This window comes from Microbacterium zouquanmingi, assembly GCF_052266695.1.
In the GTDB taxonomy this organism is placed as follows: domain Bacteria; phylum Actinomycetota; class Actinomycetes; order Actinomycetales; family Microbacteriaceae; genus Microbacterium.
In genome coordinates this window covers 115344-340160 of record NZ_JBQPQZ010000002.1, presented here as the reverse complement: position 1 = coordinate 340160, position 224817 = coordinate 115344, and the positions used below count along the sequence as shown (strand labels likewise).

The following is a 224817-nucleotide window of genomic DNA, read 5'->3' as shown; positions in this document are numbered from 1 at the left end:
CTGGCGATCACTTCTGCTGCGACGCCCGCCTCACGGGAGGCTTCATGGGCGACGACGACGCGTCCTGTGCGCCGAACGGATGCGGCGATCGTTCCGTAATCCACCGGTGAGAGTGAGCGCAGATCGATGACCTCCAGCGACAGCCCCTCGTCCTCTGCGGCAGCTGCGGCATCCAACGCCGTCGACACCATCGCCCCGTAGGTGATGACTGTGACATCAGCCCCTGGGCGGACGACACGCGCAAGCCCCATCGGCGACGCATCCGCGAGTGAGGCGTCGAGATCGACCTCACCCTTGTGGTGATAGAGCCGCTTCGGTTCGAAGAAGATGACCGGGTCATCCGAGGCGATCGCCTGCTGCAGGCATCGGTACGCATCCTGCGGATTGGAGACCGCGATCACGCGCAGGCCGGCAGTGTGCACGAAGTAGGCCTCGGGCGACTCCGAGTGATGCTCAGCCGCCCCGATTCCTCCCGCCCAGGGGATCCGAATCGTGATCGGCATCTTCACGCGCCCCTGTGTGCGGTAGTGCAGCTTGGCGACCTGCGAGACGATCTGATCGAAGGCCGGATAAACGAACCCGTCGAACTGGATCTCGACGACGGGACGATAGCCGCGATACGCGAGCCCGACTGCAGTGCCGACGATGCCCGATTCCGCCAGAGGCGTGTCGATGACGCGCGCCGCCCCGAACTCATCGAGGAGACCGTCGGTGATGCGGAAGACACCGCCGAGCTTGCCGATGTCCTCCCCCATCAGGACGACCTTCGGTTCGTCTTTCATCGCTTTTCGGAGGCCGGCGTTCAATGCCTTGCCCAATGTCATCTGAGTCATGTCACACCTCTTCGAACGACGCGAGATACGCGGCATACTCTTCGCGTTCGCGGTCGATGCCGCAGTGCGGTTCTGCGTACACCCCGTCGAACACGGCGAGCGGCTCGCGGGTGACCATGCCGAGGCACGCGGCTCGCATCTCTCGGGCGATTTTGTCGGCATCGGCGTGCGCAGCAGCGATCTGCTCGTCGTCGATCTCGCCGAGGCCGCGAAGATACGCCTCGACGCGAGCGATCGGGTCGCGTTGCTTCCATGATTCGAGCTCTGCGGGATCGCGGTATCGGGTCGGGTCATCCGACGTCGTGTGCGGCCCCATGCGGTAGGTGACAGCCTCGAGGAACACCGGCCCCTTGCCCGATCGCGCATGCGCGAGTGCCCAGCGCATGGCCGCCATGCAGGCGAGCACGTCATTGCCATCGACACGCAGGCTCGGGATGCCGAATCCGGGTGCTCGCCCGGCGATCGGGTACTGCGATTGCACTGTCACCGGCTCAGAGATCGCCCAATGGTTGTTCTGGCATACGAAGACGACCGGGGCCTGGTAGGAGGCGGCGAAGACCATCGCCTCGTTGACGTCTCCCTGGCTGGTCGCACCGTCACCGAAGTAGGTGACGGCAACTTCAGGAGCCTGCTCGTGCTTGATGCCCATGGCGTAGCCCACCGCGTGCAGAGTCTGCGCGCCGATAATGATCTGCAGTGGGGCTACCCGCATCTCCAGGGGATCGAACGGCGCCCCTTCTTCGCCGCGCCAGACCCGCACGAAGTCACCTGGCTGCGCGCCGCGCGCGTAGAGGACCCCGGTCTCGCGGTAGCTGGGGAAGACGAAGTCGATCGGATCGATCGCGCGGGCCGTGCCGATCTGCGCTGCTTCCTGGCCGTTGCAAGGAGCCCAGAGACCCAGTTGCCCCTGACGCTGCAGGGCGATGCCTTCGGAATCGATCCGACGCAGGATCACCATGTCGCGGTGCAGCCCGCGAAGCTGCGCTGCATCAACGTCAGCCACGAGCGCATCGAGCTCAGGGTTGCTCAGTCGGGTTCCATCCGGCGCGATGAGTCTCTCAACAAGCTCAAGATCTTGGCCGGTGTCTGTGTTCGGGGTGGTTTGCGATGACATCTTCGTCCTCCTGACGGGTGAGTCCCTCGTGAGGACCAGCACGCCTGACGCCGACGGCTCCGTCGGTCACTTCGAGCGTACGTCCGTTCATCAGCACGCTCAAGCATTCACAGTTTGCTTGAGCATGTTGCCCAATAATGCCGTTTGTCACCTGCTAGGGTTTGGCACTATGTCCACGCTTGATCGAGTAGATCTCGAACTGCTCATTGCGCTGTCGGAAGACCCCAGAACCACCGTCGTCGCGCTTGCCGAACGTCTGGGCCTATCGCGCAACACCATTCAGGCGCGAATGGCCAGGCTCGAGCAGACTGGCGTGTTCCTCTCCTACGAGCGATCCTTCTCAGCAGAAGTGCTGGGCTTTCCTCTGCAGGCGTTCATCAGCATCGGACTCCGACAGACCGAGCTGCCACGGATCACCGCAGAGCTTGCGCGCATTCCCGAGGTTCTTCAGGTGCACGGACTGAGCGGATCTATCGACCTGCTCGCGCGCGTCGCCTGCCGCGACGCCCGGCATCTGTTCGATACAGACGCCCGCATTCTGTCGATCGAAGGCGTGGAACGCACGGAGACCTCGCTCGCGATGGGCGAGGTGATCCCCTATCGCGTCGCGGGTCTCATCGGTCTCGCGAAACGGGAACCCTGAGGAATCGACGGATCGCACCAGCGGCCTCGGCGGGCGTCTCGTAGTGGATGAGGTGACCGACGTCTGCGATCTCCACCAGCTCGGCATCGGGGAACAGCGCCGCCAGACGCCGCTCGTCCTCGATAGGGGTGATGTCGTCGTGCTGCGCAGCCACCAGCAGCGTCGGCACGTCGATCTCGGGAGCGAACGCTCGCACATCGTTCGAGACGCTGGCGACGAACGCGTCACGCAGAACATCGCGATCGGCGAACCTCGAGAAGTACGTGTCGTGCTGATCGTGGATGAAGCGGCGCAGATCCGCGTCTGCTGTCTTCGCCATCGCGATGCTCGTTGCGCGCACGATCAGTCGGTTCCGTAGCAGCGCTGTTCCGATGCGCGCCGGGAGCTTCGCACCGAGCGCGTAATAGAACACGGCGAGCTTGGTGAGAATGCCCTTCGGTCCCTGCAGAGCAGGAGCGCCGATCGGGTTGATGAGAATCAGCTGCGGCGTCTGGAGACCGCCCGCGACGGCTGCAGAAGTCACGATCGACCCGAAGGAGTGGCCGAGGATGACAGCGCCAGGTGCGACAGCTGCTGCGAACTCGCGCAGCCACTGCGCGTATGCCTGGAGATCGTGGACACCGCCGGGAAGAGGTTCGGTCTCGCCGAAACCGGGCAGGTCGGGTGCGATCACGCGGAGCTCGGGAAGGAAGGCGAGCACCGGCTCCAGACCGTGATGCTCGCCGCGGAATCCGTGCACCGCGATCACCGTCACCGGTTCCATCGAGTCGGTAGCGGGGCCGTACACCCAGTACGCGGTCCTACCGCCAGAGACCTCGACCTCGTGCCGCTCGACGGGAAGACGACTCAGCCTGTCGGCATATGGCGATGGCACGGGCATGCCTTCAGTCTACGGGCGCGCCTGCGCCGCAATGTCCGAGGCCATCCCTAGCGTGAGAGGTGACAGAGGAGAAGTTCATGGCACTCGATCTGGAATTGCCGGCCTGGCTCGGTCGCATCGGCGTCTTCGACCTCGAGACGACGGGAGTCGATGTCGGGACCGATCGCATCGTCACCGCATACGTCGGTGTGCTCGATTCCCGCGGCGACGAGGTCGCCGCACGATCATGGATCGCCGACCCTGGGGTGCCGATTCCAGACGGGGCAGCCGCCGTGCATGGGATCACCACCGAACGCGCTCAGCGCGAAGGCCGAGATGCCTGCGAAGTAGTCGCCGAGATCAGGTCCTCGCTCAGCTCGCTGTTCGCGCAGGGGCTCCCTGTGGTCGCCTACAACGCCTCGTATGATTTCTCACTGCTCGCGCATGAGTGCCACCGGCACGGTGTCGCGGTTCTCGAGGCACCCGGTCCGGTCATCGATCCACTGGTGATCGACAAGGCAGTCGACCGGTACCGCAAAGGCAAGCGCACTCTCGAGTTCGTCGCGCAGCACTATGGAGTGACGCTCGACGGTGCGCACGAGGCATCCGCAGACGCCATCGCTGCCGGCAGAGTCGCACAGGCGCTCGCACGGGCGTTCCCGCTCGCGACGTCCGCGCAAGAACTGCACGCACAGCAGATCGGCTGGGCGCGGACGCAAGCTGAGAGCCTTACCGAGTACTTCATCCGCATCGGTCGCATCGATCCAGAAGATGCTCTCGACGGGCAGTGGCCTGTGCGAGAAACGGCGCACGAAACGCGCTGAGAACACAAGGAAGGCCCCGCCGAAGCGGGGCCTTCCTTTCGTTGCGGGAGCTTACTTGCTGCCGCCGAAGCCCTTGAAGCGCTGGTTGAACTTCTCGACGCGACCGGCCGAGTCCATGATGCGCTGCTTACCCGTGTAGAACGGGTGCGAAGCAGAGGAGATCTCGACGTCGATGACCGGGTACTCCGCGCCATCCAGCTCAATCGTCTTGTCGCTGGTGACCGTCGAGCGGGTCAGGAACGTCTCGCCCGAGCCGAGGTCGCGGAACACGACGTTCTTGTAGTCGGGGTGAATGTCAGTCTTCATGCGGAATCCTTGGATTGCGGGGTGCGTACAGAATGAAAGTCAAAGGGTGCAGAAGCACCAAGGGTCAATATTAGCATATGCCGAGCTCAGGACGTGGCACGCGCCGCGTAGCGTCCGTCTTCGGCCGAGAGCGCGATCGGCATTCCGAAGGCTTCGGCCAGAGCATCCGGCGTCAGCGTCTCTTGGATCGGGCCCGCGGCGACGATGGCGCCTTCGCGAATCAGCAGCACGTGAGTGAATCCAACCGGTATCTCTTCTACGTGATGGGTCACCATGACCATCGCCGGCGTCGTCGGAGATGACGCGTAACCGCTGAGGAGGCTCAGAAGCTCCTCACGCGCCCCGAGATCCAGCGAAGCAGTCGGCTCATCGAGAAGCAGAAGTTCGGGATCGGTCATCACTGCACGCGCAATCTGCACGCGCTTCTGCTCGCCATCGCTGAGCGTTCCGAAGGTCCGATCGGCGAGGTGGTCGAGCTTCCACTCCCCCAGTACACGCAGCGCGCGGCGCTCGTCGATGTTCTCGTACTTCTCGTTCCACCGGCCGGTCACTGAGTAGGCAGCGGTGAGCACGACGTTGAGGACTGTCTCCTCGCGGGGGATGCGCCTTGCCATCGCCGAGGACGCGAAACCGATCCGCGGGCGGATCTCGAAGACATCAGTGCGCCCGAGAGTCTCGCCGAGGATCGTCACGGTTCCACCCGTCGGGTGCATGAGCGTGTCGGCAAGCTGAAGCAGGGTGGTCTTGCCCGCTCCGTTCGGGCCGAGCACCACCCATCGCTGGTCGTCTGCGACCTGCCAGGTCACATGATCGACGATGTTGCGCCCGTCACGGCGCACGACGACATCGGTGAAATCAAGAGCGCTCGGCATACTGCCCAGCCTAGACGCTCTCGTCCGTCAGCTCGGCGTAGAGCGACCGCGTCGTGTCGGCGATCGCCGCCCAGCTGAACTCATCCGTCGCACGCTCGCGCCCTGCCCGGCCGTACTCACGCGCCCGTGCAGGGTCTGAAACGACTTCGGTGAGAACCCGGGCAAGATCGGCGACGAACCGGTCCGGGTCAATCGGGGTGCCTGTGCCGTCCTGCACCTGCTCGATGGGCACGAGTCGTCCGGTGACGCCATCAGCGACGACCTCGGGAATGCCGCCGGTCGCCGTGCCGACGACTGCCGCGCCGCACGCCATGGCTTCGAGATTCACGATGCCGAGCGGTTCGTAGACCGAAGGGCACACGAACGTGGTCGCTGCGGCGAGAATCGCGCTGAGCTCATCTCGCGGCAGCATGCGCTCGATCCAGATCACTCCCCCGCGCGTCTGCTGCAGCCGCCCGACGCCTTCTTGGATCTCGGTCATTATCTCGGGCGTGTCGGGCGCGCCCGCGCACAGCACCAGTTGCACATCAGCCGGCAGCAGCTCTGCGGCGCGAAGCAGGTATGGCAGGCCCTTCTGCCGCGTGATCCGCCCGACGAACACGACGGACGGCCGACTCGGGTCCATCCCGATCTCGTCGAGAAAGGCCGGATCGTTCACAGGACGCCACCGCTCTACATCGATGCCGTTGTAGATCACATGGATCCGCTCGGGGCTCACCTGCGGGTACGCGCGCAAGATATCAGCACGCATGCCCGCGGAAACGGCGATGATGGCATTCGCATTCTCGTACGCGAGCTTCTCCACTCCACCGGAGACGGCGTACCCGCCGCGGAGCTGTTCCGCCTTCCAGGGCCGCAGCGGCTCAAGGCTGTGTGCAGTGATCACGTGCGGGATGCCGTGCAACTGTGCGGCGAGGTGACCGGCGAAATTCGCGTACCAGGTGTGACTGTGCACGAGATCGGCACCGGCAACGTCGCCGACCATCAACAGATCGGTTCCGAGAGTCTGCAGCACCTGGTTCTGCCCCAGAAGCTCGGCAGGCGTCCGATAGGACGTCGTGCCCGGTTCTGACCTCTCAGCGCCGAACGCACGCACCTGCACGTCGAGGGAGGATCGCATCGCTGCGACCAGTTCCGAAACGTGCACTCCCGCGCCGCCGTAGATCTCCGGCGGGTACTCCTTGGTGATCATGTCGACGCGCATGCTTGAACGCTAGTACAGCGACACCTTCGGGTTCTATTGTGGAGCCATGGCAGCCCCAAAGAAGGTTTTCGGCATCATCCTCGCCGGCGGAGAGGGCAAGCGTCTCATGCCGCTGACAGCAGACCGCGCGAAGCCTGCTGTGCCCTTCGGTGGCCAGTATCGGCTCATCGATTTCGCGATCTCAAACCTCATCAATTCCGGGCTCCGGCAGATCGTGGTACTCACTCAGTACAAGTCGCACAGCCTTGATCGCCACATCACCCAGACCTGGCGGATGTCTTCGCTGCTCGACTCCTACATCACCTCGGTGCCCGCCCAGCAGCGTCTCGGCAAGCGCTGGTTCTCGGGCTCGGCCGACGCCATCCTGCAGAGCCTCAACCTCATCAATGACGAGACGCCGGACATCGTGATCGTGATCGGCGCCGATCACGTGTACCGGATGGACTTCCAGCAGATGCTCGATGCGCACATCGCCTCCGGCGCAGAGGCGACCGTCGCCGGCATCCGCCAGCCACTCGCCCTTGCGGACCAGTTCGGTGTGATCGACGCCGATCCGGACGGATCGGGACGCATTCGCGCGTTCCTCGAGAAGCCGACGGATGCTGAGGGCCTGGCGGACTCGCCTCACGAGGTCCTGGCCTCCATGGGCAACTACATCTTCAATGCGGATGCTCTGATCGCGGCCGTCGAAGCCGACGGCGAAATCGCCTCATCCCACCACGACATGGGCGGCGACATCGTCCCGTACTTCGTGGACCGCGGTACGGCCGGGTACTACGACATGAAGAACAACGACGTGCCAGGGTCTTCCCCGCGCGACCGTGCGTACTGGCGCGATGTCGGAACCATCGATTCCTTCTTCGACGCCCACATGGACCTCATCGCCACGCTGCCCGTCTTCAACCTGTACAACACGCTGTGGCCGATCCGCACGCAGAGCGTCAACGCGCCGCCGGCCAAGTTCGTCCGCGACGCCGTCGGTCGCATCGGCAACGCGATCGACTCGATCGTCTCGCCCGGTTCGGTCCTCTCCGGGACGCATCTGGAGCGCAGCGTGATCGGCCCTGGCACACTGGCTGCCGGCGGATCGACGATCACCGACTCTGTGCTGTTCGATGGCGTCGTCGTGGGTCAAGGGGCGAGAGTGCACAGAGCCGTCCTCGACAAGAACGTGGTGATGCTCGATGGCGCCACAGTCGGCGTCGACAGGCAGCGAGATCTGGACCGCGGGTATACCGTGACGGAATCTGGCATCACGATCGTCGGAAAGGGCGAGCTGGTCGAACTCTGATCAGGGCCGTACCCCACCTGGCGCTATTGTCGATCGTGTGACTGCAGCGCGCTTCCTCGTCGTCCTCGATGCCGATTCCACCCTCATCCGCAACGAGGTGATCGAGCTCCTCGCTGACGAGGCGGGGAGGCGCGAAGAGGTGCAAGCCGCGACCGAGGCCGCGATGCGCGGAGAGGTGGACTTCGCGACCAGTCTTCGCTCGCGAGTGCAGGCGCTGACCGGCATCTCGACGGATGCTTTCGAACGAGTTCGCGCGCGCATTGAGCCGACCACGGGTGTCCGCGAGCTCACTTCCGCTGTTCACGACCGGGGCGGAGTGGTCGGTGTCGTCTCCGGTGGGTTCCACGAGATCCTCGATCACATTGCTCCGGACCTGGGCGTGGACCGGTGGCGCGCCAATCGCCTCGCTGTTGCCGATGGCGTGCTCACCGGCACAGTCGATGGCGAAATCGTGGATGCTGCAGCCAAGTCCGCATCTCTCCAGGAGTGGGCGAACGAGCTCGGCGTGCCGTCGCACGCAACGATCGCGATCGGCGACGGCGCCAATGATCTGCAGATGATGGCGGTCGCAGGGCTCGGCATCGCATTCAATGCGAAGCCCGCGGTGCGCGCGGTCGCAAGCCTCGTCATCGCACCGCAGGATCTGCGCGAAGTCATCGCCCTGCTGCCCTGAACGGCGCCTGCCCCTGAACGAGGTCTGGATAACGTCAGAACCCACCATTAGCATCGCGGCATGGACATCCTTCTCGTACCGGGCCTCTGGCTGGATTCATCCTCGTGGGACGACATCGTCCCCGCGCTTACGGCAGCAGGTCACACGCCTCTTCCGCTGACCCTTCCCGGCGTCGGCGATCCCGCTGAGCGCTCTGCAGACATCGGAATAGCCGATTGGGTCGACGCCGTCGTCACACAGATCGACGTCGCATCAGAGCCGGTCGTTCTCGTGGGTCACAGCGGCGGAGGCAACGTCGTGTGGGGCGCGGCTGCTGCACGGGCCGACCGCGTCGCCCAAGTCATCTTCGTCGACACCACGCCGCCGCCAGATGATGCGAGCATCTCTGAGTTCGACGTCATCGATGGCGTGACTCCCTTTCCTGGGTGGGACTACTTCCCCGCCGAGGATGTCTACGACCTCGACGCTGAGACGCGCGCACGAACCCTGCCGCTGACCCAGTCGGTACCGGCCCGTGTCCCTACCGACCCCGTACGACTCACCGGAGCGCAGCATCGTGTGCCGGTCACCATCCTCATGGGCAGTATGGACAGGCAGCAGCTCGAAGCCGTGATCGATCAGTGGTCCTCATACGCCGATGAGTACCGTGCGATCGCCGACGTCACGGTGAGGAAGATCGGCTCCGGCCACTGGCCCCAGTTCTCCCAGCCAGCAAGACTGGCTGAGCTGATCAATGAATCAGTGGCCCATGCCCAGTCCACCGTCGACGGGAATGACGGCGCCTGAGATGTAGGCGGCATCCGCGCCTGCAAGCCACGTGACCACGCCCGCGACCTCGTCCGGCGTTGCGAAGCGCGCGGCCGGAATGTTGGCCTTGTACTGCTTCTGCGTCTCTTCGGGAAGCGCCGCAGTCATGTCCGTCTCGATGAATCCGGGGGCGACCACGTTGGCGGTGATCCCGCGCGCCCCCAGTTCGCGCGTGACAGAACGAGCGAAGCCCACCAGGGCGCTCTTCGATGCGGCGTAGTTCACCTGCCCCGCCGAGCCGTAGAGTCCGACGACGCTGGAGATGAGGATGATGCGGCCGAAGCGCGCACGCAACATGCCCTTCGATGCGCGCTTGACGACACGGAAGGTTCCGCCGAGGTTCGTCGAGACGACGCTGTCGAAGTCATCCTCGCTCATGCGCATGAGCAGGGTGTCCTTGGTGATGCCAGCGTTGGCGACGATGACCTCGACCGGTCCGAGTGCGGCTTCGACCTCGGTGAAAGCGGCATCGATCGACACGGCGTCCGTGACATCGGCGCGCACGGTGAGGGTGCCCTCCGGACCTTCACCGCTGCGCGCGGTGACCGCAACGCGGTAGCCGTCGCGCACGAAGCGCTCGGCGATCGCACGACCGATGCCGCGATTTCCGCCAGTTACCAGGACGACACGCTCTGAACTCATGATTGTTCTCCCACCGGGTTCTACGATCTGCCGAGTGACCGGCCCGGGCCATCTTATCCGGACACCAAAGGCCATCCGTGCCCCGCTCCGCGGCGTAGGCTTGAAGCACCGTGAAACACTCACATGCCGCCCCTGTGACGTCCCTCCCGCAATCCCCGCAGGAGGAGGCGACCGCCCGTGTGCGCCGGTACTGGATCACGATGGGGATCCGCATGGCGTGTTTCGCGCTGACCGTCCTTGTAACCCCCTACGGCTGGTACACCTGGGTATTCGCCTTCGCGGCGGCGATTCTGCCGTATATCGCAGTGGTCTTCGCGAACGCGGTGAGTCCGACCGCGACGCCGCCGGCGGAGTCGCCGGTGCAGGAGATCACAGCCGCACCGCGCACGGAAGAGACCCCTGCAGATCCAACCGTGATCACCATCCGCGAAACGCCCGCCGTCGCCGAACACCCCGAAGAGGACGAGAAGTGATGCACAAGTGCTCTCGAGCGGGATGCCGAATCGACGCGACTCAGCAGATCGTCTGGCGAAACCCGCGAATCCACAGCGCGGACCGCGAGAAGATCTGGCTGGCATGCGATGAGCATGCGGGCTTCCTGCATGATTACCTTGCGGCACGCGACTTCCCTGTCGCCGTGCGTGAGGGGTTGCCGGAGTGAACAATCGTTTCCTGCGCTGGGGCGTCTATCTTCTGATCGCGATCGGATTCGCGGCCGCCTGCGTGTTCCTCTCGAACTGGCAGTTCGAGAGGAACGAGAGTCGTGCTGAGGATCTCGCGCTCGTCGAGCAGAACTATGATGCCGATCCTGTGCCGCTTCGCGATCTGATCGGCGCCGACGGCGAGATGCGACCCGGTGACGAATGGCACCCCGTCGTCTTGCAGGGTGAATACCTCGCGGACGAACAGCTGCTCGTGCGCAATCGTCCGCACGGCGGCACAAGTGCTTTCGAGGTGCTCGTGCCGTTCCAAGACGACGACGGTCGCGTCTTCATCGTGGACCGAGGGTGGGTGGCGCCGGGCGAGGGCGCCCTGCCGGATGCTGTCGCGGCGCCGCCTACCGGCGAAGTGACGGTGATCGTCCGGTTGCGACCAGGCGAGCAGCTGCCGTCTTCGGGACGAAGCGCACCCGAGGGTCAGGTTCCCACGATTCATCTGCCTACGATCGCCTCAGAAGTCACTGGCGATGTCATTGTGAGCGGCTACGGCCGGTTGGTGGAAGAGAGCCCCGCACCGGATGCCGCGCTCGGCGCGTTCGAGTCTCCTACCGAAGATCCCGGCCCGCACCTTTCCTACGCGATTCAGTGGATCCTGTTCGGTGTGATGGGATTCATCTTCATCTTCTACATCATCCGCACCGAGGTGCAGAAGCATCGCGAAGAGCTCGAAGGTCGCCCGACGCCCGAGAAGAGGCGACGACGGCGTGATCAGGATGCTGACGCCGAGGACGATCTTCTCGACGAGGCGAATCTGCCCGTCTGATCGTGCCTGTCTGATCAGCAGATGGGACGTCAGTCGCTGAGCAGGTCGGGGCGGCGCGCCCTGGTTCTTTCGATCTGCTGCTCACGGCGCCATGCGGCGATGGCGGCGTGATTGCCGCTGAGCAGCACGCCGGGAACCTCACGGTCACGCCAGGTCGAGGGTTTCGTGTACGAGGCGTACTCCAGAAGCCCGTCTTCGTGTGACTCTTCGATGAGGCTCTCGGGGTTGCCGACCACGCCGGGAACGAGGCGTCCGATCGCTTCGATCATCGCCATCGCTGCGACTTCGCCGCCGTTGAGGACGTAGTCTCCGAGGCTCACCAGACGAACTTCACCGAGCGTCGCGGCATACTCGAAGACGCGCTCGTCGATGCCCTCATAGCGACCGCAGCCGATGATGAGGTGATCGTGCTCTGCGAACTCGCGAGCGGTGCTCTGACGGAAGACCTCTCCCGCCGGCGAGGGGAAGATGATCGTCGGCTGGGATGAACCCGCAAGCTCGTCGAGGACAAGACCCCAGGGCTCCGGCTTCATGACCATGCCCGCTCCCCCGCCATACGGGGTGTCGTCGACAGTGCGATGCCGGTCGCTCGTCCAGTCGCGCAAGTCGTGGACGTGCAGATCCAAGATGCCGTTCTCGCGGGCCTTGCCCAGCAGGGAGAGGGTCAGCCCATCGAAGTACGACGGGAAGATCGAAACGACGTCGATGCGCATGGGCTGATCGTAACGATCGATCACTCAGCGGAGTCGGCCGCGGAATCTGCGACCTCTTCGAAGAGGCCAGCAGGAGGAGTGACGAGAATGCGGCCCTCGTTGATCTCGACCGCAGGGACGATGGCTTCGACGAAAGGCACCATGACCTCGTCGCCAGTGGCCTTCGCCTTGACGATCAGGAGGTCCTGGGCCGGGAGGTGCTCCACGCGGACGACCTCACCGATCACCTGCTCGTCGCGAACGACGTCGAGGCCCACGAGCTGGTGGTCGTACCAGGCGTTGTCTTCGGGCTCGTCAGCATCCTGATCGATCCAGAGGATGGCGCGAGCGAGCGCTTCGGCTCCCTCGCGGTCATCGACACCCTGGAAGAAGACGACGGAATTGCCGTTCATCACCCGGTACTCGCGAACGGTGATGGACTTGCCGTGCCACGGAGACGCCTCAGGCACCTGCAACGTGAATTCGGCTCCCGGAACGAAGCGACGTTCGGGGTTGTCTGTATACAGCTCGAGCTTGAGAGCGCCCTTGAGGCCGTGAGGCTTGACGAGGCGCCCTACGCGCAGCTGGTTCTTGCCCTGATTGCGATCGCTGGCAACCACGTCAGTCGTCCGCGACATCAACGCGGACACGCTGCCCATCCGCCAGTGCGGAGATGAGCGTGCGCAGTGCTTTTGCGGTGCGGCCGCCGCGCCCGATCACGCGCCCACGGTCGTCGGGGTGCACGCGCACCTCGAGCAGATCGCCTCGCGGCGACGTGGATGCGGTGATGCGAACATCTTCGGGGTGATCAACGATCCCCTTGACGATGTGTTCGAGCGCGGCGGCGAGCACAGCGATTACTCTGCGTCGGCGGCGGGAGCCTCAGCGGCCTCCGCGTCGGCGGCGGCGGGAGCCTCCTCGACGGGAGCCTCCTTCTTCTCGACCTTGGGCTTGACGACCGACTTCTTCGCCGAGTCGATCTCGAACGGAGCCTTGGGCTCTGCGACCTGAACGGTGGACTTCGCGTCCTTGTCGCCCTTGAACTTGCCCCAGTCGCCCGTGAGCTTGAGAATTGCGGCGACCTGCTCGGTCGGCTGTGCGCCGACGGAGAGCCAGTACTGCGCACGCTCGGAGTCGACCTCGATGAACGAGGGCTGCTCGGTCGGGTGGTACTTGCCGATCTCCTCGATCACGCGACCGTCGCGCTTGGTCTTCGAGTCGGCGACGACGATGCGGTAGTAGGGCGCACGGATCTTACCGAAACGCTTGAGACGAATCTTTACAGCCACGATTCTCCTGAATGGTGTGGAAGGAACGAACTGATCGCCTGGAGAGTGGGGTGCACACCCGGCGGAAGCTCAAATGAGTGGACGCGATCTGGATAGAGGGTCGAGATCGTCGTCCGACCCTCTATTCTGCCAGATCATGGCGCCGTGCGCGAAACGGGACCGTCGGTATGTCGGTTCTCCGAGGCGCTGCGTGTCAGACTTTGCTCGTGACGCAGGAATTCACTGAATCCGCTCGTTCGACTGTCGGGCTCGAGTGGGAGATCATGCTCGCTGATCCTGACTCGGGCGACCTGGTCGGTCGAGCCCCTGAGCTGCTCGACGCGCTCGAGGACGAGAGCGCACCCGAACGGCACACCGTCACCGGCGAGTTGCTCACGAACACGATCGAAGTGACCAGTGGGATCGGCGACAGCGTCGCGCATGCGATCGGTGACATCGCCGCCGCCATCGCGGCGGTGCGGGCGACGACGGATCCTGCCGGGATCGAACTGCTTTCGGCCGGCAGCCACCCGTTCGCCCAGTGGTTCGATCAGCAGGTCACCGACAAGGGCCGGTATCACCGCTTGATCGAGCGCACCCAGTGGTGGGGGCGCAACATGATGATCTGGGGCATCCATGTGCATATCGGCGTCGAGGACCGCGACAAGGTCATGCCGATCATCGGCGCCCTGACCGCATATCTTCCCCACCTGCAGGCGCTCGCATCCTCGAGTCCGTACTGGGCGGGCGAGCGAACGGGCTATGCATCGAACCGCGCTCTGGTGTTCCAGCAGCTTCCGACCGCCGGACTCCCCTGGACTCTGCAATCGTGGTCGGAGTACGAGCGGTACCTCGACGACATGGTCCGCACGGGTGTGATGGCCGATGCAACCGAAGTGCGCTGGGACATTCGGCCGGCACCGCGCTGGGGAACCATCGAGGTCCGCGCCTGCGACGGTCTCTCCACGCTCACAGAGCTCTCTTCGATCGCGGCGGTCACCCAGGTTCTCGTCGAGCACTTCTCTCATCAGCTGGATGCTGGGGAGACACTTGCGATCATGCCTCCGTGGTTCCATCGCGAGAACAAGTGGCGCGCCGCACGCTACGGGATGGATGCACGTCTGATAGTGGATGCCGTCGGCACTCAGCGTCTCGTGCGCGACCACGTCGCAGAGATGCTCACCGATCTCGCACCAGTGGCCGTCGATCTCGGCTGTTCGACCGAGTTCGCGGCGACCAAGAAGATCATCGACTCAGGCGCGAGCTACGAAAGACAGATCAGAGTCGCCGAAGCATCCGGCGGTGACCTCCGGGAAGTCGTGCAGCACCTGATCCGGGAGTTCCGGTCGGGACCCGGATCTCCCGTGATCTGATTCAGTCCTCGTCGACCCAGTCGAAGGTGCGCGTGACGGCCTTGTGCCAGCGAGCGAGGCGCCGTTCGCGCTCCTCTTCGTCGATCATCGGCTGCCACCGAACGTCTTCGCGCCACATTCCGCGCAGCTCATCGATATCTGACCAGGCACCGACCGCGAGGCCCGCCGCGTACGCCGCCCCCAGAGCGGTCGTCTCGACGATCTCGGGACGCACAACCGGAACGCCGAGCACATCCGCTTGGAACTGCATCAGCGTGTCGTTGGCGACCATTCCCCCATCGACCCGCAGCTCTTCGAGGGTTTCGCCAGTGTCTGCGGCGACGGCATCCAGCACTTCCCTGGTCTGGAACGCAACCGCTTCCAGCGCCGCACGAGCAATGTGACCCTTGTTCGCGTAGCGCGTGAGCCCCAGAATCGCGCCGCGGGCGTCCGGCCGCCAGTACGGAGCGAAAAGTCCCGAGAAAGCCGGAACGATATACACGTCGCCGTTGTCTTCCACGCTCAGCGCGAGCTTCTCTACGTCTGCCGCCTCATCGAACAGTCCGAGATTGTCGCGCAGCCACTGCACGAGTGACCCCGTCACGGCGATGGAGCCCTCCAGCGCGTAGCGGGGGGCCTCGTCGCCGAGCTGGTAGGCGACGGTGGTGATCAGCCCGTTCTCGCTGACCACGATCTCTTCACCCGTGTTGACGATGAGGAAGTTTCCGGTGCCGTAGGTGTTCTTCGAGTCACCGCGCTCGAACGCCGCCTGGCCGAACGTGGCAGCCTGCTGATCGCCGAGGATCGACGCGATCGGGGTGCCATCGAGCGCCGTGCCTCTGGCTGCGCCGTACACCTCCGATGAGGAGCGAATGCCGGGAAGCATCGCGCGCGGGATGTTGAACGCGCGCAGAAGTTCGTCGTGCCAGTCCAGCGTGCGCAGGTCCATGAGGAGGGTCCTGCTGGCGTTCGTGACATCCGTGGCGTGGACTCCACCGTCAGGGCCGCCAGTGAGGTTCCACAGCACCCAGGTATCGGGCGTTCCGAACAGCAGCTCCCCCTTCTCCGCCCGATCGCGTGCGCCATCGACGTTGTCGAGGATCCACGCGATCTTGGATGCGGAGAAATAGGTGGCCAGTGGAAGCCCGGTGATCTCGGCAAAGCGACGGATGCCGCCGTCAGCTGCGAGCTCGTCGATGAAAGGCTGCGTCCGCGTGTCCTGCCAGACGATCGCATTGTGCACTGGTTCGCCCGTGATGCGGTCCCAGACGATCGCGGTCTCCCGCTGGTTGGTGATGCCGATGGCTGCGACATCGGCCGCCGTGATGTCCGCCGCATCCAGCGCCTCATCGATCACGGCTGTCGTGTTCGACCAGATCTCGGTGGCATCGTGCTCGACCCACCCAGCGCGCGGGAATATCTGCTCGTGCTCCCGCTGACCGGTGGTGACGATCTTGCCGCTCGCGTCGAAGACGATGGCTCGGGTGCTCGTGGTGCCCTGATCGATGGCGACGATGTGCATAGGGTTGTTCTCTCCAGCCGGTGACGGCGCTGTCCGCGTGCATCCCAGCCTAGAAGACCGCGGAACGAGCGTTCGCTGCTCTGCACGAACGTGCAGAGCGGTGCTCACACCTCGATGAGCTGTTCTGCCAGGTGCTCGTCCAGAACGAGATCTGTGATGAGACGGGCCGCGATCGCGCCTCTCAAGCTCGGCAGCTTCTGCACTCCGGCGACGACGCAGATCCGGCGCGACACTCGCTGGAGCACCGAGAACGAAGGACCGGTAGCCCGCTTGTTCAGCTCGATGTCCTTCCAGCTCCCGTCCTGCCGGTAGAAGACTGTGGCCACGTCCCCGATGACCTTCTCATCACGCAGGTTTCGGTAGTCCGCGCGGTCGAGGTATCCGCCGACGTAGACGCGACTGGGCACTTCGGCGAACGGCGAGCCGAGTCCGAAGAGGGCGATATCCGCCCGTGCCTGCAGATCGAGCACTCGCCTCGTGCTGCGCTCACGCCACATCGCCTCTTTGGTGAGCGGATCATCGAAGAACGCAGGCACGGGGAACTGCTGGACCGAAGCGCTGAATGCCTGTCCGAACCGGTGGAGGATCTCGCTGGCGTAGTCGGTGCCACTAGTGAACGTGTTTCCGGCCCCGTTGAGCTGGACCACCGAGGAGTTGTGGGTCTCCTTGTTCGGCAGGTGTCTGCTGATCGCATCGAGCGTCGAGCCCCACGCGATGCCGAGGGTCATATTGGAGTCGAAGTACAGCGGCAGTTGACGAGCCGCACTCATCACCACCCGCTCGAATCGCTCCACATCTGAGAGCCCCTGCGGGATCGGCACCACGTGCGCGGCGATCCCGAAACGCGCTCGAATCGCTTCTTCCAGGCGGAGCGCCTGCCCCTGCGGCGGATGGATCCTCACCTCGACAAGCCCTGTCTCGCGCGCGTGGCTGAGCAGGCGTGACACGGATGATCGCGAGGTCCCGAGCTCTCGAGCGATGGCGTCCATCGTCATGTCCTGCAGGTAGTAGAGCTGGGCTGCACGAAGAGCCTGTGCCGTCTTCGAATCATCCTCAGCTCTGTCGATCATCATCTCTCCTTGCACGTTCGTGCAGCGTTGTTGCGCGGGTGTGCTGCTCAGATCAGGATATATGTGACGGCCCACCAAGGAGAGACGATGAGCGCTGCAACCACCCCGGCAGAACGACAGAGCGTTCGTGACGTGCGCGAGAGCGGACGCACGAGTGTGATCGTGATCGGTGGGGGCATCAACGGAATCTCCACGTTCCGTGACCTCGCAATGCAGGGTGTAGACGTTCTGCTCGTCGAGCGAGGTGACTTCGCATCCGGTGCAACAGCCGCATCCAGCCACATGATCCACGGCGGCATTCGCTATCTGGAGAACGGCGAGTTCCGTCTCGTCAAGGAGTCCGTGCAGGAGCGCAACGGTCTGCTGAAGATCGCCCCGCACTACGTCAAGCCCCTGCAGACGACGATCCCGATCTACTCGACGTTCTCGGGCATCTTTGCCGCGCCGCTGCGGTTCCTGACGCACAAGCAGGGCAAACCGCAGGAGCGCGGCGCCTTCTTGATCAAAGTCGGCCTCACGCTCTACGACACATTCTCCCGAGACGGTGGGAACGTGCCCCGCCACCGGTTCCACGGTCGTAAGAAGTCGCTTGAGCAGCTTCCGCACCTCGACCACGACATCAAGTACACGGCGACCTACTACGATGCATCGGTGCACGATCCTGAGCGCCTCGCGCTCGACGTACTCCGCGATGGCGAAGCAGCTCATGAGGGCGCTCATGCGCTCAACTACATCGAGGCTGTCGGACTCGATGCCGAGGGACTGCGCCTGCGCGATCGCGAGACGGGCAGCGAGTTCCACGTGCAAAGTGACGTCGTCGTCAACGCATCCGGACCCTGGACAGACCTCACGAACGACGCCATGGGCACCGAAACCGCGTTCATGGGCGGCACGAAGGGCTCGCACATCGTTCTCGATCACCCGGAACTCCTGGAGGCCACCGGCGGACGCGAGATCTTCTTCGAGCACTCCGATGGGCGCATCGTGCTCATCTACCCGCTCAAGGGCCGCGTGCTCGTCGGCACGACCGACCTCGAAGCCGACCCCCGCGAACCCGCGCGCTGCACGGAAGAAGAAGTGCAGTACTTCTTCGACCTCATCGCACACGTTTTCCCGAAGATCGCCGTCGAACGCTCGCAGATCGTGTACAGGTATTCCGGCATCCGCCCCCTGCCCCACCACGATGACACCGCTCCCGGTTTCGTCTCGCGCGACTACCGGATCGAACGGCGCGAGGATGCGGGCCGGCCCGCGGTCTTCAGCCTGGTCGGCGGAAAGTGGACGACCTTCCGCGCTCTCGGCGAGAACCTCACCGATCACGTGCTCGGCGAGCTCGGACGCCAGCGCGTCGTGAACACAGCTGGCGTGCGCATCGGCGGCGGCAACGGGTACCCCAAGACGCCTCGCCGCAAGCTCGAATGGCTCCGCGACAACGTGGGCGACGATGAGCGCGGACGCGTGCTTTTCACCCGCTATGGAACGCGCGCAGCGGACGTTGCCGCATTCATCAGCGAGGCCGACGACTCACCGGTTGTCGGGGACGCTCTTTCGAGCCGCGAGCTCGAATGGATGGTTGCTCACGAGAAGGTTCAGCACGTCGCGGACGTCATCTTCCGCCGCACGAGCCTCGCGTTCACGGGTGACGTAGATGCGCAGGTCGTCCGTGCGATCGCCGAGGCTCTCGCACCCCTGCTCAGCTGGGATGCGGCCACGGTCGATGCGGAGATCGAAGACACAGCAACCCAGCTGCGCGAGGCGCACGGGGTGGATGTCGCCGAGCGCGGCACCGTCACGGTGTGATCGCAGCCTCGATCACGGCGACGAATGCCCTCGTGACGCTCCGGGGTGCCAGCTGATCCCAGGCCGCGTACTCCACGCGCACCGGGCCGTCGACGAGCCGGAGTGCAACGACTGCTCCAGTCTCCCGAGCGATACCGGGTGGCAGCAGCGCGATGGCGAGGCCGGCGCTGACCAAGCTAAGAATGAGATCGGCCGAGTCTGCTTCATAGGCGACGTCGCGTGAGATGCCGAGCGATTCGAATGCGGCATCCGACTGGGCGCGGCCAGACGTGCCAGCCGGAAAATCCGCGAAGGTCTCGTCAGCCAGATCGGCCAGGCTGACTCGCCGCCGCGACGCCAGCCGGTGAGAGCCCGGGAGGACCGCCAGCAACCGCCCACGCGCGAGCTGCCGAACGGCCACCGACGCGGGAACCACGCCCTCACGCAGCCCGAGCAGAGCCACATCGATCTCGCTGCTTCGCACAGCGGCCACGAGCGCGTCGCTGTTGCCGACACGAAGCTCGACCCTCGTATGCGGGTGCGCATCATGGAAGGCGCGCAGTAGGTGCGGCACATCGACTGCTGTGACGGTGGGGATGACGCCCAACCGCAGCGTTCCTCGGACCTCGCCTGCTGCGGCGGCCGCCTCCTCCGTGGCACTGTTCACGGCGATCAGCGCTTCTCGCGCATGCGTGACGAACGCCGTACCCGCCTCTGTCAGGCGAACACTCCTGCTGGTACGAGCAAATAGACGCTGACCGATCTCACGCTCGAGCGCGGCGATCTGGTGACTCAAAGCCGACTGCGTGACGAAACACTTCGCCGCAGCTCGGGTGAAACTCTCGGTATCGGCAACCGCGACAACGTAGCGAAGCTGCTGCAGATCCATATGTACATGAAAGCACGTCATAGTTGATGTGACAAGAATGCGTTGGACTCATTGTTGTTCTGAGGAGAGCCTGGATGCATGCCGCTCCTCACGATCCTGCTCACCGCTTTCGCACCAGCCGTGTGGGGAACCACGTACATCGTCACGACCGAGCTGCTGCCCCCCGGGCATCCGCTCTTGGCGGGGCTACTGCGCTCCCTTCCTGCGGGGCTGCTGGCGATCACTATCGGGCGCAGGCTCCCCCGCGGTGACTGGTGGTGGAAAGCCTCAGTTCTCGGCTTCCTGAACATCGGCGCCTTCTTTCCCCTGCTGTTCGTCGCTGCCGAGCGCCTACCGGGCGGTGTGGCAGCAGCCGTGGGCGCCATCCAACCGCTCATCATTCTCGGCCTTGGCGCCCTCGTGGTCGGTGAGCGCATCCGCATCGCGTCTGCCATCGCCGCTTTTGCGGGCACCGCCGGTGTCGCACTGATCGTCCTCGGCCCCGCAGCGGCCCTCGACGCCGGAGGAATTCTTGCGGCGATCGGCGGCGTCATGGCAACCGCCAGCGGCATCGTGCTGACCAAGCGCTGGGGGCGCCCGCCTGGCGTCGACGCGGTCTCCTACGCGGGTTGGCAGCTCACCGCCGGTGGACTGTTTCTGCTGCCGTTCGTCATGACGTTCGAGGGGCTGCCCGGACAGCTCGACAGCGACGCCGTCCTCGGCTACGCCTGGCTCGGCATCGCCGGTGGGCTGATCGCCTACGCACTGTGGTTCCGCGGCATCCAGCGACTACCCGTGATCGTTCCCGGCCTTCTCGTACTGTTGTCGCCGATCGTCGCGACAGTACTCGGCACGATCATCGCGGGCGAGGCCTTCACCGGCATCCAGCTCATCGGCCTGGCTCTTGCGTTCGGCTCGCTTGCCGGAGGACAGTTCGCCGCTCGCGGTCGCCAACCGACGCTCGCTCCCGTCGTGGTCGCAGGGCCGCTCCGGGAGTGAGCGCCGGTCAGCTCTTGCCGAAGAGCTTCTGAATCTCGGCGAGATCGGCCTCAGTCGGGGCCGTCTGTCCGCCGAGGCCGAAGCCTGAGCCGGTCGAAGGGCTGCTGGGAAGACCCGCGTTCTCGGCGGCGCGCTTTGCCGGGTTGCCCGAGCGCGAAGCTCCCTTGGCCTTGCCCTTCTTGCCGCGCTTGGAAGAGGCTCCGGGGCGGCCCATGCCTGGCATCGCGCCCATTCCGGGGATGTTCGGAGTGCCACCACGGGCAACCGTCTTCATCATCTTGGCGGCCTGATCAAAGCGCTGCACGAGCTGGTTGACGTCGGTGACGGTCATGCCGGATCCCTTGGCGATGCGGAGGCGACGCGAGCCGTTGAGGACCTTGGGGTTCTGCCGCTCGCCTGGCGTCATCGACCGGATGATCGCCTCTGTGCGATCGATCTCCTTCTCGTCGAAGTCGTCTAGCTGCTGCTTCATCTGGCCCATTCCCGGGAGCATCCCGAGCATCTTCTTCATCGAGCCCATCTTCTTCATCTGCTGAAGCTGGCCGAGGAAGTCCTCAAGCGTGAACTGATCGGTCGCGAATTTCTCGGCGACCTTCTGTGCCTCTTCTTCGTCGAAGGCCTGCTGCGCCTGCTCGATGAGGGTGAGGATGTCACCGAGGTCGAGGATACGGCTCGCCATGCGGTCGGGGTGGAACGGCTCGAGGTCGTCGAGCCCCTCACCTGTCGAGGCGAAGATGATCGGGCGTCCGGTGACTGATGCCACGGAAAGCGCCGCACCACCGCGGGCGTCACCGTCGAGCTTCGAGAGGACGACACCTGTGAAGTCGACCCCCTCCTGGAACGCCTTGGCCGTGTTCACGGCATCCTGACCGATCATCGCGTCGATGACGAACAGGACCTCGTCCGGCTGGACCGCCTTGCGGATGTCGGATGCCTGCTTCATGAGCTCGGCATCCACGCCGAGGCGTCCTGCGGTGTCGATGATGACGACGTCGTGCTGCTGGCGGCGGGCGTGCTCGACACCGTCGCGCGACACCTTGACCGGATCTCCGACGCCGTTGCCGGGCTCTGGCGCGTAAATGGTGGCACCGGCCTGCTCTGCAACGACCTGGAGCTGGTTCACGGCGTTCGGACGCTGGAGGTCGGCTGCGACGAGAAGAGGCGTGTGACCGTCCTTCTCGAGCTGCTTCGCGAGCTTTCCGGCGAAAGTCGTCTTACCCGAGCCCTGAAGACCGGCGAGCATGATGACCGTCGGCGGAGTCTTGGCGAACTCCAGGCGGCGCTGTTCGCCACCGAGGATGCCGACGAGCTCTTCGTTGACGATCTGCACGACCTGCTGCGCCGGGTTCAGCGCCTTGTTGACCTCATCGCCGAGTGCGCGCTCGCGCACCTTCGCGGTGAAGTCCTTGACCACCGCAAGCGCGACATCGGCGTCGAGCAGTGCGCGCCGGATCTCGCGAACCGTGCCGTCGACATCAGCCGCGGTCAGTTTTCCCTTCGTGCGAAGGTTGCGGAAGGTTTCGGTCAGCCGATCGGAGAGCGTGCCAAAGGTAGCCATGGTGCTTCTGATTCTACGCGAGCGGCGCCGTAGCGCCGATCCTTTCGATCAGTCCGACCACGGTAGGTCGTAGATGCCGTGCATCGCCTCCTGCAGGAGCCCCTCGGATGTGCCGTGACCGGCACCTCGTTCGGCCCACACACGCAGTGATGAAAGCACGGCAGCCGCATGTGCGGCACCGAGAATGTCTGCTTTCACCGATGAGATCCCCACGGTCACTGCCGCAGAAGCGATAGCGGCCGCGAGTCGCGCCTGGCGCACGCCGGCTTCGCGCATCAGCTCGTCGTTGAGACCCATCGCCGTGGCATTGCGCAGCGCGAGAGCGAGCGGGTCAGGTGCGAAATCATGCACCACGCGCAACAGGATGCTCCGGACGGCACCGCCATCAGCATCCGCTCCGAGTGTCGCGAGCACAGCAAGAGCCTCACTGATCCGCGCATCCAACCCCGACCACAGCACATCGCCCTTCGATGAGAAGTAGTTGAAGAAGCTCGAGCGGCTCACTCCAGCGCGTTGCGTGATGTCCGCGACCGAGGTCGCGTCGTACCCCTGCTCCAAGAAGAGTTCACACGCGGCCTCGGCGAGCGTTTCGCGCGACGATGCGCGAGGACGTCCAGCTCGAGGCTCCGTTTTCATACTTTCACCGTACCGCGCGCGCCGATTCCTCAGCGCGGGAGTATTGTTAGACGGCATCCAACAACCCGGAAGGTGATCATGCTCGAGATTCTGAACGCGGGACTCGCCCCACTCTTCGTGCCCTACCTCGATGGGTGGGACCTGCAGCGGAGCATCCATCACGATGTGGTCGAGGGCACGCGTCCCGACACGCTGATCCTCCTCGAGCACGAGGCCGTGTACACGGCAGGAAAGCGCACGGAAGAACACGAACGGCCGCAGGATGGCACCCCGGTCATCGATGTCGACCGCGGCGGCAAGATCACTTGGCACGGGCCCGGTCAGCTCGTCGGATACCCGATCGTGCGTCTTCCTGAACCGATGGATGTCGTCGCCCACGTCCGCCATCTCGAGCGCGTGCTGATTGATGTGCTGCGTCCACTCGGCGTCGACGGTTACCAGGTTGAAGGGCGCAGCGGCGTCTGGGTACGCCGTCCGCTCAGTGAGGACAAGGTCGCCGCGATCGGCGTGCGTGTCCAGCGCGGAGTGACGATGCACGGGTTCGCGATCAACTGCGACAACACGCTGTCCGGCTTCGGGGGGATCATCCCCTGCGGAATCTCGGACGCCGGCGTCACCACTGTGAGCGAGGTCGCTGGTCGCGAGGTCTCCCCCGCTGACATCGTCGACGCCGTGTCGTCGGCATTCGTCACCGCGTATGCGGATACTGCGATGGAAGGAGTCTCGGCATGAGTGCTGCTGTTCCCGATGGCCGAAAGCTGCTGCGTCTCGAGGTCCGAAACGCCGAGACCCCGATCGAGCGCAAACCCGAATGGATCAAGACCAAGGCGAAGATGGGGCCCGAGTATCAGGCTCTGCACTCGCTCGTGAAGGACGAGGGTCTGCACACGGTCTGCCAGGAGGCCGGGTGCCCCAACATCTTCGAATGCTGGGAGGACCGCGAGGCGACCTTCCTGATCGGCGGCTCGCAGTGCACCAGGCGCTGCGACTTCTGCCAGATCGACACGGGCAAGCCCGCCGCCTATGACACCGATGAGCCCAGGCGCGTGGCAGAGAGCGTCACGCGAATGGATCTGCGCTACGCGACGGTGACCAGTGTTGCCCGTGATGATCTGCCCGACACCGGCGCGTGGCTGAATGCAGAGACCGTGCGTCAGATCCACGCGCAGAACCCCAATACCGGCGTCGAGCTGCTCGCAAACGACCACAGCGGCAACCCCGACTACCTCGGCCAGATCTTCGACGCCCGTCCCGAGGTGTTCGCGCACAACGTCGAGACGGTGCCGCGCATCTTCCGCCGCATCCGCCCCGCCTTCACCTACGAGCGCTCACTCGACGTGATCACGCAGGGGCACAACGCCGGACTCATCACCAAGTCCAACCTCATCCTCGGCATGGGCGAGTCGCCAGAGGAAGTCGTCGATGCGCTGCAGGATCTCCGTGATGCCGGATGCGACATCATCACGATCACGCAGTACCTGCGTCCGACGCCGAGGCATCTGCCAGTGGCCCGGTGGGTCAAACCTGCGGAGTTCGTCGAGTTCAAGGGGGAGGCGGAGCGCATCGGATTCCTCGGTGTGCTCGCGGGCCCCTTGGTGCGCTCGTCGTACCGCGCGGGTCGCCTGTGGGCGCAGTCGATGATCTCGAAGGGGCGCGAGATTCCGCCGCACCTCTCGCACATCGCAGCCAGCGCCGATCTCGGCTTCGCCCAGGCGGTGTGAGCTTCCCCGAGACCGCAAAACCACGCCGAGACAGCGCGTTTTCGCGTGCGTCTCGGCGTGGTTTTGCAGTTTCGCGAGAGGTCTAGTCGGCGCTCATCACCGACTGAACCATGCCGTCGGAGGAGAGATTGACGAGGAGCACTTCGTCGGTGTCCTCGGCATCGAGCGCGTACTCGAGGACAGCGAACGGCTCGGTGCCGCCGTGCTCATCGGCAAGGATCGTCATGCTCATGAGACGCAGGGACCGGATGATGTCGACGGCGTCGTCACCGCTGACGTCGACCAGCATCTCCGGAAGCTCCTCGCCATAGGTTTCCTGTTGCTGCAGGATGAACTCAGTCACTTCGCTCGCGCGGTCGTCTACTTCCGCGAGCATGCCGCGCCGCGCCGTGGCGTCCACGTCCTCAAGGCCCGAGATGAGGGCTGCGGCGATGTCGAGTGCATCCGTAGAGATATCGTCCTGGTCGGGAGCTGTGAGATCGACAGTCACCGTCTGGTCGCCGAGATCCACCGTCTCGGACCAGAAGATCGATCCATCCGGACCTGAAGACAGGAGCCCGAAGTAGTCGTGTTCGATCGCCATAACGCTATGAAACCAGTCCGATCACTGACCGACAAGGGATGCCGCGAAGATGTGCGGCGTGAAGCCGGTGAGATCGTCGATTCCCTCACCTTGGCCGAGCAGTTTGACGGGGATGCCGGTGCGCTCCTGCACGGCGAGAACGAACCCGCCCTTGGCTGAACCATCGAGCTTGGTGAGCACGAGTCCGGTGACGCCAGCGTGCTGGAGGAAGGCCTCAGCCTGCATGACGCCGTTCTGTCCGGTCGTGGCATCGAGCACGAGCAGCACTTCACTGATGGGCGCCTGCTTTTCGATGACGCGACGAATCTTGGTCAGCTCGTCCATGAGTCCGCCCTTGGTGTGCAGGCGGCCGGCGGTGTCGATGATCGCGATCTCGATGCCCTCGCGCTGCGCGAACTCGACCGTCTGATATGCGACGGAGGCCGGATCCTGTCCTTCCTGCTGCGGACGGACGATCGCTGCTCCTCCACGCTGAGCCCAGGTCGCGAGCTGATCGACTGCGGCCGCACGGAAGGTGTCGGCTGCTCCGACGACGACGCTGCGCTGGTATCCGCGCAGGAACTTCGTGAACTTGCCGATCGTCGTCGTCTTGCCCACACCGTTCACGCCGACGACGAGCACAACGGCTGGCCGCTCGGTGAGCTTCAGAGTCGTGTCGAACTTCGCAAAATGCTCTTCGAGCGTTTCGCGCAGCATCCGCTGCAGATCCTTCGGGTCAGTCGTACGGTAGCGTTCGACCTTCTCGCGCAGTTCATCGACGATTCGCTCGGAGATGTCGGGGCCGAAGTCGGCAGTGATCAGCGCCGTCTCGAGGTCTTCCCACGTTGTCTCATCGATTGTGGGTTTGACGAACATGCCGCGCAGCGCGCGACCGAGGGTCCAGGACTTCTCCGCCATGACTCCAGCCTACGGTGCGGGTAGCTTAGCCACGCAATGCGGGAGCTGCGGAGCCGACGAGGTCGTGCAGTGAGGAATCCGGCAGATACGCCCGAGTCAGTGCGATCCCCACGCGCGGGAGGTCGCCCTCATCGCGGTAGAGCAGGTGCATCGGCTCGGCGCGAGGATTGAACTTCTGCTTGAACTTGTGGAGCGAGCGGAAGCCGTAGAGCGGTTCGACCAGCTGTGCGACGCGATCAAGCACGGCGTAGATCGCGTTCGTCTCAGTGTCCTCGGTTCGCACCAGTGGAGCACCCGAGAGCGAGATGAAGGAATGCCCCTGTTCTGAGAAGTGCTGCGCCGCAGCGCCGATCAGGAACTCCATCACCGGACCGAATCCGCCATCTCTGCGGCGCATGAGATCCAGCGTCCAACCCTCGACAACACCGCCAGGGCCGTAGACCGGAAGCCACGAGGTCACACCGTGCAGGCTCCCCTCAGCATCCACCGCAATCCCGACGGCGACCTCAGGATCCATCGCGTCATCTACCGTGCCGAGAGTGAAACGCATCTCGGGCAGCCCTTTGTCGCCGGTCCACTGCTCGGAGATTGCGCGGACCTGCGCCCTGACGCTCCACGGCTCGTCTGCCAGCCGCACCATCCTGAACTCGATGTTCTCGCGCGCAGCGCGATTGATAGCGGTGCGCACCGCGCCCCAGGCCTTGCCCTTGAACTCGAGCCCTGGAAGATCGACGAGAGTGTCTTCGGCCACGACGATGGAGCGCCATCCTTGTGGCATCGCCAGACGGATCTTCTCACTCGACGAGAACGCACACGGGATATAGCCCATCTGCTGCGCCGCTGACGCATAGGCCTCGAGAGCGTCCCGTTCGTTGCCATCGGGCACGATCGGATCACCCAGCAGAATCGCGACGCCGGAGTGAGTCTGGTAGGCGATCACTCCGTCCGCGGCCTCCATATGACTGTTCCCGCGCCAGGTCGCCATCCACGACAGCGTTCCTCCGCCGGTCTCGTGAAGCGTCTCGCGCACGGCCTCTGGCGTGACGGGCGTGGTCGAGAGACGCCGGCGCGACCGGCGAAACGGAACGCGGAACGCCCCTCGTGCGATGAACATCACGATGAGCATCGCGACCCACAGCAACGTGGGCGCGATCTGCAGCCCGACAACGTCCCATGCGGAACCGATCCGACCGCCGCTCAGCAGCACAGGGATCAGGGCGAACGAGATCACTGCGGTGACGAGGTTGAAGATTGCGAGGACGACAGTTGCTAGCCACGCGATCCGGTACCCGATTCGCACTCCGTTCGCGATGAATGCGATCACCACGACGTCCAGAGCCACGTCGAAGAACGAATAGACCGGCGCGTTCTCCCCCAGCGGGCCATCAAAAGGAACCGCGAGATCGATGATCTGAATCGCGCCGATCGCGATCAGACCGGCAAAGGCGAGGAGGCGCCATTCGCGCTCAGTCGGTCGCCCCTCGGGGTGGCGGAACGCGGGAAGCATGCCGCTGACCACAAGGGCTGCAGTCATGGCGACGGCGTGCTCGAGGTCATAGAGCTGCCCGAGGTAGAGCACCGAGATCGTCACCCACAGCACGATCGCAATGCGTGCGCGCAGACGCCAGGGCGACGGCAGAGTGGCGATCGCGAACACCAGGGCGGTCATGGCGCCGCACGAAGGGCCGACGTCCAGTGCCTGCGACAGCCGATCCGACCAGCGCCAATCGACAGGCGTGAACAGAGCGAGAATCCCCGCGGCTCCCAGCACGCCGACGAGATGTCCGACGATGACGAGGCCGATGGTGCGCAGCGAGCCGAACTGCCATTCCGCCCAGCCGATCCCACCGAGGATCAGTGGAAGAAGCGTCAGGTAGGCGAACGGTGGATCCGCGAAGAGCGGCGAAGTGAACAGGGTCCACCAGCGTCCCTCGGCGAACGAGGGCAACCCTGTGGCGACCATCTCGAACCAGGGCTTGTCGTGCGCCGCCGACCACAGCGAGCCCGTGATCACGCCGATCAGCAGGAACACGAACGTAAAGGCGAGTGTGAAGGGCATCCGGCGCACACCCTGGAGCACGAAGGTCATGCGCCTCAGCATATTGGTGTGCGGATGTCGCACAGAAGGTCAGCTTGCCGCGCGATCTCCGACGCGCTGCCCGACCACCGCAGAGACACCATCCTGCCGCATCGATACCCCGTACAGGGCGTCGGCAATCTCCATCGTGCGCTTCTGGTGCGTGATCACCAGAAGCTGCGAGCTCTCCCTGAGCTGTTCGAACACGGTCAGCAGGCGCCCGAGGTTCGCGTCGTCGAGAGCGGCCTCCACCTCATCGAGGATGTAGAAGGGGCTCGGGCGAGCCTTGAAGATCGCCACGAGCAGAGCCACCGCAGCAAGCGAGCGCTCCCCACCGGAAAGCAGGGAGAGCCGCTCGATCTTCTTGCCGACCGGGCGAACCGCCACCTCGATTCCCGTGGTGAGCATGTTCTCCGGATCGGTCAGAGAGATGCTCCCTGTACCGCCAGGGAACAGCAGCGGAAAGACCTCAGTGAACGCCTGCCGAGTGTCTTCGAACGCGCTCGCGAAGATCGTCTGCATGCGCTCATCGAGATCCGCGATGATCGTGAGCAGATCCTGGCGGGTCTGGGTCAGGTCAGCGAGTTGTTCGGTGAGGAATGCGTGCCGCTGCTCGAGCGCTGCGAACTCCTCCAGGGCCAGAGGATTCACCCGTCCGAGCTGTGTCAGCTTGCGCTGGGATTCAGCGAGGCGCCGCTCCTGCACTCTCCGGTCGTACGGGATCGCCGTGGAGTCGATGCCGTCAATGGACTCAGGATCGACCTCAGCAAGCGGATCACGGGGAACAGGCTGTTCCGGTCCATATTCCGCAACGAGAATATCTTCGTCGAGTGCGAGTTCTGAGGATACTCGTTCCAACAGACTCGTGAGGTGCAGCTTCTTCTCGTGGATCTGCAGTTCAAGACCGTGCACACTCTCCGTGAGGCCAGCAAGACGTTCACGCAGGGAACCCTCTTGCACGCGCAGCGCAGTGAGCTCCTCGTTCTGCGCGGAACGCGCGCTCTCCGCTTCAGTCAGCGCCAGTCGCGCTTCGGCGGTCGAGCGGTCCAGGGAATCGAGGATCCGAGGAAGCTCAGACGCGACGCCGGAAGCCGCTTCACGCTGCGCGCGGCGGATGACCGCACGACGCGCGGCTTCGGCCGCGGCATCCCGCTCCTGCTCGCGCTGGCGTTCAAGGCTCGCGACACGCGCCTGGGCCGCGCGCACGCGTTCACGCAACGTCTCGATCTCGAGTCTTGCGCGCACCTCGCCTTCACGAGCTGCTTCAAGCGCTTCGAGGAGGCCGTCTCGAGCGGATGCATCGAGCACCGGACGCGGCTTGGTCTCTGCGGCTTCGAGTTCTCCCTGCGCGGCTGCTGCCGCAGCCTCAGCATCTGTCACGGCGCTCTGCGCCTGCGAAAGCCCGGATTCCAGGCGCTCGCACTCGGCGACTGCCGACTCGTGCCGAACGGTGACCCGATTCAACTGCTCGGCATGCGTCGCGAGAGCGGCGTCGTGCTCACGCAGTGCGCGCAGCGCATCCTTCGCTCGCTGACGCGTCGCATTCACTCGTTCTGAAGCATCCGTCCGTGCTTCGCGCATCGAGTCGACGATCACCCGCACTTCGGTGAGGCGTTCCTGCGCAGCATCCCGCTCAGCTGTCAGCTCGAGGCGCGACCGTTCTCCACCAGACCTCGTGCGAAGGGTCTGAGCGGTGATCACGTCGCCACCGATCGTGACGATCGTCACCGCGCTGTCACCCAGCGCGTCCAGAGCTGCACGAGCATTCCGTGCCGCATCGAGGTCGTCAGCGACGAGCACGTGTGCGAGCACGCCGAGCACGCCCGTGGGCGCGGTGACCACCGAGGCCGCCGGGGTGACGCCTGCCAATGCGGGGAGCTGAACGGCCCCCGCCATGGCGTCCGCCATGACGAAATCGACCACGCCGCGCCGGTCTGCCACTGCCGACGCAGCAAGCGCGAACGCCGCCTCTGCATCGTCGACGAGTACGCCTTCAGCCAGCGGTCCGAGTACTGCCGCGATCGCTGCCTCGTACCCCGCGGTGACCTGCACGGCGTCTCCGACGAGCCCTCGAACACCGGGGGCGCCGCTCTTGACGACTTCGGCGGCTCCTCCAGAGAGCGACAGAGCGCTGCTGAGCGCCGCCGCCTTCGCCGTCAGGGACCCTGCTTCGCGCTCGGCGGCGTGCAATCGTTCGCGCAGCTCCTCGAGCGCTGCTTCAGCCGCTGTCGCATCGCGCTGAGCATTGTCGTACGCTGCCGCATGCTCGGCGGCACTTCCCTCGGGGGCTTGCGCGTCGTCGATCTGCTCCAGCGCTTCGGCTGCCTCACGGCGTCGTTCGTTCGCCGCCTCAAGCGCGCTCGCCTGGCGCTGCACAGCACCGCGCACAGCGGCGAGAGCGGATGCCGCGGCTTCTGCCGTACCCCGCAACGCTGTCAGATGCATGTCGTGTTCGGAGACGAGAGCGCTCTGCTCGGCGATGTCGACATCGAGCGTGTCGAGCTCTGCACGCGCATTGACCACTTCACGGCTGGCGGCGGACGCGGCATCCTGTGCCTCACCGAGCCCGGCAGAGATCGTGGTGATCTCGTCCTTGGCCTCATCGATCGTCGCCTGCGTGACCGTGACGGAAGCGACGGCCGCGTCGTCCTCTTCTGAGCCGAGAAGTGCGAGACGCTGATTGGCGAGAGTGTAGAGCGACCGCATGCGCTCCTGGACCTGCTCAAGGCCGAATGCGACTCCACGAGCCTCGTCGACTGCCGCCGAATTCTGATCAGCCTCGAGCTTTGCAATCGCGGTCCGCACGGCATCCGCCTGCTCCGTGATCACAAGACGCTCGGTGTGACGCTCCTGCTCCGTACGGGCATGGTCGGCAAGCGACGTCCGCAGCGCCACCACATCGTCGGCGAAGATGCGTGCCTTCGCGTCTCGCACGACGGCAGCGATCGTCTGGGCCTCGCGGGCGATCTCCGCCTGGCGTCCGAGCGGCTTGAGCTGGCGCCTGATCTCACCGGCGAGGTCGCTGAGGCGCGTGAGATTGGCCTCCATCGCATCGAGCTTCCGGAGCGTCTTCTCCTTGCGGCGTCGGTGCTTGAGGATACCGGCTGCCTCTTCGATGAATCCGCGACGGTCCTCCGGTGAAGCCTGAAGCACGGTATCCAGGCGTCCCTGCCCGACGATGACGTGCATCTCGCGACCAAGACCGGAGTCACTCAGCAGCTCCTGCACATCGAGAAGTCTGCAACTGGAGCCATTGATGGCATACTCACTCGAGCCGTTGCGGAAGAGTGTGCGGCTGATCGTGACTTCTGCGAACTCGATCGGCAGCGCGCCATCACTGTTATCGATCGTCAGCTGGACCTCTGCGCGACCGAGCGGGCCGCGCGTGGACGTACCGGCGAAGATGACGTCTTCCATCTTGCCGCCGCGAAGCGTCTTCGCTCCCTGCTCACCCATCACCCAGGCGAGCGCATCGACGACGTTCGACTTGCCGGAGCCGTTGGGTCCGACGATGCAGGTCACGCCCGGTTCGAAGACGAACGAAGTGGGCTGTGCGAACGATTTGAAGCCCTTGAGCGTCAAGCTCTTCAGATGCATGCGCGCACCGTCCGTCCGGGGAGAATCACGCCGCCACGCTACCGGAATCACACCGTGATCCCGGCATCCCGCGCGGTGACTGGGTGGATCTGCGCACGATGCGACACGCCGATGAACAAACAAATCCTTGACGTCTGCTGTGAAGATCCACTAACTTTGCAAGCCGGATCGCTCACGAAAGGAGGACCTCATGATTACCGCAACTGTCAAGGCATCAGCCATCGGCTTCGATGCGAAGCGTTCAGCGCATGATTCGTCCTCCGCCTTCGGCGTCCGACGTAGCGCGCTCTCGTAGAGCCTCTGCCGGAGATCTCCTCCTCTCGAGCCTGATCTCCGCCGGTTCCCGCCGCTCCCGCATCGGTCGATGACTTCGACCCTCTGCATCCCACCTCAGGTGACGTCTCCACTCTTTGAGACCTCTCGTCCGCGCTCCGGCCGTCCCCGGATCTCGCGCTTCCTTCCCCCAGAAAAGTTCGATAAGAAACGAGCACTCTCGTGAGTACTGAAGCACTGCTTCGCAACACCATCCACCCACCATGTAGCCAGGAACAGGAGACTCTTGAGATCACTGTTCCCGCAGACCGAAAACAACTGAACATCGCCGACCGGCTTTCGCTGCGGCTCGGACTCTGGCTGATGCTGCGCACGCAGCGCTCAGCCCGCAACCGCCGCACGATGATGAGTCGTGAAGAGGCAGCTCGGCTCCTCGACGCCCAGCGCCCAGGGGGAATCACCCACTTCACCGAGCGCGAAAAGGTGGCGATCCTCACCTACGACATGCAGCGCCACATGCTCTGAATGGGAGGCACTGTCATGACTATTCACCTCACCGAATCGGCCACACTGCATCCGCTCCTGCTTCCCGCAGGGGCGGATGCGGCGCCCACCGATGAGATCCGCGCGTACGCGGACGTACGCAACCGGTCCCTTCTCGAGACGACCGGTCGTGACGATGACGCCCTGTCTGCCGCAGCGCTTCTGCCCGTGCTCTACAGCAGTCGCGCGTCGCGAAAGCGGCAGTGGTTCGTTATGGATGCCGGCGAGATGGTCGGATGCATGGCCGTGGACATGCTGCAGGATGCATCCGCGGACACCGCCATCGCCGTCATCGCTCTGCTGCGCTCGCACTGGCGCCAGGGCATCGGCACGGCTGCCCTCGCGGTGCTGGAAACCGAACTCCGCGCCGCAGGCGTGCGGGCGCTTCTCGGCTGGGCCGAGCATCACGGCGACCAGACGAACTCGCTTCACTCACCAACCGGTTTCGGAGCGGTTCCGCGGGACGCAACCGCAGAGTTCCTGGAGAATCGCGGCTTCGCCCTGGAACAGGTCGAGCGCGCGAGCGAACTCGTCTGGTCAGCGGAAACGCACACGCGATTGACTCGATCTCTCAACGTTGCCCAGGAGCACGCGCGCGACTACCGGGTCGTCCAGTGGGTTCTGCCCACACCTCCCGAGTTCGTCGACGGCTATGCCTGGATGAAGTCGCGCATGTCTACCGATGTGCCTGATGCAGAACTTGGGATTCCTGAAGAGGTCTGGGACGCCGAACGTGTCGCTGAGCTCGAGCAGCGGCAGGCTGCGAAGGGATTCACCATTCAGGTGACTGCGGCTGAGCACATCGCGGGCGGCGAGCTGTGCGCGTTCAACGAACTCGCCATCAACCTCTGCGAACCGGCCGGGACGACACACCAGTACGACACTCTCGTGCTGGCCGGTCATCGCGGGCATCGCCTCGGGACGCTCGTGAAGACCGCGGGACTCCTCCGCTGGCATGACCGTTACCCTCAGTCACCGCGCGTGATCACGTACAACGCGGAAGAGAATCGTCCGATGCTAAGCATCAACGAGACGATCGGATTCGCGCCCATGTCGTATGAGGGCGCATGGAAGAAGGACCTCACATGAGTGACATCGTCATCACCCCGATGGTGGTGCCCTCCCACCTGGATACACCAGAGGCACATGAGTTGCGCGCGATGGTGCGTCTCGGGAATGAAATGGCGAGGAAGGATGCCGGGATCGATGACCTCGACGAGACCGTCGCGGAATCCCTGCCATCCTGGCTGGATCAGACCGACCAACTCCGCGCGGGTTTCATCGCCCGACGAGGTGATGAGATCGTCGGTGCGGCTGAGCTCTCCACGTCCACCGCCGCCGGCACGCTTGCTGCAGATCTCGCTCTGATGGTGCCGGCCGCCGAGTTCCCAGGGGGTACCGCTCAGGTGCTGCTCGATCGCCTCGAACACGAGGCCGCATCCCTGGGACGCTCAGTGCTGCAGACGTGGACCCTGCACCCGGCACGCCACTCCGGAGGGACTCTCACCCCTGCAACGGGCTGGGGCTCTGTCTCTTCGACGCCGATGTCAGACCTGCTCATCGCGCGCGGCTACGCCCTCGAGCAGGTCGAGCGGAACAGCGTGCTGCCATTGCAGGGGCCGCTCGAGGATGTGTGTGCCCGTCTCGAAGAGGCCAGCGCCTATGCTGGGCCCGACTACCGCGTTGTTTCCTGGAGTCTGCCGACACCACCGCCGTTTCGCACCGGGTATGCGCACCTGATCGCCAGCATGATCACCAACATTCCGACCGGTGATCTGGTCACGCAGGAAGAGCAATGGGATGAAGACAAGCTCGTGCGTCACGACGAGCGGATCATGGCCGCCGGACAGACGCTGTCGATCGTTGCCGTTGTGCATGAGCCATCAGGACAGATGGTCGCGTTCAATGAATTGGCCGTCGGTGAAGACCGCGCAGGTGTCACCCAGCAGTGGGGCACGCTCGTCCTGGGTGAGCATCGGGGCAAGCGGCTCGGCACGATCGTGAAGTGCGCGAACCTTCTGCGCTGGCGGGAGATTGCACCGGATTCGCCGAAGGTGACGACGTTCAACGCCGAGGAGAACAGACCGATGCTCGGTATCAACGAAGCAATCGGGTTCGTGCCAGCATCCTACGCGGGAGGGTGGCAGAAGAAGCTTCGTTGAGATCATCCGAGCGATGTATGCGGTGGCGACTCCAGGCTGACGACACGACCAATCCTGCTCGCGAGGCTGGAAGCATGAATTCTTCCGTCATCGAAGCGAAGTCCCTGACCAAGGCATTCGGCACCACGACTGCACTAGCCGGTGTGGACCTCACGGTGCAGCGCGGCGAGTCCGTCGCGATCATGGGCGCGTCCGGATCCGGCAAGACGACGCTGCTGCACGTTCTTGCGGGAATCACCGCGCCGGATGCTGGTCGAGTGCTGTTCTCCCCGGTCACCGGGCCTGCCGCGGATGTCACCACGATGAATGAGCGTGACCGTTCGCGATTGCGACGAGAGTCCTTCGGGTTCGTCTTCCAGCAGGGGCTACTGATTCCTGAGCTCACGGCGATCGAGAACATCGCCCTCGCTCTGATGATCAACGCGACACCGCGTCGGACAGCCATCGAGCGTGCGGCGGGGTGGATGGCATCACTCGGTCTCGCGGGGTTCGAGGATCGCCGAATCGGCGAGCTATCCGGTGGACAGGCACAGCGCGTCGCAATCGCACGCTCACAGGTGACCGGTGCGGAACTCGTCTTCGCAGACGAACCCACTGGTGCTCTGGACAGTCAGACCTCGGCAGACGTGATGAGCGCGCTCCTGTGGTCGACGACGGGTCAGGGCCGCACGCTGATCGTGGTGACCCATGATGCCGATGTCGCATCTCGCTGCTCGCGCACCGTCCACGTGCGCGATGGACGCATCACCGCAGCTGCCGGAGCGCAGGCATGAACGCCCGTGTTCTGGCTCTGCTCCTGCGTCCCGGTCCTGGCCAAGGCGGCATCATCGCGCTTCCGATGATCGCCTTCGCGTTGGTGACCGCAATCGTGCTGGTCGTCATGGGCGGCGCCCAGGCGTTCTGGAGCTGGACTGATCCGGAAGCCAGCATCTACCACGCACTCGCGGCCATCGCCCTGGTGCTGCTGGTCGTGCCATTGGTCAGCCTCGGCGGTGCGGCGGCACGGTTGTCTGCACGACGCCGTGACGAGCGGCTGTCGACCCTGCGCCTGATGGGTGTTTCTCCTGGCGGCGTCATCACTGCCACGGTTGTGGAATCGACGCTCCTCGCTGCGGCGGGTGCGCTCGCGGGAATCGTCCTCTACATCGCGTGCGTCCCGCTGCTCGGTCTCATCACTTTCCGCGGGACACCCCTGGGGCTCACCGCCGTGTTGCTGTCGCCGCTCGCCATCGCCGGAATCGCTGCGTGCATGATCGCTCTGGCCGGGGTGAGCGCGGTGATCGGCCTGAGGCTGGTCGTGATCTCGCCGCTCGGCGTGCGAACGCGTGCTGCAGTGCCGCGAGTGCATTGGATGCGTGCCGTCGGCGCGATCGCTGTCATCGCGCTCGCCTTTGCGACCATGATGTGGTTCCCCGGTACGACAGGCGTCGTCGTCACGATCATCGTCGTGGCAGGGATGTTCGCCGCAGCGCTTGCGGTGCTGAACCTGGTCGGGCCTTGGGCTCTGAAAGCGCATGCCCGACGTGGACTGCGACGCGCGGAACAGCCGAGTCGATTGCTCGCCATGCGCTTCATCCTCGAATCTCCCAAGGCCGCCTGGCGCCAGGTGAGCGGAGTGGCGATGGCCAGCTTCATGGCCGTCTTCGCGGGCGCGGGCGTTGCCATGGTCGACACAGCATCTGCTGCGGCTGCCGATGATGCGACCCTCGTACTGATCGGTGACATCCGCACCGGGCTCATCATTACGCTCGTCGCCTCGTTCGTCATGGTCGCTGTCTCAGTCGGAGTCAATCAAGCATCCGCGATCATCGATCAGGGGGAACTGCACCGCAGCCTGCACTTCTTCGGAGTGCCTCTCGAGGTCGTCGATTCCGCACGCACCCGCGCTGTCATGGCGCCTCTGCTGGTCACAGCGATCTGCTCGGCATTGTGCGCGGCTGTTCTGGTGCTGCCGCTGATCGGCCTCGCGCTGATCGTGCAGCCCCTCTCGATCGTGACGATCCTCGCGGTACTCGTCTCCGGGGTGGGCATCGTGTGGCTGAGCACCCGTCTCACTCGTCCGCTGCTGGCTCGCGCCTTTGCGCCTGCGTGATGATCGCCGTCTTATCTGCCGTCGACGATCGACATGAGGCCTGCGAAGGCGAAGATCGCGGGTACCGCGTACAGAAACACGAGCGTTGCGGCCCATCCGGTTGCACCGAGTATCCACCAGATGCCGGTGCGCCGATCTCGCAGATCAAGCCGAGTGCCATCGCTTGCAATACGACCTGTGGGCATCATCTCCACGGCGTATGGCGTGTCCTGTTCAGGAATGCGTTCGTCGCGGTAGCCCGAGGCGTTGCGCACGAACGGTTTCGCCGCTCCCTCAATGACTTCTGCGACCACTTTCCACGGCTCGGGGTTCGCGAAGTCGGCGGCTGACGACCGGAAGAAGACCATTCGATCTGCGATCGTCTCCATGCTGAACGCCGGCGCGTGATCGATCAAGGCCGCCATCACATCCGGTGGGAGCAGGAACAGAGCATCCCGCTCGTAACCCGCTGGCACGAAAAGTCGGAACCAGCGGTCGAAATCGCCCTCCAGCGAGAGTGTCTGGTAACCGCTGATATGCACGGGCAGCATGCGCGCGAGGCTCTTGCCCGCTTGTGATTCGAGCAGCATGTGCGGAAGCGGTGCGTGCAGGTGGAGCGCGATGTACTGCCAAGATCCAGACCGCGATCGGCTCCGATACCGAATATTGCCGAACTCGATACCATCCGCGACGAAACGCGCAGATGAGTGGATGCGATCTTCCGCGGTGATGAGCGAGGCGAAAGCAGCACCTCCCCCCGACTGAGGCTCGAACCCGTTTGAGAGCGCGGTGAGCTCCTGACGCCACGCCCGAATCCGCATCCGCGGCGATGGCGGCCTTGCCGACCATCTGTGCAGCCAGACGGCGAAGACGATCCACGCCACGAGAATGGCGCTGCAGATCGTGATGTCCCCGACGTCCCGCGCTTCGATGCGGTTGTCCTGCAGTGTGTCGATGCGGACCCCGAGAACCATCAACACGATGCAGAGATACCAGAGCATCAGACAATCGTTGATGTCCGAGAGCACTCGGCGTTTCGTCGGCACCCACCGAGGGCGTGAGCTGATCCTGCGCCGCTGCATCGCCTCCGCGACTTCGCGATCAGGAGCCGAAAGCCAGTACAGATCCACCAGTCGTCCCCCGCTTTTGTTCAGATCTCAGGCTATCTGGACTTGCGCTGGCACCGCGGGCAGAAGTGCGACGACCGGTTCATGAAGGCATCCCGGCGGATCTCGCCCCCGCAGCGCGGACAGGCTTGCCCGCCTCGTCCATAAGCGTTCAGCGAGTGGGCGAAGTACCCCGCCTCGCCGTTGACGTTCACGTACTGGGCATCGAAGCTCGTCCCGCCCTCGGCGAGAGCCCTCTCAAGCACCAGTCGCACTTCTGTAAGAAGGCGGTCAACTGCAGCACCCGTCAATGTGCGCCCGTGTGACTCAGGGTGGATGCGCGCAGCCCAGAGCGATTCGTCAGCGTAGATGTTTCCGATTCCGCTGACGACGGTCTGATCCAGCAGAATCCTCTTGACCGCGCTCGCCCGACGTCGCACGGCGCCGATGAAGACATCGTCGTCGAACGCGGCATCCAGTGGGTCGCGCGCGATATGCCGTACTTGTGTCGGAATCAGATCGCTGCCGTCGGCAGCGAGCTCATCGACTGCCAGCGAACCGAACGTGCGCTGGTCTGCGAAAACAACGGCGAAGTCGCCATGCTGTGGATGCTGAATGCCGATGCGGATGCGTTCATGACGCTCAGTGGGAGCCTCGGGAGTGCGCAGCAGCATCTGACCGCTCATCCCCAGATGGGCAGTGAGCGCGTGAGTCTCCCCTGCCATGGGAAGCCACAAGAATTTGCCGCGTCTGGATGCGCCGACAATCGATGCGCCCTCCAGACGGGCGGCGAAGTCCGCCGCTCCTGCGGGATGCCGCGTGAGCGCTCGCTCATCGAATACCGAGACGCTCGTAATCGTCGCGCCGATGACTGCGGGAGCGAGGCCTGCGCGGACGACCTCGACTTCGGGAAGCTCAGGCACGCTCGCTGAGTGCGCGCCACACGTTGAGGGCACCCGCCATCTCGGCGGTCTTCTTGCTCGTGCCCTCACCGCTCATGCTGACGTCGCCGACCGTGACGATCGCCGTGAAACGGCGATCGTGGTCTGGGCCTGTAGCCGACACGGAGTACGTGGGAGGTGCGGCGCCGATGCGGGCAGCGAGCTCCTGCAGGCTCGTCTTCGGATCCATCGCGGCACCATAGCGTTCTGGATCGTCGAGCAGAGGCTCGGTCAATCGCAGCACGAGTTCGGTCGCAGCATCCTGACCTGCGGAGAGGTAGGTGGCGCCGAACACCGCTTCCATGGTGTCGGCCAGGATCGAGTCCTTGTCGCGCCCACCGGTGCGTTCTTCACCACGGCCGAGCAGAAGGTGCTCACCGAGCCCGATGGCTCGCGCAACCTCGGCGAGGGCAACGGTCGAGACGACGCTCGCGCGCCGTTTGGCAAGCTGCCCCTCATCGATGTCGGGGTGAGTGACGAACAGCATGACGGTGACGGCTTGGCCGAGCACAGAGTCGCCGAGGAACTCCAGGCGCTCGTTGTGCGGGATGCCGCCGTGCTCGTATGCGTACGAACGGTGGGTCAACGCTAACGCAAGCAGCTCAGGGTCGATATCGACCCTGAGCTTCGCTGCGAGACTCGCCGTCCCTTGCGGGACCTCTGTCACGATCGTGAGACCGTGATCAGACGTCTGCGACCTTGCGGCCCTTGTACTCGAGGAACAGCTCGGTGCCCTGCGAGTCGGTGACGACCTTCGCCTGGTGCGGACGGCTGTAGACGGTCTTGCCGTTCTCAACGGTCTTGACGAGAGCAATCGGCTCCGCCTTCCACTGCGCGCGACGCGAGCGGGTGTTGGAACGGGAAACCTTGCGCTTCGGGGGGTTACCAGCCATGGCTAACTCTCTTCTGTGTTCTCGGGACCGCGGCTCTCTGCCGCACTCCCCTGGTCTGCGATCTGTCGGAGCGCACTCCATCGAGGATCGATGGGAGCGTCATCCTCTACCCTGGTGCTTCCGGTCAGCCGCTCACCCGTGTTCGGGTCAAGCCCGGGGCAGTCCGGCTGACACACCGGCTGAAATGGAAGCGACAAAACTGCCGCTTCCCTGACAAGAGTTTCAAGATCCACGTGGTCGTCTTGAACCTCGAAGTCAGTTTCTTCCTCACCAGGATACGCGAAAAGCTCCTGGAACTCGACTTCGACAGGCTCGGCGATGTGTTTGAGGCATCTTCCGCAGACGCCCTTGTACTCAGCCTCCGCTGTTCCGGAGACGAGAATGCCCTCGTGGACGGACTCCACCCGGACTTCCAGGTCAAGATCGGTGCCCGCCTCGAAGGAGACGATCCCCTCTCCCCACTGGTCTGGGAGGGCAACGGAGAACTGATGCTCACGCATCTCACCGGGTCGTCGGACGATATCGCGCACGGGCACCACGAAGGGGCCGTTAAGTCGAGTCTTCACGCTTCAATGCTACCGGCGGGACTTTCTCCAGGCTCAGTATCCGCTGACCGTGCGCTCAGAGTCCGCGTGCACCTGTGTCGAGGAAGGCTGCGACGGCGCGGGGAACGAAGGGCGAGATGTCGCCGCCGAGACCGGCGACCTGGCGGACGAGTGAGCTGGACACCATCGCGTGCGAGGGATCCGGCAGCAGGAACACCGTCTCGATATCAGCGAGGTGGCGGTTGACGATCGCCATCGGCGATTCATAGGCGACGTCGATCTGAGAGCGGATGCCCTTGACCAGCACCCCTGCGTTGACGTCGCGAGCGTAGTCGACGAGGAGACCCATGCTCCAGGAGCCGATCACGATGTTCCCCGGCATCCCATCTTCAGCAATGGACTGCTCAAGCAGCGAGAGTCGCTGAGCGATGGGCAGCATCGCTTCTTTGCCCGGGTTGTGCACGACCAGCACGTGCAGTTCGTCGTAGAGCTTCGCCGCTCGCCGGATCACATCGAGATGACCGAGGGTCGGCGGGTCGAAGGAACCAGGGACGACGGCGATCCGACTGCTCATGATCTCACCCTATTGCACGTCGAGTGACTAGTTCTTGGCAAGAGCCGCACGATCCTCCTCGGTGACCCGGCGTGCGATCACGTCGCGGAGCCCAGCGTGCTCGGCGAGACTCGGATCCGTCTCGAGAATCTTCTCCGCAAGCTCACGTGCACGGGCGATGAGTTTGGAGTCCTTCACCACGCGCAGCAGCCGCAGCGAGGAGCGCACGCCCGATTGCGTCGAACCGAGCACATCACCCTCGCCGCGCAGCTCGAGATCAACCTCGGCGAGGGCGAATCCGTCGAGCGTCGCGGCTACGGCCTCGACACGCTCACGCGCGAGTGAGCCCTCTTCGGCTTCGGTGACAAGCAGGCACAGGCCCGGGATGGAGCCTCGACCGACGCGTCCACGCAGCTGATGGAGCTGCGAGACACCGAACCGATCCGCATCCAGGATGATCATCGTCGACGCGTTGGGAACATCAACCCCGACCTCGATGACAGTGGTCGCGATCAGCACATCGATCTCGCCGCGCGCGAATGCCTGCATGACGGCATCCTTCTGATCCGATGGCATCTTGCCGTGCAGCACCGCGCGTCGCAGCTTTCCGACTGTCGGGTGCGTCTGGAGCGCTTCATCGAGCTGGACCACCCCCCACTGCGGACCTGTCGCGCCCTCTTCAGTCGGAAGCAGCGCCGCGCCTTCTTCACCGGCGGCATCCGTCTTCTTGGTCGTATCGATCGCCGCGCAGACCGCGAAGACCTGGTGCCCCTGCGCGACTTCCTCCGCCGCACGATCCCACACCCGTTGGAACCATCCCGGATGCTCGGCCAGAGGCGCCACGAAGGATTGGATGCCTGCTCGCCCCGCCGGCATCGTGCGGATCACCGAAGTGTCGAGGTCGCCGAAGACTGTCATCGCCACGGTGCGCGGGATAGGCGTCGCTGTCAGCACGAGCGCGTGCGGACTGGTGCCCTTCGCGCGCAGTGCTTCGCGCTGTTCGACGCCGAACCTGTGCTGTTCATCGACGACCACGAGCCCGAGTTCGGCGAACGTCGTCTTCTCTCCCAGCAGCGCATGTGTGCCGACCACGATCAGCGCTTGACCGGAGGCGACGCGCAACGCCGCCTTGCGGCGCTCAGCAGCCGGCATCTGACCGGTGAGCAGGGTCGGCATCAGCTCTGGCGCGAGCTTCGGCCCCAGCATCTTGGTGATCGAGCGCAGGTGCTGACCTGCGAGGACCTCGGTAGGTGCGATCAGCGCCGACTGCCCACCGGACTCGGCGACCTGCAGCATCGCGCGCAGGGCGACCAGGGTCTTTCCTGATCCGACCTCGCCTTGAACGAGCCGGTTCATCGGCCGTTCGCCGGTCAGATCCGAAGCGACCTCCCCTCCCACCGACTGCTGATCCGGGGTGAGTGTGTACGGCAGTGTCGCGTCAAAACGCTCGAGCAGTCCTCCCGCCGCAGCTCGGCGCGACTTCGCCGTCAACGCGCGCACTGCTTCGCGCTGTTGAAGCAGCGCTGTCTGCAGCACCAGGGCCTCATGCATCCGCAGCGTGCGCACGGCGGGGTCGATGTCGTTCTTCGTCTGCGGCCGGTGCACCTGGATCAGCGCGGTACGCGCATCCAGCAGCTTCTCCTTCGCCCGGATCTCCTGCGGTACGGGGTCTGGCACGACGCTCAGCTTCGGCAGCAGGCTTTCGATGAGCTCGCGGAACTGCTGACTGGAGACCGCAGAGGTCGCGGGATAGATCGGCAGCGGGCGGCTGGCCTGGTCTTCCGCTTTGGCCTGCGCACTCTCTGCATCGTCGAAGAGCTCGTACTGCGGGTGAGCGAACTGGATCACGTCGCGGTACTCGCCCACCTTGCCGGAGAACATTCCTCGGCGGCCGCGATAGAGCTCGCCCGCACGCCACTCCGCCTGACGTAGGTTCTTCGCGAAGAAAGTGAGCGACACTCGCCCTTGACCATCGCTGATGATGACGTCCGTCATCGCTCCTGAGCGGTTACGCATCCCCCGAGCCGACGACGACAGAACCTCGGCGACGATCGTCACCGTCTCGCCCACCGGCAGATTGCTGATCGGCGTCAGCTCGGCCGGATCCGCATAGCGGCGCGGATAGTGTGCGAGCATCTCGCCGACCGTCTGCATGCCGAAAGCCCGATCGAGCTTCTTCGCCGCAGTCACCCCGACAGCATCGGTCAGTGGCGAGTCGAGCGAGAAGGTCATGCCTGAAGTCTAGATAATGCCCCGGACAGTCTTAGGCTGATGGAGTGACGAGGATCATCGCAGGCGACGCGCGCGGACTCCGGCTGGATGTTCCCGGCAGCGGTACGCGCCCCACCAGCGACCGTGTGCGAGAGTCGCTCTTCGGAGCCCTCGAATCCGCCGGTGTCATCGAAGGCTCACGAGTGCTCGACCTCTACGCCGGTTCTGGCGCACTGGGTCTCGAAGCTCTCAGTCGGGGCGCCGCAGCTGTCGATCTCGTCGAGAAGTCTCGACCGGCGGCGGTGATCGTCAGGCGAAACGTGGCGACCGTGTCCAAGGCTCTTGGCGCCTCGGCATCCGCGGCTCCCCCCGCGCGCGCACACGAAAGCGCTGTCCAGGCCTTCCTCAAACGTGCAACAGGGCCGTGGGACCTCGTCTTCACCGATCCGCCGTACGACCTCGACGATGCCGCGATGACCGCGGACCTTGCGGCCGTGGCTCCACTGCTGTCTGAGGACGCTGTCGTCGTCATCGAGCGCGCTCGACGCTCGACGCCGCCCGATACGGCGGCTGCTGGTCTGGAGATCTTCCGCGAAAAGACCTATGGCGATACCGCCATCTGGTGGGCTCAGCCTGCCGCAGCATCCCAATCGCGGTAAGGGTCCCAGCCTGCGGCATCCACGACCCGGCCATCGCAGAGCACGTCCTCCGCTCCCCTCACGCGAACTGCGCCGACGGCGCGGAATCCCAAGGGCAGCGCGCCCGGCGGGAACGTCGCGAGCAATGCGTGGTCTTCCCCACCGGCCAGCGCACGAGCGGGATCGTCACCGAGCGCATCGCGATCGAAATCGATCGTGACGGCGGATGCTGACGCCATCCGCCCTGCGTCAAGAGCAAGCCCGTCCGAGACATCCATCATCGCCGTCGCTCCGCCAGCAGCTGCAGCGGCTCCGAGACCGATCGGAGGTGATGGGCGCAGCTGCGCCGTGACCGCCGCGCGTTCGCCTGGCAGGAGCTGCGCGTCATCGACAGGCACCGGAGTCTCACCGTCGCGGAATCGGCCGAACAGAACGCTGAGCCCGCGGGCAGAGAGCCCGACTTCACCGGCGATCGCCACCGTATCTCCTACCCGGGCCCCAGAGCGTTTCACTGCCGAGCGGCCTTCGAGATCGCCAAGAGCGGTGACAGCGATCATGAGGACTTCGGAGACGGTCAGGTCTCCGCCGATGACCGAGCAACCGGGTGCGAGTGTCTCGCATGCTGCGCGGAAGCCGTCCGAGAGCTGCTCGACGAACGACAGTCTGAGATCCTTCGGCACCGCGAGTGCCACGAGGAGTCCTGTAGGCCTGGCCCCCATCGCCGCGACATCCGCCAGGTTCACCGCAGCCGATTTCCAACCGAGGTCGTACGCACCCGACCACGCCAGCCGAAAGTCCGGGCCGTGCACGAGTGTGTCGGTGGTGGCTACGACCGAGCCGGAGGGCGTCGCCAGAACCGCGGCATCATCCCCCGGCCCAAGAATCGTGTGCGTGGCGGGTGCGGTACGAGCGAGGATGGCACGAAGCACGGTGCCTTCCGAGACGTCACCCAGGCGCGGATCATCGTCTGCTGAACGTGAGGCCATGCTCTCAAAGGTAGCCTGGAATCATGTCCCCCCGTCTTGCCTCCGCCGCCATCCTCCTGCTCGGAACGGCGCTCCTCGGCGGCTGTTCGAGCACGGTGCATCTGGAGCCGGCTGACGATGCGAACAACCCGCTGTGCGCCGAGGTGATGGTCGGGCTCAAGAACGCCAACAGCATCGCCGACATGGATCGCCGTTGGACGGATGCGCAGTCGACAGCGGCCTGGACCGCACCGGACGGCGCCTCTGCGATCCTCCTGCGGTGCGGGGTCACGGTTCCTGGCCCCACAGCAGACCTGCAGTGCGTGAGCCTGGAGGGCATCGACTGGCTCGTCGATGATTCGGAGAGCCCGAAGCTGCGACTGACCACGTACGGCCGCAACCCCGCCGTGCAGCTCTACATCGACACCGAGGTCGTCAGCTCCAACGACGTGATCAGCAGCCGCGCACTGGTCGGTCCGTTGATTTCGATCCACGCGGATCGTCAGTGCACCACCCCGGACGAGCTCGACGAAGACGCGCAGGAGCTGCTGAGCTGACGCGACGTGGCCGCTAGCGCTGCAGTCCGCTTTCGATCAGCTCGCTGATGAGGTCGCCGTAGCTCAGCCCTGATGCCACCCAGCACTTCGGGAACATGGAGATCGGCGTGAACCCCGGCATGGTGTTCAGCTCATTCACGACGAGCTGACCGTCCGGCGTCACGAAGAAGTCGACACGGGCGAGTCCCTTGCCGTCTACCGCCTCGAATGCGCGCACCGCGGTCTCGCGCAACGAGGAGATCAACGCCTCATCCACCTCGGCCGGGCAGACGATCTCGACACCGTCACCACCGAGGTATTTACCCTCGAAGTCGTAAAAGCTGCGCGTGGTCAAGACCACTTCGCCGGGCAGCGAGGCTCGTGCGCGACCGCCCTGACGTCCGGCAAGCACTCCCACCTCGATCTCGCGTCCGGTGATCTTGGTCTCGACCAGCACCTTGTCGTCCTCATCGAAAGCGATGCGCAGCGCCTCATCGAGACCCTTACCATTCTCGACGCGCGAGACTCCAACGCTGGAGCCGGCGCTCGCAGGCTTCACGAAGACAACGTCACCGAGCTCGGCGATCGAGCGTCGGATCGCCTCAGGGTCGATCGCCCACTGCGCCTGCCGAACCGTGACCCCTGGGGCGACGGCGATGCCCGCAGCACTCAGCGCGAGCTTGGTGAAGTGCTTGTCGAGGCAGACTGCGGAATCGAGGATCCCGCCGCCCGCATACGGCACGTCGAGCACGTCGAAGAAGCCCTGAATCGCGCCATCCTCGCCGTGGAGGCCATGCAGGAGAGGCAGGACGACATCGACCTCACCGAGATCGGTCACGGCGCCATCGGGTGCGATGACGCGGAGCGTGCGCGTGCCACTGGGCTCAGGCCACATCACGCGCGAGCCGTTGTCGACGACCTCAGGGAGGTTCGCTGCGTCCAGAGCGAATTTCGCGGAATCATCCTCTTCGAGCACGAATGCGCCTTCGCGGGTGATCCCGACCGGGATCACCTCGTAACGATCACGATCAATCGCCTGCAGAACTCCGCCGGCCGTCGCGGAACTGATGGAATGCTCGCTGGAACGCCCGCCGAAGAGCACCACCACCGTCTGCTTGTCCATGATTGGTTCTCTCCTCCTGGGGAGTGTCGTCGTCTGTCGTGAGGTGGGGCGCGATATCGCGTGGGTTCATTTTGCCGTCGAGCACCATCTTCACCTGCTCGACGATCGGCATGTGCACGTCGGATTCGTGCGCGAGCTTCAGGATCGGTGCAACAGATGCCAATCCTTCGGCCGTCTGGTTCATCTGCTTCACGACGTCTTGGAAGTCGTAGCCCTGCCCGAGGAGCCTGCCTGCGGTGTTGTTGCGGCTCAGCGGCGACTGGCAGGTGGCGATGAGATCGCCGAGCCCTGCAAGCCCCTGCAGAGTCTCGCGCTGCGCACCGTTGGCGACCGCGAAGTCAGTCATCTCGACCAGACCGCGCGTGATGATCGATGCCTTGGTGTTCTCGCCGTAACCGACGCCGTCGACGATGCCGATCGCGACGGCGATGAGGTTCTTCAGAACGCCGCCGAACTCGGTGCCGATCACATCCGTGTTCACGAACGTGCGGAAGTAGGAGTTGCGTGCGGCTCGGGCGATCGTCTCCGCCGTCTCCTGGCTGCGGGAGGCGATGACAGCGGCCGTGGGTTGCTCTCTCGCGATCTCGAGCGCAAGGTTCGGCCCGGAAGCGACAGCGATGCGGTTCGGATCGCAAGCGATCTCCTGCTCGATGACCTGGCTCATTCGCAGACCGCTCGCACGCTCGACGCCCTTCATCAGGCTGACGATCGGAACGTCGGTGTGCTCGAGCAGCGGACGCAGCGCCTTGAGGTTCTCGCGAAGCGATTGGCTCGGCACGGAGAGGTACACCTGATCCGCGCCCTCAACGGCGGTCGACAGCTCGTGAGTGGCCGTCATCGACCGGGGCAGGTTGATGCCGGGGAGGTACTTGGAGTTCCGCTTGGCCTCGGCGATCTCGAGCGCCTGTTCGGGGCGTCTGGCCCACATGGTGACGTGTGCGCCGCCGTCGGCGAGGATCTTGCCGAAAGTGGTCCCCCAGCTGCCCGCACCGATGATCGCTACGCGCGGATGGGCATCGACGTCTTTCTCAGGAGTCAAGGCGCCCGGTCTCCTTCTGACCGTGATCGGTCGGGTTCCACCGCTTCGAGGGGGCCTTCTCTGAGCGCAGACGCTCGAGCAGCTCGGTGATCGCGTTCATCAGACGCTCGGTGGCGATGGTGACAGCGGCCTGATCGTTCTCCTTGCCGACGAGGTCGCTGATGTCGATAGGGTCGCCGATGATCACGTCGACCCGCTTCCGCAGTGGCCAGACGCTCAAACCCTTCTGGTAACGACCCATGATCTCCTGGGTACCCCACTGCGCCATCGGGATCAACGGGATGTTTCCCGCCATCGCCAGACGGACCGCGCCAGACTTGCCGCGCATCGGCCAAAGATCCGGATCACGCGTCAGAGTGCCCTCTGGATACACGATCACACCGCGACCGGCCTCGACCAACGCGCGCGACTGCGCGATCGTGTCTGCCGCCGACGTGCGTGAGGAGGACCGTGCCACCGGAACCATACCGGTCTTATGCAGCACCCAGCCCAGCACCGGAACCTTGAAGAGACTCTCTTTGGCCATGAAGCGCGGCAGCCTTCCCAACTTCCACACCGCGAGCGCGACCACCAGCGGATCGAACTCGGAGTAGTGGTTGGGCGCGAGCACGAACGGCCCCTTCTCAGGGAGCTTCTCGCGGTCGGTGAATCGCAGCTTCGCCAGCAGCGAGATCAGCGGTACCGCGACAGCCGCCAACGGCCAGAACATGCTGGGCCGAGACTTCTCCGATGATCCGGAAGCCATCTGCGTCAGCCGATGACGTCGAAGTCGGCGCCGAGCGCTTCGAGCTTGGCCAGGAAGTTCTCGTAACCGCGGCTGAGGATGTCTACGCCAGATACCTTCGATTCTCCCGTTGCGGTGAGAGCCGCGATGATGTGGCTGTACCCACCGCGCAGGTCAGGAACGACGATCTCTGCGCCTCGCAGCGGCGTGGGTCCCGTGATCACCGCAGCCTGCTCGAGCTCACGGCGGGGAACACGACGGGGTCCGTCCTGCAGGCCGTGGGGATGAACGACGATGTCGGCACCCATCTTCACGAGTGCGTCGGTGAAGCCCATCCGGTTCTCGTACACCGTCTCGTGCACGACCGAACGGCCGCTCGCCTGGGTGAGCGCGACGACGAGCGGCTGCTGCCAGTCGGTCATGAATCCGGGGTGCACATCGGTCTCGACGACGACGGGCTTCACATCACCGTCGCGACGGAACAGGATGCCGTCCTCCTGGATGTCGAACCAGCCGCCTGCTTTGCGGAACACGTTCAGGAACGTCAGCATCTCCTGCTGCTTCGCACCGCCGACGAAGATCTCGCCATCGGTCGCGAGTGCCGCAGAGGCCCAAGAAGCTGCCTCGTTGCGATCGAAGATCGACCGGTGGTCGTAACCGCGCAGGGTCTCGACGCCTTCGATCAGGATCACCCGGTTCGGCTCATAGGAGATGATCGCGCCCATCTTCTGCAGAACGGCGATCAGATCCATGATCTCGGGCTCGATGGCCGCGTTGCGCAGCTCCGTCGTGCCCTCTGCGCGCACTGCGGTGAGCAGCACCTGCTCGGTGGCTCCGACGCTCGGGTACGGCAGGTGGATGTTCGCACCGTGCAGGCGCCCGTTGGGCGTCGACAGACGGATGCCGCTGGGGAGCTTCTCGACCGTCGCACCGAACTTGCGCAGTGCATCGAGGTGGAAATCGATCGGCCGGTCGCCGATGCGGCAGCCGCCGAGATCGGGGATGAAGGCCTGCCCCAGACGGTGCAGGAGCGGTCCGCAGAACAGGATCGGAATGCGGGAAGCACCTGCGTGCGCGTCGATCTCTTCCATGTGAGCGGATTCGACATCGCTCGGGTCGAGGTGAAGAGCGCCGGGCTCATCGCCCTCAGTCACCCGCACGCCGTGGACCTCGAGCAGCGAACGGACGACGGCGACGTCACTGAGAGCCGGAACATCACGCAGGATGCTCGCGTCTTCGCCGAGGAGAGCCGCGACCATCGCTTTGGTTGCGAGGTTCTTCGCGCCCTTGACGTCGACTCGGCCGCGCAGCGCTCGACCACCGCGAATCGCCAGTACATCTCCGGTCAAGGCTGGTGCTCCATCCTGAAGTTCAGCATGCACAGTTCTCGTCATTCGATGAGCCTCACTTCATGTTCACGAATCGCGGCCGCAGCCGACGGGCGTTGTCGCCCCGACCCACGGTGCTCGGTCCCGCGGACTTGCGTCAGCGGACAGGGAGCGTACGTGGCCGCCACGACTCGCGGCGGGCCTCGAACTGCGCGATCTTGTGTTCATTGCGCAGCGTGAGCCCGATGTCATCGAGCCCTTCGAGGAGCCGCCATCTAGTGTAATCGTCGACGTCGATAGTGGCCTGGAAATCGCCGATCGTTGCGGTGCGCGCCTCGAGATCGACGGTGATCGAGGCACCGGGGTTCGCGTCGATCTCGGCCCAGATCCGCTCCACGTCGGCTTCGGAGATCGTAGCGGCGAGCAGACCCTGCTTACCCGCGTTGCCGCGGAAGATATCCGCGAAACGTGAACTGAGCACCACGTTGAATCCGAAGTCGCGCAGGGCCCAGACCGCGTGCTCACGGCTTGATCCGGTGCCGAAGTCGGGGCCTGCAATCAGCACCGAAGCACCTTGGAACGGATCCTGATTCAAGACGAACTGCGGGTCCTGACGCCAGGCGTGGAAGAGCGCATCTTCGAAACCTGTCTTGGTGACGCGCTTGAGGAACACCGCGGGAATGATCTGGTCGGTGTCGACGTTCGAGCGCTTCAGAGGAGCCGCGATACCGGTATGCGTCGTGAACTTCTCCATGATCAGGCTCCTACCAACTCTTCCGTCTTCGACAGATCGCTCGGGCTCGACAGCGTGCCGCGCACAGCTGTCGCAGCCGCGACCAGCGGCGAGACGAGGTGCGTGCGCCCGCCCTTGCCCTGGCGCCCCTCGAAGTTGCGGTTCGAGGTGGAAGCGCAGCGCTCCCCCGGTGCCAGCTGATCAGGATTCATTCCCAGGCACATCGAGCAGCCGGCGAAGCGCCACTCTGCGCCGAAGTCCTTGACGATCTTGTCGATTCCCTCGGCCTCGGCCTCCAGCCGCACCCGGGCCGAACCCGGAACGACCATCACGCGCACGCCCTCGGCCTTCGTGCGCCCCTGGATGATCGAGGCGAACGCCCTGAGGTCCTCGATGCGGCTGTTCGTGCAGGATCCCATGAACACCGCATCCACCGCGACCTCTTTCAACGGGGTCCCGGGTGTCAGGTCCATGTATTCCAGCGCGCGTTCGGCGGCCGCGCGCTCATTCGGATCCGCGATCTCCACAGGGTTCGGGACGGCCGCCGACAGCGAGCTGCCCTGGCCAGGGTTGGTGCCCCAGGTGACGAACGGCTCGAGCTCGTTCGCATCGATGAACACCTCAGCGTCGAACGCGGCGCCCTCGTCCGTGGGGAGCGTGCGCCAATAGGCGACAGCATCCTCCCAGTCCTGGCCCTGCGGCGCGTGAGGTCGGCCCTTCACGTACGCGAAAGTCGTCTCGTCCGGCGCGACCATTCCTGCACGCGCACCCGCTTCGATCGACATGTTGCAGATCGTCATGCGCCCCTCCATGGAGAGGGCGCGGATGGCACTGCCGCGGAACTCGAGCACGTACCCCTGTCCGCCGCCAGTGCCGATCTTCGCGATGATCGCGAGAATGATGTCCTTCGCGGTGACGCCGGACTTGAGCTCACCGTCCACCGTGATCGCCATGGTCTTGAACGGCTTCAGCGGGAGCGTCTGCGTCGCCATGACGTGCTCGACTTCGCTGGTGCCGATGCCGAATGCGATCGAGCCGAAGGCACCGTGGGTTGAGGTGTGCGAGTCACCGCAGACGACGGTGATTCCCGGCATCGTGAGTCCGAGCTGCGGACCGACGACGTGCACGATTCCCTGTTCCGCGTCGCCGAGCGAATGCAGGCGCACGCCGAATTCCTCGGCATTGCGACGCAGCGTCTCGATCTGCGTGCGGCTAGTCAGGTCAGCGATCGGCTTATCGATCTCGAGAGTCGGGGTGTTGTGGTCCTCGGTGGCGATCGTCAGATCGAGCCGACGCAGCGGCCGCTGCTCAGCGCGCAGACCGTCGAAGGCCTGCGGGCTGGTCACCTCGTGGACGAGGTGAAGATCGATGTAGATGAGATCCGGCTCACCGTTCTCGCCCTTGACGACGAGGTGGTCATCCCAGACCTTCTCGGCAAGGGTTCGCGGACGGCTCGAAGAAACAGGGATTTCAGCTGAGGTCATGTCGATATCTCCAGTAGTCGGCGGTTCGGCCACGCTGGACGCCGCGACGAGGAAGGCCTAATTCGAGGTCTCGTCGCGGCCGCTAAGGAGGAGAACCACACGCCGCATGTCGGTCAGTTTACACGGCGCCACAACGTGGGAGGCCACGCGTCACCGGCCCAGCGCAGCCCGCTTCTCCCGCGAAGACGCGATCAGGCTTGCGATGGTGGCGACAGCCATCGACGCGAAGATGACGCCGAGCGAAACCCAGTTGTTGATATCCGGCGCCCATGCGATCGGCTGACCGCCGTTGATGAACGGCAACTCGTTCTCGTGCATGGCGTGCAGCACGAGCTTGACGCCGATGAATCCGAGGATGAATGCGACACCGTAGTGCAGGTACTTCAGCTTCTCCAGCAGACCGCCGAGGAGGAAGTAGAGCTGGCGCAGCCCCATCAGAGCGAACAGGTTCGCCGTGAAGACGATGAACGGATCCTGGGTGACCCCGAAGATCGCAGGGATCGAGTCGACAGCGAACATGAGGTCAGTGACGCCAAGCGAGACGAACACGATGAGCATCGGCGTCCACATCTTCTTGCCGGCGACGACCGTGCGGATCTTCGATCCGTCGTACTCGTCGCTGATGTCGATGCCACGACGAAGCAAACGGATGATGAATCCCTCTGTCTGCTTGTCGTCCTCGTGCTTCTCCGGCATCGCCTGTCTGATGGCGGTGTAGACGAGGAAAGCGCCGAAGATGTAGAAGATCGGGCTGAGGTGCTCGACGGCCGCGCCGACGATGATGATGAACACCGCGCGAAGGACCAGGGCGATGATGATGCCCACCATCAGAGCTTCCTGCTGGTAGCGCCGCGGAACCGAGAACTGCGTCATGATCAGTACGAACACGAAGAGGTTGTCGATGGAGAGGCTGTACTCCATTGCCCACCCGGTGAGGAAGTCCAGTGAGGTCTTGGCATCGCCGACGAAGAACAGCACTGCGGCGAAGATCAGGGCGAGGGTCACGTAGAAGGCGACCCAGAGGCTCGATTCCTTCGTCGAGGGAATGTGCGGACGCTTCAGGATGAGAAGCAGATCAGCGATCAAGATGACGGTCAGGACCACGAGGGACGTGATCTCGAACCACACGGGGATGTTCAAGGGTGCTCAGCACCTTTCGAGGGGTTGGTTGGATCCGAAAGTCTCTCCCCCGCACTGAGTGCGTCGCGCGCCCGGAGCAGCTTTGATGGTGCTCGTGATGACGATACGCGCGGACTGGGATACTCCCTCTCGCTCGGTCGATATTACCGGAGAAAATTCTGAGACGATGATGCAACTCCCGACACTCTCAGGCGAGAGACCTCCGAAGGGAACCGAATGTCACAGCGTTCTGAAGACCAGGAGCTCGCGGCGCGTGCCGCGCGCGGCGATCAGAGCGCGTTCCGAGTGCTGTACCGCGCCCATGTGCGGCCGGTGTACTGGATCGCGCACGGCATCCTCGGTACCGCGACGGATGCCGAGGACGTGACGCAGGAGACATTCATCGTCGCGTGGCGCAAACTGCCCTCGCTCGACCTGGTCGGCGATTCGCTCCTGCCGTGGCTGGCGACGATCTGTCGCTTCCAGGCGGCAAATCGCCTTCGTCAGCAGCGACGCGAGCGAGCCCACACAGCGGATGCTGTCGATGATGCGCTCCCCAGTTCAGTCAACCTGGAGGAACAGGTGATCACTGCAGCCCTCGCCGAGCGGATCACCACGGAGATCGGGACGTTGAGCGTGCTGGATCAGGAGATCTTCCGGCTGTGCGCGACGGAGGGCTACGCCTACCAGGCGGCAGCCACCGAACTCGGAGTCAGCCACGCGGTCGTCCGCAACCGTCTCTCGCGCGTGCGCACGCAGTTGCGCGACACCGTCAACGAATCGAGAGACGCATGAACGATCACACCCCCATGACGGATCTTCCGGAGCTCTCGGAGGAGCGGATCGCCAAGATTGAGGATGCCGTGTTCGCTGAGATATCCGAGCACGGAGCATCCGCTCGCACACGGCCGGCCTCCGCTCGGACCAGGCGACGCCGCTGGCTCACCGGGCTAGGGGTTGCCGCCGCTTTCGCCGCAGGCATCCTCATCGCTCCGCCGATTCTGGATGTGGTCGGCAACTCTGGCGGGTCGATGAGCGCGGGCGACAGTGCACGCGTGACCGCGGTGACGGAGGCTGCGCCAGATATGAGCACTGCAGATTCCGCGGCGATGGACGTTTCCCCTGCTCGCGAGATCATCCGAACCGCGCAGGCGACCCTCAGAGTGAAGAACATCGAAGATGCCTCTGACGCCATCGCCGCCATCGCCGAGGAACACGGCGGCTATGTGGAGAGCACGGAGCTGCGCGCCGCGCAGATGGTCGATGGCGCCGTAGCGGACGCGCCGGAGGCCGAAGGCTACGGGTGGATCAGCATCCGGGTTCCTTCCGCAGACCTGACCGTCATCATCGACGAGCTCGGTTCCACCGGGACCGTCCTCGCTTCCTCCGTCTCGCAGCAGGACGTGACCTCTGCCGCAATCGACCTGCGCGCCCGCGTCGAGACCACCCGGGCATCAGTCCAGCGGCTCACCGAGCTGATGGCGAACACCGCGAGCGTGGGTGAACTCATCGAGGCCGAGTCCGCGCTGGCCGAGCGCCAGGCGCAGCTCGAGTCCTATGAGCAACAGCTCGCGGCGCTCGACGACCAGGTCGCGATGTCGACTCTGCAGGTGGAGCTGACTCGCTCCACCGGCGCGACCGCGGCGGATCCTGCCGGCTTCGGGGATGGTCTGCTCGCCGGTTGGAACGGTCTGATCGTCTCGCTGAACGCGCTGGTGATCGCGTTCGGCTTCCTTCTCCCCTGGCTCGCGGTCGCCGGCGTCGTCGTCCTCATCATCTGGGTGATCCGTCGACGACGACCACACCGAGATATCGTCGATCACCGTTGATTTTCCGCGGTATACAAGAAGTCTTGTGAGTCTTGCCACGCGCGCTTAGCGTGGGTGGCATGGAAGAGATCGAAGCGATCACCGCTGTGCACCACCCGGTACGCCGACGCATCGTCGACTACCTCGGACTGTACGGAGCAAGTCAAGTCACCACGCTCGCCCGCGCTCTCGATCAGCAGGTGGGCAGCATCAGTCATCACCTGCGGATGCTGCAGCGCGCCGACATCATCGAACGCGCCGACGACCCCACCGGCGACAAGCGCACGAGCTGGTGGCAGCGCTCACGCACGCGTCTCAGCTGGTCAGCAGACGACTTCGCGGACTCGCCCGCCGATGCGATGCTCGCGCGAAGCGCGGAGCGCGCGAACATCAAGGCGCACATCGGCCGACTTTCTTCGTGGCATCGAGCCGTCGACCCGGATCCAGCGTGGAAACGTGCCGCGTTCAGCACAGACGCGCTGTCCTGGGCATCCGCTGACGAACTCGCCGCGCTCTCGAAAGCACTAGCCGAGACCATCGATACCTGGCGCCGGTCGATCGCGACGGACGACGGGGCCGAACGACAGCCGGTCTTCGTGTTCGCGCACGGCTTCCCCACCACCCCGTGACAGCGAGCGCACCAGTGCTTCTGCGAGAGCCCCCGAGGTTCTCCCGCGACGTTGTCGTCCATGCCTGGATCATTGTCAAAGCGCTCTCCGATGCAGGCGACGCGATCTGGAGCATCGCCCTGGCGTGGACGGCGGTGCAGACCACCTCGCCCGCGATCGCCGGGTTGATCGTCGCCGCGGGCACCGTACCGCGCGCGATGATCCTGCTCTTCGGCGGTGTGCTTGCCGATCGCGCGAACGCACGCACCGTCATGATGATCTTCAATGCGCTCAGAGTGGGCGTTCTCGTCACGGTCGCACTGTGGGTCCTGGCCTCCCCACCATCCGTGTTGCTCCTTCTGCTCGCTGCGGTGGCATTCGGCGCTTGCGATGCGTTCTACGAACCATCTGCGGCGACAATCGGGCGCCAACTCGTCCGCACGGAAGATCTGGCCTCTTACAGTGCAGTCATGCAGACCGCGACGCGCCTGGGCACGATGGGAGGAGCAGCACTGGGCGGCTTCCTCGTGGCCTACGCAGGTCTCGCCGGAAGCGCCGCGCTCAACGCGTTGACCTTCAGCTTCGTCATCGCATTCATCGCCATCTGGCTGCGCCCTCGATTCGCCCTCGCTCGTGCCGCGCAGGAGTCCGCATTGCGCGGCATCCAGCGCGGTTTCGCGCATCTCAAGGATGAACCGACCACCCGCACCCTCGTCATCGCCCTGTCCGGGCTGAACCTCGCGGTGGGCCCGGCCACCGGCATCGGAATCGCGCTTCGCGCGCACGACGAAGGCTGGGGCGCGCAAGCCGTAGGTATTCTGGAAGCACTGATCGGCCTGGGAGCGGCGGTCGGCGCGATCGCGGTGGCGAGATGGCGTCCGCGACGCGAAGCCCTCGGCGGGTTCTGGGCTCTCGTTGCGCAGGGCGTGGGGATCATCCTTCTCGGAGCAGGCCCATTCTGGCTCACGGGAATCGGTAGCGCGCTCATCGGGCTGACGGCCGGGTTCGCGTCCGTCCTGCTCGGCGCGACGTTCGCCGCAACCGTCGACACCGCTTATCTCGGACGAATGAGCGCGATCACCCGACTCGGCGACGATGTGCTGATGCCGCTGGCCATGGCAGCGTTCGGTGCCCTGGCGGCAGCGACGACCATCTGGGTCGCCTTCGTCACGTTCGGTGTGGCGCTGATCGGCATGATGGCCTTTCCGCTGACCAACCCCGCGTTGCGCACACTCGCCCTCAGGGAATGAAGAGGTGGGCGCGAGACGCGCTCGCCCCTTGACCGCGCCTGCCATCACGCCCCGCGTATCTGCTGCGCTCATCGACCCCAGAACGTTGGAGCAGCTGGACGTTCTCCTCGCCGCCGCCGAAGTCGAGCTCTCCGATGACGTGCTTGACCGAATCGACACCATCGTGCCACCGGGCACCGGCGTCGGCAGGCAGGATCAGCAGTACGATACTCCACCGATCCAGACGCCTGAGCTCCGGCGCCGGACCGTGGAAGAGCGCTCAGCCGCGTGGTCCGGAAAACAAAGAACCCCCGGCAGAGGCCGGGGGTTCTTTCTGTTGTGTGACCCCAGCGGGATTCGAACCCGCGTTACCGCCGTGAGAGGGCGGCGTACTAGGCCGCTATACGATGGGGCCATGTCTTGCGGAGCGTTTCCGTCCCGCGACAACCGTTCAAGTATGCCATGGGGTTTTCCACTCCGCAAAATCGGCTGGGCACCATTCGGATTCCCGGGCGCGTCTTCCTACCGCCCCGCGTTTGCCGGACGGCCCGGAAAGGAGTTGAATCACGGTATGCGCCTGACGAAGCTCGAACACGCCACCCTCCGGCTCGACGAGAGCGGCGACACACTCCTCATCGATCCCGGCTCGTTCACGCCCCCTCTCGATGACCTCTCGAGCGTCGTAGGCATCGTGCTCACCCACGAGCACGGGGACCACTGGACGCCGGAGCATCTCGACCGGATCCTCCGCGCAGCGCCAGGCACGCCGATCTTCGCTCCCGCGGGTGTGGCCGCCGCCGCGAGCGACTACGAGATCACGGTCGTCTCCCCCGGTGACAGCGTGACCGTCGGACGATTCTCGCTACGATTCTTCGGCGGCGAGCACGCCGTGATCCACTCATCTCTCCCGCTCGTGCAGAACGTCGGCGTTCTCGTGAACGACGAGCTCTACTACCCGGGTGACTCCTACGCTGTGCCAGAGGGCGTCTCAGTAGACGTTCTCGCAGCGCCCGTGGGCGCGCCATGGCTGAAGCTCGGCGACGCTATGGACTTCGTGCTCGCGGTGAAGCCGAGACGCGCATTCGGCACGCACGACATGACACTGTCTGTGATCGGTCGCAACATGCACCGTCAGCGATTGCAGTGGGCGACGGAGCAGAACGGTGGCGAGTTCTTCGAGCTGGATCCCGGCGACGCTCTGGACCTGTGATTCGCCTCCTGCCTGCGCCCACAGAGCGCCTTCGATTTCGTGAGATGAGTGCCGATGATCTCGAGATCATGGCGGCGATGCTCGGAGACGCTGATGTCATGGCGTTCTACCCGGCACCCAAGTCCCGTGCTGAGAGTGCCGGGTGGATCGATCGGATGCAACGGCGTTACGCGTGCGACGGCCATGGCCTGTGGATCATCGAGACGCACGCCGGTGAATTCGTGGGCGAATGCGGCATCACCTGGCAGTCGTACAACGACATCCCCGTGCGGGAAGTGGGGTACCACGTGCTCCCCCGTTTCCAGCGTCGGGGCTACGCGACGGAGGCAGCCCACGCGTGCGTCGAGGTCGTCCGAGGTCAATTCGCGCCGACCCTGCTCACCGCGATCATCCACCCTGACAACGTTGCCTCACGACGTGTCGCGGAGCACCTCGGAATGACGCATATCGCCGACGACCACGCCCATCCGTGGATCGTGCGCACGGTCATGGGCATGATGGTCGAGCGGTCCGCTCAGCCCACTCCGCCGGCGAGCTGAGACTGCGCGGCACGCACCCGCAGGTCGCGGGCGAGATTGTCGCGCTGCTCGATGACCAGCCGCCGAAGCGCGCCAGGCGCGCCCTCGTTCGCGGCAAGCCAGGCGTCGACGTCGTCGAGCGACTCGGACGCGGGGAACAGCCCGAGGACGAGGCGCCTGGCCAGCTCGATGCTGCGGGTCTGCCACGCCCCCAGGATTCGTTCGAAGTAGCCGGTGTCAAGCGACGCGATGAGGTCGCGTCGCCCACCGGCGCGCACGCCGTCGATCGTCGCGCTCAGGTGATCATTGCTCAGCGTGTGGTCCTCCCATGCCGCGTGCCATGCCACGATGCGCGACTCGGCGAGGGGCTCGGACCATAGCGCGCGGATCGACGCAGTGCGCCCGCTGGCGGTGTCATCACGCCCCAGCTCGGCAGATATGTCTTCGCCGCTCGCATGGCCCGTGGTGCGCAGTGCGGTCAGCAGCGCCCAGCGTAGATCAGGATCGACCCGCAACTTCTCTGGGGCATCGCCGTCGAGCGTCGCACGAGCCTGCGTCGCGTAGACGTCATCGTATGCGGATGCCGCCGCGAAAGCACGCGCCCAAGACAGTTGAGCGTCACTGCCTGCATCAGCTTCGGACAGCGCGTTCCACGTCGTCTCCAGCCACGCCGTACGGTGCGCCGCACGGACGTCATGCGGCAGATAGTGCCCGATCGCATAGGCAGCATTCGCGACCACGCCGCTGAGCAGCCCGATGTTCGCTTCGGATGCCGCGTGCGCACCGACGATCCGCAGATACCGCTCCGCCGGCAGTTCGCCGTCTCTCGTGGCGTTCCACAGCGACGACCACACGAGCGCGCGCGGCAGCGGCTCAAGCGTGGACAGCGCCTGCTCGACGGCAGTCAGCGAACGTGCGTCCAGACGAGCCTTCGCGTACGTGAGGTCATCGTCGTTGATGAGCACGAGGTCGGCGTCCCCGAAAGTCACCGGCGTGCGCTCCTCGACGATGTCGAGCTCCACCAGATCGCGGCGGGCGAGGCGTCCGTCGACGAGGTCGTACAGCCCCACGCGCAGTCGGTGCGGGCGTGGGTCGCTCTGCACGAGCATCCGCTCCCCCTTATCGCCTTCGATCGAGAGAGTCGACATACCGCTTGTCTCGAGCCACGCGCGCGACCAGGCGCGCACATCGCGGCCTGAGACATCCTCGAGCTGCACGAGAAGATCTTCCAGTGTCGTGTTCCCATAAGCGTGTGCGGCGAAGTACCGGCGGGCTCCCTCGAAGAAGTGCTCCTCGCCGACGAAGGCGACGAGCTGCTTGAGGACAGCAGCACCCTTCGCATACGTGATGCCATCGAAGTTGAGCTTGGCGGCCTCGAGATCTGTGATGTCGGCGACGATCGGATGCGTCGTGGGGAGCTGATCCTGCTGATAAGCCCATGCCTTGCGGTTCGCGGCGAACCGCTCCCAGGCATCGGTGTAGCGGGTGGCTGCCGCCGAGGCGTGTGCCCCCATGTAGTCGGCGAACGACTCCTTCAGCCAGAGATCGTCCCACCAGCGCATCGTGACGAGATCGCCGAACCACATATGCGCCATCTCGTGCAGGATCGTGTTCGCCCGGGCGCCGCGCTGCGCATCCGTAGCTGCGCCCCGAGAGAGATAAGCCTCGGTGAAAGTCACCAGTCCTGGGTTCTCCATCGCACCGAGGTTGTACTCGGGCACGAAGATCTGATCGTACTTTCCCCATGGATATGCGAACGCGAAAGCATCCGTGAAGAAATCAAGACCCTGCTTGGTGACCTCGATGATCTCGTCAGCCTCGAGGAACTCCGCAAGCGAAGGCCGGCAGAGCACACCGAGTGAGACGGTCTGGTCGCCGCAGGTCCACTCCGCATCCACCCGGTGATACGGGCCGGCTGCGACAGCGGTTATGTAGCTGGAAAGCGGGAGGGTCGGGGCGAACTCGACTGTCCGCACGCCGTCGTGTTCGGAAGCCGCAGATACCGACTGGTTGGAGAGCACCTGCCAGCTGGCGGGTGCATGCACGACGAAAGAGTATGCGGCCTTCATATCCGGCTGCTCGAAGCACGCCATCACGCGTCGAGAGTCAGCGGGCTCGTACTGCGTGTACAAGTACGTCTCACCGTCGACCGGATCGACGAAGCGGTGCAGCCCCTCGCCCGACCGCGAGTAGGCGCCGATCGCCTCGACGATGACGACATTGGATCCCGCGAGACCAGTGATCTGGATGCGAGAGCCGTCGTAGTCCACGGGATGGTCCGAACCGTTGACCGTGACGCGGTGCACCTCTTCACCGACGAAGTCGAGCCAGGTCTCAGAAGTCGAAGCATCGAAGTCCAACGTTGTCGTGGTCCCGAAGCCGCTCTGCGCCGCATCGGGAGCGTCCCGCAGATCGAGTTCGACCCGGATGGAGTGAACGGTGATGACCGCAGATCGCGCGGCTGTCTCTTCTCTGGTCAGGTTCGCTGAGCTCATGACTCCATCGTTTCATGTCACGAATAGGTAGCGAGATGCAAAGATTGCGGCTATATCCGTTAGGCTGGGCGTGTATTCGCAATGGCACCCGGGATCTCCGTGTGTTCATCGGTCCGTTTGCTCCACAGGGCAAGGTGACCACTCGTTCTCCCGCCCTCATCTATCTCACCCTCTCCGGGCACGTTACGCCGCTTCATCGCCGCTCTCCGGATAGCCTTAGACCTGCCGCACCGATTCATGGTCGTGGCATGACGGGTCGATAGTCGACCCACGAACACCAAAGGAAAACAGCATGGCCACTGGCACTGTCAAATGGTTCAACTCCGACAAGGGCTTCGGCTTCATTGCTCCCGATGACGGATCCGCAGACGTCTTCGCGCACTTCAGCGCGATCCAGTCGAGCGGTTACCGCAACCTCGAGGAAGCACAGAAGGTCGAGTTCGACACGGAGCAGGGACCCAAGGGCCCTCAGGCGACGAACATCCGTCCGCTCTGATCTGAGCTTCGAAAGGCTCGATCCCGCTATGCGGGGTCGAGCCTTTTCTCATGTTCGGTGTGCAACGATGGTTATCGATTTGACGTGGTCCGTAACGATCACGTACATTACAGAACGGTAACGGTCCCACCCGAAGGGATCGTTCAGAGCATTACTGCTCCACCGGAAGGAACCCGCCACGAACTCCCTGCCCCCCGAGCGCGCCCCTGAACCCGCCTCGGCAACCCCCGAGGACACCTCAGCCGCACTCCGGCCGCAGTCGCGTCGAGATCGACGCCTCGCGGCTGAAGCCGAGGCTGCAACCGCTCGGAGCACGGCAGAAGCAGAGCAGCTCGCCGCACCGGCATTGCCTGCCGCGGAGCCCACGGCTCCGAGCGAAGACGACAGCCCTGCTACCACAGCCGCGGCCGGGCACCGGCCCCCTCGTCGCACACGTCGACGCTGGTCGAAGACCAAGGCGCTGGGTGCGACTCTTGCAGTCGGCGGAATGATCGCCGGCGTCGCACTCCCCGCGCTGAACCCGAGCACAGACCCTGTCGCCGCTGTCACGGTCGCTGCAAGCGCTGACGAGGGCAACACACAGACGTACAGCTCGACCGACGAGATCCGCGCGGAGATCGCGCCTCGCGGCAGCTTCTCCGCAACGACGCCCGAAGAGATTCAGCAGACGCGCTCACGGGCCATCTCCGCTGCTGTCTCCGCAGGGATGCCGCTCTCCAGCGCCGTAGACATTCCCGTCGCCGATCACATCGTCATGCCGATGGCCGATGGAAGCTACTCCTTCACTGACGGGTTCGGTGCCTCCCGCCCCGGTCGGTCACACCTCGGCCAGGATTTCGCGGCATCTGTCGGCTCGCCGATCAACGCCGCCATGAAGGGTTGCGTCTCGCGCTCCTCCGAGAGCTACCAGGGCTATGGAGTCACGATCCAGATCGAGAGCATCGTCGACGGACAGTCCGTGAGCACGGTGTACTCCCATCTGAACTACGGCACCCGCGCAGTCGAGGTCGGCGACTGCGTCGAGGCGGGCCAGTACATCGGCGATGTCGGATCGACTGGCTACGTGTTCGGATCGTGCCTGCACTTCGAAGTGCACATCAACAACTCGGCCATCGACCCGATGCCGTGGATGAAGAACCACCTGAGCTGAGGGCACCCAGTCAGAGACCTGAGTGCCCTCGAGCGTCATGCGGGCTACTTGTCGACGAGACCGTAGGTCTCTAGGAGCTGTCCGACGACATTGTTCTCGATGTGGTGGTGCGCGAACTTCCGCGCCAACGGACCACCAGGGATCTCATAGGGCTTGCCATCGCGCATGCGGTTGACTGCGTGGAACAGCGCCCGCACATCGTACGTGGAGTTGAACACCTCAGGTACGCCGCGTTCGATGTCCAAAAGCGTGTACACGGCCTCCATCGGCGTGCGGACGGAGTACTCGGTCGTGAAGATGCAATCGCGCTCCTGGGACTGCGCGAACTGACCGATGAAAGCGAAGTTCGTCGCCCCTTCCGGCACGACCGCCGGGCGATCGCTGTGCTTGCGCGGCATGAAGAAAGCGGTCACGTACGGCATCATGACGGGAACGGTCTTCGCCCCGGTTGCGGCGAGTTCTGCGATCTGGTCGACGGGGACACCGAGGTGGTAGAGCCACTCCTGAGTGATCTCCTCGCCCGTGCAGTCCTGCATCGGCTTCTTGACGTAATCGCCCACGGCCTCGGGGAAGAGACCGTACACCCACACGACGATCTGATCCTTGGGCTGCTTCTTGAAATGCGGCTGGCGGTTGACCGTCCATGACATCAGCCAGTTCGAGTCCATGACGGTCACGATGCCGCCGGTGACAACCTTGCCACTGAATGGATCGCGCTTGGAGATCTTCTGAATATACTCAGGAATTCGTGCGTCCAGGGTGGTGACCGTCGCCGATTCCCACTTCGTCTGAGGGATGTGCGATCCGAAGACATCAGGGTTGCCGAAAGACTCGTCCTGCGCGGCGATGCGACGCCAAAGATCCCATGCGGGTGCAGGCCCTGTCTTGAGCTTCGCCGGGGTCTTGTGATCACCGTCATCGGAGTTCTCGGTGAGCGAGCCGATCGTCATGAACAACAGGTCATCGTCCGTGAGGTCGATCTGCTTCGTCTCGCCGCGCTCGATGATATGGATCCGGCTGGCCTGCTTGCGCTTCTCGTTCTTGTCGATCTCGAAGTCCACGTCAGTGACGACGGTGCCGTACTGGAATTTGACGCCATGCTCGGTGAGCCACTTCACCAACGGCATGACCAGCGACTCGAACTGGTTGAAGCGAGTGAACTTCAAGGTGGTGAAATCGGGGAGACCCTGGATCTGGTGGATGAAGCGGTGCAGATACAGCTTCAGCTCGAGAGCGGAGTGCCACTCCTCGAAGGCGAACATCGTGCGCCAGTAGAGCCAGAAATTGCTGTCGAGGAACGCGCTCGTGAAGACCTCATCGATGCGCTTGTCCTCCATCTCCTCCGGCAAAGCGGTGAAGATGTTCGAGATCTCCTGCTGCGCCTTCGCGTTCAGGTCGAACTTGAAGTCCGTACCACCGTCCTCACCCTGGTTCTTGGTCGTGCGACGCAACGTAGAGTTGGGGTCATCGCGGTTGAGCCAGAAGAACTCGTCGAGAACGCTCGCGTTCTCTTCTTCGAGCGAAGGGATCGAGCGGAACAGATCCCAGAGGCACTCGAAGTTGCTCTCCATCTCGCGGCCACCGCGGATGACGAATCCCTTCTCCGGTATGTCCAGACCGTCGAGGGCGCCGCCTGGGAGCTCCTGCTGCTCGAAGATCGTGATCCGCGAGCCATCCATCTGGCCATCGCGAATGAGGAAGGCGGCACCGGCGAGAGCCGCAAGCCCCGACCCCACGAACCAGGCCCGCTTGGAATCAACGCCTTCAGGCTTCCTCGGTCGCGCGAACGCCTCGTAGTTACCGCTTGTGTAACGCATGTGCACTCCTTCGGTGACTCGTCGGCTCGTGGGCCGACGCTCGACAGCTCAGACGCTCTCAGATTAGAGCGGCGCAGATGGGACATGCGCTCAAGGGTCGAATAATCACCCAGGGCGACATCATCGCAACACCCAGAGCATCACCCGCCGTACGCATCGCGGAGAACAAGAAAACCCCCGCCTGAGCGGGGGTCTTTCTCTGCTGGGGTACCTGGACTCGAACCAAGAATGGCGGTACCAGAAACCGCTGTGTTGCCAATTACACCATACCCCAAGGGCGAAACCGGAGCTTCGCACAAGAGATAACTTTACCCGATCTTGGCGCTCCCACCAAAACGCGTCCGCAGGCAGAGTCCCTCCGGGCGCGTCGTGAAGAGTCAGTTGCTCAGGTGCTCCGCGAGAGCGCGCAGACGCTTGAGCGACTCGTCTTTGCCGAGCAGTTCCATCGACTCGAACAGCGGCGGCGATACTCGGCGACCGGTGATCGCCACGCGCGGCGGGCCGTAGGCGATTCGCGGCTTGAGCTCGAGCTTCTCGACGAGTGCGGTGGCGAGGGCATCCTGGATCTTCTCCGGGGTGAACTCGGTGACCGGCTCAAGAGCCGCGACACAGGCGTCGAGAACCTCGGCGGCGTTCGCCGGCAGGCCCTTGAGAGCATCCGCATCGTAGGAGACCTCGTCCATGAAGAGGAAGCCGACCATTCCCGGCACGTCACCCAGCAGCTGCACGCGCTCCTGCACGAGAGGTGCAACACGGAAGGCGAGTACGAGCTGCTCGTGCGTCGGCTCGTCGAAAAGACCGGCTGCGGCGAGGTACGGGATCGTTCGCTCGGCGAAGTCCTTCTCGCCCAGCATCCGGATGTGGTCGCCGTTGATCGATTCGGCCTTCTTCTGGTCGAAGCGGGCCGGGTTTGGGTTGACGTTCTCGATGTCGAACGCGGCGGTGAACTCCTCGAGGGAGAACACATCGCGGTCGGGGCCGATCGACCAGCCGAGCAGCGCGAGATAGTTCAGCAGACCCTCGTGGATGAATCCACGCTGACGGTGCAGGAACAGGTCAGCCTGAGGGTCGCGCTTGGAGAGCTTCTTATTTCCGGTCTCGCCCAGCACGAGCGGCATGTGCGCGAAGCGCGGCACGAACGTCGTGACACCCGCGTCGATGAGAGCCGCATACAGCGCGAGCTGCCGAGCGGTGGACGGCATGAGGTCTTCGCCGCGCAGCACGTGCGTGACGCCCATCAGCGCATCGTCGACAGGGTTGACGAATGTGTACAGCGGAATGCCGTTGGGGCGCACGACCACGAAGTCGGGGAAGGACCCCGCGGGGAAAGTCACCTCGCCGCGGATCAGATCAACGTACGTGAGGTCCTCGTCCGGTACGCGCAGTCGCAGTGCGGGCTGACGCCCTTCAGCACGAAAAGCGGCTTTCTGCTCATCGGTGAGGTCGCGATCGTAGTTGTCGTAGCCGAGCTGCTTCGCCCGGCCATTCGCCTCATTGCGGGCATCGATCTCTTCTGCGTTCGAGAAGCTCTCGTAGATCGCGCCTGCTGCGAGCAGCTTGTCGATGACACCGCGGTAGATGTCATGACGCTCAGACTGACGGTAGGGCCCGTGCGGCCCGCCGACCTCGACGCCCTCGTCCCAGTCGATCTCCATCCAGCGCAGCGCGTCGAGTAGCTGCTGGTAGCTCTCTTCACTGTCGCGCGCAGCGTCGGTGTCTTCGATGCGGAAGACGAGCTTGCCGCCGTTGTGCCGCGCATAGGCCCAGTTGAACAGGGCGGTGCGGACCAGGCCGACGTGCGGAAGACCGGTCGGAGACGGGCAGAAGCGCACACGCACATCGGAGCCGGTTGCGGTCGTGGTGAGGGGATGAGGAGTAGCCATATCACCTCAATCCTACGCGGGTACGGACGCTTACCCCGCGTGACCTGTGGCCACAGCCGCGGAATGCTCCAGAGCGATCGTGCCATCGACGACACGCTCGTTGCAGAGTTCGTCGAATGCCAGCTGGAACTGCCGACGGTCGCGCTCATCGAGCGAGAGGAAGAACGCCCCTGCGCCTGCCACGCCGCCCGTCACTGAGCTCCACAGCACCTCCGCGTTGGCATGCCACGTCCAGTGCGTTTCGCTGACTGTCAGGTCTTGCCAACCCGACTGCTGCAGCATCCGCCCGAAACCCGCGCAGCTGCGCTCGAAGTCCTTGTCTGCCGGCAGGCGCTCGCCGGTCGCGGGACCAAGGCCTGCTCGCTCGCACACCGATACCCAGAACAACGACGGCGTCGCAGTCCAGGTGGTAGCGAGCACGATTCCTCCGGCCGTGGTGACGCGTAGCATCTCCGCAGCCGACCTGCGGGGATCATTCACATGGTTGAGAACGAAGTTCGCCGTCACGCAGTCGAAGGCCCCATCCGCGAACGCGAGGGATGGCAGAGTGCCGCAGATCACGGGCACGTTCGGATGCCGCATGGAAGAGATCGACCGCATCGTCGGCTCCGGCTCGCACCCGGTGACAACCCAGCCGTCCTCGGCGAGCTTCGCCGCAAGGCTCCCCGTTCCCGACCCGACATCCAGCAGAGTGCGCTGCGCGCCCGCACCGAGAGCCTGCACGATCACCTGAGTCGTCCCCGCGCACAGATCGGCATACGAGGCCGCGTATGCCGCGCCGACGCCGTTCCAGCCGCTCACGCGGTGCGCATCCGGCCGAGAGGGGAGGCGACGACGATCGCGACGACGACGACCGCGGCGATGACCGCGAGCCCGGAGTACTGGAAGTTCGACATGATGACCCCTGCGAGCACAGCGCCGCCTGCCCCGCAGAAGCTCATGAGCGAGTCGCTGCGCCCCTGGCGTCTCGTGCGGAGGGTCGGTGTCGTCGCCTCCGTGAGCAGGGCAGCGCCGGAGACCGTCGAGGCGCTCCACCCGAGCCCCAGCAGAACGAGCGCGATCATGACGCCGCCGGCCTGATCGTTCATGAAGAACGCAAACGTGAGGGATGCGCCGAGCAGCACCTGCCCGAGCAGAACAACTCGCAGCCGGCCCCAGCGGTCGGAGAGAATGCCGAACACCGGCGAGAGCGCGTACATGCCCGCGACATGAGCGGCGATCGTGATCCCGACGAGGGTGGTGACATCTGTCGAGGTCGCATGCCCACCGTGCGCATTCTGCGCCATGTGCGAGAGATGAATCGGGGTCATCGCCATCACGGACACCATCACGATGTGCGCGCCGGCGATGGCGAACATCGCATACCGGGCGACAGTCGGGTGATCGCGACGCTCATCGCTCTGAGCCTGATTCGCCGATGATGCGAGGATCCGCTGCGAGAGAAGCAGCGGATCAGGCCGCAGCGCCACGATGTACAGGATGAATGCCGCTATCTGAGCGACGAGCGAGAACAGGTAGGAACCAGTCTGCGGCGGCATCCCTATCGCTTGACCGACGATCTCGCCCGGGCCGAGCAGCAACGGTCCGGTCACTCCCCCGATCGTCGTCGCCCAGACGACGATCGAGAGATCGCGCCCTCGATGACGAGAAGAGGCGAGATCGGTCGCCGCGAAGCGCGACTGAAGGTTGCCGGCGTTGCCCGCACCGATCATCACGATGCCCGCCAGCAAGAGCGGGAAGATGCGCAGAGCTGCAGCCAGGATGACGACCGCGATCCCGACGAGCGCGAAGAGATTACCCAGAGTGAGCGCCCAACGCCTGCCGAGTTTCATCGCCATACGCGCCAGTGGGATCGCACACAGCGCAGCGCCGAGCGTGACCGAAGCTGTCGCCAGCCCCGATAGGGCGTCGTCTCCCGAGATGTCTGCGGCGAGCAGCGCACCGAGCGATACCGTCGCACCGAACGCGATGCCACCGAGAACCTGCCCAGAGGACAGGACGATCACCGTGCGGCGCTGGATCGCCTGCTGTCGATCGAGAGTGGGCAGGGTCATGCCGGAGGAAGCGCGTCGCGCACCGAATTGCGCAGGATGCCGATGCCCGAGACCTCGACCTCGACGGTGTCTCCAGCGACGAAAGGTCCGACGCCCGCCGGGGTGCCGGTGAGGATGACGTCTCCAGGCAACAGAGTGAAGATCGCAGAGGCGTACTCGATGATCTCGTCGACGGAGTGGATCAGGTCGCTGAGCGGCGCGCTTTGTCGCACTTCGCCATTCACACGGGTCTCGAGGGTGGCATCCGTCTGGTCGAACTCCGTCTCGATGACCGGTCCGAGCGGGCAGAAGGTGTCAAAGCCCTTGCCACGCGTCCACTGCCCGTCCTTCAGCTGCAGGTCACGCGCCGTGACATCGTTGCCCACTGTGTAGCCGAACACGTAGTCCTGGGCGTTCTCCGCCTTCACGTTCTTGGCGATGCGCCCGATCACGACGGCGAGCTCGCCTTCGTGATCGGTGCGCTCGGACAGCGACGGGCGCACGATCGTGTCGCCGGGGCCGATCACAGACGTGTTGGGCTTGAGGAACAGCAGCGGCTCTTCAGGCGCGGCTCCTCCCATCTCGGCGGCGTGATCGTGGTAGTTCTTACCGACGCAGACAACTTTCGATCGCGGAATCACCGGTGCGAGCAGAGCTGCATCCGCAAGTGGAACGCGCTCGCCCGTCGTGTCGAACCCGGCGAACATCGGGTCACCGGCGAGCACGACGAGCTCATTCTCCTCCTCGTCGAGGATGCCGTACTGGATAGCGTCATTGTGGCTGAATCGCGCGATCTTCACTCGCTCAGCCTATTCCTCTCTGCCGAGGTTCTCACCTCCCCTCTGCCGACGTGGTCACCCACGTTCTCCCCTCATCGAGACCCCAGCTTGCGACCGAGACCCCCGGCTATCAGCGGCGCGAACGAGGGGTCTCGGTGAGAGTCCGGGGTCTCACCGGCTCAACCCGGCAGGCTCAACCCGGCGGGTTGAGCCCGAACGCTGCGAGGCGGGCACCAAGAGCGTCAGCGGACACGATATGAGCGCTGCCCCATCGACGGATGGCCCAGCCGGTGACACCGCGGATGTCGTCCTCGCGCCATTTCTCGGCCAGTACGGCGTCAGCAGGGGTGGGCGCAGTGCGCAGGTCGAACTCGAGGTACTTGCCTTCACCATCGAACTCGCCGAAGTTCCGAGAGCGTGGAAACCCGAAATCCAAGAAGTACCGATCCCCCTCTGAACCTGTCACAGGAACCTGCAGCATCAGGTCACGGAACCCGAGTCGCCACAGCTGAAGCCGACTGACGCTCTCACCCGGCAGTTGCGCGCGTCCGTCGGCAAAATCCGCCGTCCAACGCACCCGCCGGACGCCTCGCAGTCCCGGCTTCGCCAGACACAGCAGCCGTTCTTTCCATTCGGCCGCGGCGTCATCATCCTGCCGATGGTTGACCACCGCCACCGATCTGATTGCCGCGTCAGCTGCAGTTACCGCAGCTTCCATCGACATAGTCCGCACCAAATCGAACACGGTTCGCGCCAGAGATGTGCAGCGAAACCCGTGGCGTACGACGATGTCCTCCTCGGCCACGTCGATGTCATGCCGAGCGATCCCCGACACGGAGCGCGTGTGGCGTGTCCCTGTGATGAGGGTGTGGACGACGGCGTCAGCAGCGCGGTAGATCGGCAGCCCCCAGAGCACCGCGGCGGACAGGTGCATGAACACGGGTCCTTGTCGAGGACTGGAACGTGCGTGCGCGATCACCCGCAGCAGGTGTCGCCCCTCACTCCACAGATCCCTCCAGGTCGCACCGTCGACGTAGTAGCCACGATGAACGCGCACGAACGTGCCCACGGAAAGGAGCTCGCGCAACTGCCGCTCGGTGATCCCAGTGCTGAGAAGGTCAGCGCGCGTTCTCAGCACCGCATTGGCTTGATCGAAGCTGATTCGTCTCGGCATCCCGCGAGTATGCACCCCGCATCAGCGCTCCACTCTCTTCTCCACAGCCCGCGTCTGTTCATTTGCGATGTGCAGAACCAGTCGCACCGTCGGCGAGACCCCTGATAGACGTCGAGACCCCGTCGTATGGGTGTCCATACGACGGGGTCTCGACAGGAGCTGGGGGTCTCGGCGAAGGTGGCGACGGTGGCGACGGTGGAGACGGTGGAGACGCCAGCGAGAACTCAGGCGTCGAGCCGGTAGAGCCAGCCGTGTTTGTCGGTCGCGCGCCCGTACTGGATGTCGGTGAGCTCTTCGCGCAGCGAGAGCGCAAGGTCGCCGGTCGGCTGCTCCTCTTCGAAATCAGCCGTGACGAGAGCGCCGATCGGGGTGACGACAGCGGCGGTGCCGCATGCGAACACCTCGATGATGTCGCCCGATGCCACACCGTCTCGCCATTCCTGCAGCGAGACAGCGCGACGCTCGACGGTGTGCCCGCGGTCCTCTGCGAGTTGCAGCAGTGAGTCGCGAGTGATGCCCTCAAGGATGCTGTCGGACTGCGGCGTGACGATACGTCCGTCCTTGTACACGAATACGACGTTCATGCCGCCGAGCTCTTCGACGTTGCCGTCCTGGTCGAGGAACACGACCTGGTCACAGCCCTTGTCATAGGCCTCAGCCTGCGGCAGCAGGCTCGACGCGTAGTTGCCGCCCGTCTTCGCCGCCCCCGTGCCGCCCTTGCCGGCGCGGGTGTAGGTCTCGGACAGCCAGATGCGCACCGGCTTCACTCCACCCTTGAAGTACGAGCCGGCCGGGCTCGCGATCAGATAGTACGCAACCTTCTGCGCCGGACGAACGCCGAGGAACGCCTCTTTCGCGAACATGAATGGCCGCAGGTACAGACTCTGGTCTGCTCCCGACGGCGTCCAGGCCGCGTCGACGGCGATGAGCTCGCGCAGCGACTGCAGGAAGTACTCGGGCGGAAGCTCTGGGAGCGCCATCCGGCGCGCGCTGCGCTGCATGCGTTCCGCGTTCGACTGAGGCCGGAAGGTGTGGATCGAACCATCGGCATGACGATACGCCTTGATCCCTTCGAAGACTTCCTGACCATAGTGCAGCACTGCCGCAGCCGGGTCGAGCGGGATCGGCCCGTAAGGCTGCACCCTGGGGCGGTGCCAGCCGCCACGCGCCGACCAGCAGATGTCGACCATGTGGTCGGTGAAGACCGTGCCGAATCCTGGGTTCTTGAGAGCCTCTTCGCGCTCGGCGGGAGCCTTCGCGGCGAGATTCTTGGTCACAGCGAACTCGAGCGGGGCGAGTTCGGTTTCGATCGGTGTCATTTCACATCCTGCGTTCGTTGCGGCGGCGCTCGCGTGCCTCCAGATTACGCCTGGAGCTTTGCGATGATGGCGTCGCCGACCTGTGTGGTTGTCCTCGAGCCGTCCCGTTCGGAGATGTCGGCTTCCACAGCGCTGGCGATTCGAGCGGCTTCCTCGGTGAGCCCGAGATGATCGAGCAGCAGTGATGCCGACAGAATCGCCGCAGTGGGGTCGGCTTTCTGCTGTCCTGCGATGTCAGGGGCCGAGCCGTGAACGGGTTCGAAAATCGAGGGGAATTCGCCTGAGGGATTGATGTTGCCCGACGCGGCGAGGCCGATGCCACCGGTGACGGCACCTGCCAGATCCGTGAGAATGTCGCCGAAGAGGTTGTCGGTGACGATCACATCGAAGCGGGACGGGTTCGTGACCAGGAAGATCGTCGCCGCGTCGACGTGAAGATAGTCTACGGCTACGTCAGGATGCTCCGCAGCCACTTCGTTCACGATGCGCTGCCACATTCCCCCAGCGTTCACGAGCACGTTCGTCTTGTGCACGAGGGTCAGCTTGCGCCGACGGCGCTCTGCGAGCTCGAAGGCGTGACGAACCAGGCGCTCGACGCCGTAGGCGGTGTTGACGCTGGTCTCGATGGCGACCTCGTGCACTGTACCGCTGCGGATCGCACCGCCGTTGCCCGTGTAGGGCCCTTCAGTACCTTCACGCACGACGACGAAGTCGATCTCGCCCGGGTTGGAGAGCGGACCGGGAGCACCGGCGTACAGCTTCGACGGCCGCAGGTTCACGTAGTGGTCGAGGGAGAACCGCAGCTTCAGGAGCAGCTCGCGTTCGATGCTGACGTTCTTCAGTCGCCGGTCACCGGGCTGGCCACCGACAGCACCGAGAAGCACGGCATCCTGTGTCTTGATCGAATCGAGGTCCTCATCGGTGAGGATGTCACCGGTGTCGAGGTAGCGCGCTGCTCCCAGTACGAAGCGAGTCTTCTCGAAGGTCACATCGCTGTTCGCGGTGACGGTGTCGAGGACACGTTCGGCCTCAGCGATGACCTCTGGACCGATACCATCGCCCGGGATGATTGCCAGCTTCACGACACGCGACATGCGCACTCCTTGCATCGGGGTTCCCTGCGCACGACGACGGGCAGGTGATCCCAGCGTACTGTCAGCGCGGACGTGCCACGCGCAATGTGGCAGCGGCGATGACTCCGGCGACGACGACCAAAGCTGCACCGATCAGAGCGGTGATAGTCACCCCGGAATCGAAAGCGGCTGCTGCCGCGGTCCACAGTGCACTGCTGAGCGGTTCATCAAGCTGCTGCGCAGCCGTGTAGGCACCTGCGAGAGTCTCGCGCGCTGCCGCCGCCGCATCCGCGGGGATGGCTTCCGGAACGACGAGAGCGCCCCGGTAGAACGCCGTGATGATTCCACCGAGCACCGCGGTCCCGAGTACGGCGCCGAGTTCATACGCAGTCTCGGAGACGGCACTCGCGGCACCCGCTTTCGAGGCTGGGGCACTCGAGAGAATCAGCTCGTTGGAGATCGTCTCGGCTGCGCCGATTCCGATCCCCAGCACCACGAATGCCAGCACGAGCGGCATCACGCCATGTCCTTCGGTCGTGAACGCCACCAGGATGTAGCCGATCACTGAGAACGCGAGGGCTGCGGGCACGACGATGTGCGGAGGCACCCGACGCGAGATCGGGACAACCGTCAGCCCGGCTACGATGACCGCGATCATGCCGGGCACGAGTGCGAGTCCTGCCAACATTGGCGACATGCCAAGCACGAGCTGAAGATGCTGCGGCACGAAGTACAAGAATCCGACCAGCGCCACCACGCTCAGCAGGTTAACGAGGATCGCACCGGAGAATGTCCCCCGACGGAACAGGGCCATGTCGAGCATCGGGATCGGTGCGCGAAGCTGGCGACGCACGAACATCACGCCCATGACGGTGCCCCCCAGTGCCCACGCAGTGGCGATCAGCGTCGGGCCGTCCACAGCGAAGGACTTGATGGCGTAGACGACCGTAATCATCGCAGCCATCGAGAGCAGGATGCTGATCGGGTCGATCCTCCCAGGATTCGGGTCGCGGCTCTCTGGCACGAGCAGCGGCGCGGCGATCAGAAGCGGAATAAGCACCGGCACGGCGATGAGGAACACAGATCCCCACCCGAAGTGCTCCAGCAGAAAACCGCCGACGATCGGACCGAGCGCAGAACCCGCAGAGAACGCGGATGCCCAGACAGCGATGGCCATGCGGCGCTGGTCTCGGTTCTGGAAGATCGAGCGCAGCAGCGACAGCGTTGACGGCATGAGCATCGCACCGAAGAATCCGAGCATCACACGCGCTGCGATCAGGAGCTCAGCGGTGGGCGCGAACGCGGCGAGCACGGATACTGCCGCGAATCCCGTCGCGCCGATCAGAAGCATCCGTCGGCGTCCGAACCGGTCGCCGAGCGTTCCCATCGTCACGAGGAGCCCCGCCAGCACGAGCGGGTAGGCGTCGATGATCCACAGCTGCTGCGCACCGGAAGGCGAAAGAGCCAGCGAGATCTCGGGCAGCGCAAAGCTCAGCACGGTGTTGTCGACAGAGACGAGCAGCACCGGGAGCATGAGGACGACGAGCGCCAACCATCCGCGCGCGCCTGCGCGCGGTGCGTTAAAGCCAGCGGTGTCCGTCGACGGAGAGTTGGTCATGAGTTCCTCATCAGAGATGACGATCCTGTTACTAAACCGTCCGGCTGGTATAGTAACAGATATGTCTCGCCCTCCCCTGGCACGCGAACGCGTCCTGGACGCCTTTGAAGTGATCCTCATCGAGGACGGCGAACGGACGGCCACTCTGGATGCCACCGCGAAGTCGGCGGGAGTGTCCAAGGGCGGGCTGCTATATCACTTCGCTTCGAAGGACGATCTCGCTGCGGGCATGATCACACGCCTGGAGCGTCTCGTCGAAGCAGATCTCGAAGAGATGGCTGCGGCATCCGATGGCCCTGTCGCGTATTACATCCGCACATCCGTCATGGAGAACGAGCCGCTCGACCGCGCGCTCATCGCCGTCTCGCGCCTCGCGCAGGGCGGATCACCCGACGCTGTGCGCGCACTGCGCGACACCCGGCGCAGCTGGGGCGAGGCGATCAGGCCGCATGTGCGCGACGAGACCGCGCTCGACCTCGTACTCCTCGTCAGTGACGGGCTGTACTTCAACAACTCGCTCGACGCGCAGGGCCTTGAGCCGCTGGTCCCCCGCGATGCCGAGCTGCGCGCGCTGGTGGATCTGGTCACGCGCGCAGCCACGTGAGTCGGCTCAGACCTCGGCGATCTCGATCTGCTTCATGAGTGTGGCCTCGATAGCCTCACCGACCTCGGCGAGCAGCTCATCCGGAACCCGGGAGTCGACGGTGAGAACGGTGAGCGCCTCGCCACCGGCGGCACGGCGAGCGACCTGCATGCCGGCGATGTTGATGCCTGCGTCACCGAACTTCTGGCCATAGACAGCGACGATGCCTGGACGATCGATGTACTGCATGACGATGTGGTTCGTCTCGATCGGAACCTCGATATCGTGACCGTTGATGCCGACGATCTTCTCCACCATTCGTGTGCCTGCGAGGGTTCCCGCGACCGAGAGAACAGTGCCATCGGCGAGGGCGCCGCGAAGCGTTGTGAGGTTGCGGTACTCGGGGCTTTCCTTCTCGACGATCAGACGCGCTTCGATGCCACGTTGTTCGGCGAACAGCGGTGCGTTGACGTATGAGACGTTCTCACTGACCACGTTGGAGAGGATGCCCTTGAGGGCTGCAAGCTTGTACACGCTCACGTCGTAGTCCGCGAGCTCGCCGCGAACCTCGATGTCGAGGGTCGTGACTGCGGAGCCTGCCAGTCCGCTGAAGATCTGTCCGAGCTTTTCGACCAGCGCGATCCCAGGACGCACGAACGGGTCGATCACGCCACCGGCGACGTTCACCGCATCCGGGACGAGGTCTCCTTCGAGCGCGAGCTTGACCGAGCGGGCCACCGAAATGCCCGCCTTCTCCTGCGCGTCGTCGGTCGAGGCTCCCAGGTGCGGGGTGACGACGACGTTCGGCAACGCGAGCAGGTCGTGTGCAGAGCCGCCCTCTGCAGGGGGCTCGGAGGTGAACACGTCGAGGCCGGCCCCGGCGATCTCGCCGTTCTGCAGGGCGGTGCGCAGTGCGACCTCGTCGATCAGGCCGCCACGGGCGACGTTGATGACGTACGCCGTGTTCTTCATCGCAGCGAATTGCTCTGCGCTGATCATTCCCGTGGTCTCGGGGGTCTTCGGCATGTGGATGGTGAGGAAGTCGACCTCGGCCACGAGCTCATCGAGGGTGCGCAGCTCGACACCGAGCTGCTGGGCGCGAGCACTTGTCACGTAGGGGTCGTACGCCACGATCTTCATGCCGAACGACTGCATGCGCGCGGCGACGAGCGCGCCGATGCGACCGAGGCCGACAATGCCGAGCGTCTTGTCGAACAGCTCGGTGCCGGTGTACGAGCTGCGCTTCCACGCTCCGCCTGCGAGCGATGCGTTGGCGGCGGGCACGTGGCGGGCAAGGCTCAGGATGTGAGCGCAGGTGAGCTCTGCGGCAGAGATGATGTTCGAGGTCGGGGCGTTGACCACCATGACCCCGGCCTTGGTCGAAGCCGCGATGTCTACGTTGTCGAGGCCGACGCCGGCACGTGCGATCACCTTGAGCTTGGGGGCGTGGCCGAGAGCCTCAGCATCCATCTTGGTCGCCGAGCGCACCAAGACCGCGTCTGCATCTGCCAGCGCCGAGAACAGCGTTTCTCTATCCGTGCCGTCCACCTGACGGACGTCGAAGTCGGGGCCGAGCGCCTCGATCGTTGCGGGTGAGAGGACTTCGGCAATGAGCACGACGGGCTTTGGCACAGGCGGATCCTTCGAGTTGGCGGCACAGCGCGGATGGGGATCGATGCGCCGCACACCGTCGGGGGCGCGATCGTGTCCACCCTACCTGAGCCTTGCGCCCACTCCGTTCATGTGACGCGCGGGGTCACGAGGTCAACGACAGCGGGTTGACCGCACTGAGGGCGACGACGTTGATCCAGAACACCGCGACCAACCCGAGCCCCGCAATCATCACCACGCTGAGCTCCAGCGCAGTGCGCCGTCTGCCGAGAGCGAATGCCCCGGCGAACACGAGGATCGGGAACAGCACCGAGAAGATCAGCACGAACCAGCCGTACGCGTTCAGCCCCAGCTGCGCGAATGTCACGAGATACGCGATCGCATTCCACACACCGTAGGCGTAGAAGAGACCTGCGGCACCGATGATGATCGTCTTCAGAATGCCCAGCGAAGGCCTGCTCTGCACAGTCTGCTCGCTCATGCTCCCACCGCCCCCGTCATAACGAATGGCCATGGCACAAGCAGCACGACCCCCACCAGGAGCCAGAGGATGCGCTGCCAGGATGGCGAGTGACGGGTGAGCAGCCATACCGCGGTGAACCACAGTGCTGGCGCCAGCACTGCCGCCCAGACGCCCACCTGGTACATCACGTTTGGGATGAGGAAGAGCGCGCCCACCTGCAGGCGGAAGCCCCCGATGATCCATCCGATCGTGTAGAGCAAGTAGATCCCGCCCATGATCCCCGCCAGCAGCAGCATTGGAGTGCTCAATGCGGGCGGTTCCTCCGAGTCGACGATGGCGCCGTCCGAACCGGAATCTTCTACCGCTGTACTGTCTTTGCCGACGGCCTTCCAGCCCTTCGGGAGTACTGGCTCGCGCTCGGCCTCGGCCGCGCTCTTCTGATCTGGGTGACCGTCATCGCCTTCCCAGGAAAGCGCGTCGTCCGCATCCGATGTCATGGCTCCAGCGTAGCTACCCGCAAGCGCTGCCGATATGCTCAGGGAGTTCACAGCATCACAAGGGGGATCCACCGTGGCAGAACACAAGAAGAAGTCGCCCGCATCCGACGTCGCAGCGACGACGGAACGTACCTGGACCCCGACCGCGGAGGCGAAGCAGAAGGCCACGATGTTCCGCTGGATCGCGGTGGTGCTCTGGGCCGTCGCGATCGCAGCCGAGGCCGTGGCCATCTTCTGGCTGCTTCGTCAGCGCGAATACGTCGGCGAGGACGGTGTCCTCGTTCGTAACGCCGACACCGGCCTGCTCGAGGAACAGGGCGTTTCCGCTCAGTTCCCGCAGTGGGCGTTCATCACCCTGATCGTGGTGCTGGTCGTGATCGCTGCGCTGTCGATCACCGGCTCTTTCCTCTGGAAGAAGGCGAACAAGCTCGATCCGGCGAAGAAGTCCGACACGGTGAGGTTCTTCGTCCAAAATCAGCTGGGCGCGATCATCGCTGTCATCGCGTTCCTGCCGCTGGTCATCCTGATCTTCCTCAACAAGGACATGGACAAGGGGCAGAAGACGACGGCCGGCATCGTCGGTGTCGTTCTCGCCATCGCTGCTGTCGCGCTCGGCATCGACTACAACCCGTCATCGGTAGAGCAGTACACCGCCGACCAGTCGACGGTCATCCAGCTGCTCGGACAGGACGAGGTCGTCTGGGTCGACGGTGGATCCGTTTACCACGTGTGCGAAGAGGTCTCCGACATCCAGACCGGCAGCGAGAAGCGCACCGGCACGACGGCGCAGGCCATCGAAGCGGGAAAGATCCGTCTGACGCTGAAGTTCGCCTCTGAGCTGCGCACGTGCGGCCTCGCGGTGCCGGAGAATGCCGACGAGATCGCTGATGCACTCCGCGCGATCCAGGGCGGAGCGGTGAACACCATGCTCCCCGCTCCCGTCTGGGCGGACCCTGCGGATGCCCCGATCGAGATTCAGGACGCGTCGGGCAGCGAGAGCGAATAGCCTCACTCGGAGTGCGTGCACTCCCCCAACGCCTCGACCAGGCGCTGTTCGGCCGCGCCGAGATGCGCGGCCAGCAGCGCCGCAGCGCGTTCGCCATCGCCTGCCGCGACAGCGTCGAGGATGTCAGCGTGCTGCGTGGCGATGTCGCGCGCATCGAGCAGTCTTCGATTCTGCACCTGCGCCATGCACAGGCGCACCTCGTCGAGCACGCTGGCATACATGCGTGAAGTCCGCGGGCTCGCGATGCCGTCGATGAGCGCAGTGTGAAAGCGAAGGTCAGGTTCGACGGTTGCAGCATCCGGTCCTGGATCCATCGCGAAGATCTCTGCGTTCGCGTGCGCGGCAGCGGGAACAACGCTCCGGCCTGCCGCAAGCTCGCGCAGGGCCGCGCTCTCCAACCTCGTGCGGGTGCGGTAGACGTCGTGCACCATCGCCGCATCGATCGCCACGAGCCGCGCGGAACGATGCGCTGTGCGCACCAACAGCCCAGAGGCGACGAGCTGTTCGATCGCTGCTTTCGCGCTGGGTCGGGCGACGCCGAAGGATGCTGAGACTTTCGCCTCGGTCAGTGCGGCGTCAGCGGCGATCTCCCCGGAGAGGATCTGCGAGCGAAGTCGACGCGTGACAGCGTCGACGACTCCGACGATGCCGAGGGGTTCATCCGTGCTTGTCACATCATGAGCCTAGACGAGACTAGACTCCCCTGTATTCTTGTCAGACAACTTTTGGAGGCTGTCGTGTCCACGACTCTCGCGCATCCGCTCGACGTTGAGCGACTCGGCTCCCAGACGGCGATCTCCTCGCGCTCAATCGACCGGTTCGCGCGAGCGCATGACGCGTCGCACTACCTCCTGATCCCCGACGCCGTCCTCACCCCGCAAGACGCCGCCGGAGTCGCTCGCACCTTCGATGCCGTGCGCGCCGCTGGGCGAACGCTCACTTTCCGTTCGGGCGGGACGAGCCTTTCTGGTCAGGCCGTATCCGGTGATGTCCTCGTCGACACTCGAAGCAATTTCCGCGGCATCCACGTCGAAGACGAAGGGCGTCTGGTTCGCGTCGAGCCGGGCGCCACCGTGCGCCAGGTCAATACGCGTCTGGCCCGCTACCGGCGAAAGCTCGGCCCTGATCCCGCGAGCGAGATCGCGTGCACGATCGGTGGCGTCATCGCGAACAACTCCAGCGGTATGGCCTGCGGTGTCACGGAGAACTCGTATCAGACGGTAGATTCGCTGCTGCTCGTGCTGCCGAGCGGAACCGTTCTCGACACCGGCGCGCCCGACGCGCTCGAGCAGCTCCAGTCCGCGGAGCCGGCCCTCGCGGAGGGCCTGCTGACTCTGCGAGAACGGCTTCTCGCCGACCCGGAGTCGGTCGAGTTCATCCTCCGACAGTTCTCGATGAAGAACACGATGGGTTACGGGCTGAACTCACTGGTCGATTTCGATGATCCGGTGAAGATTCTCGAACACCTCGTGATCGGATCCGAGGGCACCTTGGCGTTCGTCGCCGAAGCCCGGTTCCGCACTGTGGAGGTGCGCCCGCAGATCGCCACGGGACTGCTCGTCTTCGAATCCCTCGCGGATGCCATGGGAGCTCTTCCCGATCTGGTCGCGCAGCACCTCGCAACGATCGAGCTGATGGATGCCGCATCGCTCCGCGTCGCACAGGGGCTGAGCGATGTCCCCACATCCATCGCGAGCATCACGGTCGACGCGCACGCAGCGCTCCTCGTCGAGGTGCATGCGTCCGATCCGGACGAGCTCGTCGAGAAGAGCGAGCGCGCCCTGGGCCGTTTCCGCGCCCTCCCCCTCGCCGTCGAACCCGCGCTGACGACCGATGCCGCCCAGCGCGCCTCGCTGTGGAGTGTCCGCAAGGGCCTGTACACGGCCGTCGCCGGTGCCCGCCCGTCCGGCACGACCGCACTGCTCGAAGACATCGTCGTTCCGGTCGACAGGCTGCTGGCGACGTGCGAGCGGCTGATCGAGCTGTTCGCCATCCACGACTACAAAGACTGCGTCATCTTCGGCCACGCCAAAGACGGTAATGTGCACTTCCTCCTCAAGGAGCGCTTCGACGATGCGGAGAGCCTCGCGCGGTACCGCCGCTTCACCGATGATCTCGTGGACCTCGTGCTCGCACAGGCCGGGTCGCTGAAGGCTGAACACGGCACCGGACGGATCATGGCGCCGTTTGTGCGTCGCCAATACGGAGATTTCCTCACCGACCTGATGTGGGAGATCAAGCGCCTGGTCGATCCCCAGGGGATCCTGAACCCCGGGGTCGTGCTCTCCGAGGACGCCGAGTCCTACCTGCAGGACCTCAAGCGCGTGCCGACCGTCGAGAGCGAAGTCGATCGCTGTGTGGAGTGCGGATACTGCGAGCCCACGTGTCCGAGCAAGGACATCACCCTCACTCCCCGCCAGCGGATCGTCTTGCGGCGTGACATGGCGTGGGCAGAAGAGCAGGGCGATACTGAGCTCCTGAAGGATCTGCGTGCCGACTACGACTACGACGGGGTGCAGACCTGCGCCGTCGACGGGATGTGCGCGGTGGCCTGCCCGGTCGACATCAACACCGGAGATCTGGTGCGCCGGCTGCGCGCCGAAGAGGCATCGAAGCTCGAGGACGGCGTGTGGGATGCTGCAGCCCGGGGCTGGGGCGCGGTGACGCGGATCGGGGGCGTTGCGCTCACGATCGCGGATGCCTTGCCCGCTCAGCTCGTGCGCGGAGCCACGCAGCTCGGACGAGCGGTTCTCGGCGCGGATACTGTGCCGCTCTACGACGGAGACCTCCCCCGCGGCGGCTCGCCCGCCCCGAAGGCGTCGAATCCCGCTGACGCACAGGCGGTGTTCTTCGGCGCATGCATCGGGACGATGTTCGGACCGGAAGGTCATGGTGAAGGCTCGCGCGACGCCGTGCGCGCGCTGCTCGATCGCACCGGCATCCCCATTGTGATCCCAGAGGACGCAGGCAGCCTCTGCTGCGGCACACCGTGGAAGTCGAAGGGGCAGCTCTCGGGCTACGACCGGATGACCGAGCGCGTGCTCTCCAACCTCTGGGAGGCGAGCCGTCACGGCCAGCTCCCGATCGTCTGCGACGCCGCCTCGTGCACGGAGGGACTGCACGTGATGCTGGCGAAGTCGCTCGCAGAGTATCCGGAATATTCCGGAATGCGCATAGAAGATGCGACCACCTTCGTCGCGCGAGAGGTGCTCCCCCGGCTCACTGTTTCAGCGAAGCTCGAATCGATTGCGGTGCACCCGACGTGCTCGACCACCGCTCTCGGGGCGACGGGAGCGCTGACCGCACTTGCGGCAGCGGTGGCGAACGAGGTGTACGTCCCGGACGGGTGGGGATGCTGCGGATTCGCCGGCGACCGCGGGATGCTGCACCCTGAGCTCACCGAAAGCGCGACGGCCGTTGAAACGGCTGAACTGACTGAGGCCGACGCCGAGCGCGGCGGCTTCGATGCCTTCGTCTCGGCGAACCGGACCTGTGAGATCGGCATGACCCGTGCAACCGGCAAGCCCTATCGTCACGTCGTCGAGGTGCTCGAAGAACTCACCCGGTGAGTCGACGCGGAATCCCGCGGAATAATGAGAAAGGGCGCCCCGCGAGGGGCGCCCTTTCTTCGAAGCGGTGGATCAGCGCGCGGCAGAGCCGTCGACGTAATCCTCGTCCTGCTGCTTCCAAGCGAAGAGCGAACGCAGCTCCTTGCCAGTCACCTCGATCGGGTGCTTCTCTTCCTTGGCACGCAGTTCCTGGAACTCCTTCGCACCATTGTCCTGGTCCTCGATGAAGCGCTTGGCGAAGGCACCGGACTGGATGTCGGCGAGAACGCCCTGCATGTTCTCCTTGACACGAGCGTCGATCACGCGGGGACCGGAGACGTAGTCGCCGTACTCAGCAGTGTCGGAGATCGACCAGCGCTGCTTGGCGATACCGCCCTCCCACATGAGGTCGACGATGAGCTTGAGCTCGTGCAGCACCTCGAAGTAGGCGATCTGCGGCTGGTAGCCGGCCTCGACGAGCGTCTCGAAGCCGGCCTGCACGAGGTGGCTCATGCCACCGCAGAGCACAGCCTGCTCGCCGAAGAGGTCGGTCTCGGTCTCTTCGGTGAAGGTCGTCTTGATGACGCCGGCACGCGTTCCGCCGATGGCCTTCGCGTAGGAAAGCGCAAGCGCCCAGGCCTGACCCGAAGCATCCTTCTCGACGGCGATGATGTCCGGGATGCCACGGCCTGCGACGAACTCGCGGCGCACGGTGTGTCCAGGAGCCTTGGGAGCGACGAGAATGACGTCAACGCCCTCAGGAGCGTCGATGTAGCCGAAGCGAATGTTGAAGCCATGGGCGAACGCCAACGTCTTGCCCGTGGAGAGGTTCGGGGCGATCGACTCCGAGTAGATCGTGCGCTGGTGCTGGTCCGGAGCCAGGATCATGATGACGTCGGCCCAAGCGGTGGCATCCGCGACGTTCTTGACCGAGAAGCCGGCCTCCTCAGCCTTGGCGATCGACTTCGAGCCGTCCTTCAGCGCGATGGTGACCTCGACGCCCGAGTCGCGCAGGTTCATCGCGTGGGCGTGGCCCTGCGAGCCGTAGCCGACGATTGCGACCTTCTTGCCCTGGATGAGGGACAGGTCGGCGTCGTCGTCGTAGAAGATCTCAGTACTCACGTTGTATTTCTCCTTGATTGTGGTTGATCGGGACGTCGGTCCCTGAGCTTGTCGAAGGGTCAGCCGCGCAGAACGCGCTCCGTGATGCTCTTGCCACCGCGGCCGATGGCGAGAAGACCAGACTGCGCGATCTCCTTGATGCCGAAGGGCTCGAGCGCGCGCAGCAGCGCATCGACCTTGCCGCGATCTCCGGTGACCTCGATCACCAGTGCATCAGAGGCGTAGTCGACGACCGACGCGCGGAACAGGTTGACGACCTCGATCACGTTCGAGCGCGTCGTGTTGTCGGTGCGCACCTTCACCAGCACGTGCTGGCGCTGCACCGAACTCGCCGGCTCGAGCTCGACGATCTTGATGACGTTGATCAGCTTGTTCAGCTGCTTGGTCACCTGCTCGAGCGGCAGCTCTTCGACGTCGACCACCGCCGTGATGCGGGAGATGCCCGGCACTTCGGTGATACCGACCGCAAGTGATTCAATGTTGAATCCGCGTCGCGCGAAGAGTCCTGCGACGCGCGTCAGCAGGCCCGGCGTGTCCTCGACGAGGAGGCTCAGCACGTGCTTCGACATGGTTCAGATCTCCTCATCGAACGCGGGGGCATGATCGCGTGCGTACTGAATGTAGTTGTTGCTCAGGCCCTGCTGCACCATCGGCCACACCATCGCGTCGGCGGAGACGACGAAGTCGATGACGACCGGGCGATCGTTGGTCTCAAGGGCCAGTTTGATCGCGGCGTCGACGTCTTCTTCCTTCTCGACTCGGATCGCAAGGCAGCCGTATGCGTCGGCGAGCTTGACGAAGTCCGGGATCCGAATGGAGTCGTGTCCGGTGTTCAGGTCGGTGTTGGAGTACCGGCTGCCGTAGATGAGGGTCTGCCACTGGCGGACCATCCCCAGGGAGGAGTTGTTGATGATCGCAACCTTGATCGGGATGTTGTTGATCGCACAGGTGGCGAGCTCCTGGTTGGTCATCTGGAAGCAGCCGTCGCCATCGATCGACCATACGACGCGGTCGGGCTCTGCGACCTTGGCGCCCATGGCTGCAGGGACCGAATAGCCCATCGTGCCGGCGCCACCGGAGTTCAACCAGGCGTTGGGGCGCTCATACTTGATGAACTGCGCGGCCCACATCTGGTGCTGTCCGACGCCGGCGGCGTAGATGCCCTCCGGTCCGGTCAGTTCTCCGATGCGCTGGATCACGTACTGCGGCGCGAGCAGACCGTCGCTGGGTTCCGAGTACCCGAGCGGGAACTCGTCGCGAAGGCCGTCGAGGTAGGACCACCAGTCCGAGATGTCGGGCTTGGTGGTGCCGATGGTTCCGCGGAACGCGGCATCCAGATCGATGAGGACATCGCGGACATCGCCCACGATCGGCACGTCGGCGGTGCGGATCTTGGAGATCTCGGCCGGGTCGATGTCGACGTGCACGACCTTGGCGTGCGGGGCAAACAGAGCGACCTTTCCGGTCACTCGGTCGTCGAAGCGCGCACCGAGCGAGACGATGAGGTCGGATTCCTGAAGCGCGAGCACTGCGGGGACGGTGCCGTGCATTCCAGGCATGCCGAGGTGCTGCTCGTGCGAGTCCGGGAACGCACCCCGCGCCATCAGCGTGGTCACGACGGGAGCACCCGTGGACTCTGCGAGTTCCTTCAGCTCAGCAGCCGCCCGCCCGCGAATGACACCACCACCGACATAGAGCACCGGCTTCTTCGCCTCGGCGAGCAGTGTTGCAGCGGCCTGGATCTGCTTGCCGTGCGCCTTCGTCACCGGACGGTAGCCCGGCAGATCGACCTTCGGCGGCCAGATGAACGGAGCGGTCTCCTGCTGTGCGTCCTTCGTGATGTCCACGAGCACGGGCCCAGGACGCCCCGTCGAAGCGATCTCGTACGCTGCAGCGATCGCGCCGGGGATGTCCGCGGCGTCCTTGACGAGGAACGAGTGCTTTGTGATGGGCATCGTGATTCCGACGATGTCCGCCTCCTGGAAGGCGTCCGTGCCCATCAGGCTCGAGAAGACCTGTCCGGTGATCGCAAGCAGCGGCACGGAGTCCATGTATGCGTCGGCGATCGCGGTGACCAGGTTGGTCGCGCCAGGCCCTGAGGTCGCAATGCACACGCCCACCTTGCCCGATGCCGATGCGTAGCCCTCTGCCGCGTGTCCTGCGCCCTGCTCGTGACGCACGAGGATGTGACGCAGGTCTTTGGCATCCATCAGCGGGTCGTAGACGGGGAGGATCGCACCCCCAGGAAGGCCGAACACGTCGGTCACTCCCAGCAGCTCCAGCGAACGGACGACAGCTTCTGCGCCGGTGAGCTCTGGGGCGGATGCCTTCGGGGACGGTGGCCGTGGAACGGCCGAAACAGAGTCAGCAGTCATGTCTTTCCTTGGTGATCTCAGATGTCGTCAGCGCTCGAACCTGCCATCGGTCCTGAGCCTGTCTCAGTGTCAGCCGGTCGTCGCGCCCTGCGCAGCGGAGCGCACGAGCTTCGAGTACTTGGCCAGAACGCCACGGGTATAGCGCGGGGGAAGCGGCTCCCAGCCAGAGCGGCGGGATGCGAGCTCTGCCTCATCGACGAGTAAGTCAAGAGAGCGAGCTGCGATATCGACCCGTATCAGATCACCATCGCGCACGAAGGCGATAGGACCTGCGTCCACCGCTTCGGGTGCTATGTGGCCGATGCACAGGCCGGTTGTGCCGCCTGAGAATCGTCCGTCAGTCAAGAGTAGTACATCTTTTCCGAGCCCCGCACCCTTGATGGCCGCGGTGATGGCGAGCATCTCGCGCATGCCGGGTCCGCCCTTCGGACCCTCATAGCGGATGACGATGACCTCGCCGGCGTTGATCTCGCCGTTCGCGACGGCATCCATCGCGGCCCGCTCGCGCTCGAATACGCGCGCCGGGCCCTCGAACACCGTGGCGTCGAAGCCGGCGGTCTTCACGACCGCGCCTTCCGGTGCGAGGGATCCGTGCAGAATCGTCAGGCCGCCGGTGGCGTGGATCGGGTTGTCGAAGGTGTGGATGACCTCGCCGTCGATCGGCTGCGGGTCGAGGTCTGCGAGGTTCTCGGCCAGCGTTTTGCCCGTGACGGTGAGGGCGTCGCCGTGCAGCAGCCCCTCATCGAGCATGGCCTTCATGATGACGGGGATGCCGCCGTGACGGTCGACGTCATTCATGACGTACTGACCGAACGGCTTCATGTCGGCTACGTGCGGGACCTTGTCACCGATGCGGTTGAAGTCGTGCAGGTTCAGCTCGACGTCCGCCTCACGGGCGATCGCCAGCAGGTGCAGCACGACGTTGGTCGAGCCCCCGAGCGCCATGGCGAGTGCGATCGCGTTCTCGAAGGCCTCCTTCGTGAGGATGTCACGTGTCGTGATGCCCTGGCGAAGCAGGTTGACGACTGCTTCACCCGAGCGGTGCGCGAAGTAGTCGCGACGGCGGTCTGCGGCGGGCGGTGCGGCAGAGCCGGGCAGGCTGAGTCCGAGTGCTTCCGCGACCGATGCCATGGTGTTGGCGGTGTACATGCCACCGCAGGCGCCCTCGCCGGGCGCGATCGCGCACTCGATGCGCTTGAGATCTTCTTCGCTCATGAGACCCGCGCGGCACGCACCGACGGCCTCGAAGGAGTCGATGATCGTGACGTCCTTCTCGGTGCCGTCCGAGAGCTTGACCCATCCGGGAGCGATGGAGCCGGCATACAGGAACACGCTGGACAGGTCGAGGCGAGCACTGGCCATCAGCATGCCGGGGATCGACTTGTCGCACCCTGCCAGCAGCACGCTGCCGTCAAGCCGCTCAGCCATCATGACCGTCTCGACAGAGTCGGCGATGACCTCGCGCGACACCAGCGAGAAATGCATGCCTTCGTGGCCCATCGAGATGCCGTCCGACACCGAGATCGTGCCGAACTGCAGCGGGTACCCGCCTCCGGAGTGCACGCCTTCTTTGGCGCCCTGCGCAAGGCGATCAAGGCTCAGGTTGCAGGGTGTGATCTCGTTCCAGCTGGATGCGATACCGATCTGCGGCTTGTCCCAATCCTCATCCCCCATGCCGACGGCACGAAGCATGCCTCGGGAGGTCGTCGCCTCGATTCCGTCGGTGACGACACGGCTGCGGGGCTTGATGTCTGGGGACGCGTGTGAAGAAGGATCTTGCGAGGACATGACGGCAGTCTATTCCCGTCGGGAGGAGCGTTCGGACGCGAGCACCTCCAGAAGAGCCGCGATGTCTTGTGGAGTGTCCACACGCAGCACAGCGGATGATTCACCGGGTCCGACACGAACGCCGAGATCTCCGGCGCCGAGCACCTGCATGGCGTCTTCGTCGGTGACATCGTCTCCGGCGAATAGGATGCCGGTGGCATCGAAGTGTTCGCGAAGAACAGTCATCGCCGCATCCTTGCCTTCCACGCGCGATGAGAACTCGAGAACGCGATGCCCAGCCCTGCGTCGCCAGTGCGGGAACTGCTCGGCCACGAGCGCGTCGACTTCAGTGAAGACCGCAGCCTCCGCTTCAGGCGTCGCACGGCGGGTGTGGATTCCCATGCCGAACGTCTTCGGCTCGAGCTGTGCGCCCTCGTAGCGGTCGACGATGGGCTGCGCAGCCGCCCACAGGCTTTCGCGCGCGCCGTCTTCCATCACCGCGTCCGCGATGTCGACCTCCCCGAGGCCTGGGAACCAGTACTGCGCACCGTGCGATCCTGCCAGAGCGATGGCGGAGTCATCCGTGTGCTCGGCGATCACTCGCAGGTCATTCATGCTGCGCCCTGAGACGTACGCGACGAAGGTGTCCGGCAGGGCCGCCAACCGCTCTAGCTGGACTTTCACCTCGGGCAGTGCGCGCGCCGCCATCGGGTCGAGCACGAGCGGAGATGCTGTGCCGTCGAAGTCCAAAGCGACGACCAGGCGTTCTGTGCGCGCGATGGCGGTCAGAGCCTCGTCAGCGGGTTCACGATTCCAGCGGTGTGTCATTTCATCTCTTCTCTCATGCGTGCCGCGCGTGTACTTCGGCGAGGGCCTTGATAAATGAGGACGACCACGCATTCACATCGTGCTCGAGCACCCGCTTGCGAAGCGGACGCATGCGTCGGCCTTGCTCGCCAGGTGTCATTTCGACGGCCGCCATGATCGCATCCTTCAGGCCTTCGATGTCATGCGGGTTCACTCGGACGGCCCGGCGCAGCTCGTCTGCTGCACCCGTGAACTCGCTGAGCACGAGAACTCCGCGGTTGTCGGCCCTGGTGGCGATGTACTCCTTGGCGACGAGGTTCATCCCGTCACGCAGCGCCGTCACGAGCATCACGTCGGCGGCGAGATAGAGGGCCACCATCTCTTCGCGGGGGAATCCCTGATGCAGGTACCTGATCGCGCTGTGCCCCATCGTGTCGGTGTCGCCATTGATCCGGCTCACCGCCAGCTCGATCTCGTCGCGCAGGTGCACGTAGGCGTCGACGCGCTCACGGCTCGGGCTGGCCACCTGGATGAGCGTCACGTCTTCGACGTGGAGGCGCCCCTCGGCGAGAAGCTCGCCGTACGCCTTGATGCGATGGCGGATGCCCTTGGTGTAATCGAGGCGGTCGACGCCGAGCAGGATGCGCTTCGGGTTGCCCAGACTCTCGCGGATCTCGGCTGCACGAGCGCGCACTTCGGGCTTTTCGATGAGCTCGAGATACGGCGAGGTGTCGATGGAGATCGGGAAGGCTTTGGCGAGCACTGGGCGCGAGCGGCTCTCGCCTGGGACGGTGACGATGGATCCCTTGACCTCGTGCTGCAAGCGACGCCGCACTGCGGTGAGGAAGTTGACCGCGTCCTGAGCGCGCTGGAAGCCGATCACGTCGGCGCCGAGCAGGCCGCGCAGCACCTGGTCGCGCCACGGCAGCTGGGCGTACAGGCCGTGTGCGGGGAATGGGATGTGGTGGAAGTAGCCGATCGTCACATCCGGCCGCAGCGCGCGCACCATCTCGGGCACGAGCTGGAGCTGATAGTCGTGCACCCAGACCGTGCCATGCTCTGCCACGACTGCCGCCGCGGCTTCTGCGAAGCGACGGTTCACTGTGACGTAGGCATCCCACCACTCCCGGTGGTATTGGGGAGGTGCGATCACGTCGTGGTACAGAGGCCAGATCGTGTCGTTCGCGAAGCCCTCGTAGTACTCGGCGACTTCCGCCTCGCTGAGCGCGATCGGGATGAGCCGAATGCCGTCCTCGACGAACGGCTCGAGCTCGAGGTCGGCTTGCCCGGCCCACCCCACCCACGCGCCGTCCACGTTCTGCATCACTGGCTCAAGGGCAGCGACCAGACCACCTGGGGACGTGCGCCAGATCTCTTCGCCGTGCTCCCCCACCACTCTGTCGACCGGAAGCCTGTTTGCGACGACGACGAATTCTGCGGTGTCCATGGGAGCTCCTCGATGCCGGTGATGAACCCCCAGGCTATCGACTGCGGGGATGGGTGCGGCTGGCGAACCAGTTCAGGATGCCTGCGAAGAGCACGATCGCCGCGGAAGCGATGGGCAGAAGCAGCGACGCCTGCGTGCCGAAGCTCTGCGCGATCTCACCGGTGACAGCGGATCCGATCGACTGCCCGACGATCACCCCTGAGCCGAGCATCGTCATCACTGTCGCCGATCGTCCGAGCGGGCTGCGCGCAGCCCCGAAACTGTACTGCGTCACCAGGGTCGGTCCGATCCCGATGCCCATCGCTGCCAGAGCCCACGCCATCGTGACGGGCGAGTCGGCGAACGGAAGCAGGAACGACGCCGCCAGAAGGATGCCAGAGAACACCAGCCAGCGCGCCCGCAGTGAGAATCGCGGCGGAAGCCATGCGACCCCGAGCGCGAGGAGTGCCGATCCGACACCCATGACCCCGTAGAGGAGACCTGCCTCTTCCGGCGCACCACGATCAGCCATGAACGCCGTCAACGACGTGAGCATCGTGCCGAAGAAGAGACCGACACCGAGGATTCCGATCACCACGATGAGCAGGTTCGGCCGAAGCAGTTCTGAGGCCGCGGAGGGCGCACGACCGTCGTCGTCGCGGTCGGCTGACACATGGCGGCCGCTCGGATGCAGGGCGAAGGCCCCCACGAAGATGAGCGTGAGTGCTGCAGCGCCGATCAGCGGAGCCCAAGGGGCGATCAGGGAGCCGAAGATGCCCACCAGGAACGGACCGAAGACGAACACCGTCTCATCCGCGGCGGACTCGTACGACATCGTGCCGGAGAGAACGCGACTGCGGCGGTTCTCCGGTATCTGCTCGCTGATGATCGCCACGAGCCGAGAACGCGACATCGGCGCGACTTGAGGTGCGGATGCTCCGATGCCCATGGCCGCCACCAGCACGAGAGCATCTGCCGATGGGCTGTAGACCACCAGCGCGAAGACGACCAGCATCACGCTGTTGACGATCGTGAGAATGATGAGCACAGGACGTTGACCGAAACGATCTGCCGCGGCCCCGAGGAGCGGGCCGAAGCACGCTGTACCGAGCCCGACGGCAGCGGAGGTCAGTCCGCCGAGCGACAACGACCCGCGCGCGGAGACGACGACAGTCAAAACACCGACGACCATCATCGCGAAGGGGAGTCGCGCAACGAAGGCGATCAGAAAGTAAGGGAGGCCGGTTCGTCGAAGGAGACTCGCCGAAACGGGTGCGTGTGTCTGGATCATGACTCTCGCGCGTTCGAAGACGCGGGATCAGGTGTCGCCGCTTTCCGTCAGGATGCCGACGGCCGGTAGATACACAGCTTCAAGCGCTCACGCGCCGGAGTCATTCTACCTGGGACACCTGAGCGCAGGTAGGTTGGTGCCATGCGTTACCTCTTCAGCACCGGACTCATCGCAGCGATCTCCGCAGGAGTGTCACTGCTGCGCGGCACGCGCGATGAACCGATCACCTGGCGCGCTGCGCTCTCATGGGTGAGCTGGGGCATCACTCTCTCCCTCGCGATCGGCGCTGTCGTCGACATGAGGCGGGAGCGAACCGGACAGCTCGTCGATGCCGACTCGCCGCAATCGGTCAAGAAGGCGAAGAAGGCTCAGCGGCTTCAGTTCCGGTCGCAGAAGGCGCTCGCCGATGCCCAAGGGCACGCCAAGAGCCGCCGCTGACTCACTCGTGAGCTCTCCCCACGCCGCGGCGTGCTCAGTGCGCGCCCGGCGCGGCGGGCTCGATCTCAGCGGGTGAGGATGAGCGCCTCACCCTGACCGCCGCCTCCGCAGAGCCCTACGGCCACGGTTCCGCTCCCCCGCCGTGCGAGCTCGTGCGCCATGTGCACAACGAGCCGGTTGCCGGAGACGCCGATGGGGTGACCCATCGCGATGCCGCCACCGTGGATGTTCACGATGTCGCTCGAAACGCCGAGTTCGGTCTGCGAGCGTGCGACGACGGCGCCGAAGGCCTCGTTGATCTCGACCAGGTCGAGATCGGCCGCAGTGAGCCCCTGCTTGTCGAGTGCTCGCACAATGGCCTGAGCTGGCTGCGCCTGCAGCGAGTTGTCGGGGCCGGCGGTCTGTCCGCTCGCGCCGATCGTGGCGAGAACCGGCCACCCCTGCGCCTCGGCGTTCTCGCGCGTCGTGACGACGACAGCTGATGCGCCGTCAGAGATCTGCGAAGAGTTGCCCGCAGTGATCGATCCGCCGTCGGCGAATGCTGCGCGCAGCCTGCTGAGCGTTTCGGCAGTGGTCTCAGGGCGCACGCCCTCATCGCGGGTGACGACGATCGGCTCACCGCGCCGCTGCGGTACCTCGACGGTGACGATCTCGTCATCGAACACGCCGGCATCCATCGCGGTAGCCGCGCGCTGGTGAGAGCGTGCGGCTACCTCGTCCTGCGCCTCCCGCGTGAGCTCAAAGCGCTCATTGTGACGCTCTGTGGAGGCGCCCATGCTCTCGTTGTCGTACGCGTCGGTGAGGCCGTCGAAGGCCATGTGGTCAAGCACCTCCACGCTTCCGTAGGTCCAGCCATCGCGCGAACCCATCAGCAGGTGCGGGGCGCGGGTCATGGATTCCATGCCTGCTGCGACCACCGTCGTGGCATCCCGTGTTCGGATCATGCGGGCCGCGTCGATGATCGCGGTGAGGCCAGACAAGCAGACCTTGTTCACCGAATGCGCAGGCACATCCCAGCCGATACCGGCGCCGATCGATGCCTGGCGTGCGGCGTTCTGGCCGGAACCGGCCGCGAGCACCTGCCCGACGATCACGGCGTCGATCGCGGACGGGTCAATGGATGCCTGTGCCAGAGCGCCCTTGATCGCGAAGGATCCGAGCTGCGGAGCGGTGAACGACGCGAGCTGACCTTTCAGGCGGCCCTGCGGCGTGCGCGCGGCCGCGACGATGACGATGTCACTCATGAGATCTCCTTCAATTCTTCAGAGACGGTGAGCGGCGGCTCTGTCGCGTCGACGATGTCCTGCACGCTCACGCCGGGCGCGGTCTCGACCAGCACCAGGCCCGCATCGGTCACGTCGATGACGGCGAGATCCGTGATGATGCGGTGCGCGACTCCCCTGCCGGTGAGAGGAAGGGAGCACTCGTTCACGATCTTCGGCGAACCGTCCTTCGCGACGTGCTCCATGAGGATGATGAGGCGCCCTGCGCCGTGGACGAGGTCCATGGCGCCGCCGGGCCCCTTGACCATCTTTCCCGGGATCATCCAGTTCGCGAGGTCACCGGTGGCCGACACCTGCATGGCCCCGAGGATCGCCGCATCGATCTTGCCGCCGCGGATCATGCCGAAGCTCGTGGCGGAGTCGAAGAACGCCGTACCCGGAAGCGTCGTGACGGTCTCCTTGCCTGCGTTGATCAGGTCGGGATCGACCGCGTCCTCGGTCGGGTATGGTCCGACACCGAGGATGCCGTTCTCGGACTGAAGAACCACGGTGACGCCCTCGGGGACGTAGTTCGGAACGAGTGTCGGGAGGCCGATGCCGAGGTTGACGTAGGAGCCGTCGATGAGCTCCGCGGCCGCCCGTGCGGCCATCTGCTGGCGGGTGAGTGCCATGATCAGGCTCCTTCGCTCTGAGTGACGGTGCGACGCTCGATGCGCTTCTCGATGTCGGTTCCCACTTCGATGATGCGGTGCACGAACACGCCGGGAAGGTGCACGCTGTCTGGATCGATCTCGCCGGGTTCGACGAGTTCCTCGACCTGGGCGATGCAGACCCGACCCGCCATGGCTGCCAGCGGGTTGAAGTTGCGCGCGGCCTTGTTGAAGACGAGGTTGCCGTGCCGGTCCCCGACCGCGGCGTGTACGAGTGAGTAGTCGGTCGCAATCGCCTCTTCGAGGACGAAGTCCTTCGCCACGCCGTTGATCTCGAAGGACCGCACGTCTTTCACGGGAGACGCCACAGCGATCGAGCCATCTGCGTTATAGCGACGCGGCAGACCGCCCTCGGCGACCTGCGTACCGACACCCGTCTGGGTGAAGAACGCGGCGATTCCAGAACCGCCGGCACGCAGCTTCTCGGCGAGAGTGCCCTGAGGCGTGAGCTCCAGCTCGAGTTCGCCCGAGAGGAACTGCCGTTCGAACTCCTTGTTCTCGCCGACGTACGACGAGGTCATCTTTCGGATGCGCTGTGCGTTCAGCAGGATACCAAGGCCCCAGTCGTCCACGCCGCAGTTATTGCTGACGACGCTGAGGTTCGTGGTCCCCTGCGCGAGCAGCGCTTCGATGAGCGCGATCGGGTTGCCCGAGAGACCGAACCCTCCGACTGCCAGGGACGCGCCGTCCGGGATATCTGCGACGGCTTCGGTAGCCGAGGCCCATTGCTTGTCGATCACGCAGCACTCCTTCGTGTGAGGTCTTCTTCCAGCATCCGCCTTCGCGTGCTTCGGGTCGAAACCCGCTCTTGCGATATGGGCGAATCGCCGACTAGTGTCCACATTGTGGACACCCACGATCGTACGGTACCCGGCGCGCAGGCCGTGGCGCGTGCCGCCCGCCTGTTGCGACTGGTGACGTCCAGCGGTGAGGAGGGCGCGACGGTGCAGTCCCTTGCGCGTTCCGCCGATCTCTCCCGATCGACCGCGCATCGACTGCTGAGCGCACTGCGCGCCGAAGGCCTCGTCGATCGCGATGAGGAGACCGCCCGATGGATGCCGGGACCGGAGCTGTTCCTCATGGGATCAGTGGCCGCAGCCCGTTACGACATCACTGCACTCGCGCGCGATATCGTCCGCTCGCTGGCTGTGAAGACCGAGGAGAGCGCCTTCCTCTCGGTGCGCCGCGCGGACGAGACGGTCTGCCTGCTGCGCGAGGAGGGAGCGTTCCCGATCCGCTCCTTCGTGCTGAGCGAAGGAGTGCGGTTCCCCCTCGGCGTTGCAAGCGCAGGGCTCGCCATCCTGTCCTTTCTCCCTGACCACGATGTGGATGCGTATCTGGAGCGCCACCCAGAGCTCAGCCAACGCTGGGGACGCACGCACGGGCTCTCTCCCCTGCGCCGACGACTGGCCGAGACGAAGGAACGCGGCTACGCGGTGAACCCCGGTCTCATCGTGAACGGCAGCTGGGGCATGGGGGCCGCAGTGTTCGACCGCGCTGGACGGCCGGAATGGGCGTTGAGCCTGACGGGGGTTGAATTCCGCTTCGGCGCTGATCGCCTGGCGGACCTAGGACGCACCCTCCTGGCGCACGCTCACCAGCTGTCCTCTCGCATCAGCAGCCGCACCTCGCATTGAGCTGCTCAGACCACTCGCGTTCGCGGAGATTCGAGCGCTGACCGCACGAGCGGAGCGAGGGCGGCCGCACCACGATCGCTCATGACGATCGTGTAGTGGTTGAGGTCATCGATGTGCTGGTGGACCAGGTCAGGAAACGCGTCGAGCAGACGCTGGCGGTGCGCTGGCGGGTACAGTCCCGGCTCTTCGTTCTGGAGCCCGCGTGGGACCGTGACGAACAGCGTCGGATGCCGCAGATCCGCGAGCGATTCGGTCAACGCCGACCCCAGGTTCAGATCGATGGTGTCTTCGACGGTGGTCTGGTAGCTCGTGGCGGGGCGCAATCGATCCCCGTCGCTCACGAGGTCGTAGGCGATGTACTGCTCGAGTGCATCACTCCAGTCCCCCTCGAACGCCGGGTGGTGCCTCCAGAACGCCTCGATGTACTCGTCAACACTGCTCCAGCGCTTCGACAGCCGGTCTGCCGTCGGCCCGAGAATGAGGGATACCAGTTGTTCAGGATTCACACCCGCTGGCACATCCAGAGGCAGGCCGCCGTCGATGAGGAGCAGGCGCTCCACACGCTCCGGGTGCAGGTGCGCCAGGACCACAGCGACGAAGCCGCCCATCGAGTGGCCGACGACGGGCACAGTGGCGAGCGCGAAAGCATCCAGAACGGCGACCATATCGGCCGCGTGAGCGGCCATTCCGGCTGGACCTGTGATGCTCCTGCTCGCCCCGCGCCCACGCAGGTCGGGTGCGATCACACGCACCCCGGGCAGCTCCTCGACGAGGAACGGCCACGCGAGGTGCGACGACGTGACGCCGTGAATGGCGAGCAGTGCGCGCGTGTCATCACGAGCGCCCACGGGGTCCCAGACGCCGACACGCAGCTCTCCCCCGCTCACCGGGACATCCACGGTGCGATAGGTGTGTGTGCTCATCGAGAAGTCCATCCGCCGTCCATCGTGTACGAGGCTCCCGTGACCATCCCGGCATGCGGTGACGCCAGCCATCCGGCGAGAGATGCGACTTCGGTCGGGGTGACGAGTCGCTTGATCGCGCTCTCGGTGAGCATGATCTTCTCGACGACCTCGCTCTCCGGGATGCCGTGCACTTTCGCCTGGTCAGCGATCTGCTTCTCGACCAGAGGCGTGCGCACATACCCCGGATTGATGCAGTTGCTGGTCACTCCATGCGCTCCGCCCTCGAGAGCGGTCACTTTCGAGAGCCCCTCCAGCCCGTGCTTGGCTGCCACGTACGCGGATTTGAACGGACTGGCACGGAGACCGTGCACGCTGGAGATGTTGATGACCCGCCCCCAGCCCCGCTCGTACATTCCCGGAAGCGCCGCGCGGATCAGCAGGAAGGGAGCTTCGAGCATGATCCGAGTGATCGTGCGGAACGAATCAGGATCGAAGTCCTGAATCGGACTGACCCGCTGGATCCCGGCGTTGTTGATCAGGATGTCAGCTTCGAGCTTCAGGTCATCGAGTGCGGTCGTCTCAGAGAGATCGATTGTCCATGCCTCGCCGCCCAGGGCTGCCGCATGCTGCTCGGCCGCAGCACGATCGAGGTCCGCGATGATGACATGCGCACCGCGTGCCGCGACTTCCTGTGCGCACGCGAGCCCGATCCCGCTCGCGCCACCAGTGATGACTGCACGGCGTCCGGTCAGATCCTGTTCAGTCATGCTCGCTCTCCTTCTCGCGTGGATACGGTCGCTCTGGGCCGCAGCGCGTTCTCGATGAACCTCGTCATACCGGCGATCACGGCGGGGTCGATCGCAGAGGGAGGGTTGCCTGCTGCATCCTTTTCCCACAGCAGATATCGCATCCCGATCAGCTCTCCCGCACCCATGAGCGCCCATGCGGCTACCTCGGCATCGAGCCCAGAATCCACGTCGCCGTCTCGCTGAGCTGCGCGCAGGCCCGCGCGGTACCCCTCCACGATCCGCTCGTAGTGGATCCTGAGCGTGGCCGGAGACACGAACTCGGCTTCGCGAACGACACGGTAGAGCGCGGGGTGAGCCGCCGTGAATCGGAAGAACCCCTCGAAGCCGAGCCGCTCGGCCTCCAGACGATCAGTCGCCTGAGCCATGGCCTCTGACATCGAATGCCGCACTCTGCTGTTGAGGTCGATGACGAGTGCCTCGAAGATGCTCTGCTTGCTGTCGAAGTACAGGTAGAAAGTGCCGAGTGCAACGCCTGCGCTCTCGGTGATCTTCACGATCGATGCCTCGTGGTAACCGAGGTCGGCGAACACAGACTCGGCTGCCACCAGCAGCTTCGTTCTGGTGGCCTCTCCGCGTTTCGTGAGCGGTCGCCCTGTGGCAGGAGACACGAAGGTATCGACGGCGGCAGTCTCAGAAGACTCGGTCATCAGTGCTCTCTTCTGCTTGGTCGTTCATCAGCTGCGCGGCCATCGCACGCAAGCGCGCACGAGCGACTTTCTCGATCGTGGACCGGGGCAGATCGTCGAGAAAGACGATCCGCGCCGGGAGTTTGAAGGCGGCCAAGCGCTCACGAGCGAAGGCGCGCAGCTCGTCGGCTGACAGCACATCACGTGCCACGACGAACGCGCAGCCGCGCTCACCCCAGACCGGGTCGGGCGCGCCGACCACGGCGACTGACGCGACAAGCGGATGCTCGCTCAGCACCCGCTCGACTTCGGCGGGGGCGACGTTCTCGCCCCCTGAGACGTAGATCTCCTTGAGTCGATCGACGATCCGATAGATGCCCTCGGAATCGCGATGCGCGAGGTCACCCGACCTCAGCCAGTCGTTCGAGTGGGCTCTGGCGGTAGCATCCGGATCATCAAGATAGCCAGCGAACGTGCTGGGGCCGCGCACCCACAGCTCGCCAGTGGCTTCGCCCTCGAGCGGCAACAGCGTGGCGACGTCGACCAGGCAGACGTCGACCGACGGGTAGGGACGGCCGACAGCTCCGGGGTGGGAGGCAAACTCCGCTGCGGGCAGGGCGAGCACATTGGGCCCTGCCTCGGTGAGCCCGTACCCCTGCGTGAAAGCCACGCCACGTTCTGCCCATGCCTCAGCGAGATCAACGGGGATCGTCGCGCCGCCGACGAGCACGTGGCGCAGGGACGAGAAATCGGCGTCTGCCCAGCCCGGTGTCGCCTGCAGCATCCGGTACTGCGTCGGCACACCCATCATCGTCGTGACCCGTCGCTCGCAGATCAGCTGCAGCACTCGGTCGGGCTGGAAAGAGCGCTCGAGCACCACCGTCGCGCCCGCCCACCACGCCAGGAGCGGCTGGACGTTCCACGCGGCGACATGATGCTGCGGCAGCATCGCCAGCACGACGTCGGTCGACACCATCGGCATGGCCTGCGACAGCGCCATGTTCGTCCAGAAGCAGTTCGCGTGAGTGAGCACGACGCCCTTGGGCGCCGCCTCGCTCCCCGACGTGTAGATCACCAGCAGCGGATCTTCGTCACGCACGGGACGCGTCGGCACCGGTGCCTGCGCGCGAGGCACATCGGCCTCGGCCCCTGTGCTCCCGAGGAACACGTAGGCGGGAGCGTCCGGGCCCAGCATCCGCAATGCCGCGCCGGCAAGGGCGACGTACTCGTCCTCGACGAGTACGAGGTCAGAGCCGCTCCGACGGATGAGCTCGGCCAGCTCTGTCGGAGTCAAGCGCCATGACAGCGGCACGAAGGCGATGCCGAGGAACGCACACGCGAAGAAAGCGACAACATGATCGGCCGAGTTTCCCGACACTGTGGCGATGCGCTGTCCGGCACCGTACCCGGCCTGCGTCAGTCGCATCGCGAGCTGTTCTGAGCGATGAGTGAGCGTCGCGTAGTCCAGAGCCACACCGCGGTCGTCGATCGCGGTCTTCGCCGGATTCGACGCCGCGCGATCGCGCAGCCATCGGCCGACCGTGTGCAGTCCATCGAGCTCGGAGCTCATCGCACACTCACCTCGGCGTCGAGCGACTCGCTGTCTTCAAGCGCTGCGAGCGAGCCCGCGCGGGCAACGGCGCCACGGCGACGGCGACGCAGGTTGTCGACGGTCCCGGCGATGCCGCCCGGCAGGAACATCACCACGAGGATGAACAGTACGCCGAGCAGGAACAGAGGCTCCGAAAGCGGGATGCGGAGGAAATCGGGCAGCGCCTGAATCCCGTCAGCCCTGGCAAGCACCGTGAGTCGCTGATCGAGGATCGTGTAGAGCACGCCGCCGACGATCGCGCCCCAGCGGAATCCGACACCACCGAGAACTACCATCACCAGCACCGTGATCGTGAGGTCGGCGCCGACCGCGCTGGGCTGAGTTCCCGACTGCAGCAGCAGGTAGGCGATGCCGGCGAGGCTCGCGCAGAGGGCGGCGATCACGAAGACGATGAGCTTCGCACGAGCAGGGCGGAGCCCCAGAACCTCGACGCGCAGTTCGTTCTCGCGCGCTGCGGCGGCGAGGTGACCGAGCCGGGACTTATCGACCCAGAGCACGATCAGGTAGACGAGGACGAGCACGATGAGGGCGAACCAGTACAGGTTGCGGGTGTTGATCACGCCGACCAACCAGTCGGGCACGCTCTCGGTGTGCAGGCCGAGGCCTTCTTCACCGCCGGTGATCGCCTGGTTGCGTCGGACGAGCACAGAGCCGGCCTGAGCGAATGCGAGCGTCACCATCGCGAAGGGAATTCCATTCACGCGCATCGCGACTGCGCCGGTGACGAGTGCGACCACCATGCCGCCCAGCACTGCGACGAACACGCCCGGCCACAGCGGAAGGGCAAAGGCATCGAGCAGAATGCCGAGACCGTAGGCACCAGCGCCGAAATAGAGCGCGTGGCCGAACGACAGCATGCCCGCCGAGCCGAGCAGCAGGTTGTACGACAGCGCGAGGGCCGCGAAGACCATGCACAGAGAGAGGAGAGCGAGCGAACCCGGTGTGTACGTGGGCCCGGGCAGGATGCCGGGCAGCGACAGGTTGAGCAACGGCAGGATCGCCATCACGATGACGAGAACTGCACCGACGATTGCGGGCGCAAAGCGCTTGAGAGCCATCATGCTTTCCTCCCCATGAGGCCCGCGGGTCGCACGAGCAGGACGACGGCGAGCAGGATCACGACGATGAAGTCGCCGGTGCCGCCGAGATAGGTGTTGGCGACCTGCTGCAGCACGGCGACGAGCACCGAAGCGATCGCAGCTCCCGTAAGCGAGCCGAGGCCGCCGACGACCGTCACGATGAATGCGAAGATCAGCAGGGTCGAGCCGAGGTGGGCGGATACGTAGGTCATGGCGTGCATGGCGAGTACACCGCCGATTCCCGCCGCGGCTCCACCGATCGCGAATACGAGGGTGAACGAGCGGCGCACGTCGATGCCGAGAGCGGTGACCATGGCGCGGTTCTCGACGCCGGCGCGGATGATCATGCCGTATCGCGTGTTCTTCAGGAACAGCACAAGGCCCGCCAGAACGAGACCGGCGGCGATGATCAGCACCCAATATTTGTTCGGGATGCTGGCACCGAGAACATTCGTCGTCTGGCCGAGCCACGATGGGCCTGTGACGTTGATGGCATCGGTTCCCCAGATGCCCTCGAACAGGGCGATCGCGGCGAACGAGAGTCCGACGGTGACGAGCACCTGCTCGATGTGTCGTTCATAGAGCGGTCTGATCAGCACGAGTTCGGTGAGAGTCGCGAACACCCCACCCACCACCGCTCCGACGAGGATCGAGAGCAGGAAGCCCGGCCAGGTATCGGCCCCGACAGCCTGCGCGACAGCCCAGCCGACGAAAGCGCTGAGGGTGAGGAACGCGCCGTGCGCGAAGTTCAGCACGTGCATGAGTCCATAGATCAGGCTCAGTCCGCTGGCGACGAGGAAGTACAGCGCGCCGAGGCCGACGCCGATGACGAGGGTGAGGATGAGCGCGCTCATGCGTGCGCCTCCGAACTGACTCCGAGGAGCCGTCGGGTGAGGTCAGGGTCGTCGAGAATCGCGTTCGCATCTCCCGTGTGCACGACCCGACCGCCGGCAATCACGATAGCGTCGGCAGCGAGCTGGCGGACCACGTCGAGATTCTGCTCGACGAGCAGAATCGGAACAGTCTTCGCGGCCTCAGCGAGCGCCTCTGACACCTCTTGCACGATCTTCGGCGCGAGCCCTTTGGTGGGTTCGTCGACGAGGATGATTCGGTTGTCGTTGAGAAGTGCGCGTGCGACGGAGACCATCTGCTGCTGGCCGCCGGAGAGAGTTCCCGCGCGCTGATCCTTGCGCTGTACGAGGTCGGGGAAGAGCTCCGCCACGAACTCGCGGCGCGGATCTCGCTGCCGTTCTGCGAGAGCGAGATTCTCTGCGACGGTGAGGCCTGCGAAGACTTCGCGGTCCTCGGGCACGTAGCCGACACCGCGCTGGACGATCTTGTGCGTGGGCAGCCCGTCGATCCTCTCGCCTTCGAGCAGTACTTCGCCGCGCCGGGAGATGAGTCCGAGGATTCCGCGCAGAGTCGAAGTTTTTCCGACGCCGTTGCGGCCGAGTACCGCGGTGATCCCGGTGGCCGGCACGTCGAAGGTCACGTCCTCGACGACCTGCTGACCGGCGATGGAGGCTCGGAGCGATCGGACCTGAAGAATGGGGTCGGTCATGCCGTTGCCCCCGTTCCGAGATAGGCGCTCTGCACCGTGGGGTTCTCCATGATGTTCTGCGGCGTGTCGACTGCGATGATCGTGCCGAAGTACATCACTGCGACGAGATCGACGAGTCCCATGAGCACATCGATGTGGTGCTCGACCATGAGCACGGTGCAGCCGCTGGCCTGCTGCATCTCACGGATGTTGCCGACGAGTCCTGCTACGTCGCCCGAGGCGACTCCGGCCATCGGCTCGTCGAGCAGCACGAGGCGTGAGTCAGTGGCCATCAGCGATGCGATCTCGAGCTTGCGTTTATCGCCATGGCTGATATCACCGGCCGGCGTATCCAGGCGGTGTGCGAGCCCGACCTGTTCGAGCACTGCGATCGCCTGGGTGGTCGCCGCATCGTCACGTCGCGGGAATTTCAGCAGGGAGTAGCTGCCGCCCCGCGCCGCTTGGACAGCCACCCGGACGTTCTCGAGAATGCTGAGCTTGGGAAACAGACTCGAAGTCTGGAACGTGCGCCCCAGTCCCGCCCGTGCCCGCTTCGGGACGGACAGATCGGTGATGTCATCGCCATCGAGGATGATCCGACCGGCGGTGGGCCGGGTCACGCCCGAGATCGCGTTGAACAGCGTGGTCTTGCCCGCACCGTTCGGACCGATGACCCCAACGAGGGAACCGGGTGCGATGTCGAGATCGACGTCTTTGAGGATCGTCGCTCCGCCGATCTGCAGGCCGAGACCTTCGACGCGGAGTGACGCGCCATCTGATCTGCGGTCGGACAGGACTGGGGTGTCGTTCATCGGGAATTTCGCCTTCTATCGCAGGGGCGCCGGTTACGGCGCGACGTCGGCCGCGTCGACGGTCGCGACGAGCTCGGGCACGAACCCGGATCCATCAGCGACCAGTTTGGCCTGGTACATGTCCTGCAGCAGAGCGTGGTCCTCTGCACGCACCGTATTGGTTCCCTTCGGCCCTTGGAATTCGAAGCCCTCAAGGGCTGCGATCATCGCATCCACATCCCCCTTGCCCTCCTTGACGGCCTGCACCAGCATGATCGCTGCGTTGAAGCCGTCCGGGCTGAACAGGTCGGCGGTCGCACCTGCCGCTTCGAGAGATTCGACCATGGCGGTGTTGACCTCGTTGTCGGGCGCTGCTGCGAAGTAGTGGTTGAGGAAGTTGATCTTCTCCGAGGCTTCGCCGTATGCGCCGAACGTCGCTGCATCGCCGAGACCGGTGACCACCGGGATCTCGTCGAGGACGCCCTGCTGGCTCATTGCCTGCCACATTGCACCGGAGGTCGCTCCTGCCCACGCGACGAACACCAGATCCGGCTGCGCGCTGAGGACCTGCTGTGCGAACGGCGTGAACTCGGTCACGTCTTCCGCGACGAGCACCGGGGCGACTGTCGCTCCCTGGCCGCCCAGGATCGCCTCGACCGCTGCCACGTTTCCTTGGCCGAAGGCATTGTTCTGCGCGAACACAGCGACCGTCTTGCCGTCGACATCGTCAAGGAAGGTGCCGGCCGTTGCAACGTCCTGAGCGGATTGACGGCCCGAGCGGAAGGTGTACTCGTTGATACCCGTGATCGCATCGGCGGCAGCCGGCCCGGAGATGAACAACACCTTGTTCTGCTCGGCCTGCTCCGCCATCGCGAGCGCGACACCAGAGGAGGCGCTCCCCAGGAGGATGTTGACGCCATCGCCGATGAGTTCCTTCGCCGCGGTCACAGCTGTGTCCGGGTCTCCCGCATCGTCACGGTACTCGACAACGATCTGGGTGCCGTCCACCTCGTTCGTGCCATCAGTCGCGTAGTCAAGGCCTGCCTTGAACGCCTCGAGATACTGCTCGCCGTAACCGGCCAGAGGTCCTGTCTCACTGGTGATGACACCGACGGTGACCTCCGCCGGGCCATCGCCTTCGTTTTCACCACCCCCACCAGTCGCGGCCTGTGGTGCGCATGCCGCCAGCACGAGGGCTGCCGTGGCGACCACGGAGCTCAGGAGCAGCTTCTTTGTAACTCGCATGTGAATGCCTTTCGCCCTTGGAAGGTCTTGGGGGTAAACCTGAAAGCTGATTCAGGTTACTTGAATCGTAAGCATCCATCTCATTCTCGTCAAGCATCATGCGCAGTACATCGCCGCCCAGGAAGCCGACAACGACGCTCCTGCCGCACAGTGGCGCGCGCTCACCCTGCTCGAGCGCGCAACCGGCCAGCGCGTGGGGCCCTCGCTCGGGATTCTCGCGCGCATCGATGACGGGCCAGCGGTTGCCGCCACGGAGGATGCTGAGGCCATCACGCTCGGCGACGCAACCTGACCGATAACGCGACCCGCTTCACGGGATTGCTACCGTGAGCAGATGAGCGCGAGTATCCCCCTCCCCGAACGCAGTCGCATCGTCAAGCAGCAACTGGAGTCCGCTGGCGTCGAGCCGCAGATCCGCGTGCTGCCTGATTCCGCACGCACCGCGGTGGAGGCCGCTTCTGCGATCGGGTGCGACGTCGCAGCAATCGCCAACAGTCTGGTGCTTCTTGCTGATGGGGAGCCGATCCTGGTGATGACAAGTGGAGGGCACCGGGCGGACTTCGCCGTCGTCGCGGCATCCATCGGCGCAAGTCACGTAGAAATGGCACCAGCATCCATCGTGCGGGAGGCGACGGGGCAGGCGATCGGCGGTGTCGCCCCGGTGGGCCACCCCGCACCTCTCCGCGCATTCGTCGATGAGGCGCTGAGCGCTTTCGACGAGATCTGGGCAGCGGCAGGACATCCGCACACCGTGATGCCGCTGACCTTCGAGACGCTGCAGAAGATCACCGGCGGTCAGGTCATCGCTGTCGCCTGAGCTGTCGCCTGCGCGGTCGCGCCTAAGAATGCGCGGTCTCGCCTGAGAAACAGAAAAGCCTCAGAACACTGGCGAGAGTGTTCTGAGGCTGATCCGTGCGCCCCCCCGGGCTCGAACCGGGAACCCATTGATTAAGAGTCAATTGCTCTGCCATTGAGCTAGAGGCGCTTGGCCCGGGAGAACCCCGGCCGAGGAATTACATTACCAGCTTCTCCAGCGCATGCGAAATCGAGGCCGCATACGCGTCGGCATCCCCAGGACTATCCTGAGAACGTGACCGAAACACCCGCCGCCACCGACTTCTCTGCCGATCTCGCGCTCGCGCTCCGGCTTGCGGATGCCGCCGATTCCGAGTCGCTTCCGCGCTTCGACGCGAGCGACCTGAAGATCTCGACGAAGGCCGACCGCTCGCACGTGACAGACGCGGATCTGGCGACTGAACGCGCCCTGCGATCCGTTCTTGCGGAGGAGCGCCCCTCCGACGGCATCTTCGGCGAAGAGTTCGGCGTCGAGGGCGATGCGCGACGCCAGTGGATCATCGATCCGATCGACGGCACCGCGAACTTCATGCGCGGCGTGCCGCTCTGGGGCACCATGATCTCGCTCGCCGTCGACGGCGTGCCTCAGGTCGGCGTGGTCAGCATGCCGGCTCTCGGACGCCGCTGGTGGGCGTCAACCGGCGCAGGTGCGTGGACAGCAACGCACTCTGGCCCTCGTCGCCTCGAGACGTCCGCCGTCGCATCGCTGGACGATGCCGCGGTCAGCTTCCAGAGCATCACGCAGTGGGCGGATGCCGGGCGCCTCCCCGATCTCCTCCGCGTCGCCGATCGCGTGTGGCGCGACCGCGCCTACGGCGACGTGTACAGCTACATGCTGCTGGCTGAAGGACGACTTGAGATGGTCGCGGAGTTCGACGTCAAAGAGTACGACATCGCAGCTGCCGTCCCGATCGTGCGGGAGGCCGGCGGCACCTTCACCTCGTTCGACGGAGCCGACAGCATCTCAGACCGATCGGCACTGGCGACCAACGGCATCCTGCACGGCGAGTTCCTCACCCTCACACACGCAAACGACTGATCCGGAGATCCGATGAACAGCCGCATCCCGAGCGCTCTCAGTGCTCTCGCACTCGGCCTGGTGCTCACCGCGTGCACCGCAGAGCCCGCACCTGCTCCCGAAACACCAACTCCGACCCCGAGCGCCTCAACCGCCGCTCCGACGGCATCCCCTGACCCGGTCGAGACCGAGGCCGTGAACGAACCGGTCGCCGACGCGACATGCGAGACTCTCATCGCGCCCAGCACCGTGGAAATCTTCGACGCGCACGGATGGACGTTCAAGGAGCGCGAATTCCGAATCGGCGGCGAAGTGGTTGAGGGCGGACTGGAGTGCGTCTGGGGTGACTACACCGTTGCGTCCGATCACGTCCAGGTCTTCGGCTGGGCACCGTTGGACGCATCCGAATCGGCGGGGATGCAGCAGAAGCTGCTGTCAGCGGGATGGACGCGCGTTGATGAGGGCGGTCACCACTACGTAACAGAAGACCCATCGTTCTCGATCGCGGTCGACGAAGCCGGCTTCGGCATGACGTACGAGTTCGGCGACGGCTGGGTGACGCTCGCCGATACAAAACAGGGCCTGGTTCTGATCACCCACCCGTGAGGTGAAGAAGACCCTCGCGTTCAGGGGAGCTCCGAACGCGAGGGTCTGTCCACCTCGACGTCAGCTCAACCGCCGGACGGGTTCTCCAACGGCCGATGCTCGTCGTCGGTGCTCTCGCTCTCCTGCTCGATGACCTTGTCCGGCTCATCGGGGGTGCCTCCGGAAGCAGTGTCTGCTTCTTCGTCTGGTCCCGGGGTGCCGTGTGTGTTCTGCGGGTCGCTCATCTCATCTCCTCCGATCGTTCCGGGGAGCATATGCCTGCGGCGCATCAATCCGTGAGGGGGTTGACGCACAACCGCTCGGTGAGGACGCTCTCCGCGACACGGATCAGATTCCTGCGTCTGAGCGCAAGAAGAAACCCCCACGTTCCATACTCTCGTAAAGGGAACGTGGGGGTTATCCACAGTGACAGCGGACGGTGGAGCTGGGGGGAATCGAACCCCCGTCCAACGCTGAGTATCCACGGCTTCTCCGGGCGCAGTCTGTGCAGACGTTCTGCTCGGCTCCGACCTTTGTCACAGACACCTAAGTCGACAAGCCCAGCCTGGGAAGAGTCCCGCGTGACGTCCAGACGCCGTCACACAGCAAGATTCCTAAATGACGCCAGGGTCCGTATCGGAATCACATACGGTCTGACGGACTATCGGGCTCGCTTATGCAGCGAGGGCGAAGTCGTTGCGCTTTGTTTCGGCAACTATGTTTTTGCAGGGGGCGTTCACGAGATAACCCTGCATCCTCGGCCCGCTTCACGTGAATTCACAAGCACTGTCGAAACCGATCAGCCCCGTGGTTCTTCTTGCGAAGATGACCGCTGTCACTCTGTGGAATTACTCACCCGAGCACCGAAGTACCCGAGCATCAAAGGATACAACGGAACCCGTGCCCACGCTATTCCTCGCGTAGAGTCACAGCCATGAGCGATGTCACCATCACTGTGCGCGGCGAGAACCAGACCCGGATTGCGCCCGAGCGGGCCACCATCCACGTCACCGTGCGCGCCGAAGGCCCTGCGCGCGCGTCCGTCGTCGAGCGTGCGCTGAGCCTGGCGGAACCCGTGCGTGCGAGCCTCGCCGAGCGGCAGGATGTTGGATCTGTCACGGACTGGTCCAGCAAGAGCCTCGCCGTCCGCGCCGAACGGCCGTGGAGCAGCGAGGGAAAGCAACTCGCGCTCGTTTACCGCGCCAGCGTCGATTTCGCTCCCACTTTCATGGAAGCATCCGAGCTCTCGGTCTGGGTGTCAGCGATCTCGTCCTGGGATGGCGTCGAAATCGGCGGGGTGGACTGGCATCTCACTGCCCAGACACGGGCCGACGTCGAACGTGAGGTCGCCTCCGCTGCCGTCGGTGTCGCAGTCCAGCGCGCTCAGGCCTACGCTGCCGCGCTGGGCCTTGAGTCGGTGACTCCCGTGGAGATCGCCGACACCGGACTCATCTCTCGAGAGCTGGCGCCCGCACCGTCCATGTTGAGAGCGCGGGGCGCGGCGTTCGCCGCAACCGCGGATACCGGGGTGGCAGAAATGGCCTACGAACCGGAAGACATCGTGATCTCGGCCACGGTTGAGGCTCGTTTCTCGGCGCGCTGACGGGGGTCCAGCTCACGCGTGTGTGAAGGGCGCCAGATCCGCGGCGAGGCGCTCTGAGACATGGGCGTGCACCTCAGTGCCGTGCTCACCGTGCTCCGCCGAAAGCAGGATCCCCGTCTCATGCACCGCGGCGATGAGGTCTCCCCGGTCGTAAGGCACGAGCGCATGCACTTCGACCGCCGGCATCGGCAGCGCTGCATCGATCGCCGCGCGCAGCTCCTCGATGCCCTCCCCTGAGCGAGACGACACGAAGTGTGCGTTCGGCTCGAGGCCCTGCAGCACGAGCCGGTCGTCATCCGTGAGCAGATCCACCTTGTTGAACACGACGATCTCAGGCAGGTCACGGGCACCGACATCGCCCATGACATCGCGGACGGTCTGCAGCTGCCCCGCAGGGTCAGGATGCGCGCCGTCGACGACGTGCAGAACGATGTCCGCGTCGGCAACCTCTTCGAGCGTCGATCGGAATGCCTCGACGAGCTGATGGGGAAGGCTCCGCACGAACCCGACCGTGTCGGTGAACGTGTAAACACGGCCATCGTCGGTCATAGAGCGACGCACCGTGGCATCCAGCGTCGCGAACAGAGCGTTCTCGACGAGCACGCCAGCGCTCGTGAGCGCGTTCAGCAGGCTCGATTTTCCTGCGTTCGTGTAGCCGGCGATCGCAACCGACGGAATCGTGTTGCGTTTGCGTTCGGCGCGTTTCGCGTCGCGTGCGGGCGCGAAATCGCGGATCTGCCGACGAAGCAGGGCCATCCGGGTGCGGATGCGACGGCGATCGAGCTCGATCTTCGTCTCACCAGGGCCACGCGATCCCATGCCCGCTCCCCCGGCGCCGACCTGGCCGCCGGCCTGACGGCTCATCGAGTCACCCCAGCCGCGCAGACGCGGAAGCAGGTACTCGAGTTGTGCGAGCTCGACCTGCGCCTTGCCCTCGCGGCTCTTCGCGTGCTGGCTGAAGATGTCGAGGATGACGGTGGTGCGGTCGATGACCTTCACTTTGACGACGTCTTCCAGAGCGCGGCGCTGGCTCGGGGCAAGCTCGGTGTCGGCGATCACGGTGTCAGCACCTGTCGCTGCAACCAGGTCCTTGAGCTCTTGAGCTTTTCCTCGGCCGAGGTAGGTGGCGGGGTCTGGATGAGGACGCCGCTGCAACACGCCGTCCAGAACGACAGCACCGGCGGTCTCCGCCAGTGCTGCCAATTCGCGCAGCGAATTCTCGGCATCGACCTGTGCACCCTGCGGGTACACGCCCACCAGCACGACGTTCTCAAGCCGCAGCTGGCGGTACTCGACCTCGGTGATGTCCTCGAGCTCGGTCGAAAGACCACCAACACGGCGAAGCGCGTGACGGTCCTCAAGATCCCATTGGTCGCCATCGCGATGGCCGTAGGTTGCTGTCGAGGCATCCTGCAGTGCCTGGGCGGCACCGAACACGTTCGCCTCGGTGCGCCTCTCTGCGCTCGCGAGCACGCGGTCGAGTGTTTCGTCGCTGTGCGCGTCGTCTGTGGTCTTCGTCATCCTCTGCCTTCTGTATTCGGCGTCTTAACCTTAACCCGCCGCTCCGGTACGCTCGGCGTATGGGGTCCGATCATTATTTCTCTGCGACCCCGGCAAGTGCGGAGAACCTGCGGGCGATCAACGTCACCCTCGCAGACCGTGACCTCGAAGTGACCACCGCTGGTGGCGTCTTCAGTCCCGACCGCCTCGATGCCGGAACCGCAGTCCTCTTCGCCAACATGCCTCCGCTGCCACCCGGAGGAGACTTTCTCGACCTCGGAAGCGGCTGGGGGCCGATCAGCATCACCATGGCCCTCGCCGCACCGCACTCGACGGTCTGGGCGGTCGACGTCAATGAGCGAGCTCTTGACCTCGTCCGTCGCAACGCCGAGGCGCTTGGACTCACCAATATCAACGCGGTTCTGCCCGACGATGTTCCCGATGACGTCGTCTTTCGAACAATCCGCTCGAATCCACCCATCCGCGTGGGCAAAGACGTTCTCCACGGGATGCTGGAGCGCTGGATTCCTCGACTCGATGAGCACAGCGACGCCTGGCTCGTCGTGCAGCGCAATCTCGGCTCAGACTCGCTCCAGCGCTGGCTGGTAGCGACCTTCCAGCCCGGTTACAGCGTGCACCGCGCAGCGACCGGCAAGGGCTACCGCGTGCTCAAGGTGAGGCGGCACGGCAACCCGCCGACCGAACCGATCACGCTGACTGATTAGACGCGCGACGCGTTTCGCAGGCTGAATCCCGCGCCTCGGTGCTCGTCTGGCAGCCGGTCTCCACGCCCGTGCAGCTTCTGGCGAAGCGTTCCGGGCGTGTACTCGGTCTGATAGACACCACGACGCTGCAGTTCAGGCACGATGAACTCGACAATGTCCTCAAAGGTTCCCGGTGTGATCGCATAGGCGAGGTTGAAGCCGTCGACATCGGTCTCTTCGACCCAGTCCTGCAGGAAGTCGGCGACCTCTTCGGGCGAGCCGACCACGCGGGGTCCGAGACCGCCGATGTTGCCGAGCCGAGCGATGTCGCGAACCTTCCACTCCTTGCCGTCGTCGTTCGCCTGCTGGAAGTTGGCCACGGTCGACTGGATCGCGTTGCTCTTGACGTTGCCGATCGGCTCGTCGAGGTCGAACTGCGAGAGGTCGATGCCCATCCACCCCGACATGAAGACGAGAGCACCCTCATCGCTGGCGTACTGGAGGAAGTCCTCGTGCTTGGCGTGGGCCTTCTCGCTCGTCTCGTCAGTGATGATCGTCAGCAGCGTGTAGATCTTCGCGGAGTAGCGGTCGCGCCCTGCGGCTTCGAGAGCGTCACGGATGCGCTTCACGGTGCCTGCGAGAACGGTCTTCGTGGGCGCCGCGACGAAGATCGCTTCTGCGTTGCCTGCGGCGAAGGCGATGCCGCGCGGAGAAGCACCCGCCTGGAAGATCACGGGGGTGCGCTGCGGAGAGGGCTCTGAGATGTGGATGCCGGGAACGGTGAAGTGTTCGCCATAATGGCCGATCTCGTGCACCTTGTCGGGATCGGTGAAGATGCCGGCTTCGCGGTCGCGGATCACCGCGTCATCCTCCCATGAGCCTTCCCAGAGCTTGTACGTCACCTCGAGGTACTCGTCGGCGACCTCGTAGCGCTGATCGTGCTCGAGCTGGTCGTCATGACCCATGTTGCGTGCGGCAGAAGGCAGGTATCCGGTAACGACGTTCCAGCCGACCCGGCCGTTCGTCAGGTGATCAAGAGTTGTCATGCGGCGCGCGAACGGATAGGGGTGTTCGTACGCGGTGCCAGCGGTCACACCGAAGCCGAGGTGCTCGGTGACGGCGGCCATCGCACTCACCAGCAGTACGGGGTCATTGACCGGAACCTGGGCACCGTGACGGATCGCCGCCTCGTTCGTGCCGCCGTAGACGTCATATGTGCCGAGCACATCGGCGATGAACAGTCCGTCGAAGTGCCCGCGCTCGAGGAGCTGCGCGAGCTCGGTCCAGTACGCGAGTTCCTTGTAGCGCGCAGACTGGTCGAGCGGATGACGCCACATCCCGGAGGATTGGTGGGCGACGCAGTTCATGTCGAAGGCGTTGAAACGGATCTGCTTGCTCATACGCACCATGGTGCTCGATGAGACACCCTGTTGTCTCGCGGTCCGTCATGGAGCGACGCATTCGACCGAAAGCGCCTCTCTGAGGCGGCAGAGCCGGCGTTGTCAGAACAGGTCGATGGTGCCCGTGTAGACGAGCTGTGCGGGTCCGGACAGCGCCACATGCTCACCGTCTTCAGCAGGGAACATCCGTACACCGAGCACACCACCGGGAACCTCGACCTGCCAGTGGTCCGGAGCACGCTCGCCGGCCCAGTAGCGAACAGCCAGAGCGGTCGCTGCGACACCGGTGCCACAGCTCAGCGTCTCCCCCACTCCGCGCTCGAACACGCGCATGGTGACATGGCCGATACCGTCGCGAACCAGAGGCTCCCCCGGGACGACGAACTCGATGTTCGCGCCCGTCGGCGGCACGGGCTCGAGTTCGGGAATGTATTCGAGTTCGAGACCTGCAAGCTCTTCGTCCGATGCGAGTGCGACTACGACGTGCGGATTGCCGACGTCGATGCCCAGGCCGGGGCGCGCCACATCCAGACCGCGAGCCTTCGCGAGCGGGTCAACGCCCGAGAGCTTCCATCGACCAAGGTCGACCTGGTATCCGTCCGCACCCGCTGTGATGTCACGAACGCCGGCACGCGTGCCGATCGGGAGCGTGGAACCCGGCTCGATCGTTGCGAGCCCAGAGCGCACCAGGTAGTGCGCGAAGACGCGGATGCCGTTGCCGCACATCTCGGCGATCGAGCCGTCGGCATTTCGGTAGTCCATGAACCACTCGGCCGCTGGTTCCTCTGCGAGGGCAGCGTCGCCCTCGGGGATCGACGCGGAACGGATGACTCTGAGCACTCCATCGGCACCGATGCCGAAATGGCGATCGCAGAGGGCGGCTACTTGATCTACGGTGAGCTCGAGCTCACCGTCAGGGTCGGCAATGATGACGAAGTCGTTGCCTGTGCCGTGCCCCTTGGTGAATGCGACCATTCCCTCATTCTAGAGATCCGCAAGCCACCGCGACCCGCTCCATCTTCCTCTCGTGGCTAGTCCGGCTGGCCGTGCGGCGCTCGTGGTGATCAGTATCGTCCAGGTCGCGTTTGCGATCGTGGCGTTCCGGGACCTTGCGCAGCGTCGCGCAGAAGAGATCCGTGGGCCGAGACCAGCCTGGATTCCGGTGATTCTCGTGAACTGGATCGGTCCTGCGGCCTACTTCGTGTTCGGCGTTCGGCGCAGCACGCGATAGCGCCCGCACAGAAAGGCCCTGTTGCGCGCGACATCGATCAGTTCAAGGTCGAGCACCCGCGGAAGCACAGGCGAACCACTCCCCAGTGTGACCGGTGCGTACTGCACCCAAACCTCGTCGAGGAGTCCGGCATCGGCGAACTGGCCGGCGAGTTCTCCCCCACCCACGATCCACAGATCTTTGCCGCCCGCAGCCGCCGTCATCTCGGCGTGCACGTCGCGCACATCGGACTGCGTGAGCCGCACGGAGCCGTCTTCGGGTACGGAGATCGCACGATGAGTGAACACCCACGTCGGCAGCGTATACGGCCAGGAGCCTTCGTGAGCGAGAACCCATTCGTAGGTCGTCGCGCCGAGCGCCATCGCCCCTAGCATCGCGCGGAATCCGTCGTACGCCATGGGCCCGTTCTCATCGATGTCTTGTTTCAGCAGCCAGTCGAGTGAGTGCTGTGTCGTCGCGATGAAACCATCAAGGCTCGAAGCCGTGTAGTAATGCGTCGTCATCCCATCAGGATGTCACGGGGGTCAGACATGGGCGAGACCCATCTGATCGCGGGATATCTCTTGAACCAGGAGACCTGTCGTCTCGCATACCGACGCGTGAGCGCCTGGGTCTCAGCGATGGCTTCGGCCTCGCTCTTCTCGCCCGACAACTGCGCAAGCGCTTGAGCGTACCCGATCGCTCGCGGTGCGGTCGTGCCTCGTTCGATTCCCGCTTCTCGGAGCGCGGATGCCTCCTCAAGCATCCCCTGCTCCCACATACCCTCTACGCGCCGGTCAAGCCTCTCAACAAGCTCCGGCCGTTCGACGTGCAGACCGATGATGCTGGTGTCGGCGTGCCACAGTTGAGGAGCATCCGGCAGTGCGGCGCCATGCGTCTGCGCCCCCTGCTCGAGCACTTCGAGCGCGCGCACGATTCGGCGACCATTCTTCGGATCGACCTTCGCGGCGGTCGCCCCGTCCGCAGCGACGAGCTTCTCGTAGAGAGCCCTGTTGCCGAGTTCCTCGAGCTCGCGCTCGAGCCGTGCCCTGATCGCGGGATCGCGCGGCGGAAACCGGAAGTCGAAGATCACGCTCGAGACATACAGACCCGAACCTCCGACCAGAATCGCGTCGCCGCCATGTGCGTGGATGTCTGCGATCGCCGCACGAGCAAGTGGCTGGTACCACGCCACTGCCGCTTCTTCTGTGACGTCTCGCACATCGAACAGATGGTGCCCGATGCCGCGACGCTCCGCGACGGGAAGCTTTGCAGTGCCGATATCCATGCCGCGGTAGAGCTGCATAGCATCGGCGTTGACGATCTCTGCGGGATTTCCGTCGGCGCGCAGCGCTTCAGCGAGACCGAGTGCGAGATCGCTCTTGCCTGTGCCGGTGGCCCCGACGATCGCCCATAGGCGCGGCGGGAGGGGCTCAGACACCGACGCGGAGCGTGGGAAGCCCCAGCGAGACCGCGCGTGGCGCGCCCGTTTCGCCGGTGGATGCCGGAATACCGCACGACTCCGTCTGCGCACGGTCGAACGCGTCGCCGCCACGAGTGCGGCGGATGCGCAGCGGCGCACCCGTCGGGTCGTCGGCGAGCAGATGGAAGGGGGCACCGTGGGTGATCGTGACTGTGACGACGTCGCCCGGCCGCGGGATCTCCGATCCTTCGGTCACTTCGAAGTGAACCAGGCGATTGTCTTCAGCGCGGCCAGTCAGACGGTGCGTCTCAGCGTCCTTCTTTCCTTCGCCCACCGAGACGAGCACGTCGACCTCGCGTCCGACCTGTTTCTCGTTCTCTTCGAGGGAGATCTTCTCCTGCAGCGCGATCAAGCGGTTGTAGCGCTCCTGGACGACAGCCTTGGGGACCTGGTCCGCCATGGTCGCAGCCGGTGTGCCCTCACGGATCGAGTACTGGAAGGTGAATGCATTCGCGAAGCGAGCCTGCTCGACCACGCGCATGGTGTCTTCGAAGTCTTCTTCGGTCTCGCCGGGGAAGCCGACGATGATGTCGGTGGAGATCGCCGCGAACGGCATCCGCTCACGCACTCGATCGAGGATCCCGAGGAACTTCGAGCTGCGGTACGAACGGCGCATCGCCTTGAGAATGCGATCACTGCCGGACTGGAGCGGCATATGCAGCTGCGGCATGACAGCAGGCGTCTCGGCCATGGCATCGATCACATCGTCGGTGAACGCGGCAGGATGCGGGCTCGTGAAGCGGATCCGCTCGAGACCGTTGATCTCACCGGCAGCTCGCAGCAGCTGGCTGAAGGCCTGACGGTCTCCGAACTCGACACCGTAGGAGTTGACGTTCTGGCCGAGGAGGGTGACCTCGATTGCACCGTCTTCGACCAGGAGGCGGATCTCGTTGAGGATGTCTCCTGGGCGACGGTCCTTCTCCTTGCCGCGGAGGCTCGGCACGATGCAGAACGTGCAGGTGTTGTTGCATCCCACGGAGATTGACACCCAGCCGCTGTGCGCCGAGTCGCGCTTGGTCGGCAGCGTCGAGGGGAACACCTCGAGGGACTCGAGGATCTCGAGCTCGGCGTCACCGTTGTGCTTCGCACGCTCGAGGAGTCCAGGCAGCGAACCCATGTTGTGCGTGCCGAAGACCACGTCGACCCAGGGCGCCTTGTCGAGAACCGCGTCTTTGTCCATCTGGGCAAGGCAACCGCCGACGGCGATCTGCATGCCTTCTCTGCGACGCTTGACCGAGGCGAGATGACCGAGCGTGCCGTAGAGCTTTCCTGCCGCGTTGTCGCGCACCGCGCAGGTGTTGATGATGACGACGTCGGCTTCTGTACCGGTATCCGCCCGAAGATATCCGGCGCTCTCGAGCGATCCCGCAAGCCGCTCTGAATCGTGCACATTCATCTGACACCCGAAGGTGCGTACTTCATAGGTTCGCTGGTGTCCGTCGGCATCAACCGCGGCCGGTGAGGCCGTGATGATCGTCGGTTCGCTGCGCGGAGTAGTCATGGTGCCCCTATTCTACGAGCGGAATCTGGGGGTCAGTCCGAGTCGACGAAACGAACACCTGTGGTCGGGCCCCCGAGCGAAGCTTCGGCCAGCGCCGTCCGTGCCGCCGTCATCGCCACTGATCCCCCGTAACCCCGTCGGGCGAGTTGCCCCATCAGTCGTCGCAGCGCGGTGTCGAAGTCCAGTCGCGAGAGCGACCGCGCCTTGGTTCTGGCGAACTCCAGTGCGCGCTCAGCGTCATCATCCGGAAGGTCACCGAGCGCGGCATCGATAACATCGCGCGGGACGCCTCGCTGCGCGAGCGCGCGAGAGAGAGCCACACGGCCCTGGCCTTTGCGCTCGATGCCTGAGATGACAAGGTGCTCGGCGAGCAGCGCGTCATCGAGGTAACCCCGCTCGCAGAATCTGTCGATCACCTCGTCGATGCCGGCGGCATCGAGCCCCTGTCCGCGCAGGACGTGTCGCGCCTCGGACACAGACAGGGAGCGTGCCCGCAACTTGCGGACCAGCGCCTCTTCTGCGTGCCGCATGACGTCGTCGGGATCGGCTTCTTCTGGTCTCTGCGGGGGCCTGTGACCCGGGGCAGAGGAATGCGCCGGCATTGCTGTCGATCGAGGTTCGGTGGAGGCCTCATCACGTGCCAGCTCTGATGCGGGAATCATCTTGCCGCTGAAGAGTGGAATGACGGGGGCGAGACGATCCTCGCCCCCGTCATCGTGTGCAGAACTCATCAGGCCGGACGACGCTGCGCGAGTTCGTCAGCCGCAGGCACCGCTTCAGGCGCAACTGCGCCGCCGATGCCGAGCTTCTGCTTGATCTTCGTCTCGATCTCCAACGCGATATCGGCGTTCTTGATGAGGAACGAGCGTGCGTTCTCCTTGCCCTGACCTAGCTGATCGCCGTCGTAGGTGTACCACGAGCCCGACTTCTTCACGAGACCATGCTCCACACCGAAATCGATCAGGCTGCCTTCACGTGAGATGCCCGTTCCGTACAGGATGTCGAACTCCGCCTGCTTGAAGGGCGGTGCCATCTTGTTCTTCACGACCTTGACCCGCGTGCGGTTGCCCACGGCCTCAGTACCGTCCTTCATCGTCTCGATACGGCGGATGTCGAGGCGGACCGAGGCGTAGAACTTCAGCGCCTTACCGCCGGCCGTGGTCTCGGGAGAACCGAAGAACACGCCGATCTTCTCGCGCAACTGGTTGATGAAGATCATGGTGGTGTTGGTCTGGTTCAGACCACCGGTGAGCTTGCGGAGCGCCTGAGACATGAGGCGTGCTTGCAGACCCACGTGCGAGTCACCCATCTCGCCCTCGATCTCAGCGCGAGGCACCAACGCCGCGACGGAGTCGATGACGATGAGATCGATGGCCCCGGAGCGAACGAGCATGTCGGCGATCTCCAGGGCCTGCTCACCCGTATCGGGCTGAGAGACCAGGAGGGCGTCGATGTCGACACCGAGCTTCTTCGCGTACTCGGGGTCGAGAGCGTGCTCCGCGTCGACGAAGGCGGCGATGCCACCGGCGCGCTGCGCGTTGGCGATGGCGTGCAGGGTGAGCGTGGTCTTACCGGAGGATTCCGGACCGTAGATCTCCACGATGCGGCCACGCGGGAGTCCGCCGACACCGAGCGCGACATCGAGGGCGATGGATCCGGTGGGGATGACGGCCACTGGTGCGCGCTCGTCGCTGCCCAGCCGCATGACCGAGCCCTTTCCGAACTGGCGGTCGATCTGGGCGAGAGCTGATTCCAGAGACTTCTCGCGGTCTGCTGCTGATGGCATGATGTGTGCTCCTCGTGTTCGCGTGGTGCCGCCTATAGGCTGTCGCGGCCGCCCCGGTTGGGACGGACTCTCCGACAAGGCGTATGGCTTCTTGGCCTGAAATCACCGTACGAGGGACCTCCGACATTGGGACGGAAATGCCACGAACGGTGGACAACGAGACCTCGAGACCACTTGTGCAGAACGATACGCGCACATCGAACACATATTCGACGACACGCCGCTGACACAGCATCCGGTTACGAACACAGCACCCGCTGCGAAGAAGCACTACTTGCGCGGCTCGAGCCGTCCGACTCCGTAACGGCGCTCCGCAGGGACGTCCGCCTCGGCACAGAGCGCAAGCCAGATGTCTCGTGGCGGCACACCCGCCTCAAGCGCCTCGGTAGGAGTTCGATTACCCACCGCGCTCAACACGAGGTCGTTCAGGAGGGTGACAGAACGCCGCCCGAACTCATCCTCGACAGCACGAAGAAACTCACTGCGTCGCATCGGCTCGCTGAATCCGCTGTCGTATCAGTGCAGGGACAGCTCGGGCTCGACCGACGCCATAAGGTCATCGGGAACCACGTCAGGGAAGACCTGAATGCCCTCGAGCACAGAGATCCTGTCGCCGACTTCGCGCATGATGATGGAGATGGGCACATCGAGCGCTTCAGCGACCGAAGCGAGAATCTCGCTGGAGGCCTCTTTCTGGCCGCGCTCTACCTCGCTGAGGTAACCCAGCGCAACAGATGCCTTACTCGCAACCTGTCGAAGAGTGCGCCCCTTCTGCAGGCGGAAGTCCCTCAGCACGTCGCCGATTTCCTGTCGTACAAGAATCATTGGAACCTCCTCTCCATTTCCCTCACCGAAGTCTCCTCCGAACGGATCGCCAGTCTAACCCGACTCGCTGGAGAAAACGCTACCGTTTCACGCTGTGCTTTCGCTTTGAGCAACACGTCTATGACAACGTCGAGCTCATACGGGCTATTCCCCGAGCATCTGCAGTGCGACTCCGATCGCTGCACGGACAGCCTGCTCTCGCACCGCACTTCGGTCGCCGTCGAATCGAAACGCCTGAGCATCGACTTGTTCACCGCGGGAAACGCCGATCCACACCGTGCCGACCGGCTGACCGTCTGGTGAATCAGGGCCGGCGATCCCCGTCGTCGAGATCCCGACGTCGGCCGGACGTCCCGCTACCCGCACCGCCTTGCGCACTCCGGTGGCCATCTGCGCTGCAACTTCGGAGTGCACTGGCCCGTACTTCTCGAGAAGCGCCTCGTCTACGCCCAGAACCGTCGCCTTGACCGGTGTCGCGTAGGCCACGACTCCACCGAGAAGGGTGGCCGATGCGCCAGGAACCGAGACGATCTCTGCGGCAAGAGCACCTCCGGTGAGAGACTCAGCGACTCCCAGAGTCAAGCCTTTCACGCTGAGCAACGACACGAGCCGAGCCGCATCGCTCAGGGCAGGCCTGTTCACGACCGAGCTGTTCTTGATCCGCGCATCTGAGACACCATGTAGTCGATGCCGCTTACGACGGTCAGCACCAGAGTGACGTACATGAGAGGGATGCCGATCCCGGTCCACCAGTCCATCCCGATGAGCTGATGAAGCGGAAGCAGCCACCAGCTCAGTGCAACGCCCTGGAAAGCAGTCTTGAGCTTGCCCATCCACGCAGCGGCGACAATATGATTGCTGGCCACGATGAAGCGGTGCACTGTGATGCCCCACTCGCGGATGAGGATGATGATGACGACCCACCACGGCCATTCGGCGAGAATCGCCAAGCCTACGAAACCGGCACCCGTCAACAGCTTGTCAGCGATTGGGTCCCAGAGCTTGCCGAAGTCGCTGACGATGTCGTACTTGCGGGCGAGGTAGCCATCGACCCAGTCCGTGGAGATCGCCAGCACGAAAAGCGCGCCAGCGATCCAGCGGATGACGAGGTCATTGTTCCCGTACGTGCCTCCCAGCAGGAGCAGCACGAAGAACACCGCCGCGAGCGGTATGCGCGCGATCGTGATCGCGTTCGGCAGTTGCCGCGGAATACTCATCAGTCACGTCCTGTCAGGCCCCAGGCGTCTTCATCGCCCTCACCGTTGTCTTCGATCGGAAGTCCGTCGAACTGCGACTCGATCGGATCGCGTCCGTAGTCAACCGATTCCACTGCGGCAGGAGGTTCCTGGTGCGCAGGAGGCGCGGCCGGAACATCATCCCCTCGCAGCTTCGCGATCACTGCGGGCAGCTGCTCGGCGGTGACGAGCACGTCGCGAGCCTTGGATCCTTCAGAAGGACCGACGATCTCACGCGATTCGAGCAGATCCATGAGTCGCCCGGCCTTCGCGAAACCGACGCGAAGCTTGCGCTGCAGCATCGACGTCGAGCCGAACTGCGAAGAGACGACGAGTTCGGCGGCTGCGAGCAGCACCTCGAGGTCGTCGCCGATGTCTTCGTCGACTTCCTTCTTCTTCTTCGCCGGGTCCATCGCCTCTTGAACGTCGGAGCGGTACTCGGGGCGAGCCTGCGCCGTGACGTGCTTGACGACGGCGTCGATCTCGCTCTCTTCGACCCAGGCCCCCTGCAGACGGAAAGGCTTGGACGTGCCCATCGGGGAGAAAAGGGCATCGCCCTGGCCGATCAGCTTGTCGGCTCCTGGTGAATCGAGGATCACTCGGCTGTCAGTGACGCTCGTCACGGCGAACGCAAGGCGAGAGGGAACGTTGGCCTTGATGAGGCCGGTGACCACATCGACGCTCGGACGCTGAGTTGCGAGCACCAGGTGAATACCGGAGGCACGCGCGAGCTGAGTGATGCGGACGATCGAGTCCTCCACGTCGCGCGGCGCCACCATCATCAGGTCGGCGAGCTCGTCGACCACGACCAGCAGATACGGGTAAGGCTTGAGGACGCGCTCGCTGCCGACTGGCAGCTCGACTTCGCCAGCGCGCACAGCCTTGTTGAAGTCATCGATGTGGCGGAATCCGAACGACGCGAGGTCGTCGTAGCGCATGTCCATCTCTTTGACGACCCACTGCAGCGCTTCGGCGGCCTTCTTGGGGTTCGTGATGATGGGGGTAATCAGGTGCGGAACGCCGGCGTAGCTGGTGAGCTCCACGCGCTTCGGGTCGATGAGCACCATGCGGACATCGGCCGGACGCGCGCGCATCAGCAGGCTCGTGATCATCGAGTTCACGAAGCTCGACTTACCGGAGCCCGTGGAACCTGCCACCAGAAGGTGCGGCATCTTCGCGAGGTTCGCGACGACGATGTTGCCGCCGACGTCCTTACCAACACCGATCGTCATCGGGTGGGTGCTCTTCTGCGCCGCGGGCGAGCGCAGCACGTCTCCGAGCGCCACCATCTCTTTGTCTGCGTTCGGGATCTCAATGCCGATTGCGCTCTTGCCGGGGATCGGCGAAAGGATTCGCACATCGTTGGAGGCCACGGCGTAGGCGATGTTGTTGCTCAGTTGAGTGATCTTCTCGACCTTGACGCCGTGACCGACCTCGACCTCGTACTGGGTCACCGTCGGACCGCGCGAGAAGCCGGTCACCTTCGCATCAACCTTGAACTGGGTGAACACACCCGTGATCTGCTCGATGACGCGGTCGGTCGCATCGGAGCGGACCACTGGCGGCGGACCTTCGCGCAGCACTGCAGTCGAAGGCAGCGCGTACGGCGCCGCCGGTGCCTGCAGGCCGCGATCGCCCGGGCCTTCTGTGCCGAAGCCAGAGAGACCGGGAAGCTCAGGCTGCTCCCCTGTGTCGCCGTAATCGTCGAGCAGAGCAGTGCCGCCCTGCGAGCCGAGTCCGGCCATGACACCCTCGACGTCGGTGAGCACCTCGGTTACCGAGTCCGATGGATCTTCGACGATGATCGCCTGGTCGAAGGCGGTGTGGTTCGCCGGGGCCTCATCGACGGTCGTGAGCAGTTCAGTGAGGTCCTGCGAGCCGATGCCCTCGTCAGGGTCTTCCTCACGTCCCGTCTTGTTGCGTCGCCACCACGGCAGCACGTCCGGGTCGTCGTCCTGCTCGAATTCTCCTTCGGGCTTGGCTTCTCTGACCGGCTTCTCGACGCGTTCCGCGCCGAACATCCACGCATAAAGATCGCCGAGTCGAGCGCCAATGCGGTTCGGCGGCGTCTTCGTGATGATGAGAATGCTGAGGACCATGAGCACGGCAAGGATGACGTAGGCGGGGATGTCGGTCAGGTATGAGAGCGGCTCGCCCAGCATCCATCCGAAAAGCCCACCGGCAGCGCTCAACGCGGGCATGCCGTCCTTCGGCTGCGGCTGCCCGCCCGCAAGGTGACAGATACCGGCGATGGAGAGCACGAACAGTCCGAAACCGATGCCGATGCGACCGTTGTCGTTGACCGATGACGGATGCCGGAACAGCCAGCCAGCCAGGATCAGAAGCAGCACAGGCATGAGGAATGCCGTACGGCCAACCAGAAGCCCCACCGAGTATGCACTGATGTTCTGGGCGACCTCGTTGCCGATGAAGAACCACTCATTGACCGCGCCGAGGCACGCCAGGATCACCAGAAGGAGCGGGAATCCGTCACGTCGCTGGTCCTTTTCGAGAGACTCAGGGCCGAACGCGCGGAACAGCCCGCCGACGCCGTGCGCCAGTCCTGTCCACGCCCGGACGGCGAGCGGCGGCGTGTCGACATCGTCGATGTACTTCTTCGGCGCCGCAGCCGTCTTGGCCCTCGAGCGCGCGGGTTCCTTCTCTGAAGCGCGCTCGGTCTTCGTAGTACTCCTGGCCATACTCACAGACTACGGTCGGGCACCGACATCGCCGCGTAATGACGCGGCTTTCCGGCCGATCAGGCTTCGATTACGAGCGGTACGATCATCGGCCGGCGACGGAGCTTCTGGTTCACCCAGCGACCGATCGTGCGACGAACGACCTGCGAGAGCGCATGCGTGTCGCGGACCCCGTTGCCGGATGCCTCTTTGAGCGCGGCGACGATCTTCGGCACGACATCGTCGAACACCGCATCATCCTCCGCGATGCCTCGCGCGTGGATCTCGGGTCCGGTGATGATGCGCCCGGTGGCAGCATCCACCACCACGATGATCGATACGAAGCCCTCTTCACCCAGGATGCGACGATCCTTAAGGTCGGCGTCGGTGATCTCGCCGACCGTGGAGCCGTCGACGTAGACGAAGCCGATGTCGTACTGGCCGGCCACGCGGACCTGGCCATCCTTCAGGTCGATCACGGTGCCGTTGGATGCGAGCAGAGTGTTCTCTTCGGGGATGCCGGTCTCCTGGGCGAGCTTGGCGTTCGCCATGAGGTGCCGGTACTCGCCATGCACGGGAAGCACGTTCTTGGGCTTGAGGATGTTGTAGCAGTACAGCAGCTCGCCAGCGGCCGCGTGACCGGAGACGTGCACGCGAGCGTTGGCCTTGTGCACGACATTCGCGCCGAGCTTGGTGAGCCCGTCGATCACTCGGTACACCGCGTTCTCGTTGCCGGGAATGAGGCTCGAAGCGAGGATGACGGTGTCGCCCTCCCCTGGCTCGATGGCGTGGTCGAGGTTGGCCATGCGGCTGAGGACTGCCATCGGCTCGCCCTGGGACCCCGTGGACATGTAGACGATCTTGTCGTCGGGGATGTCCTTGGCCTTCTTGTAGTCGATCAGCACGTTCTCGGGCACCTTGAGGTATCCGAGATCCGCGGCGATGCCCATGTTCCGCACCATGCTGCGCCCGAGCAGAGCCACCCGGCGACCGTTGGCGTGCGCGGCGTCGAGCACCTGCTGCACGCGGTGCACATGGCTGGAGAAGCTCGCGACGATGACTCGGCGAGTGGCCTTGGCGATGACCTGGTCCAGGACCGGGCCGATCGACTTCTCGGTAGGCGTGAATCCGGGCACGTCCGCGTTGGTCGAGTCGACGAGGAACAGGTCGACGCCCTCTTCACCGAGGCGCGAGAACGCGCGCAGGTCGGTGATGCGGCCATCCAGCGGCAACTGGTCCATCTTGAAGTCACCAGTAGCGAGCACGAGACCGGCGGGCGTGCGGATTGCGACGGCCATGGCATCCGGGATCGAGTGGTTCACCGCGACGAACTCGAGATCGAACGGCCCGACCGTCTCGCGCTGCCCTTCCTTCACGGTGAGCGTGAATGGCTTGATACGGTGCTCTTTCAGCTTCGCCTCGACCAGCGCGAGCGTGAGGCCGGAACCGATCAGCGGAATATCGCTCTTCAGACGCAGCAGGTACGGCACCGCACCGATGTGGTCCTCGTGACCGTGGGTGAGCACGACGCCGACGATGTCATCGAGGCGGTCCTTGATGGGCTCGAAATCCGGGAGGATGAGGTCGACGCCGGGCTGGTGGTCCTCGGGGAAGAGCACACCGCAGTCGACGATGAGGATCTTGCCGTTGTACTCGAATGTGGTCATGTTGCGACCGACCTCGCCGAGTCCGCCCAGCGGGACGACGCGGAGCGTTCCGTCGGCGAGTGGCACAGGAGCTGCGATGGGAATGGACATTGATGTCTCCTCTGTCGGACACATCGTGCCCGTATTGCAAAGTGGGCGCACTCTGCGCCCGTCGTCTCAGCGCGTCGTGCCGTGCACCTTCGGCAGCGCACCGCCAGCGGCCGCATTGCGGTCGGGGCGGAAATTCGAAAAATCGGCGCCGGGAAGGCCCGTGACCGCCGCGAGCTCATCCTCGATGAGGGCAGCTTCCCACTCCTCCGGTCCCACCAGCGGCAGACGCACACGTGGGCTGGAGATGCGTCCAAGACCGTGCAGGATGTACTTCACCGACACGGTGCCGGGGACGTGAGTCATCACCGCGCGGACCAGCGGCTCAAGACGCTTGTGCTCTGCAGTCGCAGCCGCCAGGTCGCCGCGGTTTACCGCGTCCACAATCGTGCGATAGGGAGTTGCCGTGATGTTTCCTGTCACGCCGATGAGCCCGGTCGCACCGATCGAGAGATGCGGCAGAGCATTCGCGTCATCACCGGAGAAGTACATCAGGTCCGTCTGGTTCAGCACACGGCTGACCTCGCTGAAGTCGCCCTTGGCGTCTTTGACAGCGAGGATGTTCGGATGCTTCGCCAGTCGCAGAAGCGTCTCGTACTTGATCGGCACCCCGGTGCGACCCGGAATGTCATAGAGGATCACGGGAAGGTCCGTAGCGTCCGCGACCAGGCGGAAGTGGGTGAGGATTCCGGCCTGAGTCGGCTTGTTGTAGTACGGCGTGACGATCATGATGCCGTCGGCGCCGGCCTTCTCGCTCGCCTTGTACAGCTCGATGGCGTGCGCGGTCTCGTTGGATCCGCCGCCGGTGATGATCTTCGCGCGACCGGCGGATACGGACTTGCCCACCTCTACGAGCTTCAGCTTCTCCGAGTCGGTCAGCGTCGAGGTCTCCCCCGTCGTACCGGTGACGACGATGCCGTCGGCGCCGGCGGTGATGACGTCGTCGATGTGCTTCTCTGTGGCATCCCAATCGACCTCACCGTCGGCCGTCATCGGAGTGACGAGCGCGACGAGAACCTGTCCGAAAGGATTGCCCGTATGCGTCATTCCTCCAGCGTATCGGTTTCAGCCCTCGCCGACCGCCCCAGATATGCTCACGATCATGACCTGGCAGACCCGCGATTCCCGTCTCGTATATGAGAACCCTTGGATCTCCGTGCGAGAAGACGCCGTGACAGGACCCGCCGGAGACGGCATCTACGGCGTCGTCACAATGCGCAACGCATCCGTGTTCGTCGTCGCACTCGATGCCGAGGATCGGGTGTGCCTGGTCACGCTCGAGCGCTACACGACCGGCCGCTCGATCGAGGTTCCGGCGGGAGGCAGCGACGGGCAGGATCCTCTCGTCGCGGCCCAGCGAGAGCTCCTCGAAGAGACCGGCATGCAGGCCGAGGAGTGGTCGCTGCTCGGATCGATGAACGCACTGAACGGCGTCACCGTTGCGCCCGAGCACGTCTTCCTCGCTCGCGGCCTGAGCGCGGCCGACAGCGCGGATGCCGCTCCTGAAGAGGAGGGCATCGAAGAGGTGTCCTGGGTGCCCTTCGCTGAGGCGCTCCAGATGGTCTCCGATGGTCGCATCCGCGATGGTGAGACGGTCGCGGCGCTGGCCTACGCCGGCATCCGACTCGGGCGCTTCGCCTGAGCTCGTCGAGCAGACACGCCGCTCAGATGCGACCGCGCCGCGCAGCGCCAGCAGTGAGAGATGACGGAAGCACGCGCGTCAGCGCGACGACGAGCTTGTAGCGCAGCGACGGGATCGAAACCGCTTTGCCACGGGCAGCATCGCGCAAGCCCTCGCGCACGACGTCGGCGGCGTCCAGCCAGCCGATCGCGGGAATGCCCTCCTGCCCTGGCGCAAGTCCCATCCGCTCGTGGAATGTCGTGCGAGTGAAGCCGGGACACACCGCCGTCACGCTGACGCCGTCGCGGGCGTATTCAGCATTTGCCCACCGGCTGAAGCCGATCAGCCACTGCTTGCACGCCGAGTACGTCGAACGAGAGATGAATCCGGCGACCGAGGCCACGTTGATGACACGACCACCCCGCCCGCGCATTCTGCCGAGCGCTGCGTGCATCAGGCGCATCGGCGCCTCGGCATGAATCCGAAGGTGCCGCACTTCGTCTTCGATGTCGTTGTCGGCGAAGTGCAGCGGCAGACCAAAACCTGCGTTGTTGACAAGCAGATCGATCGGATGCTGCGCATCAGCGATCCTGGCCGCGACGACTGACATGCCCTCATCCGTGGCGAGATCAGCGGGCAGGGCGTCGACAGAGATCCCGTGCGTCTCGCGAAGCTCCTCCGCAAGCGCCTCCAGCGAAGCCGCAGATCGAGCGACCAGCACGAGGTCAGCGCCGCGCTGTGCGAGCTGGCGGGCGAACTCCGCGCCGAGGCCGGCGCTCGCACCCGTGATGAGAGCCGTGGGCATCAGCGCTGGTATCCCAGGAATCGATAGCGGATGCCGGTGCGAGAGGTCTGCCACTCCCCTTCGTCCACGAGCCGCCAGCCGGCCTTCGACGGCGCGTAGGAGTCTCCGGCGACCGCGAGATCGAGCTCGGTGACTTCGAGGCGATCGGCCTCTCCGATGACCTGGGCGAAGATCTCGGCGCCGCCGATGATCCACGCCTTGTCAAGCCCTCGCACCGCTGCAGGAAGATCGGTTGCACAGCGGGCGCCGTCAGCCTGCCAGTCCTGCTGACGCGTGATGACGATGTTCTCGCGACCGGGGAGCGGTCGGAATCGCTCGGGCAGCGAGTCCCAGGTCTTCCGGCCCATCACCACGGGGGCGTTGAGCGTGACTTGTTTGAAGTGCGCCAGGTCCTCTGGCACGTGCCAGGGCATCCCCCCGTCTGCGCCGATGACGCCACCGGACGCTTCTGCCCAGATCAGTCCGACCCAGGTCATACGGCGACTGCCGCTCGAATTGCGGGGTGGTGCTGATAGTCCTCGACGAGGAAGTCGTCATAGGTGTAATCGAGGATCGACTCGGGCTTGCGCGCGAAACGAAGCGTCGGGTAGGCGTAAGACTCACGCGTCAGCTGCTCGCGAACTTGCTCGACATGGTTGTCATAGACGTGGCAGTCCCCGCCGGTCCAGACGAAGTCTCCTGGTTCGAGCCCCGCCTGTTGGGCGACCATCATCGTCAGCAGCGCATAGCTGGCGATGTTGAACGGAACACCGAGGAACATGTCGGCGCTGCGCTGGTAGAGCTGACACGACAGCTTGCCGTCAGCGACATAGAACTGGAAGAGAGCGTGGCACGGCGCGAGCGCCATATCGGGGATATCCGCAGGGTTCCATGCGGACACGATCAGCCGGCGAGAATCCGGCGTCGCACGGATCTGCTCCACGACCTGCGACAGCTGGTCGATGTGTCCTCCGTCCGGGGTCGGCCACGAGCGCCACTGCACTCCGTAGACAGGGCCCAGATCGCCATCGGCGTCGGCCCACTCATCCCAGATCGTGACGCCGTTGTCCCGTAGCCACGACACATTCGAGTCTCCGCGCAGGAACCACAGCAGCTCGTACGCGATCGATTTGAAATGCACCCGCTTCGTGGTGATCAGCGGGAAGCCGTTCGCGAGGTCGAAGCGGATCTGTCGGCCGAACACACTCGTGGTGCCTGTACCGGTGCGATCATTCTTGTGCGTTCCGGATTCCAGCACGTCGCGGAGGAGGTCTTCATACGGCGTGGGGACGTCGGCGCTCATGCTGACACGATACCCGGGATCGACCACAGAGAATCCGCAGTCGGCTGAGCCTGCCCTGTTCCCCGCGGGGGCCAGGGTCGATAGGCTGGCCAGACAGACAGCCACGACTCTGGAGGAACCATGCCCGTCACCAGCGAAGCCACCACCGCCTGGAACGGTTCACTGATGGAGGGATCGGGAGATGTGACCTTCTCCTCATCGAACCTCGGAACGTTCCCCATCAACTGGAAGGCCCGCAGCGAAGGCTCTGACACGACGACCACTCCGGAAGAGCTGATCGCGGCCGCACACTCATCCTGCTTCAGCATGGCGCTCTCGAATGCTCTCGCGGAGAACGGCACCCCGCCGGAGCACGTCAACACCACAGCATCCGTCACCTTCAAGCCGGGCGTCGGAATCACCGGCAGCCACCTCAACGTGAACGCAACGGTGCCTGGACTCACCCCCGAGCAGTTCCAGACCATCGCCGAAGGCGCGAAGACCGGATGCCCCGTGTCTCAGGCTCTCGCCGGCATCGAGATCACTCTCGAGGCGACGCTCGCCTGATCCTTCGACAGGGTTCGGTCGGCCGGTCTCAGGATCCGGCTGGTCGAGTCTTGGCGAGGCGGATCGACTCACGGATGCTCGCGCGGGCGTCTTTGCGGCGCCCTGCGGCCTCTTGCACGACACCGAGGCGGTAGCGTGCTCGCCAATCGTCGGCGGCCGCCTCTGCTTCTGTCGTGTAGCGCTGCACGACAGGCTCAGCATCCGCCTTGGCGAGCTTTCCTCGCGCGCTCAGCTCGGTTTCCGCTGGCGGCATCCCGCCTTCCGCGTCCAGCTGCGTTCCCAGTCGATCGGCCTGGATCCCGAACTGGATCTCGCGCACCAGCGCCCATGCGCCGATCAGCGGAAGCACGATGAGCGCCAGGCCCATCGCAATACCGATCGGCTCGCCGCTGGCGAGGTACAGATACGCCCACTGCCCGGTGAGGACGAAGTAGAGAATCAGACACAGGCCGACGACGATCGCGCCAGCGCGCGCCATCACGAGTGACTCCAGATGTCGATGTCGAGCATGTTCTCCAACCCGACGACGACGCCTCGCGCCTCGGCCGCGAACGGCACAGCAAGACGGATGCCGGGCGCATAGGCGAGTGCGGGCTCCACTGTGTCGTGGGTCAGAGTGAGCGACTCCCCCGGGCCGGAGAGAACGACGTCCTGACGGGCGACGACACCGGGCCTGCGCAGAGAGTGCACCGGCACGCTTGCGATCTGCTGACCACGCGCGCGCTGGTCTGCGTGCGGAGCATCGACCGGCCCCTGCTCCGCACGGGCCGTGGCAATGAGCTCCGCCGTGCGGACGGCGGTGCCGCTCGGTGAATCAACCTTGGTGTCGCGGTGCGCCTCGATGATCTCGACCGAAGGGAAGAATGGTGCGGCTGCCGCCGCCAACGCCGAGCCGAGCACCGATCCGAGCGAGAAGTTCGGAATGAAGACTGCCGCAGTGCCCGCGGCATCCACCAGCGGACGCACGAGCGAGATTCGCTCGGCAGACCAGCCGGAGGTGCCGACCAGCACGTTGATACCGCGTTCAGCGGCTGCCCGCACGACATCGACGCTTACCCGCGGGGTCGATGCGTCGACGACGAGATCTACCCCGTCGAGCTCGCTCAGATCACTGGATGACGTGAGCACGCGTGCCACGTCGAAGCCGTCGAGCTCGTCGATCACTGTCTTGATGATCGTACCGAGCTTGCCGGAACCGCCGACAAGTGCCACCTGCTTGGTCATGAGGCCAGTCTAATTCGGCTCAGACGAGCACATCGTCCGGCAGGCCGGTGCGCAGCTCCATAGGAAGATGACTCAGCTCATTGTGATTGATCAGCGACCACGGACGCCCCTGCTTCTGCACGATGGTCGTGAGCCCGCAATGCGCTTGGTTCAACGTCATCCAGCGCCAATCGGGTGCTCCGAGAACCTCTCGCGCGAACCACGCGATGACGAAGTTGTGAGTGATCAGCACCTCGTGGACGTCGCCCTGCTTGCGGACGAGGAACTCGTTCACGGCATCGGACATCTGGGCGCTGCCGGCCTCGACCTCGGCATCCGTCACCGATCCGAAGAACGACTCATACACCGCCGGCGTGTCCGGCGTCATCCCCGTAGGCACGCAGTCGAAAAGCAGTGCCGACGGCTCAGGAGTGACCGACGGCAGCCGCTCGGCGATCGCCCGGGCGGTCTCGGTCGCGCGCAGCAACGGCGAATGCCAGACAGCATCCAACGGGAGCCCTGACAGACGATCTGCGATCAGCTCGGCCTGGCGTTGACCTCGTGGAGAAAGAGGTCCGTCGTCGACGCCGTGCTCGGCATCCTGATGTTCACCATGTCTGACCAGATATATATAGTGCGTCACAACCCACTCGCTTCGTCGCCAGCCGTCTGCCCGGCCTTTCCACCCTACCGGCCTCAGAAGAGACGTGCAGGTGCGACCGACTCAGTTACCAGCGCGAGTGAGATCCGCAAGTTGCGTCCGCGAAAGCGTGATGCCCGCGCCCTGCATGAGTTCGTCTACGTGCTCTGTGGCAAAGCTGTTGACAATGGGAGCCGCGATCGTGCGCTGTGCGAGCAGCCATGCAATCGATACCGCTGCGACCGGCGCATTCACCTCAGTGGCCACCTGATCGAGCGCACGAAGAATTCGAATGCCTCGCCGGTTCAGGTGGCTGCGCAGCTGCTCTCCTCGCACTCCCCTGGACATCATGGCCTTGCTGCGGTGGCGTCCAGAGAGGAAACCATGCTCGAGCGCGTGAGACGGCGTCACCGCGAGGTTCTGCGCACCGGCGACAAGGCGGAGATCGCCTTCGAAGGCATCGCGCCTGATCAGGTTGTACGGCTCGTCGAGCACTTCGATGCGCGGATACCCTGCCGAGGCGAGAATCCGCACCTCGACGAGTCGTTCGGGCGTGAATCGGAAGGCTCCGAGCGTGCCGATCTTGCCAGCGTCGCGCAGCCACTCCACCGTGGCGAGCGTGTCTTCGAGGTTGCTCGTCTGGTCGAGGGTCGCGTCGAGGTACAGCACATCGATACGTTCGACGCCGAGCCGAGTGAGCGAGCCTTCGACCGCACGGACAAGATTCACCGAACCGAGCCCCGGGTTATCGGCGTGAGTCCCGACGCGCACGCTCAGCACGGTGCGGTCGCGCTGGCCGCGGGAATGCAGCCACTGGCCGATGATGTGCTCGCTTCGTCCGCCGGAGAAACCGTCTGCCGTGTGGATCGCGTTGCCGCCGAATTCGACGTAGCGATCGAGAATGGCGTGGCTGGTCTCCAGATCGACGTTCCACCCGAACTCCGCTGCCCCGAGCATCAGCGGGAAGGTGCTGACGCCGCCCTCGCCGAGCGGCACGCGGATCGTCTCGCCGACGCCCGGTCCGATCACGGGGATCGGAGCGGAAGGATGCTGCGGCGTGCCCTGGGCGCGTGTGGGAGAGTCCGCTGTCCCTTGACCGAACAGTCGCATCCTCATCACCCCCGCGCGTGTCCTCCGAGAAGAACAGTGATTTCTGTACACCCCCCGGTGCGTACTTCGAGGGTAAGCGAGAACCGTGAACTCCCCGACCATTGCGCGTAACGGAGTGCGAAGTTCCAGTAACTTTTAGATAACGGAAACGCGAAAAGGCCCGGATCCTGCCCCAACGGGGCAGGGTCCGGGCCTGAAGGCGAAGGCTTACGCTTCTGCGGTCTCTGCCGCAGGTGCCTCTTCCGCGGGCGCGTCGTCGAGCACTGGCTCGAGCGACAGCTTGCCGCGGTCATCGATCTTCGTGATCTTCACGAGGAGCTTCTGTCCGACCGAGAGCACGTCATCGACGTTCTCGACGCGCTTGCCACCGGCGAGCTTGCGCACCTCAGTGACATGCAGCAGTCCGTCCTTGCCCGGAAGCAGCGAGACGAACGCACCGAACGATGCGATCTTCACGACGGTTCCGAGGAACTGCTCGCCGACCTCAGGGTTGGTGGGGTTGGCGATCGCGTTGACCTGGGCACGTGCGGCCTCGGCCGACGGGCCATCAACCGCGCCGATGTAGACGGTGCCGTCCTCCTCGATGGAGATCTGAGCGCCGGTCTCGTCCTGGATCGCGTTGATCGTCTTGCCCTTCGGGCCGATCAGCTCACCGATCTTGTCGACCGGGATCTGCACGCTGATGACGCGCGGCGCGGTGGGCGCCATCTCGTCTGGCGAGTCGATCGCCGAGTTCAGCACGTTCAGGATCGTCAGACGAGCGTCCTTGGCCTGCGTCAGCGCGCCGGCCAGAACGTCCGACGGGATTCCGTCGAGCTTCGTGTCGAGCTGGATCGCGGTGATGAACTCGCTGGTTCCTGCCACCTTGAAGTCCATGTCGCCGAGGGCGTCTTCGGCGCCGAGGATGTCAGTCAGTGCGGCGTAGCGCGTCTGTCCGTCGACCTCATCGGTGACCAGACCCATCGCGATGCCGGCGACAGCTGCGCGCAGCGGCACACCTGCGTTCAGCAGCGAAAGGGTCGATGCGCAGACCGAGCCCATCGACGTGGAACCGTTGGAGCTGAGAGCCTCGGACACCTGACGGATCGCGTACGGGAACTCCTCGCGGCTGGGCAGCACCGGTGCGAGGGCGCGCTCGGCGAGGAAGCCGTGCCCGATCTCGCGACGCTTCGGCGATCCGACACGGCCGGTCTCACCGGTCGAGTAGGGCGGGAAGTTGTAGTGGTGCATGTAGCGCTTCGACGTCGTGGGCGACAGCGAGTCGATCTGCTGCTCCATCTTGAGCATGTTCAGCGTGGTGACGCCCATGATCTGGGTCTCACCGCGCTGGAAGATCGCCGAACCGTGCACGCGCGGGATGACCTGCACCTCTGCGTCCAGCGGACGGATGTCTGCAAGACCTCGGCCGTCCATGCGGACGCCCTCGGAGAGGATGCGGCCGCGGACGATGCCCTTGGTGACGGATTTGTATGCACCAGAGACCTCGCTCGCTGCCGACGCGGGCAGAGTGCCGGCCTCGATCGCTGCGGTGACCTCGGACTTGACGCGGTCCTTGACATCGTCGTCGGCGTTCTGACGCTCGACCTTGTCCGCGATCTGGTAGACCTTCTCGAGATCAGCTGTCGCGGAGGCTGCGATGAAGTCGTAGGTGGCCTGCTCGTACGCCGGGAACACCGGGTAGACGCCAGGCGCCTTCGACGAGTGCTTCGCCATCTCGGCCTGAGCCTCGACGAGCTGCTTGAGGAACGGCTTCGCCGCCTCAAGACCGCCGGCGACGATCTCTTCGCTGGGCTTGACTGCGCCGCCCTTGATGAGGTTCCAGCTGTTCTCGGTGGCCTCGGCCTCGACCATCATGATCGCGACGTCGTCGGTTCCGTCGGCCTTGGTGATCACACGACCGGCGACCATCAGGTCGAACACGGCCTCTTCGACCTGAGCCTGGTTCGGGAATGCGACCCACTGGTCGGCGTTCTCGCCGTGGCCGGGGATGAGCGCGAGGCGGACGCCTGCGATCGGGCCGGAGAACGGCAGACCGGAGATCTGCGTCGAGGCGGATGCCGCGTTGATCGCCAGAGCGTCGTAGTACTCGCCCGGCGCGATCGAGAGGACCGTGATGACGATCTGGACCTCGTTGCGGAGGCCATCGACGAACGACGGGCGCAGCGGGCGGTCGATCAGACGGCAGACGAGGATCGCCTCAGTGGAGGGGCGTCCCTCACGACGGAAAAACGAACCGGGGATCTTGCCTGCTGCATACGAACGCTCTTCGACGTCGACAGTCAGCGGGAAGAAGTCAAAGCCTTCACGCGGGTGCTTTCCTGCGGAAGTTGCGGAGAGAAGCATGGTCTCTCCGTCGAGGTAAGCCGCAACCGAACCCTGGGCCTGCTGAGCGAGGCGACCGGTTTCGAAGCGGACAGTGCGAGTGCCGAAGCGACCGTTATCGAGAACGGCCTCGGTGGCAGTGATTTCAGGACCTTCCAAGAGGTCTCTCCTTCTTTGTTTAGACTCGTCCGTCCGTGTGACGGGCGAGATCATACGTACGCGCGCGTATCAGCGCGCTGATTGCACACAGCAATCCACTTCCAGCTTATCAGCGCGGCAGCTCCGAACGCCCCGGACACTAGAGTCATCCTCATGAGAACGCTTCGGGTACGGCGACCAGCTGCCTCGCTCTCCCCCGCTTTCGACCTCGCATACGTTCGCACGGGGCCTCGCACCAGCACGCCGGTGGTTGTGATTCCCGGTGGCCCTGGCCTCGGATCCATTCGCCCTTATCGGTCGCTGCGGCGTCACGCCGCCACCGGCGGACTCGACATCATCATGGTCGAGCATCGCGGCGTCGGAAGTTCACGGCGGGGTCTCGATGGCCGCGCACTCCCGCAGTCGGCGATGTGGGTCAGCGATGTCGTCGATGACATCGCCGCGGTGCTCGATCATGAAGGAGCCGAGCAGGCCTTCATCGCGGGCTCGTCGTACGGCAGCTATCTCGCCGGTGCTTTCGGGGCCCGTCATCCCGGTCGCGTGGCGGGCATGCTGCTCGACTCGGCATTGCAATCGGCTGAAGACATCGCTCTGGAACGACAGCTGATCAGGAGTCTCTTCTGGGATGAGGATGCCCCCTATTCCGAAGCGGTGCACGCGCTGCGCACCTCGGCCGCACAGGATCGTCAGCTGCTCGACGTGATCCGCGCCGCCTACGAGATCGGCGGCGAAGCGCTCCTTCGACCATTGCTGCACAATCGGCTCCGCCGAAGGGGGCCCGCATGGCAGGCGCTGGCGCTCTACTCCGCGCGTGACGAATCGATCATCCGAATCCCCGGACACTACGATTTCTCCACGGTCGGCGCCATCGGATATCGCGAGCTCGGCTACGGCGCCGCGTTGGATGGCCTTCCACTCGATCCTGCGCGCACCTATTCTCGGCTCGCGCACCGATTCCCCTCATTCGCCGGCGAGTCCTTCGATCTGCCCGCCGCCGTGCGGACGTTCGATTGGCCTTTGGCTCTGATCGTCGGCCGCCGAGACATCCGCACCCCTCCCGCGATCGCACAGCGGGTCGCGAACACAGCTCCGGATGCCGCGCTCATCATGATCGAGAACGGCCACAGTGCGCTCGATACTCACCCGATCGCGTTCCTCAACGCCGTGCGAAAGCTCGTTCGGGGTGAGCACGCAGCGCTCGCACAGCTGGCGCAGCGTTTTGACGAGCTGCCTCGACGCGGAGCATCCGTCGCCCTGTCTCGCGCACTCACTGCCGCCGCGCGGCTGGAGCAAGCTGTGCTCGGCTGACCAGCCGGCTCAGATCTGCTGCGCGTGCACGGCTTCCAGTGCCGCGGCATCGGCCTCGCTCATGCCATCGATCGGCTCGCCGTTCCAGACGATGTCGTCCCCGAGCGCACCGAGAAGCTCCTTGTGCTGACCGTGGCTGAGCTTGGCGCCGTGAATGAGCGTGGCCGGACTCCACATCATCGCAAGCGAGTCATGCCACCCCGCCCCCACGTCCTTGACCTTTAGGAGGTCGTGCAGGGTCGTCGGCAGGTGCTTGAGCGGCTCAGTGAACGCATCAGCGAGCACGGCGAGAGATACCTGGCGTTCGACACCCGGCAGCACGACCACCGTCTCGTCCACATCTCCCGTCAGCGCGCGGGCGAAGTCATCGGCTTCCAGCAGGATGACTCCATTCGTCGGTCGCGGGTTGCACTCGATCGCGTACAGCTGACCGTCGTTGTCGACGAAGTCGAACGACAGCTGACCGGTGAAATCGCCACCAAGCGCCTCGACGATGCGCTGCGTGTACGCGAGCGTGTCGGTGCTGTCGACAGCGAGGAAGGTGATCCCTGTGCTGTGCGCCCATTGCTCAGGTGCGCGATAGGTGCTGTGAGAAGTGATCTGGCCGTCGACGATCGTGCTGTACGTGCACACCATCGGCCCGTCGACGAACGGCTGCACCAGCCAAGGCTGCTCCGGCGTGGGCTTGCAGTCATCGACTGCAACGTTGCCGGCCAGTGGACCGGTGTTGGTGAGCAGCCCGATTCCGCCACGAGAGAAGGCTGCCCGCGCAAAGTAGCGAGGGTACTTCTCGATCGCTGCCCTGAGCGAAGCGTCATCGGTCGCCACGATCGTCTCAGGAACGGGAACCCCGGCCTCGGTGACGAGGCGCTTGAAGCTCGCCTTGTCGTGGAGCCGAGCGAGCGCATCGAAGCTGCCGGCATACAGCCGCACACCATCTGGCAGGTCATGAACGCGCGCGGCCAGGTAGAAGGCTTCCTCGAAAGTGGGGACGATCAGCTCGATCTCATGTTTGTTCACGAGATCGCTGATATCACTGATGAAACGATCGGTGTCGAACCGTGGCGACGCCGTCGTTGCATGTTCGGCGACGTACTTCGAATGATTGCCGATCGCACCTCGGTAAGTGTCCGTGGCGACCACGGTATGCCCGAGGCTCCCCAGCTTCCGGATGATGTCAAGAGCGAATGTGTTCCGAGAGCTCGTCACGAGTACACGCATGGTGGCCTTTCAGAAGTAGGTCAACGTGCTCACACCATATCGTCTCATTAGCCTAGGCTGACTCCATGAGCACCGAAGAAAGCGCACCGTCCTCCGCCGAGGACATGAAGCGCAAGTTCAAGGAAGCGCTCGAGAAGAAGAACGCACATCACCGCAACGGTGAGTCGCACCTGGATGGCGATTCCGCCGTCCACGCAGCGAACGCCCCGCAGACGCGGCGTGAGTTCCGACGCAAGAGCGGTTGACCGCTGAGAAGGCGCCGCACCCGTTCGGGTGCGGCGCCTTCGTTCTGCTCCGGCTCACTCTCCGGAGAGACCTCCGAGCAGATGCCCGAACGAACGGCCTTCGCCGAGATAGTTGGCCGGGTCGAATGGATCGTTCGAGGTGACGGCATCCTTGCGGGCGATCGCCTCCGCCAATTCGCGCGCACCCTTCTCCACGCGCTTGCTGAGCGGCGCGACTTCGTCGCCGGAACCGCCCCAGTCGCTGGATGCTGCGAACACTCCCGTCGACACGGCCTCAGCATGCAGATACGCGAACAGCGGACGGATCGCATAATCGATGGCGAGCGAGTGACGCGCGGTACCGGCGTTCGCGCCGATCAGCACGGGTTTACCCGTCAACGCATCCGGTTCGAGCACGTCGATGAACGACTTGAACAACCCGGAGTAGCTCGTCGAGAAGATCGGCGTCACCGCGATCAGCGCATCGGCCGAGTACACCGAGTTGATCGCCGACTCCAGTTCCGCCGGCGCGAAGCCGGTGAGCAGGTTGTTCGTGATGTCATGGGCCAGGTCCCGAAGCTCGATCACGTCGACGGATGCTTCGATTCCGCGCTCAGCCAGTTGACTCACCGTTTCAGCGGCGAGCCTGTCGGCCAGCATCCGTGTCGAGGAAGGGTTCGACAGACCCGCAGAGATGACAGCAATACGGCGTTCAGCCATGATCATGCTCCCTTCCGGCCGAGACCGAACGCTGCCCCTGCAGGGGTGGCGGTGTCCTGGTATGGCGAGCCTGCGGTGAGGTTGTCGCCACGGTTCGCGCCAGGGCGCGCCTCGCGCGAGGGTCCATCGCCGTACACAGCTTTGATGCGAGCTGCGTGAGTCGGCGCATCCGGCACCTCGGCGGGACGATTCGTCATCAGTTCGCGGCGCAGCGCCGGAACGACCTCTCCCCCCAGAATGTCGAGCTGCTCGAGCACGACCTTCAGCGGAAGGCCCGCGTGATCGATGAGGAACAGCTGACGCTGGTAGTCGCCGAACGTGTCGCGCATCGCGGCGTACCGGTCGATGACCTGCTGCGGCGACCCCACCGTCAGCGGGGTCATCTCAGTGAAGTCCTCCATGCTGGGGCCGTGGCCGTACACGGGCGCGTTGTCGAAGTACGGGCGGAACTCGTTGACGGCATCCTGTGACTTGGCGCGCATGAAGACCTGACCGCCGATGCCGACGATCGCCTGCTCTGGCGTGCCGTGTCCGTAGTGCGCGAAGCGCTGACGGTACAGCTCGATCAGGCGCTGGTAGTGCTCCTTGGGCCAGAAGATGTTGTTGGCGAAGAAGCCGTCGCCGTAGTAGGCAGCCTGCTCGGCGATCTCAGGGGTGCGGATCGAGCCGTGCCACACGAACGGCGCCACACCATCGAGCGGACGCGGCGTCGAGGTGAAGCCCTGCAGCGGCGTGCGGAACTTGCCTTCCCAATCGACGACGTCCTCATCCCAGAGCTTACGCAGGAGTGCGTAGCTCTCGATCGCGAGCGGCAGGCCTTGCCGGATGTCCTTGCCGAACCACGGGTAGACGGGGCCGGTGTTGCCGCGGCCGAGCATGAGGTCAGTGCGACCGTCGGCGATGTGCTGGAGCATCGCGAAGTCCTCGGCGATCTTCACCGGGTCGTTCGTAGTGATCAAGGTCGTCGAAGTAGACAGGATGATGCGCTCGGTCTGTGCAGCGATCGCCGCGAGCGTCGTCGTCGGCGATGAAGACCAGAACGGGGGGTTGTGGTGCTCGCCGATCGCGAAGACGTCCAGCCCCACTTCCTCGGCGTGCTTCGCGATCGTTATCGCGTCCTTGATCTTCTGCCGCTCACTGGGCGTCTCGCCCGTCACGGGATTCTGGGTGACGTCGCTGACGGTGAAGAGTCCGAACTGGATGCCTGAGGTGTCGGGCTGTTCGCTCATGGTGATGCTCCGGTTTCTCAAAGCGGGTGCGCCAGGCATCCGCATCTATGCACTTGAATATATCTGATGAAACGCGACCTCAGCGATATTATTCCCGACGGGTAGCCTTCTATGATGAGCAGCACCCCCAAGGCGCCCGTGGGGCCGATCACCGGCTCTTCAGCACGCCCGCGTAGACGCGTTCCGTTCTGGGACAACGCGCGTTACGCGTGCATCGTGCTCGTCGTTCTCGGGCACGCGATCCAGCGTCTGACCTATGACTCCGACATCGCAATGGCGCTGTATCTCTCGGTCTACGCGTTCCACATGCCGGCGTTCGCGATCATCGCCGGTTACTTCTCGAAGTCCGCACCCCCCACGAAGAAGCAGATGTCGCGAGTGATCACCGACATCCTCGTGCCGTATGTGATCTTCGAACTGCTGTGGACGCTCACGAAGTGGCTCGTCGAGGGACGGGCCGACCCGAACCTCACCCAGCCCTCGTGGACCCTCTGGTTCCTGCTCGCGCTCGGAATCTTCCGACTCGTGCTCCCCTACTTGGCGCTCCTGCACTGGCCCCTGGTGTGGGCCGTGCTCATCTCGGTCGGCGCAGGCTACCTCCCCAACGTCGACAGCACCTTCTCGCTCTCCCGCACGCTCGGTTTCCTGCCGTTCTTCGTGCTGGGCTGGTGGGTGCACGAGAAGGACCTCGTGAACAGGCTGCGGCTCATCGACGCACGCCCGTGGTGGCTGCGCGCGATCGCCGTCGCGGCCTTCGTCGCCGTCGGCTTCGTCGCCTGGAACTGGGTGGATCTGTGGAAGAGCATCGACCTTGACAACTGGTTCTTCTACGACGACTCCTATGCCGCTCTCGGCGCGCAGGCCTGGTGGTCCGGCGGCATCCGACTGGTGCTCATCGCGCTCGGCTTCATTCTCAGCATCGCGTTCTTCGCGCTGATCCCCCGCGGTACGTATTGGTGGACGAAATTCGGTCAATACACGATGTATGTGTATCTGCTCCATTCCTTCGTTCTCTACCCGTTCCGAGAGTCCGGCATTCTGCGCAACGCAGAACCGACGTGGATCTGGCTGCCGACGGTCATCGTGCTGTCGATCGTGATCGCTCTGGTACTGGCGACCAAGCCCGTGCGCCGGGTCTTCCGTCCTCTCATCGAGCCGCGCGCACGGTGGCTCTTCTCGGATGCGCGCCTCGTGGATGCGTCTCGTCGAGACGACCCCACCGGTTCACGGCGACCACCGGAGCGCTGAATCCTCACTCAACAGTGTCTCCGTGCGCCTCGCTTCGTAACACTCGCCGCGACGTGCGGAATTCCGTCTTACGCTCGGGACATGCCTGATCTCAACCTCCCTATCCTCGACCTGTCGCAGCTCGACCAGGGAGCCGAGGCCGCCGCACAGTTCTGCGACGATCTGCGCGCGGCAACCCACGACGTCGGCTTCTTCTACCTCACGGGCACCGATGTCACCGCCGAGCTTTCCGGGCGCCTGCACAAGGCCGCACGCGACTTCTTCGCGCTCCCTGAGGAGGAGAAGCTCGCGATCGAGAACGTGAAGAGTCCGCAGTTCCGCGGGTACACCCGCACCGGGGGCGAGCTCACCCAGGGCAAGGTGGATTGGCGCGAACAGATCGACATCGGCCCGGAGCGCGAGAGCGTCGAGGACGGCCCGGCGTTCAATCGGCTCATCGGCCCGAACCTCTGGCCCGCAGCACAGCCCGAGCTGCGCGAGGTCGCAGAGGAATGGCTGACGCGCCTCGACGGGATCGCCCGCAAGCTCATGCGCAGCTGGGCGCTGGCGCTGGGAGCCGATGAGTCGCACTTCGATGACAGCTTCCGCGAGCCGGCGACGCTCGTCAAGATCGTCCGCTACCCCGGCACAGATGCACCGGAGCCTCAGCAGGGCGTCGGCGCCCATAAGGACGGTGGTGTGCTGACGCTGCTCTGGGTCGAGCCGGGCAAGGGCGGCCTGCAGGTCGAGCGTGGCGGCGAATGGGTCGATGCCCCGTCCGTCGACGGCGCGTTCGTGGTCAACATCGGCGAGATGCTCGAGTACGCCACCGGCGGCTATCTCAAAGCCACCAACCACCGTGTGGTTTCGCCGACGGCCCCGGACGACCGCATCTCAGTGCCGTTCTTCTTCAACCCGGCGCTCGATGCTCGGGTGCCGGTCATCGACCTGCCCGCGGAGCTGAAAGCACACAGCCGCGGCGTCGGCGACGAGTCCTCCAACCCGATCGAAGGCCTGTACGGGGAGAACGCGCTGCGCTATCGGTTGCGCGCACACCCGAATGTCGCGGCCATCCAGCACGCAGATCTGCTGGGCGCACCTGCCTGACCCATCTGGCCATGCCGCCGCAATAGCCTGGAGGCATGCGACTGCCGTTCTTCACCATCGGACACTCGGACCGGTCTATCGACGAGTTCATCGCCCTGGTGCAATCGGCGAACGTTGAGAGCATCGTCGACGTCCGCCGCCTTCCGGGGTCGAATCGGCACCCTCAGTACAACGAAGATGCCTTGCGTGAATCGCTCGGCGCCAACAGCATCCGCTTCGATCGCATCCCCGAGCTCGGCGGCCGTCGCAAGGTCTCCAAGGACGTGCCGTTCGAGACGAATGCCTTCTGGCAGAACCGCAGCTTTCACAACTACGCCGACTACGCGCTGTCAGACGAGTTCAACCGCGGATACGATCACCTGGTCGCGATCGGACGAGAGGTACGCACAGCCGTGATGTGCTCTGAAGCAGTCTGGTGGCGCTGCCACCGGCGGATCATCTCTGATCATCTCCTCGCTCGAGGAGAGAAGGTCTTCCATCTCATGAATGCGGGCCGCGAGAGTTCCGCTGAACTCACGCAGGGAGCCATCGTCACCGGGAGCACCGTGACCTACCCGGCCTGAGAGGGAACGACGAAGGCCGCCCCACACCAGGGACGGCCTTCCAAGAAGTTTTGCGCGATTGAACGCTGGTCGTTATCGGCGGAGCCCGAGGCGCTGAATCAGCGAGCGGTAACGCTCGATGTCAACACCCTGGAGGTAACCGAGCAGGCGACGGCGCTGACCGACGAGCAGGAACAGCCCACGACGCGAGTGGTGGTCGTGCTTGTGCTCCTTGAGGTGCTCAGTGAGGTCCTTGATGCGCTGCGTCAGCATTGCGGCCTGCACCTCGGGGGATCCGGTGTCACCGGGGTGCGTCGCGTACTCTTCGATGATCGCCTTCTTGACGTCTGCTTCCAGTGCCATAGATTCGATCCCCTCTCACTCATTGCGCGGCGCCCGACGCCTGATACGTGGGCTCTCTTTATCCGCGGCCGATCAAACGGCAACCTGTAGAGTCTACCAGCCACCGGGAGCACCTGCGGACCGCCCTGCGCTGCACTCGGATACTCTCGAGGGATGCATCAGGGGCCCCAGGCGTGAGTCATTTCATCGATCTCTCACCGTTGAAGGAGAGCCCGGCGTTCGCGCGGATGTGGATCGGCTCAGCTCTCGCGGGCCTCGGCGGACAGCTCACGATCGTCACGGTCATGCTGCATGTGTTCGCTCTCACGCAGAGCACCTTCGCAGTGTCGATGATCGCTGTCGCTGGACTCGTGCCGATGGTCCTCGCGGGGCTCTACGGCGGCATGCTCGCTGACGCGTTCGATCGGCGCGTGGTCGCGCTGATCGCGGCAGCAGTCGCATTCGCATCCACCGCGCTGCTCGCGATCCTCACCTGGACGCAGAACGAGACGATCTGGTGGCTCTACGCGTTGAGCATGATCGTCGCGGCCGCGAACTCCGTGGGAATGGCCACCCGCACAGCCATCGTGCCGCGACTCATCCCCCGAGGGAAGCTCGCGGCAGCATCGGCCCTCAACGGCATCGCGTTCGGAATGACCGTCATGGTCGGGCCGGCTCTCGCCGGCGTTCTGGTCGCACTTACCGGCTACGGGTGGACCTACACGATCGACGTCGTGCTGATGCTCGCGATGTTCCTCGGGCTGTGGACGCTGCCGGCGCTCGTCCCAGAGGGTGAGATCATTCGTCCTGGGCTCAGCTCCCTCGTGGACGGATGGCAGTTCCTGCGTCGCGCGGGGAACATCAGGATGCAGTTCATCTGCGACATCATCGCGATGACATTCGGGCAGCCGCTCGTGCTCTTCCCAGCCCTCGGGACGGTGATACTCGGCGGGGGCGCGGTCACCACGGGTCTGCTCACGGCCGCCGTCGCCGTAGGAACCTTCATGTCGAGCCTTCTCTCCGGTCGCATCGCGCAGTACCGCTGGCACGGGCGCGGTATCCAGCGCGCCATCCAGGCCTACGGCGCGGCTATCGCACTCTTCGGGGCGGTGCTGCTGTGTGGATCATTCTCCAGCCACGCGACCGAGACCGCTCCGAGCGTGGGACTGATCGTGGCTGCCTGTATCGCGCTCGCAGTATCCGGAGCATCCGACAACATCAGCTCCATCTACCGGAGCACGATGATGCAGGCTGCCGTGCCCGACACGATGCGAGGACGCCTGCAGGGGATCTTCGTCGTCGTGGTGGCGGGCGGCCCGCGCGTCGGAGCCCTCTACGCGGGGACGCTCGCGACGTTCACCGCACTGTGGTTCCCTCCACTTCTGGGAGGGCTCATCGTGATCGCACTGGTGGGCACGCTCGTGCGCTTCGCGCCGAGATTCCGCGACTACGACGCATTGAACCCCGTGCCCTGACGGACACGGGGTTCAATAGGGTGCTCTCGGGGGTCAGGCCTGCGCGAGCGAGCCCTGAAGGTCGAGCGTGATCGTGACGTCCTTGCCGACGAGGACCCCACCGGTCTCGAGCGCCGCATTCCAGGTGAGACCGAACTCTTCGCGGTTGATCGTGGTCGATGCGGAAGCGCCGGCCTTGTAGTTGCCGTACGGGTCCTGACCGAAACCGCCGAACTCGAACTCGAAGCTCACCGGCTTCGTGGTGCCGCGGATCGTGAGGTCGCCGTCGACGAAGAAGTCGTTGCCTTCGACGCGGGCTCCGGTGGAGACGAACTCCATCGTGGGGAAGTTCTCGGTGTCGAAGAAGTCTGCGGAGCGCAGGTGCCCATCGCGGCCCTCATCCTTGGTGTCGATCGAGGTGACATCGACAGAGGCCTCGACCTTTGCGTCGAGCGGGTTCTCGGGCGCGATCATCGTTGCACTCTTCACACCGAAAGTGCCGCGCACCTTCGAGATCATCATGTGACGCACGCTGAAGGTGACCTCACTGTGCGAGGGGTCAAGCGTCCAGGTGCCTGCGCGGTAGCCGGGAATGTCGATCGTGGTCATGCGGGATTCTCCTCAAGTTCTGAGCCGCACGTGCGGCCTACACACGGGTACAACTCGTATGCACGCGCATGTATTCCGAGAATGGCAGAAATTTCTCGAGGGAAGGTTGAAGGCCCCTGCCACACGCGTGACAGAGGCCTTCAAGAAGAGCGGGGCAGATCAGCCGACAGCGACGAGGTCGATGATGAAGATAAGGCTCTTGCCGGAGAGGAAGTGGCCAGCACCGGCGGGTCCGTAGGCCAGGTGCGGAGGGATGACCAGCTCACGACGGCCGCCGACCTTCATACCCGGGATGCCGTCCTGCCAGCCCTGGATCAGTCCGCGTAGCGGGAACTGGATGGTCTCGCCACGACCCCAAGAGGAGTCGAACTCTTCTCCGGAGTCGTACTCGACACCGGCGTAGTGCACGGTCACAGTGTCACCGGGCTTGGCCTCGGCGCCGTCGCCCTCGATGAGGTCGCGAATGACGAGCTCTTCAGGAGCGGGTCCGGTGGGTGCGTCGAACTCGGGCTTTGTGCGATCAGTCATGATTCCATCAAAGCGGAGCGCCGGGGCCCGGTCAATGCGACCGCACCCGCTCAGAGCGAACATCGTGTGAACAGACTCAACGCCCGGTGCTGCGGCGATGCCTGCGAGTCTCCCGGGCGATGAGTTGGTCTGTCTCCAGGGTGCACCCGGTCTCTGCCCCTGTCAAGAGCCCGGTCGAACTCAGTACGCCAGCAGCGCTGCTCTCGTTGCGCGTGTACGTGTGAGCAGGGCGCGCTCGTCATCGGCTGCAAGCGGGTCGCGTCCGGTGAGAGCACGCTGGCGCACTGCTGCCAGCGCTGTGGAGTCCAGGATGAACTGCTTCATGAGCGGCCGTCGATCGCCGCTCAGGGAGGCCGCCCATTGCATCCCGATCTTCCGACCCGCGGGCGTCGCGAGCATCGTCACTTCCTCGGGTGTGAACCACCCGGCCGCTGAGTACTCGCTCAAGCGCGCTCGGGTGACGCGCGCTTCTTCACGACGCAGCGCGACGATGGCCAGGATGAAACCGATGAACAGCGGCACCTGCAGCGACAGGTAGAGCGCGAAGAAGTCCGCGAACAGCGCCGAGCCGTTCCAGAATCCGTGCAGCAGCATCGCGGCGACCAACCCGATGCAGCCCGCTCCGAATACTGCGCTCTTCGAAGCGCTGCGGCGCGCCGCCAGCCCCATCGCGAATCCGGTCAACGCGGTGAACATCGCGTGCGCGAACGGTGAAAGCAGACCTCGCATCACGAAGGTCGCCGTCAGTTGGGAGCCGCCTCCCTCGAGCAGACTGATGGCGAAGTACTGGATGTTCTCGGTGAAAGCGAACCCGCCCCCGATCAGCGCGCCGTACACGATCCCGTCGATCGGACCATCGAACGCGCGTCGCCCCATCAGGAAGACGAAGAAGATGCCCAGTCCCTTGGCGATCTCCTCGATGATCGGAGCTTGGACCACGGTGCTGAGCACTTCGGTGCGCAGCCCGATCAGCATGGTGATCCCGAGATCGACGATGAGAGTGATCCCCACTGCACCGATCGCACCCCAGGCGATCGCGAACGCGATCAGCGGTTTCGGCTCTGGTTCCCATCGATCGATGAGGTGCACGCCCATGAACACGATGGCCAGCGGCACCATGGCGATCACAAGACCGACGCCAGAGGCCTCAGGTCCGAGCGCCCAGACAAAATACCCGATCAATGCCAGCAGCACGAACCCGAGAATGCCGAAGGCCCAGATCGAAACCGTGCGTCCCTTCCGCGCCGGAACGGGCAGAGCCGGCAGCGCAGGGGCTGCCGGCTGCACGATCGGCGCAGGCGGCGCGTATGCCATGGGCTGTTCGAAGGCGGACGAATACGCAGGTCTGGTGTGCAGCGGCTGTCCCGGTCCTCCGAAAGTCATAGTCAAAGCCTAGAGGCCAGTCACCACGCCGCCGGTAAGACTTCACCGGTAGCGTAGAAGCATGCGTTTCGCTCATCTGCGCGGCTCCGACGACAGCATCCAACTGGCCGTCGTCGAAGGCTCCTCCGCGATCCTCGTCTCCGATCTCCTCTCCCCCGCACCTGGCACTCTCCAGGAGCTGATCGAGGGCGGCGATGATGCGCTCGACGCATTGCGCTCTGCCGTCGTCGACAGCACCGCACCGCGGCATCCGCTCGCCGACTTCGGATTCGCATCGGCAGTGCTGAACCCGCCCGTCATCCTGGCGGTGGGATTGAACTACTCCGCGCACTCCAGCGAGCTCGGCCTGAAGACCGACACGGCGCCGACCGTATTCACGCTGTGGCCGAACTCGCTCTCAGGTCACGACCAGACCACCGGCTGGCCGCGATCGCTGAGCGAATCGATTGACTATGAGGCCGAACTCGGCGTGCTGATCGGGCACGCGGCGAAGGACGTCGCAGCCGACGATGCACTCGAGCACGTGTGGGGATACACGGTCGTGAACGACATCACCGCACGCGACATCCAGTTCGCCGAGGCGCAGTGGTCGCGCTGTAAGTCGTTCGACGGTTTCACGCCGACTGGCCCCTTCGCCATCACCGCAGACGAAGTCCCCGACCCTCAGGATCTGCACATCTGGACCGTCATCGACGGCCACACAGTGCAGGATGCCAGCACAGGACAGATGGTCCGCTCGGTTGCCACACTCATCGCACACCTGTCGCAGTCGATCACCCTGCAGCCGGGAACGCTGATCTCCACAGGAAGCCCTGGTGGTGCGGGATACTCGCGCAACCCGCAGATCTTCCTGCGGGATCGTTCCACGGTCACCGTCGGCATCGACGGCATCGGCGAGCTCACCACGCACTGCCGCATCTACGGCTGAGCAGAACGGCCTCGCTCCATCATTGCGGTGGAGCGAGGCGCGCGTTCTTACTCAGATCTGGATCATGTCCTCTGGCGGAATGATGTTGATCGCCGAAGTCACTGCCTGCAGACCCGAAAGACGGGCTGGCGACAGTTGCTTGGTCACCTCTTCGCGTGACATGAGCTCCGCCTCGACGACGAGGTCTGCGACATTGCGGTTCGTCAGCAGCGCTGTCTTGGCAAGGGCCGCCGCCGCCGCGTACCCAATGAACGGTGTCAGCGCCGTGATGACGCCCACCGAAGCGCCAACCATCGCCCCCAGACGGTCTTCATTCGCAGTGATTCCGTCGACGCAGTTGACCCGCAGCGTCCACATCGCCTGACGCATCCAGGTGATCGACTGGAAAATCGAGTGAGCGATCACCGGCTCGAAGGCGTTGAGCTGCAGTTGCCCGCCCTCGACTGCCATGGTGACAGTGGTGTCCGCACCCACAACGGCGAACGCGACCTGATTGACGACCTCGGGGATGACGGGGTTGACCTTTGCCGGCATGATGCTGGATCCGGCCTGCTTGGCAGGAAGATTGATCTCTCCGAAACCGGCCTGCGGACCGGACGAGAGCAGACGCAGATCGTTGCAGATCTTCGAGAGCTTGATCGCGTTGCGCTTGAGCGACGAAGAGAACGACATGAACGCGCCGGTATCGCTCGTGGACTCCACCAGGTCGGTCGCCGTCTCAAGCGCGAGACCGCTGATCTCACGCAGGTGCTCGAGCACGGCCGACGCGTAGGCGGGGTGTGTCGTGATGCCGGTGCCGATCGCGGTTGCACCCATGTTGATCTCGAACATGAGACTCGCGTTCTCGGTGAGGCGAGAGTGGTCCTCCCCGAGCGTCGTCGCGAATCCATGGAACTCCTGGCCGAGCGTCATCGGCACCGCGTCCTGGAGCTGGGTACGACCGACCTTGAGCACATCATGGAACTCGACAGCCTTGCCGAGGAAGGAGCGACGCAGCAGCTCGAGCTCATCGAGCAGCGACTGAAGGTTCAGCGAGAGGCCGATCTTGATCGCCGTCGGGTACACGTCGTTGGTCGACTGGCTGCGGTTGGTGTGGTCGATCGGTGAGAGGAACGCGTAATCGCCCTTCTCGCGCCCGGCCATCTCGAGCGCGATGTTGGTGATGACCTCGTTCGCGTTCATGTTCGTCGACGTGCCGGCACCACCCTGAATGACCCCGACCGTGAACTGATCGAGGAACTCGCCGTCGATCACGCGCTGTGCGGCGGCATCGATCAGGTCGGCGCGTTCGGCATCGAGGACGCCGATCTCCTTGTTCGCACGAGCGCTGGCCTGTTTCACCATCGCCAGCCCTCGGATCAGATCCGGATAGACCGAGATCGGACGCTTCGAGATGGGGAAATTCGCGTCGGCGCGGGCCGTATGGATGCCCCAGTACGCTTCGGCGGGAATCTCCATGCTTCCCAGTGAGTCTGTCTCAGTGCGGGTCAATTCGGGCGCGGCAGAAGCCATGTCACTTCCTTGTGGGTGTGGCGGATCAGAAATTGGGGGATGCGTCCATCCTATGCCGCGGGCACTCGACGCGCCCGGGATATCTGTGTCCGCGCAACCGGGTGAGAAGTCAGTGACCGACGACGATGATCAGGATTCCAGCGATGACTGCCAGAGCGCACAGCGCGAAGCACGCGTAAGCACCGACCAGTGCCACCTGCTTCTGGCCTTCAGTGAGTGGGCTCTTCCTCTCAGCCTTCGCAGCCTGCTTCGCAGCCCGCTTAGCCTGCTTCTCGCTGAGGATCGTGATGGCGTCGGTGAACTCGGCGGGCGAGACCACAGGAATGCGGCCGGCGCGCACGAGAAGCCGCAGGCCGATCGCGTAGAAGGTCACGATCAGGCACGCAGCCAGCAGGGCAACGAGGAAGACGTTGACGAATGCCATCCAGTCGATTGCGACGCTCATCGCCGTGCCTCCCGTTCGGCCGCTTCTTCATCGGAGACATCCCATTCGGCGAGCTCTGCGCGAGCGCGCCGGCTGGCACTCAGCTTCTCCCACTCCTCCGCGGCCTTCTGCGCCTCGGCGAGTTTGCGGTTGGCGCGATCAGCGGCCTTGCGTGCGGCTTTGACCGCAGCCTCGGATCCGCCGCTCTTCTTGAGCTTGCGAGCCCGACGACCGGCCTTCTCGGCCTCCTCGGCCTTGCGCTCGGCGTGATCGAGCGCGCGGAGCAGCTCGATGCGGCTCTGACGACGCGTGGGCGGGGGCACATCGGGGTGCTCGACGGCGTGCCCGGACTCCGCCACGTCGCTCATGGCGTTGTCCGAGGTGACGGCATTCTTACGCGAGCGCAGGTAGAGGCCGATGATGATGACCAGGGCCAGCACGGCGTCGATCATGACGCCCCAGCCGCCCAGCCAGACGACCAGCAGGGCGGCGAGGGCTCCCACTGCGGCGGCGGCGGGAAGAGTGAGCAGCCAGCCCATTGCGATACGACCGGCGGTGCGCCAGCGCACGGACGATCCGCGGCGGCCGAGGCCCGATCCGATGACGGAGCCTGATGCGACCTGCGTTGTCGACAGCGCGAAGCCGAGAGCACTCGATGCCAGGATCGTCGCTGCGGTGGAGCTTTCTGCCGCGAAGCCCTGAGCGGGCTTTACCTCAGTGAGTCCCTTGCCGAGCGTGCGGATGATCCGCCAGCCGCCCAGGTACGTACCCAGTGCGATCGTCACGGCGCAGGCGATGATCACCCAGAGATACGGGTCGGCGTGATCCGAGCTCTGCCAGCCGACGGTGATCAGAGCGAGCGTGATCACGCCCATGGTCTTCTGCGCGTCGTTGGTGCCGTGGGCGAGTGCCACGAGCGATGACGTGAAGATCTGACCCCAGCGGAATCCCGAGCGTCCATCGGGCTTGCCGTCGTAGCGGCGCGTGATGGAGTACGCGATCTTCGTCGCGATGAAGGCGATGACGCCTGCAGTCAACGGCGCGATCAGCGCGGGCAGCACGATCTTGGAGAGCACCATTCCGAAGTCGATGCCACCGACGCCGACGCCGACGAGTGTCGCACCGATCAGTCCGCCGAACAGTGCGTGGGAGGAGCTCGAAGGAAGCCCGAGCAGCCAGGTGAGCATGTTCCACGTGATCGCACCGATGAGACCGGCGAAGATCACGGAGAGGAAGAGCTGGGCGCCCGACTCCAGGATCGCGCTCTCATTGATGATGCCGTGTGAGACGGTCTTGGACACTTCCGTGGAGAGGAATGCGCCGACGAGGTTGAGACACGCCGCAAGCAGCACGGCAGTCTTGGGCTTGAGAGCACCGGTCGCGATGGGTGTCGCCATCGCGTTCGCGGTGTCGTGGAACCCATTTGTGAAGTCGAAGAAGAGCGCCAGCAAGATCACCAGCACGACAATGAGGACTGCGGTTTCCACCGTTAGCTTTCGGTTGTCTGAAGAAGGGATGTGCCGACGTGATCGGCGTGACGAACGAAGAGTTCACCGTGGGTTTCACTTCCGTTAACCGGCCCCGATCGATCCTCGCACCCCGTTCGGCTCCGGTCAACTCGACCTGGACTACCGTGGAACGGTGACCAACGCACCCATCGCCGCTCGCCGCTCGCACACTCGCACTCATCACGGCGACACGTTCATCGATCCGTACGAATGGCTCCGCGAGAAGGATTCCCCCGAAGTGCTCACTCATCTGGAAGCGGAGAACGCCTACACCGATGCGCGAACCGCACATCTGGAGGGACTGCGCGAAACGCTGTTCGAGGAGATCAAGGGGCGCGTGCAGGAGACGGATCTGTCCGTCCCGTCGCGTCGTGGCCAGTGGTGGTACTACAGCCGCAGCGAGGAGGGATCCCAGTACGGCATCCAGTGCCGCGCGGCCGCAGCACCCGATGACTGGACTCCCCCGCTTCTCGAGCCTGGCATCCCTGTCCCTGGCGAAGAGATCCTGCTCGATGGCAATGTCGAAGCCGAAGGTCATGAGTTCTTCTCCCTCGGCGCTTTCGGCGTGTCCGATGATGCGACGAAGCTCCTGTGGGCGCCCGACTACGAAGGCGACGAGCTCTACACGATCAGAGTGCGCGATCTCGTCAGCGGAGCGACGCTCGAAGATGAGATCCCGAACACCGGCGGAGGCTTCTTCACCCCCGACGGCAGTGCGATCATCTACACGACCCGTGACGAGGCCTGGCGTCCGGACACCCTCTGGCTGCACCGGCTCGGCACGCCCGTCGCCGATGACGTGAAGCTCTTCCACGAGCCCGATGAGCGCTTCTGGCTGGGCGCGGGAATCACCCGCAGCCGCCGCTACCTCGTGATCGGAATCGGTTCCAGCATCACCAGTGAGGAGTACCTCGTAGACCTCCGGGGCGAGATCACTGCGGAGCCGCAACTCGTGTGGCCGCGCGCCGAGGGCGTGGAGTACTCCCTCGAGCATGCGGTGGTTGGCGGAGAAGACCGGCTGTACATTCTGCACAATCAGGATGCTCTCGACTTCGAGCTGGTTTCCGTCGCAGCATCCGATCCTCAGGGCCCCCGGCGGGTCGTCATGCCCCACGAGCCCGGCCGCCGCATCCTCGACGTGGACTGCTTCCGCGATCACGCCGTCGTCGGCTTCCGCCGCGAGGGACTCGAGCGCATCGGTCTGCTCGACTACACGACGGATGCTGCCGAAGAGCTCCGCTTCGACGAACCGCTCTTCTCGGCGTGGCCGAGCGGTAATCCGGAGTGGCATGCCCCCTACCTGCGCCTGACGTACACGTCATTCGTCACGCCATCCACGGTGTACGACCTCGATCTGACCACGCGGGAGAGAGTGCTCCGCAAGCAGCAGCCGGTGCTCGGCGGGTACGACCCCACTGAATACGACCAGGAACGCCGCTGGGCCCTCGCCGCCGACGGCACGCAGGTGCCGATCTCGCTCGTGTGGAAGAAGTCGTTCGGCGCGCCGGGCGACGATGTGCGCCCCGTGCACCTCTATGGCTACGGATCCTACGAGCACTCCATCGACCCCGGATTCTCGGTCGCACGCCTCTCTGAGCTCGACCGGGGTGTCATCTTCGCTGTCGCCCACGTGCGCGGCGGCGGCGAGATGGGACGCAATTGGTACGAAGACGGCAAGCTGCTGAACAAGCGCAACACCTTCACGGATTTCGTGGCGTGCGCCGAGCACCTGACCGCAAGCGGTGTCACCTCTGTCGACAAGATGGTCGCAGAGGGCGGCAGTGCTGGCGGGCTGCTGATGGGCGCAGTGGCGAACCTTGCTCCCTCGGCGTTCGCGGGCATCCTCGCATCCGTGCCGTTCGTCGACGCGCTGACCTCGATTCTCGATCCCTCGCTGCCGCTGACCGTCATCGAGTGGGACGAGTGGGGCGACCCGCTGCACGACCCGGACGTCTACGCGTACATGAAGACGTACACGCCGTACGAGAACGTGCAGGACGGCGTGGCCTATCCCCCGATCCTCGCGATGACGTCGATCAACGACACCCGCGTGCTCTACGTCGAACCGGCGAAGTGGGTGGCGCGCCTGCGCGAAGCCGGCGCGAAGGACGTGCTGCTCAAGTGCGAGATGGCCGCAGGCCACGGCGGAGTGAGCGGACGCTACAACTCCTGGCGCGAGCGGGCGTTCGAGCTCGCCTGGATGCTCGACGTGCTCGACCTCGCCTGAGCCTGCGCCCGACTGCCCGCGCGACGAGTCGTTCTGCACCACAGGCGCCCGTCGCCGTTTCTCCACCGTCGGTGGGTTTGCGGCCGCACCGCGCGCGCCGGGCCATCGTGGACGCATGTTCATCGAAGAATGGATGAGGTTGCACGACGGCGTGGCGCACAGCTCGCAGCTCTACGCCGCGGGGTTCCGCAAACGTGCGGTCGCGATAGCGGTGAGGAGCGGGCGGATGCTGCGGGTACGGCGCTCGTGGCTCGTTCTGCGCGGCTGCGATCCGGCCCGATCGGCCGCAGCGAGAGTGGGCGGCCGGGCTCGAGACGCACTTCATCGCGCTCATGCACGCCATCGGCGTATGCCCACGCCAGCAGGTCTGGCTCGACGGTCGTCGGGTCGACACGCTCATCGGCGACCGTCTCGTCGTGCAACTGGATGGGTTCGCGCTCCACAGCGACGCGGCATCCCGTCGACGTGCGCACGGCGATGGCCCAAGGGCCTGCATCTCGCCGCGGAGCGTGCGCAGATCAGGACGATGCAGCCGGCTCAGGAGAATTCCGCAGGATGCTCCTGATCTGGGGCGCCCCGCCTGAACTCGGCACGCGGGGCTCAGCCGAAGAGCGCCGCGGCCTCATCGTAGCGGTAACGCGGCACGGTGTTGAGCTCGCCCAGTGCCTCCTCGAACGGCACGCGCACGATGTCGGTGCCCTTCATAGCCACCATCTGGCCCCAGTCGCCATCCACGATCGCGTCTGCGGCGTGCAGCCCGAGGCGGGTCGCCAGCACGCGGTCGAACGCAGACGGCGAACCACCGCGCTGGATGTGACCGAGAATCGTGGCGCGGGTCTCGATGCCGGTGAGCCGTTCGATCGCAGGTGCGAGCTGGTCGCCGATGCCGCCGAGGCGAGGCCTGTTGAAGGCATCAAGCCCCTTGTCGCTGAACGCTTCGTCCATGCCCTCGAGCTTGAAGCCTTCTGAGACGACCACGAGCGGTGCCCGACCGCGATCATGAGCGCTCGTGACCTGAGCCGCGATCTCATCGATCGACATCGGCACTTCAGGGATGCAGATGACGTGGGCGCCGGCAGCCATTCCTGCGTGCAGGGCGATCCACCCCACGTGGCGTCCCATGACTTCTGCGACCATGCATCGCTGGTGCGAGTCACCGGTCGTTCGGAGACGATCCATCGCGTCAGTGGCGATGTTCACCGCAGTGTCGAACCCGAATGAATAGTCCGTGGCGCGCAGATCGTTATCGATGGTCTTCGGCACGCCGAGAACCTTGATCCCGTCCTTCGACAACCGGTCTGCAGCAGCAAGAGTGCCTTCGCCGCCGATGGCGATGATGCCGTCGATCTTGTGCCCGTAGAGCGTTTTGGCGATGTTCTCGGCGCCGCCGCGGTCACCCTCGTAGGGGTTGGTGCGACTCGTGCCGAGAATCGTGCCGCCGACCTTCGAGAGTCCCTTGACCTCATGCCGGGTCAGTGGGGCGAAATCACCTTCGACAACGCCGCGCCAGCCATCACGGATGCCGACGAACTCGAGATCGTACGACGTCGTGCCTTTGAGGACGACTCCGCGGATCACCGCGTTGAGGCCGGGGCAGTCGCCGCCGCTGGTGAGAATACCGATCTTCATGCTGGTGCCTTCGGAGGTTTCGGGAAGTTTGGGGGAATCGGCGACGCTGCCTGCACTCGACACTAGTGGGCAACATCCGCAGATGCTATTCGAACGGCGTGAGAACGGCTGATTTTTACACCCGCACCCAGTTGAAATCGCAGATTTGTCGAGCATCCCCCGCAGAGACAGCAAAACGCCCGGTAAGAACAGCTGTTCTTGCCGGGCGTTTGCAGAGTAGGTCAGTCGGACAGCGCCGTCCGCAGCAGGTGCATCAGTGCCGCGAGCTGGACGGGCTCGCTCGCCGTCTCTTCGACGGCCTCACCGTCGAGAGCACGCGCAGCGAGCCCTTGCTTCTGGTCGATGAGTTCGGCGATCTTGGTGTCGATCGTATGCGCCGCGATGATCCGCCACGCGGTGACAGGTTCGTCCTGACCGATACGGTGCACCCGGTCGATCGCCTGCGTCTGCTCGGCTGCCGTCCAGCTGAGCTCCGCGAGCACGACGTTGGACGCCGCCTGCAGGTTCAACCCGACGCCAGCAGCAGTCAGAGAACACACCGCGACGCCGACGCTTTCCTCACCGTTGAAGTCGTCGATGGCCTGCTGGCGTGCCGGAGTCGTCTGGTCACCACGGATCGAGACATAGCGGATGCCGGAGGCCGCGAAGTGCGCCTCGGCCTGGTCCATGACATCGATGTGCTTCGCGAAGAAGACGACCTTGCCCACGGAGCGCTGCAGCTGAGCCGCGTAGTCAGCGGCGAGCATGGCCTTGGCCTGACCGATCTTGCGCACCATCGTGAAGACGTTGTCTCCGCCGGTGCCTGCAGCCTTGGACTCTTCGAGTTCGTTGTGGGCGACGAGCCGCACGATGTCCTCGTCGATCTCGCCGGGCTCGAGCCCGCGATCGCCACGTGCCGTGACGATGCGACGGTACTTCGCGGCCAGTCGCTCCCCCAGCTCGCGTTCGGCCTGTCGGATGCTGCGGCCGAACTCGTCATCCAACTGCACTGGCAGGTCTGCGATCAGCTTGTCCGGGAGGTCTGCTGCGACGTCCTTCTTCTTGCGTCGCACGATCCCCATGGAGATCACCGCATCGCGGGCCTCGGGGTAGAACGCCTTATCGGCGGGCGTGTGACCGGTGGCATCGAGCTTCTCCATGAGCTCTGACCCCGGTTTGTCGCCGGTCGTCCAACCGAGGAAGCGCCAGATCGCGTCGAAGTCCTCGACGTCGTTGATCAGCGGAGTTCCGGTCAGTGCCATCATGAGCGGGTCGCGCGTGCGCTCGCGGATGCGGGACGCAAGCGCCAGCACGTTCTGCGAACGCTGTGATGACAGGTTCTTGATGAAGTGCGCTTCGTCGACGACCATGCCCTTGAGCCCGATGGATCCGAGCCATGACAGGTGCCGGTCGAGGATCTCGTAGTTCACGATGAACACGTCGGCGAACGCATCGATGTCGGTGCCGTCACCCTGGATGACGGTTGCGCGACGCTGCGGTGTCCAGCGCTCAACTTCGCGTGCCCAGTTCATCTTCACGACGTTCGGAACGACGACGAGCAGCGGGTACGCGTCTGCGAGGGAGGCTGCAAGCACGGACTGCGCCGTCTTGCCGAGACCGGGCTCATCTGCCAGCAGGAAGCTGCGGTGACCGGCACGCACCGATTCGAGGAAACGCGACTGATGGACCATGATCTCGAGCCCCTTGGGCGAGAGGTGGTCGTACTCAGGAACAGGCGGAAGCTCCATGGTCGCGGAAGAGCCACCGGCTCCCGTCTCGAACGCCTTGTACAGCGGGCCCATGAGCTCCCAGCCGTCCAGCCGCCGCCGCGGAGTCGAGGTCACCCGCGGGGTGAGATCTGGAGCGAGGAATGGACTCGCGAGCTGACGCGACTCGAGAGAAGGCGGTGTGACCTGTCGCTCGGCAAGTGCCGCCGGCACCACAGGCGCCTGCACCGGAGCGATGTCCGTGATGATGAGCTCTTCCGGCGCGAGTTCAGCACCGGATTCGAGGAGCCAGTCGCGTCGCATGCGCTTGGCAACGGGGCTCGTGGCCTGGTCGGCCTCAAGCAGCTGGATCAGTGAAGTGTCGCGTGCTGCGGTCTTCGCCAGAATCGTCGCCACACCGTCGAGCCGCTTGAGCAGTTCGGCGCGAGCTGAATCGCTGAAGGCGTCGTCCGTCTTGACGCGGGCTCGCTCTTCGCGCACCAGGAACGCGATGACCTGGAACTTGACGCGGTTCGTCGGACCGAGCTTGCCTCGCTGCGCCTTGGCCTCGATCTCGCGCACCTTGCGCGCCAGGATCGGGATCAGCGGGGCTTCGTCGTCACGACGGGTTGTCTTCTTGCGCCGTTTTGCGGCGGCGGTTGCCGTAGTCGGCATGCTCCTCCTGAGCGTGAGATACCGGACGCAGTCGAATGCGCGCCCCGTGCCGTGCGTATTCTCCGCGTGTGGCGTGTGCCATGACCGTGCGGAGGTTGTTCTCGTGCTCAGCGATATGTGGACTTCACACCCGCAACGTCGAGAACCACGATCATTCTAGTGCATCGGATGCCAGAATTGCGCGGGCGGCGTCGACGTCGGCCGTCATCTGCTGCATCAACGCGTCGATCCCCTCGAACGCCACCATGCCGCGCAGGCGCTCGGCGAACTCCACTGTGACGTCGTGGCCGTAGAGATCAAGAGCGTCCTCATCGAGCACATGCGCCTCGACCTGGCGCACGAGAACGTCATCGAAGGTGGGGTTGGTGCCGACGGAGATCGCTGCGGGGTGGCGGATGCCGGTGTCGTGGTCCTGCAGCCAGCCTGCATAGATACCGTCAGCGGGAACGAAAGCGTCGATCGTCTCGGAGAGATTGGCGGTCGGGAACCCGAGCTCACGCCCGCGCTTGAGACCGTGGACCACTTCTCCTCGAACGTCGACAGACCTGCCGAGCACCCGAGCCGCCGTCGTCACGTCGCCCTCGGTGAGGAGCTCGCGAATCCAGCTGGAGGAGACGCGCCGTTCGGATCCTGCGACATAGACGTCGTCGACGACGTCGACCGTGAAGCCGTACTCGGGACCGAGTTCGCGCAGAAGCCCTGGTGTGCCCGCTCCCCGGTGGCCGAATCGGAAATCCTCCCCGACGAGCACCGTCGACACATGAAGAGCGCCCACAAGGATGTCCTGGATGAACGCCTGCGGAGACTGGGATGCGAGATTCTGGTCGAACGTCAGCAGCAGCGTCGCGTCGATGCCCAGTTCGCCGAGCAGCGCGAGCTTGCGATCTACCGAGACGACATTCTCGGGGCACAGTTCAGGACGCAGCAGCGCAAGCGGATTGCGGTCAAATGTCACTGCCACCGATCGCGCTCCGGATGCTGCGGCATCCGCCTTGAGGCGCTCGATGACCGCCCGGTGACCGGCGTGCACCCCGTCGAATTTGCCGATGGCGACAGCCGACGGCCCGAAATCCTCAGGAACGTCGCTCGGATCACGGAAGACGATCATGCGATGGGCTCCGATCGTTCCGCATTCGCCGCTGCGACGACCGGGCGGTGCATGCGCAGCCACCAGATGCCGAACACCGGCAGCACCAGCGGAATGAACAGGTATCCGCGACCGAATACGGACCACACTGAATCGTGTTGGAACAGCTCAGGAATCGCGAGACTCAACGTGCCGATGATGAGCACTCCGGCGAGCTCGAAGATGATCGCTATCCATGCGATCGTGTACCAGCCTCGACGCCGAGCGAACACGAGCCCGAGGGTTGCGACGATGTAGACGAGCGCCGCGAGAGCAGACAGCGAATACGCGAGCGGTGCTTCATCGAACTTCCGCACGATCTGCACGAAGCTGCGGCCCGTTGCTGCCAGTGCCATCACGGCGTAGACGATCACGAGAACACGGCCGATGCCGGTCATCCGAGTGCGGGGTTGGGTGGTGCTCATAGCGTCTTCCATCCTAAGTGCGCATGAACGCACCAGGCGCCGCGTGCTACGCGACCTGGATCGTCCAGATGACTTCCATGCGCCACAGCATGATGGCCACGGCGAACGCCAGAAGCCCCAGGATCACCGTGCTCCATCGGCTGCGCTCGACCAGCGCCCAGACGACGCCACCGATCGGCACCAGCACAGCAGAGACCAGATAGACCCAGAGCTCGAGCAGATCGCCGCTGGGCGGGTTGCCCGCGAAGGGCGAGATGATGGCGACGATCACTTGAATGATCAGCAGAAGCTCGATGAGCGCGAGCGCACCCACGGTGAAGTCACTCGGCCGTCGCCCCATCAAGCCGGCCGTCACGCAGAAGATCCCGGCCACGACCGCGATTGCGATCTGCACAAGTGTGAACCATAAGATCATCGGGTCTCCTCCGGCATGTTCATCGCGCTCTTCACATCAGTGCCGCGCCGCTCGACTATCCCCACCAGGGTGCCATCCGGATCGACTGCGGCGGCGACAGCGCCATTCAACTCGGCAGCTCGGCCAGGCAGTCGTTTGCCATGGCGCAGGTCTCTGGCATCATCGGCAGATACGTCGAACCGCTGCATCACCTGAACGGCGGCGGCAGAAGGCGTCAAGGTCGATGCCCCATCGAGGGCGTCGATGCACACGGCATCCGAAACATCGAACGGCCCCACATGCGTGCGGCGCAACGCGGTCAGGTGCCCGCCGACGCCGAGGCTCTCCCCCAGGTCTCGGGCGAGTGCACGAATGTATGTGCCTGAAGAGCAGTCGACGACAACGTCGAGGTCGATGGCACCTGCGTCACGACGCTCGGCCAGAACATCGAAGCGCGAGACGATGACAGCACGCGACTTCAGTTCGACTTCTTCGCCTGCGCGCACGCGGTCGTAAGCGCGCCGCCCGTCGACCTTGATCGCAGAGACCGCACTGGGCACCTGCTCGATCTCTCCGGTGAGCGCGGCGATACCCTGAGCGATCTGCTCTGCTGTGACGCCCAGAACGAGATCGTCGCTCGCGCGTGCAGTGATCTCGCCTTCGGCATCGTCAGTCGTTGTCGACTGGCCGAGCCGGATCGTCGCGTGATAGGTCTTCGCAGCGCCTACAACGTATGTGAGCAGCCTTGTCGCGCCTTCGATGCCAATGACCAGAAGGCCAGTGGCCATCGGGTCGAGAGTGCCGGCGTGGCCGACTTTGCGAGTGCCGAAGGCACGACGCGTGCGGGCGACAACGTCGTGACTGGTCAGCCCACCGGGCTTGTCGACGAGGAGGATACCGGGCTCGACCATCCTTCGATCTTAGCGAGAACGACACGCGCCGATCCGCATAGGCTGTCTGGGTGCCCCAGACTTCTGCCGCGACTTCCCTCCGCCAGGAGGAGCTGTCCAAGTGGTATCGCACGCACGCTCGCGACCTGCCGTGGCGTCATGACCGGTTCCACGACGAGTACGGCGCCTGGGGAACGCTCGTCAGTGAATTCATGCTGCAGCAGACGCCCGTGACTCGGGTCATCCCGCATCTGCAAGCGTGGCTCGAGCGCTGGCCAACTCCCATCGCGATGTCGACGGCATCCCCCGCGGATGTCGTGCGGCAATGGGCGAACCTCGGCTATCCACGGCGCTCTCTCTGGCTGCACCAGGCGGCGATCGAGATCACGAACCGTCATGGCGGCTCCGTACCACGCGATGTCGACGCTCTGCTCGCGCTCTCCGGAATCGGCGACTACACCGCTCGGGCTGTCGCCGCGTTCGCCTTCGGGGATCGGGTTCCGGTCGTTGACACCAACATCCGCCGGGTCATCGCGCGTGCGTGGGAGGGCCGGTCGCAACCCGGACCTCCCACACGACGTGATCTGGAGGCAATGTCTGCACTCCTGCCGTCAGAAGACGCAGACTCCGCCATCTTCAACGCCGCCATGATGGAGCTGGGTGCCATGGTCTGCACCGCCCGTGCGCCGCGGTGCAGCGAATGTCCGATCGCAAGCGGCTGCGCGTGGCTGGCGGCAGGACAGCCAGACACCGGCGATACTCGGCGCCGGCAGGCGCGCTATGAAGGTTCCGATCGAGCGGCCCGCGGCGCTGTGCTGAAAGTGCTTCGGAACTCCTCCCGCGCGGGTCTGGCCGCAGACGCCGTCATTCATGATTGGACGGATGCCGCGCAACGCGACCGTGCTATCGATTCGCTGATCGCCGATGGGCTGATCGAAGCGGTCGATGGACACCTTCGGCTGCCGCACTGAGCCATACCCGCTCCCGCGTCAGAGGTACTGACCCGTTCTGTGCGCGAGCACGGTCAGTTCGACCCGGTTCCGCACTGCCAGAGCATGGAACGCTTTGCTCACGTGGACCTCAACGGTCCGCACCGAGATGTCGAGCTCGGTTGCGATCTCGCTGTTCGTGAGCCCTCGAACAACCCGCATCGAGACCTCCACCTCGCGCTCGGTGAGCACCTCAGACCATACGATCCAGCTGTTCTCCACAGCATCCGAGTCGTCGATCACATTTATCGGCGCCGTGACGATTCCCTCGCTCACCTGCTGCTGCATCGCGAGCCGATTGATCTTCACATCCACCACGCCCTGCCATGCCAGCGCACCCGACTCCTCGAAGAGGCAGCGTGCGGCACGCAGGTGTCGGCGTCCTGCGGAGAGATCCTCATGAACGACGCTGACCGAGCCCAGCATCGCCTCAACACGAGCGCGGCAGAAGGAGGAGCTCAGCCCACGGGCCGCCTCGGCAACCGCATCACGTTCACGACGCCACGACGCTTCTGGAATCGTCCGGATGCGATGCCTGAGCTCGCGCGCCTTGGCGAGCTCTGGCGGTTCGATCCTGGTACCCATGACGAGCGGGCCCACTTCATCGAGTCCCGGAACCGACAGTGCCGGCTGCGGCGCGCCTCGGTCGTGCCAGAGCCGCAGGTTTGTGGCAGCCTGTTCGTGCTCCCCGTCCAGGTAAGCGCGCAGGCTCTGGTCCACCAGATTGTCGACGCGAATTCCGGCAGGCAGCGTCGCCATCAGAACCTGAGGCAGCACGCCTGGGGCGCCGAGGAACATGATGTCGAGCCGATGAGCGAGGGTTACGCCGAGACCAGCAAAGGGCACGGCGATCGGCAGATCAATGGATGCCGCAAGAAGACGCTCTCGCGCCGCACCGATGTCCCCTCGCCAGAAAAGCAGCAGCGTCTCGGTCACGGCAAGATAGGCGCCGATGAGTGGACTGCGTTCGAAACCAGCGATCAGCGGATCGACCTCGCTCAGCAGGCCCGATTGTGCACGGCCGAGCATCTGGAGCGCCAGCTCGATGTCGCCATCGACGGCGGTGCGCAGCGAGCCGACGACACCGCCGGAGAACGGGCCCCGCGACAGGGTTCCGATCTCACCCTGGTCACCGGTGAGCATCCAGCACAGCGCAACAACCGAATCACGGATCTCCCCTTGCGCGCCTGCACGCAGCTCCGCGTCGCGCAGTTCTGTCAGCCATACGCGCATCCCCGGGATCGCGCCACGCTCAGCACACATCACTGCGGCAAGCCCCGCTGTTCGCGCCCACGCGCTCCAGTGACGCGCATCCGTCGTGAGCGGTCGATGTTCCGATGGATCGAGCACAGGAACCGTGCCGCGCACATAGGTCTCGGCGATGAGCATGCTCGCAAGGGCCTGTCGCTTGTGCTCCGCATCGCCGTGCGGGAAGAGGCTTCTCAACCAGTCGGAACCATCTTCGAAGCATCCGGCCGCGACCGCAGCAGCTCCCGCCACAAGGCATGCCTCATCGCGCGCTGCCCCGGTGGCGTGCTCTGCTGCCTCGACGGCCACGATGAACGCGAGATCTGTTTGTCCGGACTCGTGCAGCTCCCGCGACACAGCCGTCAGCTGCGGCGCAACATCGGCAGCCCGCTCGACCGCGCTGCGCGCCCGGTGCCACGCCGCGTGCACGGCATTGCCCTGATCGAGATGTGCCTGATGCAGTCGCTCATGTGCACGCATGATCGCAACGCCTGGCTCGGCATGCCGAATCCACACGCTGAGTCTCGCGTCCTTGAAGCTGTACTGCCCCCGAGAGACCGTCAGATACTCGCCGATGGATTCTGCAACGAGGTGAGGAGAATCGACTTGCGCGGCCTCCATAAGAAGGTCAAGCCCCGCCTCCGCGCACAGCGAAGCGATCAGCAGCACGAATCGATCTCGCGCGGACAGCTCGAGCCGATCGAACTCTGCCGCGATCGATGGCACGAGCGGAAGGAGCTCAGGGAGCGCTCTGAGCCCACTCCGCTGCGACGGGCTGAGCTCTGCAGCGGTCTCCCGCACCGCCTGTGCATCACCATTCAGCCGTCTTGTGATCTTCGCCACGACATGAGGCGCTGTAGGCATACCGCTGCCAGCGAGGTCTGCTGTGATCTGGGAGATATGAGCGCGGTCGTCGGCGATGCCGTACTGCACACGCAGATCATCCTGCAGAGCCGTCGTCACCTGATCGCTTCTCCCGACATCACGGCTCGCACCTGCGGGCCGTCAATGGCGATCAGAGTACCAAATCAGAAACGCAGCTGGCTACAGCTGCTCTGTTTCCGTGACCTCAGGCCCGTATGGGTCTGCGTCACCAGCATGTGTTGCAGAGGACGCGAGCTTGGCGACTTCTGCATCACGCTCTTGGGCCTGACGAAGCAGCGCCGAGATGTTGTCGGCGTTCTCCGGAAGCGCGTCGGCAATGAACTCGAGAGTCGGAACGAGCCGGGTGCTGAGCTGGCGTCCCACCTCGCTGCGAAGCATGCCGGTGGCCGAAGCGAGAGCGACACCGCTGGAGACGCGCTCTTCTTCGGTTCCCAGCACGGTGTAGAAGACGGAGGCATGCTGAAGGTCACCGGAAACACGGACGTCCGTGATGGTGACGAAACCGAGACGAGGGTCGCGCAGCCCCTTCTCCAGACGCTCAGCCAGAATGACGCGGATGCGATCCGCGAGGCGTGCCTGTCGTTCTCCAGCCATGTTCTTTCTCCTCTGTGACGAATGAGGGGCGCCCGTGGGCGCCCCTCACAATCGATCAGATCAGCCGCGAGGCTTCTCGACGAGTTCGGTTGTCTCGATCTCGTCGCCGATCTGGATGTCGTTGTACTTGCCGAGACCGATACCGGCCTCGTAGTCCGTGCGGACCTCGGTGACGTCGTCCTTGAACCGGCGCAGCGACTCGATAGCAAGACCATCGGCGACGACGATGCCCTCGCGGATGATGCGAGCCTTCGCGTTTCGGGTAATGGTTCCCGAGCGGACGATGACACCCGCGATGTTGCCGAACTTCGAGGAGCGGAACACCTCGCGGATCTCGGCGACACCGGACTGGACCTCTTCGAACTCCGGCTTGAGCATGCCCTTGAGGGAGTTCTCGATCTCGTCGATCGCGGAGTAGATGACCGAGTAGAACCGGACATCCACACCCTCGCGAGCCGCAGCCTCACGGGCCTTGGGGTCAGGGCGGACGTTGAAGCCCACGATGATCGCGTTGTCGATCGTCGCCAGGTTGACATCCGACTCTGTGACCGCACCCACACCACGGTGGATGATGCGCAGCTGAACGGTGTCATCGACCTCGATCTTGAGCAGCGATTCCTCGAGCGCCTCGACGGCACCGGAAACGTCACCCTTGATGATGAGGTTGAGCGTCTCGACCTTGCCCTCTTCGAGAGCACGGGTGAAGTCCTCGAGCGAGATGCGCTTGCGGGCCTTGGCCAGCAGTGCGTTGCGCTCAACGGCTTCACGCTTCTCAGCGATCTGACGCGCCATGCGGTCTTCTTCGGTGACGATGAAGACGTCGCCAGCACGCGGGACGGAGTTCAGACCCTGCACCTGCACCGGACGCGACGGGGCCGCGTACTCGACAGCCTCGCCGTTCTCGTCGATCATGGCGCGAACGCGGCCATATGCCGTGCCTGCCACGATCGAGTCGCCGATGTGGAGCGTTCCGGACTGGATCAGCACTGTAGCGATCGAACCGCGGCCCTTGTCGAGCTTCGCCTCGATGGCAACACCACGCGCTGCCTTGTTCGGGTTGGCCGTCAGGTCGAGGCCTGCATCTGCAACGAGCAGCACTGCGTCCAGAAGCTCCTGGATGCCTGTTCCCTGGCGCGCCGAGACATCGACGAACATGACGTCTCCGCCGTACTCCTCTGCGACCAGACCGTACTCGGTGAGCTGCTGGCGCACCTTGCCCGGGTTGGCCTCGGGCTTGTCGACCTTGTTCACTGCGACGACGATCGGCACGCCCGCTGCCTGCGCGTGGTTGAGAGCCTCAACCGTCTGCGGCATGATGCCGTCGTCAGCGGCCACGACGAGGATCGCGAGGTCAGTGACCTGCGCGCCTCGGGCACGCATAGCCGTGAAGGCCTCGTGACCCGGGGTGTCGATGAACGTGATCGCGCGCTCGATGTCTTCGTGCTCGGTCCACACCTGGTACGCACCGATGTGCTGCGTGATGCCGCCGGCTTCGCCCTCGATGACGTTGGTCTTGCGGATCGCGTCGAGCAGTCGGGTCTTACCGTGGTCGACGTGACCCATGACGGTGACCACCGGAGGACGAATCTCGAGGTCGTCCTCGCTCTCCTCCTCAAGCTCCTTCTCCAGGTCGAGACCGAAGCCCTCGAGGAGCTCCTTATCTTCGTCTTCAGGAGAAACCATCTGGATCTTGTAGCCGAGCTCGGCACCGAGAACCTCGAAGGTCGCCTCATCGAGCGACTCGGTGGCCGTGGCCATCTCGCCGAGGTTGAAGAGGATCGTCACGAGAGTTCCCGGCTGGACGGTGTATCCGGTCAGGGTCTCGATCTTGTCTGCGAAGTCAGCGATAGATGCACCGCGGCGCATGCGGATCGTCTCACCGTTGCCGCGAGTGACGTTGACGCCACCGACGACCGGTGCTGACCGCATTTCGAATTCTTGCCGCTTAGCCCTACGCGACTTGCGCTGCTTGGACTTGCCGCCTCCCTTTCCGAAAGCACCGGCAGTACCACCACCGGGTCCGCGACCGCGACCGCCGCCGCCGCCCGGGCGACCGGCGAAGCCGCCGCCAGGACGTGCTCCGGGAGCACCAGCACCGGGACCGCCACCAGGCCGGCCGGGTCCACCCGAACGCTGCTGGAACGGAGCACCGGGACGACCACCCTGACCGCCCCGAGGAGCGCCCGGACGAGGGGAACCGGGGCGAGGAGCGCCCGGGCGGGGTGCGCCGGGGCGAGGAGCCTGCGGACGCGGGATGTTGCCGGGGGTCGGGCGCTGGCCCATGCCCTGCGCAGAAGCGAACGGGTTGTTACCCGGACGCGGTCCTGCCGGACGCTGGCCCATACCCTGGGAAGTCGAGAACGGGTTGTTACCCGGACGCGGAGCACCCGGCTTGGGCGCGGCCGACGTGTCGGCCGACGAAGCTGCCTCGGCCGCTGGAGCAGCGGGAGCCGCCGGAGCCTCGGGGGCCGGCTTCTCTGCTGCCGGCGCGGGGGTTGCCGCTTCCGGCGCAGCCTCGACCGGCTTCGCCTCTGGTGCGGGCTTCGGACCCGGCTTGGGGCCGGGGGTCGGTGCCTTGGGGCCGGACTTGGCAGCCGCCGGCTTTGCAGCGGGCTTCTCCTCAGCCTTGAGCTTGATCGCCCCGTCCGCCTCGATGGCAGCGCGGAGCTTGCGAGCCACCGGGGGCTCGATCGTCGACGAGGGGCTCTTGACGAATTCGCCGAGCTCCTTCAGTTTCGCGAGTGCGACCTTACTGTCAACGCCGAGTTCGGCGGCAATCTCGTGTACGCGTGGTTTGGCAGCCACAATTCTCCTGTCTGGGTCGGTCTGCCCAGACAGGGCAGACCACTAGTCGCGGACGGGTCTCATTTCGAGCCGTTCACTTTGTTTCCATAGCCGTTCAGCCTTTGTTTCGCTGGTGATGATCTTGAATGGTCTGCGTGTCGAAGTCTTCGGGAAACCCGATGTTCTGCGACACCCGGAGTGCTCGTGCGAAGGCCCGCCGCCGTGTGGCGGATTCCAGGCACTCTTGCGTCGGATGCACCCACGCACCCCTGCCCGGCATGACGGCACGATCATCAAGGATGAGAGTTTCGTCTTGAGCCACCACCCTGATCAGGGCGGAACGTGGAGCACGCATGCGACAACCAACGCACGTTCGTACGGGTTCCATCTTACACCGTGCCGCTGGGGAACAACTCCGCGCCCTGCGGGTCAGTCCAGGATGCTGTCGGGCTGGATGTCGATCTTCGCTCCGGTCAGCTTGGCCGCGAGACGGGCGTTCTGACCCTCCTTGCCGATAGCCAGAGAGAGCTGGTAGTCGGGGACCAGCGCGCGAACGGCCTTCGTGCCCGCATCCAGCACGAAAGAGCTGGTGACCCTGGCCGGCGAGAGCGCATGAGCAACGAATGTCGCAAGGTCCGCGTCGTAGTCGACGATGTCGATCTTCTCCCCCGCGAGCTCCTCTGTGACAGCGCGCACGCGCCGCCCCATCTCGCCGATGCAGGCGCCCTTGGCGTTGATCGACGGATCATTCGCCTTCACGGCGATCTTCGTGCGGTGTCCAGCTTCGCGCGCCAACGAGATGATCTCGACGAGACCAGCTGCGATCTCGGGCACTTCGAGTGCGAAAAGCTTGCGGACGAGCCCCGGGTGCGTGCGCGACACGGTGATCTGCGGACCTTTGAGCCCCTTCGCCACGCTCGTGACGTAGACGCGAAGGCGCGAGCCGTGTGTGTACTCCTCGCCAGGAACCTGCTCCTCAGGGGGAAGAATCGCCTCGACGCTGCCGAGATCGACGTGGATCATGCGCGGGTTCGGCCCCTGCTGGATGACGCCGGCGACGATGTCGCCTTCCTTGCCGCGGAACTCGCCGAGTACGGCTTCATCCGCGATGTCGCGCAGTCGCTGGCTGATGACCTGCTTGGCAGCGAATGCGGCGATGCGGCCGAAGTCACCGGGTGTGGCATCCTCTTCCCCGATCACTGCGCCTTCATCGTCGGTGACGGGCTGCAGAACCGCGACGTGTCCGCTCTTGCGGTCGAGCTCGACGCGCACGCCCTCAGGCACAGCGCCGTCTTCTGAGACGTGCTTTCCGTAGGCAGTCAGGATGGCCTGCTCGATGATCGCGACGAGTTCATCGAAGGGAATCGCCTTCTCCTTCTCGATCCCGCGCAACAACCCCAGTTCGATCTCCATGACGGCCTCCATATTCAGCTCTTCACCGCGGCATCGTGCGCGCACGGCATCCGTACAACGATACCCGATCCGCAGATCACGGCGGATTCGGACCGTCACTCCGGTACTGCCCGAAGGCGCCGGCGTCAGCCTGCGGAAGGCAGCGAGTTGAGTGCGTCGATGAGGTGGTACAGCCCACCCACTTCGCGCTGCCGCAGACGCACGGCGAGTCTGGGCAGATCGATGACGTCCTTGTCGGCAACTTCAGCGGGCAGTGCATCAATGAGTTCGATGCGTCCTTCCGTCACCAACGAGGAGAATTCCTCGTTCAGGCGCTCGACCTCAGCGTCCGTCGGCGTGTTCTTGAGGCGGAGGACCAGCACGTCGTCGACCCAGCGCAGCGAGTCGTAGTTGTGCCAGAAGCCGGTGATCTCGGCGACAGCCTTTTCCGCCGAATCAGTGATCAGCACCCGGTCGAGGTCGTCGGGTGAGATGACGCCTGCGGGGATGAGGGTCTCAACGACGAACTTCTCCAGTCCTCGCCAGAAGCGCCCGCCCGGCTCGTCCAGCAGAACGATCGGCATCGGCTCCGCCTTGCCCGTCTGCTGGAGCGTGAGCAGTTCGAACATCTCGTCCATCGTGCCAAAGCCACCGGGGAGGCAGATGAACCCTGTGGATTCCTTCACGAGCATGAGCTTGCGCGTGAAGAAGTACTTCATCTCGACTGATTGCGTGTCCTTCGCGACAACAGCGCTCGGCTTCTCTTCGAAAGGCAGTCGAATCGAGACGCCGAGAGCCATCTTCTCCCCCGCGCCTTCCGCCGCTGCCTGCATGATGCCCGGACCCGCACCGGTCACCACCATCCACCCGCGCTCCGCGAGGGCCGCGGCGACCGACCGCGCCTGGTCGTACAGCGGATCATCGTGCTGAGTACGGGCGGATCCGAAGACGGTCACCTTGGGCACATCGGCGTACGGCGTGAAGAGGCGGAACGCATCGCGCATCTCTGCGAGGGCAGCGGAGGCGATCTTCAGGTTGAGCCGATCAGTATCGTCTTCACCCAGCTGGATGCCGGTGCGCACGATCCTGCGGATCAGCGAACGGTTGAGACCGATGCCGGTTTCGTCCAGAAGGTGGTCGATCGCGGTCTTCAGCTCGTCTTGCGCCAGCTCGCTCATGCCTCCAGCCTGTCACGAGATCAGCGAGCAGCGAGCCTTTCGAGCGCATCCGCGAGCGAAAGCGTGTCGCGATCGCCCGTGCGGCGATCCCACAGCTCGACCTGGCCATCAGCCGCGCCGCGTCCGACGACGAGCACCCGCGGGACTCCGACGAGCTCGGCATCGCCGAACTTCACACCGGGTGACACCTTCGGACGGTCGTCGTAGAGCACATCGAGACCAGCGGACTCCAGGTCAGCGGCGGCCTTCTCTGCAACTTCGAAAGCGATCTGATCGCGCCCAGCGGCGACGACGTGGACGTCGAAGGGCGAGACGGATGCTGGCCAGATGAGGCCCTTCTCGTCATTGTTGAGCTCGGCGATGATCGCGAGGATTCGGGTCACACCGATGCCGTAGGAACCCATGGTGACGGTGACGAGCTTGCCGTTCTCGTTGAGCACCTTCAGCCCGAGAGATTCGGCATACTTGCGTCCGAGCTGGAACACGTGGCCGATCTCCATACCGCGCGCAAGCGATACGGGTCCAGATCCGTCTGGCGCGGGGTCACCGTCTCGGACATTCGCGATCTCGACGATTCCATCGGCCTCGAAATCGCGACCGGCGATCACGTCGTACGCGTGCTTCTGGTCGCTGTTCGCGCCGGTGATCCAGCGGGTGCCCTCGGAGACGCGCGGGTCCACGAGGTAACGAATTCCGGTGGCCGACTCCTCGCCGAGCACGGCGCCCGTCGGTGACCACGGTCCGATGTACCCCTTGACCAGCAGCGGGTTCTTCTCGAAGTCGTCATCCGTGGCGGTGGTGACCTCTGCGGGCGCGAAGGCCACCTCAGCGCGCTTCTCGTCGACCTCACGGTCGCCCGGGATTCCGACGATCACGAGCTCACGGGTGCCGTCGAGGTGCGTCAGCGCGAGAACGACGTTCTTCAACGTGTCCGCAGCGGTGTACTCCCCCTCGAGCACGGCGTTCGAGTGCGCCACGAGCGTCTCGATCGTGGGCGTGTTCGGCGAGTCGAAGATCGTCGCCTCGGGCGCGTCATCGAACCCGATGGCGTCGGGGATGGCAGTCGTGAACGCCTCGACGTTGGCCGCATAGCCGCCGTCAGTGCGAACGAAGGTGTCTTCGCCGACCGGTGTCGGGTGCAGGAACTCTTCTGAGCGCGAACCGCCCATGGCGCCAGCATCCGCCTGCACGATCGCGTACTCGAGTCCGAGACGCTGGAAAATGCGCTCATACGCATCGCGCTGCGCCATGTAGCTGGTGTCGAGTCCCTCGTCGGAGGAATCGAAAGAGTACGCGTCCTTCATCGTGAACTCGCGACCACGGAGCAGGCCTGCGCGCGGACGCGCCTCGTCACGGTACTTGTCCTGGATCTGATAGATCGTCAGCGGAAGGTCCTTGTACGAGGAGTACAGGTCCTTCACCAGAAGGGTGAACGCCTCTTCGTGCGTAGGCGCGAGAAGGTAGTCACCACCCTTGCGATCCTGCAGCCGGAACAGCAGATCCCCGTACTCGTCCCAGCGGCCAGTGGCCTGATACGGCGCCCGAGGCATGAGAGCGGGGAAGTGCACTTCCTGTGCACCCGCTGCCGCCATCTCTTCGCGAACGACCGCCTCGATCTTCGCCTTGACCTTGAGCCCGAGCGGGAGCCAGGCGAAGATGCCCGCCGCCTGAGGGCGGATGTACCCGGCGCGGATCAGCAGCTTGTGACTGGCGACCTCGGCACCTGCCGGGTCTTCACGGAGCGTACGAAGGAAGAAGTTCGAAAGACGAGTGACCACGGGTCAAGTCTAGTGACGCGTAACGGGTCAGTTCAGCGCGCGCGTTCCCTCGGGAATCACTCCGTCGGCGTAGAGACTCGTGGCGACGTCCTGAAGGGCCGTCAATGCGACCCGCTGCGTGGTCGGTCCGTACGAGATCCGTGCGACGCCCAGCGCCTCGTATTCCGCAGCGGTGAGCGCTCCGGGAAGGCCGATCACGCTCACCTTGCGCTGGCCGATGCCCTCGACGAGCGCGCGGGTGACGTCTGCGCCCAGGATCCCGGGGACGAACACGCTGGTCGCGCCCGCCTCGAGGAATGCGCGCCCTCGTTCGATCGCATCCGCGATGCTGTCTTCTACAGGTCGGCCGTTTGCGCGCACGAAGGCGTCGGTACGGGCGTTCAGCGCGAAGGGGACGCCTTCGGCTTCGCCGGCCTTCACGATCGCCTCAACGACCGCGACGGACTCGCCGAGCGGCTTGAGCCGGTCCTCGACGTTCGCACCGACGATGCCCGCTGCGATCGCAAGACGTGTCGTCTCGCCCGCGTTGCCATATCCGTCATCGAGATCGGCACTGACGGGAAGCTCAGTGGATGCCGCGATGCGCCCGACCATGTCGATCATGAGCTCGCGAGGGATCTGACCGTCCGGGTAGCCGAATGTCGCGGCGATCGAGTGCCCGGCGGTGGCGAGAGCGGTGGTCTGTTCAAGTTCTGCGATCGCTTTCGCTGAGACGACATCCCAGACGTTGACGACGCGGAGGATCTCTGGGGCCTCGTAGAGCGAACGGAGCTTCTGTGCCTTCTGTGCAGCGGTCATGATTTCACGCTACCTCTCTGTGAGTGGTTGCGGGCGATGAGGTCAGTCTGTTACTTCGAAGAGGCCGTGGGCGCCGCGTTCCGCATCGATCATGATGTGGGAGACGAACGGATAGTGACCGGCTTCGGGGAAGGTTAGCTCGACGAAGCCGCCCTGCGCTGGCTGCAACGCGAGCGCCTGCGACCCAGTGTCGACGGCACGGTCGATGAGGTACCGCCCCTCCGACCACACCGTGTCGAACTGGCCGCCGACGACGTGGAAGCTGGACGCGCGGTTCGGGCCGACATCGAGCATCCAGATGCGCACTCGCTCGCCTGTCGTCGCGGGAAGGGGCGCGTGGTCGTACTGGTTCGCATACCCGTTGAAGACGACGAGGTCCGGCTCTTCTGCGGCGAGCGCATCGACATCCACTTCACCGCTGTCAGCACCGAGGTAGTACTCGCTCTGGATGAGCACGTAGCTGCGATCGACCGTCGGGAGGTCGTCAGGCTCGATCACCACAGCGCCGAACATTCCGTTGGCGATGTGGGCGGTCATGGGCATGGTCGAGCAGTGGTACATCCAGATTCCGGACCGAGTCGCCGTGAACGTGTAGGTAAGGCTCTCCCCCGGCGCGATAGTGCGCATGGGTTCGTCAGGGGCGAGCGCACCCGCGTGGAAGTCGATCGAGTGTCCCATGGTCGCGTCGTTGACGAGGGTCACCTCGAACGTGTCACCGACCCGGCCGTGGAGCGTCGGACCGGGTGCGGTGCCGTTATAGGTCCAGAGCGTCTGCTCCACTCCTGGGGCGACCTCGGTGATGGTGTCTTCTACTGTGAGCGTGATCTCGTGCGTGGTCGGGCCGTCTGCCGCCGGGAGCGGTGGAAGCACGGCATCGTAGGGCGAGAAATCTGGACCGGGCTCTGCGCCCATATCCATCCCCATGTCCATGCCGGTATCGCCGGACGCGTCCGCACCGTCGTGATCGTGCGCTGCGTCGTCGCTGGTGGTGCCGTCTTGCGCGCCGACGGCGACGATCGTGAGCGTCATCCCCATCTGGCGATGTCCGATGATCGAGCACCAGCCGTCGACGTCCTCGATGATCACACCGACGTCGATGCGCTCGGAGTCACCGGGAGACAGACGGGTTCCCCCTGTGCCGTTGGCGAAGACGAGGTCGTGGACGAGTTCGTCGTCCGTGTTGGTCAGTTCGACCACAAGCCGTGTGCCTACCGGCACTTCGATGACGTTCGGGGTGAAGCGCATCTCGGCTGCTTCGACCTGGACAACCTGCACCGGAGCATCCGGATCACCTCCGCCCTGCCCGCCCCAGCCGAGCCCGATCGGATCGATCACCGCGCACACTGCGACAGTGAGGACCACCGCGAGCAGCCCGGCAACGGCCTGTCCTGCGCGGTGTCCGGCGGGGCGTTCTCCCTCGGGCACGATGGGGCCGCGTCTTGCCTCACCCAGCGTCTGGCCCTCGGCCTTGGCGCGGCGCTGCGCGCGCATCGCGACGAACATGATGACCAGGAAGGACCCCATGGCCACCAGATAGAGCATGGATGCTGCGACTCGCATCAGACTCGACACCGGAAGCGCGCACACGACGAGTGCGGCGTTCGCAGCAGCGATTCGCAGCGCTCCGAAGCGGTCGAAGGCCGCGGTTCCGACTCGCACCGGGGTGGGCCCGCCGCCGAGCACGACCGGGATCAGGTAGCTGAGTGCTCCCGGCAGCACCTGAGCTGCGAAACCTGCGACGAGGTACGGCACGGTCTGGTCGAACAGGGGCGCAAGGCCCGTGATGCCGCCGCCCTCGATGCTCACAACGATCGTTCCCACGATGAGGACTGCAACGCAGCCCGCCCACCACAGCAGGGCCATCCCCACTGACAGCGCAGCGAAGCTCTTCGGTGGCGCCTGCCGTGCGGCATGCCACAGCGAGATTCCGATGAGGATGAGGCCGGTGAAGTAAGCGGCAAGGCCCGCAGCCAGCAGCGGCAGCCATTCGACGACGGCTCCCCCCGCAGCGATCAGCACACCGGCCGCGAGCAGCGGAAGCGCGCGGGCTGCACCCAGCGGTGCACGCTCGTCGGCGCGCGTGCGGAGGATGGTCGGCCACAGGCTGACGACGGTGCCGGCCACGACGATCCCGATCCACCCGAGCACGTTCAGCAGAGCGTGCGCGAGGACCAGGTTCGACGGCGCACCGCCGCGTGCGAGCCAGCCTCCGAGGCCCGCACCGACAACGAGCATGGCGGCGGCCACAATATAGAACCGGATGGTGCGCCCGAACCGGCCCGGCATGCTGTTCTTCCCCCGGACGTGCAGGCTCACCCCATGCCAGCTCACCGCGATGATGAGCAGTGCCGCACCGGCGATGGACAGCGGCCAGATCGCCAGAGGCACGCCGAGGAAGACGAGAGCTGCACCGCCGTTGGAGAGCAGCAGACGGATGCTCTGTCTGCGGCGGTCCCGTATCGTCACAGAGCTGCGCAGCAGCGCGTAGGAGAAGTACTGGCTCCACACCATGATCGCGTGCGTGATCGCACCCAGAAGGAGCAGGTGGATCATCAGCCACCGCGGCTCAGGCAATGCCCGGTGCGCGATCACGGCGATGACGGTCAGAATCAGCCAGATCGCGGTGGGAAGGTCACGTGCCGCCCAGAATCCGCGCCCTGGGGCCTTCTCGGCATCTGCGCGTGGCGCAGTGGACATTCTCATCAGTGCGTCTCTCTCGTTCGAGTCCCGTGAATGGCGCTGAAAAGTGCAGTGAGCACGAACAGCACGAGGGCGATCACACCCATCACGCCGCCGATCTGCCAGCCAGCGGGAATGCCCCATGCATCACCGACGAAGATGCGCACGATCAGCGCCGCGTGCAGCAGCGCCGCCGGGACCCAGAATGCCGGACGATACGGCAGCGAGATGCCCAGGACGGCCGGAAGAATCGTTGTCGCGTGCGCCATGATCATCGAGAACGTGTAGCCAAGGAAGACCGCATGGACGACGGCGTCGTACTGCGGCTGCGTGTCGGGGCTTCCGAGCAGCAGCACGACTCCGGCGAGCGCGAGCCAGAAATAACCGGCCAGGATACAAGCCGCCATGTACCGCGTGACACCCGTCGATCGCACTGTGCGGCGTGCGACGTCATGGGTCACCAGCCATGCCGTCAAGGAGATGAGCACGACGCCCAGCAGCACCGCACCAGCGTCGGGAAGCACGATCCCGGTCACCAGGGCTGCGACCATCGCCCAGGAGTGCACGAGCAGCCAGCGACCTGCCCGCGGGCCCATCGTGATGCGAGCGAGCTCCACCCGTTCCGCGGCGATCGTGAGCACGACGAAACCGATGATCCACGGCAGCACGTACGCCATGCTCTCGGGTACCAGCCAGAGGATCGCACCGACCAGTGCGAGCCCTGCGCCCAGCAGCTGTGTCAGCAGGGCGGCGTCGTACTGCCGGCGCCACAGGGGGATGTACACGACGACGAAGGCCGCAGCCCCCGCGATGAGGACGGACTTCGCGACGATCAGAGGAACAGCCGGTACCACCAGGAAGAGTCCGCCGAGGCCGAGGAGCATCGGTGCCGCATACCCGTACCAGCGGCGAAGCGCCGTGGCGCGCTCGAGCGAGATCAGCGTGCCGACGAATCCCAGCACGAGCAGCATGCCGTGCACCTCGGGGAGCCTGCTGCCGTCGATCGGCGCGGGAAGGCCGAGCAGGAGCAGGCCCGCATCCAGCCCTGCCAGCAGAGCGACGCCTGCTGGCAGCATCCAGATCAACCGGAACGAAGGCCGGCGCCGTGGCGCCAGGGCGCTCACGCTGAAGCTCGCAGATGCAGAGCACAGGCGCCGTCCAGCGCGAACGGAACGAGCGTGCTCTCCAGATCGGATCCATTCGCGCGAGCGATTCCGTCGATCATCCCCTCGTGCACTGCACAGACTACCTGAGCGTTGCGGGATGCTGCCGCGAGAAGCGGGCAGGCACGGAGCCGCACGGTGTCTCCACCGTCGTCTGGCGCGAACCCCTGCTCGCGCATGATCTCGATGATCACGTCCCTGGTGTCGCCCGCGTCTGCGGCGCCTCCCCGCTCCTCGATGAGCTGCCTTCCCCATGACTGGCCGGCACGCCGTGCGGGCACCGAAGGCTCTGCAGAGACCTCCCCGAGTGCGGATGCCAGCGTCGCCGCAAGACCGGCGTACGCGCCGAGCTGTGCGGGAGGCACCGTCCGCCACCGCCACGCGGGACGTCCGCGGCCGAGCGCACTGTCGCGTTCGCGCCTGATGTGGCCGTCCGATCGCAGACGCTCCAGATGTCCGCGCACCGTGTTCTCGTGGAGACCAGTGGCTTCGACGAGCTGCGAAGTGGTCGCCTCAGGGTGTGCCTCGACCTCGCGAAGCAGCCGCTCCCTGGTCGATGAGTGCGCCCGTCCTTCGGCGGTGCGCCGAGGTTCGCCGTCATACTTTTCCACGGGATTGATTATAGTTAAATATCCAGCAGTCAGCCGTCAACGGGAGCAGCCATGGGCCACATCGAGATTCAGCGTTCGAGAGAAGAAGCCGTCGACCAGAACCCCACTGCAGGGTGCACCTGCGGTGAGGCTGATGAAGAGCTTCCCGAACTCGACGTGCAGACCATTCCCCACGCGATTCGGCATGCGTCGATCTTCGGCGCGATCGAATCGCTGAAGCCGGGTTCGGCCCTGATCATCTCGGCAACGCATGACCCCGTCCCGCTGCTCACGCAGCTGCAGGCACGTCACGGCGACGCGTACCACACGCGTTACCTGGACCAGGGGCCCGAGCGCTGGCGCATCCTGATCCGCAAGACGGCCTGACCCCGCGCTCCCAGCGCGAAGTCACTCGGTTGCGACCACCGTCAGCGTCATCCCCAGCTCACGGTGGTTCGAGATCGAGCACCATCCATCGAGATCCTCGGTGATGACGCCGACATCGATCTTCTCGGCTGCGCCGGGCGCGAGGTGCGTGCCCGCCGCGCCGTTGTCGAAGACGAGGTCGTGCATCATCGAGGGGTCGGTGTTCTTCAACTCGATCACCAGGCGCGTGCCGACCGGAACCTCGATGACATCCGGCGTGAAGCGCATGTTCGCGGCATCGACCTGAACGGTCTGTACCGGAGCATCCGCATCACCCGCTGGCGACGCTGTGCAGCCGGCCAATGCCAGCATCATCACGAGAAGCAGTGCGAGCTTTCTCATCCGGTCCTCCGCTCTACGCGCGGCCTGTGCCGCAGCATCCACGGTAGCCGTGATTAGGCTGATGACATGCCTCAGCGTCGCGCCCATGTCGCCCCATCCGCCGCTCAGAGCGAGCTTGCAACCGCGCTTGCCGCGTTGCGCGCCGCCCTGGATGTGCCGGTGGAGTTCTCGCCTGCCGCCGAGGCAGAGGCCGCGGCCGCGTCACCGGCCGCACCCGGGCTCGACCTGCGCGATGTGCCGTTCGTCACGCTCGACCCTGAGGGCTCCAAGGACCTGGATCAGGCCTTTCACCTGGCGAAGAGCGATTCAGGGTATGTCGTTCGCTATGCGATCGCTGACGTGCCCGCGTTCGTCACACCGGGCGGAGCCGTCGATGCCGCGGCCCGTGAACGCGGCCAGACACTCTATGCGGCGGACGGGCGCATTCCGCTGCATCCTACGGTCCTCAGCGAGGGCCACGCTTCGCTGCTTCCCGATGTGGATCGTCCCGCCCTGGTCTGGACGTTCGATCTCACCTCCGACGGGACCGTTGCGAAGTTCCGCCTGGAACGAGCGCTGATCCGCTCCCGTGCGCAGCTCGACTACATAACGACGCAGCACGCGCTCGATCGAGGCGAAGAATCCCCCGGGTCACTCCTGCGTGAGATCGGCGACCTGCGCATCGCCAAGGAGCAGGAGCGCGGCGGCGCGAGCTTGAACATGCCCGACGAAGAGGTCGTCCAGAATGAGGACGGCACCTACTCGATCGTGCGGGGAACTCCGCTGCCGATCGAGGAATGGAACGCTCAGCTTTCGCTGATGACGGGGATGGCTGCCGCCGAGCTCATGATCGGCGCGAAGGTCGGCATCCTGCGCACCATGCCTGCGCCAGACAAGGCGGCCTTCGATACGTTCCGCCACCAGACCGAAGCGCTCGGCAGACCGTGGAAGTCCGGCGAGTACGGCGAGTATCTCCGGAGCCTCGACCGCGAGGATCCGTTGACGCTTCCGGTACTGGAGGCTGCGGCCGCGCTGTTCCGCGGAGCGGGTTACGTCGCCTTCGACGGCTCCGTGCCACAAGACATCGAGCAGGCGGCGATTGCGGCGCCCTATGCGCACGCGACCGCTCCCCTGCGCCGACTCGTCGACCGCTGGTCTCTGGCGATCTGCCTCGCCATCTCCGAAGGCTCGGAGGTGCCGTCATGGGCACGCGATTCGCTGAGCGAACTGCCCGCCCTCATGCAGGCCTCATCGCAGCGCGCCTCTCGCCTGAACGCCGACACCGTCAATCGCGTTGAAGCAGCCCTGCTCACCCCGCTCGTCGGCTCACGCATCGACGCCACCGTGATCGAACTCCGCGGAGACGACGGCACCCGTGCAGAGATTCAGATCGCAGATCCGGCCGTCACGGCATCCGCGCCCGTCCCCGCAGGCGCAAAACCAGGCGACATGGTCTCTGTGACGCTGGTGCGCGCCGATATCGCCAAGGGCGAGGTCGAGTTCGCGCTGTGACCTGCCTGGCCGATGAGCTCTACGCTTCGCTGCGCACGTAGCGGAACAAGAGCTCGCGCTCTCCCCTCAGGACCGCAGCGAGGCCCATATCGGTGGGAGCCGCCTTCGGCGAGTGGGAGATGCGGCGGGCATCCCCTGCCTCCAGTGACGACGCGAGGGTGAGACACATCTCGTCGACTGCTCCGGCCGCAGTGAACGACCCGAACAACCCCGGACCGCCTTCAGAGTGCACCCGTAGCAGACCGCGCGAAACCAGGTCCGCGCGCACCCTGTTCGGATCGAGCGCTTCGACCCCGGCATCGACGACATCGGTGACCGCGGCGAGCGCCTCTCGCCGATCCGTGGGCGCGGTGCCGACTGTGTAGATGATCGGCCGACTGGGCGCATCGGTGAACACCGCCGAATCAGGGTCGAGATCCAGGCTCCCCGAAACGAGGGCGAGCACCGGATGCTCCGGCATCCCCCGTGCGAGGCGCCACGCGACTGCGTCATCCTGGAGCCGCATCGCACCGTACTCTTCGGCGCGGACGGTGCCTGCGCCCACGAGGATGACGTCGGCCTGGCGGCGCAGCAGCTCGAACACCCGACGGTCGGCGTCCCCGCCGAGTTCGCCCGAACGCCCATCCCGAGTGGCTGCACCATCGATGCTCGAGACGAAGTTCATCCGGAGCCACGCATCATTGGGGAACTCGTAGGTCAGAAGGATCGTGTCGTCGTCGATCTGTGCCGCCGGGTGGGGCCAGAGTCTGTCGATTGCCGCGTTCATACGTTCCGTGTCGGGTGCATGTTGTGTTCGAGACGGGCGGGCGTGCGCATCCCGAGAATGCTCTCCACCATACGCACCGCATCGACGGCAGGCTCCACGTCATGCATCCGCACGATGCGAGCTCCACGCTCGATGCACAGGACCATGGCCGCAAGAGAACCCGCGAGCCTGCGTCCTTGCTCACGGTCGATCGACTCTCCGACGAAGTCCTTGTTCGACACCGCCGCGAGCACGGGCAGTCCCAGCGTCGTGAGCTCATCAAAGCGACGGGTCAGCTCGAGCGAGTGCAGGGTGTTCTTGTCGAGGTCATGCCCGGGATCGATGATGATCCGGTCGCGCGGCACACCGGCAGCCTCCGCCACGTAGATCCGCTCCTGAAGGAAACCCCGCACCTCCTCCACGACATCGCCGAAATGCGCAGCCGACTTCTCCGTCCGGGGCGGACCGACGCTGTGCGTGATGACGATCTGCGCGTCGCTGGCGGAGACGACCCCTGCCATCTCCGGATCCCCGAGTCCGCTCGTGTCATTGATGACGGCGGCGCCGGCCTCGATCGCAGCGCGGGCGACCACCGCCCGATTCGTGTCGACCGAGACGACCACGTCGCTCGCCTGCACGATCGCTTCAACGACCGGTGCGATGCGATCGATCTCCTCGCCGACGGAGACCGGCGCCCCGCGGCCGAAGGGGACCCCGCCGATATCGACCCAGTCCGCCCCGTGTCGCGCGGCTTCCAATGCGGCTTCCACCGCGCGGTCCAGCACGAAAGTGGCGCCGTGATCATAGAACGAATCGGGGGTGCGGTTGACGACGGCCATGACGGCAACCTGGGTATCGAAGTCGAACGTGCGTCGACCGATCCTCCGAGGCGCGCCCAGGACCGATTCAGAGCTGAGCATATGCGACCTCCGGGTCGGCGAGCCTGTCGGGGTCGACCACGGTGTGTCCGGCGATGAGCGGCTTGATCTCGTCGATGACGTCCCACACGTTCACGTTCATGGCCGCCAGAATACGGTGTTCTCCGTCGAGCCAGAAGGCGACGAATTCGCGGTCCGCCAGACTTCCACGGATCACGACCTGCTCGTAGGCCCCCGGGGCGGCATATCCGATGTACTCGCAACCCAGGTCGTACTGGTCACTGAAGAAGTAGGGCAGCTCGGTGTACTGGACGTCCTCTCCCAGCAGAGCGGCTGCCGCCGATGCTGGCTGGTTGAGGGCAGTGGCCCAGTGCTCGACACGCACACGGTGGCCGAGAACCGGATGCTGATGATTGGCGATGTCGCCGACGGCGTAGACGTCGGGGTCACTGCTTCGCAGCGAAGCGTCCACGAGCACACCGTCATCGACGGCGATGCCGGCATCCACGGCGATTCCCACCACCGGGGTGACGCCGATGCCGATCACGATCGCATCCGCCGACACGACCTCACCGCCCTCGAGGCGAACACCGGCGGCATGTCCGTCCTGCGTGGTGATGGCTTCGACCTTGACGTCGGCGCGCAGGTCGACGCCGTGCGAGGTATGCAGATCCGCGAAGACCCGCGCGATCTCCTCCCCGAGCACCCGAAGCAGCGGGACGGGCCCGCCCTCGAGGATGCTCACCGATGTACCCGCTGCGCGGGCCGCTGCCGCGACCTCGAGCCCGATCCACCCGCCACCGATGATTACGAGCTTCTTGTCGGCGCCGAAAGTCGCGTGGATGGCGTCGGATTCTTCGACGGTGCGAAGGTAGTGGATGCCGTCAGCATCCGCCCCATCGACCGGGAGGCGGCGCGCCACCGACCCCGTCGCGAGGACGAGCTTGTCGTACGGAAGCTGCGATCCGTCATCGAGGGTGACGCTGTGCGCTTCCGTATCGAGAGATACGGCGGTCGCGCCCTCGCGCACGACGATTTCGTTGTCGCGGTACCAATCCGCGGGGTGCACGAGGGAGGCCTCGAAAGAGGCCTTGCCTGCCAGGTAATCCTTGGACAGGGCCGGTCGCTCGTACGGCAGATGCATCTCTGCGGCGACCAGGGTGATGGTGCCCGTGTAATCCTTCGCGCGGAGTGCCTCTGCGGTCTTGGCCGCTGCGATCCCTCCGCCGACCACGACGATGTTGTTGACGGTGTTCATCACTGCTCCTTTTCTCGAATGCGCAATGGTGTTCTATGCGCGACGATCTGCGAGCGAGAGGAACTCCGCTCGAGATTCCGGATCCTCACGCAGCTGGCCGAGAAGAGTCGAGGTTCGCGTGCGAGAACCGGTTGCGTGCACTCCGCGCAGCGTCATGCAGGAGTGCTCCGCTTCAATGACGACGCCCACGCCCTGCGGGCTGAGGTGATCTTGCAGCCACTGGGCGATCTGCTTCGTGAGTCGCTCCTGCGTCTGCGGGCGGCAAGCGAAGTGCTCAGCGACGCGTGCGAGCTTCGACAGCCCGACGATGCGCTCGCCGGGAAGATAGCCGATGGTGGCGCGACCGGTGAAGGGCAGCAGATGGTGCTCGCAGATCGATCGCACCGGAATGTCGCGCACGATGACCATCTCGTCGTAGCCCTCGTCGTTCGGGAAGGTCGTCAGATCGAATTCGCGCGGCGCGAGCAGCTCAGCCCACGCCCGAGCCATCCGCTGCGGCGTCGCGGCAAGATGGTCGGAGTCCAGCGACATGCCGAGGGCCCGCAGGAAGTCCCCTGCCGCGAGCTCTGCGCGAGCGAGATCCGGCTTGCTCATCTTGCTGCTGACGTGGAGAGGCGCGATTTCACGGGTGAGAACCGATTCAGACATTTCCGCCACCAATCTAAAAACTAGTTGATTTATTTTTAGAGTGGCACCAGGATGAGGTTTAGTCAAGGTAATCTGATTTTAGAAGGGATGGCGCGGATGAACTCGACTGACTACCAGAGAGATCTGGAAGATCTCGCGCTGCTCTCCGATGACGTCCGCCAGCGCCTGTACGACTTCATCGCACAGCACGGCGACAGTGTGACGCGTGAAGAGGTCGCCGCCGCAATCGGCATCACGCGCAGTCTCGCCGCCTATCACCTCGACAAACTCGCCTCCGTCGGCTTGCTCGATGTGACGTTCGCTCGTCCCGATGGGCGCACCGGACCCGGATCGGGACGACCGGCCAAACGCTACGCGCGAGGTCGCCGCGAGATCGCTGTGAACGTTCCGCCACGCAACTACAGCCTGCTGGCGAAGCTGCTGGCGACTGCCGCCGATGCGGCCCCGTCAAGCGAGTTCCGGGACGCCCTCGAGAGTGCATCCACGCAGGAGGGCATCGCACTGGGTGCGCAGACCGGTGACATCACAGCGGCGCTGAGCAGCGCCGGGTTCGAACCGGTGACCGCCGAAAACGACGACATCGTCTTGTGCAACTGCCCGTTCCACAGCGTCGTACAGGAGCACAGCAAGCTCGCCTGCAATCTCAATCATGCTTTCGTCCGGGGTGCGCTCGAAGGGGCCCACGCCGATCCGGACCGCGCAGAACTCTCACCTGCCGTCGGTCGTTGCTGCGTCGTCATTCACCCGGATGCTCACCGGTGAGCGCGCACAGCTTCGCCGTCGTCCCGGCGGCATATGTCTACCTGCGCCGCGGCGGCGACGTGCTGCTGCAGTTTCGTCAGAACACCGGGTACATGGACGGCACGTGGGCTGCCGCAGCCGCGGGCCATATCGAGCTCGGAGAGACCGCGGCGGCGGCCGGAGCACGCGAAGCCGCAGAAGAACTGAGCATCACGATTCCCCAGGCAGCGCTCACGCCCCTCACCGTGATGCAGCGCACTGACGGAACCACGGCCGCGATCGAGCAGCGCGTGGACTGGTTCTTCACCGCATCCTCGTGGAGTGGCACGCCACGCATCATGGAGCCAGCCAAGTGTGCCGATATCGCCTGGTTCCCGCTGCGCGGGCTCCCCGACGCGATGCCGGCGTACGAGCGCGTCGTGTTGGATGCTCTCGCTCAGAGCACACTGCAGCCATTCACCAGCTACGGATTCTGAGGCCTCACCGCGTCAGCTCGGATAGGTTCATCCACGTCGAAACGACATCGGCGTCACACCTGGAACACCTCAGGCAGCGATGCGACGAACTCGTCGAAGTGGCTGTACCAGATGGTGTGCGCAGCGCCCGCAACGCTCCGCACATCGACCCCCTGTGCAGCAAAGCGCCGCGCATCGTCGTCCGTGACGTAAGAACTGGGAACTGCTCTTACGAGGATCGAGCCTGGCGCAGGCAGGTACGCCACATCATCGCCCGATGAGATCGACGCCGCGGTGACCGGATCGAACCGGTCCGCCGCATGCGCCTCCACCGCGGCATCCCGAGCGCTGTAGTACGGCCTCGATGCCATCAACCACGCAGGGTCACGGCGACGCTCGCGACCCTCGGCATACTGAGCAGCGAGGGCCTGACGATCGGCTCCGCCTGTGAAGGCGCACGTTGTGTCGGCGTAAACCGCCCGCTCGAGCGGCAAGCGATCCGCTGCCGCTGCGAGCACCGTTCCGCCATACGAGTGACCGATAGCGGTGATGTGCTGCCCCGGAGACAGCTGCTGCAAAGTCTCAACAACAGCGGCCGCTGCTGACTCCACGTTTCCTTCCGCGTCTCGCGGCGAATGACCGTGCCCTGGCAGATCAAGTGCGATGACCCGATAGTCCTGCCCAGCCAGAAGCGGCGCGATCCGCCACCAGCTTTCCGCAGATCCCATCAAACCGTGCAGGAGCACGATGGTGCGATCTCCGTACCCGGATTCGAGAGCGTTCAGCAGCATGCGTGCTCCGCGCGGTCAGGCCCCGGCGGCGGCGACGCTCGTCGTCATCACGAGAGTCTGCGGGTCGGGCAGCTCGAGCGTGACCGAGATCGAGTCGAATTCCGCCAGCGACGAGACGTGCGTGCCGCCGCAGAGCATCACGGCGTCACCCTCTGGAAGCGAGCACCGCCACCGGCGCCGATCGATGATCATCGGACCATCCGTCTCGATGACACTCGCGGAGCCCGCCGCCGCCCACACCGCCAGCTGTGCATTGATGCGCGCCTCGCGCTCGGCGAGAGTGGCCGTGAAAGCCTCCGTATCGAACCCGGCTTTGCGCAGGCTCTTGCCGAGGCGGTACTCGTCGACAGCACCGTCCTCGTGGATGCGGCTGGACTGGTTCGCCCGCCCCTCGAAGTCAGGATTGCCCAGTGCATCAGCACCAGCATCCTTGCGCCAGAGCTCCGCGACGGCAAGATCCAACGCGAGCGAGGCCAGATGGCACGCGCTGTGCCCACGGCTGAGCGCGTGGCGGCGAGATTCATCGACCTCGAGCTCCACAGTGACGCCTGCGGTGAGCCACACTGGCGCTTCCGCGGCATCGAGCCGGTGCCCGACGAGCCACGTCCACCCTTCGACGCCTCGTTTGACCGGGATGTCCTCACCGATCGCGAACGTGCCGTCATCGCCGACAGCGGCCATGACGGCCTCGGCCACCCGGACCGTATCGTCACCGAGACGGATCGTTCCGGCATCCCCCGGCTGATCCGGCCAGGTGTGGTCGACGGGATGGAACGGCGTGGCATCCACGACGACGACGGCATCACCGTCATCCGCATGAACACTCGATACGACGCCCTGTCCGCGAGTCTCACCGGCAGGGAACGTGACGACGGTCGCGGACATCAGGCGGTGATGACCTGTGCGGTGCCGAGCTGCGCGTCCGGCCCCATCTCAGCGGCGATCCGGTTCGCTTCCTCGATGAGGGTGGCGACGATATCCGCCTCGGGAACGGTCTTGATGACCTCGCCCTTGACGAAGATCTGGCCCTTGCCGTTTCCGGATGCCACACCGAGGTCCGCCTCGCGAGCCTCGCCGGGTCCGTTCACGACGCAGCCCATCACAGCAACGCGCAGCGGAACGGTGAGATCCTTCAGCCCCTCGGTGACGTTATCGGCAAGCGAGTACACGTCGACCTGTGCGCGGCCGCACGACGGGCACGACACGATCTCGAGTTTGCGCTCACGGAGGTTCAGCGACTGGAGGATCTGGTGACCGACCTTGACCTCTTCGGCCGGCGGCGCAGACAGCGAGACGCGAATGGTGTCTCCGATGCCTTCTGACAGCAGGATGCCGAAGGCGGTCGCTGACTTGATGGTGCCCTGGAAAGCGGGCCCCGCCTCGGTGACGCCGAGGTGCAGCGGCCAGTCGCCTCGCTCAGCGAGCTGTCGGTAGGCCTTGACCATGACGATCGGGTCGTTGTGCTTGACCGAGATCTTGAAGTCGTGGAAGTCGTGCTCTTCGAACAACGATGCTTCCCAGACCGCGCTCTCGACGAGTGCCTCGGCGGTGGCCTTGCCATGCTTCTGCAGGATGCGCTTGTCAAGGGATCCCGCGTTGACCCCGATGCGCAGTGAGACGCCAGCGGCCTTTGCTGCAGCCGCGATCTTGCCGACGTTTCCGTCGAACTCGCGGATGTTGCCCGGATTCACACGCACAGCGCCGCATCCCGCATCGATAGCGGTGTAGATGTAGCGAGGCTGGAAGTGAATGTCGGCGATCACCGGAATCTGGCTCTTCATCGCGATGATCTTCAGAGCATCGGCATCGTCCTGGTGAGGCACGGCGACGCGAACGATCTCGCAGCCAGACGCCGTCAACTCGGCGATCTGCTGCAGAGTCGCATTGATGTCCGTGGTCTTGGTCGTGGTCATCGACTGGACGCTCACGGGGGCGTTACCGCCGACCAGCACCTTGCCGACCCGGATCTGACGGGTCTTGCGACGAGGACTCAGAACTTCGGGGACGCGCGGCATCCCAAGATTGACTGCAGGCACACATCCAGATTACGCGGCTCTGATCCACGACGGCTGGAAGTGGCACGGGCGGCACGTCGCACTGTGATAGTTTCAGCGCATGCGCACAACCTCGTGGTGGCCCGCCTTCTAGGCGGTGCATTCGCGATCCACGAATTCAGACCGCCTCCGGGGCGGTCTTTTCGTATGCCCGAGCCGGAGCATTTGCACAGGAGACATCGATGACGGACACCGCAGCCCTGCTCGCCGCTCTGGCAGAGGATGCCGACGCATCATTCGTGCTGATCGCACGGGACGGCACTGACAGCGTCGAACTGCTCACCGGCCCGACCCAGGACGTCGACCTGCTCGCCGATATCCCTCTCGTGGTCGACGGTTCCGCTCAGGAAGTGTTCGCGATGGTGCCGTACCGCCAGGTGCGCGAGCGCGGGTTCGAAGCCACCGATGACGGCGCGCCGCTGCGCTGCCTCGTGGTCGAGGAGCATCGCCACCTGGCGCTCGATGACGTCATCGCGGCGCTTCCTGCTGACCCAGTGCCCCTCGAAGACGCCGGCTTCGACATCAGTGACGAAGACTATGCCGAGATCGTCACGCGAGTCATCTCCGACGAGATCGGACGCGGCGAAGGCGCCAACTTCGTCATCCGTCGCGACTACACCGCCACCATCGACGCCGACGAGCGTCTGACCGCCCTGACCTGGTTCCGGGCTCTGCTCGAACACGAGCGCGGCGCATACTGGACCTTCGCCGTCGTCACCCCCGGTCACATCGCGGTCGGCGCCAGCCCCGAGGCGCACGTCGTCGCACGTGACGGCATCGTCACGATGAATCCGATCTCGGGCACCTTCCGTCACCCCGCAGGCGGGGCCACGAAAGAGACGCTCGTGGAGTTCCTCTCCTCCACGAAAGAGACCGAAGAACTCTTCATGGTCGTCGACGAAGAGCTCAAGATGATGAGCGCGGTCTGCTCGGACGGCGGTCGCATCACCGGCCCGCATCTGAAGCAGATGTCTCGCCTCACCCACACCGAGTACATGCTGAGTGGCCGCAGCCGCCTCGATCCGCGCGACATCCTCCGCGAGACGATGTTCGCTCCCACCGTCACCGGCTCGCCGATGCAGAACGCCTGTTCGGTCATCCGCCGCCACGAGACGACACCACGTGGCTACTACTCCGGTGTCGCCGCGCTGTTCACCCCGAATGAAGACGACGGTCACGACCTCGATGCGCCGATCCTGATCCGCACGGTGTACCTCGAGAACGGCCAGCTGCGTGTGCCGGTTGGAGCGACCCTCGTGCGTCACTCCGATCCCTACGGCGAGGTCGGCGAGACCCACGGCAAGGCCGCAGGAGTGCTCGGCGCCATCGGCGCCATCGAGCGCGATACCGCATCCGCACAGCCGGTCGATGCCGCAGACCCCGACCAACCGGCGACGCCTACGAACCTCGCAGATGATGCTGAGGTCGCAGAGCTGCTCGCATCGCGCAATTCGCGTCTGGCAGAGTTCTGGCTCAACCCGCAGGATGACGGAGCGAGCGGGCCGTTCGCCGGTCGCACCGCACTCGTCGTCGACGCGGAGGACCGCTTCACGACGATGCTCGCCCACCAGCTGCACCACCTCGGTCTCGACGTGAAGATCATGCCGTGGCACGCAGCCACGGACGCAGACATCGATGCTGCAGAACTGCTCGTATCGGGGCCTGGCCCCGGCGACCCGCGCGACGGCGAATCACCGCGCATCGCACGCATGCGCGAGATCGTCGCACGCCGACTCGACCGCCACGAGCCTCTGCTGGCAGTATGCCTGAGCCATCAGATCCTCGCGGATTCGCTCGGTATCGACCTGGCTCCGCTGAGCAGCCCGCACCAGGGTCTGCAGAAGAGCGTTCCTGTCTTCGGCGAGGATGCCTCGATCGGCTTCTACAACACCTTCACCGCTCGGGTTGCCCCTGGAACCGTGACGGCGGGTGCGGCTGCGGTGTCGGCAGATCCCGCCACAGGCGACGTCTACGCGCTGCGCGGCGAGCGCTTCGCGAGCGTGCAGGGACACCTCGAGTCGATCCTCTCGCGCGACGGCATCCGCACTCTCGAGCGTCTGACCGCACACGCGCTCGCGTAGAACGCGGCCAGCCGCGCGGAGCACACCTACTGAAGCAGATCGATCGGGTTCACGACATCCGCGATCATCAGCAGCGTGCCCATCGCGATGAGCAGCACGGCGACGACGATGGTCAGCGGGACGAGCCTGGTCGCATCCACGGGCGGCGGAGGCGGGCGACGGAACAGCTTCGCCCACGCACGGCGGATGCCGTCCCACAGCGCGACCACGACATGACCGCCGTCCAGCGGCAGCAGCGGGATCAGGTTGAACACGAACAGTGCGATGTTCAACGATCCGAGCAGGCTCAGCAAGAAGATAAACCGGTTCAGGATCGGAGCATCCGTTGCCGCCACCTCACCGGCGAGGCGTCCGACACCCACGACGCTGAGCGGGCCATCCGGATCACGCTCGCTGCCGGTGACGACTGAGGCGCCGATGTTCCACAGCTTCACCGGAAGCTGCACGATCAGCTCCGCGACCCGCGCGACGTTCTCGCCTGCCATGACAGCCCCTGTCCCGATCGACTGCGGGACGAACCCCATCTGGGCGCTCATGCCGACGTAACCCACTTCGGCGACGATCTGCTCTCCGTGTTCATCGACCTTCGGCTGACCACCGGCATCGGTCAGCGCGCGCTCGGCAGCGATCGGGGTGATCGACAGGTGCACGTCCTCACCGTCACGCGAGACGACCATGTCGAGTGTGTCTCCAGGAGAGGCCTGCACGATCGCCGTGGCAGCAGCGAAATCCGATACGGGCACCCCATCGACCGAGACAAGAACATCGCCAGGCAGGACACCTGCTTCAGCGGCGGGTGAGGCGCGGTCACCGGGCTCGCATTCGGACTGCGTCGTACCGGCAGGCAGCACGCACTCAGTGACACCGGCGATCGTCGTCGTCCCCTGCTGCAGACCGATGCCGGATGCCAGGACGGTGAAGATCACCACCGCAAGGATGAGATTCATCACGGGGCCGCCGAGCATGACGATGACGCGCTTGAAAACAGGAAGGCGGTAGAACACACGCTCTTCCGCCCCCTCAGCGATCGTCTCGTCATTCGCCGAGCGAGCGTCCTGGACGAGGGATGCGAAAAGTCCTCGCACAGGTCTGCCATCGGATGCGGGATACATCCCCGACATCGAGATGAACCCACCGACCGGCAGGGCTTTGATGCCGTATTCGGTCTCGCCGATCCGCTTGGACCACACGCGCGGCCCGAAACCGATCATGTACTGCCCCACGCGCACGCCGAACAGCTTCGCGGGCACGAGATGCCCGATCTCATGCAATCCGATCGAGAGGCCGAGCCCGATCAGCATGAAGACGATGCCGATGACGTAGAGGAGGATTTCCACGCCCCCACGCTACTGCGCGCGGACTAGGAATCTGCCGCATAAACTGAGACCGTGACTTCTCGGCAGCTGCGACTGGTTCGCGGCGCCGCTGCGTCATCGATCGCGACCATCATCGCCGCAGTCTCACACACCATCGGCGGCGGAACAGCACCTCACCCGCTCCTGATCGTTGCGCTGAGCGTGTTCATCACCCCGATCGCCGCACTGCTGATCGGAAGCCGCCCGAGCCTTGTTCGCCTCGGTGCGACCGTGCTGCTGTCACAGACGGTGTTCCACACGCTCTTCGTCGCGCTGAACGCAACCGTCACGCCCACGATCGCAGGACACAACCACGTGCTCGCACTCGGGCCCGTCACAGCCACAGTCGCCCCAGATGCCGGGATGCTCGGCGCGCACGTCATCGCTGCCGTCTTCACGATCGTCCTCCTGTGGCGCGGCGAGAGCATTCTGCGCGCCATCGCTCGATGGGTGCGCAGCGCACTGCGCGCACGCGTGCCTCATCTGCAGGCCACCTGGCCGGCGCCGGCGTCCATCGCGGTCACCGCTCGCACGATCATCAAGGCCATCCGAGTCGGAGACCTCTCCCGACGCGGTCCACCGGTCTTCTCCCGCGGCTGAACTGCCGCATACGTATCGATCATTCCCGCGGCTGCGCGTCTCATCGTCGCGCCCGCATGCAGAGCACTCTGCAATACGTTCCAGGAGAAGAACATGCTCAAAACACATCGTGGCGCCCTCATCGCCGCTCTCGCCGCAGGCCTCGTGCTCGCAGCCCCTGCCGCCGCACAAGCGCACGTCGGTGTCAGTCCGGACTCCATAGCGTCAGAAGGCTCCGCAGTCCTCACGTTCTCGTTCACCCACGGATGCGAGAACTCGCCCACCACGGCCCTGCGCATCACCATGCCCGACGGGCTCACCTCGGTCTCCCCCACGGCAGACTCGCTATGGGACATCGCCATCGAACGAGCAGACAATGGTCTCGTCTCTGCGGTGACCTACACCGCGGCAACGCCCGTTGCGCATGATCTGCGCGGAGCGGTGACGATGGCCGTCGGGCTCGGTGAGGATGCTCCCGACACTCTCGTGTTCCCCGTCGAGCAGAAGTGCGAGACAGGGACGAACGAGTGGGTCCAGATCACAGAAGATGGCGAGGATCCGCACGATCTCGAGGCGCCTGCACCGGTCGTGACCGTCGGCACCTCTGCGATCGAGGGCTCGGATGCCGGCCACGCTGACCACGCCGACCACGGGACGAGCACCGAAGAGACCCGCGCATCCGGAGCATCCGACCCACTGCCCGCAATCGGGATCGCTCTCGGATCAGCCGGTCTCGTCGCCGGAATCGTCGCCCTCGTGATCGCTGTCCGCACCTCACGGCGCGAACGAAGCGGCACGGCGGACTAGCATCACCCTGGGCGCGCCGAGCGTTTCACTCGGCGCGCCCCGCAGACCGCGCGTGCGATCATTGAAGGGTCATGTCTACTCAGCCCAGCCTTCCTCCTGTGCTCCGTCCGATCGCTCCGCCACAGCGGGCTCTGACGGACCTCGCCGCTCGATTCGGCACTGCTACCCGCGGTGAGATCGACGGCGTGATTCTGACCGGAATCACCCTCGCCACTGCAGATCTCCGCGCGGGCGAAGTCTTCGTCGCCATCCGCGGTGTCAATCAGCACGGCGCGGCCTTCGCTCCCACCGCCGCAGAGAAGGGCGCGGTCGCGATCATCACCGACGCCGAAGGCGCTGACATCGCCGCGAACGTCGGACTCCCGATAGTGATCGTCGATGACCCTCGTGGTGTGCTCGGCGTGCTCAGCGCGTGGGTGTACGGCACCGGTGCCGACGATGATCTGCCGCTGCTCTTCGCCACCACGGGCACCAACGGCAAGACGAGCGTGACGCACCTGCTCGAGGGAATCCTCACTCAGATCGGCGTGGTCTCCGGGCTCTCTTCGACGGCTGAGCGCCACATCGCCGGCGACACGATCATCTCGCGGCTCACCACACCCGAGGCATCCGAGACGCACGCTCTGCTCGCCCTCATGCGCGAGCGCAATGTCGAGGCAGTAGCCGTCGAAGTGAGCGCCCAGGCACTGTCACGCAGACGCGTGGACGGAATCGTCTTCGATGTCGCCGGCTTCACCAACCTCTCGCACGACCATCTCGATGATTACGCCGACATGGAGGAGTACTTCGAAGCGAAGCTCCCCCTGTTCCGCCCTGACCGGGCACGTCGCGGCGTCATCTCACTCGATTCGGCCTCCGGCGCTGATGTCGTCACCGCTGCCGAGATCCCGGTGGTGACGGTGGGCACGCCCGCCATCGCCGCAGACGCGGACGCCGCGGCTCGAGCGGACTGGGTCGTCACGATCGATGAGGAGCGCCAGCGCGGTACTCGCTTCACGATGTCGGGCCCAGGCGGGCGCTCGCTGACCACAGTGGTGCCGGTGATCGGTCCGCACATGGCGGCCAACGCGGCACTCGCGATCGTCATGCTGCTCGAAGGCGGATACACCTGGGAGCGCATCACCGAAGTGCTGACTGGCGACGGGCGCATCATGGCGTACCTGCCAGGACGCACCGAGCTGGTCTCGGGCGAACGCGGTCCCGCAGTGTACGTCGACTTCGGCCACACTCCTGACGCCTTCGTGAAGACGCTCGCTGCTGTGCGCCGGGTCACCCCTGGACGCACGCTGATGCTGTTCGGCGCCGATGGCGACCGTGATGCGACCAAGCGCCTGGATATGGGGCGCACTGCCGTGGAAGGCAGTGACATTCTTGTGATCACTGACCACCACCCGCGCTTCGAAGATCCGACCTCGATCCGCGCCACGCTCATCGCCGGCGCGCGTGACGTGCAGCCGGATGCTGAGATTCACGAGTTCTCCCCACCCGAGAAGGCGATCGTCGCCGCCGTCGGCATGGTCGGCGAGGGCGATGCGATCCTGTGGGCTGGTCCAGGCCACCAGGACTACCGCGACATCCGCGGCGTTCGCACACCTTATTCGGCGCGCGAACTCGCCCGCCGGGCGCTGCGCGATGCCGGGTGGCCGGTGCCCGACCCGCACTGGCCCGTCCCCTACGAGGACTGAATCACGCCGGCTGAATCACACCGGCGCGATCAGGCCGTCAGCGGTACGACGCGCCCAGTCCTCAGCATCCGTCAATGACTCGATCGTCAACGTGCCGGGCGCATCGTGCGCGTCGACGACGCGGGCGATCGTGTCAACGATTCCGAGGAACGGCAGCCGGCCCTCGTGGAACGCTTCGACAGCCTGCTCGTTGGCTGCGTTGAAGACTGCGGGGAAAGTGCCACCCGCCCGGCCGACGCTCTTGGCGAGGGCGACCGCGGGAAAGGCTTCGTCGTCGAGCGGCTCGAAGTCCCAGCTCGAGGCCTGGGTCCAGTCCAGGGGGCGTCCGACGCCTCCGATGCGGTGCGGCCAGTCCAGCGCGAGCGAGATCGGCAGTCGCATGTCGGGCGGTGATGCCTGGGCGATCGTTGACCCGTCGATGAACTCGACCATGGAGTGCACGATCGACTGCGGGTGGACCACGACCTGGATGTCGTCGTAGTCGACATCGAAGAGCAGGTGGGCCTCGATCACCTCGAGGCCTTTGTTCACCAGAGTGGCCGAGTTCGTCGTGACCACACGCCCCATGTCCCACGTCGGATGCGCGAGCGCCTCCGCAGGTGTGACGTTCTGCATCTGATCGCGCCTGCGGCCTCGGAAGGGCCCTCCGGATGCCGTCACGACGAGTCGTCGGATCTCGTCAGGAGTCCCTGAGCGCAGCGCCTGAGCGAGCGCGGAGTGCTCGGAGTCGACAGGGACGATCTGACCTTCGGATGCTGCCGAAGTCACCAGCTCGCCACCGACGATGAGTGATTCCTTGTTCGCGAGCGCAAGCGTGCGTCCGGCCTTCAGCGCGGCAAGCGTCGACCCGAGCCCGATCGATCCGGTGATCGCATTGAGCACGACGTCGGCCTCGACATCGCGGACGAGTTGCTCGGCCTGCTCAGCGCCCAGCGCCGTGTGCTCGACCTGGAACTGCTGGGCCTGATCGGCCAGGAGCTCCGAGTTGCTGCCCGCGGCGACTCCGACGAGTTCGAACCGCCGTGGATTAGCACGGATCACATCCAGCGCCTGCGTGCCGATGGAACCTGTGGAGCCAAGGACGATGATGCGACGCATACCGCCAGCCTAAGCCCAGCGTGAAGTGCTAGCCGGCGGCGACAGCCGGATGCATCGTGGCGAGGATGTCGATCACGAAGACCAGTGTCTTGCCGGCGAGCTCGTGATCGCTGGAGCCCTCTTCGCCGTAGCCGAGGGCCGGAGGAATGACGACGAGCACCTGCGAGCCGGCCTTCTGTCCTGCGAGTGCCTGAACGAACCCGGGGACGTAGGTGTTGCCCTGGATCGAGATCGGTTCGCCGTTCGCCCATGAGGAGTCGAAGCTCTCTCCGGTCGCCCAGTCGACGCCGTAGTACTGCAGCAACGTCGTGTCTCCGTCTTCGACGGGGATTCCGTCGCCCTCTTTGAGAACCGTGATCTGCAGCTCGGTCGGCGCATCGCCGTCCGGGATCTCGAGGCTCGGTTCACCGTCGTCAGCCAGTGTGACCTTCGGCATCCCCTCGGTCGGTGCCTGGTCCTTGCCCCATGCGGCAGAAGGAACGACATCGAGGACGTCGAGAACGTAGTACTGAGCGGCGGCAGCATCCGTCGTGGGGAACACGACCGACAGGCGCGAGCCCACCGTGGCGCAACCGATCAGCTGCCCCATCGGCACGTCTGCCGTCAACTGCGCAGGAAGCAGCTCACCCGCGGCGTAACCGGCGTCTCCCAGACGTTCACCGGAGTCGCCATCGAATGCGCTCAGGGCGTAGCTGACGTAATCCCCATCGCCGATGGCCTTGCCGTCGCCCTCGTCGAGCACGGTGCGCTGCGCCTCTTCGACCTTCTGGCCGAGTTCGAATTCCGCTGTGGATGCCGTCCCGAAATCGCCGTCGACGGTGACGCCGTCGGAAGCCGCACCTGATGCGACTGTCGCCGAGCAGAGGTCAGTGGCTGCGCCATCGGTGCTGTCGCCGGTCTCACCGGCCGTCCCCGAGCACCCGGCCAACAGCAGGGTGGCAGCGGTGAGTGTGGACAGGGCCAGGAGCGAGCGTGTGCGCACAGTGATACCTCTGATCGGAAGCGGGAACCTCTCGATTCTGCCGTACGCGCCTTTGCTCCGGCTGAATGAGGCGGTCGGCGCGCGTCCCGGAGTCTCGCCCCATTCCCGGAGAGGAATAGAACCAGGGGTAGCCTGATCGGATGACCTCTGCGCTGTCCGACACCCCTGAGTCGACTCCTGAGGCACGTTCGGAAGACTCCAGCGAGGCCGCATCCTCAGGCGCATCCCCTCGCCATGCCGGTGCGGCATACGCACTCGGCCGCGCGATCATCGCTCCGCTGGCCCGGCTCATCTACCGGCCGAAGGTCGAGGGGCGCGAGAACGTCCCCACCGACGGACCCGTGATCTTCGCCAGCAATCACCTGTCATTCATCGACTCGATCGCCATCCCCGTCGCGGCCCCGCGCCCTGTACATTTCCTCGCGAAGTCGTCGTACTTCGAAGGGACGGGATTCGCCGGAGCGCTCAAGCGCACCTTCTTCACCTCGATCGGCGCGATTCCCGTGCGCCGAGGAGCAGGTCAGGCGGCGTTGGATGCGCTGGACCAGCAGCGGCAGCTCCTCGACGAGGGTCTCACCGTGGCGCTGTACCCCGAGGGCACGCGATCGACCGACGGGCGGCTCTACAAGGGCCGCACCGGGGTGGCGTTCCTCGCGCTGCAGACCGGAGCACGCGTTGTTCCTGTCGGTCTCATCGGCACAGACAAGGTCATGCCCAAGGGCGCCAAGATCCCCTCGATGAAAGAGCGGGCCACCGTGCGCTTCGGGAAACCGATCGATGTCTCCGTGCACGGTCCTGCCACGAGCGGTAAGGCACGGCGTCTGGCAACGGACGAGATCATGGCCGGCATTCACGCGCTCAGCGGTCAGGAGCTGGCAGGCGTCTACAACGAGCCACCCGCACAGGGCGCCATCGAGAAGATCAAACAGGCGCTTCCGCACGAGCGCCGCTAGTCCTCATCTCGCGGTGACGGTCGCTTCATGGCGTACCGGGAAGTTCACCGAGTTCGCGATGAAGCACATCCGATGCGCATCTTCATGTGCGCTCTTGGCCGCCTCGATCATGGATGCATCGGCGACAACGACCTCTGGCCGCAGCAGCACGTCGGTGAACGCCCCACCGCTTCTGCCATCCTCGGTCATCACACCAGTCGCGTGATCCCGGTAGGACACCACGACGACGCCCTCCGTCACGCACGCATGCAGATAGGACAGCAGGTGGCACTCGGCCAGCGCTCCGAGCAGCATGTCCTCCGGGTTCCACCGCGACGGATCCCCACGGAACGGCTTGTCGGCGGAGGCCGGCAGATCCGGCTTTCCGTCAACGGCGAGAGTGACGTCCCTGGCGTACTCCCGGTACCCGCTCGTGCCGGTTCCCAGGTCACCAGTCCAGGTTGCTGTGAGCGCGTATTCGTGTTCGCCGAGACCCATAGGGCAAGTCTGACAGAGATAGGCTTGTCTGGTGCTGGAGACTCTCACTGTCGCGGATGCTGTAGAACTCGCTGTTGTCGAACGGAGCGGCTTCGTCGAATCCCGACACTCAGGAGCCGCGATCGTCCTCTCCTCCGAGGGCGAAGTCGTCCGCAGACTCGGCAACCCCGACGCGCTCTTCCTCCCCCGCTCCAGCTTGAAGCCGCTGCAGGCGATCGCGTGCATCACCGCAGGCGCTGAACTCGCAGGCGAGCAGCTTGCCATGGCCACCGCGAGCCATTCGGGTACGGACCGGCATGCCGATGTCGTGCGTGATGTGCTGACGGCCGGTGGGTTGACAGAAGATGCCCTCGCCTGTCCCCCGGCCTGGCCCGTCGACACCTCGACCCGCGATGAACTGGTGCGCGAGCACGGGCAGCCCACGCGGATTCGGATGAACTGCTCCGGAAAGCACGCAGCCATGCTGCGCGCCTGCATCGCGTCCGGCTGGCCGACCGACGGCTATCTCGAACCGTCGCATCCGCTACAGCTGCACATCCGCGAGGTCGTCGAGCGGCTGACCGGAGAGAAGATCGCACACACGTCGATCGACGGTTGCGGCGCCCCAGTGCATGCCCTCACGCTCGCAGGGCTCGCACGGAGCATTCATCGCATCGGCACTGCCTCCGAGCGGTCGCCCTTCGCTCTGCATCGCGTGGCGGGCACTCTGGTGCGTGCGGTCAAGGAGAATCCGTGGACGATCGAGGGCCCTGGCAAGCCAGACACTCTCGCCATTGAGACGCTCGGCGTCTTCGCGAAGGGTGGAGCCGAGGGCATCATGGTCATGGTCGCACCCAACGGAGTCACCGTTGCTCTCAAGATGCTCGACGGCGCAGCCCGTGCCTCGACGATCGTCGCTGCGACCTTGCTCGCACGCGCAGGCGCACTCAGCGAAGCGGATGTCGCGGCGCTGACTCAAACGCTTCCTCTCGCCGTCCTCGGCGGGGGGAACGACGTCGGGATGATCCGTCCCGGCGCCGGAATCTGATGCCCTGACCCCGGGGCCGCATGCTCCCTCGATGATGAGGGCAGAGAGGAGATCACGATGAGGATCAGTGTCCCCAGCGAGATCAAGAACAACGAATACCGCGTCGCGCTGACACCGGCTGGTGTGCACGATCTGGTTACTGCAGGCCATGAGGTGTTCGTGCAAGAAGGCGCGGGTATCGCCTCCTCTATGCCGGATGCCGAGTACGCCGACGCTGGCGCTACGCTGCTCAGCGATGCCGTGGAGGTCTGGGCACGTGCCGAGCTGCTCCTCAAGGTCAAGGAACCCGTCGCGAGCGAGTACGCGTACTTCCGTGATGACCTCGTGCTCTTCACTTATCTGCATCTCGCGGCGGATCGGCCGCTGACGGAGAGCCTCATCGCCAGTGGAATCACCGCGATCGCATACGAGACCGTTCAGCTCGAGAACGGCAGCCTTCCGCTGCTGGCCCCGATGAGCGAGGTCGCAGGCCGACTCGCACCGCTCGTCGGCGCGAATACGCTGATGCGATCGAACGGTGGTCTCGGACTGCTGATGTCGGGGGTGCCGGGAACCCGACCCGCGACCGTCACCGTGATCGGTGGCGGTGTGGCGGGAGCGAACGCCGCAGTCGTCGCCAGCGGCATGGGCGCGGACGTCACTGTCTTCGATACGAACATCCCCCGTCTGCGGATGCTTGATGATCACTTCGCCGGGCGAGTGAAGACCGCAGCATCCAACCCTCTGGACCTGCGCCGAGCCGTGCTGGGCTCGGATCTCGTCATCGGCTCGGTGCTCATTCCCGGTGCGCGCGCACCCAAACTCGTCACGAACGAGATGGTCGCGCAGATGCGCCCTGGCAGCGTTCTGGTCGATATCGCCGTCGACCAGGGCGGATGCTTCGAGGACACGCATCCCACCACCCACGCCGACCCCACGTTCGCCGTGCACGACACGGTGTTCTACTGCGTGGCCAACATGCCCGGCGCAGTGCCGAATACCTCGACCTCAGCGCTCACCAATGCCACGCTGCCGTATGTGCGGAGGATCGCAGCTCAGGGATGGCGCACGGCCCTCAGCACTGACACGGCGTTCTCCGGCGGCCTGAACGTCGCTGCCGGAGCCGTGATCAACGAGGGCGTCGCGGTGGCCCACGGAATGAGCAGGGCGACGCTCGAGTCCGTCCTCTGACGCCAGCGCCATCACCGCACCGCGATCGGGTCCAGGGAGGCGATGACGACGCGACGCGGCGCGCTGCCGTCATGGATGCTCCAAGCCCTCCCCCTGTGCGTCTCCGAATAGGGCGGGATCTCCCGGCATCCAGCGAGCGAACGCAGCTCAGCCGCGCACTCAGCGAGCACCAGCATCTCGCCGTTGCTTCTGATGCGCTGCCACAGCGTCCACTGGCGCTGCCAGCTCTCTGCGTCTCCGACAAGGATGCTTCGCGTCAGAGCTGAGTTCTCAGGAAGCCTGTCGCCCAGCGCGATCACCTCGTGCCCGGGGTGCGCTGCGGACAGTTCCTCCGCGATGCGGCGCACCCCAGGGGCCACGACTCCCACGAGATCCGAGCGTGGTTCCCACATGGGTGCCCCAGCCACCGTGGCTGCGCGAAGCGATGACTCCGTCCATGCGATCTGGATCTCCGTCCCGTCGACGCGCGCACGGCCCGCAGGGCGGTCACGATGGTATCCGTCGTTGTCTCCGCCGGCGGCCAGATGTTCGAGCTTGGTTCCAGTGCGCAGCAGCATACGCACCGGAAGGGCTTCGAGCACTCTCGCGATCTGCCCTGACACGCGTCCAGTCGTGATCACGACGGTTCGGCGTCGTGCCGCAGCAGAGCGGACCAGCTTATCCAACCGTTCCAGAAGAAGCTGACCGTGTTCCACGGGGAACGAGCCGACCAGCTGGTCGAGATCGTCGCAGAGCACGAGTTCCGCTCCGGCAGCATCTGCGCCGTCGAGAGCAGCGATCACGTCCCAGGCCTGTTCGGGGTCGGCAGGAATCAGCACCGCATCGGGACGCTGTGCTGCAAGAACCCGCAGCATGCTCGAGCGACCAGAGCCGCTCCCCCCGACGACGGCGATCCCGCGATCGACGCCCGGATGCAGGACGAACGGTGTCTGGTTCTGCCGCTCTGGCTCGTCTGACAGTCCCACCAGCAGAGTGCTTTCGCCATCGCAACCAGCATGCGCCGCGAGGAGCTCAAGGGGAAGCTGTCGCGGAAGCGGCGGCAGCCACGGACTCGTCGGCCGCTCAGCATCCCTCCACCGGGAGCCGGCTGTGCGGAGATCACCTGCACCGGTCAGTGCGATGCGCACGGCGGCGGGCTCAGAGTCCTGCGGCCGTCGCACGAAAGCCATCCCGCGCGAACCCGCCCCTCCGGGGAGCTCAGCGGCATCATCGGAGCCGATGACCAGTCGGCTGTCAGCGGCATCTGTGACGCGAAGACTCACCCTCAGCGGGCAGTTCGCCGCGAGGGCGTCGCGGATCACCCCCGCCGCGCGCTGGGTGCCGAGAATCAGATGCATGCCGAGCGCTCTGCCGCGGGCGGCGATGTCAGTGAACACGACGCCAAGATCCGGATGCTCCTGCAGAAGGGCTGCGAATTCGTCGACGACGATGACCAGGCGACCGAGCTCGCCGCTCGCCTCGGCGATGTTCCGGGCGCCAAGCTCCGCCAGCACGGCTTCGCGCCGCCTCAGCTCTGCCGTCAGACTCTCCACCCCGCGCCTGGCGCCCTCCTCGTCGAGATCAGTCATGACTGCCGACACGTGCGGCAGATCGCGCAGCGGATCGAAAGCCGTGCCGCCCTTGAAGTCGGCGAGCACGAACGCCACGTGCACCGGGCTGTGCGCGAGCGCCATGGCAGTGATCCAGGTCACCAGGAGCTCGCTCTTGCCAGACCCGGTCATTCCGGTGACGATCGCGTGCGGCCCGTCCTCGACGAGATCGAGGATGACATCCTTGCTCTCCGTCCGGCCGATGACAGCTTCGAGCCCATGACGCTTCTCGTCTTGTCCGGCAAGCTCCCCCAGTGCGACGACGTCCGGTAGCTGCGCGATCTCGCCCTCCCGCTCGGCAGCTGACGCGGCGATCGCCACTGCTTGAGACCTGGACAGACACTCGACCTCGATATCCGCCGATTCCGCCGTCGTGCGCAGACGCGCGCGCATGGGGTCGGCGCAATCGATCACGGTGGTGATCCCTTCCGGGACTTCGCCGTCTGACGAGCGCAGGCGAATCTGCGCGATGCCATCGTCAGCGTCACCATCACCGATGACGACTGCCACTCGCAGCGCCCCGCGTCTGGGCCGTCCCGCGTGCGGAAAGCCGTTCAGGCCCAGCGCCTCGAGGCCTCCTCCGCACAACGCCAACTGCGAAGGCGAGTGGCGCAGACACAGCTGCACGATCAACGCGCGCGCCGCAGCTGCAATGACCGGCAGTGGGCCGCGAAAGCACACGCCCCGCCCGAGAGGCGCGAGCACAGGAGCATCCGTCACTTGCGATGCCTTCTCTCGAAATCCCCTGACTCCATCGCTGTCATCCCCAGTCACGCGCAGACTGCTGCGGCGAGCACCGGAACCGATCACGATCTGGGTGGTCTCATCAATCGCTCGCAGATCCCGCAGCGGTGGATCCTGCACGCATGACGCGGCATCCGGATGCGCGGACCGCAACTCGCGTCGCTCACGACGATGTCGCCGGCTGAGTTCTTGTTCAACGCGGCGCCAGCCTTGCGCCTGCTCTTCAGACGCCGCGCGACGCGCGCGGCGTCTGCTTCGGATGCCGTCGAGCAGCGACGCCCCGATCATCAGCGGACCGAGAGCGGCGAAGCACAGCGAGAAGATCGAACCGGTGATCAACCACAGCACGACGCCTGCAGCGATCGGCACGACCGCAGCAAGGACAGGGATGGGTTGGCGCCTAGGTTCTTCGGGTGCGACGGGCAGCGTCAGTGGTTCGAGATCCATCCCCCTATTGGATGGTACGAACACTCAGCGGGAGCGACTATCCCCAGCGGATCGCGCGAACTGTCAGGACTCGTCTGATGTGGAGGAAGAGTCGGTGATCGTGGGGATCGACACCGTATCGGCCACTGCCTCATCGAAACCGCCGGTGCGCGCGACCGTGACGACGATGAGCGTGACGTTGTCGCGGCCACCGTTCTCGAGTGCCGCAGCGAGCATCGCGTCGACTGCCTCTGCGGGGTCGCTCTTCTCACGAAGAAAATGCTGAATACCGTAGTCGGTGAGCTCTTTGGTGAGGCCGTCCGAACAGATCACGAACTTGTCCCCGTCGAAGACCTCGATGCCGAGATAGTCAGGGGGCGTGAGCTCGCTCGCACCCACGGCGCGAGTGATCACGTTGCTGTACGGGTGGCTCTCTGCTTCTTCTGGGCTCAACCGACCAGAGCTGATCAGCTCCTGCACGACGGAGTGATCGGTGGTCACCTGGACGAGGCGCTGTTGACGCAACAGGTACACGCGTGAGTCGCCGATGTTGAGCGAGACCCAACGCGGTTCCCCATCGACGATCTCGAAGAGTACGCCTGTGAGCGTGGTGCCCGTACCCTCATCGGTGGTCTCGGGGTGAGATGCGATGTCCGCGACAGCGCGCTCAAGTGCGTCTTCGATCGCGCCAGTGGTCACCTCGCCCGAATCGACGACTTCCTTCAGCCGTTCGATGGTGCTCTGGCTCGCGATCTCTCCGCCGGCGTGCCCACCCATCCCGTCTGCGACGACGAACAAGGGGAACTCCGCAAGGAGAGCATCCTGATTGTTGTCGCGCCGACGCCCGGTGTCGGTTGCACCGGCCCACGTCAGAATGATCTCATCCTGATCGGTGACGGCGACGCTGTGGGTCTGCGCGGCGGCGCGGGACATGTCCATCCCTCTACGCTAGCGGAGCCACGGCACATGAACGACGAAGGACCCTCGATTTCTCGAGGGTCCTTCGTCATGATTCACGCGGGAGGCTGGTTCGGATCCGCCGGACGTGCAGGCGGAGCCGGGGGTGCAGCCGGAGGCGGCGTAGTCGGCGGGGTCACCGGTGCAGTCGGAGCAGCCGGAGGCACAGACGGTGCAGCCGGAGGCACAGACGGTGCAGCCGGAGGCGTCGCCGGAGCTGCCGGAGGCTGGTAGCCAGGGGCAGGCTGCTGCGGGTAGCCGGGCTGACCGGCCTGCTGCGGGTAGCCAGGCTGCTGCGGTGCCGCGTAACCCTGCGGTGCGCCGTAACCGGGTGCGGCCGCAGCAGACGACTGCGCGGGAATGCCATCCCAGACGGTGCGATCCGCGAAGAAGCTGTTACCGGCCCACGGGGCGGGCGCAACCTGCGAGTTCCAGCGCGACTTGTTGAAAGCCATGATGCCGAGCCACACGATCGACAGGAAGATGTAAAGGACGACCCATGCGCCTTCCTTCTGCAGCTTCTGGCCCACACGGTATGCAGCCATGACCAGGACGACACTACCGGCAAGGCTCAGCAGGCCAGCGAAGATGTTGAGGATCGGGATCCACGACAGCACGATCGCTCCACCGAACGAGTAGAGGATCAACCAGGGCGACAAGTCGCCGAGCTTGGTGAAGATCATGCTGTTGTAGATGGGGATCCACGCGCGCCACTTGCCCTGGACTCCAGCCTTTTCGAAGACCTTCATCATGAACACAGATGACACGACATAGGCGGCGATCCCGAAGATGAACCCCACCGCGATGAACGCGAAGAGCGCCGCGACCGCAGCACCTGTGTCGTAATAGTAGTTATCCATTTACCCCTCCATGGAATGAACGACGCATTCTCGCATCGCGTGACAAACACTAGCGTGCCAGAGAACCACCGCAACTACTACACGCGGTTGGCGTCAGGACGCGACAACAAGGTTGACGATTCCTGGCTGCACGTCCGCACGGAGCTCGATCCCGCGCACGGAAGCCCACTTCGTCAATGACTCAAGGGTGCTCACTCGCGGCCTCTCCTCCGCCAAAGCCCGAACCAGCTCGCCCTTTGCCTTCTTGTTGAAGTGGTTGAGAGCACGCCCCTGCTCCGTCACAACGCGTACGTAGACCGAGGAAACGGATGCCGGAATCGGTCCAAGTGCGACATAGGCCTCACTCCTAAGGTCGACGATGAATCGCGGCTGTTCCCGTGCTATCGCAGCTGTGACGCTCTGCGCCCAGTGACGTCGCAGCGGCGCGACACCGGGAAGCGCAGCCGCGGCCGCAAGGCGGTACGACGGAATCTCGTCCAGCGCACCCACCGGTCCGAACGGCGCTGAATGCACCCACACGTGATGCCCCAGCCAACGTCTGGATGCCGCGTCCAGAGACACGGCATCCAACGCGTCGTACAGTACTCCGGTATAACGGTCGACAGCGGGCATCGTCGGGGCCACACGCAGTGTCCTGTTGTGCTCGATCTCGCCGAGCTGCCGGTCGCTGAGCTTGAGCACACGCTGCGAAAGAGCGGCGTCACCAGCCATCGCCACAAGTGCGCTGACAACCTGCTCCCGCTCCGGGGCGAGCGCCGGAAGGCTGAGCGAGTCGAGATCCAGCACGGTGCCGGAGCCACCGGGGTTTTTGGTCTCAGATGGAGGGAGGAGGATCTTCATTCATACCTCGTCGCGCGAGAACGCGCCCGCCCACCATCGCAATCGATGGTTGACGAGCGCGTCTTCGAGAGTTGACTCAGGCGATGAGCGCCGCGTTACCCGCGACGATCGTCAGCGTGCTGCCCTCCATCGAGAGGAAGCCGTCCTGAGCGTTCGCGAGCACTTTCGTGCCATCGAGCTTCGTGATGCGGACCTCTCCCTCGGCGAGGATCGCCAGGATCGGTTCGTGACCGCTCATGATGCCGATCTCGCCCTCGACGGTCTTGGCGACAACGAGCGACGCCTCTCCCGTCCAGACCTCCGCGTCCGCGGAGACAAGGCTGACCTGCAATGCCATGATCAGCCGTTCTCCTTCTGGATCTGCGCCCACTTCTCTTCGACGTCGCCGATGCCACCGACGTTGAAGAAGGCCTGCTCGGCCACGTGGTCAAACTCGCCCTTGGCGATCGCGTCGAACGACTCGATGGTCTCCTTGAGCGGAACCGTCGAACCCTCAACACCGGTGAACTTCTTCGCCATATAGGTGTTCTGCGAGAGGAACTGCTGGATGCGACGCGCACGTGACACGACGATCTTGTCCTCTTCGGAGAGCTCGTCGACACCGAGGATCGCAATGATCTCCTGCAGTTCCTTGTTCTTCTGAAGGATCTGCTTGACCGTGGTCGCCACGCGGTAGTGGTCCTCGCCCAAGTAACGGGGATCCATGATGCGCGACGTCGAGGTCAGCGGGTCGATAGCGGGATACAGACCCTTCGACGCGATCTCACGGCTGAGCTCGGTCGTCGCGTCAAGGTGCGCGAAGGTCGTTGCCGGCGCCGGGTCGGTGTAGTCATCGGCAGGCACGTAGATCGCCTGCAGCGAGGTGATCGAGTGTCCACGCGTCGAGGTGATGCGCTCCTGGAGCACACCCATCTCGTCGGCGAGGTTCGGCTGGTAACCCACGGCAGAAGGCATACGGCCCAGAAGCGTGGAAACCTCGGAACCTGCCTGCGTGAAGCGGAAGATGTTGTCGATGAACAGCAGCACATCCTGCTTCTGCACGTCACGGAAGTACTCCGCCATCGTCAGAGCAGACAGCGCGACGCGCAGACGCGTTCCCGGCGGCTCATCCATCTGGCCGAAAACGAGGGCGGTCTTGTCGAAGACGCCCGCCTCTTCCATCTCAGCGATCAGGTCGTTGCCCTCACGCGTACGCTCACCGACACCGGCGAACACGGACACACCACCGTGGTCCTGGGCAACACGCTGGATCATTTCCTGGATGAGGACCGTCTTACCGACACCTGCACCACCGAACAGACCGATCTTTCCACCCAGCACGTAGGGGGTCAGAAGGTCGATCGACTTGATGCCGGTCTCGAACATCTGGGTCTTCGACTCGAGCTGGTCGAAGTTAGGAGCCTGGCGGTGAATCGGCCAACGCTCGGTGATCTCGATCTGCTCGCCGGGCTCTGCGTTGAGAACCTCGCCGATGACGTTGAAAACTCGGCCCTTGGTGACGTTTCCGACCGGAACCGAGATGGCTTCACCGGTATCGCGCACTTCCTGACCGCGGACCATGCCGTCCGTCGGCTTCAGGGAGATCGCGCGAACGAGGTCATCGCCGAGGTGCTGAGCAACCTCGAGGGTGATCTCGGTCTTCTCTTCGCCGATCGTGATCGTCGTCTTCAGGGCGTTGTAGATGTCTGGAAGCGAGTCGTGCGGGAACTCGATGTCGACGACCGGGCCCGTGACGCGTGCGACGCGCCCGACGACCGCGGTCCCAGCCTCAGCTGTGGCGGTGGGGGTCATATCTTCGTCTCTTTCTTGATGGTCTATTTGCTCGACGAGAGGGCGTCGGCGCCGCCGACGATCTCAGCGATCTGCTGCGTGATCTCCGCCTGACGCGCGTTGTTGCGAAGGCGGGTGTAATCGGTGATGAGCTTGTCAGCGTTGTCGCTCGCCGACTTCATAGCCTTCTGCGTCGCGGCCTGCTTCGCGGCGGACGACTGCAGCAGTGCGTTGAAGATGCGGCTCTGCAGGTACACCGGCAGAATCGCGTCAAGCACGGTCTCAGCGTCAGGCTCGAACTCGTAGAGCGGGTAAACCGCGCCGGAGTTCTCGGCCGTTGCATCGCTCTCGACGATCTCGAGCGGCAGCAGTCGCACTGTTTCGGGCTCCTGCGTCATCATGCTGACGAACCGGTTGTAGACGAGGTGAAGCTCGTCCACTCCGCCGTCTTCAGAATCGCGGTTGAAGGCCTCGAGCAGTGTTGCCGAGATCTCCTCTGCGGTCTTGAAGTGCGGCGTATCGGTGTCTCCGATCCATTCCGCAGCCGACGCGATGCCTCGGAACTGGAAATACCCGACAGCCTTGCGGCCGACGAGGTAGTAGACCGGTTCACTGCCCTGCGAGCGGATGAGCTCACCGAGTTCCATCGCCTCGCGAAGAATCTGCGAGTTGAAGGCACCGGCGAGACCGCGGTCGGAGGAGAAGACCACGACGGCTGACCGACGGATCGTCTCTGGCTCACGCGTGAGCGGGTGGTCGACGTTGGAGTGCGTCGCAACAGCCGACACGGCCTGCGTCACAGCTCGCGCGAAGGGCGACGACGCGCGCACGCGCGCCATCGCCTTCTGAATGCGCGAAGCCGCGATGAGCTCCATCGCCTTCGTGATCTTCTTGGTCGTCTGAGCAGAAGAAATCTTCTGCTTGTAGACCCTGAGTTGAGCGCCCATATTTCAGTACCCGCGCGTTAGGCGCGACGACCCTTGACGATCTTCTCCTGGTTGACGTCGTCCAGATCCTGAGCCGCGTGCTCTTCGTTGCCCACAGCTCCGATGGACTGGCCCTTGCCACCCTGGAACTCCAGCACGAAAGCGTCGACCTGCTTCTCAAGCTCGGCGACGATCTCGTCGGAGAGGACGTTCGTCTCACGAAGGTTGTCGAGGATCTTGGTATTGCGACGCAGGTGGTCCAGCAGCTCGCGCTCGAAACGCAGGACGTCAGAAACAGCCACCGTGTCGAGCTTGCCGTTGGTACCAGCCCAGATCGAGACGACCTGATCCTCAACCGGGTACGGCGAGTACTGCGGCTGCTTGAGCAGCTCGGTCAGACGCGCACCACGGTCGAGCTGACGACGCGATGCTGCATCGAGGTCGCTCGCGAACATCGCGAAGGCCTCGAGCGAGCGGTACTGCGCCAGCTCGAGCTTCAACGTTCCAGAGACCTTCTTGATGGACTTGACCTGAGCGTCACCACCGACTCGCGAGACCGAGATGCCCACGTCGACAGCGGGACGCTGGTTGGCGTTGAACAGGTCGGACTGCAGGAAGATCTGGCCGTCGGTGATCGAGATCACGTTGGTCGGGATGTACGCCGAGACATCGTTCGCCTTGGTCTCAATGATGGGAAGACCCGTCATGGAACCCGCACCGAGCTCGTCGGACAGCTTCGCGCAACGTTCCAGCAGGCGGGAGTGCAGGTAGAAGACATCGCCCGGGTAAGCCTCGCGGCCCGGCGGACGACGCAGGAGAAGCGAAACCGCGCGGTATGCCTCGGCCTGCTTGGAGAGGTCATCGAAGATGATCAGGACGTGCTTGCCGCCGTACATCCAGTGCTGACCGATCGCCGACCCCGTGTAGGGAGCGATGTACTTGAAGCCGGCCGGGTCAGAGGCGGGAGCCGCGACGATCGTCGTGTACTCCATCGCACCAGCATCCTCGAGAGCACCCTTCACGGATGCGATCGTCGAACCCTTCTGACCGATAGCGACGTAGATGCAGCGAACCTGCTTGTTGACGTCGCCCGAATCCCAGTTGTCCTTCTGATTGATGATCGTGTCGATCGCAATCGCGGTCTTACCGGTCTGGCGGTCACCGATGATCAGCTGACGCTGACCACGGCCGACGGGGATCATGGCGTCAATGGCCTTGATGCCGGTCTGCATCGGCTCGTGCACGCTCTTACGCTGCATGACGCCGGGGGCCTGCAGCTCGAGCTCGCGACGACCCTCAGAGGCGATCTCGCCAAGGCCGTCGATCGGGTTGCCGAGCGGGTCCACGACTCGTCCGAGGTAGCCGTCGCCGACGGCGACCGACAGAACCTCGCCTGTGCGGCGAACTTCCTGTCCGGCGTCGATACCGGAGAAGTCGCCCATGACGACCGTTCCGATCTCGTGCTCGTCAAGGTTCAGCGCGAGGCCCTGCGTGCCGTTTGCGAACGTAAGGAGCTCGTTCGCCATCACACCAGGGAGCCCCTCGATGTGGGCGATGCCGTCCGCAGCGTCTACGACGGTGCCGACCTCGGTCGCTGCCGCGCCGGTGGGCTCGTACGCAGCGGCGAAGTCCTTCAGCGCGTCACGGATGACGTCGGGGCTGATCGAAAGTTCTGCCATTGTCTTCCCTTTGTATCTGGGTGCGCGGTTGCCCGCGCGAAGTCGTATTAGCCCGCGAGCTTCTGTCGAAGGTCGGCGAGCCGCGCGGAGATGCTGCCGTCGATGACGTCGTCGGCGATCTGCACACGCAGTCCGCCTACAACGAGGGGGTCGATCACTTCATTCACCGAGACCTGACCGGCATAGCGCTCGGTCAGTGCGGCGCTGAGTCGGTTGCGCTGGGCATCCGACAGCGGAGCCGCCGTGTGAACTGTGGCGACGATGCGGCCGCGCTGTGCCGAGACGATCTTCATCGCCCGGTTCAGCAGCTGACGCACACGACGCCCGCGCGGCTGGCGCACGAGGGACGAGACGATGAGCACGGTGGGGGCGCTTGCCTTGTCGCCGATCAGCGTCTCAACGAGCGTGCCCTTCGCACTGTTGTCTCCGAGTCGGCCGCCGAGCGCGAGCTCGAGCTCCGCGTTCCCCGCGATCACGCGCAGGAACGAGAACAGCTCGCCCTCGATGTCTGCTGCGGGCTCGGCGATCGCTGCCGCACGAATGGCCAGCTCCTCGATCCCAGCGACGAGCCCCGAAGCATCCGACCAGCGCTCAGCCACTGCGACAGAAACAACCTGTTGCGCAGCCTCAGACATCGTGGCGAACACCGTCGTGACGACCTTCTGGCGAAGCTCGACCGGAGCGGCAGGATCGGCAAGCGCGCCGCTCAGCTGCCCGGACTCTCCCACCAGTCGTGCGACGGTGAACAGCTCACCGGCCGTACCGAGGGTGACGCCCTTCGCCTGAGCGAGAGCCGCCGTCGAAGCCACGAGTGCCTGAGTGGTCGCGCTGCCCATTACTTCGCCGCCTTCTCTGAGGCTTCGAGGTCTGCGAGGAAGCGATCGACGACGGCGTTGGCACGAGCATCATCCGACAGCGTCTCTCCGACGACGCCACCGGCGAGGTCGATCGCGAGAGTGCCGACCTCAGAGCGGAGTGCGACGAGCGTCGACTGACGCTCTGCCTCGATCTGTGCCTGCGCTGCGGTGGTGACGCGTGCAGCCTCAACGGTTGCAGTCTCCTTGGCCTCGGCGACGATCTTCTTGCCGTCCTCACGGGCGGCGTCGCGGATCTCACCGGCCTCGGTGCGTGCTTCAGCCAGCTGTCGGGTGTACTCCTCGAGCGCAGCCTCAGCCTGCTTCTGTGCCTCATCGGCCTTGGCGATGTTTCCCTCGATCGCGGCGGAACGCTCATCGAGCATCTTCGCCACCTTCGGGAGAGCAACCTTCCACGCCACGATCAGGATGAGAACGAAGCAGACCGCGGACCAGACAATGTCGTACATCGCCGGGAGAAGCGGGTTGTGCTCCGCCTCCTCGGCTGCGAGCGTGACAAGAGCGTTCAGCATCCTGTCTCCTTACGTGTGGTCGGTCGGATCAGTAGCCGAAGAGGAACGCCACGCCGATGCCGACGAACGCGAGTGCCTCGGTGAAGGCGATACCGATCCACATGGTGCCCTGGAGCTTGCCGGACAGCTCAGGCTGGCGAGCAACGCCCTCGATCGTCTTTCCGACGACGATGCCCACACCGATGGCCGGACCGATAGCGGCGAGACCGTAGCCGACGTTCGCGATCGAGCCGGTGATGTCGATGTTGATCGAAGCGAGAACAGAGATGGGATCCACTGGATCTTCCTTTCATTGTTGGGGCGCCGGAGCGCCCCGTTAGCTTTGCTTAGTGTTCGTCCGCGACTGCGAGCTGGATGTAGACCGCGGTGAGGATGGTGAAGACGTACGCCTGGAGGAAAGCCACCAGGATCTCGAAGGCCGTGAAGGCGAAGCCGAATGCGAGCGTTCCCGCACCGAGCACCGTCCAGAACCCGCCCATCGAGAAGATGAAGAACTGGGTCGCTGCGAAGAACAGCACCAGCATGAGGTGACCGACCATCATGTTCATCAGGAGTCGCAGCGTCAGCGTGATGGGACGGACGATGAACGTCGAGATGAACTCGAGCGGCGCGACGATGATGTACAGCGCCGGCGGAACCCCAGGCGGGAACAGCGAGTTGCGGATGAAACCCCACGGGCTCTTGCGGAGCCCTGCGTAGATGAACGTGACGTAGGAGATCACGGCGAGCATCAGAGGGACCGCGATGATCGATGTTCCGGCGATGTTCAGGAACGGGATGATTCCCGTGAGGTTGAAGACCAGCACCATGAAGAAGATGGCGGTCAACAACGGCAGGAACCGGTTGCCGTCCTTCTTGCCCATCATGTCGTGCGCGACGTTGACGCGCACGATGTCAAAGAGCATCTCGATGACACCCTGGCCACGGCCAGGGACGAGCTTCAGCTTGCGGGTACCGAGCCAGAGGATCAGAACCACGACGATCGTCGCGAGGAACTGCACCAGGTGGATGCGGTGCACCGAGAGCGGACCGATACTGAAGAGGATCTCCGGGAAGAACTCGCCAATCGACGGTGGGTGGAATTCATCCGATGCGAAACGGACGAGGAGGCTCGCGGCGTGAGTCAACGTTGCTCCAGCTTCTGGGCATCGATCAGAATCGACGCGAAGATTGGGTGACGGATTTCAAGCTGAATCAGATCTTTTCGCACGACGCAAGAGACCGTTCAGCGAATCCGGATTTAGACTATCAAGATTTTTTCAGGCTCACGAATCGTTGTCGTCCTCGGGGTTTCTCGTGGGCAGCACGACGTCCGAGACATGCGGCACACGCAGCTTGCTGAAGGCCACCGCATCGATCACCAGGCTCACGACGATGCCGGCAACGAGTGACAGGAAGATCACGGCAGGCACGACCCAGTCCTGGCCGCGCAGGATCACGATCGCGACGATGAAGATCACGAGTTTGAGCAGCCAGCCGCCCATCACGATCCCGAAGAAGACCGTCGCGAACATCTCGCGCCCGTACCAGCGGTTCGCGATCAGCACACTGATCGGCGTGAGTGCCAGGAAGATCACGGCAAGACCGACGCCTGCCAGACCGCTCCACAGCCCGTTCGCACCGGCTACGAGGTACCCGATCCCCCCTCCGAGGATGATCAGGACGACCGCGGCGATCCCCGTCCAGACGAGTACGGTCCGCAGCACGGGGTTGATGGACGGTGCGGCTACAGGTTCGGGGGTGTCGCTCATCGGGTCTCCAAGGGTGGGGCCGGTTCGGTGGGCTGGGCGGGCGCGCTCGGGGCGCGTCTGGTGGGCAGAAGTGTCACGACAAGACAGGCGGCGGCGCCGACGACGCCGAAGGCCACACCGGGCAGATACTGCCCTGGCCAGTCCTCGCGCGAGCCGACGTACATCAGCAGCACTGCGAGAGAGATGATCGCCGTCCAGGCGTAGAAGATCAGCACTGCGTCGCGGTCGCGATGACCGAGATCCAGCATGCGGTGATGCAAATGCTTGCGGTCAGGCGCGAAGGGAGAACGACCGGCTCTCATGCGGCGGAAGACCGCGAGCCCGAAATCGAGCAGAGGCAGCATCACCACGACGAGAGGCAGCAGGATCGGGATGAATGCCCCGAGCAGCTGAGAGCGCCCGAACTCTTCCGGGTCCATCGCAGCAGAGGACATCTGCCCGGTCAGCGCGATCGCCGAGGTCGCCATCAGCAGCCCCATCACCAGCGCACCGGAGTCCCCCATGAACAGCTTGGCTGGGCTCCAGTTCAGCGGGAGGAAGCCCAGGCAGGCGCCGATCGCGACAGCGGCGAGGAAGGAGGCGAGGTTGAAGTAGCTGCTCGCACCGGTGTCGCGCGTGAGGATGTACGAGTACGCGAAGAAGACTCCGTTGGCGATCAGACAGACGCCGGCGACCAGCCCGTCCAGACCGTCGATGAAGTTCACCGCGTTCATGACGACGACGATCGCGAACATCGTGACGGCGATGCTCAGCCAGCTCGAGAAGATGATCATGTCGCCGAGCGGAAGGGCGAGGATCTGCAGTCCACCGACGACGGTGATGATTCCGGCTGCGAGGAACTGCGCACCGAGCTTGATCATCCAGTCGAGGTCGAGAAGGTCGTCGATGACGCCGATGACCGCAATCAGCAGGGCGGCGCCGAGTACCGCCCACATCGTCTGCGGGGGAATCCACATGATGCTGAAGAACGGGTTCGCCGCGGAAACGCCGATGGCGGCGGCGATGCCGAGGAACATCGCCACTCCCCCGAGACGCGGTGTCGGAGTGGTGTGGACGTCCCGCTCCCGGATGCCGGGATAGAGCTTGAACCGCAGACTGAGCCGCCAGACCGCCCACGAACAGACGTACGTGATCGTCGCCGTGAAGATGATTGTGAAGAGGTACTGCTTCACGCCGGGCCGTCCGCCGCGCCCTCCGGCGATTCCTCTGGCTCCAGCAGATCGCCCAGAACGCTCTGCAGCTGCTTGCGGGTCACGGCCCCCTCTCGGAGCACCCGGACGCACTTTTCAGAAGCGTCGTCAGCACCGCGGCGCACGAGCGAAGTGGCATCGATGATGGTCGAGGCAATGCCGGTTTCGCTGAACCCACCATCGAGATACACCGAAACGCTGTCGCCCAGCATCTCCTGGGCGATCTGTGCTGAGGTCGCCGCTGCCTTGCCGGTGAGGTTCGCACTGGAGACGGCAAGAGGGCCGGTCTCTTCGAGCAGCTCGCGCGCCACGCGCTGGTCCGGCATCCGCACTGCGACCGTGCCGAGGGTGTCGCCGAGGTCCCATGACAGCGAGGGCTGAGCGGGGAGGATGATCGTCAGTCCTCCAGGCCAGAATTCGTCCACCAGGCGTTGAACGGGTTCGGGAACCTCTTCTACGAGCGCGGTCAGTGCCGCCTGGCTCGCAACGAGCACGGGTGGCGGCTGATTGCGCCCGCGTCCTTTCGCGTCAAGCAGCCGCTGCACCGCCGAGGGCGTGAATGCGTCTACGGCGACGCCGTAGACGGTATCGGTGGGCAGCACGATGAGTTCACCGCGGGCGATCGCCTGGCGGGCATGCCGCATTCCGGCGAGCAGTTGGGCCTCATCGCGGCAGTCGAAGAGAGAGGTCATGACCTTGACATTCTACGTGCACGGCATCCGAGAGAAGCGAGAGCACCCTCAGGGCTTGAGCGCCGTGGTCGCACGGTCGCGGTGCGTGAGGTCGGGGTGGGTCGTCGGCGCACGCCAGCCATCCGCTTCGAGCAGGGCACGGATCTCCGCGCCCTGCAGTTCACCATGCTCGATGATCAGCAGTCCGCCTGGACGCAGAAGCCGCAGAGCCCGCGTGCTGAGAACGCGAACGATGTCGAGCCCGTCTGATCCGCCGTATAGCGCCATCGCCGGATCGTGCAGACGCACCTCCGGGTCCCTGGGAATCGCATCGTCCGGTACATATGGCGGATTCGAGATCACGACGGATGCTGTGCCGTCGAGCTCCTCGAGGGTATCGGCGAGGTCGCCGAGAACGAGTGAGAGGTTCTCAGCATCCGCAGTATTCCGCGCGGCCCAGGCATGCGCCTGCGGAGACAGCTCTACCGCGTGAATTCGCGCGTGGGGCACTTCGGTGGCCATCGCTAGCGCGATCGCACCGCTGCCCGTGCACAGATCGACGCCGATCGGCGCGGGGTCCGCATCCATGAGAAGCGCGTCGATCGCGAACTGCACCACTGTCTCGGTCTCGGGCCGCGGCACGAAGACTCCAGGTCCGACCGCCAGTTCGAGGTGGCGAAACGGCGCTGTTCCCGTGAGATGCTGCAGCGGCTCACGAGCCGCCCGTCGCGTGATCAGAGCTTCGAAGGCCGCTGCGTCCCCCTCGCTGATGGCATCGCCTCGCACGATCGCGGCCTGCACTTCGCCGCGCCCGCGGCCCTGCACGTGTCCTGCGAGCAGTTCAGCATCCACGAGTGGATCGAAGATGCCCGCGGCGGCGAGCCGCTCGGCGGCGGCTCGAACAGAGGCCGCGAGGGTTGTTTCAGACATCCCTTCAGCGTACGTGTGCGCGCACTGTTCCGCGTCACAATGACCCGCGGGTGCATCCTCTCGAATAGGCTGGGACAGCACCCTACGCGAACGAAAGGCCAGCCATGCCCGGCATCCACAACGACATCACGACCGCATTCGGCAACACGCCGCTGGTGCGGCTGAACCGCGTCACCGAGGGCGTCGGCGCAACTGTGCTCGCGAAGCTCGAGTACTACAACCCTGCGTCCAGCGTGAAGGACCGCATCGGCATCGCGATGGTGAATGCCGCAGAAGAGTCCGGCGAGCTCAAGCCCGGTGGAACGATCGTCGAATCCACCAGTGGCAACACAGGCATTGCACTCGCGATGGTGGGAGCCGCTCGTGGCTACAAGGTCATCCTCACGATGCCCGCCTCCATGTCGAAGGAACGACGCGTACTGCTGAAGGCCTTCGGCGCTGAGATCGTGCTCACCGACCCGACCAAGGGAATGAGCGGTGCCATCGAAGCGACCAAGAAGATCGTTGCGGAGACTCCTGGCGCTGTCTGGATCCGCCAGTTCGAGAACCCCGCGAACCCGCGCATCCACCGTGAGACCACGGCTCAGGAGATCCTGCGCGACACCGATGGAAAGGTCGATATCCTCGTTGCCGGCATCGGCACCGGTGGCACCGTCACCGGAACCGGACAGGCCCTCAAGGCAGCTAAGCCCGAGGTGAAGGTCATCGCCGTCGAACCCAAGGACTCCCCCGTGCTGACCGAGGGGCACCCTGGCCCGCACAAGATCCAGGGCATCGGCCCGAACTTCGTCCCCGATGTTCTCGACCGCGAGGTCCTCGATGAGGTGATCGCCGTCGAGTTTGACGAATCACTGCGCCTGGCACGCGAGCTGGCAGCCAAGGAGGGCCTGCTGGTCGGCATGTCTTCGGGTGCTGCGCTCTCCGCCGCATTGCAGGTGGCTGCTCGCCCCGAGAACGCCGGAAAGATCATTGTTGTGGTGATGCCCGACACCGGTGAGCGTTACATCTCCACCGCGCTGTTCGAAGACCTGCGAGAGAGCTGAGTCCGCAGAGAGCGACGAAAAGATGGGCATGTTCGCTCGCGTACGCGAGGACATCGCGGCCGCGCGTCTTCGAGATCCTGCCGCCAGAAGCGGCATCGAAGTCGCACTGCTGTACCCGGGGTTGCACGCGCTCTGGGCACATCGCGTCTCACACGCGCTGTGGCGGCGCGGCCTGCGGTTCCCCGCGCGGGCGAACTCCCAGATCGCCCGCGCGATCACGGGCATCGAGATCCACCCCGGTGCGCAGATCGGGCGGCGCTTCTTCATCGACCACGGCTCTGGCGTCGTGATCGGCGAAACCGCCGAGATCGGCGACGACGTGATGCTGTACCACGGCGTCACGCTCGGCGGGCGCACGCGCAATGACACCGGGAAGCGGCATCCCACGCTCGCCGACGGCGTCATCGTCGGCGCGGGCGCCAAGATCCTCGGCCCCATCACCGTGGGCCGCAACACCGTGGTCGGCGCAGGCGCCGTCGTCACGAAGGACGCACCGGAGAACAGCACACTCACCGGCGTCCCCGCGCACGCGCGCACGCGCCGCCCGCACGACGACTTCAGCGACCTGCGGCTCGCCTCGGACTATTCGATCTGAGCCCGCTCTCCGCCGGTCTGAGAAGCCTCGGTCCGAGAACCCTCGGCCTCAGGAGTCCTGACCGACCGCGGCCAGGCGCGCCTCTTCGTCGGCGGTGATCGCACTCTCGATGATCGGGTCGAGAGCGCCGTCCATCACCTGATCGAGGTTGTACGCCTTAAATCCGGTGCGGTGATCGGCGATCCGGTTCTCCGGGAAGTTATAGGTGCGGATGCGCTCTGAACGGTCCATGCCGCGGATCTGCGACTTGCGAGCGTCGGATGCCGCGGCATCCAGCTCTTCCTGCTGTTTCGCCAGCAGTCGGGCTCGCAGAACACGCATTCCCGCCTCACGGTTCTGAAGCTGCGACTTCTCGTTCTGCATCGAGACGACGATCCCGGTGGGAACGTGCGTGATCCGCACCGCAGAGTCGGTCGTGTTCACGGACTGCCCGCCTGGGCCGGAAGAGCGGTAGACGTCGATCTTCAGATCGTTCGGATCGATGTGCAGTTCTTCTGGCTCGTCGACTTCGGGAAAGACGAGCACGCCGGTGGTGGACGTGTGGATGCGACCTTGCGACTCGGTCGCCGGCACACGCTGCACCCGGTGTACACCACCCTCGTACTTGAGATGTGCCCATACGCCCTGGGCAGGATCGGAGGATGAGCCCTTGATCGCGATCTGGACGTCCTTGTAGCCGCCGAGGTCGGACTCGTTGCGCTCGAGGAGCTCCGTCTTCCACCCCTTGTGGGCGGCGTACTGGATGTACATCCGCAGCAGGTCGGCGGCGAACAGCGCGGACTCCGCACCGCCCTCCCCTGCCTTGATCTCCATGATCACGTCACGGGCATCGTCAGGGTCACGAGGAATGAGCAGGCGGCGCAGGCGCTCCTGTGCCTGGGATGCGCTCTCTTCGAGCGCGGGCACCTCTTCGGCGAAAGCATCGTCTTCTTTGGCCAGCTCGCGCGCTGCGGCGAGGTCATCTGACGCCCCCACCCATGCGTCGTAGGCTGCGACGATCCTGCTGAGCTCGGCGTAGCGTCGGTTCACGCGCTTCGCACGCGCGGCGTCGGCGTGCACCGCCGGGTCGGAGAGCTCCTCCTGCACCCGGCGGTGTTCGTCGATCAGCGCCTGAACGGAATCCAACACGCCTCTGCTCCGATCAGCGTCAGATCAGCGAATGCTGTTCTCGTGGCTGTGGCTGGAGCCACCGGCCGCGGGAGCGGGCATCGACTTCTGCATCTGCACGAGGAACTCGACGTTCGACTGCGTCTCTTTCAGCTTGCCGAGCACGACTTCGAGAGCCTGCTGCTGGTCGAGACCCGCCAGGGCGCGACGCAGCTTCCAGGTGATCTTGACCTCATCGGCCGAGAGCAGCATCTCTTCGCGGCGTGTGGACGAGGCGTTCACATCGACGGCCGGGAAGATGCGCTTGTCAGCGAGCGAGCGCGACAGGCGAAGCTCGCTGTTTCCGGTGCCCTTGAACTCCTCGAAGATGACCTCGTCCATCTTGGAGCCGGTCTCGACGAGAGCCGTGGCGAGGATCGTGAGCGATCCGCCGTTCTCGATGTTGCGGGCGGCGCCGAAGAAGCGCTTCGGCGGGTAGAGTGCTGCCGCATCGACGCCACCGGTAAGCACACGGCCGGAGGTGGGAGTTGCGATGTTGTAGGCACGGCCGAGGCGCGTAATCGAGTCGAGCAGCACGACGACGTCGCGACCCAACTCGACGAGACGCTTCGCACGCTCGATGGCGAGCTCGGCGACCGTGGTGTGGTCCTCAGCGGGGCGATCGAAGGTCGAGGCGATGACCTCGCCCTTGACCGTGCGCTCCATGTCGGTGACCTCTTCAGGACGCTCGTCGACGAGAACGACCATGAGGTGGACCTCGGGGTTGTTCTGCGCGATCGCGTTCGCGATCTGCTGCAGGACGATCGTCTTACCGGCCTTCGGAGGTGCGACGATGAGCCCGCGCTGCCCCTTGCCGATCGGTGCGACCAGATCGATGATGCGCTGTGTGAGCTTCTCGGGAGCGGTCTCCAGACGCAGGCGCTCCTGGGGGTACAGCGGCGTCAGCTCGCCGAACTCGACACGCGTGGCAGCATCCTCGACGGACAGGCCGTTGATCGAGTCGACCTTCACCAGAGCGTTGTACTTCTGGCGCCCCTGCTGCTCACCTTCGCGAGGCTGCTTGATGGCACCGACGATCGCGTCGCCCTTGCGCAGGTTGTACTTCTTGACCTGGCCGAGCGAGACGTAGACATCGCTGGCACCGGCGAGGTAGCCGGTGGTGCGCACGAAGGCGTAGTTGTCGAGAACGTCGAGGATGCCCGCGATCGGGATCAGGACGTCGTCTTCGCCGATCTCGGTCTCGAACTCGTCGGATGCTCCGCCACTGCGGCGCTTGTTGCGCTGACGGCCGCGGCCGTTGCCGTCATCCTCGGATGCGTTGTTCTGCTGCGAGTCGTTGCCGTTCTGGCTGCGGCCACGGTTGCGGCTGCGGCTACGGCTACGGCTGCGACCAGAGGTCTCGTCGCCATCGCCGTTGTCGCCGACGTTCTCGTTCGCATCGGCGGACGACTTGTCGCCCTTGTCGGACTCGGCCTTGTCAGAGTTGTCGCCCTTGTCTGCCGCAGACTTGGAACCCTTGCGAGCGCGCGGGCTCTTCTCGGTCGCCACCTCTTTCTTGGCGTCGGAGTCGCTCTGCGCGTCGGCGTCACCGGAGGAAGCGTTGTCGTCAGTCGACTTCTCCTCCGCGGTCTTCTCGGCCGTTTCACTGGTCGAATCGGCGTCTGCCTGCTCGACCTTCTTGGTGCGGCGGCCCCGACCGGTGGTCTTCGGCGCGGCTTCAGCGGGTGCCTCAGCGGTGTCCGTGGGTGCGTCAGTCGCAGAGGCGGATGCTGCGGGTGCGCTGTCGGATTCGGCCGAAGCCGGTTCAGCCTCAGTCTTCTTCGCACGGCTGCGGCGCGGGGCCTTCGCCTTGGGCGCAGTCTCAGCGGCAGGCGCAGCGTCAGCGGCAGGCGCAGCGTCAGCGGCAGGCGCAGCGTCAGCAGCCGTCTTCGCGGCCTGCTCTGCCTTGGCTGCTGCAGTTGCCGTCGTTGCGCGACGCGGTGCGCGCTTGCGCGGCGCTGCGGTTGCCTCAGTGGCGGTTTCTGCAGCAGGTGCCTGAACGGCGGATGCTGCCTGATCATTCTGGGTCTCGGAGAAATTCTCCACGAGTACTCCCTTATATGTCGTGGGAAATGAGCATGTCTCGCGCACAACGGGTGCTGCGCGCGATCGCACGGGAAGACGCTCGGCGTCCGCCAGCCAGGACCGGAAAAGCAGTTCTGGGGGTTGCGTGCGGGTCTCGCAGATTTGCGATGGGGGCCAGATTCACGAAATTACGTGGAGCCCTCCGCTCGTTCCCTAACTGTACCACCACGCACGTCGACGGCCAGCATGAGGGCCTCCCACGGGGTGTCTGTTACGGAATCAGCGACTTCGACGGCCTCCTGGCGGTGACCTGGACCATCGGCAAGGACGAGGACGCTCGGTCCTGCACCTGAGACAACGGCCGCGAAGCCGGCAGCGCGAAGAGCGGTGACCAGCTTGTGCGTCTCCGGCATGGCTTCCGCGCGGTAGTCCTGATGCAGTCGGTCCGCTGTCGCGTCGAGGAGCAGTTCAGGGCTCTGCATGAGAGCCGCGATCAGCAGCGCAGTGCGCGAGACGTTGAAGACCGCATCCTCACGAGACACCTGCGGCGGCTGCAGTGAGCGCGCGAGCGACGTCGACATCATCCGCTCCGGCACGAGCACAAGGGGCGCGACACCGCGATGCACGAGAAGCTTCTTGTGCTGCGGGCCGTTCTCACCGGTCCAGGCGATCGTCAGACCGCCGAAGAGCGCTGGAGCGACGTTGTCAGGATGTCCCTCCAGCTCCGTGGCGAGGCGGAGCAGGTCAGCGTCGGAGAACTCCACGTCCCCCGCCAGCAGACCCTTGGCCGCCAGGACACCCGCCGTGACAGCGGCGCCGGAGGAACCGAGCCCACGACCGTGAGGGACTCCGTTGTGCGCAATGATCCGAAGGCCGGGCATCTCGCGGCCGGCATCCTTGTAGACGTGCTCGATCGAACGGACGATGAGGTTCGACTCGTCACGCGCGATCTCGGATGCTCCAGAGCCTGTGACCTCGATCTCGAGACGGTCTTCGCCGAGGGCGGTGATGGTCAGCTCGTCGTACACGCTCAGCGCGAGTCCGAGCGTGTCGAACCCCGGTCCCAGGTTGGCGCTAGTGGCCGGCACCTGAACCTGGACGGTTCGTCCTTCGACCGCCTCCTGAGGTTCAGCGGCCATCACTCGCCTTCCACGCGCAGCACCGACACGACGCGATCGACGACAGCGCTTGCCGCGAGCTCGCCGACCGTGTCGCTCAGGGCCTGCTCCGCAGCCCTGTGCGTGCCGATGATGAGTCGTGCCGTGGCATCCGCCTCTTCACCAGCCGTCTGGACGACGGTCGCGACCGACACGCCTCCGTCGGAGAGGATTCCCGCGACGGTGGCGAGCACGCCGGGCTGGTCTTCGACCTCAAGGGTGATCTGGTAGCGCGTGACGACGTGGCCGATCGGCACCGTCGGGAGGTTCGCGCGAGTCGATTCGCCCACTCCGACTCCCCCGGCGATGTGCCTGCGTGCTGCGGAGACGACGTCGCCGAGCACGGCGGAAGCCGTCTGCACTCCGCCGGCACCTGCCCCGTAGAACATCAGCGAACCGGCAGCCTCGGCCTCGACGAAGACGGCGTTGTTCGCTCCGTGAACGGACGCGAGCGGGTGGGTTCGAGCGACGAGAGCCGGGTAGACCCTGACCGAGATCGACTCGGTGCCGTCGACGTCGACGCGCTCGCACACCGCGAGCAGCTTGATGACGAATCCGGCCGCGCGCGCCTCTTCAATCATCGACGGGGTGATATCGGTGATGCCTTCGCGGTACACGGCGTCGAGCGGCACAGTGGTGTGGAAGGCGAGAGACGCGAGGATCGCGGCCTTCTGCGCTGCGTCGAAGCCTTCGACGTCGGCGGTGGGGTCTGCCTCGGCGTATCCCAGGCGCTGCGCGTCGACGAGAACGTCGGCGAAGTCGGCGCCCTCAGAGTCCATCCGGTCGAGGATGTAGTTCGTCGTGCCGTTGACGATGCCCATGATGCGCACGACGCGGTCACCGGCGAGCGAGTCGCGCAGCGGACGGATGATCGGGATGGCGCCGGCCGCCGCTGCCTCGTAGTAGACGGATGCGCCGACCTGATCGGCCGCTTCGAACAGCTCCGTGCCGTGCGTTGCGAGCAGCGCCTTGTTGGCGGTGACGACGTCTGCGCCGGAGTTCAGAGCCAGCAGCAGGTTGGTGCGGGCAGGCTCGATTCCACCGATCAGCTCGATGACGATGTCGCTGCCGAGAATGAGTGTCTCCGCGTCGGTGGTGAACAGCTCCTTCGGAAGCTCCACGTCGCGCGGGGCATCCACATCGCGCACCGCGATACCGGCGAGCTCGAGAGACGCACCAGCACGATCGGCCAGTTCGTCGCCGTGGCGCAGCAGCAGGTCGGCGACCTGCGAGCCCACGGCTCCCGCGCCGAGAAGTGCGACCCTGAGACGGCGGTACTGATCGCTCGATTGGGGCTGAGTCATCGTGCTCCTTCATTCATGCTGATTCCGACGTCCCGTGACAACAGGTCATCGATGGTCTCACCGCGCACGATGACGCGGGATGAGCCGTCGGCAACTGCGACAACGGCGGGACGGGGGATGTGGTTGTAGTTGCTGGAGAGCGACGCGCAGTACGCGCCTGTCGCCGGCACAGCCAACAGGTCGCCGGGGGCGATGTCTCCAGGGAGGTATTCGTGGTCGACGACGATGTCGCCGGATTCGCAGTGCTTGCCGACCACACGGGTCAGCGCGGGAGCGGCATCGCTCGTGCGAGAAGCGATGCGGGCCGAGAACTGGGCGCCGTAGAGAGCCGGCCTGGCGTTGTCGCTCATTCCGCCGTCGACGCTCACGTACAGCCGGCTCGCGCCGGACTCGAGCGTGACGGGCTTCGTCGTGCCCACTTCGTACAGAGTGACGCCGGCGGTGCCGACGATCGCACGGCCCGGTTCGAAGGCGAGGATCGGCAGCGCGATGCCGCGCTCAGCGCATCCTGCCGCGACCGCATCGACGATCTCCGCGGCAAGCTGCGCGATCGGCGTCGGGTCGTCGACGCTCGTGTATGCGATGCCGAATCCGCCGCCGAGGTTGAGGATCGGGATGTCTCCGCCCGCGAGCAGCTTCTCGTGCAGTGCGAGCACGCGTGAGGCCGACTCGCGGAAACCGGCGACACCGAAGATCTGGGAACCGATGTGGCAGTGGAGCCCTGCGAACTCCAGCGACGCGAGTTCGCGGATTCGCGCCACTGCGGTCTCGGCATCCGCGAAGGGCATGCCGAACTTCTGGTCTTCATGCGCCGTCGCGAGGAAGTCGTGGGTCTCGGCGTGCACGCCGCTGTTCACCCGCACGAGAACGCGCTGGATCGTGCCTGCCCGCTCGGCCGCGGAGGCGATGCGCTCGATCTCGATCCTGCTGTCGACGATGATCGTGCCGATGCCGACCGATACCGCCCGCTCGATCTCGCTCACCGACTTGTTGTTGCCGTGGAAGCCCAGGCGTGCAGGGTCGACTCCCGCGGCGAGCGCGACTTCGAGCTCGCCGCCGGTGCACACGTCGACGTTCAGACCCTCTTCGGTCACCCAGCGCGCGATCGTCGTGGAAAGGAAGGCTTTACCCGCGTAGTAGACCCTGGCGCTCGTCGAATGCTGCGCTGCGGCAGCGGCGAAAGCGTCGTGGAAGGCGCTCGCGCGCCCGCGCACCTCGTTCTCATCGAGCACGAGCACCGGAGTGCCGTGCGTGCGCACGATCTCGCTCACCGGCATCCCGCCGAGAACGATCGCCCCGTCAGCATCGCGCTGCGCGGACGCGGGCCAGACTCCAGAAGCCAGCGTGTTCGCATCGTCGGGAATGGCCAGCCAGTCCGGAGCGAGGGAATCTGCAGGTGAAAGCACACAGCACCAATCGTGGAGGGAAACCTCGGCAGAAGCGGGCCGAGCGAGACTGCCCCGATTCTATGGCACCCGCACAGATGGCCCATATTCGGCAAGCCCTTCGCACGCGAAGATCACTGTTCATTACGGTGAGGGGATGAAGATCGTCAAGTCCGTGATCGCCTGGATGCTCAAGCTGAAGGCAGTGCGCGCTCTTCTGCTCTACTCGGAACGCCGAGGCCCGATGCTCGCCGACAGCGTCACGTACCGTGCGCTGTTCAGCGTCTTCGCGGCCCTGCTACTCGGATTCTCGATCGCATCGATCTGGCTCGCGGGCAATCCGCAAGCCTGGCAGGCGATCCTCAAGGCCATCGACGCGGCTGTCCCCGGCCTCATCGGACCGAACGGCGTCGTGAAGGATCCCACAGAGTTCGATGCCCCCGTCGGGCTCTCCATCACGGGCATCATCTCGCTGGTCGCGTTGATAGGTGCCGCGCTCGGCGCGATCGGATCGTTGCGCATCGCGGTGCGCAGCATCGCCGGCACGATGCTCGAAGACGTGCTGTTCGTCTGGGTGCTTCTGCGCAACATTCTTCTCGCGATCGGAATCGCCCTCGCTTTCGTCGCAGCAGCCGCGGTGACCTTCGTCGCCGGCATCGGACTCGACTTCCTCAGCGATCTTCTCGGTCTGCCTGCTGAATCAGCCGGTTCACGCTGGGGACTGCGCATCGTCTCGCTGCTGGTCGTGTTCGCACTGGACGTGCTGCTGATCTTCGGAATCTACCGATTGTTGTCCGGAGTGCGCGCACCGGCACGGGCGGTCTGGCCCGGGGTGCTGCTCGGCGGCGTCGGCCTGCTCGTCCTCCAAGAGCTCTCGAGTCTGTTCGTGGGAGGCGCCCGCTCCAATCCGCTGCTGGCATCGTTCGCCTCGCTGCTGGCGCTGCTGATCTGGATGAACCTGTCATCGCAGGTCATCCTCATCGCCTGTGCCTACATCACCACCGGCGCCCAGGAAGCGCACGATCGAATCTCAGCGACCGCGAGTGTGCGCACGTTCGCGCAGCGACGGGTGCACCGCGCTCAGGAGGACGTCATGATCGCGACGAGGGCGTTGCGCGCCGCGGAGAAGGCCGAGTCCGCCGAGCGCACATCACGCTAGCTGCAGACGCCATTCTGCTGGAGCGCGGGGTCGGTGACGATCGCGCCATCCACATCGATGTCGATCACGGCCTCCGGGCCGTCGATCTTGAGCCCCGTCATCGTGAGACCGGCCGGCAGCTGATCGGCGATGCAGATGCGCTGCGGTTCAGTGATCCACGCAGCAGCCTTACCGAAGCGGTCGACGATCTCGGCGGCGTTCAGCGTCGCACCGCCGATCTGCGCCCCCACTGGGGTGAGTAGGAGCTCACCGGCATCCGCTGCCGGTGTCACTGTCGCTGAGATCGGCACAGGCACCCCGAAGATCGAGAAACTGCCAGAGGCGGTGATGTCAGGTTCGGAGAAGCGGATCTCATCGATCGGCAGGTCGGATGCTGCAACCAGATGAGTGAACTGCTCCTGGTCGATGCGCACTGTGCCTGACGCATCCGTGAGGTCGCCACCGCGCAGCGGGACTCCGATGGCGGTGACATCCGCTGAGCCGGTGATGCCGCCGATCGTGACCGAGTCAGTCGAGAGGTGCAGCTCATCGAGGCGACCGCCGATCACCTGCGGCAGCAGGACTCCGGATGCCTCGACGTCGAGCTGCTGGTCAGCAGGGAGCGCGAGCTGTTCGATGACGATGCCTCGGGCGATGCCGGGGAGCACTGCACGAGTGACCAGCTCTGCAGCGACTGCGAGAGCCGCGAGCAGAAGAATGATGACCAGGAGAATCCACGGCCAGCGAACACGGCGCTTCTGGTTCAGGGACTCCCCGTTCATGCCTACGATTACATCCGCTCGGGAGCGGACACTCCGAGCAGGTCGAGACCGTTGCGCAGCACCTGGCCGGTGGCGTCGTTCAGCCACAGGCGCGTGCGGTGGACGCTCTCGATCGGGGCGTCGCCCAGCGGCGTCACGCGGCAGTTGTCGTACCAGCGGTGGTAAAGCCCTGCGAGCTCTTCGAGGTAGCGTGCGATCCGGTGCGGTTCGCGCACCGAGGCGGCGAAGGCGACGATGCGCGGGAACTCCTGGAGGGCTCCGAGCAACGCGGACTCGGTCTCGTGCGTGAGCGTCTCAGGAGCGAACTCCGAGCGGTCTACGCCGGAATCTGCGGCATTGCGTCCCACATTGTGCGTGCGGGCATGCGCGTATTGCACGTAGAACACCGGGTTGTCGTTGGTGCGCTTCTGCAGCAGCTCTGGGTCGAGGTCGAGCGGTGAGTCGGCGGGCGAGCGCTCGAGGGAGTACCGCAGCGCGTCTGTGCCGAGCCACTCGAGAAGGTCATCCATCTCGATGATGTTTCCCGCGCGCTTGGACAGACGCGCACCGTTGATCGACACCATCTGTCCGATGAGCACCTGGATGTTCTTCTCCGGGTCCTCGCCCGCCGCGCCTGCGACGGCCTTCAGCCGGTGAACATACCCGTGGTGGTCGGCGCCGAGCAGGTAGATCTTGTTCTGGAAACCGCGATCGCCCTTGTTCAGGTAGTACGCGGCGTCGGCGGCGAAGTAGGTGTATTCGCCGTTGGAGCGACGGATGACGCGATCCTTGTCATCGCCGAAGTCGGTCGTGCGCACCCACACGGCGCCTTCTTCGTCGAAGACGTGACCTTGCTCGCGGAGACGGTCGACGGCCTGGTCGATGAGGCTGACACCCTCGGCGTTCTCGGCGTGGAGCGTGCGCTCGGAGAACCAGGCATCGAACGGCACGTTGAACCGCGCCAGGGAGCTCTTGATCTCGGCGAGCTGATACTCGTAGGCAAGATCCTCTGCGACCTGCATCTGCTCGACCTCAGGCAGCTCGAGCAAGTCGGGGCGAGCGTCGAGCACGCGGGTCGAGAGGGTGGTGATGTACTCGCCGGGGTAGCCGCCCTCCGGCGTCGGATCGCCCTTTGCGGCCGCGAGCACGGATGCTGCGAAGCGCTGCATCTGCGCGCCGGCATCGTTGATGTAGTACTCGCGGACGGCGTTGGCACCACTGGCGAGCAGCAGGCGCACGATCGAGTCGCCAAGGGCTGCCCATCGCGTGTGAGCGATGTGGAGAGGACCTGTGGGGTTCGCAGAGACGAACTCGACGTTCACGCTGACGCCGACCTGCGAGTCGTTGGTACCGTATGCGTCCCCGGCGTCAACGATCGTCTTGGCGAGCACGCCTGCCGCTGCGGCGTCCAGGCGGAAGTTGATGAAGCCCGGGCCCGCGACCTCAGCGCTGGCTACCCCGTCGGCTTCGGCCACTTCATCGGCGATCTGCTGTGCGAGCTCACGCGGGTTGGTCCCCAGCTTCTTCGCGAGGCGCATCGCGATGTTCGATGCCCAGTCTCCGTGGTCACGGTTGCGGGGGCGCTCCAGCACGACATCAGTGATGTCGAGGTCGAGCGTCTCGTCCGGTCGCAGGGATGCGGCAATCGGCGTGACGACGGCGAGGATGGCTTCGGCGAGAGTATCGGGATTCATATCCCCTCAATTCTAGGGCGCGAGTTGGTGACTGCCTTCCGATCGCCTACCCTCATCCCATGGCTTGGGGTGTGACACGGCGGCACGGTCGTGCGATGGTGCTGACGGC

General features: G+C 64.8%; 219 protein-coding genes, 3 tRNA genes and 1 other RNA gene (2 of these 223 running past the window's edge). 65 read left to right on the top strand and 158 right to left on the bottom strand.

From position 1 onward, the window contains the following. Together ACTU6U_RS05805 and pdhA are read right to left on the bottom strand one after the other, a co-directional pair. Positions 1-833 carry the 5' portion of an alpha-ketoacid dehydrogenase subunit beta gene (locus tag ACTU6U_RS05805; protein ID WP_443468215.1) on the bottom strand. 178 nt of this gene lie to the left of the window's left edge, so the window shows 833 of its 1011 coding nt (coding positions 1-833); the start codon lies at positions 831-833; its stop codon lies beyond the left edge, outside the window. Between the two features lies 1 nt (position 834). Next, positions 835-1947, bottom strand: coding sequence for a pyruvate dehydrogenase (acetyl-transferring) E1 component subunit alpha (gene pdhA, locus ACTU6U_RS05800; protein WP_443468214.1), 1113 nt, complete (start codon positions 1945-1947; stop codon positions 835-837). A gap of 169 nt (positions 1948-2116) precedes the next feature. On the opposite strand from pdhA, the gene ACTU6U_RS05795 reads away from it, so the two are divergent. Next, entirely contained in the window at positions 2117-2590 is a 474-nt protein-coding gene (locus ACTU6U_RS05795) for an Lrp/AsnC family transcriptional regulator (RefSeq protein ID WP_443468213.1), read from the top strand. Here the strand turns inward: ACTU6U_RS05795 and ACTU6U_RS05790 are convergent. Beyond that, complete coding sequence (locus tag ACTU6U_RS05790; RefSeq protein ID WP_443468212.1) at positions 2562-3470, bottom strand: alpha/beta fold hydrolase; 909 nt, start codon at positions 3468-3470, stop codon at positions 2562-2564. The two genes, ACTU6U_RS05795 and ACTU6U_RS05790, sit on opposite strands and share 29 nt — an antisense overlap. Positions 3471-3547: 77 nt before the next feature. On the opposite strand from ACTU6U_RS05790, the gene ACTU6U_RS05785 reads away from it, so the two are divergent. Further along, entirely contained in the window at positions 3548-4273 is a 726-nt protein-coding gene (locus tag ACTU6U_RS05785) for a 3'-5' exonuclease (protein WP_443468211.1), read from the top strand. 51 nt (positions 4274-4324) lie between these two features. Here the strand turns inward: ACTU6U_RS05785 and ACTU6U_RS05780 are convergent, their stop codons facing one another. From ACTU6U_RS05780 to glgA, 3 genes are all read right to left on the bottom strand, one after another. Further along, positions 4325-4579: a type B 50S ribosomal protein L31 gene (locus ACTU6U_RS05780; protein WP_417511774.1), complete on the bottom strand. Its 255-nt coding sequence runs from the start codon at positions 4577-4579 to the stop codon at positions 4325-4327. A gap of 86 nt (positions 4580-4665) precedes the next feature. Beyond that, the gene (locus ACTU6U_RS05775) at positions 4666-5451 is read right to left on the bottom strand and encodes an ABC transporter ATP-binding protein (RefSeq protein ID WP_443468210.1); all 786 of its coding nucleotides are present in this window, start codon (positions 5449-5451) and stop codon (positions 4666-4668) included. A gap of 10 nt (positions 5452-5461) precedes the next feature. Further along, on the bottom strand, positions 5462-6655 hold the full coding sequence (gene glgA, locus ACTU6U_RS05770) for a glycogen synthase (protein WP_443468209.1): 1194 nt from the start codon (positions 6653-6655) through the stop codon (positions 5462-5464). A 46-nt stretch (positions 6656-6701) separates the two neighbouring features. Between glgA and ACTU6U_RS05765 the strand changes: the two genes are divergently transcribed. Genes ACTU6U_RS05765 through ACTU6U_RS05755 form a run of 3 tightly spaced genes read left to right on the top strand, consistent with a single transcriptional unit; the run spans position 6702 to position 9405 of the window. Then, positions 6702-7946, top strand: a complete 1245-nt coding sequence (locus ACTU6U_RS05765; RefSeq protein WP_443468208.1) for a glucose-1-phosphate adenylyltransferase — start codon at positions 6702-6704, stop codon at positions 7944-7946. Between the two features lie 37 nt (positions 7947-7983). Next, on the top strand, positions 7984-8619 hold the full coding sequence (serB, locus tag ACTU6U_RS05760; protein ID WP_443468207.1) for a phosphoserine phosphatase SerB: 636 nt from the start codon (positions 7984-7986) through the stop codon (positions 8617-8619). A gap of 60 nt (positions 8620-8679) precedes the next feature. Then, entirely contained in the window at positions 8680-9405 is a 726-nt protein-coding gene (locus tag ACTU6U_RS05755) for an alpha/beta fold hydrolase (protein ID WP_443468206.1), read from the top strand. On the opposite strand, the gene fabG is transcribed toward ACTU6U_RS05755, so the two are convergent. Further along, positions 9358-10068 carry a 3-oxoacyl-ACP reductase FabG gene (gene fabG, locus ACTU6U_RS05750; RefSeq protein ID WP_443468205.1) on the bottom strand — a complete coding sequence of 237 codons (711 nt, stop codon included), beginning with the start codon at positions 10066-10068 and terminating at the stop codon, positions 9358-9360. The two genes, ACTU6U_RS05755 and fabG, sit on opposite strands and share 48 nt — an antisense overlap. Positions 10069-10178: 110 nt before the next feature. Here fabG and ACTU6U_RS05745 point away from each other — a divergent pair, with 110 nt between their 5' ends. From ACTU6U_RS05745 to ACTU6U_RS05735, 3 genes are read left to right on the top strand one after another with little or no spacing between them, the layout of a single operon-like run. Continuing rightward, complete coding sequence (locus ACTU6U_RS05745) at positions 10179-10541, top strand: DUF3099 domain-containing protein (protein ID WP_443468204.1); 363 nt, start codon at positions 10179-10181, stop codon at positions 10539-10541. Further along, a complete protein-coding gene (locus tag ACTU6U_RS05740) occupies positions 10541-10729 on the top strand; it encodes a hypothetical protein (RefSeq protein ID WP_443468203.1) in 189 nt (62 codons plus the stop codon). Before ACTU6U_RS05745 ends, ACTU6U_RS05740 begins: the two co-directional genes overlap by 1 nt. Next, a complete protein-coding gene (locus tag ACTU6U_RS05735; RefSeq protein ID WP_443468202.1) occupies positions 10726-11550 on the top strand; it encodes an SURF1 family cytochrome oxidase biogenesis protein in 825 nt (274 codons plus the stop codon). The genes ACTU6U_RS05740 and ACTU6U_RS05735 overlap by 4 nt, the downstream gene beginning before the upstream one ends. Positions 11551-11579: 29 nt before the next feature. Here the strand turns inward: ACTU6U_RS05735 and trmD are convergent, their stop codons facing one another. The 4 genes from trmD to rpsP are packed head-to-tail and all read right to left on the bottom strand — an operon-like array spanning position 11580 to position 13531. Beyond that, positions 11580-12263: a tRNA (guanosine(37)-N1)-methyltransferase TrmD gene (gene trmD, locus ACTU6U_RS05730; RefSeq protein ID WP_443468201.1), complete on the bottom strand. Its 684-nt coding sequence runs from the start codon at positions 12261-12263 to the stop codon at positions 11580-11582. Positions 12264-12283: 20 nt separating this feature from the next. Further along, positions 12284-12880, bottom strand: a complete 597-nt coding sequence (rimM, locus tag ACTU6U_RS05725; RefSeq protein ID WP_443468200.1) for a ribosome maturation factor RimM — start codon at positions 12878-12880, stop codon at positions 12284-12286. After that, positions 12864-13094 (bottom strand): RNA-binding protein, encoded by a 231-nt coding sequence (locus ACTU6U_RS05720; protein WP_417511754.1) that lies wholly within the window; start codon positions 13092-13094, stop codon positions 12864-12866. The genes rimM and ACTU6U_RS05720 overlap by 17 nt, the downstream gene beginning before the upstream one ends. Before the next feature lie 5 nt (positions 13095-13099). Beyond that, positions 13100-13531, bottom strand: a complete 432-nt coding sequence (rpsP, locus tag ACTU6U_RS05715; protein ID WP_417511752.1) for a 30S ribosomal protein S16 — start codon at positions 13529-13531, stop codon at positions 13100-13102. A gap of 167 nt (positions 13532-13698) precedes the next feature. Between rpsP and ACTU6U_RS05710 the strand changes: the two genes are divergently transcribed. After that, entirely contained in the window at positions 13699-14883 is a 1185-nt protein-coding gene (locus ACTU6U_RS05710; RefSeq protein WP_443468199.1) for a glutamate--cysteine ligase, read from the top strand. A gap of 1 nt (position 14884) precedes the next feature. Here the strand turns inward: ACTU6U_RS05710 and glpK are convergent, their stop codons facing one another. Both glpK and ACTU6U_RS05700 read right to left on the bottom strand, forming a co-directional pair. Beyond that, positions 14885-16384: a glycerol kinase GlpK gene (gene glpK / locus ACTU6U_RS05705; RefSeq protein WP_443468198.1), complete on the bottom strand. Its 1500-nt coding sequence runs from the start codon at positions 16382-16384 to the stop codon at positions 14885-14887. A gap of 104 nt (positions 16385-16488) precedes the next feature. Then, positions 16489-17454, bottom strand: coding sequence for a sugar-binding transcriptional regulator (locus ACTU6U_RS05700; protein WP_443468197.1), 966 nt, complete (start codon positions 17452-17454; stop codon positions 16489-16491). A gap of 87 nt (positions 17455-17541) precedes the next feature. On the opposite strand from ACTU6U_RS05700, the gene ACTU6U_RS05695 reads away from it, so the two are divergent. After that, positions 17542-19254, top strand: coding sequence for a glycerol-3-phosphate dehydrogenase/oxidase (locus ACTU6U_RS05695; RefSeq protein WP_443468196.1), 1713 nt, complete (start codon positions 17542-17544; stop codon positions 19252-19254). Here ACTU6U_RS05695 and ACTU6U_RS05690 read toward each other — a convergent pair. After that, entirely contained in the window at positions 19244-20122 is an 879-nt protein-coding gene (locus ACTU6U_RS05690; protein ID WP_443468195.1) for a LysR family transcriptional regulator, read from the bottom strand. The two genes, ACTU6U_RS05695 and ACTU6U_RS05690, sit on opposite strands and share 11 nt — an antisense overlap. Positions 20123-20200: 78 nt before the next feature. On the opposite strand from ACTU6U_RS05690, the gene ACTU6U_RS05685 reads away from it, so the two are divergent. Then, the gene (locus ACTU6U_RS05685; protein WP_443468194.1) at positions 20201-21100 is read left to right on the top strand and encodes an EamA family transporter; all 900 of its coding nucleotides are present in this window, start codon (positions 20201-20203) and stop codon (positions 21098-21100) included. A gap of 7 nt (positions 21101-21107) precedes the next feature. On the opposite strand, the gene ffh is transcribed toward ACTU6U_RS05685, so the two are convergent. Then, positions 21108-22658, bottom strand: coding sequence for a signal recognition particle protein (ffh, locus tag ACTU6U_RS05680; RefSeq protein WP_443468193.1), 1551 nt, complete (start codon positions 22656-22658; stop codon positions 21108-21110). A gap of 48 nt (positions 22659-22706) precedes the next feature. Next, positions 22707-23294 (bottom strand): TetR/AcrR family transcriptional regulator, encoded by a 588-nt coding sequence (locus ACTU6U_RS05675; protein WP_443468192.1) that lies wholly within the window; start codon positions 23292-23294, stop codon positions 22707-22709. 78 nt (positions 23295-23372) lie between these two features. Between ACTU6U_RS05675 and lipB the strand changes: the two genes are divergently transcribed. After that, on the top strand, positions 23373-24026 hold the full coding sequence (gene lipB, locus ACTU6U_RS05670; protein ID WP_443468191.1) for a lipoyl(octanoyl) transferase LipB: 654 nt from the start codon (positions 23373-23375) through the stop codon (positions 24024-24026). After that, on the top strand, positions 24023-25015 hold the full coding sequence (gene lipA, locus ACTU6U_RS05665) for a lipoyl synthase (protein WP_443468190.1): 993 nt from the start codon (positions 24023-24025) through the stop codon (positions 25013-25015). The genes lipB and lipA overlap by 4 nt, the downstream gene beginning before the upstream one ends. 82 nt (positions 25016-25097) lie before the next feature. Here lipA and ACTU6U_RS05660 read toward each other — a convergent pair whose 3' ends face one another. Genes ACTU6U_RS05660 through smc form a run of 4 tightly spaced genes read right to left on the bottom strand, consistent with a single transcriptional unit; the run spans position 25098 to position 32169 of the window. Next, on the bottom strand, positions 25098-25598 hold the full coding sequence (locus tag ACTU6U_RS05660) for a DUF2004 domain-containing protein (protein WP_443468189.1): 501 nt from the start codon (positions 25596-25598) through the stop codon (positions 25098-25100). A 21-nt stretch (positions 25599-25619) separates the two neighbouring features. Continuing rightward, complete coding sequence (gene ftsY, locus ACTU6U_RS05655; protein ID WP_443468188.1) at positions 25620-26495, bottom strand: signal recognition particle-docking protein FtsY; 876 nt, start codon at positions 26493-26495, stop codon at positions 25620-25622. A 25-nt stretch (positions 26496-26520) separates the two neighbouring features. Continuing rightward, positions 26521-28584 carry an MprF family protein gene (locus ACTU6U_RS05650; protein ID WP_443468187.1) on the bottom strand — a complete coding sequence of 688 codons (2064 nt, stop codon included), beginning with the start codon at positions 28582-28584 and terminating at the stop codon, positions 26521-26523. A 39-nt stretch (positions 28585-28623) separates the two neighbouring features. Continuing rightward, positions 28624-32169, bottom strand: coding sequence for a chromosome segregation protein SMC (gene smc / locus ACTU6U_RS05645; RefSeq protein ID WP_443468186.1), 3546 nt, complete (start codon positions 32167-32169; stop codon positions 28624-28626). Positions 32170-32664: 495 nt separating this feature from the next. Here smc and ACTU6U_RS05640 point away from each other — a divergent pair, with 495 nt between their 5' ends. From ACTU6U_RS05640 to ACTU6U_RS05620, 5 genes are all read left to right on the top strand, one after another. Further along, on the top strand, positions 32665-32967 hold the full coding sequence (locus tag ACTU6U_RS05640) for a hypothetical protein (protein WP_443468185.1): 303 nt from the start codon (positions 32665-32667) through the stop codon (positions 32965-32967). A 15-nt stretch (positions 32968-32982) separates the two neighbouring features. Further along, positions 32983-34074, top strand: coding sequence for a GNAT family N-acetyltransferase (locus tag ACTU6U_RS05635; protein WP_443468184.1), 1092 nt, complete (start codon positions 32983-32985; stop codon positions 34072-34074). Beyond that, positions 34071-35147, top strand: coding sequence for a GNAT family N-acetyltransferase (locus ACTU6U_RS05630; protein ID WP_443468183.1), 1077 nt, complete (start codon positions 34071-34073; stop codon positions 35145-35147). Before ACTU6U_RS05635 ends, ACTU6U_RS05630 begins: the two co-directional genes overlap by 4 nt. A 74-nt stretch (positions 35148-35221) precedes the next feature. Beyond that, the gene (locus ACTU6U_RS05625; protein ID WP_443468182.1) at positions 35222-35920 is read left to right on the top strand and encodes an ABC transporter ATP-binding protein; all 699 of its coding nucleotides are present in this window, start codon (positions 35222-35224) and stop codon (positions 35918-35920) included. Continuing rightward, positions 35917-37239: a permease gene (locus ACTU6U_RS05620; RefSeq protein ID WP_443468181.1), complete on the top strand. Its 1323-nt coding sequence runs from the start codon at positions 35917-35919 to the stop codon at positions 37237-37239. The genes ACTU6U_RS05625 and ACTU6U_RS05620 overlap by 4 nt, the downstream gene beginning before the upstream one ends. Before the next feature lie 11 nt (positions 37240-37250). Here the strand turns inward: ACTU6U_RS05620 and ACTU6U_RS05615 are convergent, their stop codons facing one another. The 7 genes from ACTU6U_RS05615 to ACTU6U_RS05585 all read right to left on the bottom strand — a co-directional run bounded on the left by ACTU6U_RS05615 (position 37251) and on the right by ACTU6U_RS05585 (position 43488). Beyond that, on the bottom strand, positions 37251-38219 hold the full coding sequence (locus tag ACTU6U_RS05615) for a hypothetical protein (protein WP_443468180.1): 969 nt from the start codon (positions 38217-38219) through the stop codon (positions 37251-37253). A 161-nt stretch (positions 38220-38380) separates the two neighbouring features. Then, positions 38381-39247, bottom strand: coding sequence for a bifunctional DNA-formamidopyrimidine glycosylase/DNA-(apurinic or apyrimidinic site) lyase (gene mutM, locus ACTU6U_RS05610; protein WP_443468179.1), 867 nt, complete (start codon positions 39245-39247; stop codon positions 38381-38383). Further along, positions 39240-39932 carry a ribonuclease III gene (gene rnc, locus ACTU6U_RS05605; RefSeq protein ID WP_443468178.1) on the bottom strand — a complete coding sequence of 231 codons (693 nt, stop codon included), beginning with the start codon at positions 39930-39932 and terminating at the stop codon, positions 39240-39242. Before rnc ends, mutM begins: the two co-directional genes overlap by 8 nt. A gap of 16 nt (positions 39933-39948) precedes the next feature. Continuing rightward, complete coding sequence (rpmF, locus tag ACTU6U_RS05600; protein WP_076680491.1) at positions 39949-40158, bottom strand: 50S ribosomal protein L32; 210 nt, start codon at positions 40156-40158, stop codon at positions 39949-39951. 2 nt (positions 40159-40160) lie between these two features. After that, positions 40161-40658 (bottom strand): YceD family protein, encoded by a 498-nt coding sequence (locus tag ACTU6U_RS05595; RefSeq protein WP_443468431.1) that lies wholly within the window; start codon positions 40656-40658, stop codon positions 40161-40163. A gap of 121 nt (positions 40659-40779) precedes the next feature. Next, complete coding sequence (coaD, locus tag ACTU6U_RS05590; RefSeq protein WP_443468177.1) at positions 40780-41277, bottom strand: pantetheine-phosphate adenylyltransferase; 498 nt, start codon at positions 41275-41277, stop codon at positions 40780-40782. 27 nt (positions 41278-41304) lie between these two features. Further along, positions 41305-43488, bottom strand: a complete 2184-nt coding sequence (locus ACTU6U_RS05585; protein WP_443468176.1) for an ATP-dependent DNA helicase RecG — start codon at positions 43486-43488, stop codon at positions 41305-41307. Positions 43489-43532: 44 nt separating this feature from the next. Between ACTU6U_RS05585 and rsmD the strand changes: the two genes are divergently transcribed. Then, the gene (rsmD, locus tag ACTU6U_RS05580; RefSeq protein ID WP_443468175.1) at positions 43533-44126 is read left to right on the top strand and encodes a 16S rRNA (guanine(966)-N(2))-methyltransferase RsmD; all 594 of its coding nucleotides are present in this window, start codon (positions 43533-43535) and stop codon (positions 44124-44126) included. Here rsmD and thiL read toward each other — a convergent pair. Beyond that, entirely contained in the window at positions 44096-45091 is a 996-nt protein-coding gene (thiL, locus tag ACTU6U_RS05575; protein ID WP_443468174.1) for a thiamine-phosphate kinase, read from the bottom strand. The two genes, rsmD and thiL, sit on opposite strands and share 31 nt — an antisense overlap. A gap of 23 nt (positions 45092-45114) precedes the next feature. On the opposite strand from thiL, the gene ACTU6U_RS05570 reads away from it, so the two are divergent. Continuing rightward, entirely contained in the window at positions 45115-45627 is a 513-nt protein-coding gene (locus ACTU6U_RS05570; protein ID WP_443468173.1) for a DUF3515 family protein, read from the top strand. 13 nt (positions 45628-45640) lie between these two features. Here ACTU6U_RS05570 and ACTU6U_RS05565 read toward each other — a convergent pair whose 3' ends face one another. The 7 genes from ACTU6U_RS05565 to ACTU6U_RS05535 form a co-directional block, all read right to left on the bottom strand. Beyond that, positions 45641-46729 carry a D-alanine--D-alanine ligase family protein gene (locus tag ACTU6U_RS05565; RefSeq protein WP_443468172.1) on the bottom strand — a complete coding sequence of 363 codons (1089 nt, stop codon included), beginning with the start codon at positions 46727-46729 and terminating at the stop codon, positions 45641-45643. Continuing rightward, a complete protein-coding gene (locus ACTU6U_RS05560) occupies positions 46635-47768 on the bottom strand; it encodes an NAD(P)H-dependent glycerol-3-phosphate dehydrogenase (RefSeq protein ID WP_443468171.1) in 1134 nt (377 codons plus the stop codon). Before ACTU6U_RS05560 ends, ACTU6U_RS05565 begins: the two co-directional genes overlap by 95 nt. After that, the gene (locus ACTU6U_RS05555; protein ID WP_443468170.1) at positions 47758-48513 is read right to left on the bottom strand and encodes a lysophospholipid acyltransferase family protein; all 756 of its coding nucleotides are present in this window, start codon (positions 48511-48513) and stop codon (positions 47758-47760) included. The genes ACTU6U_RS05560 and ACTU6U_RS05555 overlap by 11 nt, the downstream gene beginning before the upstream one ends. A gap of 5 nt (positions 48514-48518) precedes the next feature. Continuing rightward, positions 48519-49886: a UDP-N-acetylglucosamine 1-carboxyvinyltransferase gene (gene murA / locus ACTU6U_RS05550; RefSeq protein WP_443468169.1), complete on the bottom strand. Its 1368-nt coding sequence runs from the start codon at positions 49884-49886 to the stop codon at positions 48519-48521. Between the two features lie 91 nt (positions 49887-49977). Further along, entirely contained in the window at positions 49978-50574 is a 597-nt protein-coding gene (gene leuD, locus ACTU6U_RS05545; protein ID WP_443468168.1) for a 3-isopropylmalate dehydratase small subunit, read from the bottom strand. Positions 50575-50576: 2 nt separating this feature from the next. Beyond that, a complete protein-coding gene (gene leuC, locus ACTU6U_RS05540; RefSeq protein ID WP_443468167.1) occupies positions 50577-52037 on the bottom strand; it encodes a 3-isopropylmalate dehydratase large subunit in 1461 nt (486 codons plus the stop codon). Positions 52038-52187: 150 nt separating this feature from the next. Then, positions 52188-53177, bottom strand: coding sequence for a TerC/Alx family metal homeostasis membrane protein (locus tag ACTU6U_RS05535; protein WP_443468166.1), 990 nt, complete (start codon positions 53175-53177; stop codon positions 52188-52190). Positions 53178-53393: 216 nt separating this feature from the next. On the opposite strand from ACTU6U_RS05535, the gene ACTU6U_RS05530 reads away from it, so the two are divergent. From ACTU6U_RS05530 to ACTU6U_RS05515, 4 genes are read left to right on the top strand one after another with little or no spacing between them, the layout of a single operon-like run. After that, positions 53394-53951, top strand: coding sequence for an RNA polymerase sigma factor (locus ACTU6U_RS05530; protein ID WP_443468165.1), 558 nt, complete (start codon positions 53394-53396; stop codon positions 53949-53951). Next, the gene (locus tag ACTU6U_RS05525) at positions 53948-54985 is read left to right on the top strand and encodes a DUF4349 domain-containing protein (RefSeq protein WP_443468164.1); all 1038 of its coding nucleotides are present in this window, start codon (positions 53948-53950) and stop codon (positions 54983-54985) included. The genes ACTU6U_RS05530 and ACTU6U_RS05525 overlap by 4 nt, the downstream gene beginning before the upstream one ends. Positions 54986-55044: 59 nt before the next feature. Then, positions 55045-55593 carry an ArsR/SmtB family transcription factor gene (locus tag ACTU6U_RS05520; RefSeq protein ID WP_443468163.1) on the top strand — a complete coding sequence of 183 codons (549 nt, stop codon included), beginning with the start codon at positions 55045-55047 and terminating at the stop codon, positions 55591-55593. Continuing rightward, positions 55590-56822: an MFS transporter gene (locus ACTU6U_RS05515; RefSeq protein ID WP_443468162.1), complete on the top strand. Its 1233-nt coding sequence runs from the start codon at positions 55590-55592 to the stop codon at positions 56820-56822. The genes ACTU6U_RS05520 and ACTU6U_RS05515 overlap by 4 nt, the downstream gene beginning before the upstream one ends. 321 nt (positions 56823-57143) lie before the next feature. Here the strand turns inward: ACTU6U_RS05515 and ACTU6U_RS05510 are convergent. Next, a tRNA-Glu gene (locus ACTU6U_RS05510) sits at positions 57144-57216 on the bottom strand. Positions 57217-57372: 156 nt separating this feature from the next. Here ACTU6U_RS05510 and ACTU6U_RS05505 point away from each other — a divergent pair. Together ACTU6U_RS05505 and ACTU6U_RS05500 are read left to right on the top strand one after the other, a co-directional pair. Further along, on the top strand, positions 57373-58011 hold the full coding sequence (locus ACTU6U_RS05505; RefSeq protein WP_443468161.1) for an MBL fold metallo-hydrolase: 639 nt from the start codon (positions 57373-57375) through the stop codon (positions 58009-58011). Beyond that, positions 58008-58550 (top strand): GNAT family N-acetyltransferase, encoded by a 543-nt coding sequence (locus ACTU6U_RS05500; RefSeq protein ID WP_443468160.1) that lies wholly within the window; start codon positions 58008-58010, stop codon positions 58548-58550. Before ACTU6U_RS05505 ends, ACTU6U_RS05500 begins: the two co-directional genes overlap by 4 nt. On the opposite strand, the gene pepN is transcribed toward ACTU6U_RS05500, so the two are convergent. Continuing rightward, positions 58526-61024, bottom strand: a complete 2499-nt coding sequence (pepN, locus tag ACTU6U_RS05495; RefSeq protein WP_443468159.1) for an aminopeptidase N — start codon at positions 61022-61024, stop codon at positions 58526-58528. The genes ACTU6U_RS05500 and pepN overlap by 25 nt on opposite strands. 292 nt (positions 61025-61316) lie before the next feature. Here pepN and ACTU6U_RS05490 point away from each other — a divergent pair, with 292 nt between their 5' ends. Together ACTU6U_RS05490 and ACTU6U_RS05485 are read left to right on the top strand one after the other, a co-directional pair. Further along, a complete protein-coding gene (locus ACTU6U_RS05490) occupies positions 61317-61520 on the top strand; it encodes a cold-shock protein (RefSeq protein ID WP_147037883.1) in 204 nt (67 codons plus the stop codon). A gap of 487 nt (positions 61521-62007) precedes the next feature. Continuing rightward, the gene (locus ACTU6U_RS05485; protein WP_443468158.1) at positions 62008-62670 is read left to right on the top strand and encodes a M23 family metallopeptidase; all 663 of its coding nucleotides are present in this window, start codon (positions 62008-62010) and stop codon (positions 62668-62670) included. A 44-nt stretch (positions 62671-62714) separates the two neighbouring features. Here the strand turns inward: ACTU6U_RS05485 and ACTU6U_RS05480 are convergent, their stop codons facing one another. From ACTU6U_RS05480 to ACTU6U_RS05435, 10 genes are all read right to left on the bottom strand, one after another. Further along, positions 62715-64487, bottom strand: a complete 1773-nt coding sequence (locus ACTU6U_RS05480; RefSeq protein WP_443468157.1) for an oleate hydratase — start codon at positions 64485-64487, stop codon at positions 62715-62717. Between the two features lie 202 nt (positions 64488-64689). Then, positions 64690-64761 (bottom strand) — tRNA-Gln (locus tag ACTU6U_RS05475). A gap of 103 nt (positions 64762-64864) precedes the next feature. Further along, positions 64865-66370, bottom strand: a complete 1506-nt coding sequence (gltX, locus tag ACTU6U_RS05470) for a glutamate--tRNA ligase (protein ID WP_443468156.1) — start codon at positions 66368-66370, stop codon at positions 64865-64867. A 30-nt stretch (positions 66371-66400) separates the two neighbouring features. Next, the gene (locus tag ACTU6U_RS05465) at positions 66401-67171 is read right to left on the bottom strand and encodes a class I SAM-dependent methyltransferase (protein ID WP_443468155.1); all 771 of its coding nucleotides are present in this window, start codon (positions 67169-67171) and stop codon (positions 66401-66403) included. Beyond that, positions 67168-68424, bottom strand: coding sequence for an MFS transporter (locus tag ACTU6U_RS05460; protein WP_443468154.1), 1257 nt, complete (start codon positions 68422-68424; stop codon positions 67168-67170). The genes ACTU6U_RS05465 and ACTU6U_RS05460 overlap by 4 nt, the downstream gene beginning before the upstream one ends. Then, entirely contained in the window at positions 68421-69203 is a 783-nt protein-coding gene (locus tag ACTU6U_RS05455) for a fumarylacetoacetate hydrolase family protein (protein ID WP_443468153.1), read from the bottom strand. Before ACTU6U_RS05455 ends, ACTU6U_RS05460 begins: the two co-directional genes overlap by 4 nt. A 172-nt stretch (positions 69204-69375) precedes the next feature. Further along, entirely contained in the window at positions 69376-70356 is a 981-nt protein-coding gene (locus ACTU6U_RS05450) for a hypothetical protein (RefSeq protein ID WP_443468152.1), read from the bottom strand. Positions 70357-70580: 224 nt separating this feature from the next. Continuing rightward, positions 70581-71675, bottom strand: coding sequence for a branched-chain amino acid aminotransferase (locus ACTU6U_RS05445; protein ID WP_443468151.1), 1095 nt, complete (start codon positions 71673-71675; stop codon positions 70581-70583). Positions 71676-71719: 44 nt separating this feature from the next. Then, the gene (locus ACTU6U_RS05440; RefSeq protein WP_443468150.1) at positions 71720-72769 is read right to left on the bottom strand and encodes a 3-isopropylmalate dehydrogenase; all 1050 of its coding nucleotides are present in this window, start codon (positions 72767-72769) and stop codon (positions 71720-71722) included. Between the two features lie 61 nt (positions 72770-72830). Continuing rightward, a complete protein-coding gene (locus tag ACTU6U_RS05435) occupies positions 72831-74366 on the bottom strand; it encodes an MFS transporter (RefSeq protein WP_443468149.1) in 1536 nt (511 codons plus the stop codon). A 61-nt stretch (positions 74367-74427) separates the two neighbouring features. Between ACTU6U_RS05435 and ACTU6U_RS05430 the strand changes: the two genes are divergently transcribed. Next, positions 74428-74970: a TetR/AcrR family transcriptional regulator gene (locus ACTU6U_RS05430; protein WP_443468148.1), complete on the top strand. Its 543-nt coding sequence runs from the start codon at positions 74428-74430 to the stop codon at positions 74968-74970. Positions 74971-74976: 6 nt separating this feature from the next. Here the strand turns inward: ACTU6U_RS05430 and serA are convergent, their stop codons facing one another. The 3 genes from serA to ACTU6U_RS05415 form a co-directional block, all read right to left on the bottom strand. Then, positions 74977-76581, bottom strand: coding sequence for a phosphoglycerate dehydrogenase (gene serA, locus ACTU6U_RS05425; protein WP_443468147.1), 1605 nt, complete (start codon positions 76579-76581; stop codon positions 74977-74979). A gap of 124 nt (positions 76582-76705) precedes the next feature. Continuing rightward, complete coding sequence (locus ACTU6U_RS05420) at positions 76706-77041, bottom strand: hypothetical protein (RefSeq protein WP_443468146.1); 336 nt, start codon at positions 77039-77041, stop codon at positions 76706-76708. Continuing rightward, the gene (locus ACTU6U_RS05415; protein WP_443468145.1) at positions 77038-77520 is read right to left on the bottom strand and encodes a hypothetical protein; all 483 of its coding nucleotides are present in this window, start codon (positions 77518-77520) and stop codon (positions 77038-77040) included. Before ACTU6U_RS05415 ends, ACTU6U_RS05420 begins: the two co-directional genes overlap by 4 nt. A 73-nt stretch (positions 77521-77593) precedes the next feature. On the opposite strand from ACTU6U_RS05415, the gene ACTU6U_RS05410 reads away from it, so the two are divergent. After that, positions 77594-78526 carry a hypothetical protein gene (locus ACTU6U_RS05410; RefSeq protein ID WP_443468144.1) on the top strand — a complete coding sequence of 311 codons (933 nt, stop codon included), beginning with the start codon at positions 77594-77596 and terminating at the stop codon, positions 78524-78526. A 2-nt stretch (positions 78527-78528) separates the two neighbouring features. Here ACTU6U_RS05410 and ACTU6U_RS05405 read toward each other — a convergent pair whose 3' ends face one another. Next, positions 78529-79200 (bottom strand): GntR family transcriptional regulator, encoded by a 672-nt coding sequence (locus tag ACTU6U_RS05405; RefSeq protein WP_443468143.1) that lies wholly within the window; start codon positions 79198-79200, stop codon positions 78529-78531. A gap of 3 nt (positions 79201-79203) precedes the next feature. Here ACTU6U_RS05405 and ACTU6U_RS05400 point away from each other — a divergent pair, with 3 nt between their 5' ends. Further along, on the top strand, positions 79204-82095 hold the full coding sequence (locus tag ACTU6U_RS05400; RefSeq protein ID WP_443468142.1) for an FAD-binding and (Fe-S)-binding domain-containing protein: 2892 nt from the start codon (positions 79204-79206) through the stop codon (positions 82093-82095). A gap of 72 nt (positions 82096-82167) precedes the next feature. On the opposite strand, the gene ilvC is transcribed toward ACTU6U_RS05400, so the two are convergent. The 7 genes from ilvC to ACTU6U_RS05365 form a co-directional block, all read right to left on the bottom strand. Beyond that, positions 82168-83196 (bottom strand): ketol-acid reductoisomerase, encoded by a 1029-nt coding sequence (ilvC, locus tag ACTU6U_RS05395; protein ID WP_443468141.1) that lies wholly within the window; start codon positions 83194-83196, stop codon positions 82168-82170. A gap of 59 nt (positions 83197-83255) precedes the next feature. Next, positions 83256-83765 carry an acetolactate synthase small subunit gene (gene ilvN, locus ACTU6U_RS05390; protein ID WP_443468140.1) on the bottom strand — a complete coding sequence of 170 codons (510 nt, stop codon included), beginning with the start codon at positions 83763-83765 and terminating at the stop codon, positions 83256-83258. Between the two features lie 3 nt (positions 83766-83768). After that, positions 83769-85571 (bottom strand): acetolactate synthase large subunit, encoded by a 1803-nt coding sequence (locus tag ACTU6U_RS05385; protein ID WP_443468139.1) that lies wholly within the window; start codon positions 85569-85571, stop codon positions 83769-83771. Between the two features lie 69 nt (positions 85572-85640). Next, complete coding sequence (gene ilvD, locus ACTU6U_RS05380) at positions 85641-87359, bottom strand: dihydroxy-acid dehydratase (RefSeq protein WP_443468138.1); 1719 nt, start codon at positions 87357-87359, stop codon at positions 85641-85643. Between the two features lie 9 nt (positions 87360-87368). Next, positions 87369-88166: a trehalose-phosphatase gene (gene otsB / locus ACTU6U_RS05375; protein WP_443468137.1), complete on the bottom strand. Its 798-nt coding sequence runs from the start codon at positions 88164-88166 to the stop codon at positions 87369-87371. Between the two features lie 13 nt (positions 88167-88179). After that, a complete protein-coding gene (locus tag ACTU6U_RS05370) occupies positions 88180-89592 on the bottom strand; it encodes an alpha,alpha-trehalose-phosphate synthase (UDP-forming) (protein WP_443468136.1) in 1413 nt (470 codons plus the stop codon). 34 nt (positions 89593-89626) lie between these two features. Continuing rightward, positions 89627-90862: an MFS transporter gene (locus ACTU6U_RS05365; RefSeq protein ID WP_443468135.1), complete on the bottom strand. Its 1236-nt coding sequence runs from the start codon at positions 90860-90862 to the stop codon at positions 89627-89629. Positions 90863-91003: 141 nt separating this feature from the next. On the opposite strand from ACTU6U_RS05365, the gene ACTU6U_RS05360 reads away from it, so the two are divergent. Then, positions 91004-91300, top strand: coding sequence for a hypothetical protein (locus ACTU6U_RS05360; protein WP_443468134.1), 297 nt, complete (start codon positions 91004-91006; stop codon positions 91298-91300). A gap of 65 nt (positions 91301-91365) precedes the next feature. Here the strand turns inward: ACTU6U_RS05360 and ACTU6U_RS05355 are convergent, their stop codons facing one another. From ACTU6U_RS05355 to ACTU6U_RS05345, 3 genes are read right to left on the bottom strand one after another with little or no spacing between them, the layout of a single operon-like run. Next, positions 91366-92544 (bottom strand): acetyl-CoA C-acetyltransferase, encoded by a 1179-nt coding sequence (locus tag ACTU6U_RS05355; RefSeq protein ID WP_443468133.1) that lies wholly within the window; start codon positions 92542-92544, stop codon positions 91366-91368. Then, a complete protein-coding gene (locus tag ACTU6U_RS05350; protein WP_443468132.1) occupies positions 92541-93194 on the bottom strand; it encodes a 3-oxoacid CoA-transferase subunit B in 654 nt (217 codons plus the stop codon). The genes ACTU6U_RS05355 and ACTU6U_RS05350 overlap by 4 nt, the downstream gene beginning before the upstream one ends. Before the next feature lie 2 nt (positions 93195-93196). Beyond that, positions 93197-93973, bottom strand: a complete 777-nt coding sequence (locus ACTU6U_RS05345) for a CoA transferase subunit A (protein ID WP_443468131.1) — start codon at positions 93971-93973, stop codon at positions 93197-93199. 105 nt (positions 93974-94078) lie between these two features. On the opposite strand from ACTU6U_RS05345, the gene ACTU6U_RS05340 reads away from it, so the two are divergent. Next, on the top strand, positions 94079-94870 hold the full coding sequence (locus ACTU6U_RS05340; RefSeq protein ID WP_443468130.1) for an IclR family transcriptional regulator: 792 nt from the start codon (positions 94079-94081) through the stop codon (positions 94868-94870). Positions 94871-94875: 5 nt separating this feature from the next. Here ACTU6U_RS05340 and ACTU6U_RS05335 read toward each other — a convergent pair whose 3' ends face one another. From ACTU6U_RS05335 to ACTU6U_RS05295, 9 genes are read right to left on the bottom strand one after another with little or no spacing between them, the layout of a single operon-like run. Further along, on the bottom strand, positions 94876-95793 hold the full coding sequence (locus ACTU6U_RS05335; RefSeq protein ID WP_443468129.1) for an alpha/beta fold hydrolase: 918 nt from the start codon (positions 95791-95793) through the stop codon (positions 94876-94878). Further along, positions 95790-96542: a 3-hydroxybutyrate dehydrogenase gene (locus ACTU6U_RS05330; protein ID WP_443468128.1), complete on the bottom strand. Its 753-nt coding sequence runs from the start codon at positions 96540-96542 to the stop codon at positions 95790-95792. Before ACTU6U_RS05330 ends, ACTU6U_RS05335 begins: the two co-directional genes overlap by 4 nt. After that, positions 96539-97231 (bottom strand): TetR/AcrR family transcriptional regulator, encoded by a 693-nt coding sequence (locus ACTU6U_RS05325; protein ID WP_443468127.1) that lies wholly within the window; start codon positions 97229-97231, stop codon positions 96539-96541. The genes ACTU6U_RS05330 and ACTU6U_RS05325 overlap by 4 nt, the downstream gene beginning before the upstream one ends. After that, positions 97215-98780, bottom strand: coding sequence for a class I adenylate-forming enzyme family protein (locus ACTU6U_RS05320; RefSeq protein WP_443468126.1), 1566 nt, complete (start codon positions 98778-98780; stop codon positions 97215-97217). Before ACTU6U_RS05320 ends, ACTU6U_RS05325 begins: the two co-directional genes overlap by 17 nt. After that, a complete protein-coding gene (locus tag ACTU6U_RS05315; protein ID WP_443468125.1) occupies positions 98777-99880 on the bottom strand; it encodes a branched-chain amino acid ABC transporter permease in 1104 nt (367 codons plus the stop codon). Before ACTU6U_RS05315 ends, ACTU6U_RS05320 begins: the two co-directional genes overlap by 4 nt. Then, positions 99880-100755 carry a branched-chain amino acid ABC transporter permease gene (locus ACTU6U_RS05310; RefSeq protein ID WP_443468124.1) on the bottom strand — a complete coding sequence of 292 codons (876 nt, stop codon included), beginning with the start codon at positions 100753-100755 and terminating at the stop codon, positions 99880-99882. The genes ACTU6U_RS05315 and ACTU6U_RS05310 overlap by 1 nt, the downstream gene beginning before the upstream one ends. After that, complete coding sequence (locus ACTU6U_RS05305) at positions 100752-101462, bottom strand: ABC transporter ATP-binding protein (protein WP_443468123.1); 711 nt, start codon at positions 101460-101462, stop codon at positions 100752-100754. The genes ACTU6U_RS05310 and ACTU6U_RS05305 overlap by 4 nt, the downstream gene beginning before the upstream one ends. Further along, complete coding sequence (locus tag ACTU6U_RS05300) at positions 101459-102253, bottom strand: ABC transporter ATP-binding protein (RefSeq protein ID WP_443468122.1); 795 nt, start codon at positions 102251-102253, stop codon at positions 101459-101461. Before ACTU6U_RS05300 ends, ACTU6U_RS05305 begins: the two co-directional genes overlap by 4 nt. Positions 102254-102286: 33 nt before the next feature. Further along, positions 102287-103477, bottom strand: coding sequence for a substrate-binding domain-containing protein (locus tag ACTU6U_RS05295; protein WP_443468121.1), 1191 nt, complete (start codon positions 103475-103477; stop codon positions 102287-102289). 334 nt (positions 103478-103811) lie between these two features. Between ACTU6U_RS05295 and ACTU6U_RS05290 the strand changes: the two genes are divergently transcribed. After that, positions 103812-104294 (top strand): YbaK/EbsC family protein, encoded by a 483-nt coding sequence (locus tag ACTU6U_RS05290; protein WP_443468120.1) that lies wholly within the window; start codon positions 103812-103814, stop codon positions 104292-104294. 96 nt (positions 104295-104390) lie between these two features. Here the strand turns inward: ACTU6U_RS05290 and ACTU6U_RS05285 are convergent. After that, a tRNA-Lys gene (locus ACTU6U_RS05285) sits at positions 104391-104462 on the bottom strand. Between the two features lie 105 nt (positions 104463-104567). On the opposite strand from ACTU6U_RS05285, the gene ACTU6U_RS05280 reads away from it, so the two are divergent. Together ACTU6U_RS05280 and ACTU6U_RS05275 are read left to right on the top strand one after the other, a co-directional pair. Then, a complete protein-coding gene (locus ACTU6U_RS05280) occupies positions 104568-105371 on the top strand; it encodes an inositol monophosphatase family protein (RefSeq protein WP_443468119.1) in 804 nt (267 codons plus the stop codon). A gap of 12 nt (positions 105372-105383) precedes the next feature. Continuing rightward, positions 105384-105956, top strand: a complete 573-nt coding sequence (locus ACTU6U_RS05275) for a hypothetical protein (protein ID WP_443468118.1) — start codon at positions 105384-105386, stop codon at positions 105954-105956. A gap of 65 nt (positions 105957-106021) precedes the next feature. Here ACTU6U_RS05275 and ACTU6U_RS05270 read toward each other — a convergent pair whose 3' ends face one another. Beyond that, on the bottom strand, positions 106022-106180 hold the full coding sequence (locus ACTU6U_RS05270; RefSeq protein WP_443468117.1) for a hypothetical protein: 159 nt from the start codon (positions 106178-106180) through the stop codon (positions 106022-106024). 192 nt (positions 106181-106372) lie between these two features. After that, positions 106373-106742: a transfer-messenger RNA gene (gene ssrA / locus ACTU6U_RS05265) on the bottom strand. Between the two features lie 127 nt (positions 106743-106869). Between ssrA and ACTU6U_RS05260 the strand changes: the two genes are divergently transcribed. After that, positions 106870-107538, top strand: a complete 669-nt coding sequence (locus tag ACTU6U_RS05260; protein ID WP_443468116.1) for an SIMPL domain-containing protein — start codon at positions 106870-106872, stop codon at positions 107536-107538. A gap of 12 nt (positions 107539-107550) precedes the next feature. Here ACTU6U_RS05260 and hflX read toward each other — a convergent pair whose 3' ends face one another. Further along, a complete protein-coding gene (gene hflX, locus ACTU6U_RS05255) occupies positions 107551-109059 on the bottom strand; it encodes a GTPase HflX (protein ID WP_443468115.1) in 1509 nt (502 codons plus the stop codon). Between the two features lie 59 nt (positions 109060-109118). Here hflX and ACTU6U_RS05250 point away from each other — a divergent pair, with 59 nt between their 5' ends. Further along, positions 109119-109763: a class I SAM-dependent methyltransferase gene (locus tag ACTU6U_RS05250; RefSeq protein ID WP_443468114.1), complete on the top strand. Its 645-nt coding sequence runs from the start codon at positions 109119-109121 to the stop codon at positions 109761-109763. Here the strand turns inward: ACTU6U_RS05250 and ACTU6U_RS05245 are convergent. After that, positions 109760-111142 (bottom strand): LLM class flavin-dependent oxidoreductase, encoded by a 1383-nt coding sequence (locus ACTU6U_RS05245; RefSeq protein WP_443468113.1) that lies wholly within the window; start codon positions 111140-111142, stop codon positions 109760-109762. The genes ACTU6U_RS05250 and ACTU6U_RS05245 overlap by 4 nt on opposite strands. 102 nt (positions 111143-111244) lie before the next feature. Continuing rightward, positions 111245-112117: a diaminopimelate epimerase gene (dapF, locus tag ACTU6U_RS05240; protein WP_443468112.1), complete on the bottom strand. Its 873-nt coding sequence runs from the start codon at positions 112115-112117 to the stop codon at positions 111245-111247. 52 nt (positions 112118-112169) lie between these two features. Between dapF and ACTU6U_RS05235 the strand changes: the two genes are divergently transcribed. Beyond that, a complete protein-coding gene (locus tag ACTU6U_RS05235; protein WP_443468111.1) occupies positions 112170-112373 on the top strand; it encodes a PLDc N-terminal domain-containing protein in 204 nt (67 codons plus the stop codon). Here the strand turns inward: ACTU6U_RS05235 and ACTU6U_RS05230 are convergent. The 12 genes from ACTU6U_RS05230 to dapA all read right to left on the bottom strand — a co-directional run bounded on the left by ACTU6U_RS05230 (position 112337) and on the right by dapA (position 124661). Beyond that, positions 112337-112876 carry a dihydrofolate reductase family protein gene (locus ACTU6U_RS05230; RefSeq protein ID WP_443468110.1) on the bottom strand — a complete coding sequence of 180 codons (540 nt, stop codon included), beginning with the start codon at positions 112874-112876 and terminating at the stop codon, positions 112337-112339. The two genes, ACTU6U_RS05235 and ACTU6U_RS05230, sit on opposite strands and share 37 nt — an antisense overlap. Further along, positions 112873-113793 carry a tRNA (adenosine(37)-N6)-dimethylallyltransferase MiaA gene (gene miaA / locus ACTU6U_RS05225; RefSeq protein WP_443468109.1) on the bottom strand — a complete coding sequence of 307 codons (921 nt, stop codon included), beginning with the start codon at positions 113791-113793 and terminating at the stop codon, positions 112873-112875. Before miaA ends, ACTU6U_RS05230 begins: the two co-directional genes overlap by 4 nt. Beyond that, positions 113786-115336, bottom strand: a complete 1551-nt coding sequence (miaB, locus tag ACTU6U_RS05220) for a tRNA (N6-isopentenyl adenosine(37)-C2)-methylthiotransferase MiaB (RefSeq protein ID WP_443468108.1) — start codon at positions 115334-115336, stop codon at positions 113786-113788. The genes miaA and miaB overlap by 8 nt, the downstream gene beginning before the upstream one ends. Before the next feature lie 32 nt (positions 115337-115368). Further along, a complete protein-coding gene (locus ACTU6U_RS05215) occupies positions 115369-116067 on the bottom strand; it encodes a regulatory protein RecX (RefSeq protein ID WP_443468107.1) in 699 nt (232 codons plus the stop codon). Next, a complete protein-coding gene (recA, locus tag ACTU6U_RS05210; RefSeq protein ID WP_443468106.1) occupies positions 116067-117122 on the bottom strand; it encodes a recombinase RecA in 1056 nt (351 codons plus the stop codon). Before recA ends, ACTU6U_RS05215 begins: the two co-directional genes overlap by 1 nt. Before the next feature lie 270 nt (positions 117123-117392). After that, positions 117393-117614 carry a DUF3046 domain-containing protein gene (locus ACTU6U_RS05205; protein WP_443468105.1) on the bottom strand — a complete coding sequence of 74 codons (222 nt, stop codon included), beginning with the start codon at positions 117612-117614 and terminating at the stop codon, positions 117393-117395. 24 nt (positions 117615-117638) lie between these two features. After that, on the bottom strand, positions 117639-117947 hold the full coding sequence (locus ACTU6U_RS05200) for a helix-turn-helix domain-containing protein (RefSeq protein ID WP_443468104.1): 309 nt from the start codon (positions 117945-117947) through the stop codon (positions 117639-117641). A 144-nt stretch (positions 117948-118091) separates the two neighbouring features. Then, entirely contained in the window at positions 118092-118553 is a 462-nt protein-coding gene (locus tag ACTU6U_RS05195) for a CinA family protein (RefSeq protein WP_443468430.1), read from the bottom strand. A gap of 32 nt (positions 118554-118585) precedes the next feature. After that, a complete protein-coding gene (gene pgsA, locus ACTU6U_RS05190) occupies positions 118586-119164 on the bottom strand; it encodes a CDP-diacylglycerol--glycerol-3-phosphate 3-phosphatidyltransferase (protein WP_443468103.1) in 579 nt (192 codons plus the stop codon). Then, positions 119164-121881: an FtsK/SpoIIIE family DNA translocase gene (locus ACTU6U_RS05185; RefSeq protein ID WP_443468102.1), complete on the bottom strand. Its 2718-nt coding sequence runs from the start codon at positions 121879-121881 to the stop codon at positions 119164-119166. Before ACTU6U_RS05185 ends, pgsA begins: the two co-directional genes overlap by 1 nt. Positions 121882-121940: 59 nt before the next feature. After that, a complete protein-coding gene (locus ACTU6U_RS05180) occupies positions 121941-123617 on the bottom strand; it encodes a ribonuclease J (protein WP_443468101.1) in 1677 nt (558 codons plus the stop codon). A 66-nt stretch (positions 123618-123683) separates the two neighbouring features. Then, complete coding sequence (gene dapA, locus ACTU6U_RS05175) at positions 123684-124661, bottom strand: 4-hydroxy-tetrahydrodipicolinate synthase (RefSeq protein ID WP_443468100.1); 978 nt, start codon at positions 124659-124661, stop codon at positions 123684-123686. Positions 124662-124716: 55 nt separating this feature from the next. Between dapA and ACTU6U_RS05170 the strand changes: the two genes are divergently transcribed. Then, the gene (locus ACTU6U_RS05170) at positions 124717-125256 is read left to right on the top strand and encodes an NUDIX domain-containing protein (RefSeq protein WP_443468099.1); all 540 of its coding nucleotides are present in this window, start codon (positions 124717-124719) and stop codon (positions 125254-125256) included. Positions 125257-125278: 22 nt separating this feature from the next. On the opposite strand, the gene ACTU6U_RS05165 is transcribed toward ACTU6U_RS05170, so the two are convergent. Genes ACTU6U_RS05165 through ACTU6U_RS05155 form a run of 3 tightly spaced genes read right to left on the bottom strand, consistent with a single transcriptional unit; the run spans position 125279 to position 127322 of the window. Then, on the bottom strand, positions 125279-126040 hold the full coding sequence (locus tag ACTU6U_RS05165; RefSeq protein ID WP_443468098.1) for an SDR family NAD(P)-dependent oxidoreductase: 762 nt from the start codon (positions 126038-126040) through the stop codon (positions 125279-125281). After that, positions 126040-126516 (bottom strand): dihydrofolate reductase, encoded by a 477-nt coding sequence (locus ACTU6U_RS05160; protein WP_443468097.1) that lies wholly within the window; start codon positions 126514-126516, stop codon positions 126040-126042. Before ACTU6U_RS05160 ends, ACTU6U_RS05165 begins: the two co-directional genes overlap by 1 nt. Next, positions 126513-127322, bottom strand: a complete 810-nt coding sequence (locus ACTU6U_RS05155) for a thymidylate synthase (protein ID WP_443468096.1) — start codon at positions 127320-127322, stop codon at positions 126513-126515. The genes ACTU6U_RS05160 and ACTU6U_RS05155 overlap by 4 nt, the downstream gene beginning before the upstream one ends. 120 nt (positions 127323-127442) lie before the next feature. On the opposite strand from ACTU6U_RS05155, the gene ACTU6U_RS05150 reads away from it, so the two are divergent. Beyond that, the gene (locus tag ACTU6U_RS05150; RefSeq protein ID WP_443468095.1) at positions 127443-127868 is read left to right on the top strand and encodes an OsmC family peroxiredoxin; all 426 of its coding nucleotides are present in this window, start codon (positions 127443-127445) and stop codon (positions 127866-127868) included. A gap of 28 nt (positions 127869-127896) precedes the next feature. Here the strand turns inward: ACTU6U_RS05150 and ACTU6U_RS05145 are convergent, their stop codons facing one another. The 5 genes from ACTU6U_RS05145 to ACTU6U_RS05125 form a co-directional block, all read right to left on the bottom strand. After that, positions 127897-128346 (bottom strand): hypothetical protein, encoded by a 450-nt coding sequence (locus tag ACTU6U_RS05145; protein ID WP_443468094.1) that lies wholly within the window; start codon positions 128344-128346, stop codon positions 127897-127899. Beyond that, entirely contained in the window at positions 128346-129092 is a 747-nt protein-coding gene (gene dapB, locus ACTU6U_RS05140) for a 4-hydroxy-tetrahydrodipicolinate reductase (protein ID WP_443468093.1), read from the bottom strand. Before dapB ends, ACTU6U_RS05145 begins: the two co-directional genes overlap by 1 nt. 19 nt (positions 129093-129111) lie before the next feature. Further along, a complete protein-coding gene (locus ACTU6U_RS05135; RefSeq protein WP_443468092.1) occupies positions 129112-129714 on the bottom strand; it encodes a histidine phosphatase family protein in 603 nt (200 codons plus the stop codon). A gap of 81 nt (positions 129715-129795) precedes the next feature. Then, the gene (locus ACTU6U_RS05130; RefSeq protein WP_443468429.1) at positions 129796-130821 is read right to left on the bottom strand and encodes an aldo/keto reductase; all 1026 of its coding nucleotides are present in this window, start codon (positions 130819-130821) and stop codon (positions 129796-129798) included. A gap of 207 nt (positions 130822-131028) precedes the next feature. Beyond that, positions 131029-133302 carry a polyribonucleotide nucleotidyltransferase gene (locus ACTU6U_RS05125; protein WP_443468091.1) on the bottom strand — a complete coding sequence of 758 codons (2274 nt, stop codon included), beginning with the start codon at positions 133300-133302 and terminating at the stop codon, positions 131029-131031. 153 nt (positions 133303-133455) lie between these two features. Between ACTU6U_RS05125 and ACTU6U_RS05120 the strand changes: the two genes are divergently transcribed. After that, a complete protein-coding gene (locus tag ACTU6U_RS05120; protein ID WP_443468090.1) occupies positions 133456-134610 on the top strand; it encodes an alpha/beta fold hydrolase in 1155 nt (384 codons plus the stop codon). A gap of 9 nt (positions 134611-134619) precedes the next feature. Here ACTU6U_RS05120 and ACTU6U_RS05115 read toward each other — a convergent pair whose 3' ends face one another. Then, complete coding sequence (locus ACTU6U_RS05115) at positions 134620-135819, bottom strand: ATP-grasp domain-containing protein (protein ID WP_443468089.1); 1200 nt, start codon at positions 135817-135819, stop codon at positions 134620-134622. 77 nt (positions 135820-135896) lie between these two features. Here ACTU6U_RS05115 and ACTU6U_RS05110 point away from each other — a divergent pair, with 77 nt between their 5' ends. After that, positions 135897-136076 (top strand): DUF5302 domain-containing protein, encoded by a 180-nt coding sequence (locus ACTU6U_RS05110; RefSeq protein ID WP_417508474.1) that lies wholly within the window; start codon positions 135897-135899, stop codon positions 136074-136076. 54 nt (positions 136077-136130) lie between these two features. Here the strand turns inward: ACTU6U_RS05110 and ACTU6U_RS05105 are convergent, their stop codons facing one another. Beyond that, on the bottom strand, positions 136131-136775 hold the full coding sequence (locus ACTU6U_RS05105; protein ID WP_443468088.1) for an FMN reductase: 645 nt from the start codon (positions 136773-136775) through the stop codon (positions 136131-136133). A gap of 2 nt (positions 136776-136777) precedes the next feature. After that, positions 136778-138004 carry an LLM class flavin-dependent oxidoreductase gene (locus tag ACTU6U_RS05100; protein WP_443468087.1) on the bottom strand — a complete coding sequence of 409 codons (1227 nt, stop codon included), beginning with the start codon at positions 138002-138004 and terminating at the stop codon, positions 136778-136780. Positions 138005-138118: 114 nt separating this feature from the next. On the opposite strand from ACTU6U_RS05100, the gene ACTU6U_RS05095 reads away from it, so the two are divergent. The 3 genes from ACTU6U_RS05095 to ACTU6U_RS05085 all read left to right on the top strand — a co-directional run bounded on the left by ACTU6U_RS05095 (position 138119) and on the right by ACTU6U_RS05085 (position 140901). Continuing rightward, entirely contained in the window at positions 138119-139252 is a 1134-nt protein-coding gene (locus ACTU6U_RS05095) for an acyltransferase family protein (RefSeq protein ID WP_443468086.1), read from the top strand. Positions 139253-139333: 81 nt separating this feature from the next. Next, positions 139334-140338, top strand: a complete 1005-nt coding sequence (locus tag ACTU6U_RS05090) for an isopenicillin N synthase family dioxygenase (RefSeq protein ID WP_443468085.1) — start codon at positions 139334-139336, stop codon at positions 140336-140338. A gap of 35 nt (positions 140339-140373) precedes the next feature. Next, complete coding sequence (locus tag ACTU6U_RS05085) at positions 140374-140901, top strand: DUF488 domain-containing protein (RefSeq protein ID WP_443468084.1); 528 nt, start codon at positions 140374-140376, stop codon at positions 140899-140901. Between the two features lie 72 nt (positions 140902-140973). Here the strand turns inward: ACTU6U_RS05085 and rpsO are convergent, their stop codons facing one another. Next, positions 140974-141243 carry a 30S ribosomal protein S15 gene (gene rpsO / locus ACTU6U_RS05080; RefSeq protein ID WP_147037780.1) on the bottom strand — a complete coding sequence of 90 codons (270 nt, stop codon included), beginning with the start codon at positions 141241-141243 and terminating at the stop codon, positions 140974-140976. 227 nt (positions 141244-141470) lie between these two features. Here rpsO and ACTU6U_RS05075 point away from each other — a divergent pair, with 227 nt between their 5' ends. Continuing rightward, a complete protein-coding gene (locus ACTU6U_RS05075) occupies positions 141471-142697 on the top strand; it encodes an MFS transporter (RefSeq protein ID WP_443468428.1) in 1227 nt (408 codons plus the stop codon). Positions 142698-142730: 33 nt separating this feature from the next. Here the strand turns inward: ACTU6U_RS05075 and ACTU6U_RS05070 are convergent, their stop codons facing one another. From ACTU6U_RS05070 to ACTU6U_RS05060, 3 genes are all read right to left on the bottom strand, one after another. Further along, positions 142731-143285, bottom strand: a complete 555-nt coding sequence (locus tag ACTU6U_RS05070; protein ID WP_443468083.1) for a YceI family protein — start codon at positions 143283-143285, stop codon at positions 142731-142733. A gap of 159 nt (positions 143286-143444) precedes the next feature. Beyond that, on the bottom strand, positions 143445-143813 hold the full coding sequence (locus ACTU6U_RS05065) for an FKBP-type peptidyl-prolyl cis-trans isomerase (protein ID WP_417508467.1): 369 nt from the start codon (positions 143811-143813) through the stop codon (positions 143445-143447). 180 nt (positions 143814-143993) lie between these two features. Continuing rightward, positions 143994-145196 (bottom strand): PrsW family intramembrane metalloprotease, encoded by a 1203-nt coding sequence (locus ACTU6U_RS05060; RefSeq protein WP_443468082.1) that lies wholly within the window; start codon positions 145194-145196, stop codon positions 143994-143996. A gap of 61 nt (positions 145197-145257) precedes the next feature. On the opposite strand from ACTU6U_RS05060, the gene ACTU6U_RS05055 reads away from it, so the two are divergent. After that, on the top strand, positions 145258-146124 hold the full coding sequence (locus tag ACTU6U_RS05055) for a fumarylacetoacetate hydrolase family protein (protein ID WP_443468081.1): 867 nt from the start codon (positions 145258-145260) through the stop codon (positions 146122-146124). 51 nt (positions 146125-146175) lie between these two features. On the opposite strand, the gene ACTU6U_RS05050 is transcribed toward ACTU6U_RS05055, so the two are convergent. From ACTU6U_RS05050 to ACTU6U_RS05040, 3 genes are all read right to left on the bottom strand, one after another. Continuing rightward, positions 146176-147636 (bottom strand): aspartate ammonia-lyase, encoded by a 1461-nt coding sequence (locus tag ACTU6U_RS05050; RefSeq protein ID WP_443468080.1) that lies wholly within the window; start codon positions 147634-147636, stop codon positions 146176-146178. A 109-nt stretch (positions 147637-147745) separates the two neighbouring features. After that, positions 147746-148081 (bottom strand): peptidase, encoded by a 336-nt coding sequence (locus ACTU6U_RS05045; protein WP_443468079.1) that lies wholly within the window; start codon positions 148079-148081, stop codon positions 147746-147748. After that, entirely contained in the window at positions 148078-149547 is a 1470-nt protein-coding gene (locus tag ACTU6U_RS05040; RefSeq protein ID WP_443468078.1) for an inorganic phosphate transporter, read from the bottom strand. The genes ACTU6U_RS05045 and ACTU6U_RS05040 overlap by 4 nt, the downstream gene beginning before the upstream one ends. A 154-nt stretch (positions 149548-149701) precedes the next feature. Between ACTU6U_RS05040 and ACTU6U_RS05035 the strand changes: the two genes are divergently transcribed. Then, positions 149702-151795, top strand: coding sequence for a S9 family peptidase (locus ACTU6U_RS05035; RefSeq protein WP_443468077.1), 2094 nt, complete (start codon positions 149702-149704; stop codon positions 151793-151795). Between the two features lie 600 nt (positions 151796-152395). Here ACTU6U_RS05035 and ACTU6U_RS05030 read toward each other — a convergent pair. The 6 genes from ACTU6U_RS05030 to truB form a co-directional block, all read right to left on the bottom strand. After that, entirely contained in the window at positions 152396-153424 is a 1029-nt protein-coding gene (locus tag ACTU6U_RS05030; RefSeq protein ID WP_417508459.1) for a 6-phosphofructokinase, read from the bottom strand. Between the two features lie 221 nt (positions 153425-153645). Beyond that, a complete protein-coding gene (locus ACTU6U_RS05025) occupies positions 153646-155784 on the bottom strand; it encodes a DEAD/DEAH box helicase (protein WP_443468076.1) in 2139 nt (712 codons plus the stop codon). A gap of 151 nt (positions 155785-155935) precedes the next feature. Then, positions 155936-156892: a bifunctional riboflavin kinase/FAD synthetase gene (locus ACTU6U_RS05020; protein WP_443468075.1), complete on the bottom strand. Its 957-nt coding sequence runs from the start codon at positions 156890-156892 to the stop codon at positions 155936-155938. Continuing rightward, positions 156889-157335: a hypothetical protein gene (locus ACTU6U_RS05015; protein WP_443468074.1), complete on the bottom strand. Its 447-nt coding sequence runs from the start codon at positions 157333-157335 to the stop codon at positions 156889-156891. The genes ACTU6U_RS05020 and ACTU6U_RS05015 overlap by 4 nt, the downstream gene beginning before the upstream one ends. A gap of 46 nt (positions 157336-157381) precedes the next feature. After that, positions 157382-157750: a hypothetical protein gene (locus ACTU6U_RS05010; RefSeq protein ID WP_443468073.1), complete on the bottom strand. Its 369-nt coding sequence runs from the start codon at positions 157748-157750 to the stop codon at positions 157382-157384. Next, positions 157747-158640: a tRNA pseudouridine(55) synthase TruB gene (gene truB / locus ACTU6U_RS05005; RefSeq protein WP_443468072.1), complete on the bottom strand. Its 894-nt coding sequence runs from the start codon at positions 158638-158640 to the stop codon at positions 157747-157749. The genes ACTU6U_RS05010 and truB overlap by 4 nt, the downstream gene beginning before the upstream one ends. 50 nt (positions 158641-158690) lie before the next feature. On the opposite strand from truB, the gene ACTU6U_RS05000 reads away from it, so the two are divergent. After that, complete coding sequence (locus ACTU6U_RS05000; protein ID WP_443468071.1) at positions 158691-159590, top strand: iron-sulfur binding domain-containing protein; 900 nt, start codon at positions 158691-158693, stop codon at positions 159588-159590. A gap of 18 nt (positions 159591-159608) precedes the next feature. On the opposite strand, the gene ACTU6U_RS04995 is transcribed toward ACTU6U_RS05000, so the two are convergent. The 11 genes from ACTU6U_RS04995 to ACTU6U_RS04945 form a co-directional block, all read right to left on the bottom strand. Next, positions 159609-161819: a helix-turn-helix transcriptional regulator gene (locus ACTU6U_RS04995; RefSeq protein ID WP_443468070.1), complete on the bottom strand. Its 2211-nt coding sequence runs from the start codon at positions 161817-161819 to the stop codon at positions 159609-159611. An 81-nt stretch (positions 161820-161900) separates the two neighbouring features. After that, positions 161901-162335 (bottom strand): 30S ribosome-binding factor RbfA, encoded by a 435-nt coding sequence (gene rbfA / locus ACTU6U_RS04990; protein ID WP_443468069.1) that lies wholly within the window; start codon positions 162333-162335, stop codon positions 161901-161903. 60 nt (positions 162336-162395) lie between these two features. Beyond that, the gene (gene infB / locus ACTU6U_RS04985) at positions 162396-165140 is read right to left on the bottom strand and encodes a translation initiation factor IF-2 (RefSeq protein WP_443468068.1); all 2745 of its coding nucleotides are present in this window, start codon (positions 165138-165140) and stop codon (positions 162396-162398) included. 94 nt (positions 165141-165234) lie between these two features. After that, on the bottom strand, positions 165235-165507 hold the full coding sequence (locus ACTU6U_RS04980) for a YlxR family protein (protein ID WP_443468067.1): 273 nt from the start codon (positions 165505-165507) through the stop codon (positions 165235-165237). A 41-nt stretch (positions 165508-165548) separates the two neighbouring features. Continuing rightward, positions 165549-166532 (bottom strand): transcription termination factor NusA, encoded by a 984-nt coding sequence (nusA, locus tag ACTU6U_RS04975; protein WP_443468066.1) that lies wholly within the window; start codon positions 166530-166532, stop codon positions 165549-165551. A 125-nt stretch (positions 166533-166657) separates the two neighbouring features. Next, complete coding sequence (locus ACTU6U_RS04970) at positions 166658-167689, bottom strand: LOG family protein (protein ID WP_443468065.1); 1032 nt, start codon at positions 167687-167689, stop codon at positions 166658-166660. A gap of 20 nt (positions 167690-167709) precedes the next feature. After that, positions 167710-169467 carry a proline--tRNA ligase gene (locus ACTU6U_RS04965; protein ID WP_443468064.1) on the bottom strand — a complete coding sequence of 586 codons (1758 nt, stop codon included), beginning with the start codon at positions 169465-169467 and terminating at the stop codon, positions 167710-167712. A gap of 27 nt (positions 169468-169494) precedes the next feature. Next, the gene (locus ACTU6U_RS04960; RefSeq protein ID WP_443468063.1) at positions 169495-170265 is read right to left on the bottom strand and encodes an isocitrate lyase/PEP mutase family protein; all 771 of its coding nucleotides are present in this window, start codon (positions 170263-170265) and stop codon (positions 169495-169497) included. 42 nt (positions 170266-170307) lie between these two features. Further along, positions 170308-172962, bottom strand: coding sequence for a multicopper oxidase domain-containing protein (locus ACTU6U_RS04955; RefSeq protein ID WP_443468062.1), 2655 nt, complete (start codon positions 172960-172962; stop codon positions 170308-170310). A 5-nt stretch (positions 172963-172967) separates the two neighbouring features. Further along, positions 172968-174068 (bottom strand): DUF8744 domain-containing protein, encoded by a 1101-nt coding sequence (locus ACTU6U_RS04950; RefSeq protein ID WP_443468061.1) that lies wholly within the window; start codon positions 174066-174068, stop codon positions 172968-172970. Further along, positions 174065-174718 (bottom strand): helix-turn-helix transcriptional regulator, encoded by a 654-nt coding sequence (locus ACTU6U_RS04945; RefSeq protein WP_443468060.1) that lies wholly within the window; start codon positions 174716-174718, stop codon positions 174065-174067. The genes ACTU6U_RS04950 and ACTU6U_RS04945 overlap by 4 nt, the downstream gene beginning before the upstream one ends. 51 nt (positions 174719-174769) lie before the next feature. Between ACTU6U_RS04945 and ACTU6U_RS04940 the strand changes: the two genes are divergently transcribed. Further along, positions 174770-175084 carry a DUF2249 domain-containing protein gene (locus ACTU6U_RS04940; RefSeq protein ID WP_443468059.1) on the top strand — a complete coding sequence of 105 codons (315 nt, stop codon included), beginning with the start codon at positions 174770-174772 and terminating at the stop codon, positions 175082-175084. 21 nt (positions 175085-175105) lie between these two features. Here the strand turns inward: ACTU6U_RS04940 and ACTU6U_RS04935 are convergent, their stop codons facing one another. Beyond that, a complete protein-coding gene (locus ACTU6U_RS04935; protein WP_443468058.1) occupies positions 175106-175465 on the bottom strand; it encodes a cupredoxin domain-containing protein in 360 nt (119 codons plus the stop codon). A 66-nt stretch (positions 175466-175531) separates the two neighbouring features. Between ACTU6U_RS04935 and ACTU6U_RS04930 the strand changes: the two genes are divergently transcribed. Then, positions 175532-176956, top strand: coding sequence for an RNB domain-containing ribonuclease (locus ACTU6U_RS04930; protein ID WP_443468057.1), 1425 nt, complete (start codon positions 175532-175534; stop codon positions 176954-176956). A gap of 19 nt (positions 176957-176975) precedes the next feature. On the opposite strand, the gene ACTU6U_RS04925 is transcribed toward ACTU6U_RS04930, so the two are convergent. The 4 genes from ACTU6U_RS04925 to folE are packed head-to-tail and all read right to left on the bottom strand — an operon-like array spanning position 176976 to position 180485. Continuing rightward, a complete protein-coding gene (locus ACTU6U_RS04925) occupies positions 176976-177722 on the bottom strand; it encodes a pyrimidine reductase family protein (RefSeq protein WP_443468056.1) in 747 nt (248 codons plus the stop codon). After that, entirely contained in the window at positions 177719-178621 is a 903-nt protein-coding gene (gene folP / locus ACTU6U_RS04920) for a dihydropteroate synthase (protein ID WP_443468055.1), read from the bottom strand. The genes ACTU6U_RS04925 and folP overlap by 4 nt, the downstream gene beginning before the upstream one ends. Next, positions 178608-179837 carry an NAD(P)/FAD-dependent oxidoreductase gene (locus ACTU6U_RS04915; protein WP_443468054.1) on the bottom strand — a complete coding sequence of 410 codons (1230 nt, stop codon included), beginning with the start codon at positions 179835-179837 and terminating at the stop codon, positions 178608-178610. Before ACTU6U_RS04915 ends, folP begins: the two co-directional genes overlap by 14 nt. A gap of 33 nt (positions 179838-179870) precedes the next feature. After that, a complete protein-coding gene (folE, locus tag ACTU6U_RS04910; protein ID WP_443468053.1) occupies positions 179871-180485 on the bottom strand; it encodes a GTP cyclohydrolase I FolE in 615 nt (204 codons plus the stop codon). A 96-nt stretch (positions 180486-180581) separates the two neighbouring features. Between folE and ACTU6U_RS04905 the strand changes: the two genes are divergently transcribed. Next, a complete protein-coding gene (locus tag ACTU6U_RS04905) occupies positions 180582-181247 on the top strand; it encodes a helix-turn-helix transcriptional regulator (RefSeq protein ID WP_443468052.1) in 666 nt (221 codons plus the stop codon). Next, positions 181244-181702, top strand: a complete 459-nt coding sequence (locus ACTU6U_RS04900; protein ID WP_443468051.1) for an NUDIX domain-containing protein — start codon at positions 181244-181246, stop codon at positions 181700-181702. Before ACTU6U_RS04905 ends, ACTU6U_RS04900 begins: the two co-directional genes overlap by 4 nt. Before the next feature lie 53 nt (positions 181703-181755). On the opposite strand, the gene ACTU6U_RS04895 is transcribed toward ACTU6U_RS04900, so the two are convergent. Genes ACTU6U_RS04895 through ispG form a run of 3 tightly spaced genes read right to left on the bottom strand, consistent with a single transcriptional unit; the run spans position 181756 to position 184508 of the window. Continuing rightward, complete coding sequence (locus ACTU6U_RS04895) at positions 181756-182472, bottom strand: alpha/beta fold hydrolase (RefSeq protein WP_443468050.1); 717 nt, start codon at positions 182470-182472, stop codon at positions 181756-181758. Positions 182473-182487: 15 nt separating this feature from the next. Beyond that, complete coding sequence (locus tag ACTU6U_RS04890) at positions 182488-183357, bottom strand: alanyl-tRNA editing protein (protein WP_443468049.1); 870 nt, start codon at positions 183355-183357, stop codon at positions 182488-182490. Then, a complete protein-coding gene (gene ispG / locus ACTU6U_RS04885; protein ID WP_443468048.1) occupies positions 183357-184508 on the bottom strand; it encodes a flavodoxin-dependent (E)-4-hydroxy-3-methylbut-2-enyl-diphosphate synthase in 1152 nt (383 codons plus the stop codon). Before ispG ends, ACTU6U_RS04890 begins: the two co-directional genes overlap by 1 nt. A gap of 200 nt (positions 184509-184708) precedes the next feature. On the opposite strand from ispG, the gene ACTU6U_RS04880 reads away from it, so the two are divergent. Then, positions 184709-186607, top strand: a complete 1899-nt coding sequence (locus ACTU6U_RS04880; RefSeq protein ID WP_443468047.1) for an anthranilate synthase family protein — start codon at positions 184709-184711, stop codon at positions 186605-186607. Between the two features lie 26 nt (positions 186608-186633). Here ACTU6U_RS04880 and ACTU6U_RS04875 read toward each other — a convergent pair whose 3' ends face one another. Next, a complete protein-coding gene (locus ACTU6U_RS04875) occupies positions 186634-187944 on the bottom strand; it encodes a M50 family metallopeptidase (protein WP_443468046.1) in 1311 nt (436 codons plus the stop codon). Positions 187945-187995: 51 nt separating this feature from the next. Here ACTU6U_RS04875 and ACTU6U_RS04870 point away from each other — a divergent pair, with 51 nt between their 5' ends. The 3 genes from ACTU6U_RS04870 to ACTU6U_RS04860 all read left to right on the top strand — a co-directional run bounded on the left by ACTU6U_RS04870 (position 187996) and on the right by ACTU6U_RS04860 (position 191033). After that, positions 187996-188562 carry a hypothetical protein gene (locus ACTU6U_RS04870; RefSeq protein ID WP_443468045.1) on the top strand — a complete coding sequence of 189 codons (567 nt, stop codon included), beginning with the start codon at positions 187996-187998 and terminating at the stop codon, positions 188560-188562. Between the two features lie 93 nt (positions 188563-188655). Then, positions 188656-189348 (top strand): YcnI family protein, encoded by a 693-nt coding sequence (locus ACTU6U_RS04865; RefSeq protein ID WP_443468044.1) that lies wholly within the window; start codon positions 188656-188658, stop codon positions 189346-189348. 71 nt (positions 189349-189419) lie between these two features. Beyond that, positions 189420-191033, top strand: coding sequence for a Mur ligase family protein (locus ACTU6U_RS04860; protein WP_443468043.1), 1614 nt, complete (start codon positions 189420-189422; stop codon positions 191031-191033). A 15-nt stretch (positions 191034-191048) separates the two neighbouring features. Here ACTU6U_RS04860 and dxr read toward each other — a convergent pair whose 3' ends face one another. Further along, positions 191049-192131, bottom strand: coding sequence for a 1-deoxy-D-xylulose-5-phosphate reductoisomerase (gene dxr / locus ACTU6U_RS04855; RefSeq protein ID WP_443468042.1), 1083 nt, complete (start codon positions 192129-192131; stop codon positions 191049-191051). A gap of 28 nt (positions 192132-192159) precedes the next feature. After that, positions 192160-193113 carry an FKBP-type peptidyl-prolyl cis-trans isomerase gene (locus tag ACTU6U_RS04850; protein WP_443468041.1) on the bottom strand — a complete coding sequence of 318 codons (954 nt, stop codon included), beginning with the start codon at positions 193111-193113 and terminating at the stop codon, positions 192160-192162. 140 nt (positions 193114-193253) lie between these two features. Here ACTU6U_RS04850 and ACTU6U_RS04845 point away from each other — a divergent pair, with 140 nt between their 5' ends. Continuing rightward, positions 193254-194066 carry a lysophospholipid acyltransferase family protein gene (locus ACTU6U_RS04845; RefSeq protein ID WP_443468040.1) on the top strand — a complete coding sequence of 271 codons (813 nt, stop codon included), beginning with the start codon at positions 193254-193256 and terminating at the stop codon, positions 194064-194066. A gap of 3 nt (positions 194067-194069) precedes the next feature. On the opposite strand, the gene ACTU6U_RS04840 is transcribed toward ACTU6U_RS04845, so the two are convergent. After that, the gene (locus tag ACTU6U_RS04840) at positions 194070-194543 is read right to left on the bottom strand and encodes an OsmC family protein (protein WP_443468039.1); all 474 of its coding nucleotides are present in this window, start codon (positions 194541-194543) and stop codon (positions 194070-194072) included. 31 nt (positions 194544-194574) lie between these two features. On the opposite strand from ACTU6U_RS04840, the gene ACTU6U_RS04835 reads away from it, so the two are divergent. Together ACTU6U_RS04835 and ald are read left to right on the top strand one after the other, a co-directional pair. Further along, positions 194575-195570: an asparaginase gene (locus ACTU6U_RS04835; protein ID WP_443468038.1), complete on the top strand. Its 996-nt coding sequence runs from the start codon at positions 194575-194577 to the stop codon at positions 195568-195570. Between the two features lie 57 nt (positions 195571-195627). Continuing rightward, positions 195628-196740, top strand: coding sequence for an alanine dehydrogenase (ald, locus tag ACTU6U_RS04830; protein ID WP_443468037.1), 1113 nt, complete (start codon positions 195628-195630; stop codon positions 196738-196740). An 11-nt stretch (positions 196741-196751) separates the two neighbouring features. Here ald and ACTU6U_RS04825 read toward each other — a convergent pair whose 3' ends face one another. From ACTU6U_RS04825 to prmC, 16 genes are all read right to left on the bottom strand, one after another. Beyond that, the gene (locus ACTU6U_RS04825) at positions 196752-199520 is read right to left on the bottom strand and encodes an FtsK/SpoIIIE domain-containing protein (protein WP_443468036.1); all 2769 of its coding nucleotides are present in this window, start codon (positions 199518-199520) and stop codon (positions 196752-196754) included. Between the two features lie 63 nt (positions 199521-199583). After that, a complete protein-coding gene (locus ACTU6U_RS04820) occupies positions 199584-200432 on the bottom strand; it encodes a PP2C family protein-serine/threonine phosphatase (RefSeq protein ID WP_443468427.1) in 849 nt (282 codons plus the stop codon). Between the two features lie 80 nt (positions 200433-200512). Then, complete coding sequence (locus ACTU6U_RS04815; protein ID WP_443468035.1) at positions 200513-201316, bottom strand: large exoprotein; 804 nt, start codon at positions 201314-201316, stop codon at positions 200513-200515. A 93-nt stretch (positions 201317-201409) separates the two neighbouring features. Continuing rightward, positions 201410-202156: a YaaA family protein gene (locus ACTU6U_RS04810; RefSeq protein ID WP_443468034.1), complete on the bottom strand. Its 747-nt coding sequence runs from the start codon at positions 202154-202156 to the stop codon at positions 201410-201412. A 76-nt stretch (positions 202157-202232) separates the two neighbouring features. Then, a complete protein-coding gene (locus ACTU6U_RS04805; protein WP_417508418.1) occupies positions 202233-202493 on the bottom strand; it encodes a F0F1 ATP synthase subunit epsilon in 261 nt (86 codons plus the stop codon). Between the two features lie 2 nt (positions 202494-202495). Continuing rightward, positions 202496-203947, bottom strand: a complete 1452-nt coding sequence (gene atpD, locus ACTU6U_RS04800; protein ID WP_443468033.1) for a F0F1 ATP synthase subunit beta — start codon at positions 203945-203947, stop codon at positions 202496-202498. A gap of 23 nt (positions 203948-203970) precedes the next feature. Continuing rightward, the gene (locus tag ACTU6U_RS04795; RefSeq protein WP_443468032.1) at positions 203971-204873 is read right to left on the bottom strand and encodes a F0F1 ATP synthase subunit gamma; all 903 of its coding nucleotides are present in this window, start codon (positions 204871-204873) and stop codon (positions 203971-203973) included. A gap of 17 nt (positions 204874-204890) precedes the next feature. Next, the gene (atpA, locus tag ACTU6U_RS04790) at positions 204891-206531 is read right to left on the bottom strand and encodes a F0F1 ATP synthase subunit alpha (RefSeq protein ID WP_417508415.1); all 1641 of its coding nucleotides are present in this window, start codon (positions 206529-206531) and stop codon (positions 204891-204893) included. A gap of 47 nt (positions 206532-206578) precedes the next feature. Then, positions 206579-207367, bottom strand: coding sequence for a F0F1 ATP synthase subunit delta (locus tag ACTU6U_RS04785; protein WP_443468031.1), 789 nt, complete (start codon positions 207365-207367; stop codon positions 206579-206581). Next, a complete protein-coding gene (locus tag ACTU6U_RS04780; RefSeq protein WP_443468030.1) occupies positions 207367-207918 on the bottom strand; it encodes a F0F1 ATP synthase subunit B in 552 nt (183 codons plus the stop codon). Before ACTU6U_RS04780 ends, ACTU6U_RS04785 begins: the two co-directional genes overlap by 1 nt. A gap of 28 nt (positions 207919-207946) precedes the next feature. Beyond that, on the bottom strand, positions 207947-208195 hold the full coding sequence (gene atpE, locus ACTU6U_RS04775; protein WP_443468029.1) for a F0F1 ATP synthase subunit C: 249 nt from the start codon (positions 208193-208195) through the stop codon (positions 207947-207949). A gap of 49 nt (positions 208196-208244) precedes the next feature. Further along, a complete protein-coding gene (gene atpB, locus ACTU6U_RS04770; protein WP_443468028.1) occupies positions 208245-209045 on the bottom strand; it encodes a F0F1 ATP synthase subunit A in 801 nt (266 codons plus the stop codon). A 138-nt stretch (positions 209046-209183) separates the two neighbouring features. Further along, positions 209184-209669, bottom strand: coding sequence for a Cg1360 family ATP-synthase-associated protein (locus ACTU6U_RS04765; RefSeq protein WP_443468027.1), 486 nt, complete (start codon positions 209667-209669; stop codon positions 209184-209186). Further along, entirely contained in the window at positions 209666-210841 is a 1176-nt protein-coding gene (locus tag ACTU6U_RS04760; RefSeq protein ID WP_443468026.1) for an MraY family glycosyltransferase, read from the bottom strand. Before ACTU6U_RS04760 ends, ACTU6U_RS04765 begins: the two co-directional genes overlap by 4 nt. Further along, the gene (locus ACTU6U_RS04755; RefSeq protein WP_443468025.1) at positions 210838-211551 is read right to left on the bottom strand and encodes an L-threonylcarbamoyladenylate synthase; all 714 of its coding nucleotides are present in this window, start codon (positions 211549-211551) and stop codon (positions 210838-210840) included. Before ACTU6U_RS04755 ends, ACTU6U_RS04760 begins: the two co-directional genes overlap by 4 nt. A 48-nt stretch (positions 211552-211599) precedes the next feature. Further along, positions 211600-212460, bottom strand: coding sequence for a peptide chain release factor N(5)-glutamine methyltransferase (prmC, locus tag ACTU6U_RS04750; protein WP_443468024.1), 861 nt, complete (start codon positions 212458-212460; stop codon positions 211600-211602). 104 nt (positions 212461-212564) lie between these two features. Here prmC and cysK point away from each other — a divergent pair, with 104 nt between their 5' ends. Both cysK and epsC read left to right on the top strand, forming a co-directional pair. Next, positions 212565-213503 carry a cysteine synthase A gene (cysK, locus tag ACTU6U_RS04745; RefSeq protein ID WP_443468023.1) on the top strand — a complete coding sequence of 313 codons (939 nt, stop codon included), beginning with the start codon at positions 212565-212567 and terminating at the stop codon, positions 213501-213503. Positions 213504-213525: 22 nt separating this feature from the next. Beyond that, entirely contained in the window at positions 213526-214098 is a 573-nt protein-coding gene (gene epsC, locus ACTU6U_RS04740) for a serine O-acetyltransferase EpsC (RefSeq protein ID WP_443468022.1), read from the top strand. A 48-nt stretch (positions 214099-214146) separates the two neighbouring features. On the opposite strand, the gene prfA is transcribed toward epsC, so the two are convergent. The 5 genes from prfA to lysA all read right to left on the bottom strand — a co-directional run bounded on the left by prfA (position 214147) and on the right by lysA (position 221136). After that, entirely contained in the window at positions 214147-215226 is a 1080-nt protein-coding gene (gene prfA, locus ACTU6U_RS04735) for a peptide chain release factor 1 (RefSeq protein ID WP_443468021.1), read from the bottom strand. Between the two features lie 24 nt (positions 215227-215250). Then, the gene (gene rho, locus ACTU6U_RS04730) at positions 215251-217290 is read right to left on the bottom strand and encodes a transcription termination factor Rho (RefSeq protein ID WP_443468020.1); all 2040 of its coding nucleotides are present in this window, start codon (positions 217288-217290) and stop codon (positions 215251-215253) included. 167 nt (positions 217291-217457) lie between these two features. Then, positions 217458-218408: a homoserine kinase gene (thrB, locus tag ACTU6U_RS04725; protein WP_443468019.1), complete on the bottom strand. Its 951-nt coding sequence runs from the start codon at positions 218406-218408 to the stop codon at positions 217458-217460. Further along, on the bottom strand, positions 218408-219730 hold the full coding sequence (locus ACTU6U_RS04720) for a homoserine dehydrogenase (protein WP_443468018.1): 1323 nt from the start codon (positions 219728-219730) through the stop codon (positions 218408-218410). The genes thrB and ACTU6U_RS04720 overlap by 1 nt, the downstream gene beginning before the upstream one ends. After that, the gene (gene lysA / locus ACTU6U_RS04715) at positions 219727-221136 is read right to left on the bottom strand and encodes a diaminopimelate decarboxylase (RefSeq protein ID WP_443468017.1); all 1410 of its coding nucleotides are present in this window, start codon (positions 221134-221136) and stop codon (positions 219727-219729) included. Before lysA ends, ACTU6U_RS04720 begins: the two co-directional genes overlap by 4 nt. A gap of 136 nt (positions 221137-221272) precedes the next feature. On the opposite strand from lysA, the gene ACTU6U_RS04710 reads away from it, so the two are divergent. Further along, the gene (locus ACTU6U_RS04710) at positions 221273-222274 is read left to right on the top strand and encodes a YihY/virulence factor BrkB family protein (protein WP_443468016.1); all 1002 of its coding nucleotides are present in this window, start codon (positions 221273-221275) and stop codon (positions 222272-222274) included. On the opposite strand, the gene ACTU6U_RS04705 is transcribed toward ACTU6U_RS04710, so the two are convergent. Together ACTU6U_RS04705 and argS are read right to left on the bottom strand one after the other, a co-directional pair. Next, entirely contained in the window at positions 222271-223035 is a 765-nt protein-coding gene (locus ACTU6U_RS04705; RefSeq protein ID WP_443468015.1) for an LmeA family phospholipid-binding protein, read from the bottom strand. The genes ACTU6U_RS04710 and ACTU6U_RS04705 overlap by 4 nt on opposite strands. An 8-nt stretch (positions 223036-223043) precedes the next feature. Then, positions 223044-224708 carry an arginine--tRNA ligase gene (gene argS / locus ACTU6U_RS04700; protein WP_443468014.1) on the bottom strand — a complete coding sequence of 555 codons (1665 nt, stop codon included), beginning with the start codon at positions 224706-224708 and terminating at the stop codon, positions 223044-223046. Between the two features lie 59 nt (positions 224709-224767). Here argS and ACTU6U_RS04695 point away from each other — a divergent pair, with 59 nt between their 5' ends. After that, positions 224768-224817, top strand: the 5' end (the start) of a protein-coding gene (locus ACTU6U_RS04695; RefSeq protein WP_443468013.1) for an SGNH/GDSL hydrolase family protein. Its footprint extends 751 nt past the window's final position; 50 of the gene's 801 nt are visible here — the first part of the coding sequence; its start codon is at positions 224768-224770; the stop codon falls past the right edge of the window.

What these genes read in the sequence shown, in the direction of transcription:
- ACTU6U_RS05695 (WP_443468196.1), top strand. Translation starts at nt 17,542, where the DNA reads ATGAGCGCTGCAACCACCCCGGCAGAACGACAGAGCGTTCGTGACGTG.
- folP (WP_443468055.1), bottom strand. Translation starts at nt 178,621, where the DNA reads ATGCTCAGCTCTGAATCGGTCCTGGGCGCGCCTCGGAGGATCGGTCGA.
- ACTU6U_RS05660 (WP_443468189.1), bottom strand. Translation starts at nt 25,598, where the DNA reads ATGGCGATCGAACACGACTACTTCGGGCTCCTGTCTTCAGGTCCGGAT.
- ACTU6U_RS05505 (WP_443468161.1), top strand. Translation starts at nt 57,373, where the DNA reads ATGCGCCTGACGAAGCTCGAACACGCCACCCTCCGGCTCGACGAGAGC.
- ACTU6U_RS04720 (WP_443468018.1), bottom strand. Translation starts at nt 219,730, where the DNA reads ATGACTCAGCCCCAATCGAGCGATCAGTACCGCCGTCTCAGGGTCGCA.
- cysK (WP_443468023.1), top strand. Translation starts at nt 212,565, where the DNA reads ATGCCCGGCATCCACAACGACATCACGACCGCATTCGGCAACACGCCG.
- ACTU6U_RS05300 (WP_443468122.1), bottom strand. Translation starts at nt 102,253, where the DNA reads ATGAACGACACCCCAGTCCTGTCCGACCGCAGATCAGATGGCGCGTCA.
- ACTU6U_RS05010 (WP_443468073.1), bottom strand. Translation starts at nt 157,750, where the DNA reads ATGATCTTATGGTTCACACTTGTGCAGATCGCAATCGCGGTCGTGGCC.
- ACTU6U_RS05320 (WP_443468126.1), bottom strand. Translation starts at nt 98,780, where the DNA reads ATGAGCTCCGAGCTCGATGGACTGCACACGGTCGGCCGATGGCTGCGC.
- ACTU6U_RS05700 (WP_443468197.1), bottom strand. Translation starts at nt 17,454, where the DNA reads ATGATCGACAGAGCTGAGGATGATTCGAAGACGGCACAGGCTCTTCGT.
- ACTU6U_RS05015 (WP_443468074.1), bottom strand. Translation starts at nt 157,335, where the DNA reads ATGAGCACCACCCAACCCCGCACTCGGATGACCGGCATCGGCCGTGTT.
- ACTU6U_RS05435 (WP_443468149.1), bottom strand. Translation starts at nt 74,366, where the DNA reads ATGACCAACTCTCCGTCGACGGACACCGCTGGCTTTAACGCACCGCGC.
- ACTU6U_RS04895 (WP_443468050.1), bottom strand. Translation starts at nt 182,472, where the DNA reads ATGCTGCTGAACGCTCTCGAATCCGGGTACGGAGATCGCACCATCGTG.
- ACTU6U_RS04810 (WP_443468034.1), bottom strand. Translation starts at nt 202,156, where the DNA reads ATGAAGATCCTCCTCCCTCCATCTGAGACCAAAAACCCCGGTGGCTCC.
- ACTU6U_RS04890 (WP_443468049.1), bottom strand. Translation starts at nt 183,357, where the DNA reads ATGTCCGCGACCGTCGTCACGTTCCCTGCCGGTGAGACTCGCGGACAG.
- ffh (WP_443468193.1), bottom strand. Translation starts at nt 22,658, where the DNA reads ATGGCTACCTTTGGCACGCTCTCCGATCGGCTGACCGAAACCTTCCGC.
- ACTU6U_RS05485 (WP_443468158.1), top strand. Translation starts at nt 62,008, where the DNA reads ATGATCGCCGGCGTCGCACTCCCCGCGCTGAACCCGAGCACAGACCCT.
- ACTU6U_RS05295 (WP_443468121.1), bottom strand. Translation starts at nt 103,477, where the DNA reads ATGCGAGTTACAAAGAAGCTGCTCCTGAGCTCCGTGGTCGCCACGGCA.
- glgA (WP_443468209.1), bottom strand. Translation starts at nt 6,655, where the DNA reads ATGCGCGTCGACATGATCACCAAGGAGTACCCGCCGGAGATCTACGGC.
- smc (WP_443468186.1), bottom strand. Translation starts at nt 32,169, where the DNA reads ATGCATCTGAAGAGCTTGACGCTCAAGGGCTTCAAATCGTTCGCACAG.
- ACTU6U_RS05555 (WP_443468170.1), bottom strand. Translation starts at nt 48,513, where the DNA reads ATGGCTTCCGGATCATCGGAGAAGTCTCGGCCCAGCATGTTCTGGCCG.
- dapA (WP_443468100.1), bottom strand. Translation starts at nt 124,661, where the DNA reads ATGACGCATACGGGCAATCCTTTCGGACAGGTTCTCGTCGCGCTCGTC.
- ACTU6U_RS04820 (WP_443468427.1), bottom strand. Translation starts at nt 200,432, where the DNA reads ATGTCCCGCGCCGCCGCGCAGACCCACAGCGTCGCCGTCACCGATCAG.
- ACTU6U_RS05385 (WP_443468139.1), bottom strand. Translation starts at nt 85,571, where the DNA reads ATGACTGCTGACTCTGTTTCGGCCGTTCCACGGCCACCGTCCCCGAAG.
- ACTU6U_RS05450 (WP_443468152.1), bottom strand. Translation starts at nt 70,356, where the DNA reads ATGCCGAGACGAATCAGCTTCGATCAAGCCAATGCGGTGCTGAGAACG.
- ACTU6U_RS05215 (WP_443468107.1), bottom strand. Translation starts at nt 116,067, where the DNA reads ATGAGTTCTGCACACGATGACGGGGGCGAGGATCGTCTCGCCCCCGTC.
- recA (WP_443468106.1), bottom strand. Translation starts at nt 117,122, where the DNA reads ATGCCATCAGCAGCAGACCGCGAGAAGTCTCTGGAATCAGCTCTCGCC.
- ACTU6U_RS04940 (WP_443468059.1), top strand. Translation starts at nt 174,770, where the DNA reads ATGGGCCACATCGAGATTCAGCGTTCGAGAGAAGAAGCCGTCGACCAG.
- ACTU6U_RS05490 (WP_147037883.1), top strand. Translation starts at nt 61,317, where the DNA reads ATGGCCACTGGCACTGTCAAATGGTTCAACTCCGACAAGGGCTTCGGC.
- ilvN (WP_443468140.1), bottom strand. Translation starts at nt 83,765, where the DNA reads ATGTCGAAGCACGTGCTGAGCCTCCTCGTCGAGGACACGCCGGGCCTG.
- ACTU6U_RS05185 (WP_443468102.1), bottom strand. Translation starts at nt 121,881, where the DNA reads ATGGCCAGGAGTACTACGAAGACCGAGCGCGCTTCAGAGAAGGAACCC.
- ACTU6U_RS05400 (WP_443468142.1), top strand. Translation starts at nt 79,204, where the DNA reads ATGAGCCTAGACGAGACTAGACTCCCCTGTATTCTTGTCAGACAACTT.
- ACTU6U_RS04960 (WP_443468063.1), bottom strand. Translation starts at nt 170,265, where the DNA reads ATGACCGCTGCACAGAAGGCACAGAAGCTCCGTTCGCTCTACGAGGCC.
- ACTU6U_RS05595 (WP_443468431.1), bottom strand. Translation starts at nt 40,658, where the DNA reads ATGCGTGAGCATCAGTTCTCCGTTGCCCTCCCAGACCAGTGGGGAGAG.
- ACTU6U_RS05370 (WP_443468136.1), bottom strand. Translation starts at nt 89,592, where the DNA reads ATGGACACCGCAGAATTCGTCGTCGTCGCAAACAGGCTTCCGGTCGAC.
- ACTU6U_RS05710 (WP_443468199.1), top strand. Translation starts at nt 13,699, where the DNA reads ATGTCGGTTCTCCGAGGCGCTGCGTGTCAGACTTTGCTCGTGACGCAG.
- ACTU6U_RS05415 (WP_443468145.1), bottom strand. Translation starts at nt 77,520, where the DNA reads ATGACATCGGATGCGGACGACGCGCTTTCCTGGGAAGGCGATGACGGT.
- ACTU6U_RS05270 (WP_443468117.1), bottom strand. Translation starts at nt 106,180, where the DNA reads ATGAGCGACCCGCAGAACACACACGGCACCCCGGGACCAGACGAAGAA.
- ACTU6U_RS05205 (WP_443468105.1), bottom strand. Translation starts at nt 117,614, where the DNA reads ATGCGACGCAGTGAGTTTCTTCGTGCTGTCGAGGATGAGTTCGGGCGG.
- ACTU6U_RS05675 (WP_443468192.1), bottom strand. Translation starts at nt 23,294, where the DNA reads ATGAAAACGGAGCCTCGAGCTGGACGTCCTCGCGCATCGTCGCGCGAA.
- ACTU6U_RS04765 (WP_443468027.1), bottom strand. Translation starts at nt 209,669, where the DNA reads ATGAGCGACACCCCCGAACCTGTAGCCGCACCGTCCATCAACCCCGTG.
- ACTU6U_RS05150 (WP_443468095.1), top strand. Translation starts at nt 127,443, where the DNA reads ATGCCCGTCACCAGCGAAGCCACCACCGCCTGGAACGGTTCACTGATG.
- ACTU6U_RS04915 (WP_443468054.1), bottom strand. Translation starts at nt 179,837, where the DNA reads ATGAACACCGTCAACAACATCGTCGTGGTCGGCGGAGGGATCGCAGCG.
- ACTU6U_RS05775 (WP_443468210.1), bottom strand. Translation starts at nt 5,451, where the DNA reads ATGCCGAGCGCTCTTGATTTCACCGATGTCGTCGTGCGCCGTGACGGG.
- trmD (WP_443468201.1), bottom strand. Translation starts at nt 12,263, where the DNA reads ATGCGCATCGACGTCGTTTCGATCTTCCCGTCGTACTTCGATGGGCTG.
- ACTU6U_RS05020 (WP_443468075.1), bottom strand. Translation starts at nt 156,892, where the DNA reads ATGATCGTCTTCCGTGATCCGAGCGACGTTCCTGAGGATTTCGGGCCG.
- glpK (WP_443468198.1), bottom strand. Translation starts at nt 16,384, where the DNA reads ATGCACATCGTCGCCATCGATCAGGGCACCACGAGCACCCGAGCCATC.
- ACTU6U_RS04930 (WP_443468057.1), top strand. Translation starts at nt 175,532, where the DNA reads ATGCCTCAGCGTCGCGCCCATGTCGCCCCATCCGCCGCTCAGAGCGAG.
- ACTU6U_RS04840 (WP_443468039.1), bottom strand. Translation starts at nt 194,543, where the DNA reads ATGGGTCTCGGCGAACACGAATACGCGCTCACAGCAACCTGGACTGGT.
- coaD (WP_443468177.1), bottom strand. Translation starts at nt 41,277, where the DNA reads ATGAGCAGTCGGATCGCCGTCGTCCCTGGTTCCTTCGACCCGCCGACC.
- ilvD (WP_443468138.1), bottom strand. Translation starts at nt 87,359, where the DNA reads ATGTCCTCGCAAGATCCTTCTTCACACGCGTCCCCAGACATCAAGCCC.
- ACTU6U_RS05070 (WP_443468083.1), bottom strand. Translation starts at nt 143,285, where the DNA reads ATGACCACGATCGACATTCCCGGCTACCGCGCAGGCACCTGGACGCTT.
- lipA (WP_443468190.1), top strand. Translation starts at nt 24,023, where the DNA reads ATGAGTGCTGCTGTTCCCGATGGCCGAAAGCTGCTGCGTCTCGAGGTC.
- ACTU6U_RS05755 (WP_443468206.1), top strand. Translation starts at nt 8,680, where the DNA reads ATGGACATCCTTCTCGTACCGGGCCTCTGGCTGGATTCATCCTCGTGG.
- ACTU6U_RS04780 (WP_443468030.1), bottom strand. Translation starts at nt 207,918, where the DNA reads ATGCTGAACGCTCTTGTCACGCTCGCAGCCGAGGAGGCGGAGCACAAC.
- ACTU6U_RS05180 (WP_443468101.1), bottom strand. Translation starts at nt 123,617, where the DNA reads ATGTCCATTCCCATCGCAGCTCCTGTGCCACTCGCCGACGGAACGCTC.
- ACTU6U_RS05075 (WP_443468428.1), top strand. Translation starts at nt 141,471, where the DNA reads ATGTGGATCGGCTCAGCTCTCGCGGGCCTCGGCGGACAGCTCACGATC.
- ACTU6U_RS05200 (WP_443468104.1), bottom strand. Translation starts at nt 117,947, where the DNA reads ATGATTCTTGTACGACAGGAAATCGGCGACGTGCTGAGGGACTTCCGC.
- ACTU6U_RS05350 (WP_443468132.1), bottom strand. Translation starts at nt 93,194, where the DNA reads ATGGCACTCACCCGCCAGCAGATGGCCGCACGGGCGGCCGCGGAGCTC.
- ACTU6U_RS05685 (WP_443468194.1), top strand. Translation starts at nt 20,201, where the DNA reads ATGCCGCTCCTCACGATCCTGCTCACCGCTTTCGCACCAGCCGTGTGG.
- ACTU6U_RS05790 (WP_443468212.1), bottom strand. Translation starts at nt 3,470, where the DNA reads ATGCCCGTGCCATCGCCATATGCCGACAGGCTGAGTCGTCTTCCCGTC.
- dapB (WP_443468093.1), bottom strand. Translation starts at nt 129,092, where the DNA reads ATGACCAAGCAGGTGGCACTTGTCGGCGGTTCCGGCAAGCTCGGTACG.
- ACTU6U_RS05260 (WP_443468116.1), top strand. Translation starts at nt 106,870, where the DNA reads ATGAGCGATGTCACCATCACTGTGCGCGGCGAGAACCAGACCCGGATT.
- ACTU6U_RS05105 (WP_443468088.1), bottom strand. Translation starts at nt 136,775, where the DNA reads ATGGCTGAACGCCGTATTGCTGTCATCTCTGCGGGTCTGTCGAACCCT.
- ACTU6U_RS04845 (WP_443468040.1), top strand. Translation starts at nt 193,254, where the DNA reads ATGACCTCTGCGCTGTCCGACACCCCTGAGTCGACTCCTGAGGCACGT.
- ACTU6U_RS05785 (WP_443468211.1), top strand. Translation starts at nt 3,548, where the DNA reads ATGGCACTCGATCTGGAATTGCCGGCCTGGCTCGGTCGCATCGGCGTC.
- ACTU6U_RS05585 (WP_443468176.1), bottom strand. Translation starts at nt 43,488, where the DNA reads ATGACCTTCTCGCTCGACTCGCCACTGACCGATGCTGTCGGGGTGACT.
- epsC (WP_443468022.1), top strand. Translation starts at nt 213,526, where the DNA reads ATGGGCATGTTCGCTCGCGTACGCGAGGACATCGCGGCCGCGCGTCTT.
- folE (WP_443468053.1), bottom strand. Translation starts at nt 180,485, where the DNA reads ATGTCTGAATCGGTTCTCACCCGTGAAATCGCGCCTCTCCACGTCAGC.
- ACTU6U_RS05275 (WP_443468118.1), top strand. Translation starts at nt 105,384, where the DNA reads ATGAACAGCCGCATCCCGAGCGCTCTCAGTGCTCTCGCACTCGGCCTG.
- ACTU6U_RS04905 (WP_443468052.1), top strand. Translation starts at nt 180,582, where the DNA reads ATGAACTCGACTGACTACCAGAGAGATCTGGAAGATCTCGCGCTGCTC.
- hflX (WP_443468115.1), bottom strand. Translation starts at nt 109,059, where the DNA reads ATGACGAAGACCACAGACGACGCGCACAGCGACGAAACACTCGACCGC.
- ACTU6U_RS05110 (WP_417508474.1), top strand. Translation starts at nt 135,897, where the DNA reads ATGAGCACCGAAGAAAGCGCACCGTCCTCCGCCGAGGACATGAAGCGC.
- ACTU6U_RS05170 (WP_443468099.1), top strand. Translation starts at nt 124,717, where the DNA reads ATGACCTGGCAGACCCGCGATTCCCGTCTCGTATATGAGAACCCTTGG.
- pgsA (WP_443468103.1), bottom strand. Translation starts at nt 119,164, where the DNA reads ATGAGTATTCCGCGGCAACTGCCGAACGCGATCACGATCGCGCGCATA.
- ACTU6U_RS05565 (WP_443468172.1), bottom strand. Translation starts at nt 46,729, where the DNA reads ATGGACAAGCAGACGGTGGTGGTGCTCTTCGGCGGGCGTTCCAGCGAG.
- atpD (WP_443468033.1), bottom strand. Translation starts at nt 203,947, where the DNA reads ATGACCCCCACCGCCACAGCTGAGGCTGGGACCGCGGTCGTCGGGCGC.
- ACTU6U_RS05025 (WP_443468076.1), bottom strand. Translation starts at nt 155,784, where the DNA reads ATGCCGACTACGGCAACCGCCGCCGCAAAACGGCGCAAGAAGACAACC.
- ACTU6U_RS05130 (WP_443468429.1), bottom strand. Translation starts at nt 130,821, where the DNA reads ATGCGACTGTTCGGTCAAGGGACAGCGGACTCTCCCACACGCGCCCAG.
- otsB (WP_443468137.1), bottom strand. Translation starts at nt 88,166, where the DNA reads ATGACACACCGCTGGAATCGTGAACCCGCTGACGAGGCTCTGACCGCC.
- ACTU6U_RS04980 (WP_443468067.1), bottom strand. Translation starts at nt 165,507, where the DNA reads ATGGAACCCGTACGAACGTGCGTTGGTTGTCGCATGCGTGCTCCACGT.
- ACTU6U_RS05055 (WP_443468081.1), top strand. Translation starts at nt 145,258, where the DNA reads ATGCGTTTCGCTCATCTGCGCGGCTCCGACGACAGCATCCAACTGGCC.
- argS (WP_443468014.1), bottom strand. Translation starts at nt 224,708, where the DNA reads ATGAATCCCGATACTCTCGCCGAAGCCATCCTCGCCGTCGTCACGCCG.
- pdhA (WP_443468214.1), bottom strand. Translation starts at nt 1,947, where the DNA reads ATGTCATCGCAAACCACCCCGAACACAGACACCGGCCAAGATCTTGAG.
- ACTU6U_RS05065 (WP_417508467.1), bottom strand. Translation starts at nt 143,813, where the DNA reads ATGACTGATCGCACAAAGCCCGAGTTCGACGCACCCACCGGACCCGCT.
- rimM (WP_443468200.1), bottom strand. Translation starts at nt 12,880, where the DNA reads ATGTCGCGGACGACTGACGTGGTTGCCAGCGATCGCAATCAGGGCAAG.
- ACTU6U_RS05365 (WP_443468135.1), bottom strand. Translation starts at nt 90,862, where the DNA reads ATGATCCAGACACACGCACCCGTTTCGGCGAGTCTCCTTCGACGAACC.
- ACTU6U_RS05530 (WP_443468165.1), top strand. Translation starts at nt 53,394, where the DNA reads ATGTCACAGCGTTCTGAAGACCAGGAGCTCGCGGCGCGTGCCGCGCGC.
- ACTU6U_RS05145 (WP_443468094.1), bottom strand. Translation starts at nt 128,346, where the DNA reads ATGGCGCGCGCTGGCGCGATCGTCGTCGGCCTGTGTCTGATTCTCTAC.
- leuD (WP_443468168.1), bottom strand. Translation starts at nt 50,574, where the DNA reads ATGGAGAAGTTCACGACGCATACCGGTATCGCGGCTCCTCTGAAGCGC.
- ACTU6U_RS04865 (WP_443468044.1), top strand. Translation starts at nt 188,656, where the DNA reads ATGCTCAAAACACATCGTGGCGCCCTCATCGCCGCTCTCGCCGCAGGC.
- ACTU6U_RS05445 (WP_443468151.1), bottom strand. Translation starts at nt 71,675, where the DNA reads ATGACACCGATCGAAACCGAACTCGCCCCGCTCGAGTTCGCTGTGACC.
- ACTU6U_RS05160 (WP_443468097.1), bottom strand. Translation starts at nt 126,516, where the DNA reads ATGACCTGGGTCGGACTGATCTGGGCAGAAGCGTCCGGTGGCGTCATC.
- thiL (WP_443468174.1), bottom strand. Translation starts at nt 45,091, where the DNA reads ATGGCCTCACGTTCAGCAGACGATGATCCGCGCCTGGGTGACGTCTCG.
- ACTU6U_RS05635 (WP_443468184.1), top strand. Translation starts at nt 32,983, where the DNA reads ATGACTATTCACCTCACCGAATCGGCCACACTGCATCCGCTCCTGCTT.
- ACTU6U_RS05230 (WP_443468110.1), bottom strand. Translation starts at nt 112,876, where the DNA reads ATGACGACGCATTACTACACGGCTTCGAGCCTTGATGGTTTCATCGCG.
- ACTU6U_RS05155 (WP_443468096.1), bottom strand. Translation starts at nt 127,322, where the DNA reads ATGAGCGCCGACGTCCCCACGCCGTATGAAGACCTCCTCCGCGACGTG.
- ACTU6U_RS05330 (WP_443468128.1), bottom strand. Translation starts at nt 96,542, where the DNA reads ATGACTGAACAGGATCTGACCGGACGCCGTGCAGTCATCACTGGTGGC.
- ACTU6U_RS05620 (WP_443468181.1), top strand. Translation starts at nt 35,917, where the DNA reads ATGAACGCCCGTGTTCTGGCTCTGCTCCTGCGTCCCGGTCCTGGCCAA.
- ACTU6U_RS05305 (WP_443468123.1), bottom strand. Translation starts at nt 101,462, where the DNA reads ATGACCGACCCCATTCTTCAGGTCCGATCGCTCCGAGCCTCCATCGCC.
- ACTU6U_RS05650 (WP_443468187.1), bottom strand. Translation starts at nt 28,584, where the DNA reads ATGACCTTCGTGCTCCAGGGTGTGCGCCGGATGCCCTTCACACTCGCC.
- ACTU6U_RS05740 (WP_443468203.1), top strand. Translation starts at nt 10,541, where the DNA reads ATGCACAAGTGCTCTCGAGCGGGATGCCGAATCGACGCGACTCAGCAG.
- ACTU6U_RS05310 (WP_443468124.1), bottom strand. Translation starts at nt 100,755, where the DNA reads ATGAGCGCGCTCATCCTCACCCTCGTCATCGGCGTCGGCCTCGGCGCG.
- ACTU6U_RS04785 (WP_443468031.1), bottom strand. Translation starts at nt 207,367, where the DNA reads ATGGGCAGCGCGACCACTCAGGCACTCGTGGCTTCGACGGCGGCTCTC.
- ACTU6U_RS04795 (WP_443468032.1), bottom strand. Translation starts at nt 204,873, where the DNA reads ATGGGCGCTCAACTCAGGGTCTACAAGCAGAAGATTTCTTCTGCTCAG.
- ACTU6U_RS05780 (WP_417511774.1), bottom strand. Translation starts at nt 4,579, where the DNA reads ATGAAGACTGACATTCACCCCGACTACAAGAACGTCGTGTTCCGCGAC.
- ACTU6U_RS05060 (WP_443468082.1), bottom strand. Translation starts at nt 145,196, where the DNA reads ATGACTTTCGGAGGACCGGGACAGCCGCTGCACACCAGACCTGCGTAT.
- ACTU6U_RS05045 (WP_443468079.1), bottom strand. Translation starts at nt 148,081, where the DNA reads ATGAGCGTCGCAATCGACTGGATGGCATTCGTCAACGTCTTCCTCGTT.
- ACTU6U_RS05440 (WP_443468150.1), bottom strand. Translation starts at nt 72,769, where the DNA reads ATGTCGCGTGTCGTGAAGCTGGCAATCATCCCGGGCGATGGTATCGGT.
- rpsO (WP_147037780.1), bottom strand. Translation starts at nt 141,243, where the DNA reads ATGGCACTGGAAGCAGACGTCAAGAAGGCGATCATCGAAGAGTACGCG.
- ACTU6U_RS04925 (WP_443468056.1), bottom strand. Translation starts at nt 177,722, where the DNA reads ATGAACGCGGCAATCGACAGACTCTGGCCCCACCCGGCGGCACAGATC.
- ACTU6U_RS04755 (WP_443468025.1), bottom strand. Translation starts at nt 211,551, where the DNA reads ATGACCTCTCTCTTCGACTGCCGCGATGAGGCCCAACTGCTCGCCGGA.
- ACTU6U_RS04805 (WP_417508418.1), bottom strand. Translation starts at nt 202,493, where the DNA reads ATGGCATTGCAGGTCAGCCTTGTCTCCGCGGACGCGGAGGTCTGGACG.
- ftsY (WP_443468188.1), bottom strand. Translation starts at nt 26,495, where the DNA reads ATGGCGGAGAAGTCCTGGACCCTCGGTCGCGCGCTGCGCGGCATGTTC.
- murA (WP_443468169.1), bottom strand. Translation starts at nt 49,886, where the DNA reads ATGACGAGAACTGTGCATGCTGAACTTCAGGATGGAGCACCAGCCTTG.
- ACTU6U_RS05290 (WP_443468120.1), top strand. Translation starts at nt 103,812, where the DNA reads ATGAGCGCGAGTATCCCCCTCCCCGAACGCAGTCGCATCGTCAAGCAG.
- ACTU6U_RS05525 (WP_443468164.1), top strand. Translation starts at nt 53,948, where the DNA reads ATGAACGATCACACCCCCATGACGGATCTTCCGGAGCTCTCGGAGGAG.
- fabG (WP_443468205.1), bottom strand. Translation starts at nt 10,068, where the DNA reads ATGAGTTCAGAGCGTGTCGTCCTGGTAACTGGCGGAAATCGCGGCATC.
- ACTU6U_RS04815 (WP_443468035.1), bottom strand. Translation starts at nt 201,316, where the DNA reads ATGGATAACTACTATTACGACACAGGTGCTGCGGTCGCGGCGCTCTTC.
- ACTU6U_RS04970 (WP_443468065.1), bottom strand. Translation starts at nt 167,689, where the DNA reads ATGAGCGAGCTGGCGCAAGACGAGCTGAAGACCGCGATCGACCACCTT.
- ACTU6U_RS05050 (WP_443468080.1), bottom strand. Translation starts at nt 147,636, where the DNA reads ATGGCTTCTGCCGCGCCCGAATTGACCCGCACTGAGACAGACTCACTG.
- ACTU6U_RS05315 (WP_443468125.1), bottom strand. Translation starts at nt 99,880, where the DNA reads ATGGCTCTCAAGCGCTTTGCGCCCGCAATCGTCGGTGCAGTTCTCGTC.
- ACTU6U_RS05520 (WP_443468163.1), top strand. Translation starts at nt 55,045, where the DNA reads ATGGAAGAGATCGAAGCGATCACCGCTGTGCACCACCCGGTACGCCGA.
- ACTU6U_RS04880 (WP_443468047.1), top strand. Translation starts at nt 184,709, where the DNA reads ATGACGGACACCGCAGCCCTGCTCGCCGCTCTGGCAGAGGATGCCGAC.
- ald (WP_443468037.1), top strand. Translation starts at nt 195,628, where the DNA reads ATGAGGATCAGTGTCCCCAGCGAGATCAAGAACAACGAATACCGCGTC.
- ACTU6U_RS04860 (WP_443468043.1), top strand. Translation starts at nt 189,420, where the DNA reads ATGTCTACTCAGCCCAGCCTTCCTCCTGTGCTCCGTCCGATCGCTCCG.
- ACTU6U_RS04705 (WP_443468015.1), bottom strand. Translation starts at nt 223,035, where the DNA reads ATGAACGGGGAGTCCCTGAACCAGAAGCGCCGTGTTCGCTGGCCGTGG.
- ACTU6U_RS05570 (WP_443468173.1), top strand. Translation starts at nt 45,115, where the DNA reads ATGTCCCCCCGTCTTGCCTCCGCCGCCATCCTCCTGCTCGGAACGGCG.
- pepN (WP_443468159.1), bottom strand. Translation starts at nt 61,024, where the DNA reads ATGAGCTCAGCGAACCTGACCAGAGAAGAGACAGCCGCGCGATCTGCG.
- ACTU6U_RS05795 (WP_443468213.1), top strand. Translation starts at nt 2,117, where the DNA reads ATGTCCACGCTTGATCGAGTAGATCTCGAACTGCTCATTGCGCTGTCG.
- ACTU6U_RS04710 (WP_443468016.1), top strand. Translation starts at nt 221,273, where the DNA reads ATGAAGATCGTCAAGTCCGTGATCGCCTGGATGCTCAAGCTGAAGGCA.
- ACTU6U_RS05690 (WP_443468195.1), bottom strand. Translation starts at nt 20,122, where the DNA reads ATGGATCTGCAGCAGCTTCGCTACGTTGTCGCGGTTGCCGATACCGAG.
- miaB (WP_443468108.1), bottom strand. Translation starts at nt 115,336, where the DNA reads ATGACTACTCCGCGCAGCGAACCGACGATCATCACGGCCTCACCGGCC.
- ACTU6U_RS05095 (WP_443468086.1), top strand. Translation starts at nt 138,119, where the DNA reads ATGAGCAGCACCCCCAAGGCGCCCGTGGGGCCGATCACCGGCTCTTCA.
- dxr (WP_443468042.1), bottom strand. Translation starts at nt 192,131, where the DNA reads ATGCGTCGCATCATCGTCCTTGGCTCCACAGGTTCCATCGGCACGCAG.
- ACTU6U_RS05120 (WP_443468090.1), top strand. Translation starts at nt 133,456, where the DNA reads ATGAGAACGCTTCGGGTACGGCGACCAGCTGCCTCGCTCTCCCCCGCT.
- ACTU6U_RS05765 (WP_443468208.1), top strand. Translation starts at nt 6,702, where the DNA reads ATGGCAGCCCCAAAGAAGGTTTTCGGCATCATCCTCGCCGGCGGAGAG.
- ACTU6U_RS05360 (WP_443468134.1), top strand. Translation starts at nt 91,004, where the DNA reads ATGCGTTACCTCTTCAGCACCGGACTCATCGCAGCGATCTCCGCAGGA.
- ACTU6U_RS05325 (WP_443468127.1), bottom strand. Translation starts at nt 97,231, where the DNA reads ATGACCGAGTCTTCTGAGACTGCCGCCGTCGATACCTTCGTGTCTCCT.
- prmC (WP_443468024.1), bottom strand. Translation starts at nt 212,460, where the DNA reads ATGTCTGAAACAACCCTCGCGGCCTCTGTTCGAGCCGCCGCCGAGCGG.
- nusA (WP_443468066.1), bottom strand. Translation starts at nt 166,532, where the DNA reads ATGGAGATCGAACTGGGGTTGTTGCGCGGGATCGAGAAGGAGAAGGCG.
- ACTU6U_RS05460 (WP_443468154.1), bottom strand. Translation starts at nt 68,424, where the DNA reads ATGACCCTGCCCACTCTCGATCGACAGCAGGCGATCCAGCGCCGCACG.
- ACTU6U_RS04955 (WP_443468062.1), bottom strand. Translation starts at nt 172,962, where the DNA reads ATGTCCACTGCGCCACGCGCAGATGCCGAGAAGGCCCCAGGGCGCGGA.
- ACTU6U_RS04825 (WP_443468036.1), bottom strand. Translation starts at nt 199,520, where the DNA reads ATGGATCTCGAACCACTGACGCTGCCCGTCGCACCCGAAGAACCTAGG.
- truB (WP_443468072.1), bottom strand. Translation starts at nt 158,640, where the DNA reads ATGGTCGAGCCCGGTATCCTCCTCGTCGACAAGCCCGGTGGGCTGACC.
- ACTU6U_RS05250 (WP_443468114.1), top strand. Translation starts at nt 109,119, where the DNA reads ATGGGGTCCGATCATTATTTCTCTGCGACCCCGGCAAGTGCGGAGAAC.
- ACTU6U_RS05420 (WP_443468146.1), bottom strand. Translation starts at nt 77,041, where the DNA reads ATGAGCGAGCAGACTGTGCAGAGCAGGCCTTCGCTGGGCATTCTGAAG.
- ACTU6U_RS05430 (WP_443468148.1), top strand. Translation starts at nt 74,428, where the DNA reads ATGTCTCGCCCTCCCCTGGCACGCGAACGCGTCCTGGACGCCTTTGAA.
- dapF (WP_443468112.1), bottom strand. Translation starts at nt 112,117, where the DNA reads ATGGTCGCATTCACCAAGGGGCACGGCACAGGCAACGACTTCGTCATC.
- ACTU6U_RS05165 (WP_443468098.1), bottom strand. Translation starts at nt 126,040, where the DNA reads ATGCCCACGGCTCTCATCACGGGTGCGAGCGCCGGCCTCGGCGCGGAG.
- ACTU6U_RS05090 (WP_443468085.1), top strand. Translation starts at nt 139,334, where the DNA reads ATGCCTGATCTCAACCTCCCTATCCTCGACCTGTCGCAGCTCGACCAG.
- ACTU6U_RS05615 (WP_443468180.1), bottom strand. Translation starts at nt 38,219, where the DNA reads ATGCTCTGGTATCTCTGCATCGTGTTGATGGTTCTCGGGGTCCGCATC.
- ACTU6U_RS05480 (WP_443468157.1), bottom strand. Translation starts at nt 64,487, where the DNA reads ATGCGTTACACAAGCGGTAACTACGAGGCGTTCGCGCGACCGAGGAAG.
- ACTU6U_RS05100 (WP_443468087.1), bottom strand. Translation starts at nt 138,004, where the DNA reads ATGAGCGAACAGCCCGACACCTCAGGCATCCAGTTCGGACTCTTCACC.
- leuC (WP_443468167.1), bottom strand. Translation starts at nt 52,037, where the DNA reads ATGACCTCAGCTGAAATCCCTGTTTCTTCGAGCCGTCCGCGAACCCTT.
- lipB (WP_443468191.1), top strand. Translation starts at nt 23,373, where the DNA reads ATGCTCGAGATTCTGAACGCGGGACTCGCCCCACTCTTCGTGCCCTAC.
- ACTU6U_RS05625 (WP_443468182.1), top strand. Translation starts at nt 35,222, where the DNA reads ATGAATTCTTCCGTCATCGAAGCGAAGTCCCTGACCAAGGCATTCGGC.
- thrB (WP_443468019.1), bottom strand. Translation starts at nt 218,408, where the DNA reads ATGGCCGCTGAACCTCAGGAGGCGGTCGAAGGACGAACCGTCCAGGTT.
- atpA (WP_417508415.1), bottom strand. Translation starts at nt 206,531, where the DNA reads ATGGCAGAACTTTCGATCAGCCCCGACGTCATCCGTGACGCGCTGAAG.
- ACTU6U_RS05085 (WP_443468084.1), top strand. Translation starts at nt 140,374, where the DNA reads ATGCGACTGCCGTTCTTCACCATCGGACACTCGGACCGGTCTATCGAC.
- ACTU6U_RS05030 (WP_417508459.1), bottom strand. Translation starts at nt 153,424, where the DNA reads ATGAAGATCGGTATTCTCACCAGCGGCGGCGACTGCCCCGGCCTCAAC.
- ACTU6U_RS05335 (WP_443468129.1), bottom strand. Translation starts at nt 95,793, where the DNA reads ATGAGCACACACACCTATCGCACCGTGGATGTCCCGGTGAGCGGGGGA.
- rbfA (WP_443468069.1), bottom strand. Translation starts at nt 162,335, where the DNA reads ATGGCTGGAGAACGACAGGCACGCCTCGCGGATCGCATCCGCGTCATT.
- ACTU6U_RS05245 (WP_443468113.1), bottom strand. Translation starts at nt 111,142, where the DNA reads ATGAGCAAGCAGATCCGTTTCAACGCCTTCGACATGAACTGCGTCGCC.
- rpmF (WP_076680491.1), bottom strand. Translation starts at nt 40,158, where the DNA reads ATGGCTGGTAACCCCCCGAAGCGCAAGGTTTCCCGTTCCAACACCCGC.
- ACTU6U_RS05355 (WP_443468133.1), bottom strand. Translation starts at nt 92,544, where the DNA reads ATGAGTGACATCGTCATCGTCGCGGCCGCGCGCACGCCGCAGGGCCGC.
- ACTU6U_RS05630 (WP_443468183.1), top strand. Translation starts at nt 34,071, where the DNA reads ATGAGTGACATCGTCATCACCCCGATGGTGGTGCCCTCCCACCTGGAT.
- gltX (WP_443468156.1), bottom strand. Translation starts at nt 66,370, where the DNA reads ATGGCTACTCCTCATCCCCTCACCACGACCGCAACCGGCTCCGATGTG.
- ACTU6U_RS04935 (WP_443468058.1), bottom strand. Translation starts at nt 175,465, where the DNA reads ATGAGAAAGCTCGCACTGCTTCTCGTGATGATGCTGGCATTGGCCGGC.